Annotated in this window: 231 protein-coding genes, 7 tRNA genes and 3 pseudogenes (2 of these 241 only partly in view); 160 read left to right on the top strand and 81 right to left on the bottom strand. The window is 37.3% G+C overall.

The window, feature by feature from the left end:
- A protein-coding gene (gene tupC / locus CVS95_RS02315) for a tungstate ABC transporter ATP-binding protein TupC (RefSeq protein WP_107695432.1) crosses the window boundary here: on the bottom strand, nucleotides 1–512 show its 5' portion. The gene continues 442 nt to the left of window position 1, outside the view; only the first 512 of its 954 coding nucleotides appear in the window; it begins with the start codon at nucleotides 510–512; its stop codon lies off the left edge, out of view.
- Between the two features lie 94 nt (nucleotides 513–606).
- Nucleotides 607–1,299, bottom strand: coding sequence for a tungstate ABC transporter permease TupB (gene tupB / locus CVS95_RS02310; protein ID WP_087584699.1), 693 nt, complete (start codon nucleotides 1,297–1,299; stop codon nucleotides 607–609).
- Between the two features lie 74 nt (nucleotides 1,300–1,373).
- Here tupB and tupA point away from each other — a divergent pair, with 74 nt between their 5' ends.
- Nucleotides 1,374–2,192: a tungstate ABC transporter substrate-binding protein TupA gene (gene tupA, locus CVS95_RS02305; protein ID WP_103577135.1), complete on the top strand. Its 819-nt coding sequence runs from the start codon at nucleotides 1,374–1,376 to the stop codon at nucleotides 2,190–2,192.
- A 405-nt stretch (nucleotides 2,193–2,597) separates the two neighbouring features.
- Here the strand turns inward: tupA and CVS95_RS02300 are convergent, their stop codons facing one another.
- The 5 genes from CVS95_RS02300 to fdhD form a co-directional block, all read right to left on the bottom strand.
- Nucleotides 2,598–3,467, bottom strand: a complete 870-nt coding sequence (locus tag CVS95_RS02300; protein WP_107695431.1) for a hypothetical protein — start codon at nucleotides 3,465–3,467, stop codon at nucleotides 2,598–2,600.
- Between the two features lie 51 nt (nucleotides 3,468–3,518).
- The gene (locus CVS95_RS02295) at nucleotides 3,519–4,844 is read right to left on the bottom strand and encodes an aminotransferase class V-fold PLP-dependent enzyme (protein ID WP_107695430.1); all 1,326 of its coding nucleotides are present in this window, start codon (nucleotides 4,842–4,844) and stop codon (nucleotides 3,519–3,521) included.
- Nucleotides 4,845–5,027: 183 nt separating this feature from the next.
- A complete protein-coding gene (locus tag CVS95_RS02290) occupies nucleotides 5,028–5,216 on the bottom strand; it encodes a sodium-dependent tyrosine transporter (RefSeq protein ID WP_107695927.1) in 189 nt (62 codons plus the stop codon).
- 10 nt (nucleotides 5,217–5,226) lie between these two features.
- Complete coding sequence (locus tag CVS95_RS02285; protein ID WP_107695429.1) at nucleotides 5,227–5,997, bottom strand: winged helix-turn-helix domain-containing protein; 771 nt, start codon at nucleotides 5,995–5,997, stop codon at nucleotides 5,227–5,229.
- Nucleotides 5,990–6,772 (bottom strand): formate dehydrogenase accessory sulfurtransferase FdhD, encoded by a 783-nt coding sequence (fdhD, locus tag CVS95_RS02280; protein WP_107695428.1) that lies wholly within the window; start codon nucleotides 6,770–6,772, stop codon nucleotides 5,990–5,992. The genes CVS95_RS02285 and fdhD overlap by 8 nt, the downstream gene beginning before the upstream one ends.
- 399 nt (nucleotides 6,773–7,171) lie before the next feature.
- Between fdhD and CVS95_RS02275 the strand changes: the two genes are divergently transcribed.
- Both CVS95_RS02275 and CVS95_RS02270 read left to right on the top strand, forming a co-directional pair.
- Nucleotides 7,172–8,449, top strand: coding sequence for a UvrB domain 3-containing protein (locus tag CVS95_RS02275; RefSeq protein WP_234399989.1), 1,278 nt, complete (start codon nucleotides 7,172–7,174; stop codon nucleotides 8,447–8,449).
- Nucleotides 8,439–9,097 (top strand): annotated as a pseudogene (locus CVS95_RS02270) (M48 family metallopeptidase). The gene CVS95_RS02275 and the pseudogene CVS95_RS02270 overlap by 11 nt, the downstream one beginning before the upstream one ends.
- Before the next feature lie 100 nt (nucleotides 9,098–9,197).
- On the opposite strand, the gene CVS95_RS02265 reads toward CVS95_RS02270, so the two are convergent.
- From CVS95_RS02265 to aspS, 6 genes are all read right to left on the bottom strand, one after another.
- A tRNA-Ile gene (locus CVS95_RS02265) sits at nucleotides 9,198–9,274 on the bottom strand.
- A gap of 122 nt (nucleotides 9,275–9,396) precedes the next feature.
- Nucleotides 9,397–9,915 carry an inorganic diphosphatase gene (gene ppa, locus CVS95_RS02260; RefSeq protein WP_021090924.1) on the bottom strand — a complete coding sequence of 173 codons (519 nt, stop codon included), beginning with the start codon at nucleotides 9,913–9,915 and terminating at the stop codon, nucleotides 9,397–9,399.
- 70 nt (nucleotides 9,916–9,985) lie between these two features.
- Nucleotides 9,986–10,321 carry a NirD/YgiW/YdeI family stress tolerance protein gene (locus CVS95_RS02255; RefSeq protein ID WP_107695427.1) on the bottom strand — a complete coding sequence of 112 codons (336 nt, stop codon included), beginning with the start codon at nucleotides 10,319–10,321 and terminating at the stop codon, nucleotides 9,986–9,988.
- Nucleotides 10,322–10,392: 71 nt separating this feature from the next.
- A complete protein-coding gene (locus CVS95_RS02250) occupies nucleotides 10,393–10,857 on the bottom strand; it encodes a hypothetical protein (protein WP_107695426.1) in 465 nt (154 codons plus the stop codon).
- 137 nt (nucleotides 10,858–10,994) lie between these two features.
- The gene (locus tag CVS95_RS02245; protein WP_107695425.1) at nucleotides 10,995–11,564 is read right to left on the bottom strand and encodes an adenylate kinase; all 570 of its coding nucleotides are present in this window, start codon (nucleotides 11,562–11,564) and stop codon (nucleotides 10,995–10,997) included.
- A gap of 186 nt (nucleotides 11,565–11,750) precedes the next feature.
- Nucleotides 11,751–13,508, bottom strand: a complete 1,758-nt coding sequence (aspS, locus tag CVS95_RS02240) for an aspartate--tRNA ligase (RefSeq protein WP_103604775.1) — start codon at nucleotides 13,506–13,508, stop codon at nucleotides 11,751–11,753.
- Nucleotides 13,509–13,600: 92 nt separating this feature from the next.
- On the opposite strand from aspS, the gene CVS95_RS02235 reads away from it, so the two are divergent.
- The 13 genes from CVS95_RS02235 (at nucleotide 13,601) to mrdA (ending at nucleotide 25,218) form a co-directional block, all read left to right on the top strand.
- Nucleotides 13,601–14,476, top strand: coding sequence for an NAD(+) kinase (locus CVS95_RS02235; RefSeq protein WP_107695926.1), 876 nt, complete (start codon nucleotides 13,601–13,603; stop codon nucleotides 14,474–14,476).
- Nucleotides 14,469–15,989, top strand: a complete 1,521-nt coding sequence (locus CVS95_RS02230) for an AAA family ATPase (protein ID WP_199906328.1) — start codon at nucleotides 14,469–14,471, stop codon at nucleotides 15,987–15,989. Before CVS95_RS02235 ends, CVS95_RS02230 begins: the two co-directional genes overlap by 8 nt.
- A gap of 88 nt (nucleotides 15,990–16,077) precedes the next feature.
- Nucleotides 16,078–17,334, top strand: a complete 1,257-nt coding sequence (locus CVS95_RS02225) for a diguanylate cyclase (RefSeq protein ID WP_107695424.1) — start codon at nucleotides 16,078–16,080, stop codon at nucleotides 17,332–17,334.
- Nucleotides 17,331–18,116, top strand: coding sequence for a TatD family hydrolase (locus CVS95_RS02220; protein WP_107695423.1), 786 nt, complete (start codon nucleotides 17,331–17,333; stop codon nucleotides 18,114–18,116). Before CVS95_RS02225 ends, CVS95_RS02220 begins: the two co-directional genes overlap by 4 nt.
- A gap of 64 nt (nucleotides 18,117–18,180) precedes the next feature.
- Complete coding sequence (locus tag CVS95_RS02215; protein WP_107695422.1) at nucleotides 18,181–19,392, top strand: lytic transglycosylase domain-containing protein; 1,212 nt, start codon at nucleotides 18,181–18,183, stop codon at nucleotides 19,390–19,392.
- Complete coding sequence (locus CVS95_RS02210) at nucleotides 19,379–20,236, top strand: septal ring lytic transglycosylase RlpA family protein (RefSeq protein ID WP_107695421.1); 858 nt, start codon at nucleotides 19,379–19,381, stop codon at nucleotides 20,234–20,236. The genes CVS95_RS02215 and CVS95_RS02210 overlap by 14 nt, the downstream gene beginning before the upstream one ends.
- A 15-nt stretch (nucleotides 20,237–20,251) precedes the next feature.
- Nucleotides 20,252–20,827, top strand: coding sequence for an imidazoleglycerol-phosphate dehydratase HisB (hisB, locus tag CVS95_RS02205; protein ID WP_187422133.1), 576 nt, complete (start codon nucleotides 20,252–20,254; stop codon nucleotides 20,825–20,827).
- A complete protein-coding gene (locus CVS95_RS02200; RefSeq protein ID WP_103604770.1) occupies nucleotides 20,824–21,312 on the top strand; it encodes a KdsC family phosphatase in 489 nt (162 codons plus the stop codon). Before hisB ends, CVS95_RS02200 begins: the two co-directional genes overlap by 4 nt.
- A complete protein-coding gene (locus CVS95_RS02195) occupies nucleotides 21,291–21,830 on the top strand; it encodes an LPS export ABC transporter periplasmic protein LptC (protein WP_234399987.1) in 540 nt (179 codons plus the stop codon). The genes CVS95_RS02200 and CVS95_RS02195 overlap by 22 nt, the downstream gene beginning before the upstream one ends.
- Complete coding sequence (lptA, locus tag CVS95_RS02190) at nucleotides 21,803–22,279, top strand: lipopolysaccharide transport periplasmic protein LptA (RefSeq protein WP_107695418.1); 477 nt, start codon at nucleotides 21,803–21,805, stop codon at nucleotides 22,277–22,279. The genes CVS95_RS02195 and lptA overlap by 28 nt, the downstream gene beginning before the upstream one ends.
- Nucleotides 22,276–22,890, top strand: coding sequence for a ribosome biogenesis GTP-binding protein YihA/YsxC (gene yihA, locus CVS95_RS02185; protein WP_107695417.1), 615 nt, complete (start codon nucleotides 22,276–22,278; stop codon nucleotides 22,888–22,890). Before lptA ends, yihA begins: the two co-directional genes overlap by 4 nt.
- 1 nt (nucleotide 22,891) lies before the next feature.
- Entirely contained in the window at nucleotides 22,892–23,383 is a 492-nt protein-coding gene (locus tag CVS95_RS02180) for a hypothetical protein (RefSeq protein WP_107695924.1), read from the top strand.
- A complete protein-coding gene (mrdA, locus tag CVS95_RS02175) occupies nucleotides 23,380–25,218 on the top strand; it encodes a penicillin-binding protein 2 (protein ID WP_107695416.1) in 1,839 nt (612 codons plus the stop codon). The genes CVS95_RS02180 and mrdA overlap by 4 nt, the downstream gene beginning before the upstream one ends.
- A gap of 277 nt (nucleotides 25,219–25,495) precedes the next feature.
- On the opposite strand, the gene queC is transcribed toward mrdA, so the two are convergent.
- Entirely contained in the window at nucleotides 25,496–26,218 is a 723-nt protein-coding gene (queC, locus tag CVS95_RS02170; protein ID WP_265094514.1) for a 7-cyano-7-deazaguanine synthase QueC, read from the bottom strand.
- A gap of 25 nt (nucleotides 26,219–26,243) precedes the next feature.
- Between queC and ybeY the strand changes: the two genes are divergently transcribed.
- The gene (gene ybeY, locus CVS95_RS02165) at nucleotides 26,244–26,690 is read left to right on the top strand and encodes an rRNA maturation RNase YbeY (protein ID WP_072594784.1); all 447 of its coding nucleotides are present in this window, start codon (nucleotides 26,244–26,246) and stop codon (nucleotides 26,688–26,690) included.
- Here the strand turns inward: ybeY and CVS95_RS02160 are convergent.
- From CVS95_RS02160 to mobB, 5 genes are read right to left on the bottom strand one after another with little or no spacing between them, the layout of a single operon-like run.
- Entirely contained in the window at nucleotides 26,679–27,662 is a 984-nt protein-coding gene (locus CVS95_RS02160; RefSeq protein WP_103579555.1) for a ferrochelatase, read from the bottom strand. The genes ybeY and CVS95_RS02160 overlap by 12 nt on opposite strands.
- Nucleotides 27,663–29,585, bottom strand: a complete 1,923-nt coding sequence (gene metG / locus CVS95_RS02155; RefSeq protein WP_107695414.1) for a methionine--tRNA ligase — start codon at nucleotides 29,583–29,585, stop codon at nucleotides 27,663–27,665.
- Between the two features lie 15 nt (nucleotides 29,586–29,600).
- Complete coding sequence (locus CVS95_RS02150) at nucleotides 29,601–29,819, bottom strand: hypothetical protein (RefSeq protein WP_107695413.1); 219 nt, start codon at nucleotides 29,817–29,819, stop codon at nucleotides 29,601–29,603.
- Nucleotides 29,819–30,682, bottom strand: coding sequence for a class 1 fructose-bisphosphatase (locus tag CVS95_RS02145; RefSeq protein ID WP_232524612.1), 864 nt, complete (start codon nucleotides 30,680–30,682; stop codon nucleotides 29,819–29,821). Before CVS95_RS02145 ends, CVS95_RS02150 begins: the two co-directional genes overlap by 1 nt.
- Nucleotides 30,682–31,161, bottom strand: coding sequence for a molybdopterin-guanine dinucleotide biosynthesis protein B (mobB, locus tag CVS95_RS02140; protein WP_084040860.1), 480 nt, complete (start codon nucleotides 31,159–31,161; stop codon nucleotides 30,682–30,684). Before mobB ends, CVS95_RS02145 begins: the two co-directional genes overlap by 1 nt.
- Nucleotides 31,162–31,281: 120 nt before the next feature.
- Between mobB and CVS95_RS02135 the strand changes: the two genes are divergently transcribed.
- Complete coding sequence (locus CVS95_RS02135) at nucleotides 31,282–31,761, top strand: hypothetical protein (RefSeq protein WP_103593043.1); 480 nt, start codon at nucleotides 31,282–31,284, stop codon at nucleotides 31,759–31,761.
- Here the strand turns inward: CVS95_RS02135 and CVS95_RS02130 are convergent.
- From CVS95_RS02130 to gltX, 3 genes are read right to left on the bottom strand one after another with little or no spacing between them, the layout of a single operon-like run.
- Nucleotides 31,682–33,319 carry a lytic transglycosylase domain-containing protein gene (locus CVS95_RS02130; RefSeq protein WP_107695411.1) on the bottom strand — a complete coding sequence of 546 codons (1,638 nt, stop codon included), beginning with the start codon at nucleotides 33,317–33,319 and terminating at the stop codon, nucleotides 31,682–31,684. The two genes, CVS95_RS02135 and CVS95_RS02130, sit on opposite strands and share 80 nt — an antisense overlap.
- A complete protein-coding gene (locus tag CVS95_RS02125) occupies nucleotides 33,297–33,590 on the bottom strand; it encodes a YggT family protein (RefSeq protein WP_021090481.1) in 294 nt (97 codons plus the stop codon). The genes CVS95_RS02130 and CVS95_RS02125 overlap by 23 nt, the downstream gene beginning before the upstream one ends.
- An 8-nt stretch (nucleotides 33,591–33,598) precedes the next feature.
- The gene (gene gltX / locus CVS95_RS02120; RefSeq protein ID WP_107695410.1) at nucleotides 33,599–34,894 is read right to left on the bottom strand and encodes a glutamate--tRNA ligase; all 1,296 of its coding nucleotides are present in this window, start codon (nucleotides 34,892–34,894) and stop codon (nucleotides 33,599–33,601) included.
- 145 nt (nucleotides 34,895–35,039) lie between these two features.
- On the opposite strand from gltX, the gene mscL reads away from it, so the two are divergent.
- The 6 genes from mscL to CVS95_RS02090 all read left to right on the top strand — a co-directional run bounded on the left by mscL (nucleotide 35,040) and on the right by CVS95_RS02090 (nucleotide 40,384).
- Nucleotides 35,040–35,444, top strand: coding sequence for a large-conductance mechanosensitive channel protein MscL (mscL, locus tag CVS95_RS02115; protein WP_087579789.1), 405 nt, complete (start codon nucleotides 35,040–35,042; stop codon nucleotides 35,442–35,444).
- A gap of 102 nt (nucleotides 35,445–35,546) precedes the next feature.
- Entirely contained in the window at nucleotides 35,547–36,185 is a 639-nt protein-coding gene (locus CVS95_RS02110) for a Crp/Fnr family transcriptional regulator (RefSeq protein ID WP_087585620.1), read from the top strand.
- 120 nt (nucleotides 36,186–36,305) lie between these two features.
- Nucleotides 36,306–36,878, top strand: coding sequence for a cytochrome c3 family protein (locus tag CVS95_RS02105; RefSeq protein ID WP_012001402.1), 573 nt, complete (start codon nucleotides 36,306–36,308; stop codon nucleotides 36,876–36,878).
- A 9-nt stretch (nucleotides 36,879–36,887) separates the two neighbouring features.
- Nucleotides 36,888–38,255, top strand: a complete 1,368-nt coding sequence (locus tag CVS95_RS02100; protein WP_107695409.1) for a multiheme c-type cytochrome — start codon at nucleotides 36,888–36,890, stop codon at nucleotides 38,253–38,255.
- A gap of 220 nt (nucleotides 38,256–38,475) precedes the next feature.
- Nucleotides 38,476–39,588, top strand: a complete 1,113-nt coding sequence (locus CVS95_RS02095; protein ID WP_107695408.1) for a metallophosphoesterase — start codon at nucleotides 38,476–38,478, stop codon at nucleotides 39,586–39,588.
- Between the two features lies 1 nt (nucleotide 39,589).
- On the top strand, nucleotides 39,590–40,384 hold the full coding sequence (locus CVS95_RS02090; protein ID WP_107695407.1) for a phosphatidylserine decarboxylase: 795 nt from the start codon (nucleotides 39,590–39,592) through the stop codon (nucleotides 40,382–40,384).
- Nucleotides 40,385–40,821: 437 nt separating this feature from the next.
- On the opposite strand, the gene ychF is transcribed toward CVS95_RS02090, so the two are convergent.
- Genes ychF through rpiB form a run of 6 tightly spaced genes read right to left on the bottom strand, consistent with a single transcriptional unit; the run spans nucleotide 40,822 to nucleotide 45,305 of the window.
- Nucleotides 40,822–41,925, bottom strand: coding sequence for a redox-regulated ATPase YchF (gene ychF / locus CVS95_RS02085; RefSeq protein WP_103579541.1), 1,104 nt, complete (start codon nucleotides 41,923–41,925; stop codon nucleotides 40,822–40,824).
- The gene (locus CVS95_RS02080) at nucleotides 41,925–43,376 is read right to left on the bottom strand and encodes a leucyl aminopeptidase (protein WP_107695406.1); all 1,452 of its coding nucleotides are present in this window, start codon (nucleotides 43,374–43,376) and stop codon (nucleotides 41,925–41,927) included. The genes ychF and CVS95_RS02080 overlap by 1 nt, the downstream gene beginning before the upstream one ends.
- Nucleotides 43,357–43,962, bottom strand: a complete 606-nt coding sequence (locus CVS95_RS02075; RefSeq protein WP_084040838.1) for a DedA family protein — start codon at nucleotides 43,960–43,962, stop codon at nucleotides 43,357–43,359. Before CVS95_RS02075 ends, CVS95_RS02080 begins: the two co-directional genes overlap by 20 nt.
- Nucleotide 43,963: 1 nt before the next feature.
- Nucleotides 43,964–44,512 carry an adenine phosphoribosyltransferase gene (gene apt, locus CVS95_RS02070; protein WP_103606388.1) on the bottom strand — a complete coding sequence of 183 codons (549 nt, stop codon included), beginning with the start codon at nucleotides 44,510–44,512 and terminating at the stop codon, nucleotides 43,964–43,966.
- A 20-nt stretch (nucleotides 44,513–44,532) separates the two neighbouring features.
- Complete coding sequence (locus tag CVS95_RS02065; RefSeq protein WP_002939538.1) at nucleotides 44,533–44,865, bottom strand: hypothetical protein; 333 nt, start codon at nucleotides 44,863–44,865, stop codon at nucleotides 44,533–44,535.
- Nucleotides 44,862–45,305, bottom strand: coding sequence for a ribose 5-phosphate isomerase B (gene rpiB, locus CVS95_RS02060; protein ID WP_107695923.1), 444 nt, complete (start codon nucleotides 45,303–45,305; stop codon nucleotides 44,862–44,864). The genes CVS95_RS02065 and rpiB overlap by 4 nt, the downstream gene beginning before the upstream one ends.
- Before the next feature lie 110 nt (nucleotides 45,306–45,415).
- Between rpiB and CVS95_RS02055 the strand changes: the two genes are divergently transcribed.
- A complete protein-coding gene (locus CVS95_RS02055) occupies nucleotides 45,416–46,801 on the top strand; it encodes a DUF4139 domain-containing protein (protein ID WP_107695405.1) in 1,386 nt (461 codons plus the stop codon).
- A gap of 18 nt (nucleotides 46,802–46,819) precedes the next feature.
- Here CVS95_RS02055 and CVS95_RS02050 read toward each other — a convergent pair whose 3' ends face one another.
- The 3 genes from CVS95_RS02050 to folD are packed head-to-tail and all read right to left on the bottom strand — an operon-like array spanning nucleotide 46,820 to nucleotide 49,234.
- Nucleotides 46,820–47,479 carry a site-2 protease family protein gene (locus CVS95_RS02050; RefSeq protein ID WP_107695404.1) on the bottom strand — a complete coding sequence of 220 codons (660 nt, stop codon included), beginning with the start codon at nucleotides 47,477–47,479 and terminating at the stop codon, nucleotides 46,820–46,822.
- Nucleotides 47,466–48,371 (bottom strand): signal peptidase I, encoded by a 906-nt coding sequence (lepB, locus tag CVS95_RS02045; protein ID WP_107695403.1) that lies wholly within the window; start codon nucleotides 48,369–48,371, stop codon nucleotides 47,466–47,468. The genes CVS95_RS02050 and lepB overlap by 14 nt, the downstream gene beginning before the upstream one ends.
- A gap of 2 nt (nucleotides 48,372–48,373) precedes the next feature.
- Nucleotides 48,374–49,234, bottom strand: coding sequence for a bifunctional methylenetetrahydrofolate dehydrogenase/methenyltetrahydrofolate cyclohydrolase FolD (gene folD, locus CVS95_RS02040; RefSeq protein ID WP_107695402.1), 861 nt, complete (start codon nucleotides 49,232–49,234; stop codon nucleotides 48,374–48,376).
- An 83-nt stretch (nucleotides 49,235–49,317) separates the two neighbouring features.
- Between folD and CVS95_RS09960 the strand changes: the two genes are divergently transcribed.
- The 9 genes from CVS95_RS09960 to CVS95_RS01995 all read left to right on the top strand — a co-directional run bounded on the left by CVS95_RS09960 (nucleotide 49,318) and on the right by CVS95_RS01995 (nucleotide 56,629).
- Nucleotides 49,318–49,923 (top strand): c-type cytochrome, encoded by a 606-nt coding sequence (locus CVS95_RS09960; RefSeq protein WP_107695401.1) that lies wholly within the window; start codon nucleotides 49,318–49,320, stop codon nucleotides 49,921–49,923.
- On the top strand, nucleotides 49,920–51,203 hold the full coding sequence (gene hemL, locus CVS95_RS02030; protein WP_107695400.1) for a glutamate-1-semialdehyde 2,1-aminomutase: 1,284 nt from the start codon (nucleotides 49,920–49,922) through the stop codon (nucleotides 51,201–51,203). Before CVS95_RS09960 ends, hemL begins: the two co-directional genes overlap by 4 nt.
- Nucleotides 51,203–51,481: an AtpZ/AtpI family protein gene (locus tag CVS95_RS02025; protein ID WP_084108504.1), complete on the top strand. Its 279-nt coding sequence runs from the start codon at nucleotides 51,203–51,205 to the stop codon at nucleotides 51,479–51,481. Before hemL ends, CVS95_RS02025 begins: the two co-directional genes overlap by 1 nt.
- The gene (locus tag CVS95_RS02020) at nucleotides 51,432–51,989 is read left to right on the top strand and encodes a hypothetical protein (RefSeq protein ID WP_234399986.1); all 558 of its coding nucleotides are present in this window, start codon (nucleotides 51,432–51,434) and stop codon (nucleotides 51,987–51,989) included. The genes CVS95_RS02025 and CVS95_RS02020 overlap by 50 nt, the downstream gene beginning before the upstream one ends.
- Complete coding sequence (locus tag CVS95_RS02015) at nucleotides 51,979–53,223, top strand: MFS transporter (protein WP_087576777.1); 1,245 nt, start codon at nucleotides 51,979–51,981, stop codon at nucleotides 53,221–53,223. Before CVS95_RS02020 ends, CVS95_RS02015 begins: the two co-directional genes overlap by 11 nt.
- A gap of 21 nt (nucleotides 53,224–53,244) precedes the next feature.
- Entirely contained in the window at nucleotides 53,245–54,876 is a 1,632-nt protein-coding gene (locus CVS95_RS02010; RefSeq protein ID WP_199906327.1) for a flagellar hook-length control protein FliK, read from the top strand.
- The gene (locus CVS95_RS02005; RefSeq protein WP_021090972.1) at nucleotides 54,876–55,136 is read left to right on the top strand and encodes a FlhB-like flagellar biosynthesis protein; all 261 of its coding nucleotides are present in this window, start codon (nucleotides 54,876–54,878) and stop codon (nucleotides 55,134–55,136) included. Before CVS95_RS02010 ends, CVS95_RS02005 begins: the two co-directional genes overlap by 1 nt.
- Nucleotides 55,137–55,248: 112 nt before the next feature.
- Entirely contained in the window at nucleotides 55,249–55,818 is a 570-nt protein-coding gene (locus tag CVS95_RS02000) for a CheB methylesterase domain-containing protein (RefSeq protein ID WP_103576374.1), read from the top strand.
- Complete coding sequence (locus CVS95_RS01995; RefSeq protein ID WP_081004427.1) at nucleotides 55,805–56,629, top strand: CheR family methyltransferase; 825 nt, start codon at nucleotides 55,805–55,807, stop codon at nucleotides 56,627–56,629. The genes CVS95_RS02000 and CVS95_RS01995 overlap by 14 nt, the downstream gene beginning before the upstream one ends.
- A gap of 49 nt (nucleotides 56,630–56,678) precedes the next feature.
- Here the strand turns inward: CVS95_RS01995 and CVS95_RS01990 are convergent, their stop codons facing one another.
- From CVS95_RS01990 to CVS95_RS01980, 3 genes are read right to left on the bottom strand one after another with little or no spacing between them, the layout of a single operon-like run.
- On the bottom strand, nucleotides 56,679–57,875 hold the full coding sequence (locus CVS95_RS01990) for an MFS transporter (RefSeq protein WP_107695397.1): 1,197 nt from the start codon (nucleotides 57,873–57,875) through the stop codon (nucleotides 56,679–56,681).
- Nucleotide 57,876: 1 nt separating this feature from the next.
- Complete coding sequence (locus tag CVS95_RS01985; RefSeq protein ID WP_107695396.1) at nucleotides 57,877–59,079, bottom strand: copper resistance protein NlpE; 1,203 nt, start codon at nucleotides 59,077–59,079, stop codon at nucleotides 57,877–57,879.
- Nucleotides 59,080–59,127: 48 nt separating this feature from the next.
- Nucleotides 59,128–59,556: a copper resistance protein NlpE gene (locus tag CVS95_RS01980; RefSeq protein WP_107695395.1), complete on the bottom strand. Its 429-nt coding sequence runs from the start codon at nucleotides 59,554–59,556 to the stop codon at nucleotides 59,128–59,130.
- Between the two features lie 80 nt (nucleotides 59,557–59,636).
- Between CVS95_RS01980 and CVS95_RS01975 the strand changes: the two genes are divergently transcribed.
- The gene (locus tag CVS95_RS01975) at nucleotides 59,637–60,551 is read left to right on the top strand and encodes an SPFH domain-containing protein (RefSeq protein WP_107695394.1); all 915 of its coding nucleotides are present in this window, start codon (nucleotides 59,637–59,639) and stop codon (nucleotides 60,549–60,551) included.
- Complete coding sequence (locus tag CVS95_RS01970) at nucleotides 60,548–60,940, top strand: NfeD family protein (protein WP_107695393.1); 393 nt, start codon at nucleotides 60,548–60,550, stop codon at nucleotides 60,938–60,940. The genes CVS95_RS01975 and CVS95_RS01970 overlap by 4 nt, the downstream gene beginning before the upstream one ends.
- Before the next feature lie 22 nt (nucleotides 60,941–60,962).
- On the opposite strand, the gene CVS95_RS01965 is transcribed toward CVS95_RS01970, so the two are convergent.
- Nucleotides 60,963–61,169 carry a hypothetical protein gene (locus tag CVS95_RS01965; RefSeq protein ID WP_107695392.1) on the bottom strand — a complete coding sequence of 69 codons (207 nt, stop codon included), beginning with the start codon at nucleotides 61,167–61,169 and terminating at the stop codon, nucleotides 60,963–60,965.
- Nucleotides 61,170–61,300: 131 nt separating this feature from the next.
- Here CVS95_RS01965 and CVS95_RS01960 point away from each other — a divergent pair, with 131 nt between their 5' ends.
- Genes CVS95_RS01960 through recG form a run of 4 tightly spaced genes read left to right on the top strand, consistent with a single transcriptional unit; the run spans nucleotide 61,301 to nucleotide 66,009 of the window.
- Nucleotides 61,301–62,347 (top strand): dehypoxanthine futalosine cyclase, encoded by a 1,047-nt coding sequence (locus CVS95_RS01960; protein WP_107695391.1) that lies wholly within the window; start codon nucleotides 61,301–61,303, stop codon nucleotides 62,345–62,347.
- Nucleotides 62,348–63,577: a M16 family metallopeptidase gene (locus CVS95_RS01955; protein ID WP_107695390.1), complete on the top strand. Its 1,230-nt coding sequence runs from the start codon at nucleotides 62,348–62,350 to the stop codon at nucleotides 63,575–63,577. It abuts the gene before it with no gap.
- Complete coding sequence (locus tag CVS95_RS09710; RefSeq protein WP_234399985.1) at nucleotides 63,567–64,202, top strand: hypothetical protein; 636 nt, start codon at nucleotides 63,567–63,569, stop codon at nucleotides 64,200–64,202. Before CVS95_RS01955 ends, CVS95_RS09710 begins: the two co-directional genes overlap by 11 nt.
- Nucleotides 64,192–66,009, top strand: a complete 1,818-nt coding sequence (gene recG / locus CVS95_RS01945) for an ATP-dependent DNA helicase RecG (protein ID WP_107695389.1) — start codon at nucleotides 64,192–64,194, stop codon at nucleotides 66,007–66,009. The genes CVS95_RS09710 and recG overlap by 11 nt, the downstream gene beginning before the upstream one ends.
- Nucleotides 66,010–66,131: 122 nt before the next feature.
- Here recG and CVS95_RS01940 read toward each other — a convergent pair whose 3' ends face one another.
- The 4 genes from CVS95_RS01940 to CVS95_RS01925 all read right to left on the bottom strand — a co-directional run bounded on the left by CVS95_RS01940 (nucleotide 66,132) and on the right by CVS95_RS01925 (nucleotide 69,260).
- On the bottom strand, nucleotides 66,132–66,338 hold the full coding sequence (locus CVS95_RS01940; RefSeq protein ID WP_072594813.1) for an excalibur calcium-binding domain-containing protein: 207 nt from the start codon (nucleotides 66,336–66,338) through the stop codon (nucleotides 66,132–66,134).
- Between the two features lie 82 nt (nucleotides 66,339–66,420).
- On the bottom strand, nucleotides 66,421–67,194 hold the full coding sequence (locus CVS95_RS01935; RefSeq protein ID WP_107695388.1) for an ABC transporter ATP-binding protein: 774 nt from the start codon (nucleotides 67,192–67,194) through the stop codon (nucleotides 66,421–66,423).
- Complete coding sequence (locus tag CVS95_RS01930) at nucleotides 67,194–68,201, bottom strand: FecCD family ABC transporter permease (protein ID WP_107695387.1); 1,008 nt, start codon at nucleotides 68,199–68,201, stop codon at nucleotides 67,194–67,196. The genes CVS95_RS01935 and CVS95_RS01930 overlap by 1 nt, the downstream gene beginning before the upstream one ends.
- Before the next feature lie 3 nt (nucleotides 68,202–68,204).
- Nucleotides 68,205–69,260: an ABC transporter substrate-binding protein gene (locus CVS95_RS01925; protein ID WP_107695386.1), complete on the bottom strand. Its 1,056-nt coding sequence runs from the start codon at nucleotides 69,258–69,260 to the stop codon at nucleotides 68,205–68,207.
- A 215-nt stretch (nucleotides 69,261–69,475) separates the two neighbouring features.
- On the opposite strand from CVS95_RS01925, the gene CVS95_RS01920 reads away from it, so the two are divergent.
- Both CVS95_RS01920 and CVS95_RS01915 read left to right on the top strand, forming a co-directional pair.
- The gene (locus CVS95_RS01920; protein WP_107695385.1) at nucleotides 69,476–71,707 is read left to right on the top strand and encodes a nitric-oxide reductase large subunit; all 2,232 of its coding nucleotides are present in this window, start codon (nucleotides 69,476–69,478) and stop codon (nucleotides 71,705–71,707) included.
- A 71-nt stretch (nucleotides 71,708–71,778) separates the two neighbouring features.
- Nucleotides 71,779–72,321: a DUF1523 family protein gene (locus tag CVS95_RS01915; protein WP_021090645.1), complete on the top strand. Its 543-nt coding sequence runs from the start codon at nucleotides 71,779–71,781 to the stop codon at nucleotides 72,319–72,321.
- Nucleotides 72,322–72,409: 88 nt separating this feature from the next.
- On the opposite strand, the gene CVS95_RS09840 is transcribed toward CVS95_RS01915, so the two are convergent.
- The 7 genes from CVS95_RS09840 to fliW form a co-directional block, all read right to left on the bottom strand.
- Nucleotides 72,410–72,541: a hypothetical protein gene (locus tag CVS95_RS09840; protein ID WP_265094513.1), complete on the bottom strand. Its 132-nt coding sequence runs from the start codon at nucleotides 72,539–72,541 to the stop codon at nucleotides 72,410–72,412.
- Between the two features lie 221 nt (nucleotides 72,542–72,762).
- Nucleotides 72,763–73,290: a ribosome hibernation-promoting factor, HPF/YfiA family gene (gene hpf / locus CVS95_RS01910; RefSeq protein WP_087579818.1), complete on the bottom strand. Its 528-nt coding sequence runs from the start codon at nucleotides 73,288–73,290 to the stop codon at nucleotides 72,763–72,765.
- Between the two features lie 80 nt (nucleotides 73,291–73,370).
- The gene (locus CVS95_RS01905; RefSeq protein ID WP_103593076.1) at nucleotides 73,371–73,793 is read right to left on the bottom strand and encodes a hypothetical protein; all 423 of its coding nucleotides are present in this window, start codon (nucleotides 73,791–73,793) and stop codon (nucleotides 73,371–73,373) included.
- A complete protein-coding gene (locus CVS95_RS01900) occupies nucleotides 73,793–74,809 on the bottom strand; it encodes a type II secretion system protein (RefSeq protein WP_234399984.1) in 1,017 nt (338 codons plus the stop codon). Before CVS95_RS01900 ends, CVS95_RS01905 begins: the two co-directional genes overlap by 1 nt.
- Nucleotides 74,806–75,498: a type II secretion system protein gene (locus CVS95_RS01895; protein ID WP_159071252.1), complete on the bottom strand. Its 693-nt coding sequence runs from the start codon at nucleotides 75,496–75,498 to the stop codon at nucleotides 74,806–74,808. Before CVS95_RS01895 ends, CVS95_RS01900 begins: the two co-directional genes overlap by 4 nt.
- A complete protein-coding gene (locus CVS95_RS01890) occupies nucleotides 75,495–79,712 on the bottom strand; it encodes a hypothetical protein (RefSeq protein ID WP_159071251.1) in 4,218 nt (1,405 codons plus the stop codon). The genes CVS95_RS01895 and CVS95_RS01890 overlap by 4 nt, the downstream gene beginning before the upstream one ends.
- Before the next feature lie 60 nt (nucleotides 79,713–79,772).
- Nucleotides 79,773–80,156, bottom strand: a complete 384-nt coding sequence (gene fliW / locus CVS95_RS01885) for a flagellar assembly protein FliW (protein ID WP_054196362.1) — start codon at nucleotides 80,154–80,156, stop codon at nucleotides 79,773–79,775.
- A gap of 112 nt (nucleotides 80,157–80,268) precedes the next feature.
- On the opposite strand from fliW, the gene CVS95_RS01880 reads away from it, so the two are divergent.
- Together CVS95_RS01880 and lon are read left to right on the top strand one after the other, a co-directional pair.
- Nucleotides 80,269–80,916, top strand: coding sequence for an outer membrane protein assembly factor BamD (locus tag CVS95_RS01880; RefSeq protein WP_107695381.1), 648 nt, complete (start codon nucleotides 80,269–80,271; stop codon nucleotides 80,914–80,916).
- 8 nt (nucleotides 80,917–80,924) lie between these two features.
- Complete coding sequence (gene lon / locus CVS95_RS01875) at nucleotides 80,925–83,342, top strand: endopeptidase La (RefSeq protein ID WP_107695380.1); 2,418 nt, start codon at nucleotides 80,925–80,927, stop codon at nucleotides 83,340–83,342.
- A gap of 499 nt (nucleotides 83,343–83,841) precedes the next feature.
- Here lon and CVS95_RS01870 read toward each other — a convergent pair whose 3' ends face one another.
- A complete protein-coding gene (locus CVS95_RS01870) occupies nucleotides 83,842–84,300 on the bottom strand; it encodes a methylated-DNA--[protein]-cysteine S-methyltransferase (RefSeq protein WP_107695922.1) in 459 nt (152 codons plus the stop codon).
- 126 nt (nucleotides 84,301–84,426) lie between these two features.
- Here CVS95_RS01870 and CVS95_RS01865 point away from each other — a divergent pair, with 126 nt between their 5' ends.
- From CVS95_RS01865 to ilvA, 6 genes are read left to right on the top strand one after another with little or no spacing between them, the layout of a single operon-like run.
- Nucleotides 84,427–87,012: a bifunctional aconitate hydratase 2/2-methylisocitrate dehydratase gene (locus CVS95_RS01865; RefSeq protein ID WP_107695379.1), complete on the top strand. Its 2,586-nt coding sequence runs from the start codon at nucleotides 84,427–84,429 to the stop codon at nucleotides 87,010–87,012.
- A gap of 36 nt (nucleotides 87,013–87,048) precedes the next feature.
- A complete protein-coding gene (locus tag CVS95_RS01860; protein WP_107695378.1) occupies nucleotides 87,049–88,260 on the top strand; it encodes an ankyrin repeat domain-containing protein in 1,212 nt (403 codons plus the stop codon).
- Nucleotides 88,261–88,268: 8 nt separating this feature from the next.
- The gene (locus CVS95_RS01855; RefSeq protein ID WP_107695377.1) at nucleotides 88,269–89,015 is read left to right on the top strand and encodes an SDR family NAD(P)-dependent oxidoreductase; all 747 of its coding nucleotides are present in this window, start codon (nucleotides 88,269–88,271) and stop codon (nucleotides 89,013–89,015) included.
- A 9-nt stretch (nucleotides 89,016–89,024) separates the two neighbouring features.
- Nucleotides 89,025–90,719 carry a Na+/H+ antiporter NhaC family protein gene (locus CVS95_RS01850; RefSeq protein ID WP_107695376.1) on the top strand — a complete coding sequence of 565 codons (1,695 nt, stop codon included), beginning with the start codon at nucleotides 89,025–89,027 and terminating at the stop codon, nucleotides 90,717–90,719.
- 2 nt (nucleotides 90,720–90,721) lie between these two features.
- Nucleotides 90,722–91,825: a tRNA (uridine(54)-C5)-methyltransferase TrmA gene (trmA, locus tag CVS95_RS01845; RefSeq protein WP_107695375.1), complete on the top strand. Its 1,104-nt coding sequence runs from the start codon at nucleotides 90,722–90,724 to the stop codon at nucleotides 91,823–91,825.
- 21 nt (nucleotides 91,826–91,846) lie between these two features.
- Nucleotides 91,847–93,058: a threonine ammonia-lyase gene (gene ilvA / locus CVS95_RS01840; protein ID WP_021090937.1), complete on the top strand. Its 1,212-nt coding sequence runs from the start codon at nucleotides 91,847–91,849 to the stop codon at nucleotides 93,056–93,058.
- A 45-nt stretch (nucleotides 93,059–93,103) separates the two neighbouring features.
- Here ilvA and CVS95_RS01835 read toward each other — a convergent pair whose 3' ends face one another.
- Nucleotides 93,104–96,295, bottom strand: a complete 3,192-nt coding sequence (locus tag CVS95_RS01835) for a S8 family serine peptidase (protein ID WP_107695374.1) — start codon at nucleotides 96,293–96,295, stop codon at nucleotides 93,104–93,106.
- 280 nt (nucleotides 96,296–96,575) lie between these two features.
- Here CVS95_RS01835 and CVS95_RS01830 point away from each other — a divergent pair, with 280 nt between their 5' ends.
- The 16 genes and pseudogenes from CVS95_RS01830 (at nucleotide 96,576) to CVS95_RS01765 (ending at nucleotide 113,661) form a co-directional block, all read left to right on the top strand.
- Nucleotides 96,576–97,271: a DUF4230 domain-containing protein gene (locus CVS95_RS01830; protein ID WP_107695373.1), complete on the top strand. Its 696-nt coding sequence runs from the start codon at nucleotides 96,576–96,578 to the stop codon at nucleotides 97,269–97,271.
- Nucleotides 97,272–97,291: 20 nt separating this feature from the next.
- Nucleotides 97,292–98,215: a Dyp-type peroxidase gene (locus tag CVS95_RS01825; RefSeq protein ID WP_107695372.1), complete on the top strand. Its 924-nt coding sequence runs from the start codon at nucleotides 97,292–97,294 to the stop codon at nucleotides 98,213–98,215.
- 45 nt (nucleotides 98,216–98,260) lie between these two features.
- Nucleotides 98,261–98,689: an EamA family transporter gene (locus tag CVS95_RS01820; protein WP_413784125.1), complete on the top strand. Its 429-nt coding sequence runs from the start codon at nucleotides 98,261–98,263 to the stop codon at nucleotides 98,687–98,689.
- 98 nt (nucleotides 98,690–98,787) lie between these two features.
- Nucleotides 98,788–99,363 carry a cytochrome C gene (locus CVS95_RS01815; protein WP_087578577.1) on the top strand — a complete coding sequence of 192 codons (576 nt, stop codon included), beginning with the start codon at nucleotides 98,788–98,790 and terminating at the stop codon, nucleotides 99,361–99,363.
- Between the two features lie 84 nt (nucleotides 99,364–99,447).
- Complete coding sequence (locus CVS95_RS01810) at nucleotides 99,448–102,015, top strand: molybdopterin-dependent oxidoreductase (protein ID WP_107695370.1); 2,568 nt, start codon at nucleotides 99,448–99,450, stop codon at nucleotides 102,013–102,015.
- Between the two features lie 393 nt (nucleotides 102,016–102,408).
- Nucleotides 102,409–103,140, top strand: a pseudogene (locus CVS95_RS09955) (cache domain-containing protein); the annotation flags it as partial.
- Nucleotides 103,141–103,443: 303 nt separating this feature from the next.
- Nucleotides 103,444–104,376, top strand: coding sequence for a methyl-accepting chemotaxis protein (locus CVS95_RS09950; RefSeq protein WP_413784124.1), 933 nt, complete (start codon nucleotides 103,444–103,446; stop codon nucleotides 104,374–104,376).
- A gap of 196 nt (nucleotides 104,377–104,572) precedes the next feature.
- Nucleotides 104,573–105,343: pseudogene (locus tag CVS95_RS09945) on the top strand (cache domain-containing protein); the annotation flags it as partial.
- A complete protein-coding gene (locus CVS95_RS09940) occupies nucleotides 105,326–106,525 on the top strand; it encodes a methyl-accepting chemotaxis protein (RefSeq protein WP_413784123.1) in 1,200 nt (399 codons plus the stop codon). The pseudogene CVS95_RS09945 and the gene CVS95_RS09940, both read left to right, overlap by 18 nt.
- A gap of 538 nt (nucleotides 106,526–107,063) precedes the next feature.
- Entirely contained in the window at nucleotides 107,064–109,844 is a 2,781-nt protein-coding gene (gene napA / locus CVS95_RS01795; protein ID WP_107695367.1) for a nitrate reductase catalytic subunit NapA, read from the top strand.
- Nucleotides 109,845–109,853: 9 nt separating this feature from the next.
- A complete protein-coding gene (napG, locus tag CVS95_RS01790; protein WP_107695366.1) occupies nucleotides 109,854–110,612 on the top strand; it encodes a ferredoxin-type protein NapG in 759 nt (252 codons plus the stop codon).
- Nucleotides 110,609–111,400 carry a quinol dehydrogenase ferredoxin subunit NapH gene (gene napH / locus CVS95_RS01785; protein ID WP_107695365.1) on the top strand — a complete coding sequence of 264 codons (792 nt, stop codon included), beginning with the start codon at nucleotides 110,609–110,611 and terminating at the stop codon, nucleotides 111,398–111,400. The genes napG and napH overlap by 4 nt, the downstream gene beginning before the upstream one ends.
- Nucleotides 111,397–111,924, top strand: a complete 528-nt coding sequence (locus CVS95_RS01780) for a nitrate reductase cytochrome c-type subunit (protein WP_103579851.1) — start codon at nucleotides 111,397–111,399, stop codon at nucleotides 111,922–111,924. Before napH ends, CVS95_RS01780 begins: the two co-directional genes overlap by 4 nt.
- The gene (locus tag CVS95_RS01775) at nucleotides 111,924–112,391 is read left to right on the top strand and encodes a 4Fe-4S ferredoxin (RefSeq protein WP_107695364.1); all 468 of its coding nucleotides are present in this window, start codon (nucleotides 111,924–111,926) and stop codon (nucleotides 112,389–112,391) included. Before CVS95_RS01780 ends, CVS95_RS01775 begins: the two co-directional genes overlap by 1 nt.
- Nucleotides 112,388–113,323 (top strand): WD40 repeat domain-containing protein, encoded by a 936-nt coding sequence (locus CVS95_RS01770; protein WP_107695363.1) that lies wholly within the window; start codon nucleotides 112,388–112,390, stop codon nucleotides 113,321–113,323. Before CVS95_RS01775 ends, CVS95_RS01770 begins: the two co-directional genes overlap by 4 nt.
- Entirely contained in the window at nucleotides 113,320–113,661 is a 342-nt protein-coding gene (locus CVS95_RS01765) for a chaperone NapD (RefSeq protein WP_072594844.1), read from the top strand. Before CVS95_RS01770 ends, CVS95_RS01765 begins: the two co-directional genes overlap by 4 nt.
- A 297-nt stretch (nucleotides 113,662–113,958) precedes the next feature.
- On the opposite strand, the gene CVS95_RS01760 is transcribed toward CVS95_RS01765, so the two are convergent.
- Genes CVS95_RS01760 through CVS95_RS01750 form a run of 3 tightly spaced genes read right to left on the bottom strand, consistent with a single transcriptional unit; the run spans nucleotide 113,959 to nucleotide 115,400 of the window.
- Nucleotides 113,959–114,501, bottom strand: coding sequence for an SCO family protein (locus tag CVS95_RS01760; RefSeq protein ID WP_107695362.1), 543 nt, complete (start codon nucleotides 114,499–114,501; stop codon nucleotides 113,959–113,961).
- A gap of 9 nt (nucleotides 114,502–114,510) precedes the next feature.
- Nucleotides 114,511–114,978 (bottom strand): hypothetical protein, encoded by a 468-nt coding sequence (locus CVS95_RS01755; protein ID WP_035167203.1) that lies wholly within the window; start codon nucleotides 114,976–114,978, stop codon nucleotides 114,511–114,513.
- The gene (locus CVS95_RS01750; RefSeq protein ID WP_107695361.1) at nucleotides 114,978–115,400 is read right to left on the bottom strand and encodes a copper chaperone PCu(A)C; all 423 of its coding nucleotides are present in this window, start codon (nucleotides 115,398–115,400) and stop codon (nucleotides 114,978–114,980) included. The genes CVS95_RS01755 and CVS95_RS01750 overlap by 1 nt, the downstream gene beginning before the upstream one ends.
- A 137-nt stretch (nucleotides 115,401–115,537) precedes the next feature.
- Here CVS95_RS01750 and CVS95_RS01745 point away from each other — a divergent pair, with 137 nt between their 5' ends.
- Genes CVS95_RS01745 through CVS95_RS01725 form a run of 5 tightly spaced genes read left to right on the top strand, consistent with a single transcriptional unit; the run spans nucleotide 115,538 to nucleotide 118,584 of the window.
- Nucleotides 115,538–116,503 (top strand): L,D-transpeptidase family protein, encoded by a 966-nt coding sequence (locus tag CVS95_RS01745; RefSeq protein ID WP_107695360.1) that lies wholly within the window; start codon nucleotides 115,538–115,540, stop codon nucleotides 116,501–116,503.
- Between the two features lie 2 nt (nucleotides 116,504–116,505).
- Entirely contained in the window at nucleotides 116,506–116,745 is a 240-nt protein-coding gene (gene cmeU / locus CVS95_RS01740) for a CmeU family protein (RefSeq protein ID WP_087576821.1), read from the top strand.
- Nucleotides 116,738–117,751 (top strand): alanine racemase, encoded by a 1,014-nt coding sequence (locus tag CVS95_RS01735; protein ID WP_107695359.1) that lies wholly within the window; start codon nucleotides 116,738–116,740, stop codon nucleotides 117,749–117,751. Before cmeU ends, CVS95_RS01735 begins: the two co-directional genes overlap by 8 nt.
- Nucleotides 117,752–117,760: 9 nt before the next feature.
- The gene (locus CVS95_RS01730) at nucleotides 117,761–118,192 is read left to right on the top strand and encodes a peptide deformylase (protein ID WP_107695358.1); all 432 of its coding nucleotides are present in this window, start codon (nucleotides 117,761–117,763) and stop codon (nucleotides 118,190–118,192) included.
- Nucleotides 118,183–118,584, top strand: coding sequence for a flagellar protein FlaH (locus tag CVS95_RS01725; protein WP_107695357.1), 402 nt, complete (start codon nucleotides 118,183–118,185; stop codon nucleotides 118,582–118,584). Before CVS95_RS01730 ends, CVS95_RS01725 begins: the two co-directional genes overlap by 10 nt.
- A gap of 236 nt (nucleotides 118,585–118,820) precedes the next feature.
- Here the strand turns inward: CVS95_RS01725 and htpX are convergent, their stop codons facing one another.
- From htpX to ribA, 5 genes are read right to left on the bottom strand one after another with little or no spacing between them, the layout of a single operon-like run.
- Nucleotides 118,821–119,690 (bottom strand): zinc metalloprotease HtpX, encoded by an 870-nt coding sequence (htpX, locus tag CVS95_RS01720; protein WP_107695356.1) that lies wholly within the window; start codon nucleotides 119,688–119,690, stop codon nucleotides 118,821–118,823.
- Nucleotides 119,691–119,698: 8 nt separating this feature from the next.
- A complete protein-coding gene (locus CVS95_RS01715) occupies nucleotides 119,699–120,064 on the bottom strand; it encodes a hypothetical protein (protein ID WP_107695355.1) in 366 nt (121 codons plus the stop codon).
- Complete coding sequence (locus tag CVS95_RS01710; RefSeq protein ID WP_234399983.1) at nucleotides 120,061–120,258, bottom strand: hypothetical protein; 198 nt, start codon at nucleotides 120,256–120,258, stop codon at nucleotides 120,061–120,063. The genes CVS95_RS01715 and CVS95_RS01710 overlap by 4 nt, the downstream gene beginning before the upstream one ends.
- Nucleotides 120,252–120,818 (bottom strand): 16S rRNA (guanine(527)-N(7))-methyltransferase RsmG, encoded by a 567-nt coding sequence (gene rsmG, locus CVS95_RS01705; RefSeq protein WP_107695353.1) that lies wholly within the window; start codon nucleotides 120,816–120,818, stop codon nucleotides 120,252–120,254. The genes CVS95_RS01710 and rsmG overlap by 7 nt, the downstream gene beginning before the upstream one ends.
- Nucleotides 120,818–121,381, bottom strand: a complete 564-nt coding sequence (gene ribA, locus CVS95_RS01700; RefSeq protein WP_107695352.1) for a GTP cyclohydrolase II — start codon at nucleotides 121,379–121,381, stop codon at nucleotides 120,818–120,820. Before ribA ends, rsmG begins: the two co-directional genes overlap by 1 nt.
- A gap of 68 nt (nucleotides 121,382–121,449) precedes the next feature.
- On the opposite strand from ribA, the gene hemB reads away from it, so the two are divergent.
- From hemB to CVS95_RS01645, 11 genes are all read left to right on the top strand, one after another.
- Nucleotides 121,450–122,421, top strand: a complete 972-nt coding sequence (hemB, locus tag CVS95_RS01695) for a porphobilinogen synthase (protein WP_107695351.1) — start codon at nucleotides 121,450–121,452, stop codon at nucleotides 122,419–122,421.
- Nucleotide 122,422: 1 nt separating this feature from the next.
- On the top strand, nucleotides 122,423–123,340 hold the full coding sequence (gene argF, locus CVS95_RS01690) for an ornithine carbamoyltransferase (protein WP_107695350.1): 918 nt from the start codon (nucleotides 122,423–122,425) through the stop codon (nucleotides 123,338–123,340).
- Nucleotides 123,337–123,822, top strand: coding sequence for a DUF2603 domain-containing protein (locus CVS95_RS01685; RefSeq protein WP_107695349.1), 486 nt, complete (start codon nucleotides 123,337–123,339; stop codon nucleotides 123,820–123,822). Before argF ends, CVS95_RS01685 begins: the two co-directional genes overlap by 4 nt.
- A complete protein-coding gene (hemN, locus tag CVS95_RS01680) occupies nucleotides 123,815–125,176 on the top strand; it encodes an oxygen-independent coproporphyrinogen III oxidase (RefSeq protein ID WP_107695348.1) in 1,362 nt (453 codons plus the stop codon). The genes CVS95_RS01685 and hemN overlap by 8 nt, the downstream gene beginning before the upstream one ends.
- Before the next feature lie 115 nt (nucleotides 125,177–125,291).
- Complete coding sequence (locus CVS95_RS01675) at nucleotides 125,292–126,962, top strand: TolC family protein (RefSeq protein ID WP_107695347.1); 1,671 nt, start codon at nucleotides 125,292–125,294, stop codon at nucleotides 126,960–126,962.
- Nucleotides 126,963–126,982: 20 nt separating this feature from the next.
- A complete protein-coding gene (locus CVS95_RS01670) occupies nucleotides 126,983–127,639 on the top strand; it encodes a transglutaminase-like cysteine peptidase (protein WP_021090757.1) in 657 nt (218 codons plus the stop codon).
- On the top strand, nucleotides 127,636–129,585 hold the full coding sequence (locus CVS95_RS01665) for a LapD/MoxY N-terminal periplasmic domain-containing protein (protein ID WP_107695346.1): 1,950 nt from the start codon (nucleotides 127,636–127,638) through the stop codon (nucleotides 129,583–129,585). The genes CVS95_RS01670 and CVS95_RS01665 overlap by 4 nt, the downstream gene beginning before the upstream one ends.
- A gap of 3 nt (nucleotides 129,586–129,588) precedes the next feature.
- Complete coding sequence (locus CVS95_RS01660; RefSeq protein ID WP_084040698.1) at nucleotides 129,589–131,727, top strand: type I secretion system permease/ATPase; 2,139 nt, start codon at nucleotides 129,589–129,591, stop codon at nucleotides 131,725–131,727.
- A gap of 2 nt (nucleotides 131,728–131,729) precedes the next feature.
- On the top strand, nucleotides 131,730–133,196 hold the full coding sequence (locus tag CVS95_RS01655) for an HlyD family type I secretion periplasmic adaptor subunit (protein WP_087579856.1): 1,467 nt from the start codon (nucleotides 131,730–131,732) through the stop codon (nucleotides 133,194–133,196).
- On the top strand, nucleotides 133,196–133,687 hold the full coding sequence (locus CVS95_RS01650; protein ID WP_107695345.1) for a DUF5416 family protein: 492 nt from the start codon (nucleotides 133,196–133,198) through the stop codon (nucleotides 133,685–133,687). Before CVS95_RS01655 ends, CVS95_RS01650 begins: the two co-directional genes overlap by 1 nt.
- 18 nt (nucleotides 133,688–133,705) lie before the next feature.
- A complete protein-coding gene (locus tag CVS95_RS01645; RefSeq protein ID WP_107695344.1) occupies nucleotides 133,706–134,344 on the top strand; it encodes a response regulator transcription factor in 639 nt (212 codons plus the stop codon).
- A gap of 207 nt (nucleotides 134,345–134,551) precedes the next feature.
- Here CVS95_RS01645 and CVS95_RS01640 read toward each other — a convergent pair whose 3' ends face one another.
- Nucleotides 134,552–134,800: a hypothetical protein gene (locus CVS95_RS01640; protein WP_021090800.1), complete on the bottom strand. Its 249-nt coding sequence runs from the start codon at nucleotides 134,798–134,800 to the stop codon at nucleotides 134,552–134,554.
- A 237-nt stretch (nucleotides 134,801–135,037) separates the two neighbouring features.
- On the opposite strand from CVS95_RS01640, the gene CVS95_RS01635 reads away from it, so the two are divergent.
- The 29 genes from CVS95_RS01635 to CVS95_RS01490 all read left to right on the top strand — a co-directional run bounded on the left by CVS95_RS01635 (nucleotide 135,038) and on the right by CVS95_RS01490 (nucleotide 161,576).
- Nucleotides 135,038–135,113 (top strand) — tRNA-Thr (locus tag CVS95_RS01635).
- A gap of 53 nt (nucleotides 135,114–135,166) precedes the next feature.
- Nucleotides 135,167–135,251, top strand: a tRNA-Tyr gene (locus CVS95_RS01630).
- A gap of 7 nt (nucleotides 135,252–135,258) precedes the next feature.
- Nucleotides 135,259–135,335: transfer RNA gene (locus CVS95_RS01625), tRNA-Gly, on the top strand.
- A gap of 126 nt (nucleotides 135,336–135,461) precedes the next feature.
- Nucleotides 135,462–135,536 (top strand) — tRNA-Thr (locus CVS95_RS01620).
- A gap of 74 nt (nucleotides 135,537–135,610) precedes the next feature.
- Nucleotides 135,611–136,810, top strand: a complete 1,200-nt coding sequence (gene tuf / locus CVS95_RS01615; RefSeq protein ID WP_021090663.1) for an elongation factor Tu — start codon at nucleotides 135,611–135,613, stop codon at nucleotides 136,808–136,810.
- A gap of 56 nt (nucleotides 136,811–136,866) precedes the next feature.
- Complete coding sequence (gene rpmG / locus CVS95_RS01610) at nucleotides 136,867–137,025, top strand: 50S ribosomal protein L33 (protein ID WP_035167196.1); 159 nt, start codon at nucleotides 136,867–136,869, stop codon at nucleotides 137,023–137,025.
- A 13-nt stretch (nucleotides 137,026–137,038) separates the two neighbouring features.
- Nucleotides 137,039–137,114 (top strand) — tRNA-Trp (locus tag CVS95_RS01605).
- Between the two features lie 17 nt (nucleotides 137,115–137,131).
- Complete coding sequence (gene secE / locus CVS95_RS01600; protein ID WP_072594862.1) at nucleotides 137,132–137,311, top strand: preprotein translocase subunit SecE; 180 nt, start codon at nucleotides 137,132–137,134, stop codon at nucleotides 137,309–137,311.
- A gap of 16 nt (nucleotides 137,312–137,327) precedes the next feature.
- Nucleotides 137,328–137,858 (top strand): transcription termination/antitermination protein NusG, encoded by a 531-nt coding sequence (nusG, locus tag CVS95_RS01595; protein ID WP_107695343.1) that lies wholly within the window; start codon nucleotides 137,328–137,330, stop codon nucleotides 137,856–137,858.
- Nucleotides 137,859–137,868: 10 nt separating this feature from the next.
- Nucleotides 137,869–138,294 carry a 50S ribosomal protein L11 gene (rplK, locus tag CVS95_RS01590; RefSeq protein WP_021091067.1) on the top strand — a complete coding sequence of 142 codons (426 nt, stop codon included), beginning with the start codon at nucleotides 137,869–137,871 and terminating at the stop codon, nucleotides 138,292–138,294.
- Nucleotides 138,295–138,353: 59 nt separating this feature from the next.
- Nucleotides 138,354–139,055, top strand: a complete 702-nt coding sequence (gene rplA, locus CVS95_RS01585) for a 50S ribosomal protein L1 (protein ID WP_107695342.1) — start codon at nucleotides 138,354–138,356, stop codon at nucleotides 139,053–139,055.
- Nucleotides 139,056–139,160: 105 nt separating this feature from the next.
- Nucleotides 139,161–139,646, top strand: a complete 486-nt coding sequence (rplJ, locus tag CVS95_RS01580) for a 50S ribosomal protein L10 (protein ID WP_021090459.1) — start codon at nucleotides 139,161–139,163, stop codon at nucleotides 139,644–139,646.
- A gap of 28 nt (nucleotides 139,647–139,674) precedes the next feature.
- Nucleotides 139,675–140,055, top strand: coding sequence for a 50S ribosomal protein L7/L12 (rplL, locus tag CVS95_RS01575; RefSeq protein ID WP_107695341.1), 381 nt, complete (start codon nucleotides 139,675–139,677; stop codon nucleotides 140,053–140,055).
- 120 nt (nucleotides 140,056–140,175) lie between these two features.
- Nucleotides 140,176–144,321, top strand: a complete 4,146-nt coding sequence (rpoB, locus tag CVS95_RS01570) for a DNA-directed RNA polymerase subunit beta (protein ID WP_107695340.1) — start codon at nucleotides 140,176–140,178, stop codon at nucleotides 144,319–144,321.
- Nucleotides 144,308–148,822 (top strand): DNA-directed RNA polymerase subunit beta', encoded by a 4,515-nt coding sequence (gene rpoC, locus CVS95_RS01565; protein WP_103600666.1) that lies wholly within the window; start codon nucleotides 144,308–144,310, stop codon nucleotides 148,820–148,822. The genes rpoB and rpoC overlap by 14 nt, the downstream gene beginning before the upstream one ends.
- Before the next feature lie 122 nt (nucleotides 148,823–148,944).
- Nucleotides 148,945–149,334: a DoxX family protein gene (locus CVS95_RS01560; protein WP_107695339.1), complete on the top strand. Its 390-nt coding sequence runs from the start codon at nucleotides 148,945–148,947 to the stop codon at nucleotides 149,332–149,334.
- A gap of 131 nt (nucleotides 149,335–149,465) precedes the next feature.
- Nucleotides 149,466–149,864 (top strand): 30S ribosomal protein S12, encoded by a 399-nt coding sequence (rpsL, locus tag CVS95_RS01555; RefSeq protein ID WP_021090705.1) that lies wholly within the window; start codon nucleotides 149,466–149,468, stop codon nucleotides 149,862–149,864.
- A 78-nt stretch (nucleotides 149,865–149,942) separates the two neighbouring features.
- Nucleotides 149,943–150,413: a 30S ribosomal protein S7 gene (gene rpsG, locus CVS95_RS01550; RefSeq protein WP_107695338.1), complete on the top strand. Its 471-nt coding sequence runs from the start codon at nucleotides 149,943–149,945 to the stop codon at nucleotides 150,411–150,413.
- 12 nt (nucleotides 150,414–150,425) lie between these two features.
- Nucleotides 150,426–152,504 carry an elongation factor G gene (gene fusA, locus CVS95_RS01545; RefSeq protein WP_107695337.1) on the top strand — a complete coding sequence of 693 codons (2,079 nt, stop codon included), beginning with the start codon at nucleotides 150,426–150,428 and terminating at the stop codon, nucleotides 152,502–152,504.
- Nucleotides 152,505–152,582: 78 nt separating this feature from the next.
- Nucleotides 152,583–152,659, top strand: a tRNA-Arg gene (locus CVS95_RS01540).
- A gap of 405 nt (nucleotides 152,660–153,064) precedes the next feature.
- A complete protein-coding gene (locus CVS95_RS01530) occupies nucleotides 153,065–153,442 on the top strand; it encodes a rhodanese-like domain-containing protein (RefSeq protein WP_107695335.1) in 378 nt (125 codons plus the stop codon).
- Nucleotides 153,443–153,592: 150 nt separating this feature from the next.
- Nucleotides 153,593–154,027, top strand: coding sequence for a Dps family protein (locus CVS95_RS01525; protein ID WP_107695334.1), 435 nt, complete (start codon nucleotides 153,593–153,595; stop codon nucleotides 154,025–154,027).
- 83 nt (nucleotides 154,028–154,110) lie between these two features.
- A complete protein-coding gene (locus CVS95_RS01520; protein ID WP_107695333.1) occupies nucleotides 154,111–154,698 on the top strand; it encodes a hydrogenase-4 component G in 588 nt (195 codons plus the stop codon).
- Between the two features lie 133 nt (nucleotides 154,699–154,831).
- Complete coding sequence (locus CVS95_RS01515; RefSeq protein ID WP_107695332.1) at nucleotides 154,832–155,269, top strand: hypothetical protein; 438 nt, start codon at nucleotides 154,832–154,834, stop codon at nucleotides 155,267–155,269.
- Nucleotides 155,270–155,524: 255 nt separating this feature from the next.
- Nucleotides 155,525–156,799: an OprD family outer membrane porin gene (locus CVS95_RS01510; protein ID WP_107695331.1), complete on the top strand. Its 1,275-nt coding sequence runs from the start codon at nucleotides 155,525–155,527 to the stop codon at nucleotides 156,797–156,799.
- A gap of 92 nt (nucleotides 156,800–156,891) precedes the next feature.
- On the top strand, nucleotides 156,892–157,449 hold the full coding sequence (locus tag CVS95_RS01505) for a c-type cytochrome (protein ID WP_087578611.1): 558 nt from the start codon (nucleotides 156,892–156,894) through the stop codon (nucleotides 157,447–157,449).
- A 45-nt stretch (nucleotides 157,450–157,494) separates the two neighbouring features.
- The gene (gene ccsA, locus CVS95_RS01500) at nucleotides 157,495–160,590 is read left to right on the top strand and encodes a cytochrome c biogenesis protein CcsA (RefSeq protein ID WP_107695330.1); all 3,096 of its coding nucleotides are present in this window, start codon (nucleotides 157,495–157,497) and stop codon (nucleotides 160,588–160,590) included.
- Nucleotides 160,591–160,647: 57 nt separating this feature from the next.
- Complete coding sequence (locus CVS95_RS01495; protein ID WP_234399982.1) at nucleotides 160,648–161,022, top strand: fatty-acid--CoA ligase; 375 nt, start codon at nucleotides 160,648–160,650, stop codon at nucleotides 161,020–161,022.
- Between the two features lie 53 nt (nucleotides 161,023–161,075).
- A complete protein-coding gene (locus CVS95_RS01490) occupies nucleotides 161,076–161,576 on the top strand; it encodes a hypothetical protein (protein ID WP_107695328.1) in 501 nt (166 codons plus the stop codon).
- A 111-nt stretch (nucleotides 161,577–161,687) separates the two neighbouring features.
- Here CVS95_RS01490 and CVS95_RS01485 read toward each other — a convergent pair whose 3' ends face one another.
- From CVS95_RS01485 to sstT, 13 genes are all read right to left on the bottom strand, one after another.
- A complete protein-coding gene (locus CVS95_RS01485; protein ID WP_107695921.1) occupies nucleotides 161,688–163,520 on the bottom strand; it encodes a peptidoglycan D,D-transpeptidase FtsI family protein in 1,833 nt (610 codons plus the stop codon).
- A 7-nt stretch (nucleotides 163,521–163,527) separates the two neighbouring features.
- Nucleotides 163,528–163,821 (bottom strand): flagellar hook-basal body complex protein FliE, encoded by a 294-nt coding sequence (fliE, locus tag CVS95_RS01480; protein WP_021090507.1) that lies wholly within the window; start codon nucleotides 163,819–163,821, stop codon nucleotides 163,528–163,530.
- A complete protein-coding gene (gene flgC, locus CVS95_RS01475; RefSeq protein WP_072594876.1) occupies nucleotides 163,821–164,321 on the bottom strand; it encodes a flagellar basal body rod protein FlgC in 501 nt (166 codons plus the stop codon). Before flgC ends, fliE begins: the two co-directional genes overlap by 1 nt.
- 8 nt (nucleotides 164,322–164,329) lie before the next feature.
- Entirely contained in the window at nucleotides 164,330–164,764 is a 435-nt protein-coding gene (flgB, locus tag CVS95_RS01470; RefSeq protein WP_107695327.1) for a flagellar basal body rod protein FlgB, read from the bottom strand.
- Between the two features lie 62 nt (nucleotides 164,765–164,826).
- Nucleotides 164,827–165,423 carry a thioredoxin gene (locus tag CVS95_RS01465; RefSeq protein ID WP_107695326.1) on the bottom strand — a complete coding sequence of 199 codons (597 nt, stop codon included), beginning with the start codon at nucleotides 165,421–165,423 and terminating at the stop codon, nucleotides 164,827–164,829.
- Nucleotides 165,424–165,431: 8 nt separating this feature from the next.
- A complete protein-coding gene (gene smpB / locus CVS95_RS01460) occupies nucleotides 165,432–165,884 on the bottom strand; it encodes an SsrA-binding protein SmpB (protein WP_107695920.1) in 453 nt (150 codons plus the stop codon).
- Nucleotides 165,885–165,898: 14 nt separating this feature from the next.
- The gene (locus tag CVS95_RS01455; RefSeq protein ID WP_107695325.1) at nucleotides 165,899–166,642 is read right to left on the bottom strand and encodes a 4-(cytidine 5'-diphospho)-2-C-methyl-D-erythritol kinase; all 744 of its coding nucleotides are present in this window, start codon (nucleotides 166,640–166,642) and stop codon (nucleotides 165,899–165,901) included.
- Nucleotides 166,639–166,869: a carbon storage regulator CsrA gene (gene csrA / locus CVS95_RS01450; RefSeq protein WP_021090864.1), complete on the bottom strand. Its 231-nt coding sequence runs from the start codon at nucleotides 166,867–166,869 to the stop codon at nucleotides 166,639–166,641. The genes CVS95_RS01455 and csrA overlap by 4 nt, the downstream gene beginning before the upstream one ends.
- On the bottom strand, nucleotides 166,863–167,684 hold the full coding sequence (gene truB / locus CVS95_RS01445) for a tRNA pseudouridine(55) synthase TruB (protein ID WP_107695324.1): 822 nt from the start codon (nucleotides 167,682–167,684) through the stop codon (nucleotides 166,863–166,865). The genes csrA and truB overlap by 7 nt, the downstream gene beginning before the upstream one ends.
- Nucleotides 167,681–169,750, bottom strand: a complete 2,070-nt coding sequence (locus CVS95_RS01440; RefSeq protein WP_107695323.1) for an ATP-dependent helicase — start codon at nucleotides 169,748–169,750, stop codon at nucleotides 167,681–167,683. The genes truB and CVS95_RS01440 overlap by 4 nt, the downstream gene beginning before the upstream one ends.
- Before the next feature lie 52 nt (nucleotides 169,751–169,802).
- Nucleotides 169,803–170,252 (bottom strand): hypothetical protein, encoded by a 450-nt coding sequence (locus tag CVS95_RS01435; protein ID WP_107695322.1) that lies wholly within the window; start codon nucleotides 170,250–170,252, stop codon nucleotides 169,803–169,805.
- A gap of 1 nt (nucleotide 170,253) precedes the next feature.
- A complete protein-coding gene (locus CVS95_RS01430; protein ID WP_107695321.1) occupies nucleotides 170,254–171,975 on the bottom strand; it encodes a M3 family oligoendopeptidase in 1,722 nt (573 codons plus the stop codon).
- Between the two features lie 87 nt (nucleotides 171,976–172,062).
- A complete protein-coding gene (gene sstT, locus CVS95_RS01425; protein ID WP_413784116.1) occupies nucleotides 172,063–173,430 on the bottom strand; it encodes a serine/threonine transporter SstT in 1,368 nt (455 codons plus the stop codon).
- Between the two features lie 137 nt (nucleotides 173,431–173,567).
- Here sstT and metK point away from each other — a divergent pair, with 137 nt between their 5' ends.
- On the top strand, nucleotides 173,568–174,773 hold the full coding sequence (gene metK / locus CVS95_RS01420) for a methionine adenosyltransferase (RefSeq protein WP_107695320.1): 1,206 nt from the start codon (nucleotides 173,568–173,570) through the stop codon (nucleotides 174,771–174,773).
- Nucleotides 174,774–174,814: 41 nt separating this feature from the next.
- On the opposite strand, the gene CVS95_RS01415 is transcribed toward metK, so the two are convergent.
- The gene (locus CVS95_RS01415) at nucleotides 174,815–176,107 is read right to left on the bottom strand and encodes an apolipoprotein N-acyltransferase (RefSeq protein WP_199906326.1); all 1,293 of its coding nucleotides are present in this window, start codon (nucleotides 176,105–176,107) and stop codon (nucleotides 174,815–174,817) included.
- On the opposite strand from CVS95_RS01415, the gene yajC reads away from it, so the two are divergent.
- The 13 genes from yajC (at nucleotide 176,083) to epsC (ending at nucleotide 190,960) form a co-directional block, all read left to right on the top strand.
- On the top strand, nucleotides 176,083–176,355 hold the full coding sequence (gene yajC, locus CVS95_RS01410; RefSeq protein ID WP_021090619.1) for a preprotein translocase subunit YajC: 273 nt from the start codon (nucleotides 176,083–176,085) through the stop codon (nucleotides 176,353–176,355). The genes CVS95_RS01415 and yajC overlap by 25 nt on opposite strands.
- Entirely contained in the window at nucleotides 176,355–177,935 is a 1,581-nt protein-coding gene (secD, locus tag CVS95_RS01405; RefSeq protein WP_107695318.1) for a protein translocase subunit SecD, read from the top strand. The genes yajC and secD overlap by 1 nt, the downstream gene beginning before the upstream one ends.
- 2 nt (nucleotides 177,936–177,937) lie before the next feature.
- Nucleotides 177,938–178,909, top strand: coding sequence for a protein translocase subunit SecF (gene secF, locus CVS95_RS01400; protein ID WP_107686525.1), 972 nt, complete (start codon nucleotides 177,938–177,940; stop codon nucleotides 178,907–178,909).
- Between the two features lie 9 nt (nucleotides 178,910–178,918).
- Nucleotides 178,919–179,257 carry a DUF6394 family protein gene (locus CVS95_RS01395; protein WP_021090699.1) on the top strand — a complete coding sequence of 113 codons (339 nt, stop codon included), beginning with the start codon at nucleotides 178,919–178,921 and terminating at the stop codon, nucleotides 179,255–179,257.
- 8 nt (nucleotides 179,258–179,265) lie between these two features.
- Nucleotides 179,266–181,731: a leucine--tRNA ligase gene (gene leuS, locus CVS95_RS01390; protein WP_107695317.1), complete on the top strand. Its 2,466-nt coding sequence runs from the start codon at nucleotides 179,266–179,268 to the stop codon at nucleotides 181,729–181,731.
- Nucleotides 181,732–181,734: 3 nt separating this feature from the next.
- Nucleotides 181,735–182,274 (top strand): LPS assembly lipoprotein LptE, encoded by a 540-nt coding sequence (lptE, locus tag CVS95_RS01385; RefSeq protein WP_103604904.1) that lies wholly within the window; start codon nucleotides 181,735–181,737, stop codon nucleotides 182,272–182,274.
- The gene (locus CVS95_RS01380; RefSeq protein ID WP_107695316.1) at nucleotides 182,255–183,829 is read left to right on the top strand and encodes a GGDEF domain-containing protein; all 1,575 of its coding nucleotides are present in this window, start codon (nucleotides 182,255–182,257) and stop codon (nucleotides 183,827–183,829) included. The genes lptE and CVS95_RS01380 overlap by 20 nt, the downstream gene beginning before the upstream one ends.
- Entirely contained in the window at nucleotides 183,826–185,028 is a 1,203-nt protein-coding gene (locus CVS95_RS01375; protein WP_107695315.1) for a Mur ligase family protein, read from the top strand. Before CVS95_RS01380 ends, CVS95_RS01375 begins: the two co-directional genes overlap by 4 nt.
- On the top strand, nucleotides 185,009–187,954 hold the full coding sequence (mfd, locus tag CVS95_RS01370) for a transcription-repair coupling factor (RefSeq protein WP_107695314.1): 2,946 nt from the start codon (nucleotides 185,009–185,011) through the stop codon (nucleotides 187,952–187,954). The genes CVS95_RS01375 and mfd overlap by 20 nt, the downstream gene beginning before the upstream one ends.
- Complete coding sequence (locus CVS95_RS01365; protein WP_107695313.1) at nucleotides 187,951–188,715, top strand: ATP-binding protein; 765 nt, start codon at nucleotides 187,951–187,953, stop codon at nucleotides 188,713–188,715. Before mfd ends, CVS95_RS01365 begins: the two co-directional genes overlap by 4 nt.
- Entirely contained in the window at nucleotides 188,712–189,380 is a 669-nt protein-coding gene (locus tag CVS95_RS01360) for an endonuclease III domain-containing protein (RefSeq protein ID WP_107695312.1), read from the top strand. The genes CVS95_RS01365 and CVS95_RS01360 overlap by 4 nt, the downstream gene beginning before the upstream one ends.
- A gap of 118 nt (nucleotides 189,381–189,498) precedes the next feature.
- Complete coding sequence (gene cysK / locus CVS95_RS01355; RefSeq protein ID WP_103589464.1) at nucleotides 189,499–190,404, top strand: cysteine synthase A; 906 nt, start codon at nucleotides 189,499–189,501, stop codon at nucleotides 190,402–190,404.
- A 4-nt stretch (nucleotides 190,405–190,408) separates the two neighbouring features.
- Nucleotides 190,409–190,960 carry a serine O-acetyltransferase EpsC gene (gene epsC / locus CVS95_RS01350; RefSeq protein ID WP_103589463.1) on the top strand — a complete coding sequence of 184 codons (552 nt, stop codon included), beginning with the start codon at nucleotides 190,409–190,411 and terminating at the stop codon, nucleotides 190,958–190,960.
- Nucleotides 190,961–190,985: 25 nt separating this feature from the next.
- Here the strand turns inward: epsC and CVS95_RS01345 are convergent, their stop codons facing one another.
- The 3 genes from CVS95_RS01345 to rpmB all read right to left on the bottom strand — a co-directional run bounded on the left by CVS95_RS01345 (nucleotide 190,986) and on the right by rpmB (nucleotide 192,647).
- The gene (locus tag CVS95_RS01345) at nucleotides 190,986–191,186 is read right to left on the bottom strand and encodes a YdcH family protein (RefSeq protein ID WP_107695311.1); all 201 of its coding nucleotides are present in this window, start codon (nucleotides 191,184–191,186) and stop codon (nucleotides 190,986–190,988) included.
- 115 nt (nucleotides 191,187–191,301) lie between these two features.
- On the bottom strand, nucleotides 191,302–192,432 hold the full coding sequence (locus CVS95_RS01340) for a potassium channel family protein (RefSeq protein ID WP_021090478.1): 1,131 nt from the start codon (nucleotides 192,430–192,432) through the stop codon (nucleotides 191,302–191,304).
- Nucleotides 192,433–192,455: 23 nt separating this feature from the next.
- Nucleotides 192,456–192,647 carry a 50S ribosomal protein L28 gene (rpmB, locus tag CVS95_RS01335; RefSeq protein ID WP_021090707.1) on the bottom strand — a complete coding sequence of 64 codons (192 nt, stop codon included), beginning with the start codon at nucleotides 192,645–192,647 and terminating at the stop codon, nucleotides 192,456–192,458.
- 173 nt (nucleotides 192,648–192,820) lie between these two features.
- Here rpmB and CVS95_RS01330 point away from each other — a divergent pair, with 173 nt between their 5' ends.
- The 13 genes from CVS95_RS01330 (at nucleotide 192,821) to CVS95_RS01270 (ending at nucleotide 203,992) form a co-directional block, all read left to right on the top strand.
- Nucleotides 192,821–193,567, top strand: coding sequence for a hypothetical protein (locus CVS95_RS01330; protein ID WP_107695310.1), 747 nt, complete (start codon nucleotides 192,821–192,823; stop codon nucleotides 193,565–193,567).
- Nucleotides 193,564–194,937 (top strand): anti-sigma factor antagonist, encoded by a 1,374-nt coding sequence (locus tag CVS95_RS01325; protein WP_107695309.1) that lies wholly within the window; start codon nucleotides 193,564–193,566, stop codon nucleotides 194,935–194,937. The genes CVS95_RS01330 and CVS95_RS01325 overlap by 4 nt, the downstream gene beginning before the upstream one ends.
- Before the next feature lie 9 nt (nucleotides 194,938–194,946).
- On the top strand, nucleotides 194,947–195,594 hold the full coding sequence (rpe, locus tag CVS95_RS01320) for a ribulose-phosphate 3-epimerase (RefSeq protein WP_107695308.1): 648 nt from the start codon (nucleotides 194,947–194,949) through the stop codon (nucleotides 195,592–195,594).
- The gene (locus tag CVS95_RS01315) at nucleotides 195,591–196,391 is read left to right on the top strand and encodes a 3'-5' exonuclease (RefSeq protein WP_107695307.1); all 801 of its coding nucleotides are present in this window, start codon (nucleotides 195,591–195,593) and stop codon (nucleotides 196,389–196,391) included. Before rpe ends, CVS95_RS01315 begins: the two co-directional genes overlap by 4 nt.
- A 106-nt stretch (nucleotides 196,392–196,497) precedes the next feature.
- Nucleotides 196,498–196,938 carry a hypothetical protein gene (locus CVS95_RS01310; RefSeq protein ID WP_107695306.1) on the top strand — a complete coding sequence of 147 codons (441 nt, stop codon included), beginning with the start codon at nucleotides 196,498–196,500 and terminating at the stop codon, nucleotides 196,936–196,938.
- A gap of 179 nt (nucleotides 196,939–197,117) precedes the next feature.
- A complete protein-coding gene (locus CVS95_RS01305) occupies nucleotides 197,118–198,491 on the top strand; it encodes a sodium-dependent transporter (RefSeq protein WP_103582628.1) in 1,374 nt (457 codons plus the stop codon).
- Between the two features lie 11 nt (nucleotides 198,492–198,502).
- A complete protein-coding gene (locus tag CVS95_RS01300) occupies nucleotides 198,503–199,705 on the top strand; it encodes a M48 family metallopeptidase (protein WP_107695305.1) in 1,203 nt (400 codons plus the stop codon).
- Nucleotides 199,695–200,507, top strand: a complete 813-nt coding sequence (gene prmC, locus CVS95_RS01295; protein WP_107695304.1) for a peptide chain release factor N(5)-glutamine methyltransferase — start codon at nucleotides 199,695–199,697, stop codon at nucleotides 200,505–200,507. Before CVS95_RS01300 ends, prmC begins: the two co-directional genes overlap by 11 nt.
- A 10-nt stretch (nucleotides 200,508–200,517) precedes the next feature.
- Nucleotides 200,518–200,997 carry a DUF4149 domain-containing protein gene (locus CVS95_RS01290; RefSeq protein WP_107695303.1) on the top strand — a complete coding sequence of 160 codons (480 nt, stop codon included), beginning with the start codon at nucleotides 200,518–200,520 and terminating at the stop codon, nucleotides 200,995–200,997.
- Nucleotides 200,981–201,763 (top strand): threonine/serine ThrE exporter family protein, encoded by a 783-nt coding sequence (locus tag CVS95_RS01285; protein ID WP_107695302.1) that lies wholly within the window; start codon nucleotides 200,981–200,983, stop codon nucleotides 201,761–201,763. The genes CVS95_RS01290 and CVS95_RS01285 overlap by 17 nt, the downstream gene beginning before the upstream one ends.
- The gene (locus tag CVS95_RS01280; protein ID WP_107695301.1) at nucleotides 201,756–202,283 is read left to right on the top strand and encodes a threonine/serine exporter family protein; all 528 of its coding nucleotides are present in this window, start codon (nucleotides 201,756–201,758) and stop codon (nucleotides 202,281–202,283) included. Before CVS95_RS01285 ends, CVS95_RS01280 begins: the two co-directional genes overlap by 8 nt.
- Before the next feature lie 312 nt (nucleotides 202,284–202,595).
- The gene (locus CVS95_RS01275; RefSeq protein ID WP_107695300.1) at nucleotides 202,596–203,597 is read left to right on the top strand and encodes a hypothetical protein; all 1,002 of its coding nucleotides are present in this window, start codon (nucleotides 202,596–202,598) and stop codon (nucleotides 203,595–203,597) included.
- A gap of 5 nt (nucleotides 203,598–203,602) precedes the next feature.
- On the top strand, nucleotides 203,603–203,992 hold the full coding sequence (locus CVS95_RS01270; protein WP_107695299.1) for a YbgC/FadM family acyl-CoA thioesterase: 390 nt from the start codon (nucleotides 203,603–203,605) through the stop codon (nucleotides 203,990–203,992).
- A 44-nt stretch (nucleotides 203,993–204,036) separates the two neighbouring features.
- On the opposite strand, the gene CVS95_RS01265 is transcribed toward CVS95_RS01270, so the two are convergent.
- Nucleotides 204,037–205,287: a hypothetical protein gene (locus tag CVS95_RS01265; protein WP_107695298.1), complete on the bottom strand. Its 1,251-nt coding sequence runs from the start codon at nucleotides 205,285–205,287 to the stop codon at nucleotides 204,037–204,039.
- Nucleotides 205,284–205,937: a uracil-DNA glycosylase family protein gene (locus tag CVS95_RS01260; RefSeq protein WP_087579924.1), complete on the bottom strand. Its 654-nt coding sequence runs from the start codon at nucleotides 205,935–205,937 to the stop codon at nucleotides 205,284–205,286. The genes CVS95_RS01265 and CVS95_RS01260 overlap by 4 nt, the downstream gene beginning before the upstream one ends.
- A gap of 122 nt (nucleotides 205,938–206,059) precedes the next feature.
- On the opposite strand from CVS95_RS01260, the gene rpmH reads away from it, so the two are divergent.
- From rpmH to CVS95_RS01180, 16 genes are all read left to right on the top strand, one after another.
- Nucleotides 206,060–206,194 carry a 50S ribosomal protein L34 gene (rpmH, locus tag CVS95_RS01255; protein ID WP_002940373.1) on the top strand — a complete coding sequence of 45 codons (135 nt, stop codon included), beginning with the start codon at nucleotides 206,060–206,062 and terminating at the stop codon, nucleotides 206,192–206,194.
- Nucleotides 206,182–206,517 carry a ribonuclease P protein component gene (rnpA, locus tag CVS95_RS01250; protein ID WP_072594909.1) on the top strand — a complete coding sequence of 112 codons (336 nt, stop codon included), beginning with the start codon at nucleotides 206,182–206,184 and terminating at the stop codon, nucleotides 206,515–206,517. The genes rpmH and rnpA overlap by 13 nt, the downstream gene beginning before the upstream one ends.
- Nucleotides 206,514–206,855 carry a membrane protein insertion efficiency factor YidD gene (yidD, locus tag CVS95_RS01245; RefSeq protein ID WP_107695297.1) on the top strand — a complete coding sequence of 114 codons (342 nt, stop codon included), beginning with the start codon at nucleotides 206,514–206,516 and terminating at the stop codon, nucleotides 206,853–206,855. Before rnpA ends, yidD begins: the two co-directional genes overlap by 4 nt.
- A 1-nt stretch (nucleotide 206,856) precedes the next feature.
- Nucleotides 206,857–208,410 carry a membrane protein insertase YidC gene (gene yidC / locus CVS95_RS01240; protein ID WP_107695296.1) on the top strand — a complete coding sequence of 518 codons (1,554 nt, stop codon included), beginning with the start codon at nucleotides 206,857–206,859 and terminating at the stop codon, nucleotides 208,408–208,410.
- Complete coding sequence (locus CVS95_RS01235; protein ID WP_107695295.1) at nucleotides 208,410–209,471, top strand: Jag N-terminal domain-containing protein; 1,062 nt, start codon at nucleotides 208,410–208,412, stop codon at nucleotides 209,469–209,471. Before yidC ends, CVS95_RS01235 begins: the two co-directional genes overlap by 1 nt.
- Nucleotides 209,468–210,793 (top strand): tRNA uridine-5-carboxymethylaminomethyl(34) synthesis GTPase MnmE, encoded by a 1,326-nt coding sequence (gene mnmE / locus CVS95_RS01230; protein WP_107695294.1) that lies wholly within the window; start codon nucleotides 209,468–209,470, stop codon nucleotides 210,791–210,793. The genes CVS95_RS01235 and mnmE overlap by 4 nt, the downstream gene beginning before the upstream one ends.
- Nucleotides 210,794–210,835: 42 nt before the next feature.
- The gene (locus CVS95_RS01225; RefSeq protein ID WP_107695293.1) at nucleotides 210,836–211,423 is read left to right on the top strand and encodes an NAD(P)H-dependent oxidoreductase; all 588 of its coding nucleotides are present in this window, start codon (nucleotides 210,836–210,838) and stop codon (nucleotides 211,421–211,423) included.
- Between the two features lie 272 nt (nucleotides 211,424–211,695).
- Complete coding sequence (gene purL / locus CVS95_RS01220; RefSeq protein WP_107695292.1) at nucleotides 211,696–213,885, top strand: phosphoribosylformylglycinamidine synthase subunit PurL; 2,190 nt, start codon at nucleotides 211,696–211,698, stop codon at nucleotides 213,883–213,885.
- 3 nt (nucleotides 213,886–213,888) lie between these two features.
- Entirely contained in the window at nucleotides 213,889–214,950 is a 1,062-nt protein-coding gene (locus tag CVS95_RS01215) for an SDH family Clp fold serine proteinase (protein WP_107695291.1), read from the top strand.
- A gap of 1 nt (nucleotide 214,951) precedes the next feature.
- Entirely contained in the window at nucleotides 214,952–215,686 is a 735-nt protein-coding gene (locus CVS95_RS01210) for a TerB family tellurite resistance protein (protein ID WP_107695290.1), read from the top strand.
- Nucleotides 215,687–216,259 (top strand): hypothetical protein, encoded by a 573-nt coding sequence (locus tag CVS95_RS01205; protein WP_107695289.1) that lies wholly within the window; start codon nucleotides 215,687–215,689, stop codon nucleotides 216,257–216,259. It begins immediately after the preceding gene.
- 22 nt (nucleotides 216,260–216,281) lie between these two features.
- Nucleotides 216,282–217,814 (top strand): bifunctional phosphoribosylaminoimidazolecarboxamide formyltransferase/IMP cyclohydrolase, encoded by a 1,533-nt coding sequence (gene purH / locus CVS95_RS01200; protein ID WP_107695288.1) that lies wholly within the window; start codon nucleotides 216,282–216,284, stop codon nucleotides 217,812–217,814.
- A gap of 80 nt (nucleotides 217,815–217,894) precedes the next feature.
- The gene (gene msrB / locus CVS95_RS01195; RefSeq protein WP_107695287.1) at nucleotides 217,895–218,935 is read left to right on the top strand and encodes a peptide-methionine (R)-S-oxide reductase MsrB; all 1,041 of its coding nucleotides are present in this window, start codon (nucleotides 217,895–217,897) and stop codon (nucleotides 218,933–218,935) included.
- Nucleotides 218,936–219,008: 73 nt separating this feature from the next.
- Nucleotides 219,009–219,347, top strand: a complete 339-nt coding sequence (locus CVS95_RS01190; protein ID WP_107695286.1) for a hypothetical protein — start codon at nucleotides 219,009–219,011, stop codon at nucleotides 219,345–219,347.
- A gap of 1 nt (nucleotide 219,348) precedes the next feature.
- Nucleotides 219,349–220,539 (top strand): peptidase M50, encoded by a 1,191-nt coding sequence (locus CVS95_RS01185; RefSeq protein WP_107695285.1) that lies wholly within the window; start codon nucleotides 219,349–219,351, stop codon nucleotides 220,537–220,539.
- A 3-nt stretch (nucleotides 220,540–220,542) separates the two neighbouring features.
- On the top strand, nucleotides 220,543–220,836 hold the full coding sequence (locus CVS95_RS01180) for a metal-sulfur cluster assembly factor (RefSeq protein WP_021091019.1): 294 nt from the start codon (nucleotides 220,543–220,545) through the stop codon (nucleotides 220,834–220,836).
- Nucleotides 220,837–220,928: 92 nt separating this feature from the next.
- Here the strand turns inward: CVS95_RS01180 and ftsZ are convergent, their stop codons facing one another.
- The 4 genes from ftsZ to CVS95_RS01160 form a co-directional block, all read right to left on the bottom strand.
- Nucleotides 220,929–222,068, bottom strand: coding sequence for a cell division protein FtsZ (ftsZ, locus tag CVS95_RS01175; RefSeq protein WP_087579938.1), 1,140 nt, complete (start codon nucleotides 222,066–222,068; stop codon nucleotides 220,929–220,931).
- A gap of 14 nt (nucleotides 222,069–222,082) precedes the next feature.
- Nucleotides 222,083–223,510, bottom strand: coding sequence for a cell division protein FtsA (gene ftsA / locus CVS95_RS01170; protein WP_107695284.1), 1,428 nt, complete (start codon nucleotides 223,508–223,510; stop codon nucleotides 222,083–222,085).
- 6 nt (nucleotides 223,511–223,516) lie between these two features.
- Nucleotides 223,517–224,974 (bottom strand): peptidylprolyl isomerase, encoded by a 1,458-nt coding sequence (locus CVS95_RS01165; protein ID WP_107695283.1) that lies wholly within the window; start codon nucleotides 224,972–224,974, stop codon nucleotides 223,517–223,519.
- A gap of 139 nt (nucleotides 224,975–225,113) precedes the next feature.
- Nucleotides 225,114–225,701, bottom strand: a complete 588-nt coding sequence (locus CVS95_RS01160; RefSeq protein WP_084108231.1) for a class II aldolase and adducin N-terminal domain-containing protein — start codon at nucleotides 225,699–225,701, stop codon at nucleotides 225,114–225,116.
- A gap of 127 nt (nucleotides 225,702–225,828) precedes the next feature.
- Between CVS95_RS01160 and rsmH the strand changes: the two genes are divergently transcribed.
- Nucleotides 225,829–226,752, top strand: coding sequence for a 16S rRNA (cytosine(1402)-N(4))-methyltransferase RsmH (rsmH, locus tag CVS95_RS01155; protein ID WP_107695282.1), 924 nt, complete (start codon nucleotides 225,829–225,831; stop codon nucleotides 226,750–226,752).
- A gap of 2 nt (nucleotides 226,753–226,754) precedes the next feature.
- Nucleotides 226,755–227,048 carry a hypothetical protein gene (locus CVS95_RS01150; RefSeq protein WP_107695281.1) on the top strand — a complete coding sequence of 98 codons (294 nt, stop codon included), beginning with the start codon at nucleotides 226,755–226,757 and terminating at the stop codon, nucleotides 227,046–227,048.
- 132 nt (nucleotides 227,049–227,180) lie between these two features.
- Here the strand turns inward: CVS95_RS01150 and CVS95_RS01145 are convergent, their stop codons facing one another.
- Nucleotides 227,181–227,684 (bottom strand): hypothetical protein, encoded by a 504-nt coding sequence (locus CVS95_RS01145; RefSeq protein WP_107695280.1) that lies wholly within the window; start codon nucleotides 227,682–227,684, stop codon nucleotides 227,181–227,183.
- Nucleotides 227,685–227,788: 104 nt separating this feature from the next.
- On the opposite strand from CVS95_RS01145, the gene CVS95_RS01140 reads away from it, so the two are divergent.
- The 4 genes in view from CVS95_RS01140 to CVS95_RS01125 are tightly spaced (each overlapping or abutting the next) and all read left to right on the top strand, a layout consistent with a single transcriptional unit that may run on beyond the window.
- A complete protein-coding gene (locus CVS95_RS01140; RefSeq protein ID WP_107695279.1) occupies nucleotides 227,789–228,655 on the top strand; it encodes a D-amino acid aminotransferase in 867 nt (288 codons plus the stop codon).
- A complete protein-coding gene (locus tag CVS95_RS01135; RefSeq protein ID WP_107695278.1) occupies nucleotides 228,652–229,098 on the top strand; it encodes a DUF523 domain-containing protein in 447 nt (148 codons plus the stop codon). Before CVS95_RS01140 ends, CVS95_RS01135 begins: the two co-directional genes overlap by 4 nt.
- On the top strand, nucleotides 229,091–229,585 hold the full coding sequence (locus CVS95_RS01130) for a chemotaxis protein (RefSeq protein ID WP_107695277.1): 495 nt from the start codon (nucleotides 229,091–229,093) through the stop codon (nucleotides 229,583–229,585). The genes CVS95_RS01135 and CVS95_RS01130 overlap by 8 nt, the downstream gene beginning before the upstream one ends.
- Nucleotides 229,582–230,686, top strand: partial view of an SH3 domain-containing protein gene (locus tag CVS95_RS01125; protein ID WP_107695276.1) — the 5' portion only. It continues 905 nt past the right edge of the window; 1,105 of the gene's 2,010 nt are visible here — the first part of the coding sequence; its start codon is at nucleotides 229,582–229,584; its stop codon lies off the right edge, out of view. Before CVS95_RS01130 ends, CVS95_RS01125 begins: the two co-directional genes overlap by 4 nt.

Below are 230,686 nucleotides of genomic sequence, written 5' to 3'. Positions count from 1 at the left end.
GCTTTGCCAAACAGCTTTGACGTGCCCACGTCCACGCTATTTGTCGGCTCGTCGAGTAGATAAAGACGCGATCTAAGCGCCAAATTTAACGCAAAGCTAACGCGCTGCGTCTGCCCGGAGCTTAGCTCAAAGTGGCGCTTGTTTAAAAAGCTCTCGTCAAGCCCGACCAAATTTAACGCCTCGCTCGCTCGCTCGTCAAATTCCCACAGCACTCCGCGGCTTTTTAAAACGGCTTTGAAATTTTCCCTCACGGAGCGTTTTAAAAGCGCGGGCTCTGGTAGCAAAACGCTAACGTCGCGCAGTAAATTTAGACTAGGCGCGCTGCTTCCCCACAGCTGCACTTCGCCGCTAGTTGGCTTTTGCAAAAACGAAATCACTCGCATAAGCGTACTTTTGCCGCTACCGTTGCTGCCCGTTAGCGCGGTGATTTTGGCGACGTCGATATCAAGGCGTGGGATATTTAAAATCTCGTTCGCGCCGTAGTTTAGGCGTAAATTTCTAACGTTTATCACTTTGCGCCTTTCTCGTTAAATTTAAATAAAAGGCTCAAATTTGACGCGCCCAGCCCGCTTTTTACGAGCGTAAAATTTCTAAATTTATCAAATTTCATCTATCAAGCCTTTTTAGCGCATGTATCGCCAAATTTACCGCAAATGCGATAAAGATGAGCACCAAAGCTAGCGCGATACCCATCGCAAACTCGCCCTTGTTCGTCTCCAGCGACACCGCAGTCGTGATCGTGCGGGTAAAATACTTGATGTTGCCACCTATCATCATCGCAATGCCCACTTCAGCCACGATTCTGCCGTAGGCTGTGGCGATAACTACCATGAGAGCGTAGCGCAACTCATAAAGCACGCAAAAAACTAGCTTTGCTGGCGCAAGGCGTAAATTTAGGATAGTTAGATAGTGCTTTGTCTCCATATTTTCAACCACGCTTGCAGTAAGCGAGATGATGATAGGAAGGGCTAGCACAAACTGACCCAGCATGACCGCTTTTAGCGTAAAGAGTAAATTTAGGCTGCCAAGCGGGCCATTTCTCGTGATAAATGCATATAAAATAAGACCGATCGCAACCGTTGGCATGGCAAGAGCTGTGTCACTTAGAAGGCGTAAAATTTTGCGGCCCTTAAAGTCATAAAATCCAAGCGAAAAACCAAGTGGAAAGCCTATAAGAACGGCAAAAAGTATCGACACACTTGATGTGTAAAGGGTAGCCTTGATGGCTGAATATGTTTCAAGATTGCCGTTTAAAAGTAGATTAAAGGCTTCTGCAAAGCCGTGAAGTAAAAAATCCAATTATTCTTTCCTAGCATATTTCTTAAGATTATTTTAAATGTGCTATAATATCACAATTTTTTTAAAGGAGAAAAATGAAAAAGATTATTTTAGGCTCACTAGCAGCCGCAGTTTTGGCGTTTGGCGCTGATAATGAACTAATCATGGCGACTACAACAAGTACAGATAACACTGGCTTGCTTGACGCGATCTATCCAGTTTATAAGGCAAAAACAGGCGTTGATATAAAATGGACAGCTGTTGGCACAGGCGCTGCACTAAAGCTTGGCGAAGACTGCAACGCTGACATACTTTTCGTTCACTCACCAAAAGTTGAGAAAGAATTTGTAGAAAAAGGTTTTGGCTTAAAAAGAAATGCCGTAATGTATAATGACTTCGTCGTTATCGCTGATAAATCAATCGCTGATAAATTTAAAGGTAAAGATATAAAAGAGAGCTTTGAGCTTATCAAAAAAGATGGTATCAAATTCTTCTCACGTGGCGATAAATCAGGCACAGACAATAAAGAAAAAGGCATCTGGAAAAAGATCGCTGGTGAAGTCCCTGAAAAAGACGGCTGGTATATGCAAACAGGCCAAGGTATGCTAGCTACAATAAATGCTGCTGCTGAGCAAAAAGGCGTTACATTTACTGATCGTGGTACTTACATTAAATATGAAGCAAACCAAAAAGGTCATCCTGAGATGGTCATCATCAACGAGGGCGACAACGATCTTAAAAACTTCTACTCTCTAATCGCAGTAAATCCAAAACACTGCCCTAAAACTGACATCGAAAATGCAGAGAAATTCATAAAATGGGCTACAAGCGAAGAGGGTCAGAAATTTATAGGTGACTTTAAGCTGTTAGATAAGCCGCTTTTCACGCCTGACGCAAACAGTCGCAAAAACTAATTTTATTTACGCGCAAATTTGAGTCGAATTTATGGCTTAAATTTGCGTGATTCGGGTGCACTTTGCGCCCTTTTTATAAATCAAATTTAAACTCTCCGACGTTATTTTTAAACGTCTCAAAACATTTATTACTAACAACTTCGTCTTTAGTGCATGCTTGATATAATTTTAGTAATTCTAAAGTCGTTATTATTAATATACCTTCACTTTTTGCATAGCTTATTTGATTGGCATGTATCGGCTCCCTTTTGCCAGGCTCTATGTCGCGTTGAGGGTTAACTATTAGCAGGCCTTTTACACTGCCAGGAGACTTGGTATCGTCTTCGGCTATTAAATCAGTTACATGTTTCTTGCACTGTGCTATATTGCTATTTTTAACGTTTGTGTTTATCCCTTTTATCTCTACTATAAAGTTAATATCTCTAAATTTGAATCTAAAATCTTCTTTTTTACATCTATAAAATGATCATCTTGTAACTTAAAAATATCTACTAAAATTCCCTTTACCACATCAATCAACTCATCTCCATTTGAATACAGGATTGATTTGAATCTATTATTTTTATCAATTCGCCTATCTATATCTTTAATTTGCCGATACATATTCAATAATTCACTACGCTTATTTTTTAACGCAGCATCATCAAAGTATTCCAAACTATTAAACCAATCAGGAACATCGGATTTTTTAAATCTAGAAACAATAAATGATATTAAAATTTCTAAATCATTGGTTGTGTTTTTAATCAAAAGAGTAGTTGAGTATAGCCTTTCATTATGCTTTACTATTGTGCTCTTACCTCCATTTGACCATTTAATGGTCTCTTCTTCCACATTGTCAAATATAAAATCGGAATAAAAATTTCGTTCGTTTATGGTCGTTGTGCTTATTTCATATCTTAGCCGCGCATAAGACAAGGTTAATTCGCATAGTTCATAATTAATTTGCTTGATAATATCTTTAATTAAAATAGTTTGAGCAGTTAAGCCTCCAGAACGAAGCAATGATACTTTTGTGTTCGCAGGCATTAATATGATAGACATGCTTTTTTTAGAGTTCTCCATAATTTCTTTTAATGTTTTAAGGTGATATACGGCCTCAGTGCACTTTTGGTATTCTGGGCTGAAACTCCATAAGTTAGGACTATTTAAATCTATAACATTTATATCAAATTCATCAAAACTCTTAGGATGTTCAAAAGTGCTAATAGTGCAAGACATGTGCGGATCATTTATTTTAAATATTGTGGAGTAAGATATTATTTGAATTTTCATTTATTATATTTCCTTAAACTTATTTACTTCCGTTTAACCACTATTGTAAAGCTAAATTTTCCCGCCGAACATCTCATACATCGCCTTTTCCTCACCCCAGAGCTCGCGGTGTTTTTTAGTGCAGGATTTTATCGCGCCCACTAGATAATGCACGTCTTGCTCGGTGTGCGTGTAGTGCAGGCTCACGCGCACGAAGCCGGGCTTGCTCTCGGGCATGCGCCCCTCCTTGATACCCAGCAGATCGTGAGCATACGGCCCCGCGCACATCACGCCCGCACGCGTCTGGATACCGAAGTCGTTACTTAGGCTCGCGGCGAAATCATACGCCGAGACGCCGCGCACGTTAAACGAAATTATCGGCAGCCGCGGCGCGCCCTTTGGAGCGTAGTTTATGATCTCGTCAATGCCCGCTAGCTCGCTCTCAAAAAGCCGCGCTAGCTCGTCCTCGGCGCTTTTTATTTGCTCGAAGCCCACCTCGTTTCGCAGCGCGTAAGCCAAATTTGCCCGCATAAGCCCGATAATAGGCGGCGTACCGCCTTCTTCTAGCTGCTCGGGATTTTTCAAAAACACGTGCCCTTCGCGGCTAGCGTAGGCGACCGTTCCGCCCGCGGCAAATGTCGGCACGTCGCTACCGAGCAGCTCTTTTTTAATCGCCAAAAGCCCGCAGCTAGCAGGCCCTCCTAATAGCTTATGCGGCGAGAGGAAAATAGCGTCGAAGTAATCGCAGTCTAAATTTGCGTGCGAGCTCAGCGCCGCGCAGTCAAAGGCGACGATACCGCCCGCAGCCCTGATTAGCTCGCTGATCTTTTTATAGTCGCTAATGACGCCCGTGACGTTCGAGGCGGCGCTAAATGAGCCGATGATGCGGCGTCCGGCATTTAGCTTCAGGATGCGCTCAAGCGCTAGCAGATCGATCTCGCCGCCCTCGCTAAGAGGTACGCGCAGGTAGTCGCAAAGCCCCTCGCGATAGCTAAGCTCGTTTGAGTGGTGTTCGTAGGGCGAAACGAGCACGAGCGGAAGCTGCGCGGTACGTAAATTTGCCTCGCCGATCGCGCTTCTGGTCGCAGGCGGCAGATAGATGCCAAGCAGCTCCTGAAATTTCTTGATCGCGGCCGTCGTGCCATGTCCGCAGGCGATGAGACAAAACCGCTCGTCAAGCCCCAGCAGCTTTTTTAGGCTCTCTCTCGCGCCCTCGTAGCGTCTCTGCGTGATGATCGCACTAGAGCTACTGTCGGAGTGGGTGTTGGCGTAGGTTTTTAAAATTTCGCCTATCTCGCGCTCTACGGGCTCATAAGCAAGCCCCGAAGCCGCGAAATCAAAATAGTGCATGCCAGGTTTTAGGATGATATTTTTTCTTATTTCGTCTAAATTTGCCATTTTTTACTCTTTAAATTTGATACGGTAATTATAGTAAATTTTCGCAAATTTGGGGCTTTTGCGGCGGAAATGATTTAGTAAATTTGGAGATTAAATTTGAGCAAGCTAAATTTAACCGCAAAGCGGCAAATTTAACTTGATAAAGCACAGAAGCGCGAGCCACAGAGGCTCACGACTATTTTATTATTTGTTTATAAAATTTTTCTCTAGCCACTCGATAGCTTTTGCCTCAGTTTCGAAGCATCCGCTTTTAGCGACCTGATTTTGCCCCTCGTAGAAGCGAATCCTGATACCGTCTTGGACGCTATCTACCTTTATTCTAGTGATCTTGTCTTTGTTTAGATAGACCCTATCGTTTAGTTTTACGTACATTTTTTCTCCCTTAAATTGATTTTTTATCTTTTTTGTAGTCTTTAGTTGCGTCATTTTTTTCGCCGTCTTTTTTCAAGAACAACTCCTTAAAGCGCTTATCCGCAAAATCCTCGATGTCGTTTTGAAGCTGCCTATAGGCGTTTATGAGCTCATGCGCGCGCTCGTTTAGCGTCGTACCGGCATTTTCGCCGCCGCCTTGCCTAGTCGTAAAAAGCTCCTCTTTTAGATTTTTTTGCAAAATTTGCAGATGAGTCCAGCATTTTTTATAGTTCATTCCTAGGATTTCGGCGGCCTTTGAGATCGAGCCGACCTCGGCGATGACGTCTAGGACTTCGGTTTTGCCCTTACCGAATATCAGCTCGCCCTCGTCGTTTTCTATCCAAGTTTTGGTTTTTACTCTCATCTTTTTTCCTTTCTTCTCCTTAAAACACCCTAGCTGGCAGTATTTTACGTCGATTTTATAGTCTTTTAGCGTAGAGCGGATCGTCTTTAGCCCCACGCCCGCAGCTGCGTCTCTAGCGTCTTTGCACAGTATTCTGCCCTTTTCATCGGTCATTTGTTTTAGCTGCGTCATCACGGTGTATTTGCCGCGTCCGTTTTCTAGCCCGCCAAACTGTCCCAGCTCGCAGTTGTCGATCTTTACGCCCATTTTTTCAGCCTCGTCGCTAACCTCGCCGATCTCTACGCCTAGCTTTGCGGCGATCCTAAACGCCGCGCCGCAGTCTAGCCTGCCTTTTGGATTTAACAGTTTTGTTATCAGTTCACGGATTTGCTCACTCATAGATTCTCTCTGCGCCGCTATACACGTTTATGTTTTCGCCGCGAGCAAAGCCGCACAGCGTTAGGTTAAATTTACGCGCTATCACGACGCCAAGACTAGTCGGAGCCGTACGCGAGACGAGCACTGGGATGCCGTGCATGACGGCTTTTGCGACCATTTCGGAGCTGAGCCTGCCGCTCACCATCAAAAACGAATTTTGCAGCTGCGCGCCGGCTAGTATAGCTTTGCCGACGGCTTTGTCTATGGTGTTATGCTGAGCGATATCCTCGCCGATGTAAAACTGCTCTCCGTTCACGAAAAGCTTAGCCGTATGCACGCAGCCCGTCATCTCGTAAAGCTCGCACTGCGTGTAAAACTGCCCCATCTGGCGCAAAATTTCGTCTTTGTTAAATTTGACGTCGGCCTTTACGGAGCGCGCCGCCATAGCCTCAGGGTCGATGTTTGCCGTCGAGCTACGCCCGCAGCCGCTGATTATCACCTTTTCCTCGTCAAACTGCTCGAGGCGTTTTTCGTTGATTTTAGCCTTTACCCGCACGCTTAAAGCGTCGCTTGAGAGCTCTATGCTTTCGATATCCTCAGGGCTTGCGATCAAATTTTCGCTGATTAGGTAGCCAGCAGCTAGAGCCTCCTGATCGGTCGGAGTCGCCATGAGTGCGCCAAAACGCTTGCCGTTTATGTAGATCTCAAGCTTGATCTCGCGCACCAAAATATCATCAACGGCGCTTTTTTGCGCGCCTTTAAATTTGGTGATTTGGGTCGTAAAAATAGGTTGCATGATTTTCCTTAATTTTTGCGAAATGATAGCTTGAAAATCTAAATTTAAGATTTGATTGTAGTGAAATCTTGCTTAAATCAAGCAAAAACTTAAACGTATTTTAGCGCGTCTTTATCGGTATCTGATGATGATTTGTATATGCGAATTTAGCATATATCTTAAGATATTTTTGACCACGATTTTATCATTATCTATTATTTGCATAAGAAATGAAGGAATAATAAAAAATAGCATAAGGCTAGAACGAGATCGCACATAACTTGCCGCATATGTAGGTTAAATCTTGAAAAATCATAAATATAATTTGCGGCCTGACGTAAGACCGAGAAGGAAATTTATATTATAGAGTCGAGTCAAAAAACTAATTTTGTCAAGCCGTATTTTACTGTTATATGGCCCGTGCATGACTCAAACACGCCGACCGTATATAAAAAGCCCTTAAAATTTATTTATGGTGACGAGATAGATTTGCTCATCGTCGTGGATAAGCTTTTAACAGGCTTTGACGCGCCAAGAGCAAGTACGCTTTATATAGATAAACAGCTAAGAGAGCATAATTTGCTCCAAGCCATAGCTAGAGTAAATAGGCTTTATGATGGGAAAGACTACGGCTACATTATTGATTATAGAGGGCTTCTTGGCGAGCTTGATCAGGCGCTTACTAGCTATGCTTCGCTAAGTGGCTTTGACCCGGAGGATTTAACTGGAGCCGTGATAGACGTAAGAAGCGAGATAATAAAGGCAAAGACTTACTATACTCATCTGGACGATCTTTTTAGCAGTGTGAAATTTAAAGACGATCTAGAGAGCTACGTGTCGGTTTTAGAGGACGTGCAAAAACGAGATGACTTTAAAGAGTGGCTATCGCAGTTTGCTAGGGCGTTTAAACTAGCGCTTTCAAGTGAGAAAATTTATGACATATTAAGCGAAGAGGAGATTAAAGCTTATAAGCAGAGGGTTAAATTTTATAACGAGCTAAGAAAGGCTGTGCAGCTAAGGTATCACGAGGCTTGCGACTTTGGCAAATACGAAGCGCAGATGCAAAAGCTGCTCGATACTTATGTAAATGCACAAGGGGTTAATGAGCTTACAAAGCTTGTAAATATCTTTGAGACGGAATTTGACGATGAGGTGCAAAGGGTAGAGGGCAAAAACGCAAAGGCTGATACGATCATCAGCGCCGTAAGCGCGGTGGTAAAAGAAAAAATAGACTCAAATCCAGCCTTTTATAAATCAATAGCACAGCAGATACAAGATATCATCGACGAGTATAAAGTAAAAAGGCTAAGTGAGGAAGAAAAACTTGCCAAAGCAAAACTGCTACAAGACCTCATAACTGGTGCTTTAAAGCCAAATGAAGACAGGTATCCAAAAGAATTTAATGGTAAGAAAATTTTATTTGCCATTTATGATAATTTGCTCGACATTTTGGGAGATGTGGAGCTTGTGGATGTCGAGGTGGTCGCTAAAAATTTGAGCATGAAATTTTATGAAATTTACGAAGAGGCCTCAAGAAAACCAGAATGGCACAAAAATAAAGACGTAGAAAATGAGATAACAAGTCAGATGGAAGATGCCCTTTGGGAGATAGAGGACGAATACGGCGTTTTAATCAATGAGAAGGAGAAAATTTACCAAACTATCCGTGGAATAGAAATAAGCTTCTATGTCAAATGAGGTGAAAATCATCAAAAAAGAGGTGAAAAATATCACCTTAAAAGTTAGACCAAATGGCGAAGCGATCCTAACGGCGCCAAAAACGACAAGCGATGAGCATATAAAATTTATCATAAAAAAAGAGCTAAATGGATAACGCAAAAGCGTACGTTTTTTGCCTCGTTTAGGCCGCCCGAAAAAGAATACGTAAGTGGCGAAGACTTTAAATATCTTGGGCGAAGCTACCGGCTTAAAGTCGTGCAGTCTAAAGAGGAGCGCGTAAAGCTACAAAGAGGCTATCTGGAGCTCTTTGTGAAAGATAAAAGCGATATAAAACGAAAAGAAAAATTGGTCTATGAGTGGTATCACGAAAAGGCGATGCTATATTTTTTTAATATCTTGCAAGAGTTTAACAAGATAGTAAAACAAGATATCAAAAGCGTAAAAATAAGGCAGATGAAGACGAGATGGGGGAGTTGCAATCCTTATAAATCATATATAAATTTAAACATAGAGCTCATCAAAAAGCCAAGAGTGTGTATCGAGTATGTTGTATTTCATGAGCTAGTGCATCTGCTCTATCCTGACCACTCAAAGAAATTTTATGATTATCTAACGCTTTATATGCCTGATTGGCAAAAACGCAAGGAAATTTTAGAAAGAGTTTAGAAAATTTGGCTTAAATTTTGGACTATTAAACATTTTTGTATTTTAAAATCTAAGGAAAAGTGATGAAAAATTTTTAATTTTTTAATGTTGATAAAGTAGGTGGTGGGTTCACCAGGACTCGAACCTGGGACCATCCGGTTATGAGCCGGATGCTCTAACCAACTGAGCTATGAACCCACAGTTGAAAGAAAATCGTATTATACAAGAAAAAGCTTATCTAAATATAAAAAATAGCCTTTTTTACGTGGAGTATAAAACGAACAAATTTAAAAAGAAAAGCCCTAAAATAGGGCTTTAAATTATTTATAATTTTTAATAGCAGCGTCTAAAATCTCTTTTGCAGCGTTTGCGTCTTTAAATTCTTTTACCTTTACCCATTTATTTGGCTCAAGAATTTTATAAGTTTCAAAGAAATTTTTAATTTTATTTAGCGTTGCAACTGGTAAGTCTTCGTAGCTTTTTATCGCTTCATATCTTGGATCGATCTTTGTAACTGGTACAGCCAAAAGCTTCTCGTCCATGCCTGCTTCATCTTCCATCACCAAAACGCCTATTAAGCGGCAAGGGATGACGCTGCCAGCTTGAAGTGGATACTCGTTTAGCACCAAAATATCAGCTGGATCGCCATCGGCTGCAAGTGTATTTGGCACAAAGCCATAGTTTGCTGGATAGAACATCGCTGAGTAAAGCACGCGATCAACAACGACTGCACCGCTATCTTTATCGATCTCGTATTTTATATTTGAGCCATAAGGTATTTCGATTACGGCATTGATTTTGTCTGGGTTTGAGCCAAATTTGATCTTTGAAACGTCCATATATTCGTCCTTTGTGTTAGAAATTTTCGTGATTTTAGTATTTTTTGCATTAAATGCGTGTAAATTTTAACTACCTTATGATTTCTACGCTATCTACGTCGATCTCTGTTTTCATAAGGTCTTTATCTATCTCACCTCTTATTCGTAAAGGCGTATCTTCATTGACTGTTATGTTGTCCCATTTATTATTATCGATCTCAACAACGATGACGTCACCATTTTTATCAATAAATTCATATTTGTCTGATTTTATATGTGACTTTATCTTACCCTCAAGTACGACTTTGGCGTCGTCGTTTAGTTTTAAGGCATCTTTTACACTTATCGTTTCACTTGAGTGCTTTGATGTGAAGCCTCCAGCCATCGCAATGCTAGCAGATATTGCAGCGGTTATGATCTTTTTCATTTTTATCCTTTTAAATTGGTTGTGAAATTTTAAGGGATAGTACATTTATGATATTAATAAAAGGTAAGTTTTTACATAAAATCTTTTGTAACAATTTTATAGATGTTTTTAGCGGTAATCGGTAGCGCTCTATCTGCGCTACCACCAAGAAAGCCATATCTAATCTCGACAGTAACGTTAAATTTGGCCACCTCTTTGCCGCTTTGATCGACTAAATTTACGACCGCGAGAGTCTCAGATTTACCAGCTCCACCTATGCCCAGAGTTAAGTGTCTAAGGATCCTAACTCCATTTTTTGTTCTTTGTATATCACATTTTATGATTAAGTCGTCACCGTATTGGTCTTTCTTTTTTAAAAAGGTATTTATGTATCCTTCTAGTTTTTTATCAAGTTCAGTTTCGCCACAAACCGCTTTAGCACTGCTGTACTTATATGCAGTATCCTTTTCAACCATTTCTATATACTTTTTAGCACATCCTGTAAAGGCAAAAATGGCTATGATCGCAAGTAGTATTATAAATTTAAATTTATGCATAATTTCATCTTTGTTTAGGTCTGTTAAAAATAAATTTAGAATTGTAGGGAAGTTACATTTAAAATAAAATTAAAAATAAGTATATTTGAATGATATTTCTTTGAGACCTTGCACATTTTGATGCAAGGTCTGCGAGTTCATAAAAGTTTAGCTAGTAAATCTTTGATATCAGCCACGATCTCGTCAATGCCACGCTCGCCATTTACTACGTGAAGTAGCTCTTTTTCGCTATAAAATTTGCGGATAGGTTTGATCGGATCAAGATATACTTTCATGCGGTTGTTAAAGACTTCGTTATTATCGTCAGCGCCTCTTGCACGGCCAAGCACTCTTGCTCTTGCCACATCTTCGCTAACATCTACTTCGATGACACCTTTTAGAGAAATTTCATCTTGTTCGCTTAAGACTTTGTCAAGCTCGGTCATTTGCTCAACGCTTCTTGGGTAGCCGTCGATTATGATGTTTGATTTATTTGAGCTTTTGATAGCTGAGACGATCGCATTTACGACAACGTCAAGCGGAACTAAATTTCCTTTTGAAATAAAGCCATCTATAAGCTTACCAAGCTCGCTACCGCTAGCAACCTCAGCCCTTAAAAGATCGCCAGTTGAGAAGTGTGCAAATTTCTCATCTTGTTGTGCGATGATCGATGCATCTGTTGTTTTGCCGCTACCTGGAGCGCCGATGATTAAAAATAAATTCTTCATTCTTTCCCTTTTTATATTTTTTGAGCGCCTTTGAATGAGTTTGAAAATTTCATCCTGCAGCAGACTATATGTCTAGCTTTGGGATGAAATTTTCTGCACAACATCCAAAATCATCTCAAAAATTTAAATTTTTAAAATAACTCAGATTTAGACATTCAAAAAGTCTAAATTTATTGCAATAAATTTTTAAGCCTTTTGCTCTTTTTCTCTTATCCTTAGTCCTAGCTCTCTAAGCTGCTCGTTGCTGGCGTGGCTTGGTGCCTTTGTTAGTGGGCACTGAGCGCGCTGTGTTTTAGGGAAGGCTATGACGTCACGGATCGAGCTTGCTTTATTTACAAGCATATTTAGTCTATCAAAGCCGATCGCGATACCGCCATGTGGAGGCGCACCAAATGTCAAGGCATCAAGCAAGAAGCCAAATTTCTCACGCTGTTCCTCTTCGTCTATACCAAGAAGCTTAAAGACCTTTTGTTGGATATCGTTTTTGTGAATTCTTATACTTCCGCCACCAAGCTCAAAGCCGTTTAGTACGACGTCGTGAGCGATAGAGAGGATATCTTCAAGATCAGGCTCATCTATATTTTTTGGCATAGTAAATGGATGGTGCATCGCAGAGTAGCTGCCATCGTCGTTTTGCTCAAACATTGGGAAGTCGAGCACCCATAAAAATTCAAGTTTGTCTTGATCAATGATACCCATTTGTTCAGCTAGGAAAATTCTAAATCTTCCCATATAATCAAGCACGATTTTTTTCTTGCCAGCACCAAAAAATACTACGTCACCAACTTTTAGCTCACATCTTGATATGATCTCGTCAAGATCGCTTTGCTCGAAAAATTTACAAAGTGGGCCTTTTAGTCCTTCTTCTTTCATTTGGAAGTAACCAAGACCTTGCGCGCCAAATTTACGTACAAATTCCTCAAATCTATTCATTTCGCGCTTGCTAAAGATGTTGTCGCCATTTGGTACTTTTAGTGCTTTGATGCGGTTTTTCTTCTTATCTTTTGCAATAGAGCTAAAAATTTCATTGCTTGAGCGCTCGAAAATATCGATAACATCGATCATTTTTAGATCGTATCTAAGATCAGGCTTGTCTGAGCCGTAAGTCTCAGTGGCCTCTTTGTAGCTCATGCGTCTAAATGGCGTTTTGATGTCGTATCCGCAGGCTTTAAAAATATCTTTTAGCATCGTTTCAGCCATATTTATGATATCTTCTTGCTCGACAAAGCTCATTTCTATATCTATTTGGGTAAATTCTGGTTGGCGATCAGCCCTTAGATCTTCGTCACGGAAGCATTTTGCGATTTGGAAATATTTATCAAAGCCCGAGCACATCAAAAGCTGCTTAAATAGCTGCGGGCTTTGTGGGAGCGCGTAAAATTGGCCTGGATATACGCGGCTTGGCACTAGGTAGTCTCTCGCACCTTCTGGAGTTGCGCGCGTTAAAACTGGAGTTTCAAACTCGATAAAGCCCATTTTATCTAGGCTGTTTCTAGCTGCGATCGCAGCACGAGAACGCATTTTAAATATATTTTGCAAGCGCTCGCTTCTAAGGTCTAGAAAACGGTATTTTAGCCTGATGTCCTCATTTACGCTCTCATCGCCTATCATAAATGGTAGTGGCTCGCTTGGATTTTCGATGATTAACTCACTTACTATTACTTCTATCTCGCCAGTTTTTAGCTTCGGATTGGTTAGTCCTTCGCCTCTAGCTCTTACTTTTCCTTTTGCTTTTAAGACATATTCATCTCTTACTTTTGCAGCCACGTCATGTGCTTCTTTGCTATCAGCCGGATCGCAAACTAATTGTATAAGCCCGCTAACGTCTCTTAAGTCGATGAAAACAACGCCACCGTGGTCTCTATATGTATTTGCCCAGCCACAAAGTATTACTTCTTTGCCGATGTCAGCTTTGCTAAGATCGGTGCAATAATGACTTCGCATAAAATGCTCCTTTGCAATGTTTTTTAGGCAATTATAATCGCTTTTTTCTTTTGAAAAGCTTTGTTAAAATAAAATATGTTACAATCATTTACATGAAAAATGAACAAAAATTTAATACTTTTTGCACAAAAAAAGTAGGACTTATTGCTAAAGATTATCCATTATTTAGGCAAGATTTAGAAAAATTAGAAAAAATTTTAAAAAAGTATAACGCAGAAATTTTGCTTGAAAAAAATTGTGCTAAGCGTATAGAAAAAAGTGGTTTTGAGCTTATAAAATTAGCTAAAGAGTGCGAATTTTTAATTACGCTTGGCGGAGATGGCACGATCATTTCAACTTGTAGAAAGCTAGCCCACATCTCGCCACTTGTCCTTGGCATACACGCTGGTAGACTCGGATTTCTAACTGACATAATGATTAATGAGAGTGAGAAATTTTTTAAAGACTTTTTTGATGGTAAATTTGAGGTAGAAATGCCTTTTATGCTCGATGTCACGCTTCACAAAAATGATGGCAAAACTGAGCAAAAAATAGCATTTAACGATGCAGTCATCGTTAGTAAAAATGGCGGTTCGATGACACATATCGAGGCACTTTTAAATGAAAAATATTTTAATTCATATTTTGGAGACGGCGTTATAGTAGCGACACCTGCTGGAACCACGGCATATAACATGAGCGCAAATGGCCCTATTATCTATCCATTAAGCGAAGTTTTTACAGTAACTCCTATCTGCTCGCACTCACTCACGCAGCGTCCAGTAGTGCTTACCAAAAATCACACGGTTAAATTTAGAACAAATAGCGATGCGATTTTGGTACTTGACGGACAAGATAGATTTGATATGAGTAAAATTTCAGCCGTCAGCATGAGCCTCAGCGACAAAAAAGCTAGGCTGATACGCCATATTGGCAGGGATTATTTTCAAATTTTAAAAGAGAAACTTCACTGGGGTTATAATGATTGATCGAATTTTGATTAAAGATTATCTAAATTTTAAAAATGTCGAGCTAAATTTTAAAGAGGGCCTTAGCGTATTTACGGGTGTTAGTGGCGCTGGTAAGTCGGTGCTAATGAGCGCAATAATGGCTGTTTTTGGGCTAAAAGATAGCGAGGCAAGGCTCATTGAGGCTGACGTGGAGCATAAATTTGAGCTTGATGAGTTTGGCATAGAAAACGAAGAGGTCAATATTTTCAAGCTTTTAAAAGATAAAAGCACGAGATATTTTATAAACCAACAAGCCATCTCAAAGAAAAATTTAGCCCAAGTGGCGCGCGAGCACATCAAATATCTCTCGGCAAAAGAGGCAAATGAATTTGAAAATGAGAAATTTCTAAATTTGCTTGATAGGCTAGAAATTTCAAAAAATGAGAAATTTAAAGAGATAAAGCAGGAATTTGAAGAAGCGTTTTTGGAATTTTCTAAAATTTCAAAAGAGCTAGCCACTATAAAAGAGGAAGAGAAAAAGGTCGAGGAGCTAAAGGAGCTTGCTAGCTTTGAGATCGAGAAGATAAGAAGTGTTGGGCCTAAAAAAGGTGAGTTTGAAGAGCTTATGGAGACTAAAAAGAGGCTTAGTAAAAAGGATAAGATAAATGAGGCGTGGGCTAGGGCTGAGCGGATATTTGAGCTAGAGCACAGCGTAAATGAGGCGCTAAGCATCAGCGACCTTGACAATGGCTTTTTTGAAGATGCAATGAACGAGCTAAGGGTCGCAAGAGATAGCCTAAATATGGAGGAGCTTGACGATATCGACGTGGAGAGCGTGCTTGATAGGATAGAGGCTCTTAATGCTATCATTAGAAGATACGGCAGCGAGGAAGAGGCATTAGAAGCGCTTGATAAAAAGGAAAAAGAGCTTGCCAGATATGAAAATTTAAGCTTTGAAAAGAGCGAGCTAGAGAAGAAATTTGAAATTTTAAGCAAAAAGGCAAATGAGCTAGCTAGCATCTTAAGCAAGGCAAGGAGCGTAAATTTAAAAGAGCTTGAGAGTATGATAAATTCATATTTAAAAGAGCTTTATATGCCAGATATTACGCTGAGTATTGAGGCTAAAAAGCTTGATATTTTGGGCGTTGATGAGATTTGTCTAAATTTAAATGAGACTTCGCTTAAAAATTTAAGCTCAGGCGAGCTAAACCGCCTAAGACTGGCCTTCATAGCTGCCTCTAGCGAGATCACAAAAACTGGCGGTGATGTCATTATTTTAGATGAAATAGATGCAAATTTAAGCGGAAAAGAGGCGATGAGTATCGCAAATGTTTTGCTTAAGCTTGCAAATTTTTATCAAATTTTTGCCATTTCACATCAGCCGCAGCTCAGCTCAAAGGCAAATTCACACTTTTTAGTGGAGCGTCATGGAGAAAACTCGGTCGTAAGTGAGCTTGATAAAGATGAACGAGTGAGCGAATTAGCACGTATGATAAGCGGTGAGCACATAAGTGAAGAGGCAATAAATTTTGCGAAAGGGCTTTTAAAGTAGCTTAATTTAAATTATTAATTTAAGCTTTATAAATAAATTTATTTGATAAAATCGCCACTAATTTGATAAAAATTTTTGTAGGAATAATATGGAAAGAATCCTTGTAGTTGATGATAATAAGGCATTAGCAAAGCTGATTGTTATGCAAATGGAAAAGACTATTGATGAGATGGCAATTGATGTCGCATATAGTTTTGCCGAGGCTCAAATGCTAATTAATGAGCATGATAAAGATTATTTTATGACTATTTTGGATTTAAATTTGCCAGATGCTCCAAATGGCGAGATCGTTGATTATGCACTTTCCAAAGGACTTTCAGCTATTGTTTTAACAGGTAGCATTGATGATGAAACAAGGCAAAATTTTATAAATAAAGATATTGTTGATTATGTTTATAAAGGGAATATGGACGATATCAACTATATCTTTCAAATGATAAATAGACTGAGTAAAAATAGACAATACAAGGTTTTGGTAGTTGAAGACTCGCTTCCTTTTAGAAATATGATAAAAAAGATATTAACTAGCCTTCAGTTTAAAGTTTTGGCTGCAGCTCATGGCGAAGAGGCAATGAGTTATTTTGCAGATAATCCTGATATAAATCTTATAATAACTGATTATAGAATGCCAGTCAAAGATGGCCTTGAAGTTTTAAAAGAGGTTAGAAAAGAAAAAGATAAAAATAGTCTTGGCGTAATCGTTATGACATCTCCTAGCGAAAAGACTGACGCATCAATATTTTTAAAAAATGGTGCGAGTGATTTTATAGCAAAACCATTTTCAAAAGAAGAGCTAATATGTCGTGTCAATAATACGATTGAAGCGATGGAAAATATAAATAAGATAGCAAATTTTGCAAATCGTGACTTCTTGACTGGGGTTTATAATAGAAGATTTTTTTATTCCGACGTGGAAGAGTATATCCAAGCAGCTGAAGAGACCAATGAGCCTTATGCTTTTGCAATGATTGATGTTGATTATTTTAAGAAGATAAATGATACATATGGCCATGATGGTGGAGATAAGGTACTAAAATCAATCGCAAAAATTTTAAATGACAATACAAAAGGAAGTGACATCGTTGCTAGATTTGGTGGCGAAGAGTTTTGCGTTGTGCTTAAAAAGATAAGCCAAGAAGAAGCTGTTAAATTTTTTGTAAATTTACGAGCCAAAGTGGCTGAAAATGAAGTAGTTATAAAAAAACAAAAAATAAGAGTGACCATATCTATAGGTGTATCTTTTGGCAATGGGCATTGTGAGATAGATGATATGCTTGAAGCTTGCGATTCGGCACTTTACACCGCAAAAGAAAATGGTAGAAATAGAGTAGAAATAGGTTTATGATTATAGATACGCATTGTCATTTGGATAGTAAAATTTACGATCCTGACCTTGATAAAATTTTAGATGAAGCTAGAAATTTAGGGCTAAAAGGCTTTATTATCCCAGGGGCTGATATCAATGATTTACCAAAAGCAGTTAAAATATCGCACGAAAACAGCGATATTTTCTTTGCTGCTGGAGTTCATCCATATGATAAAGAGAGTTTTAGCATTGAACTTTTAAGAAATTTTGCTAAAGATGAAAAGTGTGTGGCGATTGGCGAATGCGGTCTTGACTACTTTCGCTTACCAAAAGATGAAAATGAAAAGATAAAAGAAAAAGAGGATCAAAAACGTATTTTTTTAGCTCAACTTGATTTAGCTGTTGAGTTAAAAAAACCCGTTATTCTTCACATTAGGGAGGCTAATGAGGACTCTTTTAGTATCTTAAAAGAGTATGCACCAAAGCTTGAAGCTGGAGCGATTTTGCATTGTTATAATGCTTCGCCACTTCTTTTAGAGCTTTGTAAATTTGGGAATTTTTACTTTGGTATAGGCGGTGTTTTAACATTTAAAAATGCTAAAAATTTAGTCGAAATTTTGCCAAAAATCCCATTTGATAGGATAGTTATTGAAACTGACGCTCCTTATCTCACGCCAGAACCAAATCGCGGCAAGAGAAATGAGCCGGCGTTTACGACATTTGTTGCTAAAAAGATAGCTGAAATTTTAAACCTTGAGTTTGAAGTTGTTTGTGAAAAAACTTCAAATAATGCCAAAAGGTTGTTTAAGTGCTTTGCTTAAATTTTGAGCGTTGCACTTGTTTAAGATGCTAGCATCTTAAGTTTTGACACGAAAAAGGATAGAAATGAAAGCAATGCTTAAAATATTTTTAATGTTTGCATGTAGTACCTTGCTACTAGCAAATACACCTGAAAAAAGCTCATACGATACTCAGGTAAAAATTTTAAAAGAGCTGGACATTGATGCTAGCTTTATGAAGACTTCTCACTATGCAAAGATGAGACAAGGTATCAAACAATCACAACTTGAAACATTTACAGAAGCTCTAAAAAATGGTTATATGTATATACCAATGGTAAAAGATCAGATCAAAAAATCAGGCGTACCTGAGTCATTCTTTTATCTAGCTATGATAGAATCAGGCTTTTCAAATCACACAGTCTCAAATGCAAAAGCTACTGGCATGTGGCAGTTTATGGAGCAAACGGCTAGACTTCATGGTTTAAAAGTGGGTCAATATGTAGATGAGAGAAAAGATCCCGTAGAGTCTACTATTGCAGCAACAAATTATCTAAAGTCGCTTAAAAATCAATTTGGCAAATGGTATCTAGCAGCTATGGCCTATAACTGCGGCGATGGTGCGTTAAAAAGAGCTATACAAAAAGCTGGTACAGATGACCTTGTAACGCTTCTTGACGCGGAGAAAAAATACCTTCCAGCCGAAACTAGAAATTTTGTTATTAAAATTTTAAGAGCAGCATATACCGCAAAAGACGCGGACTTCTTAATGTCTAAGGATTCATCTTTATTAAACATAAATGGTGGCCTTAAGCTTGTAAAAGTAAAAGTTCCAGGCGGTACAAATTTGGCTCAAATAGGCGATAGTATCGGTCTTAGTACAAAAAAGATGAAAAATAACAACCCGCATTTAAAATTTGTATTTACTCCACCAACTCTAAAAGATTATTATGTTTATATCCCTGAAAACAAAAAACAACTTTTTGCAGAAAATTTCAAGCCATTTAATGGTAAAAATAATTTTTATGCCTATGTCGTAAAAAAAGGCGAAACACTACTTTCTATCTCTAAAAAAACAGGTGTTAGCCATAGAGCGATCAAAGACTACAACGAGCTTAGCACAAATGCCGTAAGCTATAATCAAAAACTAATTATTCCATTTTCCGCACAAAATAAATCTCAAAACTATATAGTCCAAACTGGTGATACGATAGCTTCTTTATCTAAGAAATTTAATGTGAGCGAAAAAGATTTAAAAGATGCAAATTCTTTTGCTAGTTCAAATTTAAATGTTGGAGCAAATATTGTCATACCATAAGAGCCTAAAATTTTATATAGGACTAAGTTTTACTCTTCTAGTTACTGGTTGCTCTTGGAATGGGGCACCATTTACACCAAGTGGCCCAACTAATGTAAAGGGCAATAACTCAGCTTCTATCCAAAAAGCAACAATGAGGCCTTACACGATAAATGGCAAAACATACTACCCAACCGTTGTAAGCGTTGGTGATAAGGCAAGTGGTACGGCAAGCTGGTATGGTCCAAATTTTCATGGCAAAACAACCTCAAACGGCGAAATCTATAATATGTACAACATGACTGCAGCACACAAAACTTTGCCGATGAATACGATCCTTAAAGTAACAAATTTAAGAAATCAAAAAAGCGTCATTGTTCGCGTAAATGATCGTGGACCTTTTGTGGCTGATAGAGTTTTAGACCTTTCAAAGGCGGCTGCAACTAAACTTGATATTATCGGTACAGGCACAGCTCCAGTCAGTATGGAAGTCATAGGCTTTAATGAAGATATAAATGCTGTTGCAAGCATTAATACTCAAGCAAAACCAACAAGTACTGGCATAAAAGTGCCAAATCCAGTCTCTCCAACAGCTCCAACTGGAGGCATTATTATTTCGTCAGAGCAACGAGTCGTAGGTGGAGATTTTATGGTGCAAATTGGCTCATTTAAAAACCTTGAGGGCGCAAACAGATATCAAAGAGAGCATCAAAGCATAGATGGCTATAAGTCGGTAGTTAAGACATTTACTATAGATGGATCTACCATTTATAGAGTATTTTTAAATGGCTTTAGAAGTGAGGACGAGGCCAGGGATTATGCAAGAAGCGGTAAATTCCAAGGTGCATTTATAGTAAGAGGTTAGGGCGTGAGAGAAGAAATTTTAGAACTAACTAGAAATACAAAAGAGACACAAATCTCAATGAAACTTAAAATTTATGGCTCTGGTGTTGCAAAGATAGATACTGGCATTGGTTTTTTTGACCATATGCTTGAAGCTTTTACAAAGCATTCTTTGCTCGATCTTGAAATTTCATGCAAGGGCGATACCCATGTTGATTTTCATCATAGCGTTGAGGATGTCGGCATAGTTTTGGGTCAGCTTTTAAAAGAGGCCTTGTATCCTGTAAGTGGCGTTGAGAGATTTGGCGAAGCAAGCGTTGTTATGGATGAGGCAGCTGTTTTTTGTGCGCTAGATCTTAGCAACAGAGCCTACCTTGTCTATGAAAATTTTAATGAAAATGCCAAAGTTGGCGAGTTTGACACTGAGCTTGTGGAGGAGTTTTTTAGGGCAGTTGCTATAAATTCAGCCATCACGCTTCATCTAAATCAAATTCGCGGTAAAAACACTCACCACATCATCGAAGCAACGTTTAAATCATTTGCCGTTGCACTTCGTAGAGCACTTGCTAAAAACGCAAGGATAGGCACACCAAGCACAAAGGGTGTTTTATGATAGAGATTATTTTTTTAGATATTGATGGGTGCCTAACTGATGGCAAGATCATCTACAATGCAAATGGTGAAGAGCTTAAATTTTTTGATGTAAAAGATGGCTACGCGATAGAAAGCTGGCTAAAACTTGGCAAAAAAGTAGCTATCATCACTGGCAGAAAGTCAGCCATCGTTGAGCGAAGAGCTGAAGATCTAAAGATAAATCACGTCTATCAAGGTGTTGGTGATAAATTTGAAGTGGCGAGTGAGATATTAAAATTTGAAGGGCTTAGCTTTAAAAACGCAGCAGCTATCGGCGATGACTACAATGACTATAAAATTTTAAATGCAGTTGCTTGGAGCTTTAAGCCAAAAGATGCGATAAAAGAGCTTGACGTAAAGACAAAGTTAAAGCACAAAGGTGGCAATGGCGCGGTTAGAGAGATGATCGAGCTTATTATAAAATCAGAAAATTTATATGACGAGTGGTCGAAGCGTTGGTTGTAAAAATTTTCTACTTCGTCGTGGCAATTTTTAGTGTCGTGATGATATTTTTGGCAGCTCAAGATCCATACCTTGCAAATGTTTTAAAGATCGATACAAAGATATCAAATATGCAGATAAATGATGTGATAGATTATGAGATAAATTCCACGAAAATAAGCGGAGTCTACGAGGCTGATGAGCTAAATAGATACAATGATAAAGATGAATTTTTGAGTTTTAAAGCAAAAATTTTAAGAGGAAATTTAAAACATTTTCTAAGCTCAGACAAAGCAATCTCACAAAATGACGAAATCATTTTTCAAAAGAATGCGAACTATGAAAACAACGATAGTTTGAGATTTATAAGTGACGAAGTGATATATGGAACAAAAACAAAAATAGTAAGATCTGAAGCAAATTTCACGCTCATAAGAAATAATGATAAGGCACTGGGTGAGAGTGGAAGCTATGATCTTGGCAAAAAACAAATGCAGGTAAAAGGGTTAAGGGCATGGGTAGAAGAAAATCAGCGATTTTAGCGATGATATTGGGTTTTACATTTTTAAATGCAGAGCAAGTTGAAATCACATCAAATGATTTTTTTGCAGATGAGAATAAGCAAACTAGTGAATTTATAGGTAATGTAAATATCAAAAAGGGTTCATTTGATGAGCTTAAGGCAGATAAAGTGGTTGTCTATTTTGACAAAAAACGTCAACCTATAAAATATGTAGCCACTGGCAATGCTAGAGCTAAAATTTTTATAAAAGATAAGCACTACGACGGCAAAGGCAATACTCTTATATACGAGCCAGCAAAACAGATCTATACTGTTAGTGGAAATGGCTATTTGCATGAGGTAGAAACTGATAAAAATGTTTATGGTGAAAAGATCGTTGTCAATCAAAAAGATGGCACATATAGCGTAAACAGTGATGAGAAAAAACCTGTTAAATTTATCTTTCAGGTAGAGGAAAAAGATAAGTGATAAGGCCACTAAGTGCTAAATTTATCACATCAAGTCCAAGTATAAAAGAGGCTCCAAGCTTCGTAACAAGCGAAGTTGTCTTTTTGGGTAGATCAAATGTTGGTAAAAGCAGCCTCATAAATACACTTGTAAATCAAAAAAATCTAGCCAAAAGCTCATCGACACCAGGCAAAACTCAGCTTATAAATTTTTTTGAGGCCGAGTTTTGTGAGCAAAAAAATGAGCAGGAAGAAAAAGATAAATTTAAGCTCATTTTGGTTGATTTGCCAGGCTTTGGCTATGCAAAAGTGGCAAAGTCAAAGCATGATGAATGGCGTAAAAATTTAGATGAGTTTTTGAAATTTAGAAGCGATATAAGGCTTTTTATACATCTAATTGATGCTAGACATTTTGATTTAGATATAGACGTAAATGTGGATGCTTATCTAAAAAGCTTTTTAAGAGCTGATCAGAAAATTTTAAATTTATATACAAAAAGCGATAAGCTAAATCAAAGCCAAAAGAGTGCGGTAATGAAATTTGATCCAAGCGGCATCTTGGTCTCAACTCTTAATAAAAGTGGTATCGAAAAGGCTAGAGAAGCCATCATAAATAACGCTCTTGGTAGATAAAATGCAAACCATAAGCAGCTTAGATATTAAAATTTTTAAAGAATTTTGGTGGGCTGTTTTTTTATTCTCATATGAGATAGCAACTACGCAATTTGGTTTTTTGCCGCCACTCATTGGCATTTTTTTTACTTATATGATTTTGGAGTATTCAAGAAAACAAAAGCAATACGACGAGTTTAAGCACAATTGGTACTTTGCGATAATTTTTATAATATTTGGTGAGCAAATCCATGGATTTCATCTTTTTTCAACGATTATTGCATTTTTGCTTTTTTATAATTTTATTTTAGACTGGCTATATACCACGATGAAGTGGCGAAACTGCCTACTTATCATCTTTGTAACAGCTGGATATACTTTAACATTTCTTGTAAATAATCTATTTGCTTACGTTTTAAATGAGCAAAATTTAGCATTTTCGTCTGAATATCTATTTTTTATAGCATTTGAAAGTATCCTTGCTATCGTTCTTTTTAGGGATAAAGTGCTATGAGGATGCGCATCGTCTTTAGTGTGATCGCTCTTTTTTGGATTATACTTTTGGGACGAATTTATCACCTAAGCATCAACTCAAATACTTACTACAACGAGATTGCAGAACAAAACGCAATAAAGACTATTTATATTCCGCCAGTTAGGGGTATTATTTTCGACGCACATGATAAGCCAATGGCTGTTAATCGTCTTGGCTTTTCAGTATCCATTAGACCTCACTTAAGTGCTAATAAAAAGGTAAAAATTTTAGATGATGAGCTAGCTTACATTGGCTCGCTATTTAGCGATCTAAATGTTACAAAGCTTAAAAATGAATACATAAAAAATGACTCAGCTTACAACCAGGATTTTATAAATGTGGTCGAATTTATTGATTATGATAAATTTTTACCATTTTTTGCATCACTTTCTTTGCGTGAAAATTTAGAGATAAGGCCTGCTTCAAAACGCCACTATCCGTATAACGATCTGGCTTCTCACATCATCGGCTACGTTGGCAGGGCAAATCAAAAAGATATAGATAATGATCCTTTGACAAAACTTACAAACTACATCGGAAGAAGTGGTGTGGAGCGGTTTTATAATCCGATCTTACAAGGAATTCAAGGGTTTAAAAAGATAAAGGTAAATGCCTTAAATGAAGAGATCGAGCAGATAAACTATCAAGCGCCACAAAGTCAAAATATCAAGCTTGCAGTCGATCTTGAGCTTCAGCAGTTTATGGCTGATGTCTTTGGCAAGGACGCAGGAAGTGTCATAGTTATGAGTCTAAAAGACGGTGCTATCATAGCTGCTGGTAGCTTTCCAGAGTATGATCTAAATCCATTTGTACTTGGAATTTCTCAGCCTGAATGGGAAGAGCTTGTAAAAAACGTCGATCATCCTTTTACAAATAAGCTAATAAACGGCCTTTATCCGCCAGGTTCTGTCGTAAAAATGGGTATGGCGCTAGCGTTTTTGGATAATGGCATGAGTAAATACGATAGCTTTTTTTGTAGTGGCTCGTATGAGCTTGGAGGACGTAAATTTCGCTGCTGGAACTCTCACGGACATGGAAATGTTAATATGAATACGGCAATTAGAGAGAGCTGTGATGATTATTTTTATAAAGGTAGTCAAAAGATAGGGATCGACGCTATTGTGCCGATACTTGAGCGTATGGGATTTGGTAGAAAAACCGAGGTTGATTTGCCAAATGAGTTTGTGGGGACTTTGCCAAGTAGAGAGTGGAAGATGAGGAAGTATGGCAAAGCGTGGTTTCAAGGTGAGACCCTCATCACCTCTATCGGACAGGGAAATTTCTTGGTCACGCCTATGCAAGTGGCAAAATATACAGCAGGCCTTGCAACTGGGCTAAATGTGACTCCACATTTTTTAAAGAGCATTGATGGTAAGGATGTTGATTTTACACCAACAGACGATGCTTTTACGCCGTTTGAAAAATCACAGTTACCAGCCATTAGGCATGCAATGTACGAAGTGGCAAATCACCCAAGAGGTACGGCAAATAGGCATTTTATTGGAAGCCTAGTTAAAGTTGCTGCAAAGACCGGTACTGCTCAGGTCGTTGGAATTTCTCAAACCGAAAAGAAGCGTATGAAAGAAGAAGATATGGCGTATTTGCAAAGATCCCATGCATGGATGACTACATATGCGCCTTATGAAGATCCGCAATATGTCATTACAATGGTTATCGAGCATGGTGGCCATGGCGGAAGTGCGGCTGGGCCAAAAATCGCTCAAATTTATAATAAACTCGTTGAAATGGGATATATAAATTTAGAAAAAATCCAAAGCGATCAAAATAAAAAACAAGACAATAAGAAAAAATAAAGATCACTAAAAAGCTGTGGTGGTGACCACTTACTTAGAAATTTTTACCTTGTGCTTGGTGCGTTTTTGACTAAATTTATCAACTACTTTTTAATCTTCTTTATTAAATTTTGGCAAACTTGACTGAGAATTTATGTTTTTGGTAGCTAGCAAGAGTATAAGCGTTGATATATCTTTAAATTCGTTAAATGGTCTTACTTAATAAAATGTGGCAAATAGAAAAATATTAATTTCCAAAATTTTTAAATATAGTAAAATGCAGCAAATCAAGACATTTTTAGAGGCTCATAAGGAAAATTTTTGATTTTTTATATGCGATTTTATCAGTAGCGTTTGCCTTTTTAAAGCCATTTAGCCTTAACCTGCAGCTATCGCAAAGTCCGCATGCCTCGTCATCGCTTTCGTAACAGCTCCAAGTAAGCTCTAGTGGCGAGCCAAGCTCAAGCGACTTTGCTACGATGTCAGCCTTGCTTAAATTTACAAGTGGAGTAATTATCTCGCACGAAAAACTAGGCGATGTACCTAAATTTATAGCCTCGTTTATGCTTTTTATGAAGCTTTCTTTGCAGTCAGGATAGCCTGAACTATCTTCTTCTACGACTCCGATATAGATAGCTTGTGCATTTTCTTTTTCAGCAAGTGCGGCAGCGACCGAGATAAAAATGCCATTTCGAAAAGGTACATAGGTATTTGGTACGTCTTTTTCTACTCCATCTTTTCTTATTTGCAAGCTTTCATCAGTCAAAGAATTTCCGCCTATTTGGGCAATAAAGCTAACATCTAAACTTATCTTTTTTGCAATACCTAATCTCTCGCAAATTTCGTTAAATGCAAGTTTTTCACGTTTCATCGTTCTTTGGCCATAGTCAAAATGAAGTGCTACAATATCATATCCAGCCTTTTTTGCCATTACAGCACAAAGCGTACTATCCATACCGCCGCTCATTATACAAACTGCCTTTTTCATATTTTGCCTTTTATTTTTGCTAGAATTATACAAAAAGTTACTAAGGAAAGAGCCTAAAATGATACTTTGCGAAGAGAGCTATCCAAAAATTTTAGATGAAATTTGTGAGTATTTGACACTAGGAGAAATCGAGCTAGTTTTTGTTGATAAAGAAGAGATGAGAGAACTAAATAAAACTGAGCGGGGCATTGATAAAACGACAGATGTTTTAAGCTTTCCACTTGAGCTTGTCATTCACGCCCCACTTGGCTCAATCGTTATAAACAAAGATATGGTAAAAGAGAAAGCCACTGAGCTAAATCATAGTGAAGAGGCCGAAACCGCACTACTTTTTACACATGGATTACTTCATATCTTGGGATTTGATCATGAAAAAGATGATGGCGAAATGAGAGAAAAAGAGTGCGAGGTTATCAAGAAATTTGAGCTGCCTAAAAGTCTAATCGTAAGAAGCGAGGATGTTAGGCTAATTGATCTTATAAATAATAAAAACTTAAAAGAGTAGATTTTCTTCGGATGTTTTGTGAAGCTCTTCTAAAAGCTCCTCTTTTTGGCATAAAATCAATATATAGATAAAATTTTTAAGCTTTTTTATCTCGCTTAAATTTTTAAAGTAGATTGCGTTTTGTACTTTTAACAAAGAGCCTTCTGGCAAGCAAATTTTTATCTCATCAGGGCTAAATTTTTTATTTAAAAATATACTTTGGCTTATGAATAAATCTTCATCACTTTCAGTAATTATGGCTCTAAAGCTATTTCCAAAACTAGTAGGAATAAAATTTTTATCTATAAAAATCGGGTCAAAATGCCCGTGAATCCTACCTTCGTAAGGCTTAAATGAAATTTTATTGCTATCAAGAAATTTTAAAAGCCCATAAAACATCCCAGCAAAAACTCGTGGTATGTTTAAGTTTTGATAGTATGTTTGCTTAAAGACTGTGTTTGTAAAAAAGATCGAGCTTGGATTTATCTCGTGCATAGTTGTATCTGTGTAAATGGTCTCAAAAAGAGGCGATATTCGCTGAAGTGTTCTTGTATCATCGCCAAAAAAGATATCAAAGACTTTTGCGTGAAAAATTTGATTAAAAAGCTCAGTAATATTTTTTGACATGACGTGTGCGTTAGAGCCAAGCTTTGATTTTTCTAAAAAGTCATTTATAAAAGGATTTACGGCGCAAAATTTTAGATCTTTGTGAGTAGCCTCAAATCTCATGAGTTTTATCATGGCGGTCTGTAAGCTACTAACTTTTAAAAAGGCAATCTCTTTGTCGATAATTGGCACATTATCTTCGCTAATTATGGCGTATGCGCCTTGTTTAATCGCTGTTTCTATGTCGCTATCGTTTGCGTTTAAGCAAATATACGCAAAGCCACGTCTTACATGTTTTAGCTCGAAAACAAACTCGCTTACGCTAGTTATCGTCGGTGCGTTTAGAGCCTCGGCATTTATTAGGCGTGTTAAATTTTCTATTGTCATTTAGCCAACGATCGCGCCATTTTTAACTTTACCTTGCGTACCAAGAAGCGTTAGCGAGCCATCAGATGCGCTTAGGATCATGCCTTGTGAGACATATTTTTTCATCATCGTTCGCTCTTTTAAATTTGCTAAAACGCAAACTTGCTTGCCCACAAGCGAGCTAGGCTCGTAGTATTTAGCGATACCAGAAAGAATTTGACGTGGCTGCTCCTCGCCAAGATCTATCTTAAATTTAAGCAGCTTCTCACTACCCTCGACTCTCTCGCACTCTAGCACTTCACCTACTTTTATCACCACCTTTGCAAAGTCATCAATGCTAATGATTTCGTCCCCTTTTTTATTCTCTTTTGGCTCAGCTTTTACCTCAACCTTTGGCTCATTTGCCTCGCTCATTAGCTCTTTTTCTATTCTTGGGAAAAGTGGCTCGGTAGCTTTTGCCACAAAATTTGAAATTTCATTTTTCAAAACAAGGCTTTCATAAGATGCTGTGTCTATGCTAAAGCTAAGCGTGTCAGCTATCTTAGCACAAGTTTTTGGCATGGCTGGACTAAGTAGTATCGCTACTTTTGCAAGTAAATTTGCGCAAAGTGCCACAAGCGCGTTTGCCTCGTCAGTTTTGCCAGCTTTTACAAGTGACCATGGCTCATACTTCGCAACGGCTGCATTTGCAAGCGTTACGACCTTCCAAAGATCCTCTAAATAGCGGTTCGTCGCTAAATTTTCTAAATTTTTAATAGCCTCATCAAGGCAGCCTTTTGCTTCATCAAGCTCGGCTTTATGAAATTTGAGTACATCTTTTGAGTCGATTTTATAGTCGCTATACTTTGCACTCATGCCAACAATGCGGCTTAGCAGGTTGCCAAGTCCGTTGCCAAGTTCTGAGTTTATACGCTCAATCAAAGCCTTTTGGCTGTAATCGCCATCTTGTCCAAACGGCACCTCTCTAAGCAAAAAGTATCTGAAATTTTCAAGCCCATAAGCGTTTGCGACCTCTCTTGGGTTTATGACATTGCCCTTGCTTTTGCTCATTTTTTCACCATTTATAGTCCACCAGCCGTGAGCTGCTACGTGTTTTGGTAATGGTAAACCAAGGCTCATCAAAAATGCCGGCCAGTAAACTGCGTGAAAGCGTAAAATGTCCTTACCAACGATGTGAGTAGTGTATGGCCAAAGATCCATTCTAGCGTCATCTCTTGAATATCCTAGTGTTGTTAGGTAGTTTATAAGCGCGTCAAGCCAGACGTACATAACGTGCTTTTCATCGTTTGCGCTCTTTGGTAGCTTTATGCCCCAGTCAAAGCTCGTTCTGGTTACCGAAAGATCTTTTAGTCCACCTTTTACAAAGCTTACGACCTCGTTTTTCTTACCTTTTGGGATGACACAAAGCTCGTCATTTTCGTACCATTTTAAAAGTGCGTTTTCATATTTTGAAAGCTTGAAAAAGTAGCTCTCTTCTTTAACTAAAGACGTCACGCGGCCGCAGTCTGGACAGTGATTGTCTTCTAGTAGGTCTCTTTGGTTAAAAAAAGTTTCGCAACTAACGCAGTAAAAGCCTTCGTATTCGCCTTTGTAAATATCGCCATTTGCTTGCATCTTTTCAAAGACATTTTGTACGGTTTGCTTGTGCTCTTCGTCGGTTGTTCTTATAAAATGGTCGTAGCTTATCTCAAACTCATCCCAAAGTGATCTAAATTTTGCACTAATCTCGTCGGCGTACTCTTTTGGAGTCTTGCCTCTAGCACGAGCTGCTTGCTCGATCTTTTGTCCATGCTCGTCCGTGCCTGTCATAAAGTAAGTCTCTTTGCCTTGTAGGCGGTTAAATCTAGCAAGTGTATCAGCGATGATAGTCGTGTAGGCATGGCCAATGTGTGGCACGTCGTTTACATAGTATATTGGGGTCGTTATATAAGCTTTTTCTTTCATATTTTTCCTTTAATTTTAAAAATCAAATCCGCCATCGCTGCCAGTATTGCCTTTTGACATCGAGTTATAGCAGCTATTTACGTACTCTTTTCTTGTCTCGCAGTCAAAAAATACTTCGCAGTTAAAGCAGCTTTTTTGCCCTTTTTTGCTTTGGCACTCTTGCAAAATTTTTGCTTTTTGCTTTAAGGCTAGCTCAAATGCGTCAAGTGGCTCGTTTGCTTGTGTTTCTTGCATTATTTTTGCTCGTAAAATTTATGCAAAAGAGAAATTTCATCACGTGAGCCAAAAAAGCATGGCGTTGTTTGGTGAATTTTTTCTATTTTTATATCAAAAAGTGTTTGGTTTTTGCCGTTTGTCGTTGCGCCCTTTGCGTTTTCATATATGAAGGCAAATGGCAACACTTCAAAGACTACTCTTAGCTTACCATTTGGATAATCGCTCGTTGCTGGATAGCTAAAAAGGCCGCCACCTTTTAGCAAAATTTGATGCAAATCGCTCACCATCGCACCTGAGTATCTTAGTCTGTAGCCTTGGTTGAATAGCTCGTTTATAAAATTTCTATGCGTTTGGCTCCAGCCTTTTTGTGTGGCTCCCGTGGCATTTAGCTTGCCTTTTTCTTTTAGCTCAAGCTCTTTTATAAATTTAAACTCGCCCTCTTTGCCAAGTCTATAAAATTTAGGCAAAGCACCCTTTTTCTCAGCAATTACCAGCTCAAGTCTTGGGCCATAGATGCTGTAAGCTGCGGCTATTAAATTTTCTGGTTTTACCTCGTTTTCGTAGATGCCAAAGATTGAGCCAACGGCAAAATTTACATCAACTAGGCTTGAGCCATCAAGTGGATCATAAGCGATGATAAATTTAGCATTTTTATTGATCTCAAGCTCGTCCTCTTTCTCTTCACTAATTAGCGCTTTTACGCAGGCAAGCTCCTTAAATTTAGCTGTGATGATCTCGTCGCTTTTGACATCAAGCTTTAGCTGTGTGTCGCCGGTTGCGTTTTCGTGAGTTGTGTAGCCAAGATCGGCGTATTTTATCACTTCGCTTATCTCTTTTGCGATATCTTTTATGGTGTTAAAAATTTGGTTTAATTCTTGCATTATACAGCCTTTGCATTTTTGATTATCCACGCACAAATAGCGTCTATATCGTCTAAATTTATATTTTTTATCTCGTAAGGAATTTGTTTTTTGTATGTTGCGATCGCATCTGAAAAGCTAAGATATTTTTCATCTATTTCATCTTTAAAAACACTTAATCTTGGTAGTGGAAGCGTCTTTAAACCCTCGACTAAGAGCATATCAAACTCGCCTAGCATTTTAATGACATCGCTAATTTCTTGTGGATTTTGTGAGAAATAAGTTGTTCTAGTCGGACTCATCACCACCACATCTGCCCCAGTTTGTGAAAATTTAAAGCTATCCTTGCCTTCAACGTCAAATTTAGCCTTGTCGCCCGGGTCGTGTTTTACTATCGCGACTTTCAAACCATCGTCTATAAATTTCTTTGCAACTTTTAAAATAAGAGTTGTTTTTCCGCTATTTGAAGGGCCAGAAAAAGCGATAGCAAGTCTTTTCATAAGAACCTTTTTTGTTAAAATTTCTCGCGATTATAACTTATGTTGGCTTTAAAATTTATGAGTGAAATTTAAAAATTAAAATGCTAAAATGGCAGAAATTTTAGAGATTCAAGAGTTTTTATGAGTAAATTTATATCGTTTTTTGTATTTATTTTGATGATATTTGGCTGTGCTGGTGAAAAAGTAATCGTGCATGAGCCGTTAAAAAATGAGCTTCTAGCTTACACGAGCAAAAGTGAGATTATTGATGGTGCTGACAGGACGCTCATCATCGCTACCTATTTAAATCCGATCTACAATTCAAATTTAGACCAGAGCAAAGAGCACTTTTTGGTGGCTATAAATCCAAAAGAGCACGCTAGCGAGCTAAATAATATAAAGGTAAATAACGACTCAAATGCCACAAATGCAAGGCTACTTGATGAAAATGACGAGATGCTAAAATTTGCTGGATTTTCTATGCCTTGGGCGCTCTATTATGAAGTGACCGCACCAAGTAAGCAAAGTGATGATCTAGCACTTAGTTTCGAAATTTATCAGTCAAAGCCGGTTTTGTTAAATTTTCGAAAAGTTGCGAAATCTTTATATTGGAACCAGTAAGCGCCATATAGATCACATAGTTGGCAAGCACCTTTTTGCCGTAGTTTCTAGTTTCTGCCACAGGGACAAATTCTAGTGATAAAAATGGCTCAAATTTCCCCTCTTTAAACATATCATCTCTTGTGATAAGCTTTTTGGTAAAGCCGATACCGCCGTTGTACGCGTATGCGGTAAAGAGCGGATGATAGAGAAATTTATCAAGATAGTTTAGGTGATGGTTTGCAAATTTAAATGCAACATCTGTTTTAAAAAGATCGTCTTGGTCAAAATTTGGGATTTTTAGCTCTTTTTTGCCGATCGCATTTGCGAGAAACGGCATAAACTGCATCATGCCAAGGGCGTATGAAGTAGAAACTACGCTTGGGATAAAGAGACTCTCTTGTCTAGCCAGAGCGTAGATTATTGACTTTCTCTCGTTGCTGATGCCCTCAAGCTCAGGAGAGCTTGGCATTAAGAAGTATTGCCTCTCCCAGCCATGCGCCTTTTGCATGAAGTATGCATAGGCGCCAATGCTTTCGTTTGTATAAAATTTCTTCGCAAATTCGCTTGCTTGCGTGGTGTTCATATCCTTTGCAAGGGCTGCAGTTTTGTTCCATAAAAACGGATCGCTCACGTCAAAATTTTCGATATTTTGCTTGCTAGGTTTTGGTACGATGACTTCAAGTGGTTCGCCACCGATCAAATCTCTTGCGTAAAGCGAGTAGATATTCGCGTCCTTGCTGGCACTTAACTCTTTTAAAAAGCTTTCGTTTTTGCTTATCTGGTACTGCCAAAAGGTCGCATTATCCCTTTGCCAAGCTCTTTCGAATGTACTTTTAGCTCTTGCAAAAAGACTAAAAGCGATATCGTCTTGTCCTAGTAAAATGGCATTTAATCCAAGCGTAAAAGCATCATTTTTTTCAGTGATAGCTGGATTGATGCTTAGCAAATTTCTCCTAAAGCCTTCATATTTTTTATTAAAAACAATATCGTTTAATAAATTTGTAAAGCCCTTTTGAGAGTATAGCTTGGTCATGAAATTTGCATCAAAGCTTTCGCTAAAAAGTGTACTTTTATTTTGCGGGCTAGAGGCGTTAAATAGTTCTAGAAAGCTCTTTGTATCGTTTAGATTTACAAATGCCTGGGCTGGATTTGGCTCATTTAGTGCGAGTAAAATTTTTGATTTTTCTGGATTTGTCTTTGCAAGATTAGCTGCCAAAATTTCACGAGTGTGATTATCAAGTTTTAAACTAAAAGCAATAGATGTTAGCAAATTTTGGCAGGTTAGATTTGCTTGGGTGATATTTTTTGCATTTACACCAGGGCATTTGCTAGGAGCCGCTTTTGGAGGTAAAATTTTATCGATTGATTTTTGAACAAGGCCTGCTCTTCTAAATACATCACGCGAAAGATCTGCTATCTGCTCTTTTGTATAACTGCCCTCGTTGATAAGGCGGTTGATGTAGTAGTCTTTTGCAAGGCTTTTTGGCTCGTTTTTTAGCTCTTCATAGGTATAAATTTTAGCTAAAAGAGCAACACAAGCAAGAGAGAGAATACTAAAGTGACGCAGCAAAACCAAATAAAAGCCTTATTAAAAATTGATCTAAAAATTGAAGTGCTAAAAGCACAATAAGCGGAGTAAAGTCGATACCGCTAAAATTTGTTTTTATATAGCGTCTAATAAAGCTATAAACCGGCTCAGTTAGCCTATAAAGTAGCTGCACGACCGGCGAGCTAGGATCAGGTCTGACCCAGCTAATCAGAGCTGCTGCGATGATGACCCAAGTATAGACCGTGATAATAAGGTGCAAAATGTTTGCAATCGCTGAAAACAGAGTGGAAAGTATCATTTTTGCTCCTAGATTAAAATTTTAGCCAGATCATCTTTGATGAGTGGATAGAGCTCGCTTAGCTCAGGACCGTGAAGGTCGTTCGTAAGAAGCGCACGTAGTGGCATGAAAAAGTTCTTACCTTTTAAATTTGTAACGCTCATAAGCTCTTTTTTAAACTCATCAAATGTTTTGCAAGCTTTTAAATTACGAGCTGCTTTTTTGATGATCTCAAATTCGTTTTTGTACTCATCTGGAGCTATTTTTGGTGAGTATATAGCTTCTACTTTTGCTTTTATCTCGGGCACTAATGAGCTTTCCTGAGTGTAAAATTTAACTAACTCAGCCTTGCTTTCATCTACGCCAAAAATTTCTTTTATACGCTCTTTTGAAGCAAGCTTGATGTGCTCTCTATTTATCTGCTCGAGTTTTTTCACGTCAAATCTAGCTGGCGAGCGTGAAATTTTGGTTATATCAAACCACTTCACCGCCTCTTCGATGGTAAAAATTTCAGTCGGAGTTTTGTTACCAAGAAGTATCAAATAGTTTGCGATCGCCTCAGGTAAAAATCCCTGCTCAAAGAGCCATTTTACGCTTGATTCGTTCTCGCGCTTGCTCATTTTTTTACCCTCTATATTTAAAAGGATAGGCAAATGCGCGTAGTTCATCTTGCCAGTGTAGCCAAGGCCTTCTCGTATGAGATCTTGCTTTGGTGTATTGCTCACGTGATCCTCGCCACGTATGACAAAGGTCACGCCTTCAAGCATATCATCAACTGCGCAGGCGAAGTTGTAAGTTGGAGTCTTGTCTGCTCTCATGATGACAAAGCTATCAACAGCGTCTGGCTCGAAGCTCAGCTCGCCTTTGATCGCATCTGTAAAGCTCATCGTGCGTGTTGGCTTTTTCATGCGGATGACAAATGGCTTCTCGCAGTTTAAAACTTCAGCATCGCTTAATCTCTCGCAGGTACCGTCGTATCTATATGCCACGCCTTGTTCTTTTGCTTTTTGTTTTTTTGCCTCGAGTTCTTCTTCGGTGCAAAAGCAAGCAAAGGCCTTTTTATCGATAAGAAGCTTTGAAGCTAACTGCCTGTGGAATTTTAAATTTTCACTTTGGATGTAAATTTGCTCTGGCTTTATACCAAATTTGCTTAAAATTTCTAAGATATCTTTCTCTTTTCCCTCGATATTTCGCTCTTTATCGGTATCTTCTATGCGTAAAATAAAGCCACTTTTATCTTGTAAAGAACAAATATAATTAAAAATAGCGGCACGTAAATTTCCTATGTGCATATCTCCTGTTGGAGAGGGTGCAAAACGATACATAAGCTCATTCCTTACGTTAAATTTTGAGTTTGGATTATAACACCAGCTTGATAAATTTAAAGTTATGTAATTTGATTTTTTTAGCCGAAGCAAAGCATTTCTTGAATAAAATCCGAACAAAAATTTAACATTTTTAGGAGAAACAATGAGTTTTATAAGCGAATTTAAAGAATTTGCGATGCGCGGAAATGTCATAGATATGGCAGTTGGTGTTGTTATAGGTGGTGCGTTTGGAAAGATCGTTTCATCACTAGTTGGTGATGTTATCATGCCTGTTGTTGGCGTTTTAACTGGCGGTGTAAATTTTACTGATCTTAAGCTTACACTAAAAGAAGCGGTGGATGGTGTACCTGCTGTTACGATAAATTATGGCTCATTTATACAAACAATGGTTGATTTTTTAATAATCGCATTTTGTATTTTCTGCGTCATCAAGGCTTTAAATACACTTAAAAATAAATTACCAAAAGAAGAGCCAGCTCCAGCAGAGCCTGAAACTCCAGCCGACATAGTACTTCTAACTGAGATTAGAGATCTACTTAAAAAATAATTTCATACAATTCGAAGGGAAAATTCCCTTTGAAAATCTATTAAAATTTATCTTATTTTTATATGCTAAAATATTTTTTATTTCAAAAAGGCGAGTGAAAATATGATAGAGAAAATCCCATTTTTTCAAGGCTTAAACGAAGAAGATTTAGCCAAACTTGAAGCCATAAGTGTCGTAAAAAAGTATAAAAAGGGTGAATTTTTATTTATAGAAGGTGAGGAGCCAAAATGGTTAATATTTTTAATAAGTGGCTCTGTTAAGCTTTATAAAACCACGGCAAACGGAAAAGAAATTTTTATTCATCAGTTAGCACCTATGAATTTTGTAGCTGAAGTCGTAAATTTTGAAAATATTGTCTACCCAGCTAGTGCCATTTTTACCATATCTGGCGAGGTGTTAAAGATAAATTATGAAAAATTCGCGGCTGAATTTTTAATAAAACCAGAAATTTGTATGAAATTTTTAAAATCAATGTCCGAAAAGATAAGAATCACAACAAATCTACTTCATCAAGAGTTAATTTTAAGCTCAGAAGAAAAAGTGGCTAAGTTTATTTTAGATCATGAAGATTTATTTAACGAGCTAAAACACACAAAAATTTCATCAATACTTAATATGACTCCAGAAACTTTTTCGAGAATTTTAAATAAATTTAAAACAAATGGTTTAGTTAAACTTGATGAAAAGAACCAAATTTTGGAAAAAGATGTGGGTGGACTGCAAGAAATTTATTCTTATTGAAAGTTAATATCAAATAAATATTTTCATTTACTTAAAGAAAAAATTTATATTTTTTTGGATAACATTCACCTAAAATTTTCGTAAAAATTTACGATATATTGATAAATTCAGGAGGAAATTTTGGCTGAAGTTAAGAAGAAATTTTTTGTTTGGTCATCTGTTGTTATCGGCATTGTGATCGGACTTATTGCGTCTATGGGTATTGCTGATGCACTTCACGCGACTGGTAGCGGCTACATCTGTACCATTTGCCACACGATGGATCCTATGAATGCTGCATATCATGAAGATGCGCACGGCGGCAATAACAAGCTTGGCATAAAAGCTGAATGTTCAGCCTGTCACCTAAACCATACAAGTGCCTATACCTATGTACTTACAAAACTTAAAGTATCGATAAATGATGGCTATAAGACATTTTTTACAGATACAGACAAGATCGACTGGCGTAAAAAACGTGAGCATGCATCTCACTTTGTCTATGATAGTGGATGTTTGACTTGCCACTCAAATTTAAAAAATGTTATTCAAGCTGGTAAATCATTCTTGCCACATAGAGATTATTTCGTTCTTGGAAATCCTAATAAGAAATCATGTGTTGACTGCCACGAGCATGTTGGTCACAAGAATTTAGGACTACAAATCGATAAATTTGAAGCAATTAAAAAACAAGAAAACAATAAAACCAAGTAAGGAGGAGAGATGTTTAAAAAGTCGCTAATGTTATTAGCCTGTCTAATGTCTTTTGGCTTTGCCGCAAACATGGATGCAAATAAATCTGACGCTTTAAACCTTAATGTTGTAAAAAACATTAAAGTTGCTCACAAAATGTCAGACTTATCAAAAAGCTGTGTTGAGTGCCACGCTAAAGAGACACCCGGCATAGTTGCCGATTGGAAAAATAGTCGCCACGCTCACGTTGGCGTAAGTTGTATGGATTGCCACTCTGTAAATGCAGATAATCCTATGGCTTCAGTTAAGGTGCATCCAAAAGATTCTAACAACCATGTTTCAATGCTAGTTAGCCCAAAAACTTGTGCTAAGTGTCACGAAAATGAGGTTGAAGAATTTGTTAAGAGTGGTCACGCAAGAGGTGCTATGCAAATGTATGCTAACCCTGTGATAGTAAAACTAATGTATCACTATGAAGGTATGGATCATCCAGAATACAAAATGGCTCCAGACGCTACTGGTTGTTCTCAGTGCCACGGAACCGTCATCAAACTAGACGCTGATCACAAACCTACAAAAGAGACTTGGCCAAACTACGGTATAGGTAATGTTTATCCTGATGGTGGCGTAGGCGGATGTAAATCATGCCACAGCGCACACACATTTAGCATAGCTGAAGCTAGAAAACCAGCTGCTTGTGCATCTTGCCACCTTGGACCTGATCACCCAGATATTGAGATCTTTAACAACTCAATGCACGGACATATCTATAATAGCGAAGCTCACAAATGGAATTTTGATGCTGCTCCTGATACATGGGATGTACCAGACTTTAGAGCTCCAACTTGTGCAGCTTGCCACATGAGTGGTGTTGGTGAAACAACAACAACTCACAATGTTTCAAGAAGACTAAAATGGAACCTATGGGGCGTCAGCAGTAAGCTAAGAACAGCTGGTGATGAACAAGCTGCTGTTGTTTACGAAAAAACTGGCAAACTAAACGTAGGAACACCTCTAGCAGGTCATCCAAATGGACCAGAAGCAGCAAGAGCTGAGATGAAGCTAGTTTGTAAAGCTTGCCATACATCAACTCATACAGATAACTTCTTCATTATGGGTGATAAACAAGTAGAGCTTTATAACGTTTACAATGCTGAAGCAACTAAGATGCTTGAAGAGTTGAAAGCTAAAAACTTACTACTTGCAGATGCTTGGGAAGATGAATTCCAAGATATCTACTATCATATGTGGCACCATGAAGGCCGTCGTATGAGACAAGGCGCTCTAATGGGTGGCCCTGACTATTCACACTGGCATGGTGTATTCGAAGTTAAGAACGACATTAGAAAACTTCGCAAAATCTATAAAGAAAGAATTGAGTCTGGCAAAGTCCAGTAATTCTTTTTAAGGTGGGAGTTTTCCCACCTTTTTATTTTTAAATTCCAAAATTTTATCTTTTAGTTATTATCCTAAAGTAAATATCTTTTAACAATTATTTTTGTAAATTTAAATCATAAAATCATACGGCTTAGCACTACAAATCGTTCTAAATAATTAATAAAATTTATAATGTAAATTTAAAAATATAAAATATAATCTTTGTTTTCAAGGAGATTTTTTGGGACTTTTTCGGATTATTATCGGGGCATTTATCTTTAGTGTTTTTACAAATTTATACTCATACAAACGTTTTATCAAAAAGGTATCTTTTTTTACTCCACATCTTAAAAAAATTCGCATATTCTTCTACATTATTAGTGCGCTTGAGTTTATATTTGTTCTTCAATTAAGATTTTCTTTTTTAAATATAGAGCTATATCTGATAGCAGGAACTCTCATTGGTTTTTCACTATTTTTATTTGGTGTTAGTTTGTTTTATGATATTGTTAGATCCATTTGTTCAAAAGCTCATTTTAATCCCACAAGACGAAAATTTATTAAATTTTGCTTTGATGTGACATTTGTTGTTTTTATAGTTGCTTGCTTTTTAAAAGGAATTTTTAATGCACTTACTCCGCCAAAAATTAGACAAATTAGTATAAAAATAAAAAATTTACAAAATGATCTAAAAATAGCCATGATAACAGATGTGCATATTGGTGAGTTTTTGCAAAAGGACTTTGTTGCTGAGCTTGTAAAAGAGATAAATTTAGCTAGACCAGACCTAGTGGTGATAGTTGGCGACTTGGTTGATATGAGAGCTGAGCTTATAGGTGATTTTTTGGATCCATTAAAAAATCTTAAAAGTACCTATGGCACCTTTTATGTCCCTGGCAATCACGAATACTACCACGGAGTTGATGGGATATTAGAAAAAATTCGCGCTCTAGGCATTAGGGTGCTTGGCAATAAAAATGAAAAAATAGCTGGCATAAATTTAGCAGGGGTCTATGATCTAGCTGGCATAAAGTTTAAAAATTTAGAGCCAAATTTAGATGAAGCGCTAGCAGGATGTGACCCAGAACTACCGACTATCCTGCTCTCTCATCAGCCAAAATTTATAAAAACTATGCAAAAAGATGTCGATCTAATCCTTTGTGGTCACACGCATGCTGGACAAATTTTTCCTTTTGGTATTTTAGTCCTGCTAGATCAAGGTTTTTTACATGGGCTTTATAAGATTAATGATAAAATGCAAGCTTATGTTAGTAGTGGCGCAGGATTTTGGGGGCCTCCAGTTAGGATCTTTGCTCCAAGCGAGATCGCGATATTAAATTTAAGTAAGGAATAAAATGAACAAGGACAATCTCTTCTCTCAAATTTTTGGTAAAGTTGCAAAATTAAATTTTTTCAAACCGCTTCAAGAGCTTATCAACTCCTTTTACGTAAAGCTATTTAAGATTGACATGAGCGAGTTTAAGCCATCAAATGAGTATAAAAATTTAAACGAACTTTTCACCAGAGAGCTCTTAAAGCCAAGAGAATTTGACGCAGCAGATGAGATATTTATAAGTCCGGTTGATGGCACTTGCCTTAGCTTTGGCACTACAAAAGAGCTAGAAGCTTTTAGCATAAAGGGCATGAGCTACGGCGTGAAGGAGCTTTTAGGGCAGGGCGAGCTTGAAGGCGAGTTTGACTTTGCCAACATCTATCTTAGCCCAAAAGACTACCACCACTATCATGCACCTTGCGACATTACGATAAAAAAAGCGGTCTATATCCCTGGTAAGCTTTACAGTGTGGCAGTAAAATGGCTTGGCAAGGTGGATAGCCTTTATACTAAAAACGAGCGTGTGGCGCTACTTTGCGAGATGAAAAATGGCAAAAAGCTTTGGCTAGTTTTCGTGGGTGCGCTAAACGTTGGCAAGATGAAATTTTGCTTTGATGATCGCATCCAAACAAATGCGATGGCAAATTTTACACAAATTTACGAGTATGAAAATTTACATATCAAAAAGGGCGAGCGCCTTGGGAATTTTGAGCTTGGCTCAACTATCGTGATACTTAGCGAAAAAGATGCGATCGAATATAATCTCTTTGAAAATAAAGAGCTTAAATTTGCTGAGACTATTGGAATAATAAAATAAATACGCTTGGCATATAAGTAAAATTTTTATACCTTACTTGGCTGGTGTCCCATTTGCTTAGATTTTAGTGGTAAGTTTTATATAGTCTTTAAAAAAATATTATAGATTTAAAAGTTTGTGAAAGATGATGAATACATTATTTTATCTATCGAAATCTTTCTTGCTTTAATTGTGTTCTTCATTAAGCCATCAACCTCTGCAACTAAGAGCTATTATCTTTACTTATAAAACCCATATTGATATCACAGAGCTGATAGCATTTACATCATTGCTTGTATAGAGAAGCTTATGTATCAATAAAGATATTAATAAGACGATATAACTTAGTATATTTTTCAAAAGAATTTTTATTAACTATAATAAGGAAGTTTTAATTTACCTTATGCAGCCCAAGGATTAAATATTTTTTGACTATTTAGCCCAAAAGAGGGCTAAATTTAAACATTAAACCTAAAGTGCATAACATCGCCATCTTGCACGATGTAGTCTTTGCCCTCAAGTCTCATCTTGCCAGCCTCTTTGGCTCCGTTTTCGCCGCCATGTGCGATATAGTCGTCATAACTTATCACTTCAGCTCTGATAAAACCCCTCTCAAAGTCGTTGTGGATGACGCTTGCTGCTTTTGGCGCTTTCCAGCCATTTGTGATCGTCCATGCCCTAACTTCTACGACGCCAGCAGTAAAATAACTTATCAAATTTAGCTTTGCAAAAGACGTTCTTATGATCTTCTCAAGTCCGCTCTCACTCGTACCGATAGATGCCAAAAACTCGTGTGCCTCTTCGTCGCTTAGACCTATTAGCTCCTCTTCTACTTTGGCGCAAAGCTTGATCACCTCGTGATCTGAGGCTTTTGCGTACTCTTTTAGCGCTTTTACAAATTTATTATCTTCATTAAGCCCTTCTTCATCGACATTCGCACCATAAACTACCTCTTTGGCGCTTAAAAGTCTTAGCTCTCTATTGAGTGACAAAAACGCCTCACTATCTCTTTGCTCAAAGCTACTTGCGCTTTTGCCCTCATTTAGATGAGCCAAAAGTAAATTTGCTATCTCAAGTGCCTCTTTAGCACCTTTTGCATTTGCCTTCGCCTCTCTTGTGAGCTTTTCTATCTTTTTATTTAACTGCTCGATATCAGCTAGTATCAGCTCAGTTTGGATGATCTCGATGTCTCTTACTGGATCGACACTGCCCTCGACGTGAGTGATGTTTTCGTCCTCAAAGCAGCGAACTATGTGCAAAATAAGCTCTGTCTCTCTAATGTTTGATAAAAATTTATTGCCAAGTCCCTCGCCAGAGCTCGCCCCTTTTACAAGGCCTGCAATATCGACAAATTCGATGGTTGAATATTGAATTTTATTAGGACTAACTATCTTTGCAAGCTCATTTAGGCGCTTATCAGGCACTGGCACGATGGCTTTGTTTGGCTCGATAGTGCAAAACGGATAGTTCGCACTCTCGGCATTTTGCGCCTTTGTAAGTGCGTTAAATGTCGTTGATTTGCCCACATTTGGCAGGCCTACTATTCCAACTGAAAGTCCCATCAATTCTCCTTGCTAAGTGCTTGTAAAAAGTATAAATTCATCCTCACGCCAGCCCCGCTCGCACCTGCTTGGTTGTATCCCCAAGCCTTTTCGCGGTATGCCGGGCCTGCGATATCAAGGTGTAGCCACTTATCTTTGTACTCATCTTTGATAAATTTAGCTAGAAACATGCCAGCTGTGATCGCGCCGCCATATCTGTTTGAGGCGCAGTTGCTAACGTCTGCGATCTGGCTTTTGATAAGCTCGCTAAGATAAGGGTTAAAATCAAGCGTAGTCGCTAGCTCGCCGCTATCTTTTATCTTGTTTTTAAACTCGCTTTTTAGGCTCTCGCTGTTGCCCATGATGCCTGTTGTGTATTCGCCAAGTCCCACGACGCAAGCGCCAGTTAAGGTTGCCATATCGATTAAGATGTCTGGCTTAAAATCCTGTGCATAGCTTAGGCAGTCAGCCAGCACTAAACGTCCTTCTGCATCAGTGTTTCTCACCTCTATACTAATGCCACTTCTTGAAATAAGCACGTCATCAGGCTTGTAGGCATTGCCGCCGATCATATTTTCAGTAGCACCCAAAATGGCATGAATTTCAAATGGTAAATTTAGCTCCGCTGCACCTTTTATGATGCCAAGAGCTGCTGCTGCGCCGCTTTTGTCTGACTTCATTGTTAGCATATAATCAGCCGGCTTCAAGCTAAGGCCACCGCTATCGTATGTTAGGCCTTTGCCGACAAAAATGATGCGTTTTTTAAACTTTTTAGGCTTGTAGGTTAGGTGAATGAGCCTTGGTTTATGCACGCTTGCGCGATTTACCGCCAAAAATGCGTTCATATTCTCTTTTGCTAGAAATTTCTCGTCATAGACCTCGCACTTTATGCTTACGATATTTTTGGCTAAATTTAAAGCGTCCTGCGCCATCTTTTGTGGTGTATAAATTTCTGGAATTTCATTTACGATATCTTTTACGAAATTTGTAGCATTTGCTATTATCTCTGCCTCTTTAAAACCCTCATTTGCAGCTTCTAGATCGACCTTTTTGCCAGCAAATTCTTCAGTAGAAAAGATGATATCTTTTAGAGTGTATCTCTCTTTTTTCTCTTTATACTTGTTAAATTCATAGCTTCCAAGCAAAAAGCCCTCAGCTAGCGCCTCAAAGCTTAGTTTTTGACACTCTGCTACGTAAGAAGCTAGCTTTATACTCTTAATGTTTAGCGATTTTAGCGCGTTATAAGCTTTCGCAGCTGAAACTCTAAGCTCGTCAAGATCAAGCTTAGAAAGTGGCACGTAAGCCCTTTTTGCCTCGCTTAGAACAAGGACGCTATCGCCTTTGTAATTATTAAATTTAATAGCCTCTTTATCGCTTATAAATTTATGTTTTAACTCCTTATCTACTACGAAAATTAGTTCAATATCAGCTTTTATATCTTTTAATTTTTTATCAACTATTTGAAACTGCATGTCTTCTATCTCTCCTTTCGTTTAAAATTTTATTTTCGATGCGCTTAAATGTATAGATCAAAAGTCCCATAAATATGGCAACCACTGGGATAGCGACGTACCAGTGCTCTTTTGCTTTTTGAAGTAGTACTAGTATATGCTCGCCAAGTATCCAAGCAGGTATGGTCGTGATCGCCGCCCAGCACCAAGCGCTGATTAAATTTATAAAGGCGTATTTTTTAGCATCATAGCCTGTAAGTCCTATGCAAAGTGGGATGATGACGCGAAAGCCATACATATAGCGTTGCAAAAAGATGATCGGCCAGCCGTATTTTTTCAGCATTATGTGCGCCACTGCAAATTTTCTCCGCTGTGCGTGAAGCCTTTTTGCGATGTATTTTTTGTTGTAACGGCCAAGATAGAAGTAAATTTGATCTCCCACAAAGCCTCCAAGTCCAGCCACAAAGATAGCAAGCGCTATATGCATATGCGTGGTGTGAGCGAGAATTCCAGCCATTATTAAGGCCATCTCACCCTCCATGATGCACCAGACAAAAAGTATGATGTAGCCGTACTCTTTAAGCAGTTCTATAAAAAATTCTTCCATTCTAAACCTCTAAAACGCTGTAAATTTTAGTAAGCGACTTTAGTTTTTCGCTACCTTTTAGATCGACTAGATCTACGATAAAGCACGCTTCTACGCAGGTTGCGTTAGTTTGATTGATAAGCTCAACTGAAGCCTTTGCAGTGCCTCCAGTGGCTATGAGATCATCCATCAAAAGTACTCTAGCGCCAGCTTTTTCTCCAAAAGCATCGATGTGAATTTGCACTTCATCGACGCCGTATTCTAGGCTATATTTTTGAGAAAGTGTGATAAAAGGCAGTTTTTTTGGCTTGCGAATAGGCACAAAAGGCAGCCTTAGTCTTGCTGCAAGCGCTGCGCCAAAAATGAAGCCACGTGACTCGATGCCAGCGATGTAGTCGATCTTTGCATCCTCATATCTAGCCACTAAATGATCTATCAAAAAGTTAAATGCCTCTTTGTTGTTTAGTAGCGTCGTGATGTCACGAAAGACTATGCCAGGCTTTGGAAAGTCGTTTATGCAGCGAATAGAGTTTAGTAAAAATTCTTTGCCTTTTTGATCTAAAATCTTCATAAATTTCCTTAAATTTGAGGTTATAGTAGCGCTTCGATCTTGCCTTCAAGCTCACGGATGCGTTGTCTTAGCTTGTCGTTTTCTAAGCGGTACTGTGAATTTCTTGTGCGAAGTGAGGTTACGTCGTTTTTGGTCTTATTTAGCTCGTCTGTCAAGATGTCGATGTTGCCTAGACTTCGCTGAAGTTGGATCTGAAATTTTCTTATGACGACCTCGGTGTCTTGGAGGTTATTTTTCATAAAATCTTTTGTCGCACGTTCTTTTTTTAGAAGCGTTTTGAAGTAAAAAACCATGACGGTTAGGTAGATCGCAGCACAAACAAGAGCGGTAAAAACGATCCACTCGCCTATCATTTGGCTTCCTTAAGCTCTATTTTTTTGACTCTTCTTTCGTGTCTGCCACCTGCAAACTCTGTCTTTAAAAATGTTTCAAGTGCTGCTGTAGCCACGCCAGTTCCGATAACCCTTGCTCCAAAAGCAATGACGTTTGCATCGTTATGTTCTCTTGCAAGCCTAGCGGTAAATTCGTCGTGACAAAGGGCGCACCTTACGTTTTCATGCCTGTTTGCAGTGATTGAAATACCAATACCTGTGCCACAAATGAGCACGCCGTAGCAGTTAGGCTCAAGTTTGCTCGCTAGCAAATGCGCATAATCAGGGTAATCAACGCTATTTTTGTCATTCGTACCAAGGTCAATGACTTCATAACCAAGCTTTTTTATGGCTTCTTTTAACTCTGCCTTAAGCTCTACTCCAGCGTGATCGCAAGCGATAAAAATTTTATCTATTTTCATGAAAAATCCAATAAATTTTTTGCAGATTATAGTCAAAGTTGCATTAAAATAAAATTTTGCTTGCATGTGAGAAAAGGCTATAATTTTAGAAATTCTTAAAAGGGAAAAATATGAAAAAGATACTCTTTTTAATGGCTTCAGCGTTAGCCTTTGCAAATGAAAATTTGATAGAGATCTACACTGATCAAACCATTATCACTCAAAAATTTAGTGACGCAAATAGCTCTTTTAGCGCCTTTGTGCCAGAGGGCGTACAGAGTGATAGTATCACTATAAATGGGGATTGTGATGCGAATGCTAATCTAAAAAAGATCAACGAAGAAAATAGTCCAAGTTACATAAAATGGAAGCAAGAAGTTGCAAATTTAAATAACAAGCTTGAGGCGCTAAAAGCAAGAGGTAGGTTTATAGAGCAAGCTTTGACAGGAGAAAATAAAAGTAACGATGTGACGAAAAGAGCTGATGAGTTTTATAAATTTAGCCTAGAAAATATCGAGAAAATTTCAGCTGCTAAAAGTGAGCTTGAAGCGCTTAATAAAAATGAGCCAAAGAGCAAGATGGCTGGATTTTTGCAGCTTGATATGAAATTTACTTGCGACCCAAAAGAGGCGACGCTTTCATATATGGATGATGAGGCGCCAAAGACGCTAAATGAAATTTACGCAGACACAAAAAACAAAAATATCTTGATAAAACAAGAAATTTTACTCACCAACCCATTTGCCAGCGATGTTAAAAATTTAAAGCTCGCTATCTATCCAACCAGATATCAAAAGGCGCTTGCTCCAAGCAAGTTTTACCCTTGGTACGAGGAGAGCGAGGCAGAGGTTGCTAGTTACGGCGCTTCAAAAAATATGCTAAAAGCCGCGAAAGTCACCGCTGAGGTCGCTGATATGCGTGTGCAAAGAGATGAAAATGAGTTTGCCAAAATTTGGAAGATAGATGGGATAAATTTGGTAAAAGGCGAGAGCAAATATATAACTTATGATACGCAAAAAATGGACGCAAATTTTAGTGTTTTTGCTGATTTTTACGACTCGCTAAAGGCATATAATGTGGCTAGTTTTAAGATAAATGATGATCTAACTCCAGCTAAAACGCAGTTTTATGTTAATGGTGTGAGTGTTGGTAGTCCTAGTGAGTTTAAACTAAAAGCAAAAGATGAGCCAGTGCAGTTATTTTTAGGGCAAAACGAGCTAATCGAGCTTAAAAAAGAGCGATTAAATAAATTTAAAAAGAGCTCGCTTCTTGGCAAAGACCGCATAAGCGAAGAGGGCTATGAGATAAGTGTCAAAAATAATTCAAGTAAGAGCGTTGATGTTACTTTGGTCGATCGTGTACCAGTGTCTGCCGATGAGACGGTAAAGGCCGAGGTAAAGGGCTTTGATAAAAAAGATATCAGCAAAGATGGCAAGGTGGAACTTAAATTTAGCCTTGCACCAAAAGAGGAATTTAAAAAAGAGTACTCTTATAAGATCACAAAGCCAAAAATTTAGAGCAAATTTGCTCTAAATTTAGCCATTTATAAAGGCACTTGCGATATCTAAAACGTATCTTGTCGGATAAAAGATAGTATCTTTTAACGGCGAAACAAGGATGATAATAAGGATGACAAAGCCATATCTTGAGATGCCCTCAAGCTTTTCAGCCAGTGCGTGAAAGCCAAAATTTCTAAGTGCGTACTCGAGCGCGTGAAAGCCGTCAAGTGGCGGGATCGGATAGAGATTAAAGATGGCTAACATCAAATTTAAAAGCGCAAGCGTAAATAAAAACTGAAGTAAAATTTCAAAGGTTTCTATATTTAATAAAGCCTTTAACACAAAAAGCGACAAGACGCCCAAGATGATGTTGTAGCAAATGCCAGCTAGACTTACGTAGATAGCTGCTTTATATCCGCCATTTCGCACGACTATGTAGGTATTTACAGGCACTGGTTTTGCCCAGCCAAACATCATACCAGTGCTTAGGTAAAGTACCAGTGGCACGATGATAGTGCCAACTGGGTCAATATGTTTTATAGGGTTTATGCTAAGCCTGCCAAGGCTTTTTGCAGTGTTGTCACCAAATTTATAAGCGACATAGCCATGGGCGATCTCGTGACCGACGATGGCGATTATTAAAGAGATGACGATAGTGGCGACTTTGACTATGTCTATGTTATCAATGAAGCCCATCTACTTCGCCTTCTTTTAGAGCTTTGTTAGTGAAAAATTCGTCATTTTCTATCGTATCTACAAAGCGTCCGATACGTTCCCAGCGCACATTGTAGTTCTTGTCCCAGCTAAAATATATAAACCAAGGCTGACCGACTATATCTTTGTAAGCCACGCTTCCCCAAAAACGGCTATCATTTGAGTGATCGCGGTTGTCGCCTATCATGAAGTATTCATCTTTTGGTACTTTGACGTAAAATGCATTAAGGTTAAAATTTGGATTTTGCGGTAGTGAGCCAATTAGCACTGGCTTCATAAAAACACTATCTTTGTTTGTATTTAGCATGAAAATCATCTGCTCAAATAAATTTACATTTTCGTCATAGTGGATGCCGCTAAATCTATATGGCTCTTTTATGAAAAGTTTGCCATCAAGCTCGGCTATGTCACTGCATGAGTAACCAAATTTACTCTCTTCGCCGTTTAAATTTTCACGGCAGTTTGCCTTTATAAAATTATCTCCCTCTTTTGGACGCAAATACAAGGCTTTTTCGGTAAATACTATCTCATCTTCGCTCGTAGCAAAGCAGCGTTTTACAAAGTGGGTCTTTTCATCTTTTGGATAACGAAAGACGACTATATCGCCTCTTGCTGGACCATCGCCTGTAATAAGATGCCCATTGTCATTTAGCTCGGGTAAAATTTTCACCTCAAGCCAAGGAATTCTTGGCGTTGGTATGCCATAAACAAATTTTTTTGCAAATAAAAAATCACCAACCAAAAGCGTATTTTTCATCGAACCAGACGGGATAACAAAGGCTTGAGCTATGAAAAATATAACAAAAAGTACAATGATGACTGTGCCAGTCCAGCTCGAGCAAAAGTCATAAAATTTAGTAAAAAATTTTTTCATTATTACGCTCTTTTGTGGCTAGCTATCTTAGCTTGGGCTGCAAGGATTGTGTTGTTTAAAAGCATCGCAATCGTCATCGGACCTACGCCCCCAGGAACTGGCGTGATGTATGAGCATTTTGGTGCGACCTCGTCAAAATCCACATCACCTACAAGCCTGCCATTATCAAGTCTATTTATGCCTACATCAACGACTACTGCGCCATCTTTTACCATATCAGCCTTTAAGAAAAATGGTTTACCAATGGCTGCGACGATGAGGTCGGCATTTTTACAAATTTCTTTTAAATTTTTAGTCTTGCTGTGAGTCACGGTAACGGTTGCTGAGGCGTTTAAAAGCAAATTTGCCATAGGCTTGCCAACGATATTACTTCTACCGATCACCACCGCGTTTAGTCCAGCCACATCAATGCCATACTCTTTTAAAATTTCCATCACGCCAAGCGGTGTGCAAGGCACAAAGCCATCAAGGCCACTGACAAGTTTGCCAACATTTACAGCGTGAAAGCCATCTACGTCTTTTGCTGGATCGATCGTTGCTAAAACGGTATTTGTATCTATATGTTTTGGAAGTGGCAACTGCACCAAGATGCCGTGGATACTATCGTCTAAATTTAGCACATTTATAAGTGCTAGAAGCTCTGCTTGGGTTGTATTTTCGCTTAGACGGTGAGCCACGCTTTTTATGCCGTATTCGTTGCTGGCTTTTTCTTTGGCTCTAACGTATGTTTGAGATGCTTTATCTTCACCTACTAAGATGACAGCTAGGGTTGGCTCTATGCCAAATTTTTTTAGTTCTTCAGCTCTTACTTTTACGCTTTCTTTGACCTTTAAAGATACGGCTTTGCCGTCTAAAATTTTCATATTGGATCCTTATTTAAAAGCTTTTTTAATCACAAGGGTGGTATCATACCTAAAATTAAATTAAAATTTTTAAAGAGAGGTTTATGCGGTCTGTTTTTTTGTTTTTGCTTTTTTGTGTGGCGATTTTTGGTGCTGATTTTATCACAAAGACCGAATACGCCAAGATGCTCTACCTAAATCCACGCGGCATAGGATGCGATAAATGTCACGGTACAAAGGGCGAGGGCAGTCTAATCTCTAAATACAAGCACTTTGACAAAAAAGCAAACAAAACGGTTGACGATGAGCTTAGAGCACCAAAGATAAATGATATAGAATTTGAAAGCTTTAAAGCCGCTCTAACTAAGCCAAAAGGTGTCATGCCAAGCTACTTTTTGACAGACGAGGAGACTACGATTCTTTATGAGTACATTACAAATAAGATAAATACTCCCTCAAAAGCAGCAAAAGCGCAAAATTTAGGCAAGCCAGTTTCCACTGATACGACGCAAAAACAGCCAGAGCAATCTACTAAAGCCGCTCCTGCTACAAAGGTTACAGAACCAGCTAAAACTACCACAGCTAAGCCAGCTGAGCCAGCAAAAACCGCTACTACGCAAGCACCAAAGTCGCCAGTAAAACCAGTAACAAATCAAAAAGATAATCAAAAGACAAATTTAAAAACACAAAATCAAAAGGATAAAAAATGACAAATAAAGAGGCATTTAGCGAAGCCAAAAAATATATCCCAGGTGGTGTAAATTCGCCTGTTCGTGCATTTGGTAGTGTTGGTGGCGAACCTGTAATGATCGATCACGCAAAGGGCGCTTATCTATACGATGTCGAGGGTAAAAAATACCTTGACTTTATCCAAAGCTGGGGTCCGCTCATATTTGGCCACTGTGACAAAGATATCGAAGAAGCTATCATCTCTGCTGTAAAACAAGGCGTATCTTACGGCGCGCCATCACCAAAAGAGACCGCTCTAGCAAAGCTAATATGTGACGAGTTTAAACAAATAGATAAAATTCGCTTCGTTAGCTCTGGTACGGAGGCTACCATGAGCGCGATCAGGGTGGCTAGAGGGTATGCCAAAAAAGATGGACTAATAAAATTTGAAGGCTGCTATCACGGACACAGTGATGCACTTCTTATCAAAGCAGGAAGTGGCGCAACGACATACGGCAATGCTTCAAGCAGCGGCGTGCCACAAGACGTTGTGAAAAACACCTATTTGGCAGTTTATAACGATATAGAAAGCGTAAAAGCCATTTTTGAAAATAATAAAGACAAAATAGGCGTCGTCATAATCGAGCCTATCGCTGGAAATATGGGGCTTGTACCAGCTGATAAGAAATTTTTAGGGGAGCTTAGAGCGCTTTGCGATAAATTTGGCGCTGTGCTTATCCTTGATGAGGTTATGAGTGGCTTTAGAGCCTCACGCCTTGGCTCATATCCATTTCACGAGGTGGATGCCGATCTTATAACATTTGGTAAGGTTATAGGCGGAGGCATGAATGTCGCTGCATTTGGAGGCAAAGCTGAGATCATGGACTGCTTAAGCCCAGATGGCGCTGTCTATCAAGCAGGCACTCTAAGTGGCAACCCAGTGGCGATGAGCGCTGGTATAGCGGCGATTTCTAAGATAAATAACGACGCAAATTTATACGCTAGGCTTGAAAAGCTTGCCCTAAAGCTAATGGCTGGCTTTAAAGAGGCTGCAAAGAGTGCAGGCATCACCATCCAAACTGATGTTCGTGGCTCTATGTTTGGCTACTTTTTTATAGATCACGCCGTAAAAAACTACGACGATGCGTTAAAGAGCGATACAAAGCTATTTGCTAAATTTCACCAAGCGATGCTTAAGCGTGGAATTTATCTAGCTCCAAGTCAGTTTGAGACTGGATTTGTCTGCGATGCGATGAGTGAGGCGGATATCGATCTAGCGGTAAGCGCAGCTAAAGAGGCGTTTTTGGAGATAAAAGCTTAATGGCAAAATTTAAGATAAAAGATATCGTAGCAGGTGCTGAGCAGCTAAGTCTTGGCGTTTCAATCGTAGTTGCGATCTTGCTTGGCACTGGACTAGGGTATTTTGTAAAAAAGGCTACAAATTTTACACCAGCTCTTTGGATAGGCTTTGCTATTGGCATCGCAGCTGCTATTTTAAACGTCTATAAAGCTTACAAAGCGCAGATAAAAAGCCTAGATGAGCTAAAAGATGAAAGCAGATACAAAGGCTACACAAAAGACGATGATGAGGACGATTAGTAGGCTTTTGATTTGCTATTTTGTGCTTTGGCTGGCTCTTAGTGCGGTTGGCAAATTTATATCAAATCAATTTTTCATAAGCTCGCAAATTTCGTTTTTTGCCTCGCTTATCATCCTAACGGCTAGTTTTTTTGCCTACAAAAACCGCATAAATTCTCGGCTAGAAAATGCAAGAGATGAAATTTTAGCCAAGATAGAAGAAGAGGACGAAGAGGATGAAGAAATTTTGTCCCAAAATGAGGCAAAAGAGCTTAGCCTAAAAGATGAAAAAGCAAGGCTAAAAAAGCAGAAATTTTCATTTAAAGATAAAAGTTTCGCAGCAGCCTTTATGCCTTATCGCTTGGTGGCTTATGCGATACTTTTTTTTGGATTCATTTTTTTAAAAAATGAAAATTTACTAAATGTGTCTGGTTTTTTAGTTGGGCTTGCTCCGATGCCTATTGGTGCATTTGTTTTTGGACTTATGGAGAATAAATTTAATACCGCAAAGGATACTGATGGCAAGTAGCTTTAGGATCATTCGCTCGATGGGACCGCTATTTTTGGGTATGAGTTTGCTTTTTATCGGAAATGGCCTAGTCATCGCATCTTGTAGCGCACTTCTTAAGCAAAACGGAGTGGGTGAGCTAGAGATTGGATTAATCAATACAGGCTTTTTTGTGGGTGCGTTAATTAGCACCATTACAGCTCACAGAGTCATCTCAACTACTGGCCACATCAGAGCATTTGCCATCTTTTCAGCCATTTTTGCGGTCTCAGCTATGCTTCATGCGGTAAATCAAAATTTAGTATTCTGGGCGATATTGCGTGCATTTTTGGGATATTGCTATTACGCACTTTTGATGGTTATAGAAAGCTGGCTAAATGCAAAAATTCCAAATAAAATAAGATCTCGTGTGATAGCCTTTTACGAAGGCGTTTTTTACACGAGTTTTGGACTTGGCATTTTGATCTTGGCGCTTAACCTTAATACCTTTGAAATTTTCATCATCAGTGCAGCTTTTATCATGCTCTCAAGCATTCCATTAAATTTGATCCGTATAAATCAGCCTCAAATCCCAGAGCGTCAGCCCATAAATATCCCAAAAATTTTTGGTATCGTCCCGCTCGCTCTTGTTGGTGCGCTCATTGCAGGCTTAGCAATAAATGGCTTTTTTTCGATGGCAAGCCTTTTTGTTTTGCTTCAAGGATACGGCACAAAAGAGGCATCGTTTTTTATGACGGTTGCGATGATCGGAGGCTTTTTAGCTCAAGTTTTTATCGGTAGTTTCTCTGATAGATATGGCAGAAGGCCAGCTATTTTGCTTTGTAGCAGCGTAGCTTTAATAAGTGCGGTTTTGTTTTTACTAAATGGCAAAAATTTAACGATTGAATATCTGCTTTCATTCTTTTTTGGGGCTGGAATTTTTTGCACCTATGGGCTTTCGCTCGCTAGAGCAAATGATGAGATCACAGACAAGACAAAGAGTGTGCAAGTCGCACGTGCCTTGCTATTTAGCTACTCTTTGGCTTCGCTTTTCTCACCGCTTCTTATGAGCTATGCGATGAAAATTTTTGGAGCATTTGGCTTTATCTATGTTTATTTGGTGCTTTTTGCTGGACTTATTTTATTTGCACTAACGCAAAAGACAATACCACAGCACATGAGAAAAGAGTATAACGATAGGCTCGTTGCAAGGACGGCTGGCATAGCTACTATTGAGCAAAATGGAAATTTTGCCGATAGAAAAAATAAAAAATAAAAAATGGACGTAGGAAATTCTTTGAATATATCAAACACTTCGGTTCAGACCGGACAAAATACTACTCAAAATGTGCCAGTTCGTAAAAATGAAGGCTCGCTTTTTAAAAATCAGCCAAGCGTACAAACGCCTAATGAGCAGAGTATTTCAGAGACACTTGATAATGTTGGAAAACTCGTTGCAAGAGTGCTTGATGATCTAAAAAGTGCTTCAAGTCTTAGCAAGGCTGAACAAATTTTATCTCAGGCAAAAGACACGAAAATAGCTCCAAATTTAGCCAGCGAGCTATCAGACCTTGCAAAAAGCTTAGAAGCAGAAGCAACGCAAAATGAAAATAGTGAGATAAAAAATCTTGCTTTAAAACTAAAAGAATTTCTAAAACCAATAGCCGATCTAAAAGCTGGCTCACTAAATGATCAGATCAAAAACTCAGGCGTAATGCTTGAAGCAAATTTAAAAGATGCACTTAGTCCAGAAAAGCTTCCAAGCTCGGTTCAGAAGCTACTAAGCGATATAAAAAATCTCTCAAGCGGGAATTTACTAAATCAAATTTTAACCCTAAATGATGAAAAATTAGACAATCAAAACTCTTTTTCAAAGCTTGCTTCTATACTTGAAAAAGCGAGTAGTGACGCAAAAAATATCCTTGATAACTCAAGCATAAAAACCCTTTTAAAAGATGTTGATAAGCTTGATAGTGTGGTTAAATTTTTAGATAAAAATTTTTCAAAAGATCAAAATGGCGAGCTAGTAAAAAATCAAATAGGCAAAATGCAAAATTTCATCTCAAATTTAAGCGAGAAAGTCGCAAGCCTAGCAAATGAAAAGCTAAATCAAAATTTTGGTTTTAGCCAAAATCACAAAGAGCTAAAAACTATCCTTGATAGCATAAAAAACGATCTAAAAACGCTAAATAACATAGGCGATGAAGCAGGGCTTGTAAAAGCGTTTAATGAGATGAGCGATGTTTCAAAGGATGGTAGCTTGCAAGATAAGCTCCAAAGCGCGGCGAGGCGTCTTGCTCATAGCCTAAGTCTTGCTGATGCTAAGGCAAGTTTGGCTAAAAATGAGCTAAGTGAGAGTAAGGCACTTTTAAAACAGTTAAATCTCGCTACAAACGATATAAATAACATTACGACTAAAAATAGCAGCGAAATTTCAAAGGTGCTAAGCCAAGATATAAAAAGTACGCTTTTAAATATCAGTGAAAAGAGTCAAAATCCGCAAAGCGTAAATGCAGCAAATAAGATGATTTCGCAGATCGAGATGCATCAAATGATATCAAGTCTTCAAGGAGGGATCCAAACCTATATGCCTTATATTTGGGACGGCGTTGAGGGTGGAAATATCGCATTTAAGAAAGGCAAAAAGGATAAATTTTACGCTCAGATCGATCTAAATTTTAAGAAATTTGGACAGATAAATGTGATGGTTGGACTTATTGATAAAAGGTATATTGATCTCTCGGTAGCTACACAAACAAATGAGTTTAAGGAGCTAATCCTTTCAAACTCTAGCGAATTAAAACAAGCAATATCAAAGCTTGGACTCATAGTTTCAAACTTTAATATCAAAACTTTGTCAAAAGTAAAGCTAAATGATAGATTTAAAAAATTTGGCGGCCTTGATGTGGGCTTTGATAAGAAAATTTAATGCAAGTAAATAAGAAAAAAGCAGTAGCTCTTGGCTACAACAGATCTAAAGATAATGCTCCAAGAGTGCTGGCTAGTGGCGCTGGCGAGATAGCAAATAGAATAATTGATCTTGCAAAAGAGCATGATATACCGATCAAAGAGGATCCTGACCTTATTGAAATTTTAAGCAAGGTTGAAGTTGATCAAGAAATTCCACCAAATTTATATAAAGCTGTTGCTGAAATTTTTAGCTTTTTATATAAGATCACAAAGAAATGATCTATAAATTTGCTTAAAAATTAGCAAGGCATATAAAGAGTGGCAGGGATATTGACGATATACAAAAAAGTGGCGTAAGCTAAATATTAAATTAAAAATTTAAAGGCTATTTGTGGCACAAAAATTAATATTAATAGGGGCGTCTACTGGCGGGCCTGGGCATTTAAAAAAGTTATTAAAAAACGTAAAACTAAATGGAGCTATCATCGTGATAGCCCAGCACATGAATAAAATGTTTATAAACTCTTTTGCTATGCAAATCGGAAAAGAGTGTGGCTTGGATGTTGAAATTTTAAATGAGAGGAAAATTTTAAAAGAAAATACCGTATATGTCTGCGAACAAAATGTAGTGGTGTCACCAAATTTACCAATTAGCGCAAAGCCAAATACAGAAGAAAAGACTATATATACGCCAAATGTTGATGTGTTGTTTAAATCTGGAGTCGGAATTTGCAAGAGCGCAAATGTCCTAGCTATCTTGCTAACTGGTATCGGAGATGATGGTGCATCTGGGCTTGATAAGCTTTATAAGGCTGGAGCAAAATGTATAGCTGAAAATGAAGAGAGCGCGATAGTTTATGGCATGCCAAAACGTGCAAAAGAGCTAAATCAAAGCTTAAAATCATTAAATCTAACTATGATAAAAAAAGAGCTGGAGGATTTTTTAAATGCTACTAACTAATGACGCAAAAGATACAAAAACAATGCAAACAAATACTTCACAAGATATGGATAGTTTTAATGAATTTATGAACGTTATCAAAACTCTTTGCGGAGTTGATCTGGAGCCAAAAAGAGATATCACATTGCAGCGAATTACCATTTTTATTAGGGATCGCCAGATAAAAAGCTTTAAAGATCTTGTTTCGATGATAAGATATAACTCAAGCTTGCGACAAGACATTTTAAATCTAGTAACTGTAAATGAGACTTATTTTTATAGAGAGTTACCTCAACTTAAAGATGTGATCTATTACGCAAAGGAGCTTGGAGGAGCTAGAATTTTGTGTGCTCCTTGCTCTACTGGAGATGAGTCATATTCGCTTGCAATGCTTGCTTATGAGATGGGATTTAAACAGCATGAAATTTCAATCGTAGGTATAGATATAAACTCAGAAGCCATAGCAAGCTGTCAAAATGGTATTTTTAGTGAGAGGAGCTTGCATAGATTAAGCGATTTTCAAAAAGAGAGATTTTTTACAAAAGTCGATGATAAATTTAAGATAAAAAAAGAAAATTTACCAAGGTGTGAGTTTAAAATTTTAAATGTTTTTGATGATGCTATTTTTAATCTAGGAAAATTTGATATCGTGCTTTCAAGAAATATGATGATCTATTTTGATGATGATTTTAGATTAAAATGTGTTGAGAGACTTCATAAATTGCTTAAGCCAGATGGTAGGCTTTACGCTGGGCACGCTGATCTTGTGCCTTACACTCCAGCTTATGAAAAACGTTTTTCAAATGGAACTACCTACTATCTAAAAAAATAAAAATTTGCCAAGTCGCCTTTTGAACTTGGGCGACTTAATTTAAAAACAATCATCTTATTTTGTAGCTTTTTAATACGATGTGATAGTAAAAAGCCCCTACAAAAAAGAGGCTTCCCATAAAACTTGCAATCATCTCAACGCTAAGTCCAATATCATAAAGCAGACCAATGATAAATGAAATGAGAGCACTAAAGCCAAGAAAAACCATATCGTTATATGCAATCACTCGGCCATAAAATTCTTTTTTGCAGTTTTGCTGAAGCATCGTATAGGTGTAGCTCCAAAGACTTGATGTGCAAAATCCAGCAAATATAATGCCAATAAGCGATAGATAAAAATTCCAAAGCGATAAAGCCCAAATAATGATACCAAGGCCTTGACCGATATATACGAAAATAAGCGTATTTTTATTTATAAATTTACTAAGTATGGCTGGAGCAAACATAAGTGAAATGGATCTTGAAGTATTTAATAGTCCTATAATTAATGATGTCGAGAGTAAATTTGCATATTTGTAATCAGCCAAAAGCGCGATCAACGCGTCATAAGCGGTAATGCCAACAAAGGCGTGCAAAAATATAAGATGCACGATGAGTCTATTTTCTTTTAAATACACAAGACCATTTTTTAGCATTTTTAGTGGTTTTTCTATAAATTCTGGCTTTAGACCTTGCAAATTTAAAAAATATAAAAATCCAAAGCTAAGAATGTATAGTATGCCATCAAGCAAAAAGGCGCTTTTTATCCCAAAAAAATGTATATAAACTCCAGCAAGCCCCATGCCAGCGGTATATGAGACCGCCCAGATGATAGAGTGGATCTCGTTTGCGAGTTTGAGATGTTCTTTGCTTAAAATTTTTGGCAGTACGCTCATCTCTACTTGAAAATACATTCCACCAGTGCCATTTCTAACAAAAATGATAAGTAAAAGTAGCCATAAAAAATCAAGTGAGTCTATAAAAAGAAGCATGAAAACGCTTATCGTCTCAACTGCCATCATGATAACAAGCATTGGTTTTGGGCTAAATTTATCAACTAAAATTCCACTAAATGGAGCTATGACAACACCTGGAATAAATGCCATCGCTGCACTTAGTGTGATCGCCCAGACAGGAGCGTCAAGCTTGATAAGAAGGGTAAAAATACCTGTGTGCGAAAACCATACGCCAAAATAGCATATAAGCTGAATGATGCTTAAGAGGCGAAAATTTTTCTCTTCTTTTAAGAGTTTAAGATATCCTTTCAACTTATTGATTCCACATTAGCGTTATTTGCTCTATCTTTGTTTCATCTGGGATATCGTTTAGGCTTGTTATATCTTTGGCAAGTGGATTTTTTAGTGTGATTAGCATATCGTGGCTATCTATTTTTAGATAGATATTGTTTTTGTCACTACTAAATTTAGAGATAACAAGAGAATTTTTTATATCTTTGAAATTTGATTTAAGGCTGATATTTTCTGGAGTTTTAAACTCGTTTGAGTAAATTTCAATGCTTGTGATAATGCCATTTAGTAAGGTGTATTCAAAAATTCTTTCATTTTTGTTTGTTACGATGTAGCTGTTTCCTTTTTTTGTGTTATCCCGTTTTATGTTTTTTGAGCCATAAATTTTTATCACATCTCTATTTGCTGATTCGTTTGTCAGCTCTGCAAAAAAGCCTTTGCCAAAGAGATTTTTTTGATCTTTATCTTTTTTATATCGTCCGCTTATGTGAGCATTTTTACAAATTTTATCGCTTGCTACTAGAAAAATTGCATTATTTATCCTGTGTATGCTTAGAGCAATGCCTTTTTCATCTAAAAGGTAAAAAATTCCCTTGTCGTAAAGTAGCTCCGAACTAAACTCGCAAAGTGGTGAGCCATTTTTTAATGATGAATAAAAACTTATTTTCGCACCATTTTTACTTGGTACGATTACAGTGTCTAAAAAGTTATCTTTGTTTTTAAATTTATAAAATTTAGCAAAAAAACTATCTTTGTAAGCTTTATTTACCGGCTCGAAATTATAAATTTGAGCTAGCACGCCAACTCGCTTATTTTTCTTGTCATCAAGCTGAAGAAGAGAGTTTTTATTTGGCACAAAGTAGCTAAGATTGCCATTTTCATCTTTTAAAATGATAACACTATCATCAACATCAAATGTACCATTTTTTTCAACCAAGCTTACTTCTTTATCCATAGTAAGCATTGTTTTTGTGTAGGTTTTATCTTTATTTAGCGTAATGATAGTTTTTATGCCTTCGCAATTTGGGCAAGGCAAAATAGTGTGAAAACTACTATAAATTGAGTTTGGAAGTATTAGCTTTTCTGGCTTTTTGGGTGTATTTGCCTGAACTAGTGGTTTGTCTTCTTTTACTGTATTTTGTGTGTTTTGTTTTGGCTCTAAATTTTCATTTTTTGCGCAGCCAAGGATGAAAAATGAGATAAGTATGGCAAAAAGATATTTCATTTGCAACTCCTTAAAAATTGCAAAATTATATCATTTTGCCTTTAAAATTTATTTTACGCGTTTAAAGATGTATTTATCTTTTAGCTCGCCAGTGACCTCTTTTTGATCCATATCTAGCATTTTTAGGTTCTCTCCCTCGATCTTATAAAAGCTCTTTTCTTTATACTCATCAATCGTTGTTATCACGCCATTTTCGATTGAGTATTTGCCTTTACTAACGGCTTTGTAGTTGTCTTTTGACTTGTAGTCCATCACGCTTTCAAATGTACCATCTTTTTTTAATGTTAAGCGTGAATCAACACCCATGCAGCTAGCGCAAGGTAAAAATGCTTTATAAGTGCCCTCGATGCTATTAACTGGAGCTTCGCAGCTACTTTTTACTTCACATTTGCCTTGTGGGACGTTTGCATTTTGGCTAGATGAGGCACAACCTGCCAAAAGTAGGGCCGCACTTAGTGCAAATATAAAATTTTTCATGCTAATCCTTTTTGAAAATAAAATTTAAAATGTATTATAATACTTAAGAAAATAATAAATTATAAATTAAAGGAGTAAAAATGCAAATCGAAGCATTTGGCGTTTTGGTCGTAGTTCTGGTTATCTTTGCGTTCTTGTTTTTAAAGGCTGGTATCAAGATCGTCTCACAAGCTGATAATCTACTCATCGAGCGACTTGGTAAATTCCATAAAGTGCTTGACGGCGGATTTCACATAATTATCCCATTTGTTGATCAAATAAGAGCGATAATCACCGTAAAAGAGCAGCTTGTTGATATCACAAAACAGCAAGTCATCACAAAAGATAACGTAAATATAAGCGTCGATGGTATCGTCTTTCTGAAGGTCTTTGATGCAAAAATGGCGGTTTATAATGTCGATAACTACAAGCGTGCCATTGCAAATTTAGCCATGACTACGCTTCGTGGCGAGATAGGCGCGATGAATCTTGACGATACGCTAAGCTCTCGTGACCGCCTAAATGCTGCACTTCAAGTGGCTCTTGGCGACGCTGCTGGCAACTGGGGCGTAAAGATCATGCGCGTAGAAATTTCTGAAATTTCTGTCCCACTTGGCATCGAAGAGGCGATGAATATGCAGATGAAAGCTGAGCGTGAAAAACGCGCGATCGAGCTAAAAGCCTTGGCTGAAAAAGAGGCGCTAATACGCAATGCCGAAGCGTTAAAACAAGAAAAAGTGCTTCAAGCAGAGGCTATAGAGCGTATGGCTGATGCGAAAAAATACGAGCAAATCGCTATCGCAACGGCTCAAAAAGAGGCCATGGATATGATAAATGATAGCATGAGCAAAAATGCAAATGCAGCAGAATTTTTGCTTGCGCGCGATAGAGTCGGGGCATTTAGCGAGCTAGCTAAAAATAGCTCAAAAGATAAAATTTTAGTCCCTTACGAAGCGGCTGAACTCATCGGCTCGATTAGTGTTTTAAAAAATTTCTTAGCTAAGGATAAGGCGTGATAAGTCCTTTTATAATGATAGCCATAGGCGCGCTCTTGTGCGTGGCTGAGCTTATGCTATTTTCATTTTATCTGCTCTTTTTTGGCTTATCTTTTATCATCGTTGGGGCGATAAATTTTGGCTTTAATTTTGAGTGGAGCTTTCAAATTTTGGCTGTCCTAGTGCTTGCCTTTATCTTACTTGTACTCTTAAAGGCGCCGTTAAAGAGTAAATTTATGGCTAAAAAAGAGAGCTTTAATGAGGAATTTTTAGACGAGGCTGGAGTTGGCGAGATTAGAGAAAATATGGTCTATTTTAAGGGTACGCTTTGGAAATACGACGGAAATTTGACTAACGGAGAAAAAGTGACGGTTCTTGGCACCAAAGGCGACAAGGTGATATTAAAATAAAAGTGCCTTTTTGGCACTTTTATTAATGTTTGTGCATCATTTGGTGGTCATGTGCATGGCCGCCATTTTGCATGCCGCCGTGGTGTTCGCAACTTCCCTTATCTTTTGTCGCCATATTTTGGTGGTGAGGGCAGCCACATCCTGCATGTGCAGCTTCTGGTTTTGGCTCATTTTTGGCACAACCCACTAAAAATAGGCCTACAACTGCGGCTAAAACGATCTTTTTCATATTTACTCCTTCAAAAAGTTTGCATATTCTATCTGCTAAAGTTAAAAATTTGGTAACGACATGATTTATCATATTTAAAAGCATTTTTGGCTAAACTCTCGCCCAAAAATAAGCAAAATAAAAGGTTAAATTTGAAAAGACTTAGTGTAAATGAGGCCATCGATCTTATAGAAAATGCACCGCTTCACGAGCTTGGCAAGATGGCATTAGCTAGAAAAAAAGAGCTTCATCCAGAGGGCATTACGACCTTCATAGTAGATCGCAACATCAACTATACAAACGTCTGCTGGGTGGATTGTAAATTTTGCGCATTTTACCGCCATGCAAAAGAAGAAGACGCTTACGTGCTAAGTTTTGAGGAGATCGGCAAGAAGATCGAGGAGCTAATCGCCATTGGCGGCACGCAAATTTTATTTCAAGGCGGTGTTCATCCAAAGCTAAAGATCGAATGGTACGAGGAGCTTGTTGGCTACATCAGCAAGCACTATCCAAGCATCACGATACATGGCTTCTCAGCCGTTGAAATCGACTATATCGCAAGAATTTCAAAAATTTCTACAAAAGAGGTCTTAAGACGCCTAAACGAAAAGGGCTTATACTCGATGCCAGGGGCTGGAGCGGAGATTTTAAGCGATAGAGTGCGTGACATCATCGCCCCAAAAAAGTGCGACACCGCAGACTGGCTTCGCATACACAAAGAGGCGCACGAGCTTGGCATAAAGACAACTGCTACGATGATGTTTGGCACGGTTGAGAGCACTCGCGAGATCGTAGAGCACTGGGAGCACGTCAGAAATTTACAAGATGAAACGGCTGGATTTAGGGCATTTATACTTTGGAGCTTTCAAGGGCTAAATACAAAGCTCATGCAAGAATTTCCAGAGATCAAAAAGCAAAGCTCGAACGTCTATCTAAGGCTTCTTGCGGTTTCAAGGCTCTTTTTGGATAACTTTAAAAATATCCAAAGCAGCTGGGTCACGCAGGGCAGCTACGTAGGCCAGCTAGCGCTTCTTTTTGGTGCAAATGATCTTGGTAGCACGATGATGGAAGAAAACGTCGTAAAAGCTGCAGGGGCAAGCTTTAGGATGAATCAAGATCAGATGATCGAGCTTATAAAAGATGTCGGAGAAATTCCAGCTAAGCGCAACACAAACTACGATATTTTGGAGAAATTTTAGATGAAAATTTTAAATATCAATGTAAAAAATGTAAAAATCCCAGTCGTTTTTGAAAGCTCAAAAACGATGCCAGTAGTGAGCCTAAAACTAGTTTTTAAAGCAGCTGGTAGTTCGCAAAATGGCAAGCTCGCAGGCCTTGCAAGGCTAAGTGCAAATTTGCTAAACGAGGGCGATATGAAGCTAGGCTCAGCTAAATTTGCTAAAGAGCTTGAAGTAAGGGCGATCAGCCTAAATGCAAGCTGCGGCTTTGAGACATTTTGTATCGATCTAAACTGCCTAAAAGAGCACTTTGCCTTTGCGTGCGGCAAACTAAAAGAGCTTATAAGCGCTCCAAATTTAACTGATGAAATTTTAAATAGGTGCAAAACCGTGACACTTGGCGAGATCGCAGCAAATGAAAACGACTTTGACTACTTGGCAAGGCAAGGGCTTTTTGAGCTTTTATACCCAAAAAGCGTGCTTGCTCAGCCAAGCATTGGCACGAAAAAGAGCATAAAAGCGATCACGCTTGAAGATGTGAGCAAATTTTTAAACGAGCATTTAGACCTTTCAAATTTGCTTTGCGTGCTAGGTGGCGACATCGATGAGAAGCAGACAAAAGAGCTTGCTAGCGTTTTAGAAATTTTAAAACCTGGTAAGGTGCGAAAGCTAGAGCGTTTTAGTCCAAGCAATAAGTGCGAAACCAGCGAGATAGTAAGGCAAAGCGAGCAGGCATACATCTACTTTGGCGCACCATTTAACGTGAGACCTGAGGAGAAATACAAGGCCGCAGTGGCGACATTTATCTTGGGCGAGGGTGGCTTTGGCTCGAGGCTCATGGAGGAGATCCGCGTGAAAAGAGGGCTTGCATACAGCGCCTACGCTAGAAATTTGCTAAATCTCTCTTACAGCCAGCTATACGGCTACATGCAGACAAAAAATGAAAAAAAAGATGAGGCTATCGCTGTTATAAAAGAGGAAATTTTAAAATTTAGTAAAAAAGGCGTTAGCAATGCCGAGCTTGAGCAGGCAAAGAAATTCTTACTTGGTTCGTTACCTCTTAGGCTAGAGACGCTATTTAAACGCCTTGATATCGCGCAGGGCGAGTTTTACGAGCATGGCGAGCTTGGGGTATTTTTAAAGGACCTTGATAAAATTTCAGCCCTTTCGCTAAGCGAGCTAAATAGCTTCATAAAAACCCACGCAGAGATCAATCAGCTAAGTTTTTGCGTTTTAAAAAATGAAATTTGAAGCAAGCGACAGAGCAAAACTTATAAAAATAGGCGTGCTTAGCCTACTTGACCTTGCTCTTGTGCTACCAAAGGGCTTTGAGGATACTACGATCGCTAAGAGCCCAAGAGAAGGGCAGGTCTGCATAAATGTAAAGATCACTTCGCTCGCCTCGCGCCCTGGAATGCTAACGGCACTTGCCTTTTGCGAGCCGTGGCAAAGTAGCGTAAAGATCGTCATTTTTAACGCAAAGTCTTGGCACTACGGCGCTTTTAAGACTGGCAAAGAGATGGCGATATATGGGCTTTGCTCCTATGCCTTTGGCTCGTGGCAGATCGTAAATCCAAAAATCACCACAAAAATAGGTCAGGAGGAAATTTTAAAATTTAGTAAAAAAGGCGTTAGCAATGCCGAGCTTGAGCAGGCAAAGAAATTCTTACTTGGTTCGTTACCTCTTAGGCTAGAGACGCTATTTAAACGCCTTGATATCGCGCAGGGCGAGTTTTACGAGCATGGCGAGCTTGGGGTATTTTTAAAGGACCTTGATAAAATTTCAGCCCTTTCGCTAAGCGAGCTAAATAGCTTCATAAAAACCCACGCAGAGATCAATCAGCTAAGTTTTTGCGTTTTAAAAAATGAAATTTGAAGCAAGCGACAGAGCAAAACTTATAAAAATAGGCGTGCTTAGCCTACTTGACCTTGCTCTTGTGCTACCAAAGGGCTTTGAGGATACTACGATCGCTAAGAGCCCAAGAGAAGGGCAGGTCTGCATAAATGTAAAGATCACTTCGCTCGCCTCGCGCCCTGGAATGCTAACGGCACTTGCCTTTTGCGAGCCGTGGCAAAGTAGCGTAAAGATCGTCATTTTTAACGCAAAGTCTTGGCACTACGGCGCTTTTAAGACTGGCAAAGAGATGGCGATATATGGGCTTTGCTCCTATGCCTTTGGCTCGTGGCAGATCGTAAATCCAAAAATCACCACAAAAATAGGTCAGATAGTTCCTAAATTTAAGACCGAGCTAAAAGATGATGAAGTCAAAAAACTTGTTTTAAAATATATAAATTTACAAAATTTATTAGCCGAGGGCTTAAGTGAGCGAGAGGCTAAATTTCTAGCTAACCTTCAAAGACTAGACGAGCAAAGCGTACAACTTTTATATCACCTAAAAAACGAAGGCGAGGGCGTGGGAATCTTAAAATTTGTAGAAATTTTTAACTACATAAAAAAGCTAAGTGCTAAAAAAACCTACTTTAAAAGCCTAAAAATCAAGCCTTTTGACATAAGCTCTTGGCTTAAGAGCTTGCCATTTACGCCGACAAACGACCAGATAAACGCCATAAATGACATCAGAGACGACCTTAGTGCTGTGCAGGCAAAAAGGCGCGTCATAATGGGTGACGTGGGAAGCGGCAAGACGCTTGTGATCCTAGCGGCTGCGCTTAGTGTATATCCTCAAAGTGCCATTTTGATGGCGCCAACAAGTATCTTAAGCGAGCAAATTTACAATGAAGCAAAGAGGCTATTGCCGCCATTTATGAATGTGATGTTGGTTCAAAGTGGAGAGAAAAAGATAGACTTTGGTGGGGCAAATTTGATCGTTGGCACGCATGCGCTGCTCTTTCATGAGCTACCAAACTCACCGCTAGTCATGGTCGATGAGCAGCACCGCTTTGGCTCAAACCAGCGCAAAAAGATAGAGGAGCTGGCCTCAAACGAGGACGAGCGAGCAAATTTTGTGCAGTTTTCGGCTACACCGATACCAAGGACGCTAAGTTTGATCCAGTCTGAGATCGTTAATTTTAGCTTTTTAAAGCAGATGCCGTTTAAGAAAAATATAACGAGCCAAATTTTAGGCGCTAGCGAGTTTGGCTTTTTGCTAACTCACATAAAAAAGCAGCTTGAAGGTGGCTTTCAAATAGCCATCATCTATCCGTTAGTTGAGAGCAGTGAGAGCTCAAACTATCAAAGCCTAAATGAGGCACAGGGCTTTTGGCTAAAGAATTTCAAAAATGTCTTCGTCACACATGGCAAGGATAAAGAGAAAGAGGAAAATTTAAGGCGGTTCAGAGAAGAGGGTGAAATTTTGCTCTCAACCACCGTTGTTGAGGTCGGAATTTCGCTGCCAAGGCTAAATACGATAGTGATCGTAGGGGCTGAGCGGCTAGGGCTTGCCACGCTTCATCAGCTGCGCGGTAGAGTGGGGCGAAATGGCGGCGATGGATACTGCTTTTTATTTACCAAGCTAAAAGAGGCGCCAGCTAGGTTAAAAGAATTTTGCGCGACAAATGACGGCTTTAAAGTAGCCGAGCTTGATCTTAAAAATCGCCAAAGCGGCGACATACTAAACGGCTTTTTTCAGCACGGAGCGACCTTTAACTTTTATGACTACGAGGACGATATTACGCAGGCTGCAAAGGCTAGAGTGGCGACACTTGCTAAAAATAATACCTAGTTATTTTGGCCTTGATCTAAAAAAATTGTTTTCTTTTACTGGTTCTTTTGACTTGTTTAAATTTTTATAATTTATAGAATTTGAAGTGAGTGGCAAGGCTAAGCTTTGTAAAATTTATAAAATTATTTTTCTACTCTACGCTCTTTGCATACATTCTCGCATGGTATGCCGTCACGATCACGGTCAAATCCACTGCGTCCGCATTTTCTTAGATAGTGATATGCTTCTTCGCAACTTTTCATCTCTTTGCAGTAGCGTTTAGAACAATCAAATTTATCCGCCGCGTTTGCCATCAATGCAAAAAATAAAATCAAAACTACTTTTTTCATTTTTACTTCAAAGGCAGTATTAAATAAGAAAAATAATACAAAAAAGCGCTCTCAAAAGAATTTCTCTTTTGAGAGTATAAATTTAAAGAGGATATGTTAAGCAACACTCTCTTTTTACTTCGTCAATGTAGCTTACGTTTAAACTTAGCCCATAAAGCTTGCTTAAATTTTCGCTTCTTATGATCTCATCAACCGTGCCAAATCCAACCTCGCCATCACCCTTTACAAGTGCTACATATCCGCCAAGAAGCACGGCAAAGTCAGGGTTGTGAGTGGTTAGCACAACCGAGTAGCCAAGCTCTTTTAGCCACTTGATGGTACGTAGGAATTTGTACTGGTTGCCAAAATCAAGCGCGCTCGTTGGCTCGTCAAATATAATCATCTTTGGCTGTGCAGCCATCGCACGTGCGATCATACACATCTGCTTTTGACCGCCACTCATCTGCGTAATAAAACGCTCTTCAAGATACTCGATCTCAAGCTTTTTGGTATAAATTTTAGCTATCTCTTCATCTTCTTTACTAGGCCTTGCAAAGATACCAAGGTGTGCTGCACGACCCATCGTAATAAACTCAAGCCCTGTGTAGTCGTACTCTGTGATCTCACTTTGAGCGACGTAGGCCATTATTTTTGCTCGGTCTTTATTACTTAGACTCTCTACGTTTTTACCATCGAGAAAAATTTCTCCAGATACTGGCTTTAGTGATCCGCTTATCAGCCCAAGGGTGGTTGATTTACCAGCTCCGTTTCGCCCAAGTATGGTTAAAATTTCACCTGCACCTATCTTTAAATTTACATTTTCTAGTTTGCCAGCTCCGTTTGGATAGCTAAAGTTTAAATTTTTAACTTCAAGCATTATGCAACCTTTTTATTTCGCCACAAGACCCAGACAAAAAATACTGTGCCGATAAAGCCAGTAAGTACGCCAAGGGGCACTTCGCTCACGCTTATGCTGCGCGCTAAAGTATCGACAAATAGTAAAAATATCGCACCCATAAATATGCTTGCAGGCATGCTTTTTATGTTATTTGCACCAACTAGCATGCGAGCTAAGTGAGGCATGAGAAGTCCCACCCAAGCGACTATACCGCTTATGCAAACGCTACATGCTGTAAGAAGCGTAGCGCATATGATAACGATAGCGCGTTCAAAAGCGACATTTACGCCAAGTCTTGCTGCACTCTCGTCGCCAAGAGAGAGTAAATTTATACGCCAGCTCATGGCGATTAGTAAAATGGCGCAGATGATCATCACTGGGGCTATAAATTTTAAATTCTCGCTATCAAGCTTTGCTAGGCTTCCAAGTTGCCAATAGACGATGTCAGGTAGCTTTGTCTCTGGGTCGGCGACATATTTTAAAAAGCCGATCACCGAGCCCATTAGTCCACTTACGATGATACCAGAAAGAACTAGCATGAGTGTGCTCGTGCGCCCCATCATCTTTGGTATGGCTAGAGTGATAGCAACAGCTGCTAGACCAAAGCCAAATGCAAAAGCCTGCACCCAAAATAGCGATAGATCAAAGATGATAGCAGTGGCAGCTCCCACGCAAGCACCTGCTGAGACACCTAGAAGGTCTGGGCTTACTAGCTGGTTTTTAAAGACGCCTTGATAGGCTGCACCACTCACGCTAAGAGCGGCTCCAACAAGGATAGCTGCGATGATACGAGGTATACGCAAATTTTCTATCACATTTGTGATGTTGCTAGCTGCCCCCTCGCCAAAGCCAAAGCCGTGAGCGAGCACGCTAAAGACGTCGCTAAATGGTATGTAAAATCTACCAACACCAAGAGCTACAAAGGCACAAAGAAGCGTGAGCAGGGCTAAAAATATAGCAACTAGCGAAAAATTTGCGTTTTTCATATATTATTTGCTACTGCCGTCTGGATTTAGACCTTTTAGCATGTAGTCATACTCTGTGTCGGTAAGCTCGTGGCCTAGGAACTCTTTATAAAACTCTTTTGTCTTTGCTTTTATATCTAGGTCTTTAAAAAGATCAGGCTGGATAGTTTTTGCTGCCCATAAAATTTGGAGCACGCTCTCAGCGCCATATCTATCCCAAGCAAATACTCCTTTTGGGTTGCCATAGATTTTGCCGTTTTTCACAGCATTTGAGCCTGAAAATGCAGGATTCTCTTTGACATTTTTTATTAAAGCGTCTGTGTCATTGCCGCCAACAATGATGATATCAGGATTAGAGTTGATGATCTCTTCAGCTGTAAGCTCGATCATAGAGCCCTCTTTTGTCACTGCGTTTTTGCCGCCAGCTAAATTTATCCAAGTATTTTGGATAGTGTTTGTTCCATCAACTTTTAATAAATTTGCTCCGCCAAGAAGGTGAAGTACTTTTGGACGCTTATCAGCTGGGATATTTTTAGTTTTGGCTTCTACAAATTTTGAGTTATCATGGATCTTGTTTGATAGCTTTTCAGCCAAAGCTCTAGCCTTGTCAGTACCGATAACTTCAGCTGTTGCATAGATACTTTTTTCCATATCTGGATAGTCTCTATATATCATATTTACCGCGCTAAAGCCATTTTTAGTAAGCTCTTCTTGGTAATTTTTGCTAGAAACTATGACAACATCAGGTGCTAGCTTAACTAGCTCTTCTACTTGAATATCTTTGCCATTTAGCGCAGCTGGTAGGTCTTTTACCTTTGGATAGACAAGGGCAAACCATTTGTTTTTCTTGATAAGATCTGTCGTTGTGACTACTTTATCCATGCCACCAAGTGCTAGGATAATCTCGTTGTTTGCGTGCCAAAGCGCAGCGATCTTTTCTACCTTTTCAGGTACGCTTACTTTGACACCTTGCATATCAGTGATGCTTCTTGCAGACTCAGCTGCGTTTAGGCTAAGAGCCATAAATAATGAAGCAACAAGGCTAAATTTGGTTACTTTATGCATAAAATTTGTTTGCATATTTTTCCTTTATTTTTGAAGTATAAACATATATATTAATAATATTTATATTAATTCTATGTAAATTTTGCATATACATTATGAAAAATTTGCATATCTTGTAAATTCTTATAAATCTAATAGGATAAATTCTCTCCTTTTGTTGACATATGTCATTATTTGCTTTTTTAAAATGGGATAAACTTTGCCTAAATTTTTTAAAAAAAGGAGAATCAATGCGTGAATACAAAAAGTATTGGCTAGCACTTGTTGCAGTACTAGTAATTTGCTTTAGTATTTTAGGCTACTACGGCGTTGAGGTTTATAGAAGCTCGCCACCAGTTGTAAATTTTACAGATGAGAATGGCAATGTCGTGATCGACAAAGAGAGCATCTATAAAGGTCAAGAGGCCTGGCAAAGCATAGGAGGTATGCAAGTTGGCTCTGTTTGGGGACACGGCGCATATCAAGCACCTGATTGGAGTGCGGACTGGCTTCATAAAGAGTTAGTTATATTTTTAGAGTTAAAAGCAGATGAAATTTATCACTCAAAATATGCTGACTTAAATGATGAGCAAAAAGCAAATCTAAAAGTTCTACTTAAAAAAGAGTACCGAGAAAATGGCGTAAAAGACGATAAAATCGTACTTAGTAGCGATAGATTAAAGGCTATGAAACAAGTAAGCCAAGAGTATTCATCACTTTTTGGAAATGACCCTAAGTTTAAATCTTTAAGAGAAGCTTATGCGATGAAAGAAAATACTCTTCCAAATGCTTCTGATAGAGATGATCTTAATAACTTTTTCTTCTGGTCAGCCTGGGCAACCGCAGCAAACAGACCTAATAGCGATGCTACATACACAAACAACTGGCCACACGAGCCACTAATAGATAATGTACCAACAAGCGAAAATATATTTTGGTCAATCGCAAGTGTTGTAATACTTATTGCTGGTATTGGATTTCTTGTTTGGTTTAGCTCTTTTTATGGCAAAAAAGATGATGAAAAGTTGGAAGCTATTAGCGAAGATCCGCTTAGTAAATTAAGCCTAACTCCATCTCAAAAAGCTCTTAAAAAATATCTTTTTGTAACTTTGGCTCTTTTTGCATTCCAAATTTTAATAGGTGGCTTTACGGCTCACTATACAGTCGAAGGACAAGAATTTTACGGTATAAACTTATCAGCTTATATTCCTTATTCACTTGCTAGAACATGGCACATTCAGGCTAGTATTTTCTGGATTGCGACAGGATTTTTAGCAGGTGGTCTTTTCCTAGCACCTATTATAAATGGCGGTAAAGATCCAAAATTCCAAAAGCTTGGCGTAGATTTATTATTTTACGCATTACTAATCCTTGTAGTTGGCAGTTTTGCTGGCGAGTATTTAGCGATTGCAAATATTATGCCTATAAATTTAAGCTTCTGGTTTGGACACCAAGGATATGAATATATCGAGCTTGGACGTGTTTGGCAAATTATTTTATTTGTTGGTCTTGTCATTTGGATGCTACTTTTACTTCGCGGATTTATCGGCGGATTTAAGAACAAAGGTGACAAAAATTTACTTGCTATCTTCGCAGCTTCTGCTGTTGCAGTTGGATTATTTTACGGAGCAGGATTATTTTACGGCCAAAGAAGTCCACTTCCAGTGATGGAATACTGGCGCTGGTGGGTTGTACACCTTTGGGTTGAAGGCTTTTTTGAGGTCTTTGCTACCGCTTCACTTGCTTTTGTGTTTGTTAGTCTTGGTCTTGTTTCAAAGAGATTTGCTACATTTTCAACACTTGCGAGTGCATCACTTTTCCTAGTAGGCGGAATTCCAGGAACTTTCCACCACTTATATTTTGCGGGTACTACAACACCTATAATGGCAGTTGGCGCTAGCTTCTCAGCACTTGAGGTAGTTCCTCTTGTATTGCTTGGCGCTGAAGCTTATGAGCACTATAGACTTCAGTTTGCTCAAACTTGGGCTAAGACATTAAAATGGCCACTTTACTGCTTTATAGCAGTTGCTTTCTGGAATATGCTAGGTGCTGGTGTATTTGGATTTTTAATCAATCCTCCGATTTCATTATTTTATATCCAAGGCCTAAATACGACTCCAGTTCACGGACATGCTGCGCTATTTGGTGTTTATGGATTTTTGGCACTCGGATTTGTTTGGCTAGTGGCTACTTATCTATTCAAAGGTCAAGAATTTGATGAAAAACTTATGAAAATAGGCTTTTGGGGCTTAAATATAGGCCTTATGTTAATGATCGTACTTTCGTTGCTTCCAATAGGAATTTATCAAGCATTTGCAAGCCTAGAGCATGGTATGTGGTATGCAAGAAGTGCTGAGCTTTTACAACAATCACACTTACAAAATTTAAGATGGGTAAGAATGATTGGCGATACGATTTTAATAATCGGTGGAATCAGCTTCCTTGCACAACTTCTAAAATTTATGCTTAATAAAAAAGCTTAAAACTAAAGGGGTATTTTGCCCCTTTATTAAGCTATCTTTTCATAAAATAACGCAAATTTAAAAGGAAAGAAATGATTACATTTTTTAAAAGAATTTGCGTTATTTTTATTGTACTCTTACACTCTTTTTTGGCTCTTGTAGTTGATTATTCATTTCCACACTATGCAAATGTACAAATCACAGGTGGCGATGTCAAACGTATGGACAAAGATGGTATCATCGATGCTAAAAATCCGGCTGATGGTCCTACTAGAGATGTTTATTTTATCTACACTAAAGATTCTAATAATTCAAATAAAGTCATGGCTTATAGAAATGAAGATACTGCATGGGGATTTCCGTTTTATTTTAAATTTAACTCAGCTGATGTACAAGCCAAGGCTCAGGGCTTTGCAAATAGCGATAAAAACGTAACTGTAAAATATTATGGATATAGAATTTCTATGCTTCAAGAGTTTAGAAATGTCATCTCACTAAAAGAGAGCGGTACTGATACTAGTTGGCCGGTAGCTAGCTATGTATTTTACTTTATCTTGTTTATCTCGCTAATCATTTGGATAAGAAAGATAAATAAGGCCTTTAGACCAAAAACTAGTGAAAATTTAGAGAAATAGATAGTGTTTGTTTTAGTTATTTGATATTTTAAAATCAAAAAGAGAGCTTTGTCTCTCTTTTATCTCTAAAAATTTCTAGTGTTATCAATTATATTTTTAGCTCGTTTGTTCTGCCATGCTCCTCTACGCTTTCTCGGTCTATAAAATAAAATTCTACATCTAGATTATTTTTAAGAAAATCACCCACTTTTTTATGGCATGTAATTCTTTGCCTTGCCATTCATCAGTTGTGACCTAGTTTAGTTCGCCAAGATCTTCTTAAAATGGCTTACAGGGAAGCCTTCTTGTATCTAGATCTATCTTGCACAAGGATATCTATTCTATTTTTGAAAATTTAAAGCTATTTGCTGGCGTAGCAGTCTTTGTAAGCAGGGTTTTGGACTATAGGAAGAAATTTATAGTGGGTCGGTATAAATTTTAGGGGCAAAGCTGCCCCTATTTTTAGTATAGACCAAAAGTTCCGTCTGTTCTTTTGTAGATCACACGCATTTTTGCGTCAACATCGTTAAATACGTAAAATTGTTTATCGCTTGATTTTAGTTTATCAAGTGCCTCTTCGACTTCAAGTGGTTTATAAATTTCAAGCTCCATAGGCACGATTTCTTCAACACCTTCGATCTTTTCTTCGCCTATTCTTGAGCGAAATTCTTTGTCGTCAGCCTTGCCTTTTACAGTAAATTTCTTATCATGCTCTCTTCTTAAAACTTTTGATGCTTTTTCGATAGCAAGATCGATCGCAGCGTAAAGATCTTTATCTTTTTGGCGAACGACTATCGTATCTTTATGGGCCATATTTAGAGAAAATTCTGCATTAAAGCCTTTTTTTCCTTGTTTTTCATCGGCTGCTACAACACATCTTGCTGAGATGATGTCGAGATTGTATTTGCCAAGAGTATCAAAAGCGTCTTGGATATAGTTTTTGATTGGCTCTGTTAGCTCAAATTGTTTTCCTACAATGCTTATGTTCATCGTAATCTCCTTTATAGAAAGTAAGATGATTATAACACGCTAAAACTAAAAACAAATTAAACTAAAATCTTTATAAAATTTTAAAGTTTCTGAATAGTTCGTTTGTGAAAATTTATAGGATTTGGCGTTTTTTTGTCTTTTGATGTTACAAAAACATCAAAGATCATGTTGCCAGTACTTGCGACTCCGTTTGTTCCTGGCATAATGGTCGGTGGAGTGCATATACCAATATCGCCAAAGTAAGTTATTTTTACTTTAAAGTCGAACATATCGTTAAATCCTCCATTTACTTTATCTAAGCATTTGTTTGAGAAATCGGTTCTAAAAATTTCAAACATTGCATACTCTGCTGCTGCTTGAGCAACGAGTTGTGCTTGCTCTCTTAGATAAATTTCACTGCTTTGTCTAGCTGATGTGCTAGCTATCGAAAGGGCAAGAGTACTAATAGAAGCTGCTACAACTAGAAAAAATATCGCTGCTATTAACGTAAATCCTTTTCTCATTAATAAACTGCCTTTGACTTGCAAATGGTTATTTCTGATTTTTCTGCTTTAAGGCAAAGCTTTAGCGCGATGACTCCATTTTTTTCTGTGAAGACAAATCTTGTTACGTGTTTAGCTAGTGTTGCACTTTCGGCTTTGATATCCTTTGTAGATGTTGAGCTAAATTTTTTAAAGCTTTCATTTAGCCATGGCCTATAATTGTAGTAAATTTTAAGGTCAAAAGAGCCGTTTTGTATATCCTCGGCACTTTGCTCAGCTGGTGCTATGGCAATGGCTGTGTAAGCTAGCTTATACTGCTCTGAAATTTTTTTATTTTTAAAATCACTTGAAATTTTAAGCGTGTCGATTGATTGTATGCCAACTTTTGCGATATCTAAGTGTCTTTGGTCTAAATTTTCTTGATAGCCAAAGCTACTACCAACTCTATAAAGTATGCTAGAAAATATCGCTACTAAACCACCATTTTCATTATCGGCGTTTATACACCTAGAGCCGCTATTTACATCTTCTTCATTGCTATCATTTTCGCAGGTCAAGTCCATTACGCCATTTCTAAAAGCGTCATTAAATTTGCTTCCAGGGCTTTTTAGTCCATTTGCAATAGAGCTATTTGCAAGATCTACATATCCACTATATATGCCTTCTTCGATGATCGGATCTCCGTTAGTATCGTCTCCTTTATATTCGTTTATGCCGTCAAATAGCTCATAAGCAGCTGGGATAAATTCTAAAATTTCAAAGTCGCTACTTAAATTTACGCCACTATCATTTAGGGCCAGGTAATCTCCATTTTTTTTCCTAGCGATAACGCTTTGTTTGATTCTGTGGCTAAGTAGCATTGAAATTTGCTCTAGAGCGATTTCGCTTTGCGTTTCTAGTTCGTTTATTACTTTGCTTTGAAAATAGTTTTGATATAAATTCATAAGCGTGTTAAAGCTCATGAGTGAGATAACGCCAAGGACTGTAATAACTATTATAAGCTCAATTAGTGTAAAAGCTTTTTTTGTTTTTTTCATTTCCATTCTTTTACACTTAGAGTACTGCTTTCACCTATATTAAAGGCATATCCATAAAGTACGCTTTTGCTCTCTTTTGTAGTTTTCATAGTCGTATCTAGCTTTATTTGTAAAACGTCGTTATCGTTTAAAGGAGTGCTAACTACAAATTTATCAGCTCCATTTGTTATGGTTGGAGTCGTCTCTGTATCTATGATAAAGTCGCGTTTGGTAGTGCTAGCAGTTGGTGAGATAGATTTTTGGGTATTGAAATTTTTGATAGATTTTACTTTAAAATTTACGCTTTTGATTGATTCTGGAAGCTTTGAATCACTAGGCCTTGTGGCGCATGCAGACGAATTTTGCACCGGATATGCAAGTATCCTATGTCCTTCACCTTTTACTCCACTTTTTTCATAAAAATCCGGATTTGCCCCTTGCTCGCAGATAATAAGAGGAAAAATTATAGCCTCTTGAGTAGTTATAGATGATGGCATGGTATTTCTACCGGCTATTAAGACTTGATCGCTAAATGGTGCTTTTAATATTAATGACATATAAGTTTTAGCATTCATTAGTCCTTCTTGCATTAAGGACTGCTCGCTTAAATTTGAAGTAGTTCTTACCGCTAGTGGTAAGCTTGCACTTACTATGGCTACTACAAGCACTGACAAGATAAGCTCTATCAATGAAAAGCCACCCCTTTTCACCACTCTATTCTCCTGTTTGTCTTATCGCTTATATCTAGGTTACTATCACTATTAGATTTTACTCCTATAAAACCTCCAACTGCACCGCTTGTCTTATCTTCTATGTTATTGCTCTTTAGGACTTTACCAGCCCATTCGCCATTTGGTACTAGAAAATTTAGATTGAAATTATTTGTTTCAGGTTTCTCATCAAATTCACTATAAAGAAGCCAGCTAGGTGCTCTCATTTTAGCCACATCAGTAACCGCTGAAGGATTTCTTATAAAAATTATTTGCTCGCCATTACTTATGCTGCTTACATCATTTCTTAAAACAGTGCCGCTGTAAGTGTTTGTAAAGCTAAAGTCATGATAGTTAAGTACTCCTGCGCTATGTTTTGGATTGGTAGCCCAAAATGGTGCAGCTGGAAAGTCTTGCCATAGTTTGCCATTATCTTTCATATAGATATTTTTATTGCATCCATCGCAGTAGGCGCCATAATAAATTTTGGCATAAAAGCCACTATAAAGCCCTTCATAAAATGGTGCATAAACCCTACCAAAGTAAAATTTTGCTGTCGTTTCTGTTGCTGGTTTTTCATATTTTTTTACTGTATCGGTGCTATCTGACATGCCGCTAAAGCTAAAATCATTACTTGAAATAGTAAAAGGATTTTTGGCATGATTTACTTTTCTTTCAAAATTAAAATATACTTCACCTTTACCTACGCCATTTACAAAAGTATTTTTCTCTACATAAAATGTTGATTTTGTAGCACTTGGATCTATTGCTTTTCTAGTATTTGAGCCAGGAATTTCAAAAAATAAAATTTCTTCATTTGCTTTTGCTAATGTACCGGCATTGCCATCGTTGTCTGTAAAATTTAAAGGAACTCTATCTAGCTTTATGTCAAAGTTCATATTCTTTGCATAGCAATCTTCATTATAAAGTTTTGCAGGGTCATCGTTAAATAACCTGGCAGTTACTTCAAAGTCAAGCTTTGCTTTTTGTATGCCTTCATTATCAAGGTATGTTATATCGTTGTCTTTTGTTATCTTTAACTTACTTATTTGTATATCTTTTGGCCTAAATAGATAATCTCTATTACCTTCCAGCTTTATACTACATCCGATCCTTCCTTCTTGAGCAGTGTCTTGTGATGGATCGTTACTAATTGAGTTTTTTACGCAATCATCAGCTCTTGATGGCGTATGTTGATCAGTTATTGTATAGTCTTTGTCTAATACATAAAAATATGTATCGCCTATATCTGAGTAAGAAAAGCCAACAGGTCCACTTGATGTGTGACGGAAAATTTTACCCAATGCTTTATTTGGATCGTTAAAATCTACGCTTAGTTTGTTCTCACTCTCTATAATGCTAGGATCACAAGTCGCACTATATGCTGGTACAAGTTTTATCTCTCCATTTGAGCCACTTATGTTATTTATATAACCATTTGCTAAGCCACTATCAAGAGGTTTCATAGCTGCAAGAGCAATGTTATTATAAACTTTGCCGCCTATTAAAACATTGTTATTATTGATCGTATTCTTGTCAGTATCCCATAGCCTAAAGTGACTTGGTCTTATAGCAAAATCATCTAATTTTTCGCATTCAACCTTTGTGGTATTTGTTACTGGATCAAGATGAGAAATTCTAAATTTTATGCTTTTATAGGCTCTATCAATACTAATGCCTGACAACAAAATATCAGTTACACCATTAAATGTTATATCTTGTTCATATAAATTTGTTGGAGCACTGCAAGACTCGACCAACTCTACTTTTACATCTACTGGGGCATCTGGTACTTTTTTGTTGCCATCTGTATCATAGTTCGTGATATAGACATTAAATGGCGTAGAAACGATTTTAGTTAGAAGTCTATTTTTAAATTTAGTTTTAAAAGCTGCCGAGCCATCGTCTTGTCTATTGCTTGCGACGAAATTATTTGGACTGGCACTAACGCCTAAAGTAATGTTGTAATTTTGATTGCTACATCTTCTTATGTATGTGTCATAGGGCTGTAAATTTATATCAGCATTTGCAACCGTGGCTTTGTAACTATTTGGCTCAAATTTAGACTTAAGGGTCGTTTCATATATGGCATAAGCGTAGTTGCCTTGATGAATTAGCATTTCTCCACCCTTATTTGCAGCCGCACCTTGTCCTAGATAAAAAGTTAAGTCATTTCCGCTTAACTGCTGCAAGCCTGTGTTGTCGTTATAGTGCACCTGTCCTGACATAGTAAGTAGATCACTGGGCCCTTGTGATGCTTTATCTGCGTATATGTAAGTTGAGTTTGGATTATAAATTTGACTTGGATCTATTGTAGCTTTTAGAGCAAAGTCTTGGGCAGCTTCATTAGTATTATTTGTAACTTCAACGAAAGTTTTTAAAATAGTATTTGCTGGCACTACTGTCGGAGTATTTTCTTGCACCTTTGTAAAAGTACTATCGCTAGGTTTTTTCGCATAAATATATTCCATATAACAAACATCTGGCTTATATATACGAGTAGAAAAGCCAACTAGAGCTAAATTTATACGGTCAGCACTTACAACATTGGCACCGCCTGAGCTCTTAATCGTTGTAACTGTAAATTTTATATCCGCTTCTTTTTGAGCATATGACATTTTGTCCGATATATCAAATATATCTAAGTCTGCTTGGGAGTGAAATTTTTTACCTGGATTTATAAGTTGTCCAAATTTTGTCATAGTTGAGTTAAACTGATCGCCTTGCGCGTTATATCCGCTGGTAATACTCTGATAGCTGCCACCATTTTTTATCTTGATATCTTCACCTTTTGTTTCTGGCTTGCCGCCAAAGGAAAACATTGTAAGCGAAGCATCTATATTTCCTGCTTTTGGCGTATAGATGTTTTCAAATTTTACATCTACGGTTGAGCTCTTTACGGTACCAAATGGATCGCTTGACTTCATCCAGTCTGCTGCAAGTCTTTCTAATCCATCAAATATACTAACAAGCTTTGGCTCTATATTGTTTGCTGCAGCGGTTTTATCATCAAAGTCATAAATGATAACTAAACTCCAAGCAGCAAATTGTGGTGCAATGGATTGTATCCAGTAACCATTTTGCCCTTGAACTGGTGAGAATAGTAGCGTGCCGTATGTTTTTTTTAGTTTTCTACTAGTAGAGTTGTTTACCTTATATATGCCATCATTTGGGTCTATAAATTCATCACTAAAGGGAATCGTAGTTGATCTGATATTGCCAGCATAAAATGTCCTATCTGACTCACTAGTACCAAGAGAGTCTCTAACTATATCTGTTACATCAGCACTTGCTACATATTGGTAGTTTATTCCAGCCTTTACATAGTAGCTATTAGACTCGTTTTGATTATATGATTCAAGAGTCATTGATTTTGGTGCATACTGACTAAAAGAGCCAAACCAAAAGACATCTTTTGGATCAGCATCTATTGTGATTACACTCTTTCCAGGAGCTTTAAAATCAATCCTGCTATATCCTTTTATGTAATTTAAGGCGCTTACATATAAATTTGACCCAAGATTTTTTATTGCCCAGTTTTGATAAAGAGAGCCACCCCAATAAAGCCTGGCATAGACTACGTTTTTACCTTTTAAATTATTTTGTATAAAGGTATTTTTCTCACTAAAATCAAATGTGGAAGAGGATGAATTTTTACAATAAGGATGCTTGCTAGGATTATAAATATATGTTGTTTGACAAAGTGTGTAATTGCTAGGCAAAAAATTACCAGTATCTAAAAATATTCTATCGGCTGTAGATGATGTTCTTGTTACGTTAGATGGATCTGGAACAAAATTATATCCAGCGTATTGTGGAATCATAATAGTAGCACCAATGGTAGCTATATCTCCATTTACTCTGGTATTTAGATTTCCATTTATTGATCTTTGTCTTAAGCCTTTAGAGTGATCATCCCACATACCTATTAATGATCGTTGATTCCATGGAGAAAATTGCTCAACGTAAATATGATAGTGATCTTGTGCTAAGCCTGAAGAAAAGCTATTGGTATCTATCGTCCAAGTTCTATCAGATTTTCTTATGCAATGTGGGATATTTTTAGAAGAGTTGTCTTGGTACTCTTCAGCGTCTATAAAGCAAGAATAGTTTGCTCCACTACAACCAATAGATGCTGCTTCTGCTGTCGTACAAGCTCTGGGTGCACAAAAACCAAACGTGACAATAAAACAGAGTAAGTATGCTATCTTCACAACAAATCCTCTAAATAACAATAAAAAATCTCTCCTTAGATTTTTAAAAGCTTTTAGCTACTATTTTTGTATAAAATTTTCTATCATTTCAGCTTGCCCGTACTGAGGATATTTGGCAATGTCTAAAACGACTTGGGATAAGGTCATATTGTCCATATTGCAAACGATAGGAGCTATAAAATTTACAGTTGATTTTTCAAGCGGGAGTGCAACAACGATAATGTTATAAATTCTAAGTTGAGAGCTTTCTTTAATCTCCATAAGATCTTCATAATAGCTTGGAATGTCGAATTCGTAGCTTCTTAATGCAAAAGGATTTATCATTGTAAAAGATGTCTCATCATCTTTGCTTGCTAGCTTAACAAAAAATTTATCAAGTTCAATTAACTCCATCGTTTTGATATGCTCAAAGCCTAAAATAGGGCTTTTAACACTAAAAATCATACTAACTCCTATTTTGTAAAGTTGCCGTATTTTATCATAGTTTTAAAAAATTTATACAAAAATAATAGCAAAAAATGTAGAATACGAGGATTTAAACTTTTTAAGGAAAAGCATGAAAAGATTTTCTAAATTTCTAGCAGTTATAGCTCTTTTGGGGCTTTTTAGTGGTTGTGCTGAAAAATATACCGAGCTTTACAATCTAACCCCTGATGAGTGGTATGCTCAGGTTATCGCTGATATAAAAGATGGTGATCTTGAAGCGGCCGATAAACACTATGTTTCAATGGCAAGTGAACACGTAGCAAGCCCGCTTTTGGAGCAAATTTTACTCATCCTTGCCCAAGCTCACGCAAATGATGAAGAGTATCTCATGGCAAATCACTATCTTGATGAATACATCAAAAGATATGGCGATAACGGCCCAAAAACAGAATTTGCTCAATATCTAAAGATAAAAGCAAATTTTGACTCATTTACCCAGCCAAACCGCAACCAAAAGCTAATGGAGGATAGCGTAACTGAGATCGAAAAATTTCTTTATATGTATCCAAATACCGAGTATAAGCCGCTTATCGAGACCATGCTTATTAAATTCAAACTCGCGCTTTACTTCCTAGATATGCAAATAGCAGATCTTTACAAGAGAACTGGCCGTGATGTTTCGGCCAAAATTTACGAGCAAAAGCTTGAAGAGTCACCGTTTAAAAACTCAGACCTTATCAAACCTGACGTGGCATGGTATAGAAAACTGTTTGAATAGGAGAAATTTTGCAAATAAACGAAAACAAAGGCTTCCCAACTGAGATCCCTATCATAGTTGAGGACGAGCTATTTTTATATCCATTTATGATAACACCGCTTTTTTTAAGCGACGAAGAAAATTTAAAAGCGCTTGAGCTTGCCATACAAGGAGAGACGCCGATCCTTGTCGTGCCTACAAAGCCCCAGCAAGACGGCGCTAGAGACTTTGACGGCATCTATGACGCAGGCGTGATCGGCACGATAATGCGCCGTGTGCCGCTACCTGACGGACGCGTAAAAGTGCTATTTCAGGGCATCGACAAAGGTAAAATTTTAAAACAATCAGGCATAAATCCACTCCGTGGCATCGTCGATATGCTCCACGTAAAGCGCCCATCACAGGTCAAAACTGACGCTCTCATCGTAGTTTTACGAGAAAAAGTAAGAGAGCTTTCGCAGTTTAGCCACTTTTTCCCGCCTGATCTTTTAAAAACGATCGAAGAGAGCGCTGAGGCGATCAGAGTTTGCGACCTAGTCTCAAGCGCGCTTCGCCTAAAAAAACAGATCGCTTATAGCTTTTTTGTCGAAGAAAATTTAGAACAGCGCCTACTAAAGCTCATCGACTACGTCATCGAAGAGATCGAGGCAAACAAGCTTCAAAAAGAGATCAAAAATAAGGTTCATTCAAAGATCGACAAGACGAACAAAGAGTACTTCTTAAAAGAGCAGCTAAAGCAAATTCAAGCTGAGCTCGGAGCGGACACGAGCCGAGAAGAGGAGCTTGAGGAGTACCGCAAAAAGCTTGATGCGAAGAAGAAATTTATGGCTGAGGACGCCTATAAAGAGATCAAAAAACAAATAGATAAGCTCTCTCGCATGCACCCAGACTCAGCAGACGCAAATACCTTACAAAGCTACCTCGACTGGGTACTTGAAATTCCATTTGAGAATGTAGCTAAGAAAAAGTCATCTATCGCCGAGGTGAGCAAACACCTAAATGCCGATCACTACAGCTTAGAAAAGCCAAAAGAGCGCATAGAGGAGTATTTTGCATTGCGTGAGCTTTTGGAGCTTAGAGGCGTTGGTGAAAAGGTAAATAACGGCGCCATTTTATGCTTTGCAGGACCTCCAGGCGTGGGTAAAACAAGCCTTGCAAACTCGATCGCAAAGGCGCTAAAGCGCGAGCTAGTCAGGATCGCTCTTGGCGGACTTGAGGATGTAAACGAACTAAGAGGCCACCGCCGCACCTACATAGGCGCTATGCCAGGCCGCATCGTGCAAGGGCTCATAGAAGCCAAGCAGATGAATCCAGTGGTTGTCTTAGATGAGATCGACAAGGTTGGCAGAAGCTACAGAGGCGACCCGACCGCGGTTTTACTTGAGATTTTGGACCCAGAGCAAAATAACAAATTTAGAGACTACTACTTAAATTTCAACATCGATCTTAGCAAGATCATCTTCATCGCCACAGCAAATGATGTGAGTATGATACCAGCCGCACTTCGCGACAGGATGGAGTTTATCGAGCTTAGCTCATACACCCCACAAGAGAAATTTGAGATCGCTAAAAAATATCTCTTGCCTCAAGAGCTTAAAAAGCACGGCCTAAAACCAAGCGATGTGAGCATCAGCAAAGAGGCACTTGAGCTAATAATTAGCGACTACACAAGAGAGAGTGGCGTGCGAAATTTACGCCGCAGGATCGCTGACATACTAAGAAAAGTCGCCAAAAATATCCTCACCAAAAAGAATGAAGGCAAGATCAGCGTCACGGCTAAAAATTTAAAAGAGTTTTTAGAGAAAAAGGTCTATGAGATCGAGCCAGCGGATAAAAAAGATCAGATCGGCTTGGTAAATGGTCTCGCGTGGACAAGTGTCGGCGGCGATGTGCTAAGGATCGAGGCTATCAGGATCCAAGGCAAAGGCAATATGCAGATCACCGGTCAGCTAGGCGACGTGATGAAAGAGAGCGCTCAGATCGCATTTAGCGTGGTAAAAGTGCTGATAGATAACAAAAAGCTAAAAGTGCCGATGGCTATCGTGCCAAAACTAGATGATGACAAGCGCAAGCTCGAAGCCAGCGACGTTTATAGACGCTACGACCTTCACTTACACGTGCCAGAGGGCGCGGTGCCAAAAGATGGTCCAAGCGCTGGTATCACGATGGCGACAGCGATCGCATCGATACTAACTGACACAAAAGTCAAACACGACATCGCAATGACTGGCGAGATCACGCTAACTGGCAGAGTTTTACCTATCGGCGGGCTAAAAGAGAAGCTCATCGCCGCTCACAAAGCTGGCATCAAAACAGCTCTGATACCTCGCAAAAACTATGACCGCGACCTTGTCGATATCCCAACCGAAGTAAAAGCTGACATGAAGATCATCGCCGTGGATACGATCGATGATGTGCTAAAAAATGCCCTTGTAGCTAAAAAATAATCCTCTCTCTAGCCCTATATCTCACTTAGGGCTAGAAAATTTATAAATTTTGACGATCATCAAATCCAAAAAAAGCCATATAACGTATAAAGACAATTAATAATTTAAAACAATATAAGCACGTGCATCACACCAAAGAAAGCCAGGTAAATTTTTAAAATTTATGAGTGAGCATATCACGCTTCCAAATTCAGCAACAAGCAAATAGCGAAACCTAATTTTGGTAAGTTGCTAAGGCGAGTGAATGAAGTTTTAAAATTTGTAAAGACAGCTTGATTAAATTTGTAAATTCCTTTTTATTCAAAAGAGAGACAATGGGGCTTGAATTACGAGGCCGTTCTCTTATTTTCCTTTTTAAATCCGCTAGATCCCTCACGTTCAAGATTCATTCAATGGCGCTAAAGCACTGCATGCGTTTCGAATACTCTGATAAATTTTAAAAATGTTCGCTTGTAAATTTTAAAATTTTATGGACTTTTATTTTGCTGTAAATTTTTAACTATTTATGCTTTGCTTCATGCTCTAAAAGCCAAATTTTAGTTGGCAAGCCCTCACCGCCCGAGTATCCGCCAAGCCCACTGCTAGCTAGCACTCTGTGACAAGGGACGATGATAGGCACTGGATTTTTAGCATTGGCTGAGCCTGCTGCTCGGTAGGCATTTTTGTGGCCTACGGCAAGTGCAAGAGCCGCATATGTAGTCGTTTCTCCGTATGGTACTTTTTGTAAAGCCTCGTAAATTTTTGCTCTAAAATTAGTTGTTTTTATATCAAGCCTTACGCTAAATTTTTTAAGCTTGCCATTAAAATAAGCCTCTAGCTCATTCAAGCAAAGCTTTAAATTTTTATCTTTTACTGAAATTTTTTCAAATTTATCTACAAAATTTATCTCACAAATTCCATTTTCGCTAGCGATGATCTCCAAAATTCCAATGGGAGATTTTAGGTAAGCTTTTGACACATTTGCTCCTTGAAATTTGAAATTTTGGGCAAATTTTACTTTAGTTTGTTTTGCTTTTTGATAAAATGCAAGCAAAACTAGCGATTTTAGACTAAAAATAACGAGCAAAAACCACAAAGGAATTTCATGAGCTTTTTTACCGACTACGAAAAACACGTGAGCGAGCGAGAAAAAGAGGGCGTGCCACCGCTTGCGCTAAATGCCAAGCAAACAAGTGAAGTTTGCGAGCTAATAAAGCTTGCCAGCAAGTCTAGTGGCGATGTAAAGGAACAAAGCGAGCTAAAATTTCTTATAAATTTGCTTAAAACTCGTATCAATCCTGGCGTTGATGATGCAGCGAAGATAAAGGCAGAATTTCTTGGCGAAGTGATTGATGGGCTTGCTGTTAACGGTCTTGACGCGATGCGTGCTATTAAAATTTTAGGCAAGATGCTTGGCGGATATAACGTGGAAATTTTGGTGCGAGCTCTAAAAAATAGCAATGAAAATATCGCTCGTGCTGCAGCAAATGAGCTAAAAAATATTATCCTGGTGCATGAATATTTTGACGAGATCGCAAAGCTAAGTAGCAACAATAAATTTGCAAAAGATGTACTTGCTTCTTGGGCAAATGCGGAGTGGTTTACGCATAAAAAGCCAATCGAAACCTGTATAAACGCAGTCGTTTTTAAAGTACCTGGTGAAACAAATACTGATGACCTAAGTCCAGCGAGCGAGGCCTATACAAGGGCTGACATACCACTTCACGCAAAAGCAATGCTTGTTAAAAAGATGCCTGAGGGTCTAGAAATTTTAAAAGAACTTAAAACTCGTGGTAAAAAAGTTGCGTATGTTGGCGACGTAGTTGGCACTGGCAGCAGCAGAAAGAGCGGTATAAACTCGATCCAGTGGCATTTGGGCGATGAGATCGAGGGTGTGCCAAACAAAAAAACGGGCGGCATCGTGATCGGCACTACCATAGCTCCTATATTTTTTAATACCGCTGAAGACAGCGGTGCACTGCCGATAGTTGCAAACGTAAATGAGCTAGAAATGGGCGATGAGATAGAAATTTATCCATTTAAGGGTGAAATTTATAAGTTTATTGGCAGCGAGAAAAAACTCGTGGCAAATTTCAAACTAAACCCAAATACTCTAAGCGATGAGATAAGAGCGGGTGGCAGGATACCTTTGATGATAGGTAGGCAAGTCACCAAAAAGGCTAGAGAGGCCTTGGGGCTTGGTGAGGAGCAAATTTTCATAAAGCCAGATCAGCCAAAAGATCTAGGCGGTGGCTATACGCTGGCTCAAAAGATGGTTGGCAAGGCTTGCGGCAAGGCTGGCGTGAGAGCCGGGGCTTATGTGGAGCCAGAAATTTTAACTGTTGGCTCGCAAGATACGACTGGGCCGATGACTAGAGATGAGATAAAAGAGCTTGCTAGCCTTAGTTTTGGCGCGGATTTTGTTTTGCAAAGCTTTTGCCATACGGCCGCTTATCCAAAGCCAAGTGATCTTGTGATGCATGAGAGCTTGCCAAAATTTATAAATTTACGTGGTGGTGTGAGTCTAAAGCCAGGCGATGGCGTCATCCACTCGTGGCTAAACCGCATGGTGCTGCCTGATACGGTGGGCACTGGCGGCGATAGTCACACGAGATTTCCTATTGGCATTAGTTTTCCAGCGGGAAGTGGTCTAGTAGCGTTTGCAGCGGTACTTGGAATGATGCCACTAAATATGCCAGAGTCGGTTTTGATCAAATTTAAAGGCGAGCTAAAAGAGGGCGTGACGCTTAGGGATCTTGTAAATGCGATACCTTATTTTGCGATTAAAAAAGGGCTTTTAAGCGTTGAAAAGAAAGATAAAAAGAATGTTTTTGCGGGCAAAATTTTAGAAATAGAAGGGCTTGAGAATCTAAAAGTAGAGCAGGCGTTTGAACTAAGTGACGCTTCGGCTGAACGCTCGGCAGCTGCTTGCGTGGTAAATTTAAGCGTTGATAGCGTTGTGGAGTATGTTCGCTCAAATGTTGCGCTAATTGATGCGATGATAAAAGCTGGTTATGAGAGCCGTGAAACGCTTGCTAGACGAAAAGAAAAAATGCAAAAATGGCTAGAAAATCCAACGCTTTTAAGGGCCGACAAGGATGCAAGCTACGCTGAAATTTTAGAAATCGACCTAGCTCTGATAGATGAGCCGATTTTGGCTTGTCCAAATGACCCAGACGATGTGGCAACACTAAGTGAAATTTTAACTGATAACAAAAGAGTACATAAAATCGATGAAGTTTTTGTGGGAAGCTGTATGACAAATATCGGCCATTATAGGGCGCTCGCTAGAATTTTGGAGCATGAGAGCAAGCTTACAACTAGGCTTTGGATCGCACCGCCGACAAAGATGGATAAAAGCACACTTGAAGATGAAGGTATTTATGAAATTTTTAAAAGATTAAATGCAAGGACAGAGGTACCAGGCTGCTCGCTTTGTATGGGTAATCAAGCAAGAGTAAACGACAATGCCGTTGTCTTTTCTACCTCGACTAGAAATTTTGATAACAGAATGGGTATGGGCGCAAAGGTCTATCTGGGAAGTGCTGAGCTAGCCGCTGTTTGTGCGCTACTTGGGCACTTGCCAAGTGTAGATGAATATAAAAAGATAGTAAAAGATAGTCTTAACTTAAATAAAAATGAAATTTATAAATATCTAAATTTTAATGAAATAAGCGAGTTTAGTATATAAATTTGTTACAATATCGCGAAATTTTAAGGAGCTTTGATGAAAAAAGTAGTTTTTTTTCTCTTTTTTAGCGTTTGTTTTTTGATAAATTTACACGCTTTAGAGTGCAGTGATCTTGCCAAAAAAGAGAGCTTTAAAACTACTCCAAACGATCTTGCTTACGCGAATGAGTGGCTATTTTACTGTGATGGTTCGCTTTTAAATTTAAAAGAGGTAAAAGAGCTTTTTGACGCGAGTGTGGCTGTGAGAAGTGAGTCTCAAAGCTGCGTTGGTAATAGAGTTTATAAAGAAAATTTAAACAAGCTTAGATGGCTTTTGCTAAAAGCATCATTTGCTCCTGAGCTTTATCAAAAAGAGCTTGCAAGGCCAGAGGTTGCTGAGGGTGAAAAAGACGCTAGAATGGAGTATCTTAGATACTGGGCAAACGAGAGCTTATTTAATTTTTTAAAATATAAAAAATTTATCGAAGCTTACAAAAACGCTCAAACTCCGCTTGTAAAATTTTATGAAAGCCTTGGACTTGATACGGCAAGTGCCGCTTACTACGCAACTAGCGTGGTAAATGAGTTTTTGACTTTTGGTGTCGGTAAAAGTGTAAATAAAGCTAAAATTTTAACACCTGAGCAAAATATGATGGCTCAAAGGATAAATTCCGATGAGCTAGCAAATTTGCTCTACTCGAAAAATTTCAGTACCGCTGAGCTTACAAATTTACTTAATATCGCACTTTTAAACGAAAAAAGTAGCGATATGATAAAAGATATCATAAGGCGTGGGGCTGATGTGAATTTGGGCGATGAGACGCCGCTATTTTTTGCTTTAAAAAATATAGAAAATGTAAAAATTTTACTTGCAAATAAAGCCGATGTAAATCACAAAAATTTTTTTGGAAAAAGTGTACTTTTTTATGCTGTGCAGTTTAGTGATAAACCACTTTGCGAGCTTTTGCTAAAAAATGGTGCCAATGCCAACGAGAGCTACATAGATGAAAATACCAAGATGAATATGATAAATTTGGGTATGACGCAAGTTGAAGATACATGCGGTCTAGAGCATACAAACAGAAGCGTTTTTATGCATGCAGCAGCTCACGCAACGCCAGAAATTTTAAAGCTTTTGATGGATAATGGCGCTGATATTAATGCCACTGATGACGCTGGATTTAACGCGCTTGACTATGCCATGAAAGAACAAAATGAAAAAACGATCAAATTTTTAGAAAATTTGGGTTTAAAGCCAAATTTCAATTAGGAAAAATCATGAAAAAGACAGCTTTTGTAACCGGTGCAACATCTGGATTTGGCGAGGCGATCGCCAGAAGACTCTCAAAAGAGGGCTACAAGATAGTCGCTCTTGCGAGGCGCGAAGATAGGCTAAAGAAGCTTGCAAGCGAGCTTGGCGATACGCATATTATCGTAGCTGACATACGCGACAAAGAGGCTGTTTTTAAAGCAGTCGAGAGCCTGCCTGATAAATTTAAGGATATCGAAGTGCTTGTAAATAACGCTGGCATGGCGCTTGGGCTTGAAAAGACGATAGATGCGAAGGTAGAGGACTTTGAGACGATGATAGACACAAACGTCAAGGGTCTTATCTACTCGACAAAGGCGGTTTTGCCACTACTTTATAAGCAAGAAAAGGGCTATATCTTTAATATTGGCTCGACAGCTGGCTCATGGCCATATCCTGGAAGCAACGTTTACGGCGCTACAAAGGCCTTTGTAAAGCAGTTTAGTTTAAATTTAAGAAACGATCTAGTCGGCACAAATATCAGAGTGACAAACATCGAGCCAGGACTTTGCAAGACTGAATTTAGCGAGGTTAGATTTAGGGGAGATAAGGCAAAGGCGGATAGTCTTTATGAAAATACAAATTTCATCACGTCTGAGGATATCGCGACGATTTTGGTAAATTGTCTAAATATGCCCGGAAGTGTCAACATAAACAGGGTCGAAGTCATGGCAAATACGCAGACTTGGGCTGGACTTGCGATAGAAAAATTTTAAGGAGTTCTTGTGAGACAAATTTTATTATTACTTTTTTTTAGCGTTGCGCTTTTTGGTGTCGATCCAGAAGTGGCAAAGAGAAACGCTGAAATTTATGGCGTATTTACGCTTATACCGCCTGTTGTGGCAATAGCGCTTGCTTTTATCACAAAAGACGTTATATTGTCGCTGTTTATAGGTGTTTTTAGCGGAACGTTTCTCATAAACATCATCAATGAAAACATCTTTATGGGTATCGTAAAAGGCTTTACGGGCATCGTTTCAAGGGTCGTTGAATCAATGGCGGATAAGACCGATTCAGGAATTTTGCTTCAAGTGCTTTGTATCGGTGGTGTGGTCGCACTCATCACAAAGATGGGCGGTACAAAGGCAGTTGCTCTTTGGCTTAGCAAAAAGGCAAAAAGCGGCATTTCAGCTCAAATTTCAACATGGCTCATGGGAATTTTTGTATTTTTCGATGACTATGCAAATGCCCTAATCGTTGGCCCTATAATGAGACCAATAAGTGATAAATTTAAAATAAGCCGCGAAAAACTAGCTTTTATCATAGATGCTACCGCAGCACCGATCGCTGGTATTGCTATCATCTCGACATGGGTTGGCCTTGAGGTTTCACTCATCGAAAAGGGCTATGAGCTAGTTGGAGAGACTGGCATTAATGCTTATTCTATATTTATCGAGACAATTCCATATAGATTTTACAACCTTTTTATACTATTTTTCATAGTTTGTACTGCCTTGATGCAACGCGAATACGGCCCAATGCTATTAGCTGAAAGACGTGCCAGAAAGGGTGAACTTCACTCAGGTAAAACTCAGATCCAAGACCTTGAAGACAAAACTCTTGAGCCAAAAGAGGGCGTAAAATTAAGTGCTGCAAATGCTGTTGTGCCACTTCTTGTGCTGGTCATTGGCGCATTTACTAGTTTTTACTTTAGTGGTCTTGCTGCACTTGAGGGCGATACTCTTAAAAATGCACTTGCCAATCCGCTTGCATTTTCAACATTTAAAGATACTTTTGGCGAGGCAGACTCAGCTACATCGCTATTTCAAGCAGCGTTACTTGCTAGTATCGTAGCTATCACAATGGGTGTTTGGCGTAAAATTTTTGACGTAAAAGAGGCTATTAGCACATGGGTAAAAGGTTGGAAAACTATGATAATTACAGTTGTGATTTTGCTTCTTGCGTGGAGTCTTAGTGCTGTTATAAAAGAGCTTGGCACATCAAGATATTTGGTTGATCTACTAAGCTCTTCAACACCTAAATTTATCCTTCCAGTGGCTGTTTTTATCCTTGGTTCATTTATAAGCTTCTCGACTGGAACAAGTTACGGCACGATGGGTATTTTGATGCCTTTAGCTATTCCATTAGCTTATGCTGTTGGTAAAAATTATGGTCTAGACGGAGATGCTATGCATGCATACATGATCGTAAATATCTCAGGTGTGCTCACAGGCGCGATCTTTGGTGATCACTGCTCGCCGATCTCGGATACTACGATCCTTTCATCGATGGGTGCGGGATGTAACCACATCGACCATGTCTCAACACAAATGGTATATGCTCTAAGCGTTTGTGCGGTAAGCGTGCTAGTTGGTTACTTGCCAGTTGCATTTGGTCTTAGTGTTTGGCTAGCACTTCCATGCGGCTTTTTAGCGATTTGGGCGTTAGTTAGATTTGTTGGTAAAAAGGTGGAAGCGTAAATTTGGACTGCAATTATCTAAAAGAGTGCGGCTCTTGCACTCTTTTTGCCCCTTATGATGAGCAAATTCTATTTAAAACTGATCTTGTAAAACAAGATTTTTCAGAGTTTTATGATGGCAAATTTGATGTGTTTAGCTCCAGTCCAAAACACTACCGTACGAGAGCTGAGTTTGGCATCTGGCACGATGGTAGCGAGCTTAGTTATACTATGCATGCAAGTGAGAAGGGCAAGAGAATTTTTATAGATGAGTGCCCTAAGGTTTGCGAGCAAATTTCTACTCTTATGCCAAGTTTACTTAAAAGTTTACAAGAGAGTGATATGCTGCGTACAAAGCTTTTTGGAGTAGAATTTATCTCTTGTAAAAGCGGTGTTTTAGTCACCCTTCTTTATCACAAAAAGCTTGATAGTGAGTTTGAAGCGGCGATGAAAATTCTAGCCGGCAAGCTTGATATCACCATACTTGCTAGATCTCGTGGGCAAAAGCTACTAAGCGGTGAGCTAGATTTGATCGACGAGCTGAATGTTGGAGGGCAAATTTATAAATTTAGCCTAAGTGAGAATGCCTTTATCCAGCCAAACAGAGCCGTAAATGAAAAGATGATAGCTTGGGCGAAAGAGTGTGTAGGGGCTGGCGCTGACCTCCTTGAACTCTACTGCGGACATGGAAATTTTACTATCCCGCTTTCATTTAAATTTAACAATGTGCTTGCCACTGAAATTTCAAAAAGCTCGATCGCAAATGCCCTTAAAAACTGCGAGCTAAACAAAGCTAAAAATATTAAATTTTTACGTATGGACGCTGACGAGCTTATGAGCGCATTTGCTGGCGTTAGGGAATTTAATAGGCTCAAGAATATAAATTTAAGCGATTTTAACTTCTCTCATGTTCTTGTCGATCCACCCCGTGCAGGACTAAGCGAAAGTGTTGTAAATTTCATCAAAAATTTTAAAAATATCATCTATATATCGTGCAATCCAGAGACTCTAAAAGAAAATTTAAAAGAGCTTTGTAAAAGCCATGAAGTGATAAAATTTGCCATTTTTGATCAGTTTGCAAACACTCATCACATCGAGTGTGGCGTGCTACTAAGGGCAAAAGAATAATTTAAAAAAGGAAAAATAAAAATGGTTTCACTAAATAAAATTATCCAAGCAAAGATTACGATCGGTCATTTTGTAAATAAAACTCCATTTGCTCTGAGTGCAAAACTTAGCAAAAATTTGGGAGCAAGTATCTATCTAAAAGAGGAAAATTTACAGCGAACCGGCGCATATAAGATAAGAGGCGCATACAATAAAATAGCTAGCCTAAGTGATGAGGAGAGAAAGCGTGGTGTCGTGGCTGCAAGTGCTGGCAATCACGCTCAAGGTGTAGCTATAAGCGCAAAAGAATTTGGCGTACACGCTTGTATCATCATGCCAGAATCAACCCCGCTTCTAAAGGTTGCTGGTACGAAAGACCTTGGTGCAGAGGTTATTTTAAAAGGTGATAATTTTGACGAGGCGTACGCTTTTGCAGTTAATTATGCCAAAGATAAGGGTATGACCTTTGTTCATCCATTTAACGACGAGTACGTCATGGCGGGGCAGGGCACTGTTGGGCTTGAGATGCTTGATGAGATAAGCGATCTTGATATAGTCATCGTCCCAGTTGGCGGCGGTGGGCTAGCTAGTGGTGTGGCTAGTTGTATAAAGCAGGTCAATCCAAAGACAAAAGTAATCTGTGTCGGTGCAAAAGGTGCTCCAGCGATGTTTAATAGCTACGGCGCTAAAAAGAGCATAAACTCAAAATCAGTCCGCACCATAGCTGATGGCATCGCTGTGCGTGATGCGAGCGAGATCACGTTAGCAAATATTATTGAGTGTGTTGATGAGTTTGTGCAAGTTGATGACGAGGAGATCGCAACTGCGATTTTGTTTTTACTAGAGACGCAAAAGATCGTTGTGGAAGGAGCTGGCGCAGCTGGTGTGGCAGCACTCATGCATGATAAGATCAAATTTAAAAAAGGTGCAAAGATAGGCGTGGTGCTAAGTGGTGGAAATATCGACGTACAGGTACTTTCTATCATCATTGAAAAGGGTCTTATCAAGTCTCACCGCAAGATGACTTTGCAAATAACGCTTGTGGATAAGCCAGGAGCGCTTATGAGCCTAACTGATAGCTTAAAATCAGCAAATGCAAACATCGTCAAAATCGACTACGACCGCTTCTCAACAAGGCTTGATTATGGTGATGCAAGTATTACTATCACGCTTGAGACAAAGGGTCTTGAGCATCAAGAAAAGATCAAAGAAGTGCTTACTAAAAACGGTTTTTCTTTCACTCAACTATTTTAATTTAATGGCTCGCTACTATTTAAAGTAGTGAGCATGATTTACCTATTAAAACAAAATCTCAAATTTTGCATTTACGCTGTTTGACTTCATGTCTTTAGCAAAAGCACCTGTGTAAGATAAACCTAAATTTATATTTTTATAAACATTTGCTTTTACACCAAGGCTAGCTGTGCCAAGATCGCGTACCTCTTTACCTTCAAGTTCCAAGTATCCAGCATTTGCGATATTTACGCCGATATTTGCTCTTGTATCGCCAACTAGTCTATTGTAAGCTAGATCAGCTTCAAATTTCATCTTTGTACTACCAAGACTAAATGGCACACTAGGGTTTAGACCTATGCTAAATACACCTAAATTTCTAGTTTTTTCATCAACATCCATTCTGAAAATTCCTACATTTTGGCTAGTGCTATCAGTTTTCATACGTAGATAGCTTGCACCTACATAAGGATTTAGTGAGAAATTCGCACTATTAAATGCTGTTAATGCCAAATTTGCATAAGCAGTAAGTGCTTTTTCCTTGCTTTTTACATGCTCATCTGAGTAAAAGCTAACGATCGTGGCACCATTTTGTGTTTTTCGTTTCGCATTTGTGTATATGAGACCGAGGTCTAGTTTTGTGCTGGCGATCTGGCTTTTTCCGTAAATGCCTATACTTGTGCCTTTTGTTTTATAAGCATCATCGCCATCTTCTTTTACTTTTTCACTGCTAGCACCAAGCACGCCACCAAGTGTGAAAACATCATTTACACTACCGTCAAATCCAAAAAGCTGAGTGAATGAGTTTGCTTTTACATCATCAAATTTCATAGCATTAGCCATGGTATTTGACCAAAATTTCATGCCACTCGCATCGATTGCTTTTGCACTGAATGGATCAAATTCGTGGTTGATAATCGCATTTTTGAGCAAGATATTTTCTAGTAAAAATGCATTATGTTGAGCTAAATTTGCATTATTTGCAAATGTTTTTAGCGTATCACTTGCTTCTTTTGGTGTAGCGTAGATGAAGTGTCTGTATAGATCGCTCGTGATGACTGCTGGTCTACTTCTAAATGGTGAAGCAAGGAGTGCTGGCCTGCTAGCTGTACTCTCTATGAGTTGTGCCACTCTTTTTTGGTTATCACTAGCTGCGATACTTGTTATTGTATTTTTTGACTTTTTGAGTGTTAATTCTAGCTTGTTGTCACTATAATTTCTAGTAAGGTCAAAAAAAGCATATTTTCTTAAGATGGTGTCATTATAGCCACTAAAATTTCCAGTTACAGCGTAAGTTTTTGCCTTTGAACTATCATCATATAGTCTTTTCATGATATCTACATCTGGCTTGCTTATATCTATGATAGAGTTCTTTTCAAAATTTAGATTTAAATTTGCTGCATTATTTGAGATGATATAACTACCACCTGTTTTTATAGTAGCTTTTACTGCGTCATTTGTGCTTTTTCTAGTTACATCTTTAAAAGATAGCTTTTGAGAAAATTTATTTCTATCAATCTCTCCAACACTCATCTCTTTAACAATCTCAAGTGCACCGCCATTTTCGACTACTACTTCGCTTGATTTTAGTGATTGATTTAGTGCTGTGATCTTGCCGCTTTTTATTATGGTTTTGCCAGTGTATGAGTTGGTTCCTGCTAGTTTTAGGGTACCTAGGCCTCTCTTAATAAGAGTTCCTTCATAGCCCTCGCTAGCTCTTTGTTCTCTCGCTTTTTCTCTAGCGTTACCTATATCAAGTTCAGCCCTTTGCTCGGCTGTCAAATTTGACATTTTCTCAAGCTCAGCCTTACGATTAGCCCAAATTTTTGCCTCTGCCTCATCTTCAGTTTTTCTGTATTTTATAGCTATATCACTGATATTATTTGAGTAAAGATCATCTGTGTCTAGACTTACATCAAATACGCCTAGTAGCTGTCCTGGTCCAAACATAGCCTTTGACATATCAAGTGCTCCCCAGCCCCAGCGCTCATCAGGTACGCCAAGTGGCGCAGTAAAGCCAGAAATTCTTCTTGTATCGGCTGGCTTTTTAAACTCATCTCTAACTTGTCTTGCGGTAGTTAGTAAAACATCTCTTGCTTGAGAGTTGCTCATATATGGATATCTTTGCATTACAAGACCAAGTGCGCCAGTGACGTGTGGAGCCGCCATTGATGTACCATCCCAACTATCATAACCAGCCTCTCCATTTTTAGGATCAACTGTGCTTGATTTTATACTTTTACCAGGTGCTGCGATACTCCACCATTTTGAGTGTCCTGCGGTGTTAAAATGTTGTGCATCGCCATCTGTCATTCCAGTAACGTTTATCCAGTATTTTTCAGCATCTGGACGAAAATATGGAAGCATTGCTCTTGTGTATGACTCTTTCATGCCATTTCTATTTCCGGCAGTGAAGACTTGAATGATGCCGTATTTTTTGGCGACTTCATAAGCAGCATCTAAGAAATTTTTACCATTTATGACAAATGGATAGTAGCTTTTATAGGCTGCATCAAGGTCTTTTATATCTAAGCTATTGCCGCCATCAAATCCAGTTGCTCCCTCATAAGCTTTATAAAATTTGCGGTTTGAACCCCAACTATTGTTTATGGCTCTTGCACCACCTTTGGCTAACCCCTCATAAGATGCTAAAAAGAAGTTGTAGTCTTGGTTTGGACCATATGTCATACCGTCGGTTCCGCCAGTATTTCCTACTATAAGTTTTGAGCCAAATGCTACACCGTGCATCCCTTTACCATCTCTTGAGCCAGCAATTGTACCAGCTACGTGCGTGCCGTGTGAGTCATTTACACCAGCGATCCAGTTGCCATCAGCTTCAAATTTTTCATCTTTTTTAAAGTCGCCAAAGTCAGCTCTGTTTTTATCAGTGCTTCCTTTTTTTAAAAAAGGAGAGTTGCCGTGCTCAGTATCTGGATATTTTTGTCCATCTTTGTAGTAGCTGCCAGAAATTTTTAGTGCGCTTATCCTACCGTCACTAAGTTCAGGGTGGCTAAGTAATGCGCCAGAGTCCATAACGCCAAGCGTCACACCTTTGCCTGTCACTCCAAGAGCATACGCGATAGCCGCATTTATACGCTTTAGTCCCCAGTATGCTTTATACTCAGTGCTCTGCCAGCTACTTATGTCACCAAATTTACCACTTTCTTGATCGTTAGCATTTAGTGAATTTGCAAACAAAAGAGTACAACAAGCTGCGCTTATCAAAATACATTTTTTATTTAAAATGGATATTTTCACATCTCATCCTTTTGCATAAAATTTAAATGGATTGTAATATCCTTAAAATAAATTATTAATTAAAATATTAAAATTTATGATAAAAATTTACTTTAATAATCCCTTTTTTACGCTATTTTTACTATAAGATATGAAAAAATAATTAAAACGGTATCACATAAATATTATTAATTACGATTTTATTTTAAAACAATTATTTAAATATAATTTTTAATAAAAGTAGAATTTCATCTCTGCTTTACAAATTTAAGCTAAAATAGCAAGCTTTAAAGGAGAAAAAATGAGCGAATATGCAAATTTGATATTAGCTATCTTACTAGCTGTTTTGGCATTTGCATTTTATAGGTCAAATAAGGCGTTAAAAAAGGCAAAAGATGATAGCGAAAATCTCTCAGTCAGCACCGAAATTTCGCAGCTAAAAAGCATCGGCGAGCTATCTGTTTTTCAAGTTTATAGCAAAGAGATCGTCACAAAAACTGATCATGCGTTTGGAAATTTTGGCAAAGAGTATCTAAGATGGCTTATAAGTGAGAAGAAGCTTTCGATGATATTTGAGTTTGAGATAAATTTCATCTACGATCTAACTAGCCCAAAACTCGAGATTATGCAGATCGCAAACTCTAGCTATAAGGTAAAAATGCCTCCTTGCAAGTATAAATTTTCGATCGCCGATATGAAATTTTACGATGAGAAAAACGGTAAATTTATACCATTTTTGCTGCCTGACTCGCTAAATGGCTTTTTTGGTAGCACTTTTACAGAAGAAGATAAAAATAGACTAATCGAAGAGGCAAGAAACGAAGTCAAAAAGATGAGTGTCCGCCTTATCTCACAGCTTCAAAGTAAAATTCATAAATCAGCTCGCGACACGCTTGAAGCGATCGCAAAGAGCTTTGGGGCAAACAAAGTTGAGTTTATTTTTGACGATAATGATGAGCAGATCAGCTCACAACTAAATTTAGAAAATATTGCATAAAATTTTAAAAAGGAGAAAAAATGAGCGTAAATTCACAAGAAGTCACGCAGACACCAGGCAACAACACAGTCTTTCAAACATGGGTTTTAACAGCTGATAAAAAGGCTTGTAAAGAGGGGTTTGCCGAGCTTTGCGCCTTGGTTGTAAATTTAAATAAAACTGCCAAGATTAGATTTGGCGCAAATGAAAATGTAAACTGCGTCCTTGGTGTGGGTCATGATGCTTGGAAAAAGCTTGAAATTTCAAAAGATCTGCCAAAAGAGCTTGTAAATTTTAAAGCGATCAAAGGCGATAAACACGAGGCTGTTAGCACAAAGGGCGACATCCACATCCATATCCGCGCTTTAAATGCACCTGATTGCTTCGATATGGCTCAAGCGATAAAGGCCGTGCTTTTTAAATTTGCAGAGCTTACAGATGAGACGCAAGGCTTTAAGTATCATGACGGCAGGGCGATAATAGGCTTTGTTGATGGCACTGAAAACCCTGAGGGCGAAGATAGAGATTTCTTTGCTAAAGTTGGCAACGAGGACGCTAAATTTAAAGGCGGCAGCTACGTTTTTGTACAAAAATATTTCCACAATATGAAAGAGTGGAACGCTACAAGCGTAAGTGAGCAAGAAAAGGTAATAGGCCGCTCAAAAGAGCTTGACATCGAGATGAGCGAAGATGTAAAACCTACAAATTCACACTCAGCTGCTGCAAACGTAGGAGATGATAAAAAGGTCGTGCGTGGCAATATGCCATTTACTGAAGGTAGTAAAACTGGCACTTACTTCATCGCTTATGCTAGCACATTTTCAACGGTTGAGCTTATGCTTAAAAAGATGTTTATCGGTGAGCCAAAGGGCAACTCAGATAGGCTGCTTGACTTTAGTACGCCAGTAACTGGTGCTCTATACTTTGTGCCAACAGTTGATATGCTTGGCGATTACGAGGGATAAATTTAGCTTGGGGCGAAGCAAATTTGCCCCTTTAAATTTATAAGGATAAAAATGCCAGAGTGGTTTATTTACGCAGCTCTTTCAGCTGTTTTTGCTGCACTTACAGCTATCTTTGCAAAGCTTGGCGTAAAGGATATTGACAGCGATTTTGCGACATTTATAAGAACGATCGTCGTCATTTTGATGCTTGTTTTGCTTTTAAGCGTGGCTAAAAAATGGCAGCCTTTAAGCTCACTAAGCCCTAAAAACTGGCTCTTTCTCATACTAAGTGGCATAGCAACTGGACTTTCTTGGCTTATGTATTTTAAAGCGATGCAAGTTGGCAAGGTCTATCAAGTGGCGCTGGTTGATAAATTTAGCGTTGTGCTTACTATTATTTTGGCTGTTATTTTTCTTGGCGAGAGGTTAAATTTAAAAGAAATTTTAGCCATTTGTCTTATCGTGTCTGGCGTGTTTTTACTCATTTTTAAATAAAATTTTCTGCATTATTCTTAAATTATATTTTTAATTTTAATTTGTAATTAATTAAAAAGCTCCTAAAATTTGAACAATTTCATTTTGAAGGGAGAAATATGAAAGAAATCATTCTATCAACCATCGTGGCTTGTGCGGCATTTGGTGCTAGTGTAAACTACACAGATGTTGTAAAAGATGTTTACGGTGATGCTAGCTCAACAAAAAGTATAGGCAGACTGCTACCAACCAACGCAGTTGAAATTTTACAAACAAGCGGTGACAGAGCGCAAATTAAAGTAAAAGGCTATCAAAACCCAGCTGTTAGCAACGTAGTTTATTTTGCTGATGGCGCGAGGATTATCTCGGTGGCATTTGCAAAAACTGCACCTTTTGATATTAAAGTGATCAAAGAGGGCAAAAACGGCAAATGGAACGAGGTAGAAACAACAGTTTTTGTTCAAAAAGATGGCTTTAGCACTGACGTAAACGCAATGTTTGCAAAAGCTGACAAGATGTATAAAGAGAGCTGTGGTGTTTGCCATGCGTTGCCTCAAACCACACATTTCAACGCAAACCAATGGCCGTCACTTCTAAAATCAATGATCGGCAGAACCGCAATAGAGAAAAAAGACGAGTGGTTGGTTGTTGAATACCTTCAAAAACACTCATCTGACGTAAACCTAGGTAAATAAGCAAAACTTTTGTAGCGGCGAGTAAAAACAAATATTAAAGTTTAGCTTATTCAAAAGAAAACTTAAAAATGAAAGGGAGATAAGATGAACGAGACCAGACGAGAATTTCTAAAAAAAGGTGCTACAGCAATTGCAGCGACACCTTTGCTTTCAAGCGTAACAGCATCAAATTTATTTGCTGATGGCGTAAAAAAGAGTGTTTTAAGAGATAGCGAGGTCATCACAGCTGCCCACTGGGGTATGTTAAAAGTGACAACCAAAAACGGCGTAGCAGTAAAGTCAGAGCCTATCCAAAAAACAAGTGAAATTTACAACCCGCTTCAGCACTACACACCAGATATGATCTACAAATGTCGTATCAAGCGTCCAGCAGTTAGAAAGAGCTACCTTGAAAATCCAGATAGTCCAAAGCCAGAGCTTCGCGGTAAGGATGAGTGGGTTGAGGTGCCTTACGAAGAGGCGATCAAGCTAGTTGCAAGAGAGCTGAAAAAAACAAGAGCACAAAAAGGCTTACAAAGTGTATTTGCGGGCAGCTATGGCTGGAAATCAAGCGGTAACGTACATAACTCAAGAATTTTACTTCATAGATTTATGAACCTTAGTGGTGGCTTTGTTGGCTCACTAGGAGATTACTCAACAGGCGCTAGCCAAATTATCATGCCTCACGTCGTGGGTAGTATCGAGGTCTATGAGCAGCAAACCAGCTGGCCAGTCGTACTTGAGAACTCAAAAGTCGTAGTCATCTGGGGTGCAAACCCACTTGCGACACTTCGCATAGCTTGGACTAGCACCGACGAGCAGGGCTTTAAATACTTTGAAGAGCTCAAAAATAAAAAAAATATCAAAGTGATCATCATCGATCCTATCAAGAGTGACACAGCGCAATACTTTGATAATGCTCAGTGGATCGCTCCGGTGCCAAACACCGACACAGCTATGATGCTTGGTATGATGCACTACCTATATGAGAGCGGCAAGTATGATAAAAATTTCATTGAAACCTACACAACTGGCTTTGATAAATTCCTCCCATATCTACTTGGCAAAACAGACAACACACCTAAAAATTTAGAGTGGGCGAGCAAAATTTGTGGCATCGATAAAGATACTTTAAAAGAGCTAGCTGATACATTTGTCGCAAACCGCACTATGATAATGAGCGGCTGGGGCATGCAGCGCGCTCACCACGGCGAGCAACCACACTGGGCGATGGTGACACTAGCAGCTATGATCGGTCAGATAGGACTTCCTGGCGGGGGATTTGGGCTTAGCTATCACTACTCAAACGGCGGCGCACCAACATGCAAGGGTGCAGTAATCGGCGGCGTAAATAGTGCAAGTGTGGGTAAATTTAATGATAAGGGCGAGTTTATAGGCACGGATACAGGTGAGTTTGACAAACGAGGTCGCTTCGTCGCAAAGGCAGCTGCAGCAGCAGGTACAGGCCAAAGTTGGCTACAAAAAGCAACCAACTATGCCTTCCCGGTAGCAAGGATTGCTGACGCGTTGCTACATCCTGGTAAAGTGATCGATCATGACGGCAAAAAGATCACCTATCCAGATATCGACTTTATCTACTGGGTCGGCGGTAATCCACTTGTGCACCACCAAGATACAAATACAAATTTAAAAGCGTGGAGAAAGCCAAGAACGGTTGTCGTACATGAATCATACTGGACACCGACAGCAAAAATGGCTGATATTGTTTTCCCAGTAACTACAGAGTATGAGAGAAACGATATCACCATGACTGGCGACTACTCAAATATGAACATCGTGCCGATGAAACAAGTCGTTGAGAAATACCACGAGGCAAGAGACGACTATCAAATTTTCATCGATCTTTGCAAGGCTTATGCTAAAAATTTAGTCATTGCCTACACAGATAACGGCAAGGATGAGTTTGACTGGATCAAAGAGTACTATGACGCAGCCTACGCTCAGGTCAAGGCTGTGCCGGAGCTCACAACTGACATGAAGCCATTTGAAGAGTTTTGGAACGAGAACAAGCCAGTTACGTTTGCCTCATCTCAAGATAGCGATAGTTGGGTGAGATTTGGTGAATTTAGAGAAGATCCTGTGCTAAATGCTCTTGGAACACCAAGTGGCCTTATAGAAATTTACTCAGAAACTATCGAGAAAATGGGCTATGACGACTGCAAAGCGCACCCAATGTGGTTTGAGCCAATCGAGTGGCTAGGCATGAAAGATAAACCGGCTAAATTCCACATGATAAGTGCTCACCCAACTGACCGCTTGCACTCACAGCTAAGTCAAACTTCACTTCGTGACAAATACGCTATTGCAAATCGCGAGCCTATCTGGATCAACGAAAAAGATGCAAAAGAGCTTGGCGTACAAAGTGGCGACTTGGTGCGTGTATTTAACGCACGTGGCGAGGTTTTAGCAGGTGCTTATGTCACTAAAAATATCAAAGAGGGCGTTGTAAAACTAGCTGAGGGCGCTTGGTATGACGGCTTTGATAGTGGAATTTGCAAAAACGGCGGTGCAAACGTGCTAACCATAGATATCCCAACAAGTAAGCTAGCAAACGGCAACATCAGCCACACAGCTCTTGTAAATATCGAGAAATATAAAGGTGGCGAGGCATTAAAACTCACAGCTTTTGTTGAGCCAAAAATTTCTAAATAATATTAAAGCAGGGGAGTCTTCTCCTGCTTTTTAACTTAAAATTTAAAACAAATCTTCTATTCACAAAAAGCTTAAATTTATATTTAAAAGCCTATAGCTCTGTAAAATTTTATTTTGCAATGGATGTTGAGGTGATAGGTATATTTTTGTTGATTGTTAAATAAAGATTTCTAGATTTGAATGACCAGTTATAAATTTTTATAAAGTCTTTTTAAAAGCCAAGCTACCGGACTTTCAAAGATAAAATAATCACTAAAAAAACTCACTTTTTTACCTTAATAGATCGATTTTTGATTAATTGTTTAAAAGGTGTTAAATGTAGTATAAAATTAATTTTAGTTTTAATTCTTTTTCGATAAATTAAAGCGATTTTAACTTTTTAAAGGAGGAAAGATGAAGTCCATAACTTCAAAGATAGCGATGATTATCATCTCATTGCTAGTTATTTCGTTTGCTGCTATTTCAGCAGTCAGCTACTATACAGCGGAAAGTAAGGTAGTAGAGTTGGTCAGCCAGACCCAGGATCAGATTCTAAGTGACATCAAAGCTACTACTGATTCTTTTTTTGAAGAATATTTAGGTGTAGCCAAAAAGTTTGCTTCAGACATAGAAAATACCCCAAATAATGATGACTTGTATATGGAAAAAACTAAAAGGCAAAAAGAAAACGTTAGTCATTTAGTTACTGATATTTTTTATGGTCGCGAGAGTGATGGACATTTTTTCCAGTCTGACGGCACTAGAACAACTCCAGCCGATAACTACGATCCTAGAACTAGGGGTTGGTATAAAGCAGCAAAGAGCGCAAATGGTGCTATCTATACCGAACCTTATAAAGCTGCCTTGTTTAACGCTTTAGTAATTAGTTTTGCTGCTCCAGTAAATAAAAATGGAAATTTTGATGGTGTTTTGGGGCTTGATTTAAATATGGATGCTTTAAGTAAAAAAATTCTTGAAATGGGTAAAACAAAATATGGCTACGTCTATTTAATGAATAAAGACGGCGTAATACTTATGCACTCAAATCCTGAAAATGTCGGTAAAGCGATTCCTGCAAGCAAATATTTGGCCGATGAATTTGCGGCTAAGAGATTTGATGAAAATGGACTTATTCCTTATACAAACTATAAAGGCGAAAACGTAACCGCCAAAGTCCTTCCTATAAACGATCAAGGCTGGCTAGCCGTAGCCGCTATCGGAGCAGATACTTTTTCGTCTAATACCTTGCCTTTATTAAAAGCTCAAATAATCCTTGCCATAGCTTTTATAGTCATACTTTCGGCTATCGTATTTACTCTTCTTAAAAAATCCCTTAGTCCTATTAGAACTATTCAAACCAAGCTTGAAGACGCGTTTAAATTTATTACCTACGAAACCCCTAACGCTCCGGAAAAGCTAGTAGTAACTACGCAAGACGAATTCGGCAGAATGAGCGAATCTATTAACGAGAATATAGAAAAAGTCCTTAACGGCGTTAAAAAAGACAGCGCCTTAATAGACGAGATGAACGGTATAGCAAATCTCATGATAAAAGGCCACATGGGAGCCAAGATTAACTCTACTCCGAATAACCCGGCTTTAGTTCAGTTAAAAGATCTGCTAAATAAATTCTTTACTTCTATTTCTGAAAATTTAAAAGGCATAGCCGTAGTTTTAGCTTCTTATAATAAAAACGACTATACTCCTAGACTAGAGCTAAAACCGGAGCTTGAAAGCGATCTAAGAGATATGATAGTAGGCCTTCAAAGCGCGGGCGACGCCGTAAGCAATATGCTAAGGGAAAATTTAAAAGAAGCTCAGGTCCTAGAAGAAAAAGCTAAAATCCTAGCAGAATCTATGAGAACCCTAACCGACGGAGCTCATAAACAAGCCGACTCTATCCAAGAAAGCGCGGCTGCTATAGAAGAGATGAGCAGTTCTATGAACGCCATTAGCCAAAAAGCTGGTGATGTAACTAGACAAAGCGAAGAGATTAAAAACATTATCGTTATTATTAGAGATATAGCCGATCAAACAAATTTACTTGCTCTAAACGCTGCTATTGAAGCGGCGCGTGCTGGTGAGCATGGACGAGGTTTTGCTGTAGTTGCAGATGAGGTTAGAAAATTAGCTGAGCGAACTCAAAAGTCACTTGGTGAGATCGAAGCTAATGCAAATGTTCTAGCTCAAAGCATCAACGAGATGAGTGAGAGCATCAGAGAGCAAAGCGAAGGCATAAATATGATAAACCAAAGTGTAAGTCAGATCGACAGTATTACAAAACAAAATATTAATATTGTTAGTACAACAAACGAGATTACTGACCAAATAGACGACATGGCCAAGACGATAGTAGCCGACGTTAGAAAGAATAAATTTTAATCTTAGACCGAATTTAGGGGTCTGTTTCCCCTAAATTCTAATTTTATCTCGCTGATTTTAACTACCTAAAATGAAAAAATAATTTAAAATTATTATTTAATGTATACATCACTATTTTGTAATTAATATTATTAAATACTATTTTATATAAAAAATATACAATCGCATCTTAAAAATTTTTGTAAAAGGAAAGTAAATGCGATCAATTGCAAACAAAATATCTTTAATGCTTATACTGGCATTATTCATATCATTCTCGCTAATATCTTTAGCTAGCTATAACACAGCTCATGATAAAGCCATTGAGTTAGTAATACAAACTCAAAAGCAAATCTTAAAAGATGTGAAAATCACACTAAATAGCTTTTTTGATAACAATCAGTATGCTATAGAGAAAATGGCTGATACTCTTAGTAAAATAAGCGAGAAAAGTGATGGCTCGATGAATGCTGATGGTATAAATTTAGCTTTATCTCAAGCAAAAGCTATATCTGGAAAAGAGATCACTCTTGTTTATGCCGGATATGAGGATGGGGCTATGTTTAGATCAAATGGGCAAAATAAAGCTGGATATGATCCAAGAGTTAGAGGATGGTATAAACAAGCTAAAGCCGAGAATAAACCAATATATACTGATCCATACATGGCAGCTTCATTAAATGCGATGGTTATAACTTTTGCTGCACCTATTAAAAATATTGGAGTTACTGGTATAGATGCATCTATTGAGGAGTTGAGCAATAATATATCGCAAATCAGTAAGACTGAATACAGCTATGCTTTTGTTGCAGATCAAAATGGCAACATTATAATGCACCCAAATAAAGAATTAGTCGGCAAACCTCACGAGATCGCTAAAAGCCTGATAAAACAATATAATGAAAAGAAATTTGATGAAAATGGATTAATAGCATATAAAAATACAAAAGGCGAAGATGTCTATGCCTATATGCTAGAGTTAAATGATAAAGGTTGGTTGGCAATAACAGCAATGGATCAAAATATCTTTAGCTCGCATACTTTGCCTATTTTAAAAGTTCAAATTATTTTAGCCTTTATATTTATAGTTGTCTTGTCTGCGTTTGTATATTTCTTGCTAAAAAGATCGCTTAATCCGATTAAAACTATTACAGATGCTTTGGTTAGTTTCTTTAGATTTTTAAATTTTGAGATAAAAGAGCCAGTTGTTTCAAAGGTAGCAACAAAAGATGAATTTGGCGTAATGAGTAAACTAATAAATGATAATATTGCTAAAATTTTTGACAATGCCGATCAAGACTCTAGAGTGGTATCTCAATCTGTTGAGACTGCAAAGGCGATAGAAAATGGAAATCTAAAAGTAAGAATAGTAGATGTTCCAGCCAATCCAAAACTAATTGAATTAAAAGATGTCTTAAATAAAATGCTAGATGTTTTGGAAAAAAGAGTCGGTAGCGATTTAAATATGATCCAAAAAACTTTTAATGATTTTAGAAATTCTGATTTTACTTCAAGAATTTTGGATGCCAAAGGCAATGTCGAACTAGTAACAAACGAGCTTGGCGAAGAGATAGCTAATATGCTTGCATTTAACCTAAAACAAGCACAATTTTTAGAAGAAAAAGCTAAAAATTTAGATGCATCAATGAAGCAAGTAACTCAAGGTGCTAGCACACAAGCAAATTCTCTCCAAGAAAGTGCTGCTGCGATCGAACAAATGAGTAGCTCAATGAGCGCAATTAGTCAAAAGACTGTAGATGTTATAAAACAATCTGAAGAGATTAAAAACATTATCGTTATTATTAGAGATATAGCCGATCAAACAAATTTACTTGCTCTAAACGCTGCTATTGAAGCGGCGCGTGCTGGTGAGCATGGACGAGGTTTTGCTGTAGTTGCAGATGAGGTTAGAAAATTAGCTGAGCGAACTCAAAAGTCACTTGGTGAGATCGAAGCTAATGCAAATGTTCTAGCTCAAAGCATCAACGAGATGAGTGAGAGCATCAGAGAGCAAAGCGAAGGCATAAATATGATAAATCAAAGCGTAAGTCAGATTGATAGCATTACAAAGCAAAATGTTGATATCGTGAGTTCAACAAATAAAATCACCGCCCAAATCGATGAAATGGCTAAGACAATAGTAGCTGATGTTAAAAAGAATAAATTTTAACCTTGCGGCTTGATATTTAAAATTTCATTAATATTTCATCCTCAAAATTTGAGGATGAAAATAACTCCTTTTTATCTCTAATCTTAAAATTATTTTTTGTTTTATAAATATAATAAAGTTTTTAAAAATAATCTAATATTTATAGCTTTATAGTGATATTGCTAGTTAAATTTTTATAGATTATATTTGCCGCAATGTAATGAAAATTATTAGAATTTATCCTTGCAATTATTGATATTTCAGTAAGGAGATAAAATTTTTAATAATACTTTATGTTACTTTTTTACTCAAATATTTAAAAACAATTTTACTTTGTTTTCTTTAGCTTTTTGATAACTACTCTAAAATTTTTAAATTTTATTAAATAGTATTTTCTTTTAAAATCGTACTTTGTGAGAAAATTAATATTTTTATGTAGAAAAATATTTACATTTTTAGCTTAAGTTTTTTGAAATTTTTGTAAATGTAAATCAGTTGTAAATAAGTTTTGCAAGGTTAATATCAATTAAATTTGTTTTAAATCTTTAAAGGAGAAAGAATGAATCGACGAGAATTCATAAAAAGTGCTGCGGCTAGTGCTGCTTGTGCTAGTGCTGGTATAGCTGTGCCAAGCTCGCTAAGTGCAGCAAGCGAAGCAGAAAAAGGCTGGCGTTGGGACAAAGCTGCCTGTAGATTTTGCGGAACTGGATGTGGCATCATGGTTGCAACCAAAGAGGGCAAGATAGTAGCTGTAAAAGGTGACCCAGAAGCGCCAGTAAACCGTGGTCTAAACTGTATCAAAGGCTACTTTAATGCTAAGATCATGTACGGCGAAGATAGAATAACTCATCCACTTTTACGTGTAAACGAAAAAGGAGAATTTGACAAAAAAGGCAAATTTAAGCAAGTAAGCTGGAAACAAGCATTTGATGTCATGGAGGCTCAGTTTAGAAAAGCATATGATGAACTAGGACCTCACGGTATCGGAGTTTTAGGTTCTGGTCAATATACTATTCCAGAAGGTTACGCTGCCGTTAAGCTTATAAAAGGTGGTTTCAGAAGCAACAGCATCGACCCAAACGCAAGACACTGTATGGCAAGTGCGGTTCTTGGTTTTATGCAAGTTTTTGGTATAGATGAGCCATCAGGCTGTTTTGATGATATCGAGCTAACTGATACTATCGTAGCTTGGGGCGCAAATATGGCTGAGATGCACCCGATCCTTTGGGCACGCGTAAGCGATAGAAAGCTTAGCGATCCTGATAGAGTAAAGGTTGTAAATTTAAGCACCTACTCAACTAGAACATCAAATTTAGCCGATATCGAGATCATTTTTGCTCCGTCATCTGACCTGGCTATTTGGAACTACATCGCTCGCGAGATAGTTTATAACCACCCTGAGATGATAGATGAAGAATTTGTTAAAAAACACTGCGTCTTCACAGCTGGCCCAGTTGATATCGGATATGGTCTTCGCCCAGACATCCATCACAAGAAATATGCTCCAAGCGAGCTAGACACAGCTGCGACTGAGAAGTCAAAGGTGCTAAGCGAGGCTGAGGGCGTTACACTTTCTTATCTTGGACTAAAAGCTGGTGATACGTTAGAAAACAAAAACGCTGCAAAGGCTGGCGATCACTGGCAAATAACATTTGAAGAGTTTAAAAAAGCTCTTGATCCTTACACGCTTGACTTTACTGCAAAGGTGGCAAAGGGCGATCCAAACGAAGATATAGAAGAATTTAAGAAAAAACTAAAAGCACTTGCCGATCTTTATATCGAGAAAAACCGCAAAGTTGTAAGTTTCTGGACTATGGGCTTTAACCAACATCAACGTGGTACATGGGTAAATGAGCAAGCTTATATGGTGCATTTCTTGCTTGGCAAGCAAGCACTTCCAGGCTCAGGAGCATTTTCTCTAACTGGCCAACCAAGTGCATGTGGTACCGCAAGAGAGGTTGGAACATTTGTTCACCGCTTGCCAGCTGATATGGTTGTCGCCAATCCAAAACACAGAGAGACAACTGAAAAAATTTGGAAACTACCTGCTGGCACACTAAATGCCGTTCCAGGCTCACACTACGTAAAAATGATGCGTGATGTTGAAGATGGCAAGGTGAAATTTATCTGGGTTCAAGTAAATAACCCATGGCAAAATACCGCAAATGCAAACCACTGGATCAAAGCGGCTCGCGAGATGGACAACTTCATCGTTGTAAGCGATCCTTATCCAGGAATTTCTGCAAAAGTGGCTGACCTTATCCTCCCAACTGCGATGATCTATGAAAAATGGGGCGCATATGGCAATGCCGAAAGAAGGACCCAGCACTGGAGACAGCAAGTGATTCCAGTTGGCGAAGCGATGCCTGATATTTGGCAAATGATGGAGTTTAGTAAACGCTTTAAGCTAAAAGACGTTTGGGGCGAGAAAAAACTAAACGACAAAGTGACGCTCCCAAATGTGCTTGAAGCTGCAAAAGCTATGGGATACAGCGAAGAAGATACGCTATTTGACGTGCTTTTTGCTAACGAAGAGGCTAAGAAATTTAGCGCAAACGATCCGATCATGGAAAACTACGACAATACAGAAGTATTTGGCGATAGCAGAAAAGTGATCGGCTCAGATGGCAAAGAATTTAAAGGATATGGATTTTTCATCCACAAATATCTTTGGGAAGAGTATAGAAAATTTGGCGTTGGTCACGGTCACGACCTAGCTGACTTTGACACTTACCACAGAGTAAGAGGTCTAAGATGGCCGGTAGTTGATGGCAAAGAGACTCAGTGGAGATTTAATACTAAATTTGACCCATATGCTAAAAAAGCTGCTCCAAATGATAAATTTGCATTCTATGGCAACAAAAACGCAGCCCTTCCAACAGGCGATCTAAAAGGCGTAAAAAATCAAGAGAAAACTCCTCTTGCAAACAAGGCAAAAATTTTCTTCCGCCCTTACATGGATCCATGCGAGATGCCAAGCAAGGAGTATCCATTCTGGCTATGTACTGGCCGTGTGCTAGAGCACTGGCATACAGGCACGATGACTATGCGTGTTCCTGAGCTTTATAGAGCCGTCCCAGAGGCGCTTTGCTACATGCATGAAGATGATGCTAAAAATCTTGGCGTAATGCAAAATGAGATCGTTTGGGTCGAATCACGCCGTGGCAAGGTAAAAGCAAGAGTTGATCTAAAAGGTAGAAATAAGCCGCCAGTAGGTCTTGTTTATGTGCCTTTCTTTGACGAAAACGTATATATAAACAAAGTATGTCTTGACGCTACTTGCCCAATCTCAAAAGAGACTGATTATAAAAAGTGTGCGGTTAAAATTTACAAAGCATAGGTGAGCGATATGGGATTTTCAAGTAGGCGAGAGGCTTTAAAATTTGGAGCAAAAGTAGCGCTTTTGGCTCTTGGTGGAGGCTTTGTTTGGTCGCTTAGTGCCAAAGCTTCGCCACTTATGCTTCTTAGGCCTCCTGGTGCAAAAGAAGAGAAGCAATTTTTACAAAGCTGCATTAGGTGTGGGCTTTGCGTAGAGGCTTGTCCATTTGATACGCTAAAGCTTTCATCGCTAGAAGATGGCATAAGTATTGGAACGCCTTATTTTGAGCCTAGAAAAATTCCTTGCTACATGTGTGAAAATATCCCTTGTGTGCCAGCCTGTCCGACTGGAGCTTTGGACGTAAATTTAGTAAGCACAAGAGGCAAGCTTGATATAAATAAGGCCAAAATGGGCGTTGCAGTGGTCGATATGAAAAACTGCGTGGCATACTGGGGCATACAGTGCGATGCTTGCTACAGATCCTGTCCGCTCATAGATAAGGCCTTGTATCTTGAGTATCGCCGCAACGAAAGGACGCAAAAGCATGCCTTTTTACTTCCAGTGGTCGATAGCGACATCTGCACCGGATGTGGCCTATGCGAGCGAGCCTGTATCACTAAAAAAGCGGCCATTACCGTGCTAAATCGTGACGCGGTGCTTGGCAAAGTAGGCGATAACTACGTCAAAGGCTGGGTCAAAGAAGATGAAAGACGCATAGACGATGCAGACAGCAAAATAAAGCTTGACATTAAAAAAGCGACTGATTATCTAAATGGTGGTGAGCTATGAAATTTTTAATCTTAAGACGAATAACTCAAATTTCTATCCTGGCATTATTTGTCCTAGGAAATTTTTACGGAGTTAAGATACTTAGCGGAAATTTAAGCTCATCTTTGCTTTTTGGAAAAATTCCACTAAGCGATCCATTTGCTTTGGTTCAAATTTTACTTGCAAGCTTTAGCGCTGGCATAAATGCAATTATTGGAGCTAGCATTATCTTTGCATTTTACGCGCTAGTTGCTCCAAGAGCATTTTGTTCGTGGATATGCCCAATAAATTTACTAACCGATATCGCTTTTAAACTAAGAGAGAAATTTGGCTTTAAGGGCGAAAAAGTCTTAAATGTGAGTAAAAATTTACGTTATTATTTGCTGGCTCTTGCTCTTATATTAAGCCTTGCTTTATCTTATCCAGTATTTGAGAGCGTTAGCTATATTGGCATTATCCAGCGTGGCGTTATTTACGGCTCAGCTAGTGCTTTAGGCATAGCGGTTGCGATCATTGCTTTTGATATGTTTGTGTTAAAGCGTGGTATTTGCTCGCACATTTGTCCACTTGGTGCCTTTTATGCCACCATCTCAAAATTTGCCCTAATTAGAGTAAAACATGATGCCCAGGCTTGCACAAAATGTATGAAATGCAAGCTTATTTGCCCAGAGATGCAAGTGCTTGACATGATCGGTAAAGAGAGCCGCTCGGTTAGCTCAAGCGAGTGCATAAGCTGTGGCAGGTGCATTGATGTTTGTGGAGATGGGGCTTTGAAATTTAGTATTAGAAATTTAAGGAGAGAAAAATGAAAATAAAAATAATGATGCTTGGAGGATTGTGTGCTGCGTTTTTTGCGGCATGTGCTTTTAATAATCCAAGTATTAGTGATTCGCAAATCGGCCTTAGAAATATCGATTTGCTAGACGATAAAGACGTTGTATTAAAAGATGTGAACTACACAAAAGAGCCAGCTGGTATGTCAAAGAAATTTGATAGGTCTTTTGAAAATGCACCGCCATTTATCCCACACGATACTGAGGGTTTAGTGCCTATCACAAAAGATATGAATATGTGCGTAACCTGCCATATGCCTGAGTTTGCAAAAGATAGTGGAGCAACACCGATACCATCATCTCACTTTTATGATATCAGAAACAAAAAAGATCTTGCAGGCAAGCTTGATGATGAAAGATATAACTGCACAACATGCCACGTTGAGCAACAAAATGGCGTAACGCAGCTTGTTGGCAATAAATTTAAGCCTGATTTTAGAGATAAAAACGGCACTCATAAGTCAAACTTGCTAGATGTTTTAAACGATGGTGTTAAATAATGCAAAGCAGGCGAGAGCTTTTTAGTAAAATTTTGGGGGCAAAATCTGCTCCCAAATTTATAACTCCACCATTTTTTAGCGGAGAGTTTGACTGCGGTGGATGCGATGCTAGCTGTGTAAATGCTTGTGAAAAAGAGCTTCTTAGCTTTGAAAATGAAAGAGTAATTTTTAAAGTTAAAAAGCTGGGCTGTGACTTTTGTGAAGAGTGCGTAAGAGCTTGTGAGAGTCTTGGTAAAAAGACATTAAGCCCAAGCTCACCAAAAAGTATAAACGCAAAAGTTAGCATCGATGTTTCTAGCTGTCTAGCGTGGAATGATACGATCTGCTACAACTGCCTTGATGCTTGCAAATTTAAAGCAGTCGAATTTCTTGGTGTTTTTCGTCCTATTGTTAATCAAAACTGCGTAAGCTGTGGCGAGTGCTTTGATGTTTGCTTTAAAAATTCACTTCAAATGGAGGCCTTATGAGAGCTTTGTTTTTTATTTTTTGTCTATTAAATTTTATCTTTGCAAGCGAGATCACCACTCCATACAAGCAAATAGAGGCTAGTGCAAATGTGCTAAGCACAACGCTAATAAATGGCAAACTCTTTATCGCGACTGATGGAGGGACGGTTGAAATTTACGATCCTAAAGAGTCTAAATTTGAAGAGATTATCAAAATGGATGATATAAAAACCTATGTTAGTGATCACGAAAGACCAAAAATTTTAAGTATTGATGAATTTGATGGCAAAACTCTTATACTTAGCGAAAGTGATTACGCTACAAAGGTGCTTCATCTAAGAGAAAATGGGCAGATGAGAAGCATAAAAATGGATAATCAAGCGATAAAAAAGGCATTGTTTTTAGATGATGAGCATGTTGCACTTGCTTCAATTAGCAATGAAATTTACTTTTTAAACCTAAAAAATGGCGAAATTTATGATAGCTTTAAAATTTCAATCGCGATGCTTTCAGATATGGAGATAAATGAAGATAGAAGCACGCTAGCTATCGCTTGCGAGAGTGGGAAGGTCTACTTTTATAACATAAAAGCTAAAAAAATGGATCAAATTTTAGACATTCATACAGATAATATCTACGATATCTCATATAAAAATGGCGTCATGATCAGCGGAGGCACCGATAGGATCGTGGGGATATTTTCTGCTGGAAGCCTAAAAAAGATAAATACTGGCTTTTTGGTCTATGGTGTCGGCCTTAGCGATGATGGTAGAGTGGCAGCTTATATGAGTGATGAGATGAGCGATGTAAATTTAGTTGATAGCAAAAGCTTAGAAAATATCGCAATGCTAAAAACTGGACAAAGTACGATAAATAGCATAGTTTTTATAAGCGATAACGAAGTCGTAACTTCAGCCTATGAGAATAAAATTTTATTTTGGAGAATTAAATGAATATTTCAAGTTTGATAGTTTATACGGACAATAAAAATGAAAGTGTAAAAAACGAAATAAAAAAGCTAAAAGAGTGTGAAATAATAACTGACGCAGACGATAGAATCGTAGTGGTAGTTAGCTCAGATAGCATTGAAGATGAGATAAAAAATTTTAAAAAGATAGAAGCTATCAGTGGAGTAGTGAGCGTTGCGATGGTTTATAGCTATCAAGAAGATGCCGAAGAAAATAGGAAAAAGCTAGAAGAAAATGGCAAGATAAGTGAAATTTTAACAAGTGATGAGGTAAAAGCTGAGGATATTACTTATGGTGGCAGCGTGCATCATAGAGTAAAATAGCAAAACTAAATTTCTAGCTTTTGTACTATGATCAAAATTTATAGTACAAAAGCCTATCCTTCATATAGACCTTCTTAATAAATTCGTTGCTAGTACTGCTTATATTTAATCAACCTTATTTGGCTTGTAGATTTAAATTTATGTTCAAGGGTTAATAGGTTTTGGGTGAAAAAATCACTCAGCGAGCATTAAAATCAAAAACATAACAAGTGAATTAATTTTAGTTTAGAAGATCTTGAGATGATATTTGCATAAAGAATTTTAGTAGGTCAGTTTTGGCTTACTAAATTTTCTCGCCTAAGGTCTATCTTTGATCAAATTTAATAAATTTTCTCCAATGTTTTCATTTGTTAGATTTGAAATTTCTTTATAAAAATTTCCTTTTTTGTCTATTAAGTATATTGAAGAGCTGTGGGCAACAGAGTAGCCCATGGCTGAGTTTTCAAGACGGACTTTTTGAAATTTTACACCATAGGTTTTTGCCACTTCTTTTAAGGCATTTAGTTTTAATCCATCAGCATCTTTATAGAAATTTTTTGCCATTAGAGTTAAATTTTTAGGAGTATCGCGTTCAGGATCAAGTGTAATAAAAAGTAACTCAAAGTCATCTCTTTTTAGTTTATTTAGCTCATCACCAATCAAAGAGAGCGCAGTAGGGCAGACATCGGGGCAAAAAAGATAACCAAAATATATAACTTTGTACTTTCCGTCGTAATTTTTAAGACTTACTTCACCATTTTGTGAAAGTGCCTTAAAATCATACTTGTTTGGCTTTATTAGCAAAAGTGCAACACCTATACAAATTAAGATTATTATTAAGCCCCAAAATGCCTTTTTCATCATTACCCTCTATAATTTTAGATCAAGATCTACAAAAAAACCAGTTTCTTTTTCGTCATCAAGCACTTTAAATCTATATCTCATAAGCTCGACAACGCAAGCACTTAGCACTACTTGAGCAGTTAAGTTATCGCCTCTTGGCTCAAGTCTTGCTTTGATTGATCCCATATTCATATTTATGCCGTCTATCTCAAGACTTGGATTTTTTAGCCCTAAATTTTTACCATTAATGATTTTAAAGCTAAAAGGTCTCATAGCATAAATAGGTCTTGGCGAGATGTCTATTTTTAGCTTTACGCCTTTAAATTCCATCTCACAAGATTTATTGTTTAGATCACATTTTAAAGGATCTAGCGATGTGTTTACATCGGCAAATTCAGGTGGATCTTCCTTGCTTGTTGTCATAAGCTTATAGCCTATCGAAAAAGCACCTAAAACAATAAAGATAAATGAAAAAATAATTATGATTTTTTTCATTATTTAAAGTTTTTAGTTACTCCGATATTATCAAGCTTTATGCTCTCGCCATTGCTAAATTTTAGCTCTAAATCAACTTTATCACCATCTTTTAATGGTTTGTTTAGATCCATAAGCATAATGTGTAAACCGCCAGGAGCTAGTTTTGTTTCACCATTTTTTGGGATCACTGCATCTTCGATTTGAACCATAGCCATCATACCATCATTCATTTTGTGAGTATGAATTTCTGTGTTTTTGCAAACGCTTGAGTGAGCACCAATAAGCTTTACATCAGAATTTGAAGCATTTTTTATATTCATAAAAATTGCACTATTGTTTGTGCCAGGTTTTGTATCTCTAGCTCTAACATTTTCTAGGCTGATATCAGCCGCCATAAGAGTAGAAGCTACAAGCATCGCGCCAAAAACGATTTTCTTCATATTTTTCCTTTGTGATAAAATTAATAATGGTTTTCACATTATACATTTAGAACTACTTAATTTACCTTTAAAATCTAAAAATATAAATTTTTTAGGATATAATTACGGACTAAATTTTACTTTTTGGGACATTTCACTTGAAAAAAATTATATTTTTCTTCATCACGTTATCGCCTTGTCTTTTTGCCCAAAATTACGAAGAAATTTACTTAAAAAATGGCTCAGCTGCTGTTATTGACGCCATCGAAAAAAATATTTTAAGTAAGGATTACTGGCTAAAAAAGCTTGAAGGCAAGGATGTAAGATATGGATATTATGACAACGAGATACTTCTAAGTGTGGTTGATAAAACTAAAAAGAAGCTTGAAGTGATCTCTTATAATGGCGGCATTACAAAAAAGCTTTTTAGCTCAAGCGTTATAGTTGGCAAAAATGGTGATAAGCTTCTTGAAGGCGATCTAAAAACACCGGTTGGAGTGTATCAGCTTACACGTAGATTTACCCCAAATGATAGATATCTTGGACCGCTTGCATTTTCGCTTTCATATCCAAATTTGCTTGACAAACTTGCAAAGCGAAATGGTGGTGGTATTTGGATACATGGCTATCCGCTCGATGGTCAAAGGACAGATGAGCTAAAAACAAAAGGCTGCGTGGCTATGCAAAATGATACTTTGATGAAATTTGATGATGTTGTGGATCACAAAAAAACACTTGCATTTATCTACGAAGATAAGCGTCCAGAAGCTAGTGCAAAAGATATTGCAGTGATCATTTCTGGACTTTTGGGCTGGAAAAAGACCTGGAGTGAGAGCGACATTGAAAACTATCTTAAATTTTACGATAAAAACTTTGAGCGATACGATGGTATGAGCTTGGAAAAATTTAAAAGTATGAAGCGGGCTATTTTTTCTAAAAAAGAGAAAAAACGCATTAGTTTTTCAAATTTTCTCATCACACCTTATCCAAATCTTAAAAATGATAGGCTTTTTCGTGTGAGTTTTTATGAGGATTATGTTTCAGATACGCACAAATTTGCTGGGCAAAAGACGCTTTATGTGAAGCTTTATAACGATGATATGAAAATTTTTATAGAGGAGTAAAAGTGGAAAAATCTCAAGAAGTAAAAGAAAAAATCGAGAAAATTTTAGAGGCAAGAGCTGCTTTTTTTGCTGAGCTTGACCGCCAAGTTCCAAAGAAAAATGGTACTGATGTTTTTGATTTTAGCAAAGTAAAAGAGGCTGATCTGAAAGAAATTTACGCTAAATTTTATGCATTTGACTACAACGTAAGAAAACTTTTACCGGATGTTTATACTGCTTTTAATGTGAATTTTAATGTCTGAAATACGCCTAAATAAAGCTTCATATATCCATAACCTCACTCAAATTTGTGCTAAAGCTGGTGGCAAAGAGAAAGTAATAGTTGTATTAAAAGACAATGCTTATGGCCATGGCGCAAGGCTTATTGCAAATGAAGCTAAAAAATTTGGCATAGAAATTTGTGCTGTAAAAAGTGAGTTTGAGGCAAATGAAATTTCTGACATATTTGAAAATATTCTCATTCTCTCACATATCCCAACCGGAAATGAAAGCAGTAAATTTATCTATGCGATAAACGACATAGAGGCGCTTTTAAAGATAAAAGATGGCTCAAAAATCAATCTTGCAATCGATACTGGCATGCATAGAAATGGGCTTGATATTAGCGAGCTTGATTATGCGTTTGAAATTTTAACAAGAAGGAATTTAGAGCTTCTTGGAGCTTATACTCATTTTCGTGCAAGCGATGAAGTAAATGCTGATTATTTTGTACAAAGGGAAAATTTTAGAGCCGCAAAAAAGAAAATTTTATCTCTTTGTGAAGAGTTTGGCTTTAAAAAGCCCGTCTTTCACTCACATAACTCAGCTGCGCTTGAAAGAGCAAGTGAAATCGATGATGATATGGTGCGTGTTGGTATCGCTCAGTATGGATATGCTCAGTTTAGTGATAGTTTGGACTTAAAGCCGGTACTTTCACTATGGGCAAAAAGAGTTAGCAGGCGTATTTTAAAAAGTGGTCAAGGTGTTGGATATGGTGCTAAATTTAGCGCAAAAGAAGATATAAGTGTAGCCACTTATGATCTTGGATATGGTGATGGATTGCTAAGATACAATGGATGTGGCAAGCTAAAACTTGACAATAACGAGCCAATACTAGGCAAAATTTCTATGGATAGCTTTAGTTGTAAAGATAGCGGCGAGTGGGTCTGTGTCTTTGAGGATGCAAATATTTGGGCGAAATTTTTTGATACGATAAGCTATGACATTTTGGTAAAACTCTCGCCAAACATCACTAGGAAATTTATATAAAGGCAATATGTGAAAAAGATCGTTTTATTAGCTCTTGTTAGCCTTGCTTTTGGCGTACAAGAGAGTGAGTTTAAAATTTATGAGCAGATACTAAATCAGCTTGACACTAAGCAGATCCCAGCTTTTGTCGTCCAAACCGCAAAGCCAAATTTACCAAGCAGAGTCGATGAGATGATTACGCTAAAAGATGTAAGCGCAAATGGGCTAAATATACACGGTGAGTTTTTGCTAAACGAGACAAAAACTAAAAAGCTAAAAAACTACAACAAAGCTCAAATTTTAGCCTTAAAAGATGAGTTTTACAAGAACGGAAAAGATGCGCTTTGCAACTCAGGTATGGCTAGAGCTGTGCTAAATCGTGGTATCACACTAAGTGGTAGTTACGGCTTTGAAGGTAGGCATTTTTTTGATATAAATTTGGATAAAAGTAGTTGCGAGTAGCCCTTTTTTTACTATTTTTTTGCTCGCTTGCCCTGGCTATTACGCCAGATATAGCAGCGAAAAATCACGCAACTTATTACAAAAAAAAGCTTCCATTCATCTGCACGCCAACACTGACACTTAATGATATCCTAAATGTCGGTGATACGCTCATTTATAGATATGCCATCAAACACGCAAGAAAGCAAGAGATTAAAAGGCTTGAGGAGAAAGAGCTTTTGGAATTTATCGAAGCTATCAAAAAAGAGAATTTGCGAACCGCTTGCAAAGATAAAGAAATCTTAAATATGCTGAGTATAGGTGTTACCTTGGACGAGCTTTTTTATTCAGAAAATGGTGAGCTGATCTTTGAGTACACTATAGAAGATCGCGACTGCAAGAAATTGCAGTGAAATTTGGAGTTAAATTTCGGTTTTTTGGTTACAAATTTGATCCTTTACAATTTTAAAATTCTATTTACTCACAAGAATCGACTACTGATTTTAAGCTTCGAAAAGCTTGCCACTAAATTTAGAGTCGTTATATACTCGCTCATAAAATTAAAATTTCTTGTAAATGTCTATATTTAAGGCCAAAAAAGATAGCAAAAAGAAGAAATTTAGCCCAAATTTTACTAGAACTAAATTTTCTACATGCCTCTTTTTATCTCTTGTTCAAGTCTTTCAAGCTCAGCGATCCTGTCACTGGTGCTTGGGTGCGTTCTAAAAAGTACGCCAAGCTTGTTAGTTAGCGAGCCAAATGGATTTACGATAAACATATGAGCACTTTGCTCGCTTGCGTTTTGCATAATGTAAGAATTTGAGTAGCTCTCAAGCTTTCTTAAAGCACTTGCAAGCCACTCTGGGTGTCCTGTTATATAAGCTGCGCCCTTGTCTGCCTTATACTCGCGCTCCCTTGAGATCGCCATTTGTATGATTGTGGCAGCTATTGGCATGAGTATAGCAAGTGCTAGCATAACGATGGCATTACCGCCACCTCTTCTTGAACTGCCACTCTGCCCAGCAATACTGCCAATCTTAGCAAAATTTGCAAGCATTGCGATAGCACCAGCTAGTATGGCAGCGATTGAGCCAGTTAGGATGTCGTAGTGTCTTACATGACTTAGCTCGTGAGCTAGTACGCCCTCAATCTCGTTTTCATTTAAAATTTTTAAAAGCCCCTCGGTTACCGCGACAGCTGCGTGGCTTGGATTGCGGCCTGTGGCAAAGGCGTTTGGTACCTCTTCTGGTATGATGTAAATTTTTGGTATAGGTAAATTTGCCTTTTGTGTGAGGCGAGATACGATCTCATAAAGCCCGTGAGCGTTACTCTCATCAACTGGGATAGCGTTATACCTTTTAAGCACCAGAGTATCACTAAAAAAATATGAAAAGATATTTGTGCCAGCCGCTATCAAAAAGGCGATCATCATGCCATGCTCGCCTCCAATATATCCGCCAACAGCGATAAAAATTAGCATCAAAGCAACCATTAAAAAAGCAGTTTTAAAAATTTCCATTTTTGTCCTTATTTTTTTATAGCGTTTGGCAAGATCGCAGCGTCTATGTTAAATTTTGCAAGCTGTGCTAGCTCGCTTTCATCTTTTATCAAAACAGCTATAAGTGCGTCAAATAGATAACTCTCAGCTATCTTTGCTAGATCTTTTGCAATGTCAATATCTGCGATAATAAATTTTGCTCCAGCCGCGTTTGCGATAATGGCTTCATTTGCATTAGTCACAAAAACGCTAAAGCTTGCTCCAGCTTCTAGCGCTTTTTTTATCAAATTTCTATCAAATTTAAAGAGATTTTGCCTGCCGTTTGAAATCTCATCTTCACTTTTGCAAAGAAATAGTGGCTCAAATTTGATCAGTTCATCGCCTAAAATTTTCATCTCTCACCCTTTATGCACTCTTTGCAGATGTATTTTCCGTCTCTTAGCACCATTTGGTCGGTATCGCTAAAGACACCGCATTTGCTGCACTCTTCGAAGTTGCTGGTGCTTATCTTGTCGCTTTTTTTTCTATTTTTAAAAAATATGATGTAAATTGCAACCAAAATCGCTACAAAAAGCAAGTATTTCAACATATCTCCCTTTGGTTTTTGAGATTAAAATATATGTAATTTCTGTTTTTTTCATTGTAAATTTGCGCGTCGATGCCTGAAATTTCATCCATGACGCTTGAGCCCTTGTAGATGAGAAATTTGGTGTTTTCATCATAAAATCCCTCACAAATTTTTATAAGCTCTTTTGTCTTGCTAAGCGCCCTTGAGGTGATTAGATCAGCCGTAAATTTATCTACAAGCTCGATCTTTTGGCTATGAACTTCTAAATTTTGCAAGCCAAGCTCGATCTTAGCATAGCTTAGAAATGACGACTTTTTGGCTATCGGCTCAAAAAGATGCCACTTAGTGCGCGGCATCGCAAGGGCTAAAAATATCGCTGGAAAGCCAGCTCCACTGCCCACATCGATCGCAGTTTTGGCACTTAGGTCAAAAATTTCAAGCGGCCTAATGCTATCAAGCACCTGCTCGCTTATGTCTTTATAATTGCTTAAGTTATGAACTTTGTTAAATTTAGCAAAAATTTGAGCGTAAGCCTTTACTTTTTCGTCAAATTCTGCCGGCAAGCAAAGCTCATTTTTCATCACAGGATGTGCCCCATTTGCTCTTTTTTGACCTTCAAGTAGCTTTCGTTAAATCTATTTGGCTTGATGACGATAGGCACGCGTTTTACGATCTTTACTGAGCTTAGTCCGTAAAGTTTTAATGGGTTATTTGTGAGCAAATTTACCTCCTTTATGCCGTAGTGATTTAGGATAAAATCAACCACTTCATAAGTCCTCTCGTCGGCCTTAAAGCCTAGCTGGTGGTTGGCCTCTATCGTGTCAAAGCCCTTATCTTGCAGGCTGTAAGCGTTTATCTTGTTTAAAAGCCCGATATTTCTGCCCTCTTGACGCAGGTAGATGACCATGCCGCCATTTTCTTCGATATATTTTAGGCTCGCTTCAAGCTGGTCGCGGCAGTCGCACTTTAGGCTTCCGATCGCATCTCCAGTTAGGCATTCGGAGTGAATTCTAAGATTTACCACTTCGCTTAAAGGCTCTTTGTAGATCACAAGGTGCTCTTTTGCCCCTTCTTTGAAGGCTTGAACCTTATAAGTGCCAAATCTTGATGGTAGATTTGCAGCGTTTGAAATTTCTATTTTCATTTTAAATTTACTCCAACTGTGCTAAACTAGCTAAAAATCACGCATTTTAACAAAGAAAAGGCAAAAATATGTTTAAACGTTTTAGAAGATTAAGAATAAATCCAGCCCTAAGAGACATGGTAAGAGAGACTAGCCTTAGCGTAAATGACTTTATCTATCCACTCTTTGTAGTTGAGGGCAAAGGCGTTAAAAACGAGATCGCTTCGATGCCAGGCGTCTATCAAATGAGTATTGATGAAATTTTAAAAGAGTGCGAAGAGATAGTAAATTTAGGTATAAAATCGATTATTTTATTTGGCATACCAAGCCTAAAAGATAGCGTTGGCAGTGACGCACTAAGTAATGACGGCATTATCGCAACTGCGCTTAGAGCGATAAAAGATAAATTCCCAAATTTGGTAGTTGTCACTGATCTTTGCTTTTGCGAATATACAGATCACGGCCACTGTGGCATAATCGATCACGTACATAACACCATCGACAACGATGCCACACTTGAAATTTCAGCCAAACAAGCCTTGATACACGCTCAAAATGGCTCTGATATGATCGCACCAAGCGGCATGATGGATGGCATCATTGCAACGCTAAGAGAGGCGCTTGATAGCAATGGCTATGAAAATTTACCAGTGATGGCATACTCGACTAAATTTGCCTCAGCTTACTACGGACCATTTCGCGATGTGGCACAAAGCGCACCAAGCTTTGGCGATAGAAAGAGCTATCAAATGGATAGCGCAAACCGTTTGGAGGCGATCAACGAGAGCTTGCAGGACGAGGCGCAAGGCGCTGATATCTTGATGGTAAAGCCTGCACTTGCCTATCTTGATGTCGTTAGGGAGCTTAGAAATTTAACACTTCTACCACTTTGCGTCTATAACGTAAGCGGCGAGTACGCACTGCTAAAAGCTGGCGCAAAAGCTGGCATCATTGACTATGATCGCGTTATGATGGAGACTTTGATCGGCTTTAAAAGAGCAGGGGCAAATTTGATCATTTCGTATCACGCAAAAGAAGCGGCTAAAATTTTAAGGGGCTAAGATGAGGCACTTTTTGACGCTAAATGACTTTGGCAAAGATGAAATCGAACAGATGATAAATTTAGCTCGCAAGATCAAAAAAGAGGCGAAGGCCAGAGAATTTAAGCCATATCTTAAAGATCAAAAGCTTGCGATGATATTTGAAAAAAGCTCAACTAGAACTAGAGTGAGCTTTGATGTGGGCATGCATGAGCTTGGCGGATATGCGCTATTTTTAAGCAAAAATGATATACAAATAGGCCGCGGCGAGCCTATACGCGACACCGCTAGAGTGATAAGCAGGATGTGCGACATGGCTATGCTAAGGGTCGATAAGCATGAAACGCTAGAAGAATTTGCTAAATTTTCAAGCGTGCCAGTTATAAACGGCTTAAGCGATAAATTTCACCCAGTGCAGCTAATGGCAGACTATCTAACTATGCTTGAATTTAGCGCAGGCGAGAAGGTCGCATACGTAGGCGATGGCAACAACATGACTCACTCGTGGCTCATGCTAGCAAGTAAGCTAGGACTTGAGCTAAGAGTAGCCACGCCAAAAGGCTACGAAGTAGATGCAGAAATTTTAAAAATGTCTAACGAGAATGCGAAAATTTCAGGTGCGAAAATTTTTATCACAAATGATATAAAAGAAGCGGTAAATGGTGCCGATGTAGTGACTACAGACACTTGGGTATCGATGGGGCAAGAGGCTGAGAAAGAAAAGAGGCTAAAAGACTTTGCTGGATACTGCGTGGATGAAAATTTGATGAGCTTAGCTAAAAAAGACGCGATATTTTTGCACTGCTTGCCAGCTTATAGAGGCTACGAGGTGAGCGAGGCGGTTTTTGAGAAGCACTCAGATGAAATTTTTAGCGAGGCTGAAAACAGACTTCATGCCCAAAAAGGCGTGATGGTCTGGCTGGATGAGAGAAGAAGATGAGCAAAGAGAAAAATGTATATGATGAGATAGATGAGATCGGCAATAACCTTGGGCTGAGTAGCCCTGAAAAAACGATCTTTGAGATAGTTTCAACCAAAAACCCAAATGAGCATATTTTAAATTTAAAAAGTGGCTCTTGGGACTCAAAAGAGCCGTGGTTTGGTATTGATGAAAATCAAAATTTACACACGGTAATCTCTGTAAAATCGCTTTCAGCTTTGATTGAGGCCTTAAAAGAGTCTCAAAAAGAGAATTTTGATCTAAGGCTTGAAAAGACGATCTGGCAAAACATACCGGTTGATTTTAGCGATGTTTGGGTGGTTGCTATGGATGAGATAAAAAAGATCGCAAGCGATAAAAAAAGTAGACAATTTAATATTGATCTTGACAAACTGGTAAAAAATATCAAAAAAGAGCACCCAAATTTATTTGTAGACATAAAAGAGGTGATTCAAATGGCAAGGAGTAGGGCAGATGATTGATTTTAGTGCTTATGTGAAGTATTCAAGGCCAGGGCCAAGATATACTAGCTATCCGACAGCGCCAGAGTTTAGTGATAAATTTAGCTATGAAGCTTATATAAAAGAGCTTGAAAATCGAGATAAAAAAAGGCCGCTTTCTCTTTATTTGCACCTGCCATTTTGCAGAAGCGCTTGTTATTTTTGTGGCTGTAACGTCATTTACACGAGCAAAGAGGATCGCAAAGAGAAATATATAAGATATATAGAAAAAGAGCTTGAAATTTTAGCTCACCACCTGGACACCAGTGCTGAGGTCTTACAAATGCACTTTGGCGGCGGCACACCAACATTTTATAATGCCGCTCAGCTTGATGAGATTATCAAACTTATCAAAGCTAAATTTAAAAATTTCTCAAAAGAGGCTGAGATAAGCTGCGAGATAGATCCGAGATTTTTAACAAACGAGCAGCTTGATGTGCTCATATCTCACGGCTTTAACCGCATAAGCTACGGCGTGCAGGACTTTGATGAAAAGGTGCAAAAAGAAATTCATAGAATTCAGCCTTATGAGATCACCCAAAATGCTGTAAAAATGGCTAGGCAAAAGGGCATAAAATCAATAAATATGGACCTGATCTATGGCCTGCCGTATCAAAGCCTAGAGAGCTTTAAAAAGACGCTTGAACTAGCCCTCACACTTGATCCTGATAGACTTGCGGTATTTAACTACGCTCATGTACCGTGGATAAAAAAATCAATGCGTAAATTTGATGAAACCACATTGCCAAATCCTGAAGTAAAGCTTGAAATTTTAAAATTTACAGCTGAGTTTTTAACTAAAAATGGCTACAAAATGATAGGAATGGATCACTTTGCAAAGCCAAATGATGAGCTTTTTGGTGCTCTGGCAAATGGTACTTTGCATAGAAATTTTCAAGGTTACACAACAAAAGGAGGCGCTGATCTTATTGGTATAGGCGTGACAAGTATCGGTGAGTGCAAAAGGCACTACGCACAAAATCATAAAGATATGGACGAGTATGAAAAGGCGATAGATAGTGGAAAGTTGCCATATGCAAAGGGAATTTATCTAAGCGATGAAGATTTGCTTAGAAAGAGTGTGATTATGAATTTAATGAGTAATTTTGGGCTTGATATCAAAGCTATCGAGAATGAATTTTATATAAATTTCTTTGAACACTTTAAGGAAGAGCTTGAGGAGCTTAAAAATTTAAATGAATTTGTCAATGTTACAGCAGATAAAATCAGCGTAAATGAAACTGGAACACTGATAATACGAAATATTGCAATGTGTTTTGATGAATATCTAAAGAAAATTCCCGAGAATTTAAGGCGTTTTTCTAAAACTATATAAAAATTATTTTTTTGTCATAAGATATTTAAAATGCATTTAATATTTCTTGGTGTATAATTCGTGTCAAAATTTAAGTATAGACTTAATAATAAAAAAAGGTAAAAGGATCTTAGTTATGAAAAAGATATTGGCAATTAGTGCTTTGGCAGCAACTGTACTGTCAGCTCAAGATGTTCCTTATAGGATTTTTCTAGCTTCATTTGCACAAGATGATAATCAGGCTAGAATTGATAGTGCTGTTAATAAAGTCAATAGCAAAATCTCTGACAGCAGACTAACTACAGGTATCTATGAGGTTGGTGGACGAAAATTTTTATATGTTGACACAACTCCAGTCTCTGAGGATGAAGCTAATAGTCTATTAGTTAAAGTTCAAAACGAATCAGGCTATAAAGATGCTTTAATGAGAGCAAAAGCACCTGTAACTGATACTCAAGTAACAAAAAAATCTAATATAGAACAAGCTATATCAACTGAAGTAAAACCAGTAGCACAAGTTGATGATGGAGTTTTGACTTTAGATCAAGTTATAAAGACTATTTTAAATGAAAATCCAAGTTTAAAAGCTACAGAATTTAACTATCTACAAGTTGGTAAAGATCTAAAAATAGCAAAAAATGCCTATTATCCAACACTTGACGCTGCTGCTAGAGTGGGATATGAGAAAAAACGTCTTGATGATGGAGTTTCTACAAGAAGAGGAGATGGAAGAATCTCTGGTACATCTCTAACCTTGGTTGAAAATTTATACAATGGTGGTGCTGATAAAAATAGAATAAATTCTCAAAGTGCAAGGCTTGATTCAGCTGCTTATTCGGTAGCACAAGCTGCAGATAGACTTACGCTAAATGCTACAAATGCTTACTTGCAAGTTCTTCAAACTAAGAGAATTTTAGACATTGAAGAAGAAAACGTAAAGAGTCATGAGGAAATTTATAGTCAAATTAAAGATAGAGCAAGATCAGGTTATGGCGTAGCTTCTGAAGAGAGACAAGCTGGATCACGCTATACTCTAGCTCAATCAAACTATACAGCTGCTAAAAATAACTATGAAGATGCACTTTCTACATTTGAGAAATTATATGGAAAAAAAGTTGCAGCTAAAAATTTAGTAATGCCTGAGTTTAGCCTTCCTTTGCCTAGCACGAAAGAAGCTGTTTACAACAAAGCTATTCTTTGCAATCCGTCACTTTTGGTTCAAAAATCAAATATTGCTATGGCAGAGTCAGTTGTAAAAGAGAAAAATGCGCCATTCTTACCAAAACTAGATCTCGTTGTATCTGGTGCGTATGATCATTCAAATGTTTTATATGACAATTATGAAGAACAAACATTTGACGCACTTTTGAGACTAAACTATAACCTTTACAATAAAGGCAATGATAAACTAGATAAAGAAAAAAGCCAACTTGCCGTTCAACAAGAGCAACAAACTTTGGACAATCTTGTAAGAGAGCTTAAAGAATCTTTGGAATTTTCATGGCAAAATTATGTTCTTAACCAAGAAAAAATGGGATACTTAAATCAACACGTTGAATATGCTAAAGCTACACTTGACGCTTACCAGGATGAATTTAGAATCGGTCGTCGCGATCTTATAAACTTGCTTGATGCTGAAAATGAATATAACTCTGCGTTAAAAGAGATTGCTACAACTGAGACAGCACTATCTTATGCAAAATACAGACTGTTAGATAATATGGGAATGATCTCAGATAGCTTTGAACCAGGTTTTGCAAAGAGATACATTCAAGGTGCTTGCAGCATTCAAAACGATTTAAGATAAAAATGTAAAAAGTAATGACCATGAGGGTCAAGACAAATTTTTGGACGCTTATTGTAAGCGTCCTTTTTTTATTATTAGCAAGTGCTATTGGAGATTTTATAAAATCAACAACTATAGCAAAGGTAGCTAAAATTTATGGAGAAGATGCAAGAAGAAGGGCTTCTGCTCTAAATTCTTTAATGGCTTCATTGCAAGATGCAACTGAACAAGAGAAATTAATAAAAGTAAATGACTTTTTTAACTCTTTTAGATGGGTTGATGATATGCAACTTTGGCACAAAAAGGATTATTGGGCTACTAGAATGGAATTTATAGGAAAAGGTGCTGGCGACTGCGAAGACTACGTTATTGCAAAATATTTTACACTAAAGCAGCTAGGAATTCCAACTCAAAAATTATACTTCACATATGTTAAAGCCTTAAGATACAATCAAGCTCATATGGTTTTAGCATACTACGATACACCAAAATCTATTCCATTAATTTTAGATAACATAAATGGTAAAATAAAAATCGCAACTCAAAGAACAGACCTTGTTCCGGTTTATAGTTTTAATGGTGATTCGCTATACTTGGCAAAACAAGAAGGTCTTGGTCAAGCAATACCAGGTGGAAATAAAAAACAAAATCCTAAGTGGATGGAACTAATAGATAGGATAGGAAAAGAGGATTTATGACGCTATTTAAACAAATTATGATCGCCGTGATAACTTTTGGTATCATGATTTTTATGGCTGTTGGCTACTTAAATTTTAAGAGCCTAAATGGATATATTAATGACCAGCTTGGTGAAAATGCAAGGCATACAGCAAATTCGCTTGGACTTGCTTTAAAGCCTATTATCGATCCAGATGACATGTCCTTGGCTCAAACAATGATAAATTCTATGTTTGACAGCGGTAGATACAAGCTTATCAAGCTTGAAGATGTTGATGGCAAGGTTCTTATTGAAAATTCTCAACAAACTGTTGTTAAAGATATTCCCGAGTGGTTTTACAAAATAGCTAAGTTTGAAGCGCCAATAGCAGATAGCGAGATTATGACTGGCTGGGCAAAATTTGGCACGCTTTATGTTCAAGGTAGCACCGCACTTGCCTACAATGAGCTTTATACTAACTCAAAAAATATTTTTAATTTTCTTCTTCTAATGATAATTGTCACTCTCGTGGTGGCATATTTCGCTCTAAAAGCTATTTTTAGACCGCTTATGAAGGTTCAAGATCAGGCTGAGGCCATACTTGATAATAAATTTATTATTCAGAAAAGAATTCCATTTACAGCCGATCTTAAAAAAATGGTTCTAGCTATGAACTCTATGGTTAGTAAAGTAAAAGACATTTTTGAGAGAGAGGCAGCCACACTTAGTAAGTATCAAGAACTTTTATATAAAGATACAATGAGTGGTGCTAATAACAGAAGATTTTTTCAAACTAAATTTAGTGAGTATCTAGCAAGTGAAGAATATTCAAGTGGTGTTGCTTTACTTGTTAGTTTTAAAGATCTAATAAATTTAAAAAGTACGCTTGGCTTTGAAAAATGGCAAAGCGTTGTAATGAAAATAGCTCAAATTTTACAAGAAAAATCAATTCATAATGATAAAAATACAATTGTTGCAAGGCTTAACGATAATGATTTCATCGTACTTTCGTATGGTAGAAATTCGTCAAATTTCTTGGCTCTATGTGATGAAATTATGAACGAGTTTAAAAAGCTTTATGCAAATTTTGCACTAAATGATAGCGAGTATCCAGTAAATGCTGCGATAGTAGAGTATTCACCAAATACTGATATCAAGACACTTCTTACTTCAGCTGACGTTACATTGGCTAGCTCAAGACTTGCTGGAAGCTTTACATGTAAGGTATTTAATGAAAATCAAAATGCTTTAGTGATTGGTAAAGAGAAGTATAAAGAGCTTATTTTTGACTCAATAAAAGAGGATGAATTTAAATTCGCAGCTCAAAAAGTGATTGATCTTAATTCAAATTTTGAGCAGTATGAGCTTTATTTGAGGCTTGTTGATAAAGATGGCGTATGGCGTATGGCCTCATATTTCATGCCGATGGTAAATGAGTTAAATTTAGGTGCGATGCTTGATCTTCATATCTTAAATAGGGTGGCTAGAATTTTACCAGAGAATATCTTACCAAGTGGCAACTTGGCAATAAATTTGGGCAAAGAGATATTAAACTCAGATGAAAATTTTTCAAAACTTGAAGCTACACTTAAAAAGATAAGCCAAATTTCTAAATATAAAAACTATATAGAAATTCCAAATAAAGACGATATTAGCATAGAAAGTATAGTTAAGCTTACTAAAAAATTAAAAGAGCTTGGCTTTGGATTTGGTTTTGACCACTTCGAGCTTAATGCAAAAGGTATTGAGAAGCTAAAAGAATTTAACCCTGATTATGTAAAAATTCAGTCAAATGTCTTGATTGACTTCTTAAGTGATAAGTCAGGAGTAAACACAAAACAATCACTTGATGTTGTTTTAAGCTCAAAAGACATTATTTTGATCGCAATCGGTGTTGAAGGTGAAGAGCAGAAGAAAAAGTTAATCGATCTTGGCATTAAAAATATGCAAGGAATTTATATAGATGAAATCAAGAACATTGGATGATAGATGCATAGTGATAAGATAAAAGATGAGCTGCTTCAATGCTTGGTTATTTTTACCAAGCTTCATAATAATCCATACAGTGCCGATGCTTTAACTATTGGCTTGCCAGTAAAAGATGGCGATGAGATTGAGCTTTTTTCACTTAAAAGCTCAAGGTCTTTATTTTCTCGTGCTGCTTCTCGTGCTGGTTTTGCTTCTACCCTTGTAAGAAAAGATCTTGAGCAAATCTCTCCTTTAGTTTTACCTTGCATTTTAATGCTTAGAGGCAAAAAAGCTTGCATCTTGCAATCTTTTAGTAAAGATAAAAAGACAGCAAATATCATAACTCCAGAACTTTCAACTGGTACTAGCACGATAGAAATAAGTAAATTAAAAGAAGAATATTTAGGCTATGCATACTATTTAAAGCGCGAGTTTGTTCCAGAGGATACTAGCTCAACAAAGCTAATTGATGCGGGCAACGACCACTGGTTTTGGGGAACTCTAAAACGTTCAAAAAAGATTTATTTTGATGTTGTTCTTGCAAGTTTTATTATAAATTTATTTGTTCTTGCTAGTCCGCTTTTTACGATGAACGTATATGACCGTGTCGTGCCAAATAATGCAGTTGAGACACTTTGGGTCTTGGCGCTTGGCGTAAGTGTAGTTTATGGCATAGATCTTTTCTTAAAATTTGTAAGATCATATTTTCTTGAGATTGCTGGCAAAAAGAGTGACATCATAATGAGTTCTATTTTATTTGAGCGCGTTATGGATATGAAATTTAGCAATAAACCAAAATCTGTTGGCTCATTCGCCAGTAATCTAAAAGAGTTTGATACAGTTAGAAATTTCTTCTCGTCAGCCTCATTGGCAGCTATTGTGGATCTTCCATTTGCGATCATTTTCTTGATAGTTACTTATTTTATAGGAAGTTATATCGTACTCGTACCAATTGTTATTATGATAGCTATTTTATGTTATACATTTTTTATAAAAGATCCACTTCAAAATGCTATTAAAAGTACATTTGAGGCTTCGGCTATAAAAAATGGAATTTTAATAGAGAGCCTTAGTAGTCTTGAGACTATCAAAACTCTTGGTGCTAGTGGCCATATACAATGGAACTGGGAAGAGGCAACTGGTGAGATAGCAAATAGAAGCATTAAATCAAAAATTATTACAACTTCGATAACCACTGTTACATCTTTTTTAGTGCAATTAAATACTATTGCTATCATCGTTCTTGGTGTCTATATGATACAAGATACACATCTTACAATGGGTGGTCTTATCGCTGCGGTTATGCTTAGCTCTCGTGCTATCGCTCCTATGGGACAGGTAGCTTCACTAGCTGCAAATTTTGAGCAGACAAAAACAGCCTATCAAAGTCTTAGTAAGATTATGCAAATGCCTGTTGAAAGGCCAGAAGGTAAAAAATTTGTTAGAAGAAATTCTTTTGATGGAAAGATTGAGTTTAAGAATGTAAGCTTTACATATCCAGATACCACAAAAGGTTCGCTTGATAGGATAAATTTTGTTATTCAGCCAGGTGAAAAAGTTGGCATTATAGGCAAAAATGGCTCTGGAAAGACTACTTTGCAAAAGCTCATTTTGGGACTTTACTCACCAACTGAAGGCTCAGTGCTAATTGATGGTATTGATATTAATCAAATCGATCCAGCCGATCTTAGGCGAAACATCGGCTATGTTCCGCAAGATGTTGTGCTCTTTAAAGGAACGGTTAGAGAAAATATTGTTCAAAAAGCACCATATGTTGATGATATTCAGATTATAAAAGCAGCTAAAGTAAGCGGAGTTGATGAATATGTAAATGCCCATCCACTTGGATTTGATATGCCAGTCTTTGAAAGAGGCGATGGCATAAGTGGCGGACAGCGTCAAAGTATAGCTGTGGCTAGGGCATTTTTGCTAGATAGTCCTATTATTTTGCTTGATGAGCCAACAAATTCTCTTGATAATACAGTTGAAAATAAGTTAAAAATAAATTTAAAGACAAATACGGCAAATAAAACGATGCTGCTTGTTACACATAGGACGTCGATGCTAGATCTTGTTGATAGACTTATAGTTATGGACAATGGCAAAATTTTATTGGACGGACCAAGAGATGAAGTTTTAGCAAGACTTAGTGGGAAGTGATCATGCAAGAAGATATCAAGAATAAACAAAATGAAAATCCAAAAACTGAAAAAAGATTAATTTCTGAAAATAACATAAAAGAACAAGAGGAAGCTAGTAATAAAATTTTAAATAGTGTAGATGATATAAAGTCGAATCTTCAAACAAAAAATTATGATGCTTATGATTTGAAATTTATGTCAAGTCTTTCTGAGGCTGTTTTGGCTAAAGCTCCATCTACATCTAAAAAGATACTCTATACGGTTGCTATAACTATGTTTTGGCTTCTTGTTTGGGCTTCCTGGGCACAAATAGATGAGATCACAAGAGGTAGTGGTAAGATCATCCCGTCTGGAAAAAACCAAGCGATACAAAATCTCGAAGGCGGTATAGTCGATCAAATTTTTGTAAAAGAGGGTGATGAAGTTAAGAAAGATCAAATTCTAATAAGGCTAGATAATAAAAATTTTACGAGTAGTTATGGCGAGTCAAAACTAAGACTTGATGAACTTCAAGCAAAATTTATGAGACTTGATGCTGAGGCGAATGATAAGGAATTTGACTACGATGAAGCTAGAGATGCGAACAATAGCAAAGCCATAAGATATGAGCTAAGTTTGCATAGTTCAAATATCGATCACTTAAATGAACAGATAGGAATTTTAACAGAGCAAATTCATCAACGCCAGAGTGAGTTGGTCGAACTAAAAAATAAAATTTCTCAAACTCAGAATAGCTATAACCTTGTTCTAAAAGAAAAGGCCATTATGGAGCCAATCTTTAAAAAAGGTCTTGTTAGTGAGGTTGAATACATCCAGCTTCAAAGACGTGTAAATGATCTAAGAGGCGAGCTCGATGCTGCCGTTCTTGCCGTACCAAGAGTTGAATCAACTATAAAAGAAGCGAAAAATAAGATCGAAGAAGCAAAACTTGCTTTTAAAAACAATGCAAAAAAAGAGCTAAATGAAGTTTCAGCAGAGATCGCAAGGATAAATGAATCACAGATCAGTCTAAGCGATAGAGTAGAAAGAACATACGTAAGATCTCCAGTAAATGGTATTGTCAGCAAAATGATGGTTCATACCGTATCAGGAGTTATCAAGCCTGGTGAAAATATTGCCGAGATCGTTCCTCTTGAGGATAAATTGGTTGCTGAAGTAAAAGTAAAACCAGCTGATGTTGCATTTTTGAGGCCTGGGCTTGATACGATGGTTAAATTTACGGCCTATGATTTTAGCATTTACGGTGGTTTAAAAGGCAAAGTAACGCAGATTAGTGCCGATACGGAGACTAATGAAAAAACTGGCGAGAGCTATTATTTGGTCAGGATAGAAACTGAGAAAAATTATCTTGGTAGCGAAGAAAAACCGCTTAGAATAAAAGTTGGTATGATAGTCTCAGCTGATATCATTACCGGTAAAAAAACAATACTTGATTATTTATTAAAGCCTATTTTAAAGGCAAAACAAAATGCTTTAACGGAGAGGTAATGGGCAAGATCGCTTTTTATGATAAGAAATTCGGTGAATATGAGATTGAAAAATTTCAAACTTTACAAAATTTCTATCTCATAAAAGATGATCATTGCTGCGATATAGTTAATGAAGAAATTGAACGATTTAAATTTAGTGATTGTGAAATAGAATTTTTACAATTAGTAGATGTTGCTAGTAGACATAAAAAACTATTTGAAAATATAAAAATTCAAGATGATATAGTAAGAAGCATTAAAATTTTAATAAAAGGCTATGACCAGAGTTTGGATAAATTTGACTTTGATCCTGGAATTTTAAATTTAAATACCCCTTATAAATATGCTATATCACAAGATTTTTTTGAAATGACTATTTTTTTAGAAGAAAAATCCTCAGTGGTTACTAAATTTTTCTCATCAATAGATTACAAGATACACAAAAATGGCGAAAGTCGTCACGTGGAATTTTTTATAAATAATAAAAAAATTTATGAAAGAATCATATAAATAATCCAAGGAAAGGTAATGCAAGTTATTTTATTTACACAAAATAGTGCATTAAACAATATTTGGAGAAGCTATTTTACTGGCAATAGCGATGTGAAATTTATACACAATAGAAAAGAGTTTCTTTCTAATATAAATGATGATGTTGATATTATAGGCATAGATATTGATGTTTTTAAAGATAATATTGATGATGTTATAAAAAATATAATTGAAAAATCACCAAATATAAAAATACTCATACTCTCAAATAGGCCAACGATAAACGAAGGCAAGCATCTGCTTACGCTTGGAATCAAGGGCTATGCAAATTCCCACATGAGAAAGACACACTTTGAAGATGCTTTTGAAACCATTTTTAATGGAAATATATGGCTTTACCAAGAATTTGTTCAGGCAATGATTAGTGAGTTAACTGGCTCATATATTAATAGCGAAAGTGAAAAGGTAGACAAAAAGACCGACCTCTCTGAGCTTAGTTCAAGGGAAAGAGAAATTGCAGATTTAATCTATCAGGGTCTAACAAATAATGAAATTTCAGAAAAAACAGGCATTACACTAAGAACAGTCAAAGCACATACAAGCTCGATTTATAGTAAGTTAAATGTAAAGGATAGAATAGGGCTTGTGCTTTTAATGAAGCAGCTTGACGCATAAAATCTTGACTTATTTTTTGAAAAATTAAGATTCTTCTTCAAAAACTATAAATTTTTTATATATACGCCCACAAGAAATACGTACACAACTTTTACTAGCTGAAGAATACAATAAATATAAAATTTTCAAATAAAAAATGATTTGCTAAAATCTTAAATAAAAAATTCTAGCAAATTTATTAATAGCCGAGATAAGAAATTAGAAACTTTAGTCTTCCAAATCGATATCTACTTTTTCAACATTTGTTATGATGTCTTTTGTATTTTTTTCGATATCGTGTTTATTTTTTTCAATAAGTGATCTATTTTGTCCAATCAAATCCCTATTTTCTTTAATGCCATCACTATTTTGTTCAATTAATTTGCTAAGAGTTGATATTCTTTTCTCGTAACGTATCATTAGAAAATAAATTACATAAATTAGTAATAAAATTATCGCCCAAGGTAAAAATTGCATATTAAATCCTTATATATTTTTTGTAATTATAGAAATTTTAGCTTTTAAAAAAAATAAAACTATAAAAATTATACATTTTTCATAAATGCTTAATGATGTATTATGAATTTAAATCTAATAAAAATTTGTATTCTTAAATGGCTATATTTTATGATTTTAATTTTTACGAATAATTTTTTAAATTTCCCTTGACTTTTACCTTGTTTTGATATATAATTGCCACTTCACAAAACAGGCGCTGGTGTAGCTCAGTTGGTAGAGCTACTGCCTTGTAAGCAGTGGGTCGGCGGTTCAAGTCCGTTCACCAGCTCCATTTTTGTAACAGTGTTTGACCAGAAAATACCAAAATAGTTTATTAATGTTTAAGGTGAGATACTCAAGCGGCCAACGAGGGCAGACTGTAAATCTGCTGACTATGTCTTCCGTGGTTCGAATCCACGTCTCACCACCATTGTTATGCGGGAGTAGCTCAGTTGGCTAGAGCATCAGCCTTCCAAGCTGAGGGTCGCGGGTTCGAGCCCCGTTTCCCGCTCCAAAATTTGGGAAAATAAACTGGGAGCTGTATCTAGATTTTACTAAACACAGTTATTCCTTACTTTATTTTCAAAATTTTTAGTTGTTTGTATTATTTAATTGGAATCATCTCTGCCAAGCGTTTTTCGCTCATATGGCTCAGAGGTAGAGCACTTCCTTGGTAAGGAAGAGGTCGCGGGTTCAAGTCCCGCTATGAGCTCCACTGGTTAATATGATTTTATTATGATTATACAAATTTGGTATGAAAAAAGACATATATCACATACGGAGGAAAAGATGGCTAAAGAAAAATTTTCACGTAACAAGCCGCACGTAAACATAGGTACTATTGGTCACGTAGATCATGGTAAAACTACATTAACAGCTGCAATATCTGCTGTTCTTTCACGCAAAGGACTTGCTGAGCTAAAAGATTATGATAATATTGATAATGCTCCAGAAGAAAAAGAGCGTGGTATTACAATTGCTACTTCACATATTGAGTACGAGACAGAGAAACGCCACTATGCTCACGTTGACTGCCCTGGTCACGCCGACTATGTAAAAAATATGATTACAGGTGCTGCGCAAATGGATGGAGCTATTCTGGTTGTTTCTGCAGCTGATGGTCCAATGCCACAAACTAGAGAGCATATTTTGTTATCACGCCAAGTTGGTGTTCCATATATTGTTGTTTTCATGAACAAAGCTGATATGGTTGATGATGCAGAGCTACTTGAATTGGTTGAAATGGAAATCCGTGAATTACTTAATGAGTATAATTTCCCAGGCGATGATACACCTATTGTTTCTGGTTCAGCACTTAAAGCTCTTGAAGAGGCAAAAGCTGGTCAAGATGGCGAATGGTCAGCAAAAATTATGGAATTAATGGATGCAGTTGATAGCTATATTCCAACTCCAGTTCGTGCAACAGATAAAGACCTTCTTATGCCAATCGAAGATGTTTTTTCGATTTCAGGTCGTGGTACAGTTGTAACTGGTAGAATTGAAAAAGGTGTTATAAAAGTTGGTGACACAATTGAAATTGTCGGTATTAAGCCAACTCAAACAACAACAGTTACTGGTGTTGAAATGTTTAGAAAAGAGATGGATCAAGGCGAAGCTGGCGATAATGTCGGCGTTCTTCTCCGTGGTACCAAAAAAGAGGACGTTGAGCGTGGTATGGTTCTTTGCAAGCCTAAATCAATTACCCCTCATACAAAATTTGAAGGCGAAGTCTATATCTTGACAAAAGAAGAAGGTGGTCGCCATACTCCTTTCTTTAATAACTATAGACCACAATTCTACGTAAGAACAACTGATGTTACTGGTTCAATTACGCTCCCAGAAGGAACAGAGATGGTTATGCCAGGTGATAATGTAAGAATTTCTGTTGAATTGATTGCTCCAGTAGCACTTGAGGAAGGTACTCGTTTTGCTATCCGTGAAGGTGGTAGGACTGTTGGTTCAGGTGTTGTTTCAAAAATACTTGGTTAATTTATAAAAATTTGTCAAAGGGAGGATATCCCTTTGATATCTTAATAAGGACTTATATGAGAATTAAAATTGGTTTAAAATGCTCCGAAAGTGGTGATATAAATTATACAACAACTAAAAATAGTAAAACTACTACGGATAAAGTTGAACTTAAAAAGTATTGCCCAAGATTAAAAAAACATACTATTCATAAAGAAGTTAAATTAAAAAGTTAATTAAGAAGCTATTAGGGCAATAGCTCCAACGGTAGAGCGCTGGATTCCAAATCCAATGGTTGGGGGTTCGAATCCCTCTTGCCCTGCCACGACTAAGGTTAAGATTATGGAAAAAATTATAAATTATATTAAGCTTTCTAAATTGGAAATAATGAAGGTTATCTATCCTACAAAAGAACAAATTAGAAATGCTTTTTTTGCAGTTTTTATCGTAGTTGCTGTTGTATCACTTTTTTTAGCTCTTGTTGATGTTATTATGTCCTTTGTTTTATCTAAAGTTATATGATATAAGGAAAGAAGTAATGTCACATAAATGGTATGCTATACAGACTTACGCTGGAAGCGAAATGGCAGTAAAAAAAGGAATTGAAAATTTAGTAAAAGATCATGGAATAGAAGATCAACTAAAAGAAATTATAGTTCCTACAGAAGACGTAATAGAAATAAAAAATGGTAAGCAAAAAATCAACGAAAGAACTCTTTACCCAGGTTATGCTTTTGCGTGCTTAGATCTTGATACGGCTCTTTGGCACAGGATTCAATCTTTACCAAAAGTTGGACGTTTTATTGGTGAGGCTAAAAAACCTACGCCATTATCTGAAAAAGATATAAATACTATTTTGGAAAAAGTTCAAAAAAGGGCTGCACCAAAACCTAAGATATTCTTTGAGGATGGTGAGAGTGTTCGTATAACAGAAGGTCCTTTTGCTAACTTTACAGGTATTGTTGAAGAATATGACATGATACATGGCAAACTTAGACTTAATGTTTCTATTTTTGGTAGAAGTACCCCTGTTGATATTTTGTATTCACAAGTTGAGAAGATAATTTAAGGAGCAAGAAATGGCTAAAAAAGTTATAGGTGAAATAAAATTACAAATTGCTGCAACAAAAGCAAATCCTAGTCCACCAGTTGGTCCAGCTCTTGGACAAAAAGGTGTTAATATTATGGAATTTTGTAAAGCCTTTAATGAAAGAACAAAAGACATGGTTGGGTTTAATATTCCAGTTGTTATAACTGTTTATGCTGATAAAAGTTTTACATTTATCACAAAACAGCCTCCTGCTACAGATCTTATTAAAAAGGCTGCAGGTATAACAAAAGGAACTGATAATCCTTTAAAAAATAAAGTAGGCAAATTGACAAAAGCTCAAGTTCTAGAAATAGTTGAGAAAAAACTTGTTGATTTGAATACAAATGATAAAGAGCAAGCAGCCAAGATTATTGCTGGTTCAGCTCGCTCAATGGGTGTCGAAGTAGTAGACTAAAGCCTTTACCGTCAGGTTGATTAGCAAAAGACGGAAGCAATATATATGCGGAGAAATTTATGGGAAAAACTAGTAAGAGATTTCAAGATTTGCTCAAAAAAGTAGAGCAAGATAAAATTTATAACCTTAGTGAGGCTATTGATACAGTTAAAACTCTGGCTTCTGCTAAATTTAATGAAACAGTTGAAATTGCATTAAAATTAAATGTTGATCCAAGACATGCTGATCAAATGGTTCGTGGTTCAGTAGTTTTGCCAGCTGGTACAGGTAAAACTGTAAGAGTTGCTGTTATTGCAAAAGATGCTAAAGCTGATGAGGCTAAAGCAGCTGGTGCTGATATTGTTGGTGCAGATGATTTAGTTGAAGATATACAAAAAGGTATAATGAATTTTGATGTTCTTATAGCTACTCCAAACTTAATGGGTCTTGTAGGTAAGGTCGGTAGAATTTTAGGACCAAAAGGATTAATGCCAAATCCAAAAACTGGTACAGTCACAATGGATGTTGCACAAGCTGTTAATAATGCAAAAAGTGGTCAAGTAAATTTCCGTGTTGATAAGCAAGGAAATATACACGCAGGCCTTGGTAAAGTTAATTTTACTAAAGAACAATTAAATGAAAATATTTCAACATTTATTAAAGCAATTAATAAACATAAACCTGCAACTGCAAAGGGTAGATATGTTAAAAATGCTTCGTTGTCTTTGACAATGAGCCCATCTATAGCTCTTGATACTCAAGAAGTTATGGACTTAAAATAAAACTAAAAATTAAAATTTATATCTTAGATTGGAGATAGCCGAGGCCATTGGGCTTAATTGATTCGACCCGCTCTGCTTGAAATTACCGGTCGGAAAGGAGAAAAAGTGACACGTAATGAAAAAACTGAAGTTGTTGCAAAATTAGAGAGTGAATTTAAAACTGCTGAAGCTATTGTAGTTTGTGACTATCGTGGCCTTTCAGTAAAGAAACTTGAAGTTTTAAGAAATTCTGCTAAAGAACAAAATGTAAAAGTTCAGGTTATTAAAAATACTCTTGCAAATATTGCTCTTAAAAATTCTGATAAAGTCGGAATGGAACTCAAAGATACAAATATCTATCTTTGGAGCGAAGATCAATTAGCAGTAACTAAAGTAGCCGCAAAATTTGAAGAGTCTAATGCTGATCTTTTCAAAATAAAAACAGCTTATATTGATGGCGAAGTTGCTAGCGTTGATAAAGTTAAAGCTCTATCTAAAATGCCTAGCCGTGATGAGCTTATTGCGATGCTTTTACAAGTTTGGAATGCGCCAATTCAAAATTTCACAATTGGTTTGAATGCGCTTAAAGAGAAAAAAGAACAATCAGCTTAATAAAAATTAAAAATAATAAGGATTAAAAATGGCAATTACTAAAGAAGATGTATTAGAGTTTATATCTAATCTTTCTGTACTTGAACTTAGTGAACTTGTAAAAGAGTTCGAAGAGAAATTTGGTGTTAGCGCAGCTCCTGTAATGGTAGCTGGTGGTGCAGCTGCAGCAGGCGGTGCAGCAGCTGCAGCAGAGGAAAAAACAGAATTTAACATTGTCTTGGTTGATTCTGGTGATAAGAAAATCAACGTTATTAAAGTTGTTAGAGCGCTTACTGGTCTTGGTCTTAAAGAAGCCAAAGACGCAGTTGAGGGAACACCATCTGTTCTTAAAGAAGGCGTTAGCAAAGATGAGGCTGAGGCAGCTAAAAAAGAGCTTGAGGAAGCTGGTGCTAAGGTTGAACTTAAATAATTTTTTATTATTTAAGCTTAATATTTCAAGAGAGGGCACAGGCTCTCTCTTTTTTTAAATTTTAGATGCCTTGTTAAAAGGCTATACTTTATCTTTCAAAATTACCACGAGGTAGATGCAATGTTAAATAGCTTATACTCAGGAAATCGTCTTAGAGTTGACTTCTCTAATGTCGTTAAGGAGATAGACGTTCCGAACCTACTACAACTACAAAAAAAGAGCTTTGATAATTTTTTAAATCTAGATAACAATCAAATAGAAAGCGGTATAGAAAAAGTTTTCAAATCAATCTTTCCAATACATGATCCGCAAAATCGTTTAACTTTAGAATATGTTGGCTCAGAAATTGGAAAACCAAAATATACAATTAGAGAGTGTATAGAAAGAGGTCTTACATACTCTGTAAATTTAAAGATGAAAATACGTCTTATCGTTCATGAGAAAGATGATAAGACAGGTGATAAAGTCGGTGTTAAAGATATAAAAGAACAAGAAATTTTTATACGTGAAATTCCACTAATGACTGATAGAATTTCATTTATTATAAATGGTGTTGAGCGTGTTGTTGTAAATCAACTTCATAGAAGCCCAGGTGTTATTTTTAAACAAGAAGAGAGCGCGACCGTTGCAAATAAATTAATTTATACAGCTCAAATAATACCAGACCGTGGCTCTTGGCTACACTTTGAATATGACACAAAAGATATTTTATATGTTAGGATAAATAAACGCAGAAAAGTACCAGTAACTATATTATTTAGGGCACTTGGATATAAAAAACAAGATATTATTAAGTTGTTTTACCCGATACAAAATTTAATTATTAAAAATAACAAATTTTTAACTCTTTTTAATCCTGAAGATTATTTGGGAAGAGTTGAATATGATATAAAAAACGAAGATGGAGAAATTCTTCACCAAGCAGGCAAACGTCTAACCAAGAAAAAAGCTGATAAGTTGATTGAAGATGGCGTAAAATTTGTTGAATACCCAGTTGAAGCACTTATTGGTAGATACTTGGCAAACCCTGTAATAAATACAGAGAGTGGAGAAATTTTATATGATACGTTATCTGCTCTTGACGAGAATAAACTTGCGAAAATTTTAGCTGAGCATGAAAGTATCGAGATTATAAATAACTCTGCTGCTGGTGTTGATGATGCGATTATAAATTCTTTTATAGCTGACAACGATATGCTTAAGGTTTTAAAACAAACTGAGGGTGTGGATGACGAAAACGATCTTGCGGCTATTAGAATTTATAAGGTCATGAGACCAGGAGAGCCAGTTGTTAAAGAGGCTGCAAAGAGTTTTGTAAATGATATGCTATTTAACCCTGAGAGATACGATTTAACAAAAGTTGGTCGTATGAAAATGAACCATAAGCTCTCTCTTGATGTGCCAGAATACGTTACTTTATTAACAAGTGAAGATATCATAAAAACTGCGAAATATCTTATAAAAGTTAAAAATGGACAAGGTCACATTGATGACCGAGATCACCTTGGCAACCGCCGTATAAGGTCAATCGGTGAGCTACTTGCTAGCGAACTTCACCTCGGTTTTGTAAAGATGCAAAAGGCAATCCGCGATAAATTTACAAGCTTAAGCAATAATACTGAAGAGATTATGCCATACGACCTTATTAATCCAAAAATGATTACTGCTACGATTATGGAATTTTTTACGGGTGGTCAGTTAAGCCAGTTTATGGATCAGACAAACCCACTTAGTGAAGTTACTCACAAGCGCCGTCTATCTGCGCTTGGCGAGGGTGGATTAGTAAAAGAACGTGCTGGCTTTGAGGTGCGTGACGTTCACCCGACTCATTACGGCAGAATTTGTCCAGTTGAGACTCCAGAAGGTCAAAATATTGGTCTTATCAATACACTTTCAACCTATGCAAAAGTGAATGATCTTGGCTTTGTTGAAGCGCCTTACAAAAAAGTTGTAGATGGCAAAGTGACTGATGAGATAGTTTATTTAACTGCAACTCAAGAAGAGGGCAATGTTATAGCTCCAGCATCAACTAAACTTGATGAAAATGGACACATCGTTGAGGACTTGATTGAAGTTAGAAAAGATGGCGAGATGATGCTTGCTCGTAGAGAAGATGTCACATTGATCGACCTTTGCTCAGGTATGATAGCTGGTGTTGCAGCTTCGCTTATTCCATTCCTAGAGCACGATGATGCCAACCGTGCGCTTATGGGTTCAAACATGCAGCGTCAAGCAGTGCCGCTACTTCGCTCAACTGCCCCGATCGTAGGAACAGGTATGGAGAGCGTTATCGCAAGAGATGCTTGGGAGAGCGTAAAAGCAAAACGTGGTGGCGTGGTTGAAAAGGTTGATAATAAAAATATATTTATTTTGGGCGAAGACGAAGCCGGTCCATACATCGATCACTACTCTTTAGAAAAAAATTTAAGAACAAACCAAAATACGACTTTTTCTCAACATCCGATAGTTAAGAAAGGCGATGAGATCGTTGCTGGTCAAATAATTGCTGACGGTCCAAGTATGGAAAAAGGCGAGCTAGCCATTGGTAAAAATGCACTAATCGCATTTATGCCTTGGAATGGTTACAACTACGAGGACGCAATCGTTATTAGTGAAAAAATGATACGTGAAGATGCCTTTACGAGTGTTCATATCTATGAAAAAGAGATCGAAGCTCGTGAGTTAAAAGACGGCGTTGAGGAGATAACAAAAGATATACCAAACGTCAAAGAAGAGGAGCTTATGCACCTTGATGAGAGCGGTATTGTCAAAATTGGTACAGAGATTAAGCCTGGTATGATCCTTGTTGGCAAAGTATCTCCAAAAGGCGAAGTTAAGCCAACTCCAGAAGAGAGGTTGCTTCGTGCGATCTTTGGTGAAAAGGCTGGTCACGTTGTAAACAAATCGCTCTACGCTTCAGCTTCGATGGAAGGCGTGGTTGTTGATGTTAAAATTTTCACCAAAAAAGGTTATGAAAAAGATAGCAGAACAAATAAAGCTTACGAAGAAGAGAAGACTCTTTTAGAAAAAGAACATCACGATAGACTACTTATGCTAGACCGCGAAGAGATGCTAAAAGTTACAGCACTTCTTTCTAAAAATCCACTAGCAAGTGATCAAGAGGTAAATAAAAAAGAGTATAAGAAAGGCTCAAAGATCAATAAGGCTGATCTTGAAAATATAAATAGGTTTACTCTAAATGCTATCGTTAAAAGCTTTTCAAAAGATATTCAAAAGAAATATGACGAGCTAAAAAATTACTTCCAAAATGAGAAGAAAAAGCTTAAAGAAGAGCATGACGCTAAGATAGAAATTTTAGAAAAAGATGACATTTTGCCAAGCGGTGTTGTTAAACTTGTAAAAGTTTACATAGCTACAAAACGCAAACTAAAAGTCGGCGATAAGATGGCTGGACGTCACGGTAATAAAGGTATCGTTTCAAATATAGTTAGAGAAGTAGATATGCCGTATCTTCCAAGCGGTCAGATCGTTGATATCGTGCTAAACCCACTTGGCGTTCCAAGCCGTATGAACATCGGTCAAATTTTAGAGAGCCACCTTGGTCTTGTTGGCTATCGCTTAGGTGAGCAGATCAATGAAATTTTTGAAACTAAAAAAGGCGAGTGGATAAAAGAGCTAAGAGCTAAGATGATAGAGATAGCAGGTATTGCTAAGCTAATGGATGCTAAAAAAGCTCTTGGTAAGATGAGTGACGAGAAGCTTCTTGAATACGCAAAAGATTGGAGTAATGGCGTAAGATTTGCAACTCCGATTTTTGAAGGTGTTAAGGCTGACGAATTTGCAAAATTATTTGAGATGGCAAAGATAGATAGCGACGGCAAAACCGAGCTATATGACGGACGCACAGGCTCAAAGATAAGAGAACGCGTTAATGTTGGTTGTATGTATATGCTAAAACTTCACCACTTGGTTGATGAAAAAGTTCACGCAAGAAGCACTGGACCATACAGCCTTGTTACACAACAACCTGTCGGCGGCAAGGCGTTATTTGGTGGTCAAAGATTTGGTGAGATGGAGGTTTGGGCACTTGAGGCTTACGGTGCTGCTCATACACTAAGAGAGATGTTAACCGTAAAATCAGATGATGTTGAGGGAAGACTTTCTGCTTATAAGGCTTTAACAAGAGGTGAAAACGTTCCTGAGACTGGCATCCCTGAGACGTTCTTTGTTCTAACAAACGAGCTAAAATCACTAGCTCTTGATGTAGAAGTATATGATGAGGATGAGACAAATGAAACTAACTAATTTAAAACCAGTTGAGATAAAAGAAGAGCATAGACCTCGTGATTTTGAAGCTTTTCAACTTCGTTTAGCAAGTCCTGAGAAGATAAAATCTTGGAGTTATGGTGAGGTTAAAAAACCAGAAACTATCAACTACCGCACGCTAAAACCTGAGCGTGACGGCTTATTTTGTGCGAAAATTTTTGGACCGATCCGTGACTACGAGTGCCTTTGCGGCAAATATAAAAAGATGCGTTATAAAGGCATTAAGTGTGAAAAGTGCGGCGTTGAAGTAACGACATCTAAAGTTCGCCGCTCTCGCATGGGTCACATCGAGCTTGTAACTCCAGTGGCTCACATCTGGTATGTAAATTTTTTGCCAAGTCGTATTGGTGCGCTTCTTGGTATTAAGATGAAAGATCTTGAGCGCGTACTTTACTATGAGGCATATATTGTTGATAATGCTGGTGAGGCTTATTACGACAATGAAAATTCTAAAAAAGTTGAAAAATACGACGTTTTAAATGAAGAACAATATCAAAGTCTAGCTTCAAGATATGAAGAGACTGGTTTTACGGCTAGAATGGGTGGCGAGGTCATCTATGATATGCTAGCTGAGCTTGATTTGATGGAAATTTTAAATCAACTAAAAGAAGAGATGGAGTCTACAAATTCTGAGGCTAAGAAAAAAACTATCGTAAAACGCCTAAAAGTTATCGAGAGCTTTTTAAATTCAGGCAACCGCCCAGAGTGGATGATGATAACAAATTTACCAGTTCTTCCACCTGATCTTAGACCGCTAGTCAGCCTTGATGGTGGTAAATTTGCTGTTTCAGACGTAAACGACCTATATCGCCGCGTAATAAATAGAAATAGCCGTCTAAAACGCCTACTTGAGCTTGACGCACCTGAGATCATTATAAGAAATGAAAAGAGAATGCTTCAAGAAGCTGTTGATGCGCTATTTGACAATGGTCGCAGAGCAAATGCAGTAAAAGGCGCAAATAAGCGTCCACTAAAATCACTAAGTGAGATCATCAAAGGCAAGCAAGGCCGATTCCGTCAGAATTTGCTAGGTAAGCGTGTTGACTTCTCTGGACGTTCTGTTATCGTTGTTGGTCCAAAGCTAAAGATGGATCAGTGTGGTCTTCCAAAGAAAATGGCTCTAGAACTATTTAAACCACATTTGCTTGCTCGCCTTGAAGAAAAGGGCTATGCAACAACTGTTAAGCAAGCGAAAAAGATGATAGAAGATAAGACAAATGAGGTTTGGGAGTGCCTAGAAGAGGTCGTTAAAGACTATCCAGTCATGCTAAACCGTGCTCCAACACTTCACAAGCTTTCCATCCAAGCGTTTCACCCAGTGCTTGTTGAAGGCAAGGCGATTCAGCTTCACCCATTAGTTTGTGCTGCATTCAACGCGGACTTTGACGGCGACCAAATGGCTGTTCACGTACCACTATCACAAGAGGCTATCGCTGAGTGCAAAATTTTGATGCTTAGCTCAATGAATATTTTGCTTCCAGCAAGTGGTAAGGCTATCACAGTCCCTTCACAAGATATGGTTTTAGGAATTTATTATTTAAGCCTAGAGAGAAATGATGAAAAAGGTGCAAATAAAATTTTCTCAAGCGTTGATGAAGTAATGATCGCTGAAGAGGCTAACACTCTTGGCCTTCACGCTAAAATCAAGACTATGGTTGATAATAAGATCATCTTTACGACGGCTGGTCGCTTGATTTTAAGAGCTATACTTCCTGATTTTGTTCCTGAAAATATGTGGAATAAGATCATGAAGAAAAAAGATATTGCAAATTTGGTTGATTATGTTTATAGAAATGGTGGTCTTGAAGTAACGGCCGATTTTCTTGATAAGCTTAAAAATTTAGGCTTTAGATATGCGACAAAAGCGGGAATTTCTATCTCTATCGCAGACATCATCGTGCCTGATAGCAAGCAAAAATATATCGACGAAGCTAAGAAAAAAGTTCGCGAAATTCAAAAGCAATACGGCGCTGGTCTTTTAACAGATAGTGAGAGATATAACAAGATCATTGATATCTGGACAGATACAAATAACAGCGTTGCAAGCGAGATGATGAAGCTTATTCAAAGTGATAAAGGTGGATTTAACTCAATTTATATGATGGCAGACTCAGGTGCGAGAGGTAGTGCAGCGCAGATTCGCCAGCTAGCTGGTATGCGTGGTCTTATGGCAAAACCTGATGGTTCGATCATTGAAACGCCGATCATTTCAAACTTCCGTGAAGGTCTAAACATAATGGAGTACTTTAACTCTACCCACGGAGCTAGAAAAGGACTTGCAGATACCGCTCTAAAAACAGCCAACGCCGGTTATTTAACAAGAAAACTAATCGACGTTGCTCAAAATGTTAAAGTCACAATGCATGACTGCGGTACGCACGAGGGTGTTGAAATCACAGATATTACAGAGAGTGGCGAGCTAATAGAAAGCCTTGAAGAAAGAGTATTAGGCCGTGTTTTAGCAGATGATGTGATCGATCCTATAACAAATGAAATTTTATTTAGCGAAGGCACATTACTTGATGAAGAAAAAGCTAGAGCTATAACAGAAGCTGGCATAAAATCAGTGAGCATTAGAACGCCTATCACATGCAAGGCACCAAAAGGCGTTTGTGCAAAATGCTACGGCTTAAATTTGGGTGAAGGCAAACTTGTAAAACCAGGCGAGGCAGTTGGTATTATTTCAGCTCAATCTATCGGTGAGCCAGGTACACAGCTAACGCTAAGAACATTCCACATCGGTGGTACAGCTTCTACTGAGCAACAAGATCGTCAAGTAATCGCCCAAAAAGAAGGTTTTATCAGATATTACAACCTTAATACTTATGATAACGGTGATAAGAAGATCGTTGCAAATAGAAGAAGTGCGGCTGTGCTACTTGTTGAACCAAAGATTAAATCAACGATTGATGGCAAAATAGAGATCGAATATGCCCACGAAGATGTAAATATCGTGATAAAAGGTAAAAAAGAAGAGGTTAAATATACAATTAGAAGAAACGATCTTGCTAAGCCAAATGAATTAGCTGGTGTTAGCGGAAAGATCGAAGGAAAGATGTATATACCTTATGTAAGTGGCGATAAAGTAAAAGAGAATGAAAGTATTGTTGAGATCATAAAAGAGGGTTGGAATATCCCAAATCGTATCCCATACGCTAGTGAACTTAAAATTTCAGACGGGGATCCTGTAACTCGTAAAATTTTAGCCGACGCAAATGGTGTGGTTAAATTTTTCATATTAAAAGGTGATTATCTTGATAGGGTTAAAGATATCAAAAAAGGTCACAAAGTAACTGAAAAAGGTTTCTTTGTAGTTGTTTCTGATAAAGATGGACGTGAGGCGGTTCGCCATTATATCCCAAGAAATTCTATCATTCAAGTTTCTGATAATGATGCAGTTGAGAGAGCGACAGTAGTCTCATTGCCTGAAAAAGATGACAAGTTGATTATTGCTGAGTGGGACCCATACTCAACTCCAACTATTGCTGAAGAAGCTGGCGTGGTTAGCTTTGAAGATATTGAGCCAGGATATAGTGCGACTGAGCAAGCAGATGAGGCGACTGGACAAAGACGTCTTGTTATCAATGAGTATTTGCCAAGCGGTGTAAAACCTGCGATTATTATCGCTACTAAAAAAGGAAATTTAATTAAGTATCCGCTTGATCCAAAAACTGCGATCTTTGTCTCAAGTGGTGATGAAGTAGCTCAGGCTGATATTTTGGCCAAGACCCCAAAAGCTGTTGCTAAGTCAAAAGATATTACCGGCGGTCTTCCAAGAGTTAGTGAGCTATTTGAAGCAAGACGCCCTAAAAATACAGCTATTGTTGCAGAGATTGATGGTGTGGTTAGATTTGACAAGCCACTTCGCTCAAAAGAGCGCATAATCATCCAAGCTGAAGATGGCACAACTGCTGAGTATTTGATCGAGAAAAGTCGTCAGATACAAGTAAGAGACGGTGAATTTGTCCATGCTGGTGAGAAACTAACTGATGGGCTAATCTCAAGCCACGATATTTTAAGAATTCTTGGCGAAAAAGCACTTCACTACTATTTGATCAGCGAAATTCAGCAAGTTTATCGCCGTCAAGGTGTTGCTATCGCAGATAAACATATCGAGATCATTGTCTCTCAAATGCTTCGCCAAGTCAAAATCGTTGATAGTGGAAATACAAATTTTATAGTTGGCGATATGGTCTCAAGAAATAAATTTAAAGAAGAGAACGAGCGCATCATGAACATGGGTGGTGAGCCAGCTATTGCTGAGCCGATCCTTCTTGGTGTTACAAGAGCGGCTATCGGAAGTGATAGTGTGATCTCTGCTGCATCGTTCCAGGAGACAACTAAAGTCCTAACAGAAGCATCGATTGCTGCTAAATTTGACTATCTTGAAGATCTAAAAGAGAACGTTATCCTCGGACGTATGATCCCAGTTGGAACTGGTTTTTATAAGGATAAAAAAGTAAAAATCAAAGAAAACTAGTCCTTTAAGCCCCTATTTTTGGGGCTTAGTCTCTTTATAGAATTAAATCAATTAAAAATTTACAAGCTATTAACTATCACCTAATAAAATCCTTATCTTTGAAACCACATCATGGAGAATTTATGAAAAACGTTGATCTAGGACTTTTATTTATACGTTTAGGACTCGGTATCTGCCTTTTTATGCATGGCTTTGGTAAAATTTTACATGGACTTAGTGGAGTAAAAGGTATATTAGTAAATGCTGGTTTACCTGGATTTTTGGCATATTTTTCTTACCTTGGAGAGGTCTTAGCGCCAATTATGTTAATTATTGGTTTTTATTCAAGGGTAGGCGCTATCCTAGTTTTAGGTACTAGTATTACTATTTTATACTCGTACTATGGATTTGCAAATTTATTTGCATTAAATGAGGTTAATGGATTTAAATCAGAGCTTATTTGCCTTTATATTGCTATTTCACTTTGTATTCTTTTGATAGGTAGTGGCAAATATGCTGTCAAACAAGACTAATACAAAATAAAGACAGCATAGTCTTTATAAAATCAAGAATTAGATGAGTAAGTCTAACTTATTAACCGTTATTTAAGTTTATTTTAAATAAAATTAGGTCTTTTTAATAAATTTAGTTGAAAGGAATTATTGTGCCAACCATAAATCAATTGGTCAGAAAAGAACGCAAGAAAGTGACTGTTAAGTCAAAATCTCCAGCGTTAAAAGAGTGCCCTCAAAGAAGAGGAGTTTGCACTAGGGTTTATACTACAACTCCTAAAAAACCAAACTCAGCTTTGAGGAAAGTTGCCAAAGTCAGGCTAACAAGCGGTTTTGAAGTCATCAGCTATATCGGTGGTGAAGGTCACAACCTACAAGAACACAGTATCGTTTTAGTTCGCGGTGGTAGGGTTAAAGACTTACCAGGTGTTAAATATCACATCGTTCGTGGTGCACTTGATACTGCTGGTGTTGCAAAAAGAACAGTTTCTCGTTCTAAATATGGTGCGAAACGCCCTAAAGCTGGCGCTGCAGCTGCAACAAAAAAGTAAAAATTTAGGTTCGCAGACGTTGCTAAAATTTGCAAACGTTTGAGTAAAATTTCATAAAAATTTGAAGGAAAGATCAAAATGAGAAGAAGAAAAGCCCCTGTAAGGGAAGTCTTACCTGATCCGATTTACGGAAATAAAATAATCACTAAATTTATTAATTCTCTTATGTATGATGGCAAAAAAAGCGTCGCTACTGAGATAATGTATGGTGCCATTAAAGCCATAGAAAAGAAAAATGCTGAGGTTAAAGGCATCGATATTTTTAACGATGCTATTGAAAATGTAAAACCTATTTTAGAAGTTAAATCACGCCGTGTTGGTGGTGCTACTTATCAAGTACCAGTTGAGGTTCGCCCAGCTCGCCAACAAGCTCTTGCTATTCGCTGGCTTATAACTTACGCTAGAAAGAGAAGCGAAAGAACTATGATAGATAAACTAGCGAATGAGCTCTTAGATGCGGCAAACTCAAAAGGTGCATCTTTCAAGAAGAAGGAAGATACTTACAAGATGGCAGAGGCTAATAAAGCATTTGCTCACTACCGCTGGTAAGAAAGAATTAGTATGGCAGAGAGAAAAACGCCTTTACATAAGGTAAGAAATATCGGTATTGCGGCTCACATTGATGCTGGAAAGACAACTACTAGTGAGAGAATTTTATTCTTTACTGGCATGAGCCATAAAATAGGTGAGGTTCATGATGGTGCTGCTACCATGGACTGGATGGAACAAGAAAAAGAGCGTGGTATTACTATTACTTCAGCTGCAACTACGGCATTTTGGAAGGGTTATCAAATAAACCTAATTGACACTCCGGGACACGTTGACTTTACTATCGAAGTTGAGCGTTCTATGCGTGTTCTTGACGGTACTGTTTCAGTATTTTGTTCTGTTGGAGGTGTTCAACCACAATCAGAAACTGTTTGGAGACAAGCAAATAAATATCACGTACCAAGAATCGTTTTTGTTAATAAAATGGACAGAATTGGTGCAAATTTCTTTAGAGTTGAAGAGCAAATCAGGGAAAGACTAAAAGCAAACCCAATTCCTATTCAAATTCCTATAGGTGCCGAGGATAACTTTAGAGGTGTGGTTGACCTTGTAAGAATGAAAGCTTATGTTTGGAATGATGAGAAAAAACCAACTGACTATGTTGAAGAAGAAATTCCAGCTGAAGTTAAAGAAAAAGCAGAGGAATACCGTGCAAAACTAATCGAAGCAGTTTCAGAGACAGATGATAGCTTGATGGAGAAATTTTTTGCTGGTGAAGAGCTAAGTGAAGAAGAGATCAAAAAAGGCATAAAAGCAGGCTGCTTGAGAATGACTATCACGCCTATGCTTTGCGGAACTGCGTTTAAGAACAAAGGTATCCAACCTCTACTTGATGCTGTTGTTGATTATTTACCAGCTCCAGATGAGATCGCAGCAATAAATGGTGTTTATGAAGATGGCGCTGAAGTAACTGTTGAAAGTACAGATGATGGCGAATTTGCCGCTCTTGCGTTTAAGATTATGACTGACCCGTTTGTTGGACAGCTAACATTTATCCGTGTTTATAGAGGAAGCCTTGAAAGTGGTAGCTATGCTTACAACACAGTTCAAGACTGCAAAGAGAGAATCGGCCGTTTACTAAAAATGCACTCAAATAAACGTGAAGAGATTACTGAGCTTTTCGCTGGTGAGATCGGCGCTGTTGTTGGTCTAAAAAATACTCTAACAGGCGATACTCTAGCAAGTGAAAAAGATAAAGTTATCCTTGAGAGAATGGACTTCCCAGAGCCAGTTATCAGTGTTGCAGTTGAGCCAAAAACAAAGGCAGATCAAGAAAAAATGGCGATCGCTCTTCAAAAACTAGCTCAAGAAGATCCAAGCTTTAGAGTTAGCACTGATGAAGAGAGCGGACAAACTATCATTAGTGGTATGGGTGAGCTTCACCTTGAGATCATTGTCGATCGTATGCTTCGTGAATTTAAGGTAGATGCTGAAGTTGGACAACCACAAGTTGCTTATCGTGAAACTATTCGTAAGACAGTTGAACAAGAGTATAAGTATGCTAAACAATCAGGCGGTCGTGGTCAATACGGTCACGTATTTTTACGTATTGAGCCGCTTCCAGCTGCTAGTGGATTTGAGTTTGTTAATGATATCAAAGGTGGTGTTGTTCCAAAAGAATATATTCCAGCTGTTGAAAAAGGCTGCAAAGAGGCACTTCAAAGCGGTGTTCTTGCTGGTTACCCAGTTGAAGACGTTAAAGTTACGCTATTTGATGGTAGCTACCATGAAGTTGACTCATCTGAAATGGCATTTAAACTTGCTGCTTCAATGGGATTCAAGGAAGGTGCTAGAAAGGCAGGTGCTGTTATTCTTGAGCCTATGATGAAGGTTGAAGTTGAAACTCCAGAAGAGTATATGGGTGATGTTATAGGCGACCTTAACAAACGCCGTGGCCAAGTAAATTCAATGGATGATAGAAATGGCGTAAAGATTATTGCAGCTTATTGTCCATTAGCTCAAATGTTTGGCTATTCAACAGATCTTCGCTCAATGACTCAAGGTCGTGCAACTTATTCAATGGAATTTGATCACTACGAAGAAGTTCCTAAAAACGTAAGTGATGAAATCATTAAAAAGAGAAATGGCTAATTAACCAAAGAAGGGCAGAGTAATCTGTCCTTCAAAAATTATTTATTCTGATAAAATCTATCTACAAAAATATGAATTGTCCTCATAGCTCAGCTGGATAGAGCGTAGAATTCCTAATTCTAAGGCCACAGGTTCGAACCCTGTTGGGGACACCATCATACAATCGCCTTTGTAAAATACAAAGTACTCAAACAAGTGTTTTTTTAAATATACTAAAACGTATAATAAGATATAGCAATTTATAAAAAATATTCTTATGCTGATAGCAAATAGAGTAAAAGAAAAAAATACAAAGAATGGACTTTATAAAAAAGATTATAAGTTATATGCAAACAAGATCACTAATATCAAAGAAAATTTTATAAAAAGCGTAATGGTAAATGACTATATTTTCATCAATCTAGTCGGTTTATCTATATATGCATTCGTAGTGGGTTTAGCTTTTTTATCAACACGTTATATTATTAATTTTTATCTAAACTAATAAATTTTATCAACAAAAATTTTTATATATTTAATAATCCGTGCTAACATTTCAAAAATTTATTTAAGGAGAGTAGATGAAAAAATTTTTACTTTTAGGAGCTGTTTGTTGTATGTTGTCAGCTGATGTTAAAACTGTTAATATAAGCCCAGATGAGATCAAAAAATATGATCAGATTATCGATATAAGAACTCCATCTGAGTGGCAAGAGACTGGCGTTATCGCAGGTGCAAAGACTATAACTTTTAATCCAAACGATAAGAGTGCATTTTTAGAGGAGCTTTCAAAGGCAGTTGATGTCAAAAAACCTATTGCTCTTGTTTGTAGAAGTGGCAGAAGAAGCACAGCAGCAGCCGCAGCGATAGATAGCTCGGATCTTAAGATAATAAATTTAGATGGAGGTATGAGTAGCTTGATCGAGCAAGGCTATAAAACTACGCCTTATAAAAAATAGACAAATTTTATGATCCTATATTTGACTACAAGATAAATTTATTTTGTAGTCAAATTTTATATTAAATAATAAAATTTATTATTTGATTAACTACCGATTAACTCTAACTATATATAATTTCATCATATTTATAATAAAAAAGGAGACAAAATGTCAAAAGTTATTTTACAGTTAAATGTTATTCAGGCTGATGCAAATGCACTTTATATTAAATTTCACGACCTTCACTGGAATGTAAAAGGTATTCAATTTTTTAGCGTTCATGAATACACAGAAAAAGCTTATGAAGATATGAGTGAGATATTTGACGATGCAGCTGAGAGAGCTCTTATGCTTAGTGGCAGACCTATCGTCAAGGCTGAGGAGCTAGCAAAAGTTACTCATATCAAACACGAGCCAAAAGAAATTTACACTCCAACTGAGGTTTTAGAGATTGTCTTGGCTGATTATAAACACCTTTTAGGCGAGTTTAAAAAGCTTGACGAGCTTGCAGAAGGTGATACAACAACTCAAATGTATGCACAAGATCAAATCGCAAAATTTGAAAAAGCGATCTGGATGCTAAACGCAACACTTAGCAAATAACTACTAGCGGGAGTTTTCCCGCTTTATCTAAATAAATTCTACTTTTTGGCGATATTGATTTTATAAATTTTAAGGGAGCCAAAATGAAAATTTCTCAAATCGCAAACTCATATAATAGTTCAAGTATAAAAGAAAATGTAAAATCAGAAATTTCGCTTCATAGAGATGAAAAGAATATCTCTAAAAAAGAGTCTGAAATTACAAATTTAACAGCCAAAGATATTTCAAATAGCTACTTTTTGCAGTATCAAAAAGAGATCGTTAAAAGTAGTAGTTCAAATTTATTAGCTCAAGGTGGCTTAAGCTTTAATGCGCCTAAAAATTTATCAGAAATTTTATCAGGACTTGATCTTGCAAGTATCGGCTATAACGGTAAATCTTTAAACGAGCTAAGTAGTGACGAGGCAAATGATCTTATTAGCGAGAATGGATTTTTTGGTATCGCAAATACGGCTGATAGGATAGCTAGCTTTGTGCTAAATGGTGCAGGCGATGACGTGGAAAAACTAAAAGCTGGTAGAGAGGGTGTGGCAAAGGGTTTTGAGGATGCGAAGAAAATTTGGGGAGGTGAGCTTCCTGAAATTTCACAAAAGACTATTGAAAAGACCCTTGAGACACTTGATAAAAAGATCGCCGAGCTTGGCGGTAACGTTTTAAATGTTTCAGCTTAACTATCTTAAGCAGGCTCGCCTAAGATAAATTTATATGATTGTGCATATAAATTTAGATACGAGCCTTTAATTTCCCGCAAAATTTATTTAATCTTAAAAGTTATACTTCACCGTTTTACACTAAGGAGAAGAGATGAAAGCTAAAATTTTACTTCCACTGGCAACTGCTATTATGTTTTTGGGTTGCTCATTTTTTGAGGACAACCCACCAGTGCGAAAACAGCCAAGACAGGTCATGCAAAATAGACCAGTAAAAAGCTCGATCAAAGGTTTTATAAAAGAGGTTACATATAAAGATTCAAAATACTGCTATGAAATAGTAGCGAGCGATACAAAAAATCACAAACTCAATAAAGCAAATTTTTGTGCAAATAGATACTATTATGATAAAGGCGACTTGGTCTATGCGACCTTTTATGCAGATAAACTTATAGATATGCTTCTTATAAAAGAGGGCGGCTCTAGTGGCTTATATAATGGTATAAAAAAGCCGCAAAATGAAGTGGTTATTAAAAGAAAAAATGTAAAAACAAATATCGAAGTGCCAAAAGAGGAAAAAATTTCTTTTTAATTACCGTTGATTTACTGCTTGCTTATATAATTTCAACAGCAATCAAAACTAGAACTCCTTTTAAGGGGCAAAGCAACAGCCCCTTTTTCTTTTTACTTCTTTAAAATTTTGTCCTTGTTTTATTTAAAATTATCAACTTTTGCCTATTTTTGATTAATTACGGTAAACAATCGGTAACTGAAATTAAAAATTTTAAGCTTCATGTTAAATTTTATTGATTATAATCGTCAGCACAAAACCTTAAAAGGAGAAAAAATGAAACTAACAAAAATTAGTTTAGCCACTTTGGTTGCTTTAGGTGCATTTTCAAGCGTAGCAAGTGCTACTCCACTTGAAGAAGCTATAAAAAATGTAGATCTTTCAGGATTTGCAAGATATAGATATACAAATGATAAAAAACACGGTGAGTTTTCTAATACAAAATCAGAGTCTGGCTCATTAGCTGGTCATCAATTTAAAGCAGTAGCAAATTTTAAAGCTGCAATTGATGATAACTTCTTTGGCGTTATTGGTTTAAGATATAACGCTACTGATAATTCTGGTGATAATACTCAAGGAGATCAAGGCTCTAGAGGCACTGGTACAGATAAAACTAATACAACTGATCCATTTAAAGTTCATCAGTTCTATCTTGGCTATAAAGCTGGAAACACTACTATAACAGCTGGTAAACAAGAGATTGGCTCGTTCTTTACAGATGATGCTATCGCTACTGGTGTAAGAGTAGTAAATGAAGATATTGAAGGACTAACACTTACTGCTTTAGCTTTTGATGCAATTGAGGGTGATAGTGTTGAGAGTGATGGAGATCTATATGTAAATACTGGTTACTTAAATATTTATGATGTTGGTAATCTATATGCTGCTGGTATCGCTGGTTCATACGATCCTATCAATTTCCAACTATGGTATGCTAGCCTAACAAATCTAGCTGATCTACTTGCAGCTGATGTTTCAGCAAATTTTGCTATTAATGATGATGTTAGCTTAGGTGGTAGAGTTAACTATATAAATACTACTGTAGATAAAAGTGCAAAAGCACATCTTTCTAAAGGTATAGATGAATCTAATGGCGTTGCAAACTATAATGATGGTAACTTCTATGCTGGCGAACTTACAGCTTCACTATTTGGTTTTGATTTGAGAGCTGGTTATATGGGTTGGAAAGTTGATAATAAAGGTGTAACATCATTTGCTCTTGAAGATAAAGGTAGTCTAATAGATGTTGGTGAGCTTACACTTGATCCAACTTGGGCTGATGGAAAAGCAAACCTAGTATATGGAACAGCTGGATATACATTTGATAAATTTACAGTTGGTGTTGATTACATAAAAGGCCACATTAAACACGCTGCAGCTCCTGGCAAAAATGGCAAAGAAAAAGTTGAAGAGGTTACCCCAAGATTTGCATATGAATATAGCAAAAAGCTAACATTTAGCTCATACTATGCATTCAAAACTTCAAAATTTGCTGATGAGGCTAAAAACAAAGAAGATCAATTCAGATTTGAGGCTAAATACTCATTCTAATCGTAGCTCATTAATCAACTTATGATATAATCCCGGGTCGGAGTAATCTGATCCGGGATTTTTAAATTTAGAGCAAAATTTCAAGGAAAATTATGAAAAGTATTAAAATTTCTTTTTTGGCGTGTTTTTTGGTGGCAAATGCCTTTGCAGCTTCACAAGTCTACTATATAGAAGCTCGTGGTGAGTTTGGTAAAGAACTTGCTGAAATGGCAAAAAAGCAGGCTAATGATAGAAATGAAAAAGTAAATGTCTATGTTGATGAAGATCCAAGACGCTATAAAGATAATAGAATTTTAAAATTGGGCGTTGATAGAAAGGGTAGATATAGTGTTTCTTTAGGTAAGGAGCTTTATGAAAAGCAATGTGCTAGCTGTCATGGCGAGAATGCTGATAAAAGGCCATTTGGTTCAACACCTCTAAAAAATATGGATGCTAAAGATATTGAAGATAGCATCATCTCTTATAGAAGTGACTCAAGTTTTGGCGGAAGCGGCAAAAATGTAATGCAAAACCAAGCTAAAATTCTTTCAAATAATGATCTTGGCGCGATTCTCGCCTATCTAAAAGGTAAAGATGCATTTGCTGAACAAGACACAAATGAGAATAAGCCGGTCTCTACTCAAACAAAGCAAGGCAGTTATTTAAGATAAGTTTCACTTTGATAGCTTTGTCATAATATAAATAAAAGGAAGCAGATGTTAAATCCAAAATCATTATTTTTAAGTATGGGCTCAGCTATCGTTTTGATGATAATCTTTGCCATAGCTAGCGGAGCCGCTACAATAATAGAAAGTAAAACTAGCACAGAAGCTGCATGGTACTATGTTTATGGTGCCAGCTGGTTTGCGCTAATTCAACTACTTCTTGGTATAAATTTGACCTATAATATCTTTAGATACAACTTAATCGATCCCAAAAAACTTCCTTCGCTTATCTTTCACCTTGGTTTTATCGTTATCTTAATCGGTGCTGGAATAACAAGATATCTTGGCTTTGAGGCTGATATGCATATAAGAGAGAAAACTCAGTCAAATATCGTTACGACAAAAATATCCTATTTAAATTTAACCGCATTAAACGATAATGGAGAAGAGATAAACGCTGCTTTGCCGTTAGGACTTTCTGATGCAAAAAAAGGTTTTGATCTAAAGCTAAAAATAGCAGATAATGAAGCTAATTTAAAATTTAAAGAATTTGTGCCAAATGCAAGTTATAAGTTTGTGGATGATAAAAATGGGCAACCAGTAGTGGAATTTGTGGTTTCAAACGAGAGTGAAAGTGAAGAAATCTTCTTGTTAGAAGAAGAGGAAGCAAGAGTTGCAGATATTAGTTTTATCTTTAATGCTAAGCCAGACAAGAGTAAAAAATATGTGCTTTTTAAATTAGTGGACGGAAATTTCACAGTTACTTCAAATACTGATCTTTCAAAATTTACAATGAGTGATAGTTCAAAAACTGAGTTAAAAGCTGGTAGTGTAAATGATTTTGGCATGGGCAGTCTTTATACTATTTCAAATATAAATTTTGCTCCAAGATTAGTTTCAGCTAATGCTTCAAGAAAGCTAGTTAGCACAAAAGATAGCGAATTTAACGCCTTGATAGCTGAATTAAATTATAAAGGCGAGAGTAAAGAGATGCATATTTTTTATAACCTAACAGAACCTTCACGCTTGGCTGTAGCTGGACAAAAATTTAACGCTTCATGGGGCGCACAGCAAGTTAAACTTCCGTTTAGCTTATACTTAAAAGACTTTGAGCTTAAAAGATATCCCGGCTCAAATTCGCCTATGAGTTATTCAAGTGAAGTTATTGTAAAAGACGATACAAACATATCGGGGCTTGACTATAAAATTTATATGAATCATGTGCTTGACTATGATGGTTATAGATTTTTCCAAAGTTCATACGATACAGATGAAAAAGGAACGATTCTCTCTGTCAATAAAGATCCAGGCAAGATACCAACTTACATTGGCTACTTTTTACTTGGACTTGGCTTTGTGTTAAATGTTGTAAATCCTGGTAGTCGTTTTAGAAAGCTAGCTAAGTTAATAGATAATGAATCAACAAAAGGTGGTAAAAAGGTTGTTGCTATTATTGCCATTATGCTTTTAAGTTTAAATTTTAGCTCATTAAAGGCTGAAGACTTTTTGCCTAATATCAGCAAAGAGCACACACAAAAGCTTTCTAGACTTATTGTGCAAAGCTCAGATGGTAGAATGAAGCCATTTGACACTCTTAGTAAAGAAATTTTAAATAAAATACATAGAAGCGAGAGTATAAATAGCCTAAACTCGAATCAAGCCATGCTTTCAATAATGGTAACGCCTGATTTTTGGCGAAGTGAAAAAATTATCTCACTTGGACAAAGTAAGGAGCTAAAAAAAGAGCTTGGCATAGATGAAAATGCAAAATATGCAAGTTTTAATGATTTTTTTAGAGCCACAAAAGATGGTGGAAGTGAATATAAACTCACAAAATTTGCTGAAATTGCTAATCGTAAGCATCCTGGATCACGCAATACATTTGATAAAGATGTGATAAAGATCGACGAGAGATTGAATGTTTTTTATATGATATTTATTGGTGAAATTTTTAAAATTTTTCCAAAACAAGATGACCCATCAAACTCTTGGTATTCACCTGCTAGTGCAATGATGTATTTTCCGCCTAAGGAGGCCGATCTAGTCATTAATATGATGAGAGAGTATTTTGCAGCAGTTGATGCAGCAACAAAAGATAATGATTGGAGTAAGGCTGATGCCACACTTGATAAAATTTCAGCCTATCAGCAAAAGTACGGTTTTGCTGTAATGCCAAGTGAAGAAAAGATAAATATAGAAATTTTGTTTAATAAAATTCAAATTTTTGAACGATTGACGCCGGTTTATCTTTTGGCTGGCCTTGCACTTTTATTTTTTGTTTTTGTCAAAATGCTAGCTCCAAAAGTTCAGATAAATGGTATTGTAAGAGTTGTATACATTGTAAATTTACTAGCTTTTCTTGCTCATACTGTCGGACTTGGACTTCGTTGGTACATTGCTGAGCATGCGCCTTGGAGTAACGCTTATGAATCAATGGTCTATATCTCATGGGCTCTAGGATTTTCTGGTATCGTCTTTGCAAAACGTAGCCCTATCGCTCTTGCTCTTACGTCTATATTGGCTGGTGTTACATTGTTTGTTGCGCACCTTAGCTGGATGGATCCGCAGATCACTACACTTGTGCCAGTGCTTCAAAGCTACTGGCTAACAATACATGTTTCTGTCATTACTGCAAGTTATGGATTTTTAGGGCTTTGCGCGTTACTTGGTGGCTTTACACTATTGCTTATCATTTTACAAAATAAGAAAAAGCCAAATCCAGAAATTTCTCGCAATATCCTCGAAGCTACTCGTATAAATGAGATGGCTATGATACTAGGACTTAGTTTGCTTACTCTTGGAAATTTCCTGGGTGGTGTTTGGGCGAACGAGAGCTGGGGCAGATATTGGGGCTGGGACAGCAAGGAGACTTGGGCGCTAGTTTCGATACTTGTTTATGCCGCGGTTCTTCATATAAGATTTATTCCAAAACTAAACAACCAGTATGCATTTGCAGTGGCTTCATTTTTTGCTTATTGGTCGATTATTATGACTTATTTCGGCGTAAATTTTTATTTAGCTGGCATGCACTCGTATGCAGCTGGCGATCCATTGCCGGTGCCTGATTTTATCTGGATTAGTATCGTGATAATGGTACTTATGAGTGTTTTGGCATTTACAAAGCGATCACTTTGCTCAAGGCTTTAAATGCTAATAAAAGGTCTAATAGTTTTTTTTATTGTATTGTTATTAATTGCAATTTGTGTGTTAATCTATATACTTTTAGGAAATAGGGATTATAGCACCGAAACAAAGGAACTTGCATTAGAAAAAGAAGAGATAACGATCGAAAAGCTTGAAAAGCTTGCAGGTGATAATAGTTTAAGTAAAAACGAGCTTTTCGAACTTATTCAAATTTTTGTAGGAAATTTTAGTATACCAACTAAGAATAACCAAGTCATGCCAAAAGAAGCAAATAACTATATAAATTTCATAATTTTAATCTGCTCTCATAAAAATTCTGATGCGAAGCTCATTAGTTTTTTAGACAAAGAGGCTAAAAAGAAAAATCCAAGCTATATTGTCGAGATAGAAGAGAGTGAGAAAATCGGCATAGAAAATCGCAAAAATCGTAGATAAATTTATTTAAAAAAGTGTAGTTAAAATATCTTAAAATTAAGCTTGGGATAAAAATGAGTTTTTATGATTTTGATTCTGTGTACGTAATATTTCTTATTTTATTTTCAATCGTATTGCCTATATTTTTGATAATCCCAGCAGGTAGATATAACATAAAGGTTTATGCGAGTAAATTTGATCTAATTGGACTTCATATAATTTTTCCAATCATTATATTGCCTACTTTTGTAAGTGCTTTTATTTTTGTTTGCAGCTTTTTAAATATTTCAGATTATGCTGGTTTAAGCTTTGTATTCTATGCTTTTTTGATTCTAATGATAGCCTATATAATTTATGGTTTTTATATTTGTATCAGATATAACTACGGCTTTTTTCATTGTATTGTAGCGATTTTTTTAAGATTTAATTATGTTACGCCACTTATTTATCTACTCTTTTTAGGCGGAAAAAACTACAAAGATGATAAAGGGGTAACCTCTAAAAATATGAAAGGCTTAAATCTTTTTGATCAGTTTAGATTTTCTGTTTATAATTTAATTGCTATTAGAAACTAAAAGTATTTTAAGAGCATTAAAGATTTTGCAATTAGAGAAAATGCCAAAAAGCAAGAGAAATTTTATATTTAGTTTTTGCTTAGTTTTTAGGTCTTTTTTGTTTTTAAAATTTTAGTCCAAAGCAGGTTTTTGTTTTGCCTTATCATTTTTAAGCTTATCTTTTTTGGCTTCAAACTCAGCTATTACATTTGCATCAGGAAATAAATATCCATCCTCAACCATCAGATCAACTGCTTTTTTAAACATAGGCAAGGCACTTTGAGCACCGAAGTAGTAGTAAGGTCTTTTAGGATCCCTTGCTAAAACGCCTATTGTGTAGCTATTGCCTCTTGTGTCATTTACAAAGCCAAAAAATGAGCCATTGTAGGTATTGCTGTATCCACCACTACCTGAGGCAATGTGTGCAGTTCCAGTCTTGCCACCTATCTCAAGTCCTGGCGTAAAGGCTTTCAGTCCAGTACCTTTCTCAACCGTTTTTATTAAAATTCTCTTCATTATCTTTGCGGTCTCTTGTGATATAACTTGAGCTGGCTCGGACTTTGGCAAATCGTATCTTTTTCCATTTCTCTCTAAGTAGGCAACCATGTGAGGAGTAACTTCAATGCCTTTATTATTAAATGTATTATAGGCTTTTAAAAGCTGCATAAATGTAGCTTGCAAGCCGTATCCGTAGCTCACAGTCGCCTTATATGTCGATGAGTTTAGCTTTGTAACTGTTGGCATCATACCTACTTGCTCGTAAGGTAGATCTATGCCAGTCTTTCTTGAAAAGCCAAAATTTAAAAGTCCTTGATAAATTTGTGGCCCATTTAAACGTTCAACAAGCTGAATCATGCCAATGTTTGAGCTGTGCACAATGATGTCTTCAGCACTCATAAAAGGCTCCGGATGGGTATCTTTGATTATCCTTTTGCCAAGTTGGTATCGGCCATTATAGGTATTTACAAGCTCGAATGGATTTACTTTCTTCTCTTGAAGTAAGATAGAAAATATAAATGGTTTAAAAACTGAGCCAACTTCATAAGCATATTCGCTAACGGTCGAATTTAGAGCGCTATAATCTTGCTTTCTTATATTTGAAGGATCATACCTTGAGCTAGAAGCTAGGGCTAAAATTTCTCCATTTTTGCTATTCATTATGCATATAACTAACTCTTTTGCATCTAGAAATTCACGCTTTTCATCTAAAATTTGCTCTAGTTTAGTTTGAAATTTTAATGGTATAGAGAGCACCGCATTGTAGCCATCTACTCTTGTTGCTAAATTTGAGTCACTTGTTAAAATAATATTATTTCCAATATCGCGAGGCCCTAAAATCTTTGCATTTTGTATAGGAGCTAAATAATCTTCATAATATCTCTCAAGACCTTTTACGCCTTTACTTTTTGTAAGTGCGTCACTTTCAGTTTTGCTCACGTAGCCAATAGCTGGCGTAAGAGCATCTTTTGACATAAATTTACGATTTTGGCCACTCTCCATTACTCTCATGCCCTGAAACGAAGCAAGACCTGTTTTTGGGTCAAGGTATGAAACCAAGATACTTTTACGATTTAGCTTTCTTGAGAGCTCTTGAAGGTAGGTAGCGCCCTTTGCATCAATGCTATATGAAAGTGTAACAATACCTTTTGTACCATTTATGATCTTTCTTACTTTGTTTGGATCGTCGCCGCTGTAAAGCGAATATAGTTTGATAAACATCTCTTTTTTATTAGGATCGATGTTTCTAGTATCAAGCATCACTTTGTAGAGCTTTTGGCTTGAAGAGATGCTAAAGCCATCTTTTGTGATTATATTGCCACGAATTGCCGTATTTATATCGCTTGTTTGAAGTCTAGGAAGCTTTCGCTCGATACTTGCCCTATAAAATATAACAAGTACAAATATTGAAATTCCAAAAGTAATTAATAAAAAAAGTATGGTTATTTTTGATTTTCTGGAATTCATTAATGACTTAAATTTGTGTTCTAGAAATTTCTTTATAAGCACTTAGTGCTTTGTTGCGAATTTCTAGCATAAGCTTCATGCTAGTCTCTGCTTTGCCTATCGCAATAGCAGCTTGGTGAAGATCTTTTACCTCGCCAGTTGCAAGATCGGCTATGGCTTTATCTGCATTGATTTGGACTTTATTTAGCTCTTTTAAAGAGTCGTTTAGGGCATTTTCAAAGCCGCCTTCTTCGCCTGCTTTTGCTATTTTATTTGAATTTTCATTTTTATTTATTTTGTCTAAATTTATACTATTTATCATTATGCTTGTCCTGAAATAAGTGATATCGCACTTTGTGCTATTGTTTTTGCGTTTTGAAAGGCTGCCACGTTTGCTTGGTATGCCCTTGTTGCTTCAAGCAGGTCAGACATCTCAATGACCGGATTTATATTTGGAAATGCGACGTAGCCATTTGCATTTGCGTCTGGATGACTTGGGTCATATTTTAGCTGAAAGTCCTTATCGTCACGCACCACTTTATCCACGATCACGCTAGTTAGGGTAGGGTGAGCGTTTCTTGGTGAGCTTGGGTCGTCGAGTGGATTTTCATACTCGAGTAGACTTTGTGAGCTTTTAAGCTGATCGTTTAAAATTTTATCAAAGTTCATCTCTTTAAAGATGACCTCTTGCCTTCTATAAGGGCCACCTTCAGCTGTTCTTGTGGTTTGAGCATTTGCTATGTTTGAGCTGATGACGTTCATCCTGAAGCGTTGTGCACTTAGTCCGTATCCACTAATATCAAAATCATTTAAGTATGACATCATCTCTCCTAGTTCTTAGCACTTGCGTCTATTACGCTTTTAAAGATATTGCTTTGAGCCTTGTAGGCGTTATCAAGGGCGTTTATCATAACTGTATTTTTGCCCATTTCTGTTGTTTCCACGTCAAGGTCGACTGTATTTGCGTCATTTCTAGCCATATGACCATCACGCAAGAAAATTTGAGCTGTGTCGCTTTTTGGAAAATCAACTGCAGCCATATGCGCTTCGTTTGTTTTAGCTAAATTTAGTTTTTTGCTCTCTGAAACGTTATAAATTTCATTCGCTCTTTCTTTTAAAGCATCTTCAAATCTTATATCTCTAGCTTTATAAAATGGTGTATCAACGTTTGCAAGATTGCCAGAGATTAGTTTTTGGCGTAGTTCTCTGCCTGCAAGAGCTGATTCAACAAGTGGGCTAGATTTTGATTTATCTAAAACAAACATTTAAAATCCTTATGAAATTTCACATTTTTATAAGCAAACGATGTTCCAAATATAGGGCAAATTTATTTTGTCTCATAAATTTTTGCCAGATCTTCTTTCATTTTTGTGACTTTTATGCCGCCAAGATAGTATTTTACCCCGTATTGTCCGCTATCTACGTCTGTTAAAATTTGATATTCGCCATTTTTTATCACTATTTTAAAAGGTAGTGCGATCTCGTGTTTATATTCGATGTCTCTTACGATCTGTTCGGCAAGTCTGTCATTTATCTTTTGATCGTTTGTTATGAAATAGTAGGCATTAAATTTTTGCATAAATTCATGCAAAACATACTCATTTGTGACATTTTCAAAGTGAGTTAGTCCAATTAGTGTAAATTTATCTTTGTTTTCAAGCTGATATTTTGTAAGCTCAGCTGCCTCTTTTTGACAAGGCGGGCAAAATGTACCAAAAATGTCTATCATTAAAACTTTATTTTCATCATTTTTGATAGCAAAGCCGTGATCTTTTCGAACTAAAGTAAGCTCCTTGCCGCTTACGTCTATAAGCTTAACCTCTTCATTTGGACTAAATTCTTTAAAATTTACACTGCCGCTCTCATCTTCACCACAACCAAAAAAAGCAAATAAAGTGATTATTAAAACAAGCAAATTCTTCATCTTATCCCTTAAACGTATCTTTTTATGGCAGCTCTTGCCTCTTTGTCTGCCTCGCGTCTTTTTAGAGTCTCGCGTTTATCGTGTAAATTTTTACCTTTTGCAATGGCTAGTCTTGCTTTTACGATGTTTTTATCGCTTAGATAAAGTGCCAAAACAACCAAAGTAAGCCCATCTTGTGAGACTTGACCAAAAATTTTATCGATCTGCTTTCTATGCATCAAAAGTTTTCTGGCTGCTCGCTCATTTGGACGAAATGCGCTATGCGTAGTCTCAAGATAACTAATGTGGGCGTTTAATAAAAAAAGCTCACCCTTTATGACACGCACAAAGCTATCTTTTAAATTTGCTCTGCCGGCCCTTAGTGCTTTGACTTCGCTACCTTTTAATACAATGCCAGCCTCGAAGGTCTCAAGTATGCTAAAGTCGTGCAGAGCTTTCTTGTTTTTTGCTAGATCTTTTATCAAAATTTTACCTTTTATTTTACGCTAAATACGCTACTGCCGCTACCACTTAGAAATTTATCTTTAAACTCATTCATTTGTGGATAGAGCTTGAAGCATGGGGCAAAAAGATCGTTTAACTCCCTATTTTTATAAATTTCAAGTAGCTCTTTGCTCTTTAAATTTTGCATCTTTTTTGCAACATTAACGTCTATGTATTGTAAGAAATTGCTTCTAAATTCTTGATAAACCGCCGGTGTAGAGCAAAAGACATTTGGCGTGAAGATATTTAAACCAGGCACTTCATCATCAAATTCTTCTATGATCTCACCTATGCCGCTTACATTTGCTGCCTTGTAGCCACTTACGAAAAAAGCGACATCTGCGCCGATTTTAGACGCTATTTGCATCAAATTTTCATGTTTTATATTTAAATTTAGCTCGTCATTTACCATAATTAAAAAGGTGGCAGCGTTTGAACTACCTCCACCAAGACCAGCACCAATTGGGATATTTTTGTTGATGATGATTTTATGGGAGCTAAAAAACTCGTCAAGCTCGTTTGAAAAGCCAGCTCTTTTTAGCTCATCTATCGCTTTTTGAATGATGTTATCTTTTATATCGTGGTTGTTGCATTCTATGGCAAATGAATCTGACTTTTTAAAATAAATTTCATCAAAAAGCTGCTCACAGTGGATAAAGCGCGATAAAATTTCGTGGTAGCTACCTCTAGTGCCAACTATCTTTAAAAATATATTTATCTTTGCAAAGCTTTTCATTTCTCGATTTTTTTAGCTAGCTCGTGGATATCGGCTTCACTTGCAGTTTTTGTGGCATGGATATTTTCGTTTTTGATATCATTTGCTAGTTCACTTCTTAGTATCATTGTATTTCGTGGCGCTTCTATACCGAGTTTAACGGTATTTTTTGAAATATTTACTATGACAACTTTTATGTCATTTCCTATTAAAATTTCTTCATTTTCTTTTCTTGCTAGGATTAACATTTTTCAACCTTATTTAGAGTGTAATTTATAGTATCATCCGTGATTTGGATTACGCTCATAAATTTATCATAATTTAGCAAATAAATTCCTTGCTTTTGTGTTTCAAAATCGTTAATTTTTAATTTCTTACCATCAAGAATATCGTTTATATCCCCAAAGTATGTATTATTCTGAATGTTTAAAAAATCACAAATATTCAAAAATTTTTCATTTTCGTAGCAAAATTTGCCTTCACTTATCCTTTTTAATGAGCTTAAAGTTACATTATAACCAAGCCTTTTCCCAAAAATTTCTGCATACGAACGGATATAACTTCCTTCGCTTACGCTTAGACGGATAGTTAAAAATGGGTGCGAATAGTTTAAAATTTGGCTATCAAAAATTTCCATCGTTTCTGTCTTTAGCTCAAATTCTTCGCCGTTTCTAGCTAGCTTGTAGGCTCTTGTACCATTTATGTGCTTGGCGCTAAATTTTGGCGGGATGTAGCTTATCTTACCAGTTAGCTCACTTCTTATGGCTTCAAGTTTTTCTAAATTTATCTCTTTTACATTTGAAATTTCAGTGATATTTTCATTGTCCATGCTAGGACTACTCGCCCCAAGCCAGATCGTAGTTTCATAGACTTTTGGACTTTTATCTAAAAATCTAAAAAATTTCGTATACGAGCCAAAAGCGACTATTAGGCAGCCGCTAGCAAATGGATCAAGTGTGCCTGAAAATCCAGCTTTTTTAACGCCGTATTTTCTCTTTAATCGCCCTAAAAAGTGGTTTGAGCTCATGCCAGCTGGCTTATTTGCCACGAAAATGGCGTTCATACGGCCTTTTCCACGAAGCTTGACATTATCTCTCTTACATTGCCACCAAAATTTATGGTCAGCTTAAACTCTTTTTTGATCTTGCTAACCGCACTCACCCTGCCGATACCAAAAATTTTATGTTTAACAAGGTCGCCTTTTTTAAATTCATTACTCTGTTCGATAACTAGCGAGCCATGCGTGATACCACTCTCGCTTAAAAATCTGCTTTTATTTAGCCTTGTGCGCTGACCTTTGTAAAAGCGCGAATTTGCAAAGCTTAGGCTAAGTGTTTTTTTAGCTCTTGTTATCGCCACGTATGCAAGCCTTCGTTCTTCTTCGATGTCACTGCCATCGCCAATGAGTGGGAAAAATCCTTCTTCAAGGCCGATCACAAAAAGGTGCTCAAACTCAAGCCCCTTGCTCGCATGCACGCTCATAATACTTATAGCCTCATCGCTGATGCCGTCTTGCTCACTTGTTAGCGTGATCTCGTTTAGAAATTCCTCTAGATCAAAGCTTGGATTTTGCTTGATCTGATCTTTTAAAACAGCGTAAAACTCGTCGATGTTCGCCGCTCTTTCAGCACCATCTGGCAAGCTCTCGTAGTATTTTTTCACGCCAAATTTAGCTTCAAATTTATCTATCAGGTCAAAAACTGAGCTACTTTCTTGAAGCTCTTTAAGGTTGTTTGCAAACTCAACAAGTGCCGATTTCACCTTTTTACTAAAGGCTTCGTCGTTATCAGAGATATTTGAGATTGCCTCAAAGATGGAAATTTTGCCATCAAATGCCATTTTTTCAAGCTTATCAAGACTAACTTTGCCTAGTCCTCGCTTTGGGCGATTAATGATGCGCCTTATTGAAAAATCATCGTTTGGATTATTTATAAGCCTTAGGTAGCTAATAATGTCTTTGATCTCAGCTCGTTCGTAAAATTTTACGCCGCCGACCATTTTATAAGCGATCTGCTCTTTATTTAGCCCATCTTCAAGCGAGCGAGAGAGCGCATTTATGCGGTATAAGATCGCGATATCTTTTGCTTGCACGCCTTTGCTTAAAAGCTCTTTTATACATTTTGCGATCTTGCCAGCCTCGACGCTCTCATCAAAGCTCTCTATCAAATTTACGGCTTCGCCTTCGCCTTTTGTGCCCACAAGCTTCTTGCCAAGGCGGTTGCGGTTATGATCTATCAGCTCGTTTGCAGCCTTTAGTATAGCTTCGCTCGAGCGGTAGTTTTTCTCAAGTCTGATGATCTTTACATCTTTAAACTGATCTTTAAAATTTAAGATATTATCGATCTTTGCACCGCGCCAGCCGTAGATGCTTTGATCATCATCGCCAACCACGCAGATGTTTTCGTGGCATAGACAGAGCTTTTTTAGCAGTTTATACTGAAGGTCGTTTGTATCTTGATACTCATCGACCATTATATATTTGTATCGGTTTGAAATTTCTCTCGCGAGATCTTCGTTTTCGTCTAAAATTTTATATGTAAGCCCGAGCAGATCGTCAAAATCAACAAGATTATTTGTTTTGAGATAATCTTCATATTTTTCATAAATTTGCGCTGCCTGCTTGTAAAAGTTATCCTTGCTTTTATCAAATGAAGAGAAATTTGCGTTTTTATGGACCTCTTCGACGCTTAAAAGCGAGTTTTTGTAGTTTGAAATTTCACTTGACAAAATCGCAGTTGCTACCGGGCTTTCAAAGCTTTTGATGATGCGTTTTTTATCATCTGTGTCGATTATGACGAAGTTGTTTTTTCTGCCAAGTTTTTCTATATATAGCTTTAAAAACAAAAGTCCAAATTTATGAAATGTGCAAAGTAGCGGCGAATAGTTTTTAGCGCTTTGGCTTAGCATCGCCATGGCTCTACTACGCATCTCGTTGGCGGCTTTGTTTGTAAAAGTAAGAGTTAGTGTATTTGCCGCATCTATACCGACCTCGCCGATGAGGTAGGCAAGCCTAGTTGTGATCGTCTTTGTCTTGCCGCTGCCAGCTCCTGCAAGTATGAGCATTGGACCATCTATATGAGTAGCTGCTTCGCGCTGAGATTCGTTTAAATTTGATAGTAATTTTTCCATTTTTTGCTTTTTAAATTTTTCTTTTGATTTTAGCCAAAAATGCTTAAAATTACTATTTTTTCTTAAATATATCTTTATTTTTTGGGTTTTGCAAAAAGACTGAGGCTGATTTTTTAGCGTGATCGACTTGCTTCTCTTTTGGCTTGTAGATAGAGAAATTTACAAGGATCGGGCTATTTTCAACCAAAATTTGAACCACTGCACCAAGTGGGAAAGAGGCCACTGAGGCAAAATTTTCACTACCAAAGCCGGCCTCAAAGCTAAGCTCATCTTGCGTTAACTTTGCACTCTCAAGCGTATAGCCACCAAGTGAAAACATAATGACAGGCATGCTAAAGCTTCTACTTATCTCATCTGGCAAGCTTGGCTCAAAGCTAACTAGCGGTAAATTTGCCATAACTGAGAAATTTACCCCTTTTTCAAGCAAAAAATCAATACACTCATAGACGTGCATCTTCATCAAAAGCGAAAATTTCTCATCATCTAAAATTTCGTCTAACATCTTAACCCTTTGAAATTTCTAAAAACTCATCTACTAGCTTTTTAACCTCGTTTATACCGATCTGCCATAAATTTTTATCATCGATATCAAAGCCAAATTTAGCCACAAGCTCCTTTGGACTAAGGCTGCCGCCAAGGCTCAAAAAATCGGTGTAAATTTCAACAAAATTTTTGCATTTGCCACTTTTATAAAGCCCAAAAAGCGCAAGCACAAGAAGCTGCGCGTAAGAGTAAGCGTAGCAGTAAAATGGCGTGTGGATGAAGTGCGGGATGTAGCTCCACCAAATTTTGTAGTAGTCATTTAGTGTGACGCTTTTGCCAAACATCTTTTTGCTCTCTCTTAGCCAAATTTTATTTAGCTCATCTAGGCTGATCTCGCCCTCATGTGCGTGCACAGCCCTTTCAAAGGTGGTGAAATTTATCTGGCGGTAAAGCGTGGCAAATATATCCTCAATCTTGCCAGCAAGCAGTGAAATTTTCTCTTTTTTGCTAAGGCCGTCTTTAATGTGATCAAAAACTAGCATCTCGCAAAATACTGAAGCTGTCTCAGCTGTGGTTAGTGGCGTGTCTGAGTTTAGATAACTTACATTATATGAGAGCTTTTGATGCACGGCGTGGCCAAGTTCGTGAGCTAGCGTGAAAAGATCTCTTCGTTGGTTGGTGTGATTTAGCAAAACATAGGGATGCGTGTCGCTTGATCCTGAGTGAGAAAATGCGCCACCTCGCTTGTTTGGCGCTGGATAAACGTCGATCCAGCCGTCACTAAAGGCACTTTTGGCGATCTCGCCAAACTTGCTTGAGAAATTTGAAAATGCTTTTAAAACTATCTTTTTGCACTCATCAAATTTATACTCCCCCTCGCTGCTAAGAGGCGCGTATCTATCGTAGTCATAAAGCTTTTTAAGACCTAAAATTTCTCTTTTTCGATCGTAAAATTTAGCAACTAGGTCAAAATTTTTCTCAGTTACGGCAATGAGCGAATCAACGCTTTTTTTGGTGATTTGATTTTCAAGGTGTCTTGGCTCTTCAGGAAGTTTGAAATTTCGCAGCTCGCAGCTCGTTTTTAGATCAGTTTTTATCATATTGTATATGTAGCCAAGAAGGTGCTGGTGTTTGCTAAGCTCGTTTGAAAGGCTCTTGGCAGCTAGTTTTCGCACGCTTTGGTCGTTGTCATGAAGCTTTGCTAAAATTTCCTCTTCGTTTAAAAGCTCGCCTTTAAATTTAAACCTCATTTTGCTCATGCTCTCATCAAAAAGCCTCGAAAAGCCCTCAGCCCCAGTGCTTGCAGTGCGAAGCAAGACTCTTTCTTCAGCAACACTAAGTTGGTGCGGTTTTGCTTTGGCGAGGTTGCTTAGATAGTAGCCGTATTTTTTAGAGCTTTTTATGATCTCTTCTTGTTTTTTAGGGCTAAACTCATTAAATTTGATCTCAAAAAATATCAAATTTTCATTTGCTTTTGTCGCTATCTCATCGATCTTTGCATAAAATGCACCTTTGCTTGTATCTTTGGCAAAATTTAAAAAAGCGTAAGTCATTACTTTTGAAATTTTAGCTATCAAACTTTCATATTCGCCAAATGCCTTTAAAAACTCGTCTGTTTTTAAATTTTCATAATTTTCTAGGTATTTTTCTTTAAATTTCTCGCACTCTTTTTGTAAATTTAGTGCGTTTTGCTCGCACTCTTTTTCGTTTGCAAAAAGTGCTTTTAGATCCCAAATTTGCATATTTATCCTTTAAATTTTTGGGATATTTTACAAAAAAATGGATAAAAGTAAAATTTCAGCCAAAATTTAGCTGAAATTTTATGAAGATTAGTTTGAAGTCTCTGAAGCGACAGCTGTAAAAAGTACATCAGATGAGCTATTTAACGCAGTTTCAACTGAGTCTTGGATAACACCAATCGTAAAGCCAACTGTTACAAACTGCATTGCTATGTCATTGCTGATACCAAAAAGACCGCACGCTAATGGCACTAGAAGAAGTGAGCCTCCAGCTACGCCTGAAGCACCACAAGCACCAAGAGCCGAGATAAAGCAAAGAAGTAGCGCATCGCCAAATGTAACTGTGATAGATGGGATAGAATTTACCGCAGTAAGCGCTAGAATACTAATGGTAACTGCTGCGCCACCCATGTTTATGGTGGCACCTAGTGGGATCGAGATAGAGTAAAGCTCCTCTTTTAGACCAAGCTTTTTACAAAGTGCCATATTTACAGGGATATTTGCGGCCGAGCTTCTTGTAAAAAATGCCGAAATAGCACTTTCTTTTAAACAGATCATAACAAGTGGATAAGGATTTTTTCTAGTTAATACAAAAACCATGGCTGGATAGATGATAAATGCGACAACAAGCATTGCTCCAACAAGAACTAAAATCAGTTTTAGATATCCTGCAAGTACTTCAAATCCAGTTTCATGAATGCTAATAGCTACCATACCAAAGATACCAAACGGAGCTAGTCTAATGATAAATTTAACGATATGAGTCACGCCATCGCTTATGTCTTTAAATACTTTTTTGGTCTCAGCTGTGGAATTTCTAAGTGCTATACCACTGCCTACTGCCCAGGTAATGATGCCTATATAGTTGCCATTTGCAAGGGCGTTTATTGGATTTTCGACCATTTTATAAATGAGATCTTTTAAAACATTGGTAATTCCCTGAGGCGCTGACATATCAGCACTTGCAAGACCTTTTAAAGAAAGCTCCACTGGGAATAAGAAACTAGCAATAACTGCAACAACGGCTGCTAAAAATGTACCAATTAGATAGAGTGTAATGATCTTTTGCATACCTTTTGTATGACCAAAATCTCTTAAAATGATGGATGTTGCCACTAAAACAAAGACAAGAATTGGTGCGATAGCTTTTAAAGCGCCTTTGAATAAATCGCCTAAAACTGAAGCTGAAGCTGCGATAGAATCGGCTGAACTGGCTTTTTCTTTGGCTTCGTTTAGCTGCTTGGCTTCATCTTGACTAAGGCGAGTTTTTATAACTTCATCTACGCTCAAACCACTCTCGTTTTGAATAGTTTGAATTTTAGCTGTGATATTGTTATAAGGAGCTGCTTCGTAGTGTGTGTAAAAGCCAACTAGGGCACCTAGGATGATACCAACTAAAATTTGAACTATCAAATTTCCATCGGCGTATCTTCTTGCTATGTTTTTAAGCATATTCATTTGACACCTTAATAAATTAGTTTTTTGTTGATTTTAGCTAAACAATTTTTAAATATAAAGAATTTGATAAAGATTAATTAGCTTTTTAAATAGATTTGTTACAATTGCACAAAATTTTAGTTAATAAAAGGATAAAAATGTATCTATTTACCTCTGAAGTTGTAAGTCCAGGTCATCCAGATAAATGTGCTGATATAATCGCTGATAGCATAGTGGATACTATTTTAACACAAGATCCAAATGGTCGTGTTGCAAGCGAAGTTTTTGTGGCTGGGAAAAATATAGTAATAGGTGGAGAGATAAACTCAAAGGTAAAACTCTCTTTTAAAGACTACGAAAAGATCGTAAAAGATGCTCTTGCGCATATCGGGTATGATGGAAAGAGTAATTTCACAAAAGAGCAGTGCTTACACCCAGATGATATCGAGGTCAAAGTTTGCATAAATCAGCAAAGCCCAGATATAAATCAAGGTGTTGATCAAAGTAGCGGTGAGATCGGAGCAGGTGATCAAGGTATTATGTTTGGTTTTGCAAGCTGCGAAGCGAAAGAATTTATGCCCGCAGCTATAACTTACGCAAGAATGCTTTGCGATAAAGTCTATAAATTTGCCAAAGCAAACCCTGATAAGCTTGGCGTTGATATTAAAACGCAAGTTACGATTGATTACGGCAGCAAAGATAACTTTGAAAACTGCAAACCTCAAAGCATCCACACTATCGTTGTCTCTGCCCCTTGCGTTGAGAGCATGAAGATAGAAGAGCTTCGCGCACTAATTCAAAATTTAATAGACGAAACTGGTCTTCCAAAAGAGCTATATAATAAAGAAAAAACGATCATTTACATAAACCCAACAGGTAGATATGTAAACCATAGCTCACTTCACGATAGCGGTCTAACAGGCAGAAAACTAATCGTTGATAGCTTTGGCGGATATAGCCCGATAGGCGGCGGTGCTCAGTCAAGCAAGGACTACACGAAGGTTGATCGCAGCGGACTTTATGCAGCGCGCTGGATAGCTAAAAATATAGTCGCTGCTGGTCTTGCTAAAAAGTGTATCGTCCAAATAAGCTACGCGATCGGCGTTGCAAAGCCAACTTCAGTTAGTGTTGATACCATGGGAACTCATGCAAATGGCATAAATGACGATATGCTTTCAAATTTTGTAAGCGAGCATTTCGCTCTAACGCCTCGCTGGATAACAAATAAATTTGGACTTGATAAGCCAAGTAAAGATACGTTTTTATACGCAAAAGTAGCTGCAAAAGGTCAAGTGGGAAATGCAAAATACCCTTGGGAAAAGCTTGATGCGGTTGATACCTTCAAAGCTTTACTAAAAAAATAATCAAAAAAGTGGCTTTATCTAAAAGCCACTTTAAATTTCTTTTAAAACTCATCCCAAAATACTTTTTTAGGTTTTATGATCTCACTTTTTGAGCCATTTACGCTGTGATAGACTGCTTTATTATATTTTGTCGCAAGGTGTTTTATAAGCAGCCTTTGAAGCACAGGCTCGCTGCTTGGCACAAACCAGCCATTGTTTGTGATAGCTACAACCACGTTAAATTCACCCTTGTAAAGCTCCTCTCTTGTCGCCTCATAGCAGATAGCGTTTCTAATTTTTACTCCGTCTATCTCATAGTCACTAAAATTTTCAGCCTTTTTAAAGTCGCTAGCTCCACCAAAAAATAGCTTATTAACCGCATCTTGCATGAAATTTGGCAAAGGAATTTCTTCTCCAAATGGTACTAAAAATTTCTTATCCATTCGCCTAAGATTGCCATTTTGAAACAAAAATGCAGAGTTATAAATTTGCTTATTTTCGTAGGCTAGTGCACCAGCTACGATGGTTATCTTTTTTGAAATCTCTTTTAGCTCATCAACAAGCAGTGGCTCATTTGTCATAAATAGTGGAAATGCGCTCTCTGGTAGTACGATGAGGCGCTTTTGCTCGGCTATGGCGTTATTTATTAAGTCTAGATTTTCATTTGTAAATTCCATGCGTAAGCTTTTATCCCAGCGCACCCTTTGAGCGACATCGGTGTTTATTAGCTCCACGTCAAATGGCAAGGTTTTTGCCTCGCTACTTTTAAACTGTAAAGCGGCGATGAGGCAGATAAAAGCTAGGATAAATTTTAAAATTTTACCTTTTAAACTCAAAGAAATGGCTGCTAAAAATATAAATATAAGCCCCCTAATGCTTGGCTCAAAAGGCCCTAAAACAAGTGTGGCCTCGAGATTAAACCAGTTAAAGCCAAATGGATGAACGTAGCTTACTAAAAATAGTAAAACAGCTCTTAGCACGACAAAACTGGGAAAAGAAGCCACCCAAAACATAAATCCGTAAACAATGGCTACAAAGAGAATGGCAAACGGTATAAGCCAGATCAAATCATAGTAGATAAAACTAAAGCTGATCCAGTAAAACCACAAAATTCCTGTGAAAAATCCAACCGCGAAAAAACCAGCTCTGCTTAAATTTATGATGATATAAATTCCAGTCAAAGTAAGAAACGGCGAGATGAAATTTAAGAGCAAATTCTCGAAAAGGCTTAAAAAAATAAAGTTGGAGAGCAAAAAAGCACCGACAAAGGCTTTTATTATAATTTTAGTGCTAAAATGCCCATTTAAAAATCTTACAAATAAGGAAATCCATGCAAAACGCTGATTTTTTAACATCATTACTACCTCTTGTTGTGCTTTTCGCCATATTTTACTTTTTGGTTATTAGACCTCAACAAAAACAACAAAAAGCCCATGCAGCAATGCTCGCAGCTCTTGATAAAGGTGATAAGATAATAACTAATGGCGGACTTATCTGCGAAGTGATTAAAGCCGAAAATGATTTTATCAAAGTTAAACTTAACGATGATGTAATCGTTCGCATAGCACGCGAGTTTGTAGCTAAAAAGATCGAAGATAAATAATGCGTAACGCAAGAGTCACATATAGGCTAATTATCTTAATATTAGCCTTGATTTTTGGTTTTGGCTTTTCGGTGCCATCTTTTTTTCAAACACAAAGCGGAGCTAAAATTTCACTTGGCCTTGATCTTCAAGGTGGCCTTCATATGCTACTTGGTGTTGAAACGAGCGAAGCTATCCACTCTAAGATCAAGTCAATCGCTGGAAGCATAAATTATTATGCCAAAAAAGAAGATGTGTTAATTGATAAATTTAAGATTAAAGAAGAGAACATTGACTTTACTCTCCTTGATGGCGACGAGGCTCCAAAAGTAGATAAAGCACTAGCTGAGATAAAGGGGCTTGATATTAAAAAAGATGGTTTAAATTACAGCATATCTTTAACAGAGCAAGAAAGAACGGATACGATCGAATATGCGATCTCGCAAGCTGTTGAAACTATCAGAAATAGACTCGATCAGTTTGGTCTAGCTGAGCCAACTGTTGCCAGACAAGGCAAAGACAATATCCTAGTTGAGCTTCCTGGTATAAAGACTGAAGAGGATGAACAAAGAGCAAGAGATCTCATCGCAAAGGCTGCTCACTTGCAGCTTATGGCAGTTGATGATAAAAGACAAGATCAGGCTAATACAATGAGCGAGGCTGAAGCTGAAAGCTATGGTGACGTGATCTTTAAAGATGCTAAAAATGACCGTGTAAAATATGTCGTTAAAAATATCCCAGTGCTTGACGGCTCGATGCTAACTGATGCAAAGGTTGCATTTTCTCAGCAAAATAACCTACCGATCATAAATTTTACTCTTAACTCAGAAGGCGCTAGAATTTTTGGTGATTTTACTGGTGCAAATGTTGGAAAAAGGCTTGCTATTGTACTTGATGGCAAGGTTTATTCAGCTCCTGTTATAAATGAAAGAATAGGTGGCGGCAGCGGTCAGATCAGCGGCGGCTTTACCCTTGATGAGGCTCACGACGTAGCAATTGCACTTAGAAGCGGTGCACTTTTAGCCCCTGTTAAGATGCTTGAAAAAAGAAGCGTTGGTCCATCTTTAGGACAAGAGAGCATCAATCAAAGTATGGTAGCACTTGCTGCTGGATCTATCTTGGTCGTGCTATTTATGCTGGTTTATTATGGAATTTCTGGAATTTTTGCAAATATCGCGCTAGTTGCAGACGTCGTTATATTAGTCGCTGTTATGGCACTTTTTGGAGCGACGCTTACTTTACCTGGTATGGCTGGTATCGTGCTAACGATCGGTATGGCTGTTGATGCAAACGTCATCATAAATGAGCGTATACGTGAGCTTTTGCGTGAAGGTGTAGCGATAAGAACAGCTGTGCAAAAGGGTTATGAGCACGCTATGAGTGCGATCATCGACTCAAACTTAACTACTATCATCACAGTTGCTGTGCTTTACGCTTATGGCACTGGCCCAGTTAAAGGCTTTGCAGTAACAATGGCAATAGGTATCATGGCTTCGATGCTAACAGCTATACTTGGTACTCATGGCATGTTTGATGCTGCTATGGACAAGATAGAAAAAAGTGGAAATACCAGACTTTGGTTTGGTTATAAAAGGAGCTAATGATGCAAATTTTTACTAAAGCAAAAGTTTATGATTTTATGCGTTTTAGATTTGCTTCACTAGCATTTTCTATATTTTTATTTGTTGGCTCTATCGTTTTACTTGCTACAAAGGGGTTGAACTACGGTATTGATTTCTCTGGCGGTACGCTTATCCAGCTAAAATACGACACCAAAGCGCCACTCGATAAAATCCGCGACGCTTTTGGTACAAATGAAGTGCTTAAAAACGCCTCTGTTACTGAGTTTGGAAGTGACGATGAGGTGGTTATTAGATTTTCAGGTTCAAGCTCAAATTTAACTGGCGACATCGGCACTGAGATAAAGCAAATTTTAAAAGATACTGGAAATTTTGAAGTAAGACGTGTTGATATCGTTGGACCAAAGGTTGGTGACGAGCTTAGAGAAAAAGGCTTGATGGCTCTTGGAATTTCACTAATTGGTATATTAATCTACATAACATTTAGATTTGAGTGGCGTTTTGCGCTTGCTGCGATCGCAACTGAAATTCACGATATAGTTATAACTGTTGGCGCTATTTCGCTATTTGATATTGATGTAAATTTGGATACATTAGCGGCTGTTTTAACGGTGCTTGGCTACTCTCTAAATGATACGATCATCATTTTTGACAGGATAAGAGAAGGCATTAAAGAGAGTAAGCGAACTGACATCGAGGGTGTTATCAATGAGTCGGTTTCAGCCACACTTTCTAGAACTATCTTAACTTCAGCAACTACGATGATGACAGTTCTTGTGCTATTTTTATTTGGTGGAGATATGATACATGGATTTTCATTTATTCTTATCGTTGGTATTGTCATAGGAACGATCAGTTCGATCTACATCTCTTCGCCGTTTCTTATCTGGTTTAAATTTAGCATCGAGCATTTTAGAAGTAGAGAGACTGAAAAGCAAAAGATAAAAAAAGAGCGTGAAAAAGAGCGTGCCATGTTTGAGAAAGGCGTTGTGTAAGGAGGGATAATGAACTGGGGAAAAGTTATCTACATATTTTTTGCATTGATGAGTCTTACGACTACGGCAGAATTTTTATATGATAAAAACGAGATTGCACTTTTTGTGGCAGCTAGTATAAATTTAGTTTCAACGCTACTTAAAATCGGTGTTAAAAATTTACTCTCAGCTGAGCTTTTTGCAAGCTCGCTGGTTGCTGATTTACACCTTATACCAGCTTTTGTTATTTTGCAAGTCTCTGAAAATATAACACTTAGCTATTCATTAGCTATTGGCGCAGTCATTGCAAATATATTTTCACTAGCCTTGGTTTTAATAGAATCAAGTAAAGCTCAAGAAGAATTTTAGGAGAAAAAATGGCTGAAAAGAGAAAATATGAGCCTTTAAAGATAGAAAAAAAATGGCAAGAAATTTGGGATAAAAATGAGGAATTTGAGCCAAAAGACGATCTAAGCTTGCCGAAAAAATATATCCTAAGTATGTTTCCGTATCCAAGCGGACGCATACATATGGGGCATGTGAGAAACTACTCTATCGGCGATGCGCTGGCTAGGTCATATAGAAAAAGCGGCTACAACGTGCTTCATCCTATTGGCTTTGATAGCTTTGGCATGCCAGCTGAAAACGCAGCCATAAAACATAAAATTCACCCTAAAATTTGGACTTATGAAAATATCGACTATATGAAAAAAGAGCTAGCAAGCCTTGGCTTTTCATTTTCTAAAAAGAGAATTTTAGCCACGTCTGATCCACTTTACACAAAATGGGAGCAAAGCTTTTTTATAAAGATGTTTGAAAAAGGGCTTGTTTATAGAAAAAATGCAATTATAAATTGGTGTGAATACGATCAAACTGTGCTTGCAAATGAGCAGGTAGAGGATGGTAAATGCTGGAGATGCGGTAATGATGTTGTACAAAAAGAGCTTCCAGGATATTACTTTAACATCACAAAATACGCTAGCGAGCTACTTGATGATCTAAAACTTCTTGAAGGCAAATGGCCAAATCAAGTAATTACAATGCAAGAAAACTGGATCGGCAGAAGCTACGGCTTGGAGTTTAAATTTTATCTTGATGAAGCTTCAAAAGAGGCTTTAGGTGGTAAATTTGACGGCTTTGAGGTGTTTACTACAAGGGCCGATACAATTTACGGCGTTAGTTACACAGCTCTTGCACCTGAGCATCCTATCGTAAAAGCATTGCTTGAGAGTGATAAAATTGATGAAAACAAAAAGACAAAGATAAAAGCAATACTCAATCAAAGTCCAAGAGAGCGTCAAGCGAGTGAAAAAGACGGAGAATTTTTAGGAATTTATGTCGTTCATCCACTTACCAATGAAAAAATCCCAGTTTGGGTTGCAAATTTTATCCTAGCTGACTACGGCAGTGGTGCTATCATGGCTGTCCCCGCACATGATCAAAGAGATTACGAGTTTGCAAGTAAATTTAATCTTCCTATAAAACCAGTTGTAAAGCCGCTTGAGGGCGAGAGTGATGGCTCAAAAGCATACTCTGAGTATGGAATTTCTATAAATTCTGAGCTTATAAATGGACTTGTTTCAGAAGAAGCTAAAAATTTTATAATAGAAAAATTTGAAAAAGATGGTTTAGGCAAAAGGATCACAAACTATAAATTAAGAGACTGGGGAATTTCTCGCCAAAGATACTGGGGTGCGCCAATACCAGTAGTGCACTGCAAATGCTGCGGCGTAGTGCCTGAAAAAGAGGAAAATTTACCTATCGCGCTACCTGAAGATGTCGAGATCACAGGCGAGGGCAATCCTTTAGATAAACACCCAACTTGGAAATTTACAAAGTGTCCAAAATGCGGTAAAGATGCGATCAGAGAGACTGATACGATGGATACGTTTGTGGAGAGTAGCTGGTATTTTGCTAGATTTGCAAGCGATGAGAAGACTTGGGAGCAAAAAGCGCTTGACGAGAAAAGCGTAAGCTACTGGATGAATGTAGATCAGTATATCGGTGGTATCGAGCATGCGATCTTGCACCTTTTATACGCTAGATTTTTCCAAAAGGTCTTAAGAGATCTAGGCTATCTAAGAGATGACGAGCCATTTGAAAATTTGCTAACTCAAGGCATGGTCTTAAAAGATGGCAAAAAGATGAGTAAAAGTAAGGGCAATGTCGTAGATCCTGATGATATTATCAATAAATATGGTGCTGATACGGCAAGGCTCTTTATCCTTTTTGCAGCGCCTCCTCAAAAAGAGCTTGAGTGGAATGACAGCGCAGTTGATGGTGCGTTTAGGTTTTTAAATAGGCTTTGGGAGAAGGCACAAACTATCAAAAAGATAGACAAGCTGCCTCAGATAGACCATGAAAGCCTAAACAAAGACGAGAAATTTGCAAGGCTAAAAATTTATGAAGCGCTTAAAAAATCAACCGAAGTTTTTGGAGACACATTTGCTTTTAATACACTAATCGCTGCTTGCATGGAGGCACTAAATGCCATAAATGCGCAGGATAACGAAGATGTAAATGCTGAGGGCTTTTTCATCATCTTAAATTTACTAGAACCTATCGTGCCGCACATCGCAAATGAGCTTAGTGAAGAGCTTTTTGGTAGAAAAAATTTCACAAAGATAGCCGTAAAAGAAGAGGTTTTTGTAAAAGATAGTATCGCTCTTGCAGTTACAGTAAATGGCAAAAAAAGAGCCGAGTTTGAAGTGGCAGCGAGCGAGAGTGAGGGTGAAATTTTAAAGCTAGCTAAGCAAAACGTAGCTAAATGGCTTGAAGGAAAAGAAATTTTAAAAGAGATTTATATAAAAGGCAAATTAGTAAATTTTGTCATTAAAGGATAAATTTTGAGATATTTTTTAGCGTTTTTTATTGCGATATTTATCTGTGGATGTGGCTATAAGCCGGTTTCAAAGATCACACATGATCTAGTTGGCGATAAAATTTACGTTGATGTGATTATCAGCAAAGAAGAACCAAAAAATAGCGTTTGGATAAAAGACGCTGTAAAAGAGGGCATGGTCGCAAGGCTAAATAAAAATTTATCAAGCAAAGAAAGTGCTGATACTTCGATAATAGTTTCAGTTAATAATTTAAGCTATGAAGCAATTATTTATGATGAGTTTGGCTATATTACGTCATACAAAGCACATTTAAGCTTAAATTATAAGACTAAATTTAAAGATGGCACCGTAGTTGATATTCCAGCCACTGGCGAGTATGACTTTAGTGTCGCAAGACGTCAAAAAGATGTAAGATTTGCTGATAGCGTTCTTAGTGATACTCAAAAATACGAAGCTATCAAAGAGGCATCAAAAGAGGCCTTTGATGAGTATATCGCAAGTTTAGCGGTAAAAGGATATAGAAATGGCAGCAGTAACCGTTAGTCAAATAGTCAAGGAAGCCTTAAATGAGATCAAAGATCGCCATTTGATGCTAACGCCAGAGAATTACACTGAAGTCTATAATGAAATTTCTAAAAAATACGGCTTTACAACAGAAGAGAGTAAAAAGATAGAAAAATATATCTCAAGGCTTGGTGACGAATATAAAAATCAAGCCCTAAGCCTTCATATAAAGACGGTCGATGAGTTTGTCGCTTTTATGACTGCTAGGCTCTCTAGGGGTGCTCAACAAGGAGCAGGCCTTGTGGCTGATGATAAAAAACTACAGTCGCTAAATGCATTTGCTAGAAGAATTCTCCAAGCTATCTCAATGCTTCACAATAAAGATGCAAAAAGCTTAGCAGAGCAAAGTATGCAGCTGCTCGCTAGAAGATATGATGAGAAAAATCTTGAAGAAATGTGCCTTAGATGGTTTGACTTTGTTAGCTCGTATGACACTGAATTTTTAGAATTTTTGAAATATTATGGTGTTAGAAATTTTGATGATTTAAAGACAATGAGTTCTGAACTTGAAAAATTTCTTACACAAAAAGATGAAGATGGCGAAGAGGATGTTTTGATTCAGCTTTTAAGCCTTACTCTTGAGCCTTCTATTACAAAGGATCTTGATGAAGAGCTTAGCTCGATAAGAAGTACTTTGAAGCAAAATCCTAAAACCTTAAATAGCAAAGAATTTCAAGAAAAGGTAAAGGCATTTGTTGATCGCAGAATAGAAGAAGATAGAACGGAGATCATAGAAAAAGTTGGTTCGCTAAATAATGTCTTGCAAAATATAAGCGAGAGAATTTCTGATATTGCAGTTAGCTCGCAAAGTAGTTCCGATAAAGTAAAAAGCATTAAAAATGATCTTAAAAATGTAAATTTAAATACAAACAGCATTGATCAAGTAAGAAGTATGCTTATTGAGATCGCTGGAGCTTTGGAGATCGAGAGCAAAGAGCTTGGTATCGAGATGCACAATAGACAAGCTACTATTTTAGAGCTTCAAAATAGAGTGAACAGCCTTGAAAAAGAGCTTGAGGAAGCTAAACTGGAGAGCAAAGAGGACTTTTTGACAAAGGTATCTACTAAGCGTGCTTTGATGAATGAGATTCAACGCATTGAAGAAGCGTATAAACGCTATGGGACTGATTACTCTATATGCTTTGTTGATATTGATCATTTCAAAAGCATAAACGATACTTATGGGCATGAGGCTGGAGATGTTATTCTTTCAGCAGTGGCTCAAGTGCTTAAGAAAAACGCTAGAAAGGTTGATTTCGTTGGTAGATATGGCGGTGAAGAATTTGTAATCTTACTTCCAAGCACTGGCTTAAAAGATAGTGTTAAATTTGGAGATAAGCTAAGAAGTATGATAGAAAATTTCAAATTTATCTATAAAAACGAGCGTATCAAGGTTACTATCAGCTCCGGTATAGCGACAAGAAGTGCAAATTTAAGCGAGACGATGACGCTTGAAGCTGCTGACAAGATGCTTTATCTCTCAAAAGAAAATGGTAGAAATCAAGTAATGCCAAAGATAATCGAGGAAAAATGAGCCTAGCTAAATTTCTTGATGGCAAACCACTTTACTACAAAGAGATTGATTATGGCAGGATTATTAGAGCGTATGCGACTATAAAAGAGCACATAAAGCCATTTAAGATTATTCACATAATAGGCACAAATGGTAAAGGAAGTACTGGACGCTTTTTAGCGCAAATTTTAAGCCAAAATGGCGCAAAAGTAGGGCACTACACAAGCCCTCATATATTTAAGTTTAATGAGCGATTTTGGCTAAATGGTGAGGTCGCTAGCGATGAAATTTTAGAGGCAGCTCACGAGCGCTTGCAGGCTCTTTTAAGTGATGAGTACAAGATAAAAACGAGCTATTTTGAGTATATGACGCTGCTTTCTGCGGTTCTTTTTGAGGGTTGTGACTACTTTGTCTGCGAGGCTGGCATGGGCGGCGTACTGGATGCTACAAATGTCTTTGAAAAAGAGCTAAGCATCTTTACTCCGATCGGCTTTGATCACACAGCGATATTAGGCAATAGCTTAGAAGAAATTTCGCGCACAAAATTTGAAGCAATGGGCAAAAGAGCTATTTTAAATGATGAGATGAACGAGATAAGCGTTGCTATCGCAAAAGAGATTGCAAGCGAAAAGGGCGCAACTCTGAGCTTTCCAAGAGAAATTTTAACCAAAGAAAATTTAAATGAGATCGCAAACTATGCAGATAAATTTAATCTGCCAGGGTTTTTACGATCAAATTTAACTCTAGCCTACGCTGCTGCTAAAATTTTAGAGAGCGGTATAGACATAAAAAAGCTTGGTGCTCTTACGCTTCGAGGTAGATGCGAAAAGATCGCTTCAAATTTATACGCTGATGTCGGTCACAACGAGCTTGGCGCAAAGGCTGTTGCTAAGAAATTTAGCTCTAAAGAGTTTAGTGACAAGAAGCTAACACTAGTTTATAACTCATTTTTAGATAAAGATTTCAAAGCGGTTTTGGCAGCTCTAAAGCCAGTCATTGAGGGCGTGCTACTTTATCACTACCACTGCGAGGGCAGGGAGCTTGGCGGAGAGCTTATAAACAAGGCTTTAAACGAGCTTGAAATTTCGCATAGAGAGTTTGAGCCAAGCGATATGAACGATATAAAAGAGGCAAAAAACGGCAAAATTTATCTAGCATTTGGCTCGTTTCACCTGGTCGAAGCCTTTTTAAAAGAGTACTATGCAAGCAAAGGTCTATGAGTATCTTTTAACACACGCCCCACAAATTCTCATCTGCGAAGATGACAAAGAGGCGGCACTCTGCGCTGATGCGGCTAGTTTTGCTGGCTTTAGCGCATTTAAACTACCTGATTTTAGAGCTAAAAAGGGCGATGATCTAAGAAGCTTTAACGAAGAGCTCTTTGAAATTTCATCCGTTCTTAGCAAATACTATAAATTTGATGGCAAAAAGATCATCATAAGCCCATTTAGCACGCTCTTAAACCCACTTCCAACGCAAAAAAACCTAGAGAGCTCAACGATCAAGCTAAAAGATAATCTAAATTTAAGCGAATTTGCTGACCTACTCATACGCTTTGGCTACGAGTGCGTCGATATCGTTGAGAGCGTTGGCGAGTTTAGCATTCGTGGCGAAGTCATTGACATTTACGGCGTAAATATGGACGATCCTATTAGGATTTTGCTCTTTGGCGATGAGGTGGAGAGCATAAGAAATTATAACACCGCCACGCAAATTAGCAACAAAAATGAGCTAAGCGAAGCCGAGATCGTGCCATTTATCGCAAATTTGAGCAAAGATGAGTTTGAAAAAGTTAGCCAAAAGATCGAGGATATGCAAAGTGATGCTTTGGTGAGTGATCTAAATTCGCTTGGATTTTGGGCGATAGATAGCTTTAGTGACTATTTAAAAGAATTTGACTCAAGGCTTATTAAAAAGATCGATTTTGAAATTTATGATGTGCCCAAGGAGAAATTTAAGGGCATTGAAATTTTGCCTGAGCCAAAGGTCTATAAAGACCTAGAAGTTACTTTAAATTTTGACTTTTTTGAGCTAAATAAAAGCAAAAGCATAACCGTTCTTTCAAGAAATGAAGGGCTTTTTAAGGGCTATGAGCTTGATGGCTTTGCTAACGTAAAGCTTGAAATTTCGCCCCTTGTAGTAAATTTAACCTCAAGTGATAAGATCGTAGTCTCACTTAATAAATTTGAGAAAAAAAGACGAGTTAAACGCTCAAGTCTCGTGGTGGATGAGCTAAAGGTAAATGACTACGTCGTGCATGAAGATTATGGTATAGGCAGATTTTTGGGGCTTGAAAAGATCAAGGTTTTGGGCGCGACAAAGGAATTTGTGGTTATCGCCTACCAAAATGACGACAAGCTTCTTTTGCCAGTAGAGCATCTAAATTTGATAGACCGCTATATCGCTCAAAATGGTTCTATGGCGGTGCTGGACCGCTTAGGCAAGGCAAATTTTGCCAAGATAAAAGAAAAGGTTAGAGAAAAACTCTTCGCGATCGCTTCAAAGATCGTAGCAATGGCGGCAAAAAGAGAGCTTGTGGCTGGTAAAATTTTGCAAAAAGAAGACATCTCTTATCTAAATTTTGTCCAAGACGCTGGCTTTTCATATACGAGTGATCAGCAAAAAGCGGTAAATGATATAAAAGATGAGCTAAAAAGTGGCAAGGTCATGGATAGGCTGCTTAGCGGAGACGTTGGCTTTGGTAAGACTGAAGTTGCGATGAACGCCATATTTACCTGCATAAAATCAGGCTTTAGCGCATTTTTCTTCGTGCCAACGACGCTTCTTAGCTCGCAGCATTATAAGACACTAAGCCAAAGATTTAGCAAATTTGACATAAAGGTCTTTAGGCTAGATCGCTTCTCAAGTGCCAAAGAGAAGTCGAGCCTGCAAAAAGCACTAAAAGAAAATGAGCCGATAGTTTGCGTGGGTACGCATGCGCTTCTTGGTGTAAAGGCTGAGAATTTAGGGCTTATAGTGGTTGATGAAGAGCATAAATTTGGCGTTAAACAAAAAGAGCAGTTAAAAGAAATTTCTCAAAATTCACACATCTTAAGCATGAGTGCCACTCCTATACCAAGAAGCCTAAATATGGCGCTTAGCAAGATAAAAACATATAGTATTTTAACCACTCCGCCAAGTTCAAGACTGGATGTTAGAACAAGCGTGAGAGAGTGGGACGAGAAGGTCATCAAAGAGGCGATCATACGTGAGCTAAGACGTGGCGGGCAGACCTTTTACATCCACAACCACATCGCAGATATCGAGCAGACGGCAAATGAGCTAAGAAAAATTTTGCCAAAGCTTAGGATTTTAATACTTCACTCAAAGGTAAATGCGAAAGTTACTGAAGATGAGATGATGAAATTTGAGCGGGGCGAGTATGACTTGCTGCTTTGCACCAGCATCGTTGAAAGCGGCATCCACTTGCCAAATGCAAACACCATAATCGTAGAAAATGCTAATAAATTTGGTATGGCTGACCTGCATCAGCTCCGCGGACGCGTGGGTAGAAGCGACAAGCAGGCATACTGCTACTTTTTGGTTGAGAATAAAGATGCCATTAGTAAAGACGCGCTAAAGCGACTTGTAGCACTCGAGGGCAACTCATTTTTGGGCGCTGGCTCAGTGCTTGCCTATCACGACCTTGAGATAAGAGGTGGTGGCAATATCATCGGTGAGGCGCAAAGTGGACACATCGAGGCTATCGGCTACTCGCTATATCTAAAGATGCTAGAAGATGAGATAAATAAGCTTCTTAATCAAGACTCCGCAAAGCTTGACAAGATCGATCTAAAGCTTAGTGTGAGCGCCTTTTTAAATCAAGAATTTATAAGAGAAGATAGGCTAAGGCTTGAAATTTATAGGCGCCTTAGCAAGTGCAAAGAGGTCGCCGAGGTCTATGAGATACAAAGCGAGCTTGAGGATAGATTTGGTAAGATAGATACGTTTACAAAGCAGTTTTTAGATGTCATCATCATCAAAATTTTAGCTCTAAAAGCTGGCATAAAAACGATCTCAAACAGCGAGCAAAACATACTAATAACAAAAAATGATGATGAGAAGATCAGGCTAAAGTCACATAGCAAGGATGATGATGATGTTTTGGCTGAAATTTTGGTCTATCTAAGAAAGGATAAGAAGTGATAGATTGGGGTGTGAAGTACGCAGCGATTTATAAAAGTACAAAAGGGATGTTAAAGCCGGTTGAGGATATCGATTTTGTCGATATCGACTCGCTTTATGGGCTAGAGAAACAAAAAGAAATTTTGCTGAAAAATACTCTAAATTTTATAGAAGGTAAGGATGCAAATCACGTGCTTCTTTGGGGTGAGAGAGGATGTGGCAAGTCAAGCCTTGTAAGGGCTGTTTTTACTAAATTTTATAAAGCTGGGCTTCGCATCATTGAGATCGGCTGCGAGGATCTAAAATACCTTGGTGATATCATCGATGAGATCAGAAAGAGTGAGTTTAAATTTATCATTTTTTGTGATGATCTAAGCTTTGAAAATGGCAGCAATGAGTATAAATTTCTAAAGCCTATAATGGACGGCTCTATACAAAAGCCGCCAAAAAACGTGCTTTTGTACGCCACATCAAACCGCAGACATCTAATAAGCGAGTTTAAAAGTGAGAATGAAAACTCAGAGCTAATTGACGGCGAAATCCACTACAGCGACGCAGCTCAGGAGAAAATTTCTCTCTCAGATCGCTTTGGCCTTTGGATCAGCTTTTATCAAGGCAACTACGACGAGTATCTAAAAATGGTTGATTTTTACTTTAAGGATTACATAGGCGACAAAGATGAGCTTTACACACTTGCTAAAAATTTCGCCACGCTAAGAGCTAGCAGAAGTGGTAGGACAGCAAAGCAGTTTTATCTTACTTTTAAAGAAAATTTAAAATGACTTCAACCGATCTATTTTTAACCTTGTTTAATCACAAAAACAAAAATTTTGATGAGCTAAAATGGCCAGGTGAGGGCACTTTTGAGGTTGTTTTGGGTGCTATTTTAGTGCAAAATACAAACTGGAAAAACGTAGAAAAAGCGCTAGATAATCTAAAAAAAGCAAACAAAGATAGCCTACAAGGTATTTGCGAGCTTGAAAACAGCGAGCTTGCTACGCTCATAAAGCCAAGTGGCTTTTACAACACAAAGGCAAAACGGCTAAAAATGCTCTGCCTAGCTATAAAAAATGAATTCGAGAGCTTTGAAAATTTTAAAGAAAATATCAGCCGTGAGTGGCTCATAAGCGTAAAAGGCGTTGGAGCCGAGACTTGTGATGCAATACTTGCTTATGCTTGCGGTAAGCCTTATATGGTCGTTGATGCTTATGCACTTAGGATAATGGCGTATTTTGACTATACTTTTGAGAGCTACGACGAGGCTGCTGAGTGGTTTAGCTCGCTTGATTATGATGAAATTTATAAAATTCTTGATAGCTCAAAATTTGATGAGGTTGAAATTTTAAAACTCTATCACGCTCTTATTTTGGAGTTTTGTAAAGAGAATTTCAAAGGTAAAATTTTAAGCCAAAATGGTCAAAAAATATTAAGTAGCATTAAAAATTAAACTACTAATATGTAACAACTCTTTATAAATTTGCCAAAGATTGGGGCTTTTTATAATCTATTTTAAAATTCTGTGCTAAATTTACACAAAATTTATCTTATTTAATTTAGGAGGAGTGATGATTTACGATAATATCGTTAAAACGATCGGTAATACACCTATCGTAAAGATAAAAACAGGTGCTGATGAAGCCGAAATTTACGTAAAATTAGAGTTTTTTAACCCAGGTGGCTCTGTAAAAGATAGGATCGCATTTAATATGATAACCAAAATGCTAGCTGACGGTACGCTAAAACATGGCGATACGATCGTTGAGCCAACGAGCGGAAATACTGGCATTGGTGTAGCGATGTGCGGTGCTGCACTTGGTTTTAAAGTGATACTTTGCATGCCAGAGAGCATGAGTATCGAAAGACGCAAAATAGTAGCTGCTTATGGCGCACAACTTGAGCTTACTCCAGCGTCTGGTGGCATGAAAGCAGCGATCGCAAGAGCTACAGAGCTAGCAGCACAGCCAAATCACGTAATGCTAAGCCAGTTTGAAAACAAGTATAACCCACAAGCTCACGAACTAACAACAGCAGCTGAAATTGTGGCTGATTTTAGTAAGCTTGATGCATTTGTAGCTGGCGTTGGCACAGGTGGTACAATAAGTGGCGTAGCAAAAATTTTAAAAGAAAAAGGCTATGATACTAAGATCATTGCAGTAGAGCCTGAAGCATCGCCAGTTTTAAGTGGTGGCAACCCAGGACCGCATAAAATTCAAGGCATTGGAGCCGGATTTTTACCAAATACTATGAATATGAACTTAGTTAGCGAGGTAGAAAAAGTAAGCAACGATGACGCACTAAACGCAGCTAGAGCAATTGCAAAAAGTGATGGACTCATGATAGGCATAAGTGGTGGTGCTGCTTACGTGGCTGCAAAAAGAGTAGCTAAAAGACTTGGCGCTGGCAAAAAAGTACTTTTCATAGCTCCAGATAATGGCGAAAGATACTTAAGCACAGAGCTTTACGGAGCATAAAAATATGCGGGAGAGTCTAAAGGAGCTAGTTCAAACTGTTCGTGAAAAAGACCCATCGGTACATAAGTGTTGCTTTTTGGCAATACTTATAAACACTCCTGGTATTCATGCGGTTTTGTTTCATAAAATTTCTCATTTTTTATATAAAAAAGAACGTTTTTTTCTAGCTAGACTCATCTCACAAATTGCAAGATTTTTAACAGGCATTGAGATCCACCCTGGCGCAAAGATCGGTAGGAGATTTTTCATAGATCATGGCATGGGTGTGGTTATCGGTGAGACAGCTGAGATAGGCGATGATGTAATGATGTATCATCAAGTAACACTTGGAGGCACTGGAAAAGAGTGTGGCAAAAGACACCCAACTGTAAAAAATGGTGTGACTATCGCAGCTGGCTCAAAGATACTAGGTGCCATAACGATTGGTGAAAATGCTAAGATCGGCGCAAACTCAGTCGTGTTAAAAAATGTCCCAGCAAACGCGACAGTCGTTGGTATACCAGCGAGAATAGTTCGAGTAAATGGGACAAAATTTGAACCAGAGTTTATTATCTAATCTTAAAGATTAGATAAATTTATTCTTACTTTTTATACTTTAAAATTTGGGCATAAATTTCGTCTTTTAGTTTTAACTTCTCTTTCTTTAAATTATCAATTTCAGATGGTTTTGCTAGGTTGTCGTCTATTTTTTTATTTAGCTCATCATGTTTTTTGCAAAGAGTAGCAAAACTAGCATCGGTTTTCTTTAGCTCATTTATAAGGTCTGTATATTCATGTAACATATCGGCTCCTATAAAATTTTGAGAAATTTTATCAAGACTTTGTAAATGATTGGATATAAAAAAGGTGCCAAGCCATTGCTTAAATTTTTAAAAAGAGCAAGTAGAAAAATTTATTTTATACGTATTTAAATTCTTCAGGTTTGTGTTTGCTTTTTACAACACGCTTGGTTAGACGTATTCCATCAACGGTACCGATGACTAGAAGCTTTGATCCTGTTCCTACTAATGTGTCACCATTTGGCATTGGTACAAAATTATTATTTATATCTCTAATGCCCACTATATCTGCATTTGTTATGTTTCGTAGATGAGTCTCTTTTAATCTTTTGAATCTTATCCAAGAGTAATCAGGCACAAGAATTTCTTCTATATCGATAGGTGAATTTTTTGTATACAAAAACTGCTCTAATAAATTTTCCATATCCGGCCTTACGCTCATGGCACTTAACCGCTGCGCGACTAAGCGAGATGGGCTTACCACATTGTCAGCGCCTAATTTTTTTAATCTTTGCGTATCGTCTTCTGTCTCTGCATTTGTAATGATATGATAAGGCTTTCTGCGGCCTATCTCTTTTTCATAAAGTCTTACAGATGCTATAAGGGCGATGTTATCAGCAATATTTGAGCTAAGAGTTATAAGTCCTTTTGCACTTGATAGATGTGTTTTTAAAAAGGCAATTTGCGTGTGTGGCTGAGCTTTTATGAAATATGGATATTTATAAATTTGAGCTAGCTCTGCAATATCTTCTCTATCATCGACCACTACAAAAGGTATATGATTTTCGCGAAATTGAGCACTAAGTTCGATTGTGTATAGATTGTGATAACAAATAACGAAGTGATTTTTTAGTCTTGCGATCCTATAAAGCATGCGTCGTTCCTTTAAAATGCTAATTAATGTGCCTCTTTTTAAAACCTCAACCACAATACCAATCGATAGTGTAAATATAATAAAACCAATAAGTATAAACGTGATAGTAAAAATTCTGCCCTTTGGAGTTATTGGAGCAACTTCGGTAAAACCAACTGTTGTAAAAGTCATGCCAGCTTGGTAAAAGGCATCTATTAGCGAGAAATTATCTATTAAGACATAACCTAATGTTCCAAAAAGTAACAGTAATACGACTGAGATTAGTGGAAATCTAAAAGGTTTTAATTGTTCGTAAAGCTCAGTATCTAGGCTTATTTCTGGTTTTGTAGAGTTTGACCAGTTGAGGAATTTTAAAAGTCTTGAGAGAAAAGACATAAATTCCTCTTCATTTTATATTCTTAGTTTGATTGTTTTTTCATCGTTCTTAGAGTAGAAGCAGCAACTTTTATCTTTCTTGTAGTACCATCTTCTAGTGTAACGCGAATCGTTCTAAGATTTGGTAAGAATCTTCTTTTAGTTTTATTGTTAGCGTGGCTCACATTGTTGCCTATCATCGGTCCTTTGCCTGTTATCGCACATCTTTTTGACATTTTTTTTCCTTATAAACAAAAATTTCTGCTGATTTTATCTAAAACAAACAAAAGTAATGCTTAAATAGATTCTTTTTTAAAAGAATTGATTTTTATTAATAATCTAGATAAAATAACACCTTTGCCTATAATTATAAATAGCAAAAATATTTAGAAATCTTGAGTGATACAAAATGCTTAGTAAAGAGTTGATCGAAAAAAATGTTGATTTTGTTTTACAGATGCCAACTCTTTTTGAAAAGGTCGAGCACTTTTTGTTAGCTGGTAATGTAACTGAGGCAGTTGCTACTTTACAAAATATAGTATCTTTTAAAACTTATTTTAACTCCATTTTTAAACGTGCAAAATTTGATATTCCTTATGATGGCGACGATTTGGTAGTAATAGCAAATATGCTTGGCATTGATACTTTTAGAGCGATAGTGCTTTCTTATTTTATATTTTTAAAATCCCCAAAAATTTATAAGGTATTTAATTTTAAAATCGTCGATTTGATCGAGCTTAATGCCAAAATTTTATCAGATTGGCTAAAGGTATTAAATTCTTTTAAAGAAAAACGATACAGTTATTTATCACTTGCTCCGTATTCTATTGCCTGTATTATAGTGTGTGAGAATTTATTTTCAAAATATCCATCTTGTATGTCAGACGTTATTTCGTATTCTGACATAAGCTATAATAAAATTTTGCAAAAAAAATATGGCTTTAGTCTTTGGGATATTTTTTTAAAAGCGATGAATATGAACAAACAATCATTAAGCAAGATTGATAAAGAGATGCTTTGTTTTTTTGAGATTTTGCTCTCTTATGAGTCCAGTAGGCCTGAATTTTATGATTTTGGAGTTGATAAAATTTTAGATATCAATGTTTATCCAGAGATGCAAACCATTATATTTATTAAAAAAGCTCTACAAAAATGAAATTAACTTTTAATGGCTCAATGGCAATTATAAGGCCTTTTGGTTTTTTGGAAGCAGAGAATGTTCCGTTAAAATTAAGTGAAAAATATATAAACCAAATTTCATCGCGCGACATCAGCGCTATACTGCTCTCACTAAAAAATGTTACATTTTTTAGCCCCGTTTGGCTTGGTAGAATAATTGAAAATTTAAGCGAAGAAGCACAAAAGCTTGGCGTAGTATTTGCGATTTGCGATTACAATGAAATTTTTTATGAATTGATGATGAAAACAGTTAAGAATATTTTAAATATCTCGATGTTTGAAAGTGAAAATATCGCAAGCTTGTTTTTAAATAAATTTCTAAACAACGCAAATGACAAAGTTTTCATTTATAACTCAACTGAGCAGTATAAGCACTATTTGGCTAATTATCTCAAAAATCGCTCATTTGATGTGGTTGAGGCTAGAGATGCGACCGAGTTTAATAAAAAAAAGAATTTATATAGTTATGCAGTATCACAGCTAAATCATGTGAGATTAAAGCAAAATCAGATAGATACTTTTATAAAAGATGGTGTCGTTGTTTATGCCATAAAAAGTTTTATGGATTCAGATTTTATTGAAGATTTTGATATGTCAGCTCATGACATTATGCTAAAAATCGGATATAAATTTTTTATTTTATGGGTAAATATTTCTGGTGCTTTAAATATAAGAGGCGCAAAATTTCTAATCAAACTTGCTAGCATTAGTAAAAGATCAGGTGCATTTATTTCGCTTTGTGGCATAAACGAATCAAATTTATCTATTGAATTAGTAACGTATCTTAAAGATGCAAATATATTTATCTATAAAAATTTAAATGACTTTTACAAAGATGACACTATTTTTTATCTTAAAAAAAGAGACTTTGATGCAGAGCCAGTAGATATCAACAAGAGCGTTGCTCAAATTTCATCTTATGTGACGCAAATTGCGAGCAAAATTATCTCACAGTTAGCAGAAGAAGAAATTTTGTGTGTTGATACCAAAGTTAGTGCGCTTGACATAGAGGATGAGTGCGATTACTTGCGTATTTGTGTTCAGTATTATGGTGATATTTATGCAAGAGTGCTATTTGGTGTAAAAAAAGATAAGTTAGATAAAATTTGCTCTATTTTTATGCCTGAAGGCAATGATTCAAATGATTATTTAAGTGGATATTCTCAAATTTTTAGTATCATTACAGATAAATTTTTGACTCATCTTTGGCAAAAAGGCATAAAAGTAAAAGTTAGCTTGCCTAAAATTTTATCTGATGATGTTTTTTTTGATCACAATAGTGTAGGCATCATGAATAGACTAGATGTAAAAGATGACGAAATAGGCTTTGTATTTGTAACCAAGTAAGGAGAAGAAATGTACGTTGCACCTAGTATTTTATCGGCTGATTTTGGAAATTTGGCAGCTGAGATAAGAGCCATTTGTGAGGCTGGGTGCGATCTGGTGCATGTTGATGTTATGGATGGGCATTTTGTGCCAAATTTAACCATCGGACCAGTTGTGGTAAAAGCCGTTGCAAAAGCAGCCACGAAGCCACTTGATATACATTTAATGGTTGAGAATAACTCATTTTTTGCCGACCTTTTCTTGCCGCTAAAGCCAAAATTTCTAACCTTTCACATTGAAGAAGAGAAGCATCCATTAAGGCTCATCGATCACATTAGAAAAAATGGCGTAAGTCCTGGCATCGTGCTAAATCCGCATACGCCAGTTAGTGCGATCGAGCATATTATTGATGAAGTCGATATGGTGCTTTTGATGAGCGTAAATCCTGGCTTTGGCGGTCAGAAATTTATGCCAGTCGTGCTTGAAAAAACAAGGGCGCTACGAGAGCTAATAGAACGAAAAAACGCTAAGTGTCTCATCGAAGTAGATGGCGGCGTAAACGGACTAAATGCACCTGATCTTGAGGAGGCTGGAGCTGATATTTTGGTGGCTGGCAACTACATCTTCTCATCAAATTCCTACGAACAAGCCATTCGCGCCATAAAGCTTGAGTTTTGAAACCAAAAAAACAGCGTTTAGAAAATAGCATAGAAATTTTAGCTAGGCAAAATTTAGGCTATCATGAGTTTATTTTAAGATTTAGTGATATTGAAGAAATTTCATCACTCATTGACGTGCGCGATCTTGATATGTGGCGAACTCTTGGGCTTGACATCACTAGAAATGAAGAGAATGAGATCGAGCTTGGCACGAGATTTAGAGATATTAGCGAGCAGGAATTTTGTGTGGTTGATATCGAAACGACTGGTGGTACGACGAGCGGACAGATCATTGAAATCGGTGCAATAAAAATGAAAAATGGCGTTGAGATAGGGCGTTTTGAAAGCTTTATAGCAGCCCCTGAAGTACCTGAAAATATCACCGAGCTAACCGGCATAAAGGCGAGCGATCTAGTTGGTGCGCCAAATTTACTAAATGTGCTTGAGCGATTTAAAATTTTTCTTGGAACTAGCGTTTTTATCGCTCATAACGTAAATTTTGACTACGGATTTATCTCTCATAGCCTAAATGAGATCGGCCTTGGCGTGTTGCTAAACAGAAAGCTCTGCACCATCGATCTTAGCCGCCGCACTATTGCTTCGCAAAAATACGGACTTGGCTCGCTAAAAGAGCTTCTTGGCATAAACAATACCCACCACAGGGCCCTAAATGACGCAATAGCAGCTGCTGAAATTTTTAAAGTTTGCCTCACACGTCTACCTTTTAGTATTCAAACGACAGAGGATCTCATAAGCTTTAGCAAAACAGCTCCAAGTGTGAAGCTAAAACCTGAACCAGTTTTGTGTGCGAATTAGCGATAAAAAATTATCCACAATCTCAAATTTAATCATTAATTTCTATGCGATCTTTGTTTTTAAAGGATTGTGGGCAGTTTGCTAAATTTTACAAAAAAGGAGGCAAATGAGCCAGAAAAATTTAGTTTCAAATTTTATCTCAGCCGACGATGAGATGCTCGCTTTTTTGTCAAATTTTAGCAATAAGTGGTGCGTGAGTAATGATGGAACGGAGTTTATAGAACAAAATTTGACCTTTATCGGCTCAAAGCCAGTTTTACAAAATTTAAAAGGTTACAAAACGGCTGAATATAAAAATTTTGCTGACATTAAAAATTTTCTCAGCTCAAATCCAAGCATCAAAAGTAAAATTTTAAGTGGCGAGATAAGCTACATCGGCGACAACTTAACAAATATAGAGATTAAATTTGCGCCTGAGTATTTTTATGATTTTTTAAAATTTATAGTTGAAAATATCCCAGAACATCACTATTTTTGTGGTCCCAAGGAGGGCTGGATATTGTTTATTGCGATGGAGGGATATGTGGAATTTGGCGTTTTGCACTAATAAATTTATTTTTAAGCAGTTGTCTAAATTTATCCAGAAAAGGCAAAACGTAAAAAAATTATTCGTAAAAATTCTTAAAATTAACAAAAAAAACTGAGCTTGCATCCTAACACCGCTTGTTGCTAGCGAAATTTAATCAATTTTTTTATATAATCCCTATTTTTCACAAAGGCAAAAAGATGGATAGAAAATCTTGGAGTTCAAGGCTCACATACATTTTAGCTGTTGCAGGGGCTACGGTCGGCTTTGGTGCGACGTGGCGTTTTCCGTATTTGGTCGGGCAAAACGGCGGCGGCGCCTATGTACTCGTGTTTTGTATCGCGATGATCGTGATCGGTATACCGATGATTTTGGCTGAAAATGCGATCGGCAGACGCCTAAAATGCAACGCTGTGGATGCTTTTGGTGGATCGATAAATGGCAAAAAGATCAGCAAAAAGTGGCAGATCGTTGGCTGGATGGGGCTTGTTGGTGCATTTGGTATTATGGCTTACTATATGGTTATTGGCGGCTGGGTGCTAAACTATATCGCCCAAATTTCATTTGGTTTGCTTGATCTCTCACATGTGGTTAGTTTTGAGGAGACAAGTGCGTTTTATGAGCAAAATATCGTAAGCAATCCACTTTCTATCAGCTTTGCGACACTTGTTTTTGTGCTAGTTAATTACGCTATTTTGGTGCAAGGTGCGGTCGGCGGTATCGAGCGATCAGCGAAATTTTTAATGCCGCTACTTTTTATTTTAATGCTTATTATGATCGCTAAAAATATCACTCTTGATGGTGCAATAGAAGGTGTGAAATTTTACTTGACACCTAACTTTTCAAAGATAAACTTAAAGCTTTTCGTTGATGTTTTGGGGCAGGTATTTTTTGCGCTCTCGCTTGGATTTGGTGTGATGATCACTCTTTCTAGCTTTGTGAAAAAGGATGAGGGTTTGGTTAAAATTTCTATCATTACAGGCATTTTAAATACGGTAATCGCTGTGCTTGCAGGCTTTATGATTTTCCCTTCTCTCTTTAGCTACGGCGTATCGCCAGATAGTGGCCCAAGTTTGGTATTTAAATCACTACCAATTGTTTTTTCTCACATGCCATTTGGTGGTTTTTTCGCGGTTGCGTTTTTTACACTATTAATGATCGCTGCACTTACAACATCGCTACCAATATATGAAGTAATAATCACAACACTTCAAGAAAAATTTAAGATAAAACGCAAAAAAGCAATATTTTTAGTCCTTGGCGGTATATTTGTTTTAGGAAATTTACCTTCACTGATGGCCACAAATATACTAAGCCATGTAAGCATTTTTGGTAAGAATATTTTTGATGCATATGATGCAATAAGCGCAACAATATTTTTTGTATTTACATCATTTGGTTGTGCAATATTCGTAGGCTGGGTGCTAAAAGATGATGCAAAAAAAGAAATTTTGCAAGGTAGTGAAAAACATGCAAAACTAATAAATATCTGGTTTTGGTATATCAAATTCGTCGTACCGTTTATTATTTTGGTGCTTTTTATCAGCTCGTTTTACGATAATTTTTTAAAATAGGGCGTAAAAATATGTTTTATTTTTTACTCGGTATTTACTTTTTTTACGTTACCGCAAAGGCGTGGCTGGCGATTTTGCAGATAAGCTTTATCCGCGCAGAGGCTAAAAAGCCGGCCGTCGTTTTGTCTCAGAGCGAGTACGAAACCGCCGCCGCCGCAGCGATAAGCAATCAAAAATTCGAGCTAATTAGCCTTCTCTATCACGCCGCGATATTTATGATGTGGGCGTGCTGGGGGCTTGGCGCGATATCGGGGCATGCCTATAAAACGGGAGATATAGGCGACAACGTCTTTATGGTTATGGTATTTTTGCTCGTTTCGTCGCTGCTAGAACTGCCGCTAAATATCTACGAAACCTTCGTCAAAGACAAAAAGCTCGGCTTTTCAAACGTAACGCCTAAAATTTTTGCGCTTGATCTGCTTAAAACGCTCGCGCTAACGCTGGTTTTCGGCACGCTGTTTGTGTGGCTGGTATTGCTTTGCATTAGATTTTTGGGCGATTTTTGGTGGTTTTGGGCGTTTTTGCTAAGCTTCGCGGTCGCGCTTGTTATAAATCTCATCTACCCGACGCTCATCGCGCCTATCTTTAACAAGATGCAGCCGCTAGAAGATGGCGAGCTAAAAAGCCGTATAGAAGGGCTTTTGGCGCAGTGCGGGTTTAAAAGTAGCGGCGTTTTTACGATAGACGCCAGCAAGCGCGACAACCGCCTAAACGCCTATTTCGGCGGCCTTGGCGCGGCTAAACGCGTGGTGCTTTTCGATACGCTCGTTAAAAAATTAAGTTTAGAGGAGATAATCGCCGTTTTGGGGCACGAGCTGGGGCATTTTAAGCACAAAGATATCCTAAAAATGATCGCTCTAAGCGCGGTTATGCTTTTTGCGATGCTTTTGATATTCGGCAACATCCCAGACGCGGCGTATCAAGCGCTTGGGCTTCATAGCGGAGGCGGCGGAACGATCGTGTTTTTGCTACTTTTTTCGCCGATTTTCGGATTTTTATTTTCGCCGGTTAGCTCGTATTTTAGCCGCGCGAATGAATTCGGCGCCGATAAATTCGCAGGCGAGGTCTCAAACAAAGCCGATATGATAAGCGCGCTAAAAAAGTTAGGCAGCGAAAACAAGGCCTTCCCGAAGGCTCATCCGCTCTACGCGTTCGTCTATCATTCGCACCCAAGCCTTTTTGAGCGTATAAACGAGCTAGAAAATGAAAATTGAAGAAGCTCTTAAAGAGGCTAGTTTAAGGCTAAGCTCACTTTGTCAAAATCCAAGCAGAGTTGCTAAAATTTTGCTTATGAACTATCTTGATGTAAGCATTGAATGGATATTTTTAAATCAAAAAAATGAATTTGATGAGAGCGGCTATTTTGCTCTAGTTAAAAGGTATGAAAACTACGAGCCTCTTGAATATATAACTGGTAAAGCTAGCTTTTATGGGCTTGATTTTTACGTGGAAAGCGGAGTGCTTATCCCAAGACCTGAAACAGAAATTTTAGTGGATAAAGTAATAGAAATTTCACGCGAATATAATGAACCAAAGATCGCAGAAATAGGCACAGGAAGCGGCATTATTAGTATCATGCTAGCTCTAAAAACAAAGGCAAATATCGTAGCGACAGACATCAACGAAAAAGCTTTGATGCTTGCTAAAAAAAATGCAGATAAATTTGATGTAGGTGGGAGGATCAAATTTTTAAACTGCTCTTATGTGGATGAAATTTTAGAAGATATTGATATTTTGGTTTCAAATCCGCCATATATTGCAAGAAGCTATAAACTCAGTAAATTTGTACTAAACGAGCCAGAAAGTGCACTCTTTGGAGGCGAAGTAGGAGATGAAATCTTAAAAGACATTATTCTCATAGCCAAAGATCGTAATATCAAAAACGTTGCTTGTGAGATGGGGTACGACCAAAAAGCAAGTATGCAAAAATTCTTAGAGGCCAATGGTTTTGAGTATAGTTTTTACAAAGATTTAGCTGGCTTTGATAGAGGCTTTTGTGCGAAGTTAAAAATATAAAGGAGAGAGTTTGAGAGGAGTTTATTTTTTGCTTTTGGCAGTACTTATAGGAGCTGAGTTAACGCTTGGTATTTTAGTGGCGCCAGTCATATTTTTCCCGCAAAGCATCATAGGAGATGGCGTACTTACGCATTTTATGAGTGGCCAAATGATGACAAAGATATTTTTGAAATTTAATTATATTTTGCTTTTTATAAGCATAGTTGTAATGATTAGCGAGCTATTTGATCTTAGAAAAAAGCTTATTTTTTCACTAAAATTTAGCATGCTAATGCTTGCTTTTTTAAATTTGGCTTTAGCTTTGAGCTTTGTATTTTTCTTTACGCCTTTTATAGTTTATGCTCAAAATTTGGGGATCGATGCGACACAGACGGCTGAATTTGCCAAAATGCATAGTGCAAGCGAATATGTGATGAAAATCATGCTTGTTTTACAAATCATTTTATTTTTTGTGAAATTTAAGATTATCCAAAATGAACGCAAAGCCTGATATTCAAGTTTTAACAAATTTTCTAGCTGAATACACGAGTGCGATGGTGAGTGCTGGCACCTACACCGCACGTGTAGAAAAGTGTGTAGACCGCATAGCTAAACACTACGGCTACGATATTAGCGTGACGATTTTCGTGAAGTATTTTACCATTAGCGTCATGGACTCGGCCGATAACTCCCTGCGCCGAACTTACGTAAAAAAGATCCCGCTGGGCCAGGTGAGCTTTAACCGTATTTCTGAGCTTTCGTCGCTTAGCTGGCGGATTTTGGATGAAAATTTGAGCTTAGACGAGGCCAAAGAGCAGTTTGAGGGCGTCATGCGCATTGGTGCGCATAAATTTATAAGCTCGCTTATTTTAATAAGCCTTGCAAATGCGGCGTTTTGCAAGCTTTTTGGCGGCGATATGGGCTCGGTAGCTTGCGTGTTTTTTGCGACTCTGGTCGGCTATAGCCTTAGATTTGCGCTTGCTAAAATGGGCGTAAATTTAAAAATCCAGTACGTTTTGGTCTCGTTTGTGGTCTCGTTTATCACCTATCTTGGCGTATTTTACGGCTTTACGCACACTAGCGACGTGGCGATCGGCTCGTCGATACTCTTTTTGATGCCGGGCGTTTTTCTCATAAACTCGGTCTTTGATATCCTAAACGACAACACGCTTGTGGGTATCAGCAGAGCCGTGAGCACGGGCATCTTGATACTTTGCATCGCGGTAGGCGTCTATATCACGCTCTCGCTTAGCAACGCGGAGATTTTACATGTTTGAGCTTTTGACTGCGACTCTCATAGACGGCGCTTTTGCCGCGGTGGCGGGGCTTGGCTTTGCCTACGCTAGCTCGCCGCCTAAAAGGACTCTCGCATTTTGCGCGCTACTTGCGGCATTTGCGCACGCTAGCCGCTTTTGGATCATGCAGATGGGATTTTTTAACATCAGCGTCGCTACGCTTATCGTATCTTTTTTAAGTGGAATTTTAGGTATGCTCTTTGCTAAACGGCTCAAAGTGCCGGCCGAGATCATCGCATTTCCAGCGCTTTTGCCTATGGTGCCCGGAGTTTACGCGTACAAGGGCATTTTGGCGCTGTTTTCGTTTCTAAACGAGCCCGATATCGCTAAGAAAAACGAATATCTAATCATATTTTTCGATAACGCGATCACGACCACGACGGTCTCGCTAGCTCTAGGCGTCGGGGTTTCGGTGGTGCTGATTTTGTTTTACGATCAGTCGCTGATGATTACTCGCGGCGCTAAGTGCGATTTGGCGACGGGAAAGATGCACAAGGGATAAATTCATTTTTTAAAAGACAAATTTGTTCGTTGCTTTTTGGGACTTCCTATTATTTTGACTTAAAATTTATAAATTTTCTAATGTAATAGCTTTTATAAAAAAACTAAATGTGTGCTAATAATTGTATTAATTATGAGAATTTGTTTAAAGTTAAACGATGCAGGTTTTTTAAAGAAATCAAATAAATTTGAAGCCATTAACATATAGTATAGAGGCAATAAATAGGTAAATAAATCTTTATTAAAACATAAAAAAATAAATTAAAGAATAAGGTGTTATGATTGTTGCACAAATTAGCACAAGGGTTATAGTATGACAAAAGGCCAAATGCGTGGATATCTATATGAAATTTTTATTTCATATTGGTTACAACAAAATGGATTTGCAAAATGCGGAAAAGGTTGTCCTGGTATTTTGAATGGTAATATAGTATCTGAAGATGGGGAAATAGAAGGCAGAGGAACTAATCATCAAATTGATTTTGTGGGAATTTACTCCAGAAATATACCCTTTGTTTTTCCGATAAGGCTACTAGCGGAGTGTAAATTCTGGGATAAAAAAGTAGATAAATCTTTTATTAGGGAATATATAGGAGTATATAAAGATATATCTGAAAACTACATATCTTCTCAAAAAGACAATAAGTATAGATTTTTGGATGTCCCTGTAATATTCTCTGCAAGCGACTTTGACAAAGAGGCTGTTAATTTAGCTTGGGCACAATGTATAAATATAGTATCTCACTCCAGGCTACCTATCTTAAATAATATGTTGCAAACAATAAACAATATAGTTGATGCCGTAGTAACAGACCAGGGCGCTTACGATTTTAATAGGATAAAAACATGTATTCAAGGGTGCTTAAAACAACATAAATCATGTATTGATGAGTATAATAAATTATTTAAAGATTGTTTTTATCATAATAGTGTCCTAGAAATCCCAAAAATAAATACTTTTTTATTTGCCACGAATAATGAAGGAGCCTTGATAAATCTTATAAGTAAAGACAAATTTCCTGATGAGCTTTTTTTTGAAACAAACGTAGCAGATTGTAGAATATATTTTGACAACGATAGTTTTGATGGCAATAATGAAAGAGTATTTTATATTGTATTAAATAGTGACAATATGAAAAGAAAATTTTATTTTCAGGCAAATGAAACTTTGATGAGCAAAATTTTTCCAAGGCTATCTTTAGAGATTAGAAGGTATGAAAAAATGAAATTTATCTCAAAGCTATCAATTGTTAAAAAAATAAAAAAGCTTACAAGAATAATTGAGCTTAAAGTAAATTTTGAATCCGGAGATTAAATGTAATGAAAATACGAATCTACTACGAAGATACCGATGCTGGTGGCATAGTCTATCATACAAACTACATAAAATTTTGCGAGCGAGCTAGAAGTGAAGCATTTTTTCAGGCTGGGCTAAATTTTACAAAAGAGAGTGGATACTTTGTAGTGTCGTCGCTGGAGGCTAAATTTATAGCTTCTGCTGTGCTTGGCGATGAAGCATTTGTTAGAACCAAAATTTTAGAGCTTAAAAAAGCTAGCCTTGTTTTGGAACAAGAAATTTATAAATTTGATGACAAAAATGCCGAAAAGCTACTTTTTAGAGCGACGATTACGTTAGCCTTTATGAAAGAAGAGAAGCTTGCTAAGATAAATGACGAGATAAAGAAATTTTTGGAGAATTCTAAATTTTAGATCGTGGCTAAGTTTAGAAATTTAACTTTAGCCACTTTGTGCTTTTACATTGAGCTATTTTGATCGAGCAAATTTTCTTGATTTGCTTCGTCAAAGTGGTCGCCTTTTGCGTTGTAAATTTTAACTCCATATAAAACTTGAGAGTTTTCAACTCCTTCGGTAAAAATTCTATCAGCACTTTTATCTATAAAATTTGTATATATATACTCGGCACCAAAAGCACTTGAATAGCCGATTTGCGAATATCTAAAATCTACATCAAAAAGATCACCAAGCCCCAAAAATAAGTCGTTAATAGGACTTAGTGAGTTCGCGATGAAAAGATTTTGTCTATCTCTTTGCGCGATGGCATTAAAGATGTTTGGTAAAAAATTTATCTGTGTGCTTAAAAGTGCGTATGACTTTATCTCAAAGCCTCTCATCTGCGTTGCTACAAGAGAAGCTTTGACGATTGGGATGTTTAAAAATATACTTGCATTATCAAATTTGGATTTTTTACTTAAAGTATCATTTAAATTTATATCTTTGCCTACGATAGAGGTTTCATGATAATCGCTACTTTGCATGCGGACATATTCATTTAGCTTTTGCCCTAATGAACTACCATCATCAAATGCAATTATTTTTTCGTTCGAGTAAGCTAGCAAAGCTGAAATTTGGTCTTTATAATCAATGCCACCAAAGATCAAATTTGGTTTTGGATTTATGATAAAAGAGCTATGAACGCTTGGAATGTAGATAAGCTCATTTGATAGGACTAGCGAATTTATAATGTTTGCACCATTTGATGTAAGGGCTGCGATAAAATAATTAAAACCTTGGGCTCTAGCCGTTTGCATAGCATTTGTAAGACTTTGTGGGCTTTCATCGTTGCTATTTATAAATTTGATCTCGATATCCGCGTCTTGCTTTAAGACATAGCTTAAGACTGCATTTGATACAACATTTGCATAAGATTTTATAATCTTTTGTGGGATGATTACAGCGATTTTGCCGTTTTTATTAACTTTTAAAATAGCTTCACCACCAAGAGAGATATAAAACTCTAAAAGAGCGTTATCATCTATTTTTGCTGGCTCAAATCTCGCCATAAAACTAGCCAGTAAATCAGTCTTGATAAGCTCATTTAAGCAGGCATTATCACAAAATTCTGGTTCTAAATTTATATAAGTAATCTTTGCTGGAGGTATGCTTGATAGACTTTGGTTTTTTGTAATATTACTCTCAAAATTTATCTCATCTTGCGATGCAAAAATAGTCGAAAAAATGGCTAAAAAAAGTAAAATTTTTCTCATATCACTCCTTTGATCTTTCTTAAATCATCTATAAAAATATTTTCAAAACTAGGATTTTTGCTGATCCACTCTGGCGAAAACGTTGGTAAAATAAGGCTATTTTCATTTTTTAAAATACTACCTCTTATGCTTGCAAATCCGCCTTTTAGCAATAAATTTGGATATAAATGCATAAAAGCTTTTTCCCCTAAAGTCACGATTATCTTTGGTTTTATCAGCCTAATCTCTTCAAACAAATAAGGACGACAAAGTTCAATAGAACGGCTTAAAATCGGACTTTTATCATCATTTTGTGAAATTTCACACCGAAGTAGAGAACTTATATAAATTTCTTTTATATCTAAATTTAAACTATTTTTTATAGCATTTTCTAAAAATTTTTTACTGTTATTTTCATAAGAATCATTTTTTTTAGAAAATAATATAAACATGATTTTGCTATTTTCATTGCCGATGCCGGCTGTTACGCCTTTTGAGCTGTTTCGCAAAGAACAAAGAGAACATTTTTTTACTTCGCGGTTTAGCTCATCAATATTGTTGTAATCATGATAATTGCTTAGACTAAGAAAATTTTTATCAATAAACTTATAGCCAATTAGTTTTAAGAAAAATAATTTTTTTAAAAGCCTATTGTCTTTATTAAAATTCATTTTTGGATTATAACTTGATTTGCTTAAAGTTTGAGTTATGGCTTTTTAAGCTAAGTTATTCAAAGGAATTTAAGTATTGCTTTGATAAAATCCCACTTTTTACATTAACTTTAAGGATAGAAATGAAAAGGACTTATCAACCTCATAAAACCCCTAAAAAACGCACTCACGGCTTTCGCTTAAGAATGAAAACTAAAAATGGCCGAAAGGTAATAAACGCTAGACGTGCCAAAGGTAGAAAAAGATTGGCTGCTTAGCTGGTTTTGAGTCGTTAAGCGGCTCAAAAGAATTCTCTCAAGTTTATAAAGAGGCTAGCAAGTGGCATTGTGATGCTTGCATTGTTTTTTATAAACCAACAAATGAAAAAAAAATAGCAGTAGTTGCTAGTAAAAAAGTAGGAAAAGCGGTAGTTAGAAATAGAGCTAAAAGACTTTTGAGAGCCGCTTTTTTTAACATTTCTAGTGAATTAAAAGATGGCACATATATTATGATCGCAAAAAATGGAATTACAGAAATTTCATTTGAAAAAATTTGTAAAAATTTAAGTTGGTCTACAAAAAAAATGGGATGTTTAAAATGAAAAAAATTGCGATTAAAGCTATCGCTTTTTATCAAAAATATATTTCCATACTTCTACCAAAAAGCTGTCGCTATTATCCGACTTGTTCACAATACGCGATTTGGGAATTTCAAACAAATAGTTTTTTTTCTGCTTTTTTTGCAACCTTCATGCGAATTTTAAGATGCAATCAACTTTTCAAAGGCGGTATCAACTACCCAATCATCTACAAAAAATTTAACTTATGTTTTATATCTCAAAAAAGTGACACTAGAAATATAAATTTTTGGTTTGTCCCTTGTCAGAATAGTAAATTTTATGTCGTAAAAGTATTAGATAAATTAAAGGAAAAAAATTAAAATGGAACAGATGTCTATGCAAAAAAGGTTGCTTCTTGCAGCACTTTTATCTATTGTTTTTTTTATAGTGTATGATTTTTTTATGCCAAAAAGAGTGGTGCCTGAGCAAAACCAAACTACAATGTCTCAAACAATAGATCAAAATAAAGCTCCAAATATAAATCAAAATACACCAAAATCAAATGAAAATTTAGCTTCAAATGAGATAATCGCTACTATCAAAGGTCAAAGCTACGAAGCAAAGGTAGATAAGCTAGGAAGAATTTCAAAATTCTATCTAACTGAAGAGAAGTATAAAACTGAAGATGGTAACAAAATCGAGCTTGTTTCACAAAATCCATTGCCACTTGAGCTTAGATTTAACGATAGTACGCTAAATGCCGATGCTTTTAAGGTCGCATATAGTAGTGACGCTAGCGAGATAGATGCGAGCAACGAGCCTAAAACCATAAAACTTACTCAAAATTTAGATGGCGTTACGATTACAAAAAATATCAAATTTTACCCAAATGGTAGATATGAAGTTGAAGTAAATTTAAGTAAAAATGTTGATTATTTCATCACTCCTGGTTTTAGACCAAACATCGCAGTAGATAGCTATACAGTTCACGGTGTGATGCTTAGAAACACGGATGATAGCCTAAATATCATAGAAGATGGTGACGCCAAAGAGATTAAAAACTATGTAAATACCACAATAGCGGCCGCATCTGATAGATACTATACAACGCTATTTTACTCATTTAAAAAGCCATTTGAAGTAGCCGTAGACAAAGATTCTAACAACAATCCTATTCTTTTTGTAAAGGCAAATGATAATTTAAAATTAGGCGCATATATCGGACCAAAAGAGCATAAAATTTTAAGCTCGATGGATGAGAGATTAAACGATGTTATTGAGTATGGTTGGTTTACATTTATAGCAAAACCGATGTTTGCATTTTTAAATTTCTTGCATAACTACATTGGCAACTGGGGTTGGGCGATAGTTGTGCTAACACTTGTTATAAGGATAGTTTTATTCCCGCTTACATATAAGGGTATGCTATCTATGAATAAGCTTAAAGAGCTTGCTCCAAAGGTAAAAGAGCTTCAGGCAAAATATAAAGATGATAAGCAAAAAATGCAAGTTCATATGATGGAGCTTTATAAAAAGCATGGTACAAATCCTATGGGTGGCTGCTTACCGATCTTGCTCCAGATTCCGGTATTTTTTGCGATCTACCGCGTCTTACTAAATGCGATCGAGCTAAAAGGTGCTCCTTGGATACTTTGGATACACGATCTTTCGGTAATGGATCCATATTTTGTATTACCTATTTTGATGGGTCTTACGATGTTTTTACAGCAAAAGCTTACACCAACGACATTTACTGATCCTATGCAAGAAAAGGTGATGAAATTTTTACCTCTTATATTTACATTTTTCTTCGTGACATTCCCAGCTGGTCTTACACTTTACTGGTTTGTAAATAACGTTTGCTCGGTTGTTCAGCAAGTATTTGTAAATAAACTTTTTGAAAAACATAAAAAAGCTACGGAGGTAAAGGCTTAATGAAAATAGAAGCAAATACCCTTCAAGAGGCATTTCAAAAAGCAGCCGAGCAGCTTAACTGCTCAGTAACTCAGCTTGATATAAAAGTTTTACAGCATCCAAGTAGTGGTTTTTTGGGATTTTTTAAAAAGACAGCGATCATTGAGGCAAATTTAGAAAATCAGCCAAAACCACAACATAAACCAAAAAATGATAAAAATTTTGTTAAAAAAAATGATGAGAACGAAGCTATAAAAGAAGATAAAAAGCAAGCTAAAAAACACGATCATAGTGATAAAAAGCGAGGCTCTAAAAAACATAGAGATGAAAAAAGCGAAACTAAATTTGAGCAAAAAGAGCATAAAAATGAAAAGTCAAATTTAAGTGAAAAAAATGAAGCTCTAGCTAAAGATGCATTTGCTCAAAAGAGTGAAGAAGAGGCTGAGCCAGGATATGTGATAAAGAGACTTGATGAGCCAAAAGAAATAAAGGAGTCGCAAGTTGCTAAAAATGTTCCTAAAAATATTTTAGATAATTCTATTATTGAAAATTTTAACCAAACTGATGAAGATAGTGCAGCTCAAGCTTTACAAAAAGAAAAAAAAGAAAAAGCAACAATCGACTTTGATAAAATTTTACCTGAGATCAAAGAGGGCATGAACCGTCTTTTTAAGGCAAGTTGTTTTGATATTAGTAAAATTGAAGTTAGCAAATTTGACGATGAAACTGTGCTTATAGAGCTTGATGGGGCTGACGCGGCTCTACTTATAGGTAAAGAAGGTTATAGGTATAAAGCGATATCTTACATGCTTTATAACTGGTTAAACTCAAAATACAATCTTGCTATCCGCCTTGAGATCGCACAATTTTTGCAAAATCAAGAAGCGATGATGGATCAATATCTAAATGGTGTGATAGAGCGTGTGCAAAATAGCGGTAGAGCTCAAACAAAACCACTTGATGGGATTTTGGTAAAGATCGCACTTGAGAAGCTTCGCGAGAAATTCCCAGATAAATATATCGGCATAAAAAGTGGCAATGACGGCAAATTTGTCGTCGTAAATGACTTTTTCAAAAAATGAGTGAAACTATCGCAGCCCTTGCCACAGCTTATGGCATTGGCTCAGTTTCTATCGTAAGACTTAGCGGTAAGGACGCTCTAAGCATCTCTTTAAAACTTCTTAAACTTTCAAATTTAGAGCCAAGATACGCAAAACTAGCCAAAATATACTCCCTTGATGATGAAATTTTAGACGAAGGCATCGTTATATATTTTAAAGCTCCAGCAAGCTTTACAGGCGAGGATATCGTCGAATTTCAAACTCATGGTGGCGTGATGGTGAGCGAGAGAATTTTAAACGAGTTAATAAAGGCTGGTGCTAGGCTTGCTATGCCAGGCGAGTTTAGCAAGCGAGCGTTTTTAAATGGCAAGATGGATCTAGCCAAGGCTGAGGCTATGCAAGGGCTCATCACTTCAAAAAGCGAGATCGCTGCTAAAATTTTGACCCGCCAGATGCAGGGCGATCTTAGTAAATTTGTAGGCGAGATCAGAAGCGAAGCGGTCAAAACTCTTGCCTTTGTTGAGACGATGATTGACTATGCTGATGATGACCTGCCTGCAAATTTACTAGAGCAGACCAAGCAGCTGCTTTTAAAAAATAGCGAGAAACTAGAGCGCATAGCCGCACTTAGCGAGCAAAGAAGAGGCCTGATTGATGGCTTTAAGATCGCTATCGTTGGTAAGCCAAATGTTGGCAAAAGCTCCATTTTAAACTCATTTTTGGCATACGAGAGGGCGATCGTTAGCGACGAGGCGGGCACGACTAGAGATAGGATAGAAGAAAATTTCAAGATCGGCTCACATCTGGTTCGCATAATAGATACCGCTGGCATTAGAAAAGATGCTGGAAGGATCGAACAAATCGGCATAAACTACTCAATCTCAGCTATAAACGAGGCTGACATCATCCTATCTGTTTTTGATGGCTCAAATCTAAGCGACGAGCAAGATAAAGAGATAATTAGGCTCGTTTCTAGCTCAAACAAAAAAGCCTTTTTTATCTTAAACAAAAGCGATCTGGCGTTTAAATTTGACATAGAGCTAGAGGGTGCTATCAAAATTTCAGCAAAAAATGATACGAGTGTAGTTTTAAAAGAGCTTGAGAGCTACCTCAAGACACAAGATACCGACGAGATCATGCTAAGCTCAAACCGCCAAATTTTAAGCTGCAAAGAGGCGAGTGAGGCTTTAAAAAGAGCCTTTTTGAGACTCAGCGAAGAGGAGCTAGAAATTTTTGCTTATGAGCTAAATAGTGCGATAAAGGCGCTTGCAAGCATCACAAAGCCATTTGAGAGAAGTGAAATTTTAGACGAGATGTTTAGCCATTTTTGTTTAGGAAAATGATAGTTTTTTTGGTTAAAATTTTCGTTTTTTAAAGGAGAGAGAATGAAAATTTTACTTATAAATGGTGGCAAAAAATTTGCTCACTCAGATGGCAGGCTAAATCAAACACTTCATGATCTTGCATGCGAGAAGCTCGCAAAAATGGGTCACGAGATAAAGCAAACTGTGATAGATCAAGGCTATGATATCGAGGCTGAAGTTGAGAAATTTCTCTGGATGGAAGCAGTAGTTTGGCAGATGCCAGCTTGGTGGATGGGTGAGCCTTGGATAGTGAAAAAATATATCGATGAGGTCTTTACTGCAGGCCACGGCAAGCTTTATACGAGTGATGGCAGGCACAGGGTCGATCCAACTAAAAACTACGGCAAGGGCGGCTTGCTAAATGAAAAGAAATTTATGCTAAGCCTTACTTGGAATGCTCCAGCTGAGGCATTTAGCGATCCAAGCGAGTTTTTTGATGCGCGTGGGATCGATGGAGTTTATTATCATTTTAGAAAGGCAAATGAGTTTTTAGGCATGAAATCGCTTCCATATTTTATGTGTAATGATGTGATCAAGATGCCAAACATACCAAGATATCTAAAAGAGTACGAAGCGCATCTTGAAAAAGTTTTTAAAAATACGAAATAGAAATTTAAAATAGAAACAAAACTGCAAATATAAATAAAAGTGGCAATAAAATAGCTACGAGCTAGGTTTGAAAATTTTGCCACTTTTTATTACCATGCTAGCAAAAATAAAACACTGGCATAAATTTTTAAAATACTGCTACAAAAAGACCTTATCAAAGTAGGCAAAATTCTCTCAATAATGCTTTATTCTGCTAAATTTCAAAAGGCTTTTTAGTAACTTTTTATAAGCAAGATTGTAAAATGGCTTAAAATTCTTAAAAGGTTACATCAATGGATAAAGCTACCATACAAGCACATAAAATCAGCAACGAAGAGTATGAAGAGATCTTAAAAATTTTAGGACGCGAGCCAAATTTACTAGAGCTTGGCATATTTTCAGCTATGTGGAGCGAGCACTGCAGCTACAAATCAAGTAAAAAATACCTAAACGGCTTTCCGACAAAAGCACCTTGGGTCATCCAAGGACCTGGCGAAAATGCTGGCGTCATCGACGTTGGTGACGGGATCGCAGCTGTGTTTAAGATGGAGAGTCACAACCATCCAAGCTTTATCGAGCCGTTTCAAGGGGCTGCAACTGGAGTTGGTGGAATTTTAAGAGACGTCTTTACGATGGGCGCAAGAGTTGTTGCTAACATGAACTCACTTCGTTTTGGCGAGATAAGAGGCGATGGCGAGCTAGCCAAAAAGCATAGATATCTACTGAAAGGAAGCGTCGCTGGCATTGGTCACTACGGTAACTGCATGGGTATTCCAACGGTTGGCGGCGAAACTACGTTTGATCCTAGCTTTAATGGCAACATCCTAATCAACGCCTTTGCGCTTGGCCTTTGCAAAAGTGATGAAATTTTCTACGGCAAGGCTGAAGGTGTGGGCAACCCAGTCATTTACGTGGGCTCAAAGACCGGCAGAGACGGCCTTGGCGGCGCTGTTATGGCGAGCGATAGCTTTAACGACGAGAATAAGTCACTTCGCCCAACGGTGCAAGTGGGCGACCCATTTGCCGAAAAGCTGCTCATGGAAGCGTGCTTGGAGCTCTTTAAAAAAGACTACATCATCGGCATCCAAGATATGGGTGCGGCAGGGCTTACTAGCTCTAGCTTTGAGATGGCAGGCAGAAGTGGTAGTGGTATGAAGATGTATCTAGACCGCGTGCCGATGCGCGAAGTTGGCATGACGCCTTATGAGCTAATGCTAAGCGAGTCTCAAGAGCGCATGCTAATATGCGCCAAAAAAGGCTATGAGCAAAAAGTGCTTGAAATTTTTAGAAAGTGGGACCTTGATGCTGAGATCATCGGCGAGGTCACAAGTAGCGGCGTGATGCAGCTTTACTGGCATAATGAGCTTGCAGGTGAAATTCCTATCGGTCCACTTAGCGAGGCAGCTCCGGTGCTTGATCGTCCAGTTGCACGTCCAAAATATCTTGATGAGATAGCAAATTTAAAAATTCCAAATAATGTTGATAACAAAACCGCATTTTTCAAGCTTTTAAAAGAGCCAGAAGTGCTAAATAAAAGCTTTATCTACGATCAATACGACGCAAATATTCAGACAAATACTATAAAACAGCCTGGACATTTAGGCGCTGCAAGTATCAGAGTAAAAGGCACTAAAAAGGCCGTCTCTATGGCTGCGCAGTGCGATCCTAGAGCAAATTTCGTTGATCCTAAAATTGGTGCTGCAAGAGCAGTTGCTGCAGCTGGCAGAAAAGTAGCGATGAGCGGCGCTGTGCCACTTGCGATAACTGACTGCCTAAACTACGGCAATCCACAAAATCTAGAGGTAATGTGGCAGTTTAAAGAGGGATGTGAAGGCATAAAAGAGGCTTGCCGTGAGCTAAATACGCCAGTTGTTAGCGGTAACGTGAGCCTTTATAACGACACTGACGGCGTTAGCGTCTATCCAACGCCAGCCATCGTCACAGTTGGTGTAAATGAAGATGCAAATTTAAACCTAAAAAGCACATTTTTAAGCGAGGGCAGGGCGATTTACTTGCTTGGCGAAACAAGCGGTGAATTTGCAGCTTCACTTTATGCAAAGGCACTATTTGATGTGGTTGGCGGAAAGCTAAAAGAGGTTGATTATAAAGCTGAGCGAGCCCTTTGGGACCTAGTGATAGAGGCAAATAAAGAGCAAATTTTAGAGTTTGCAAATAGCGTAGGCGTAGGCGGTCTTGCTATTACACTAGCAAAAATGGCTAGCATCTCAAACATCGGCGTAAATTGCGAAGTGAAATTTAAAGAGCCAAATTTCATCTTTGATGAAAGTTTTTCAAGAGCAGTCGTAGGAGTGAAAGACGAGGCTAAATTTGAAGCGTTTGCTGCTAAATTTGGAGTGAAATTTGAAAAGATTGGCGTTAGTGGTGGCAAGAGATTTAAACTAAATGATATCGATGAGAGCGTGGATGAGATAAGAGAAATTTATCTAAATGAGTTTGCAAAAATCGTTAGAAAAGAGGATTAAGAAATGGCTTTGAAAAAGGGCAAGGTTGCTGAGGCTGAAAATGAGCAAAAGGAAGCAGAACAAGTTGAAAAGCGAGGCGTAGCAAAACCGCCAGTGCTTTTTAGTAAGACACAAAATTTAATAAAATCAATCGAAAAAAGACTAAACGCTACCTTGATAACTTACTATAATTCAAATGCTGGTAGCGTTTGCGGCAACGATGCAAGTGCTATGTATGAAATTTTAAAGGGTAAAAAGATAGATACTGCCTATCTTTTTATAAAAAGTGATGGTGGAAGCGGTATCGCCGCTCTTAGGATCATCACTACACTTAGAAATTACTGCAAAAATTTAATAGCTTTAATACCTGCAAACTGCGCCTCAGCTGCTACCATGATGGCACTTGGCGCAAATGAGATTGTCATGGGGCCACTTGCCTATCTAACGCCTGTTGATACTTCACTCAAACACGAGCTTAGCCCGACAAACAAAGGCAATGAGCTTGTGAGCGTTTCGATGGACGAACTTAGTCGTGTGGTCAAACTTTGGAAAGAGCAAGATAAAGATAGGCCAAACGACACAAACCCTTATAATTCGCTTTATGAATATATTCATCCGCTAGTCTTTGGTGCGGTTGACCGTGCTAGCTCGCTATCGCTTAAGATTTGCACCGAGCTTCTTAGGTATCACATCGATGATGATAAAAAGATCGCAGAAATTTCTGAAAGGCTAAATGGCGACTATCCAGCTCATGAATATCCGATCCTCTTTAGAGAGGCGCACGAGATCGGCCTTCATGTAAAAAAGATGGATGATGATCTAAATGAAATGCTTCAGGAGCTAACGCTACTTTACTCAGAGATGGGTCAGCGAGCTTTTACTGACTATGATGAAAATAGCTATCACGATAACAATATCGCAAATATCATTGAAACAAATGGCAAGCAAATTTACTATCAGATAGATAAAGACTGGTTCTACCGCCCTGAAGAGCGTCGCTGGAACGTGATGAATGACGAGAGCTCTTGGCGTAAAAACGAGCTAGTAAATGGCAAAATAAAAAATACTATCTATCACTTGTGGTAATATGTCTGGAGTCCTGTTTTTACTGATATTAGGCGGTGCGATATTTCTCTTTATGAATGTCCAAATAGGTAGTAACCGCAAGAAACAAGCAGATGTAGATGAGGCTAAATTTCTAGTCTCACTGCTTGCAAAAGTAGCTAAAAGTGACGGCAGAGTTAGCGAGCTAGAGGCTAGGCTGATCACTCAAGTGCTAGATGATCTAAGCCAGAAAGTTAGCGGCGTTAGCGGTGTGCGTGAGTATCTAAAAGAGGTTTATAAGAGCCAAAAAGAAAATGTAGATAACGCCTACGAAACCGCTAGAAACTACAAGAGTGCTTTTAATCTAAACTACGATATATGCGTCGCTAGGCTCACATTTTTTCTAAATTTAGCCTACATCGATGGAGAATTTAACAAAAGTGAGCAAGATGTTATAAGAAATATCGCTTATGGATTTGGCATTGATAAAGAAACGCTTGATGAGATCATCTTTAAATTTGATAGCTTTTATGGCTCAAGATTTGAGGCAAATCCCGATGAAATGGTCCAAGAAAAAGATGCTTTTGAGGTTTTAGGACTTAGCAAAAATGCAAGTCTTGAAGAGGTAAAAGCTCGTTACAAAGAGCTTGTAAGGCAGTATCATCCTGATATCTTAATGGGTAGGGGCGAGAGTAAAGAGGTGATCGAGCGCTCAACTAAAAAGCTTCAGGAGATAAACGAGGCTTATGGGCGATTAAAAGAGAAATTTGGAGTTTAGATGAAGAAATTTATTATTTTGCTGCTAGCAGTGGCTGGCTTTTGTAATGATTTTAAAGTGGTAAATATCGATGGAAAAGAGATAAAATTTAAGCTTACGCAAAGTGAGCTTTATCAAGATCAAAGGTTAGTCATCAGCAACTATGATGTTAAAGATAGCAATGTGAGCATAATATTTGTCGATAAAGATGGCAACAAGAGCGACATTATGTCAGTTCAAGCAAAAAAATTAAATGAAATTAGTGAGTATATCTTTTCGTATGATCGTGGTATAAAGGTGATGAAATTTAGTTCGAAAAAGCCGATATGCGAGGCACTTGAGAAAGAGGAACCTGTAAATTTAAGCGTATTAGATGCGAGATATTTTGACGGCAATCAAATTTCAAGCTATGCCTTTAGCGTTGATATTGTTGGTCAAAAGCGTGAAAACTTTGTAGAGAGAAAAGACTATTATATAGATGCAGCTGCAAATGTTATGGTTACGCTAGAAGCCTTATCGATAAAGAATATCGCAAAAGATATAAAAATGGGGCAGCTTCTGCTTGTAAAAGGTATGTGTTTAACAAAAAGATAAAAAATTTAATAAAGGAGAAAAAATGAGAGCATTGCTTAGCGTTAGCGATAAAGAGGGCATTGTAGAGTTTGCAAAGGGGCTAGAAGAGCTTGGCTGGCAGATACTTTCAACTGGCGGTACATTTAAGCTTTTAAAAGAAAATGGTGTCAAAGCAACTGAAGTTAGCGAATTTACGGCTTCACCTGAGATGTTTGAGGGTAGGGTAAAGACGCTTCATCCAAAGATACATGGCGGCATTTTGCATAAGCGCGACGACGCTACGCACGTGGCTCAGGCAAAAGAGTATGGTATCGAGGGCATAGACCTAGTTTGCGTAAATTTATATCCATTTAAAGAGACTACCATCAGGACTGATGACTTTGCTGAGATCATCGAAAATATCGACATTGGTGGCCCAGCCATGGTAAGAAGTGCTGCTAAAAATTTTAAAGACGTGCTTATCGTTACAAGCGTGCTTGATTATGATGAAATTTTAAAGCGCCTAAGAGAAAAAAGTGATGATTTTGAGTTTAGAAGATCACTGATGATAAAGGCATTTGAGCATACAGCGGCATATGATAGCATGATCGCAAACTATATGAATGATAGATTTAATGGCGGTTTTGGCGATGCTAGATTTATCGTGGGAAGCAAGGTTTTTGATACAAGATACGGAGAAAATCCACACCAAAAAGGCGCACTTTATGAGTTTGATTATTTCTTCACAAACAACTTTAGAGCCTTAAAAGGCGAGGCAAGTTTCAATAATATGACCGATATAAATGGCGCATTGATGCTTGCAACTAGCTTTGATGACGCGCCAGCTGTGGCTATCATCAAGCATGCTAACCCTTGCGGTTTTGCGGTAAAAGATAATTTGCTTGAGAGCTACGAGGCTGCGCTTAAATGCGATCCGATCTCAGCTTACGGCGGTGTAGTCGCGATAAATGGCACGCTTGATGAGGAGCTTGCTAAAAAGATAAATGAAATTTACGTTGAGGTAATAATTGCTGCAAATGTTGATGAAGCAGCCCTTAAAGTATTTGAGAGTAAAAAACGTATCAAAATTTTCACTCAAGACAATAAATTTTTAGTTCGCTCAAATGATAAATTTGACTTTAAGCACGTTGATGGCGGATTTGTATTTCAAGAAAGAGACTATGTAAAAGACGAAGAGCTTGAAAATATGAAGCAAATGAGTAAGAAATTTGCAACTGGTAGCGAACTAAAAGATGCCCAGATCGCGTGGAAAGTGGCGGCGCTAACAAAGAGCAACTGCGTAGTTTATGTAAAAGATGGCGCGATGGTAGCCATTGGCATGGGTATGACAAGCCGTGTGGATGCTGCACGTGCGGCTGTGGCAAAGGCAAAAGAGCTAAAGATCGATCTAAGCGGTTGCGTACTTGCAAGCGAAGCGTTCTTCCCATTTAGAGATAGTATCGATATTGCTAGCAAAGTGGGCGTAAAATGCGTCATCGAGCCAGGCGGCAGTATCAGAGATGATGAGGTGATAGAGGCTGCTGATGAGCATGGCATGTCGCTATACTTTACTGGCGTTAGACACTTTTTACACTAAAATTTAGGGGCGCTTGCCCCTTTCTTCACACTTTATAACTTTAATTTTCGTATAATCTTTCAAAAACGAAAGGAGATAGAATGAAAAATATCTTAAAATTTATTTTGATGGCGGCAATGTTTTTTGGTCTAAATTTGATGGCAAAAGATGAGCTTATAAAGGAGCAGACGATGGCAGGGCAAAATTTGAAAGAAATTTATCTAGCAGGTGGTTGCTTTTGGGGTATGCAGGGATATTTTAAAAAGATATTTGGCGTAGTGGATACAAAGGTAGGCTACGCAAATGGCAAGAGCGAAAATACTAACTACCGCGAGCTTCATGAGAGCGATCATGCCGAGACGCTTTATGTAAAATATGACGAAAATAGAGTCGCTTTGGCTGAAATTTTGGCTCATTTTTTTAGAGTGATCGACCCGACCTCTCTAAATAAACAAGGCAATGACGTCGGTAGGCAGTATAGAAGCGGAATTTACTATGTGAGCGAAAGTGATCTGCCAACGATAGAGAGCTTTATGAAAATAGAGCAAAAGAAATTTAAAGATAAGATCGTGGTTGAGGTGGCGCCACTTAAAAATTTTGTCTTAGGTGAGGAGTATCATCAAGACTATCTTGATAAAAATCCTTTTGGATACTGTCATATCAATCTAGGTTTAGCTGATAAACCGCTTTACGATGAGGCGAAATTTAAGCCGCTTAGTAAAGATGAGCTAAAGAAAAATTTAAGTAGCGAGCAGTATACCGTGACGCAAGAAGCAGCGACCGAGAGGCCATTTAGTAGCGAGTATGATAAATTTGATAAAAAAGGCATTTATGTAGATATAACGAGCGGAAAGCCACTTTTCTCAAGTGCAGATAAATTTGATGCAGGATGTGGCTGGCCAAGCTTTACAAAGCCTATCACGACAACAGCTCTTTCGTATAAGGAGGACAACTCTTTTATGATGAAAAGGGTCGAAGTTAAGTCTCAAAATAGTGACGCGCACCTTGGGCATGTTTTTAACGATGGCCCAAGCGATAAGGGTGGGCTAAGATATTGCATAAACGGTGCGAGCCTTAAATTTATACCGCTTGAAGATATGGCTAGACTTGGATACGAGGAATTTATACCTTACGTAAAATAGCTTTTGTTGAAGCAAATCAATAGTTTAAAAAGTTTAATCAGAGTATAATTCTCCAAAATTAAAAGGAGAAAAAATGAGCAATTTTTTCAAAAACGCAGAGCAGTTTAATGTCGATGGTGCAACCGTGCCATTTTATAAATTTAATGAAAATGGTGTAAATTTTGTTGGCTTTGACTCACGTCCTTGCGTGCCGCCAGAGCCAATGGTTAATGCATTAATCGCTATTAAATTTGCTGATAAAAATACAAAAATTATGATGCTAAATCATAAATTTCCAGTCGGTCTTATACCAAAGATAGATAAGAGCTTTGATATAGAGCGTGAAGATATAGATGGTGGGGCTGTAAAGATGATTTTTAGCCTAAAAGACGGTGCAAATATAGAAGACGTAGATACGAGTCTTTGTCACTAAGATGCTTTTAAATACTTACGCACCACCATTTAAGTTAGTCGGTGGATATTTTATTGTTGGAATTTTCTTTTTAGCATTAAGTGTGCCGGCGTTCTTTTATGCAGATTTTGATGCTATCAGCTCACTAAATACAGCTGGTTTTTTGCATATATTTTTTGTTGGCTTTGTTATGAGCATTATCATCGGAGCGCTCTATCAGCTAACCTCAGTCATCTTAGAAAAGCCGTTTTTTACTGCAAAAGGTGCTATTTTAAATTTGGCTATTTTTTGTCTATCATTGTTGGGCATGTGCTACGGGATGTTATTTGCTGAGGCTAAAATTTTACAAATTAGTGGAGTTTTGCTTTTTTGCTCGCTCGCTTTTTTTGCTATGACTTATGCATTAAGCTTTATGGATAATGAAAAAAGGAGCTTTGCAGCCTTTGCACTTTTTGTTTCAGCTATCTTTTTGATAATTGGAATAACGCTTGGTTTTTGCTTGCTTATGATACTTGGCGGTACGTTGATGCTTGATTTTGAGATGACACTAAAATTTCACGTTTATTTTGTACTGGGATTTGTGTTTCTTGTGATACTTGGAGCTGCTAGCGTACTCCTACCTATGTTTGCATTGGCTCACGATCTAAAATTTGCACTTAGTAAAGCCTCACTAGCATGCTATATTTTGGGTGGTATCTTACTAGCTTTTAATGAAAATTTGTCTATTTTGTCAATATGTGTGGCGGCTTTACTTTTTATAGCTCAAGCACTTTATATTTTAAAAAAGCGCGTTAGAAAGGCGTATGATTACTGGAATGTAAATATCGTGCTTTCATTGGTGGCTTTACTTGGTGCTGCTGTTTTTATAGCTTTAGACAAATTAAATTTAGCTGCATATTTTTTAATATATGGCTTTTTGTTTGCTTTTATCGTAGCTCATCTTTACAAGATCGCACCATTTCTTATATGGTATCACTATGTAGCACCTTTTGTAGGAAAGGTAAAAGTGCCACTTCTTGATGCCATGATACTAAAAAAGATAGCTTATTTTGGTATAGCTTTTAATACCGTCTCACTTCTTTGCTATCTTCTCTCAACTTGCTTTGAACTAGAAATTTTAGTGCAAGCTGGTATGATTTTTATAGCTCTTAGTATAGTTTTACTATCGATAAATATAATAAATATTTTTAGATTTACTGGTTTTAAAGGATAAAAAATGAAAGAAAAAATTTATAACGCACTGTCAAATATCGTTGATCCAGAAGTTGGCTTTGATATCGTTTCGCTTGGGCTTATATATGATGCTAGCTGCGATGAAAATGGCAAAGCAAAAGTTACTATGACGCTTTCAACCAAATCTTGCCCGCTACATGAAATGATACTTGGCTGGGTAGAGACTGCTGTACTTGATATAGAAGGTGTCAAAGAGTGTGAGATTGATCTTGTCTGGGAGCCTGAGTGGAATATACAAATGGCAAGCGATTTTGTAAAAGCACAACTTGGAGTTTAATTTTTAAGTTTTTGGATTTAAAGGTTTGTAAATTTTTAATAAGCTAGAGAGCAAAAGCTCTCTAGAAATTTTAAGGAGTTTGTTTTTCTTTATTAGTCCATTTGATGGCGCATAAATGATGGTACATCAAGCTGTGACATATAGTCTTCGTCATATCCACCACTAACTTTTTTAAGTCTTAATATACGCTCTTTTTTTATGATATCGCTTGCATTAGAAGTTTGTACTTCATCTTTTTTTTCAGCTTCTTTTTGTGAGCTTTGAAAACCTGTTGCTATTATTGTAACTTCAACTTTATTGTCTTCTATTTTATCATCAGTTGTTGTACCAAATATAATTTCAGCATCTTCATCTGCTGCCTCATGAATAATACTCATCGCATTATTGATATCAGCTAGTGGGCAACTAGGGCTTATCCTAAAATGAACCAAAATACCAAATGCGCCATTTATTGTCATATTATCAAGAAGTGGTGATTGTATAGCATTTTTTATAGCTTCTTGCGCTGCATCTTCGCCACTTGCTTCGCCAACACCCATTAAAGCTAGTCCTCTATGGCTCATAATCGTTCTAACATCTGCAAAGTCTAGGTTTATGTCGCTTTTTCCTGAATCAAGCACGATCGTACTCATACCATTAACGGCTCTTGCAAGTACTTCATCGACCATTTCAAAGCTTTCTTTTATACCAGCATTTTTATCAATTAATGTTAAGAGCTTATCGTTTGGAATGACAACAATAGAATCGCTTTCTTTCCTGAGCTCTTCAAGGCCACAATCAGCCAATTTTCTACGTTTTTTTCCTTCAAACATAAAAGGCATAGTAACAACTGCAACTGTTAGTGCACCAATATCTTTTGCAGCTTGAGCAACTACTGGAGCTGCACCTGTGCCAGTCCCACCACCAAGCCCTGTACCAATGAAAACTATATCTGATGTCTCAAGTGCACTTTTTACTTCATCATAGCTCTCTTCAGCAGCAGCTTTTCCTATTTCAGGTCTCATGCCTGCACCTAGACCTTTTGTTGTTTTCTCACCTAGTTGAATTTTCGTATGTGCAAGAGAATTTTCAAGGGCCTTAGCATCTGTATTGGCAACAATAAGATCTATATTTAAATTTGGATTAACTCTTATTATGTGGTTGACCATATTGCCACCACCTCCACCTACACCTACGACCTTTATCTTTGCACCATAGATGCTTTTATTTTCTTCTACTGTGAAGCTACTCATTTTTGAAATTCTCCTTAAAATAATTGTGTAATACTATACCAAAATTTTGCAAAAGCATTTGGCTTTTTTTCTTGTTTGCTAATATCTGCAATATTGGCAAGCTCTTCTTTATTTTTTGATTTATTTGCTATCTCTAATTCAAAATCTTTATCAGAAAAACTATCCTCTTTTTCATTTGGATCCTGCGTTTCTTGTCCAAAATTTTGTACATTTTCTTCTTCTACAAAAACATTCCTAAAATTTGCTTTCGGTTTTGAGGCTATTTCCCCTTGGTATCTCATTTTTTTCTCAGAATCAATCTCGTATGGGCTAAAGTTGCCAGCACCATATAAACAAAGTCCTATAGCACAAGAATTTGCTGGATCTCTTAAAATTTCAAATAATCCATCCATTTCTTTTGGTTTTGCTATACGAACTGGCATTTTGTCAAATATCGCGGATGCAAGATCTCTAATACCTTCTAGCTTAGTCATACCGCCAGTAAGTATTATTCCGGCACCAATGCTATCTTTATAGCCACTATCTTCTAGCATCTTGGCAAGCACCATAAGAGTTTCTTCTGCTCTGGCATATATAACATTTGATATTATGTCTAGTGAAACTTCGTGGCTTTTTGTTTCATCTCCAAGGATCGGAAGCTCTATTAGATCAACTGACTTATTTATTAAAGCACCATAACCTAATTTTATATCTTCTGCCTTTGGAAGTGGTGTATGTAGAGCCATAGAAAGATCATTTGTAATGTTTGCTGAGCCAACAGGTAAAAATTCATTGTATCTTATAGAATTTCCAGAATGCACTACAAGATTACAAGTAGCACCACCCATATCAACAAGTGCGGCACCAAGCTCTTTCTCATCTTTTGTTAATGTTGCTATCGCAGAAGCATATCCTGAAAGGACTATGTTATCTAGTTGAACGCCTGCTAAATTTACGGCTTTTCTTAGGTTGCTAATAGATGATTTTTGTACTGTAACAATATGTGTTTGCACTTCCAGTCTACTACCATTCATGCCTATTGGATCTTCAATGTGTTCTTGTCCATCTACTTTAAAATTATAAGGAAGAACATGTAATTTTTCATATTCATGAGGTATATCAGCTGTATGATCGGCCATTTGCATAGCACGCTCAATCTCTTTTATACCTATTTCATGATTTGGTATATTCACTACACCACTACTGTCAACGCTTTTTGTATACGCACCAGAAATAGAAACTATGACCTTTTCATAGCGTGTTCCTGCAACTCTTTGTGCTTCTATTAATGCATTTTTTATTGACTTTGCAGCTTGCTCAATATTAGTTATAACACCTTTTCTTATTCCCTGCGTTTTTTCAGTTCCAATTCCAATTATCTTAATACCATTTTCATCATGTTGTGCTATTACTGCACAAATCTGGAAAGAGCCGATATCTATACCTAAAATTTTTGTACTCAAGATAAATTACCTTTTGATATATTCTTTAATTTCATAGTATTTTTTTAGTTTGTTTGTTAAATCTTTTATTAACTCATTATTTTTAAGCATTGTAACGTTTTGCTGTGTTATTTGCTTATAGTTATTATCTATATTATCTACAAGCAACCTTTGTTCCAAAATATCGTATATAACGGCCTTATCTTCTAATATAACATAATCTTTTTTGTTGTTAGTTTCAAAAAGTTGAGAAACAAAAGCTCTAGTCTCACTTTCATTTAATCCTGAGATAGAGCTATTTATATCTCTACTAATAAAGCCTATATCAGTTCCTTTGAAATTTTGTAAAGACTCTTTTGCCATAGTTGTTAAGTTTTCTTTTTTCTTTTTATCTTTATAAATTTCAAGTACCATTGCTCTTGCTTGTTCAAAACTCATAGGTTGTGGAGGAGTTATACTTTTTACTCTAACTATTAAATATCCATCTTTATATGTAAATGGTTTTATAACCTCACCAACTTTTGCCCCTTTTATTTCATCAAGTGAGAATGTCGCATTATCTTCATTTATACTAATAAATTCATTTGTTACAAGCTCAGCTTTTTTGATAGAGGTATATTTTTTTAAAGCATCAGTCTTGCTTTTCTCAATATTGTAGTCTTTGATAACTTCAGTCTTTACTTCGTCAAATGATTTAATTTTATCATCAGAGCCTTTATATCTCTCCTTATTTTCGTTGTAGTAGTCACTCAAAGTAGTTTGATTTACATCATTTTTATTTGACTCTATAAAGTATGTTTCAAGACCGTATATAGTCTTTGTCATATAGTTGTTTTTATTTATTTCCCAAAGATTCTTTAGCTCTTTTTCATCTATTTTTATATCACTTTGATTAGCATTTATTATCTGTATTGCTAATTTGTCTTGCATAAAAAAGCTTGCTTCCATCATTGCAACGTCTTCTTTGCTGGCTGGTAAATTTAAAATAGTTCTAAGTTTATCAAGTAGTATTGTTAGTTTTAAATTTTCTTCAAAATCGGTTGGATTTATTCTGGCCCTTCTTAAAATATCATAGTATAAATTTTTATCAAAAGCACCATCTTTTTGAAATGTTGGATCAACGATTATATATTTTAAAATATCATCTTTGCTAACACTAAGACCTATATCGTCTGCAAAATTTAATAGTAAATTCTCTTGAATTGTAGCCTGAAGTGCAGCATTTTGTAATCCTAACTCATTAGCCTTTTCTTGCGTTAATTTACCATCAAAAAGGTTATTGTAGTATTGATACAAACTATCGTATTTTTGTTGTAGCTCTTGAATGCTTATATTTCTGTGTCCTACTTTTGCTACTGAAGTGGCCCGATTGCTGTTTAAATCATATGCTCCCCAGCCTACAAAGCCTGCTCCAACAAAGGCTATTGTACTTACCCAAATGGTAACAACTAGGTATTTTTTATGTTTTTGCATCCAAGACAACATTAAATTTTCCTTTAAAAGACTAACGAAATTTTGTATGATATATTATATAAAATTGCCTTAAATAAGCTTAAAATAGGGGCTTTAAAAATACCTTTGTGAAGAATTTTGCTAACAATTTTTTAGTATTGTTAGCAAAATTTTAAATACTATAATCGCTATAACCACTAGTTAAATGAAGCAATTTGCAACTATTTTCTAGCAAAGCTATCTCTTTTGCAAGAAGCTGAGGGCTTCTACTGTATGCGTAAATGCCATATCCTTTAACGATAATAATATTTGTATTTTTTTCTAGCATATATCTATAAATTTCAGTTTCTGCACGTTCATACCAGTCATCATATTGTTTTGGATCATAAACAGAAATTTTATCAAATCTCATATACCCAAAATAATCTTTCGGTACTATTTTTTCATGTTTCATTGCGTAGGCAGTTGCGTATGGTGGCATCGCGTAGCAAACAAATCTCGCCTCATTTATATTTTTATAAATATTTAAGTGTATATCAGCATCAAGACTAGCTTCATTCCAACGATAGTCTTTTTTTGATGAAAGAAGTGTCAAATCATCATCTTTTAAATTATCAAAAATGGCATTTTGTTTATTGATTATAAATTGATTTTTTTCGACTCTTGCCGAAATCGAGCCGTGAAAGACGCCAAAAAAATTCTTTCTAAACATAGAAAGTGATATCGTTTTTATCTCATTTATTGAGTGTTCTAGCTCCATTTTTTCTCCTACGTTTAAGCGATTATATTTAAGCTATCTTAAAATTTATGTAAAATTTTGTGTAATGATAGCTTTTTAAGTAAAATTTCGATAAATTTTCCACACTATTTACTATAAAGAGGCAGTGTTGCAAAGTCCACATATCAGTGTTTTACTTGATGAAGTTCTATCTTTTTTTAAAAATTTAAATGGAAATTTTATAGATTGTACGCTTGGATATGCTGGGCATTCTAGCGCCATTTTGTCTCAAAATAAAAATTTAAATTTAATTGCCTGTGATAGAGATAACGAAGCTATAAATTTTTCACTAAAAAAACTTGAGCCATTTGTCAGTAGGGTTAAAATTTATAAAAGTAACTTCTCTGAATTGACTAGCAAGCTAAGTCAAGAAGAAATTTTAAATGTTAGAGGAATTTTGGCTGACATCGGCGTTAGCTCGCTTCAGATAGATAAAGATGATAGAGGCTTTAGTCTTGGCTCAAGTACGCTTGACATGCGCATGGACAAAGAGCGAAATTTTAGCGCATATGATGTTGTAAATGATTACTCTTTTGATGAGTTGGTTAGAATTTTTAGAGATTATGGCGAACTAAAAAATGCTGCCGGGATCGCAAACAAGATTATAAATGCTAGAAATTTAGGCAAGATAACGAGTGCAAAAGAGCTTGCAAATTTAATAGGTACAGCCCAGATAAAAGGGCGCGGAGTTAGCCCTGCTATACTTGCCTTTCAAGCCATCAGGATAGAGGTAAATGGTGAGCTAGATGAGCTAACAAATTTACTTGATAGTATAGAAAAATGTGGGTTTAAAGATTGTCTTGTGGCGATTATTACATTTCACTCGCTTGAAGATAGGATTGTAAAAGAGCGCTTTAAAAAATGGGCTAATAGCTGTATCTGCCTACCTGGTGTTTATAGATGTGAGTGCGGAAATAACCACGAATTAGGCGAAATTTTGACAAAAAAGCCACTAACAGCAAGCCAAAATGAGCTAAAGATAAACTCGCGAAGCAAGAGCGCAAAACTGCGGGTTTTTAAGATAAAGGGATAAAGATGCAAGAAAAAGAAGAGCTATTATCACTTCACGACGAGGAGCAAAAACGTGAGGTAAATTTAAGCTTTAAGACATTAGTGATGGTTTATTTAGCTGTTTTTATAGCTCTAGCTATATTTTTGCCAAAAATTTACATAGCGAATCAAATTTATTATATAAGTAGAGATATAGCGGACATTAGCGGTAAGCGAGATATGCTTTTAGAGGAAAATAGAGCTCTTAATATAAAGCTCGAAAATTTACGTTATAAAAATCAAATTTTAAATAATATGCAAGAGCGTCAATGGAAATAACTAAACATTTAAATTTTTATTTATTCTCATCTAAATTTTTGCGGTTCAATTATATTGGCAAATAATATAGCCATTTTGTATATAACTGTACAAAAATAAAATTAGCTCAATAAAAAAGCCTATTTTAACTTACTAATTACTTTCTTTTTGAGAGATTAGCTTTTCATATATATATTGTTCTAAATCTTTTTTTAATATGTCATTTTTTATAGCAGTATTATAAATTTCTTCGACCTTGCTTGAGTATTTTTCATAGCTGAAATATGGAAAATGCACACTCCAGGCTTTTTTGATAAGATCGTGACTTATCTCTCTTCTTGCCCAAACTTTAAACATATCAAAGCCAATGAAAACGGCCGAAGTAACGGCAGCAGTCGCTATTATCGATATGTGTGCATCAGTTTTTGCTAAAAAATGATGCGTGATGATTAACAATGGAAATAAAATGACAAAACAGATAAGTGCGTAAATCTGATAGAGCTTGATGTGGTTAAATCTAAAATTTAGCTTTGCTCCATCTATTAGCATACCTTCGTTAAAAAGGGCATTTGCTTCAAGTAGATCCCTGAATAAAACTGGCTGTTTTGAAACAAAAAAAACGTTTTTTATGATTCTATCTTTTAAAGTTTCTTGCATTTTTTATAGACTTTTTACCTTTGAAATTTTGGCTCATTATATCTAAGAATCTATAAATTCAAACAAAATTAGATACAATTTGCCCAAAATTTAAGGAGCTAAAAATGGTAGATCAAGCTTTACAAACCGTCTTTTTAAATGGAGAATTTTTGCAAAAAGACGAGGCAAAAGTTAGTGCTTTTGATAGAGGATTTATATTTGGCGATGGAATTTATGAGGTTGTACCTGTGATAAATTCAAAAATGGTTGATAAAGATGGGTTTTGGGCGAGATTTGAAAGAAGCTTAAATGAAATAGATATAAGTTTGCCCTACGAAAAGGAAAAATTTGAAGCGATTTTAAACGAGATAATCTCCAAAAACTCCTTAAAAGAAGGCGGAATTTACATGCAAGTAACAAGAGGCGTGGCGTTTAGAAATTTCTATTTTATGGAAAATTTAACACCAAGCGTCTTTATCTTTTGCTACGAGAGTGAAATTTTAAACAATCCTGCTGCAAAAACTGGCATAAAAGTGGTAAGCGTCGAGGACATCAGGTGGAAAAGACGCGACATTAAGTCGATCTCGCTTCTAGCTCAGTGCTACGCTAAAAATGAGGCTCATAAAAAGGGCGCGGACGAGGGCTTTATGGTCGAAAATGGCTTTGTCACGGAGGGCTGTAGCTCGAGCGCTTTTATCATCAAAGATAAAACCCTCATCACCAAGCCGCTTTCAAATGAAATCTTGCCAGGGATCCGCCGCATGAGGCTTTTAAGGATCGCTAAAGATATCGGACTAAAGATAGAAGAGCGTAAATTTAGCATGGACGAGGTTTATGGCGCTGATGAAGTCTTTATCTCGGCTGCTACGCTCATCCTTTTGCCAGTCATCTATGCTGACGGCAAGGCGATAAACGGCGCAAAAGTGGGCGAAATCTCAAGCAAACTTCGTGAAATTTATGCTAGCGAGCTTTTAAAAGAAGCCGGGCTTTGAGAGAAAAGGTTTTAATAAGCGCCTGCCTTGCTGGCATAAACTGCAAATTTAATGGCGAAAATAATCTCTTAGATAGAGCCATTTTAGATGAAATTTCAAAGAGATATCATTTGCTTTTTGTTTGTCCTGAAGTTTACGGTGGGCTTAGCACGCCAAGGGAACCGGCTGAGATGAAAAATGGTGCGGTTGTTTGTAAATTTTCAGGTAAAGATGTGAGTAAAAATTTCAAAAATGGAGCAGAAATTTGCCTAAAGATAGCCAAACTAAATGGCTGCAAAAAGGCTATTTTAAAATCAAAAAGCCCAAGTTGTGGAAGTGGACAAATTTATGACGGAAGTTTTAGTAAGAGGCTTATTTTAGGCGATGGCATCACAGCAAAACTACTAAAAGAAAATAAAATTTTAGTTTACAGCGAAGAAGAGATAGTAGGGTTTGATGTTTGATAGGCTAAAAGACAACATTATACTTGAGGTGATTTTTAAGTACATCATCTTGTTGCTACTTTTTATCTGTGTGATCGGTCTTTTTATGAGCGGCATTCTTTTCTTGAATGGGGAGATGAGTGAAAATTCTCTGAATTTACACATTTTCTTTGGCTTTAGTTTGGTTGTTTTGACGATTATTCATAGTTATGTTAAAAAGAAAAAGTTAAAGAAGCTAAGCCTTGAGTTTAAAAATATCTTAAATAACAAGCCAGTGCAGATGGACTGCAATACAACTAGGTTTTTAAATGCTTTAAATGATGTAAAAGTGGGCGAGCTTTCAAAGAAATTTGGCTCTGATATTGTAGAAATTTTAAGGTCAAATGACATAAAAGTAAAAAGCGTGAATGAGACTATGAAACAAATTTGTAAAAATAACGATGAAAAGATGTTTTATATTTTTGTTTTGATTGTAGAAGCTATTTTTAAGGATAAGGAAAAAAATTGAAAAAGGGTATATTTTTAGCATTTAGTGTTGCTTTATTTTTGGGATGTTCACAGACCCAGCCAAAGCCAAGTGTGCAAAATTCTTTACCAGATGAAAATGTATATAAGCCAAATGAACGCATTAGTTTGCTTGATTTTGAAATGAAGCAAGATGCCTCGTCGCTACCGCAAAATATGCAAAGTGCAAGCTTTGACCAAGAAGAAATTTTAAAAAGAAGGTTTAAGGTTTTTACATTAAGGGGTGTAAAATTTAATCCAAACGATGTCTTTTGGGCATTTAATATATATAAGCCAAGCGAAAAGAGAAAGTATTTTGGTTCAAATTTTAGACAGATACCTCAAAGCTGGTTTGACGCACAAAAGGATAATGCAAATTTTTCAGCTCTTTCAAGCATTTCTGCTTATGCTCTAACTTCGGCAAACACAGCTTTAAGAAATTTTCCAACCGATGAGCCGATATTTTTAAATCCGCAAACTCCAGGCGAGGGATATCCGTTTGATTATTTGCAAGAATCAACCCTAAGCATCGCTCATCCGCTCTTTGTATCGCACCTCTCAAAAGATAGGGCATGGGCGTTTGTGAGTGATGATGCGGTTTGGGGCTGGGTGAAGGTTGAAGATATCAAATTTATAAGCGATGAAGAGGCACTTGCCTATCAAAAATCAAGCTTTGTCACGATAAAAACCGACAAAATGCCAGTTTATGACAAGGGTGGAAACTTTTTATTTTACTCACGTGTCGGCGCGATACTGCCAGTTTTGGCGCAAGACGACAAAAACTACTACGGCAAAATTTATGTAAGAAATATGCTTAGGGAGTTTGTCCTCCCAAAGTCTTTTAGCGCCCTTTTTCCACTTAAATTTAATGACTCAAATTTAAAGACAATTCTTAGTTCGCTTCTTACTCAGCCTTATGGCTGGGGCGGGGTGGATAAGCTAAGAGACTGCTCGCTTTTTACAAAAGACTTGCTAGCAAGCTTTGGCGTGTGGCTGCCTAGAAACTCAAGGGCTCAAGCAAATATGGGAGAGAAGATCAATCTAAAAGGACTTAGTAACGCCGCTAAGACAAAAGAGATAAAAGAAAAAGGTGTGCCATATCTTA

Source organism: Campylobacter concisus, from assembly GCF_003048905.1.
GTDB lineage: Bacteria > Campylobacterota > Campylobacteria > Campylobacterales > Campylobacteraceae > Campylobacter_A > Campylobacter_A concisus_V.
This window is presented reverse-complemented; position numbering and strand designations above follow the sequence as displayed.

Excerpts from the sequence above, each read along its gene's own strand:
- apt (WP_103606388.1), bottom strand. The coding sequence starts at position 44,512 with ATGAAGATTTTAGATCAAAAAGGCAAAGAATTTTTACTAAACTCTATT.
- CVS95_RS09940 (WP_413784123.1), top strand. The coding sequence starts at position 105,326 with ATGCTAGAGTTAAATGATAAAGGTTGGTTGGCAATAACAGCAATGGAT.
- CVS95_RS01160 (WP_084108231.1), bottom strand. The coding sequence starts at position 225,701 with ATGGAGCTAGAACACTCAATAAATGAGATAAAAACGATATCACTTTCT.
- CVS95_RS02145 (WP_232524612.1), bottom strand. The coding sequence starts at position 30,682 with ATGCAAGAATTAAACCAAATTTTTAACACCATAAAAGATATCGCAAAA.
- metK (WP_107695320.1), top strand. The coding sequence starts at position 173,568 with ATGTATCTATTTACCTCTGAAGTTGTAAGTCCAGGTCATCCAGATAAA.
- CVS95_RS01940 (WP_072594813.1), bottom strand. The coding sequence starts at position 66,338 with ATGAAAAAAGTAGTTTTGATTTTATTTTTTGCATTGATGGCAAACGCG.
- flgC (WP_072594876.1), bottom strand. The coding sequence starts at position 164,321 with ATGTCATACTTAAATGATTTTGATATTAGTGGATACGGACTAAGTGCA.
- CVS95_RS01770 (WP_107695363.1), top strand. The coding sequence starts at position 112,388 with ATGAGAGCTTTGTTTTTTATTTTTTGTCTATTAAATTTTATCTTTGCA.
- CVS95_RS01440 (WP_107695323.1), bottom strand. The coding sequence starts at position 169,750 with ATGGAAAAATTACTATCAAATTTAAACGAATCTCAGCGCGAAGCAGCT.
- CVS95_RS01505 (WP_087578611.1), top strand. The coding sequence starts at position 156,892 with ATGAAAAGTATTAAAATTTCTTTTTTGGCGTGTTTTTTGGTGGCAAAT.
- CVS95_RS01780 (WP_103579851.1), top strand. The coding sequence starts at position 111,397 with ATGAAAATAAAAATAATGATGCTTGGAGGATTGTGTGCTGCGTTTTTT.
- fusA (WP_107695337.1), top strand. The coding sequence starts at position 150,426 with ATGGCAGAGAGAAAAACGCCTTTACATAAGGTAAGAAATATCGGTATT.
- rpiB (WP_107695923.1), bottom strand. The coding sequence starts at position 45,305 with ATGAAAATAGATAAAATTTTTATCGCTTGCGATCACGCTGGAGTAGAG.
- CVS95_RS01815 (WP_087578577.1), top strand. The coding sequence starts at position 98,788 with ATGAAAGAAATCATTCTATCAACCATCGTGGCTTGTGCGGCATTTGGT.
- CVS95_RS02090 (WP_107695407.1), top strand. The coding sequence starts at position 39,590 with ATGAACAAGGACAATCTCTTCTCTCAAATTTTTGGTAAAGTTGCAAAA.
- CVS95_RS01150 (WP_107695281.1), top strand. The coding sequence starts at position 226,755 with ATGCAAGAAAAAGAAGAGCTATTATCACTTCACGACGAGGAGCAAAAA.
- purH (WP_107695288.1), top strand. The coding sequence starts at position 216,282 with ATGAGAGCATTGCTTAGCGTTAGCGATAAAGAGGGCATTGTAGAGTTT.
- CVS95_RS01455 (WP_107695325.1), bottom strand. The coding sequence starts at position 166,642 with ATGAAAAGCTTTGCAAAGATAAATATATTTTTAAAGATAGTTGGCACT.
- CVS95_RS02220 (WP_107695423.1), top strand. The coding sequence starts at position 17,331 with ATGATTATAGATACGCATTGTCATTTGGATAGTAAAATTTACGATCCT.
- CVS95_RS01920 (WP_107695385.1), top strand. The coding sequence starts at position 69,476 with ATGCGTGAATACAAAAAGTATTGGCTAGCACTTGTTGCAGTACTAGTA.
- leuS (WP_107695317.1), top strand. The coding sequence starts at position 179,266 with ATGGCTGAAAAGAGAAAATATGAGCCTTTAAAGATAGAAAAAAAATGG.
- CVS95_RS01435 (WP_107695322.1), bottom strand. The coding sequence starts at position 170,252 with ATGTTAGACGAAATTTTAGATGATGAGAAATTTTCGCTTTTGATGAAG.
- CVS95_RS01300 (WP_107695305.1), top strand. The coding sequence starts at position 198,503 with ATGTTTTATTTTTTACTCGGTATTTACTTTTTTTACGTTACCGCAAAG.
- CVS95_RS01210 (WP_107695290.1), top strand. The coding sequence starts at position 214,952 with ATGTCTGGAGTCCTGTTTTTACTGATATTAGGCGGTGCGATATTTCTC.
- CVS95_RS01880 (WP_107695381.1), top strand. The coding sequence starts at position 80,269 with ATGAAAAGATTTTCTAAATTTCTAGCAGTTATAGCTCTTTTGGGGCTT.
- yidC (WP_107695296.1), top strand. The coding sequence starts at position 206,857 with ATGGAACAGATGTCTATGCAAAAAAGGTTGCTTCTTGCAGCACTTTTA.
- CVS95_RS02245 (WP_107695425.1), bottom strand. The coding sequence starts at position 11,564 with ATGAAGAATTTATTTTTAATCATCGGCGCTCCAGGTAGCGGCAAAACA.
- CVS95_RS01310 (WP_107695306.1), top strand. The coding sequence starts at position 196,498 with ATGAGCCAGAAAAATTTAGTTTCAAATTTTATCTCAGCCGACGATGAG.
- CVS95_RS01810 (WP_107695370.1), top strand. The coding sequence starts at position 99,448 with ATGAACGAGACCAGACGAGAATTTCTAAAAAAAGGTGCTACAGCAATT.
- CVS95_RS01140 (WP_107695279.1), top strand. The coding sequence starts at position 227,789 with ATGGTAGATCAAGCTTTACAAACCGTCTTTTTAAATGGAGAATTTTTG.
- CVS95_RS02015 (WP_087576777.1), top strand. The coding sequence starts at position 51,979 with ATGGCAAGTAGCTTTAGGATCATTCGCTCGATGGGACCGCTATTTTTG.
- ppa (WP_021090924.1), bottom strand. The coding sequence starts at position 9,915 with ATGGACGTTTCAAAGATCAAATTTGGCTCAAACCCAGACAAAATCAAT.
- CVS95_RS01305 (WP_103582628.1), top strand. The coding sequence starts at position 197,118 with ATGGATAGAAAATCTTGGAGTTCAAGGCTCACATACATTTTAGCTGTT.
- CVS95_RS01905 (WP_103593076.1), bottom strand. The coding sequence starts at position 73,793 with ATGAGAAAAGGATTTACGTTAATAGCAGCGATATTTTTTCTAGTTGTA.
- CVS95_RS01930 (WP_107695387.1), bottom strand. The coding sequence starts at position 68,201 with ATGAAAAACGCAAATTTTTCGCTAGTTGCTATATTTTTAGCCCTGCTC.
- CVS95_RS01985 (WP_107695396.1), bottom strand. The coding sequence starts at position 59,079 with ATGAAATATCTTTTTGCCATACTTATCTCATTTTTCATCCTTGGCTGC.
- CVS95_RS01205 (WP_107695289.1), top strand. The coding sequence starts at position 215,687 with ATGAAGAAATTTATTATTTTGCTGCTAGCAGTGGCTGGCTTTTGTAAT.
- secE (WP_072594862.1), top strand. The coding sequence starts at position 137,132 with ATGGAAAAAATTATAAATTATATTAAGCTTTCTAAATTGGAAATAATG.
- CVS95_RS01900 (WP_234399984.1), bottom strand. The coding sequence starts at position 74,809 with ATGAAAAAAACAAAAAAAGCTTTTACACTAATTGAGCTTATAATAGTT.
- tuf (WP_021090663.1), top strand. The coding sequence starts at position 135,611 with ATGGCTAAAGAAAAATTTTCACGTAACAAGCCGCACGTAAACATAGGT.
- msrB (WP_107695287.1), top strand. The coding sequence starts at position 217,895 with ATGAAAAATATCTTAAAATTTATTTTGATGGCGGCAATGTTTTTTGGT.
- CVS95_RS09950 (WP_413784124.1), top strand. The coding sequence starts at position 103,444 with ATGAGCGAATCTATTAACGAGAATATAGAAAAAGTCCTTAACGGCGTT.
- CVS95_RS01130 (WP_107695277.1), top strand. The coding sequence starts at position 229,091 with ATGTTTGATAGGCTAAAAGACAACATTATACTTGAGGTGATTTTTAAG.
- lptA (WP_107695418.1), top strand. The coding sequence starts at position 21,803 with ATGGGTAGAAGAAAATCAGCGATTTTAGCGATGATATTGGGTTTTACA.
- CVS95_RS02225 (WP_107695424.1), top strand. The coding sequence starts at position 16,078 with ATGGAAAGAATCCTTGTAGTTGATGATAATAAGGCATTAGCAAAGCTG.
- CVS95_RS01825 (WP_107695372.1), top strand. The coding sequence starts at position 97,292 with ATGAGCGTAAATTCACAAGAAGTCACGCAGACACCAGGCAACAACACA.
- CVS95_RS02065 (WP_002939538.1), bottom strand. The coding sequence starts at position 44,865 with ATGATAGGCGAGTGGATCGTTTTTACCGCTCTTGTTTGTGCTGCGATC.
- folD (WP_107695402.1), bottom strand. The coding sequence starts at position 49,234 with ATGAAAATTTTAGACGGCAAAGCCGTATCTTTAAAGGTCAAAGAAAGC.
- rpoB (WP_107695340.1), top strand. The coding sequence starts at position 140,176 with ATGTTAAATAGCTTATACTCAGGAAATCGTCTTAGAGTTGACTTCTCT.
- mobB (WP_084040860.1), bottom strand. The coding sequence starts at position 31,161 with ATGAAAAGACTTGCTATCGCTTTTTCTGGCCCTTCAAATAGCGGAAAA.
- rplA (WP_107695342.1), top strand. The coding sequence starts at position 138,354 with ATGGGAAAAACTAGTAAGAGATTTCAAGATTTGCTCAAAAAAGTAGAG.
- CVS95_RS01265 (WP_107695298.1), bottom strand. The coding sequence starts at position 205,287 with ATGAGAAAAATTTTACTTTTTTTAGCCATTTTTTCGACTATTTTTGCA.
- CVS95_RS02160 (WP_103579555.1), bottom strand. The coding sequence starts at position 27,662 with ATGACAATAGAAAATTTAACACGCCTAATAAATGCCGAGGCTCTAAAC.
- CVS95_RS01430 (WP_107695321.1), bottom strand. The coding sequence starts at position 171,975 with ATGCAAATTTGGGATCTAAAAGCACTTTTTGCAAACGAAAAAGAGTGC.
- CVS95_RS01530 (WP_107695335.1), top strand. The coding sequence starts at position 153,065 with ATGAAAAAATTTTTACTTTTAGGAGCTGTTTGTTGTATGTTGTCAGCT.
- ilvA (WP_021090937.1), top strand. The coding sequence starts at position 91,847 with ATGGTTTCACTAAATAAAATTATCCAAGCAAAGATTACGATCGGTCAT.
- CVS95_RS01145 (WP_107695280.1), bottom strand. The coding sequence starts at position 227,684 with ATGCAAGAAACTTTAAAAGATAGAATCATAAAAAACGTTTTTTTTGTT.
- CVS95_RS01660 (WP_084040698.1), top strand. The coding sequence starts at position 129,589 with ATGCATAGTGATAAGATAAAAGATGAGCTGCTTCAATGCTTGGTTATT.
- CVS95_RS01995 (WP_081004427.1), top strand. The coding sequence starts at position 55,805 with ATGCTACTAACTAATGACGCAAAAGATACAAAAACAATGCAAACAAAT.
- CVS95_RS02075 (WP_084040838.1), bottom strand. The coding sequence starts at position 43,962 with ATGGAAGAATTTTTTATAGAACTGCTTAAAGAGTACGGCTACATCATA.
- CVS95_RS01865 (WP_107695379.1), top strand. The coding sequence starts at position 84,427 with ATGAGCTTTTTTACCGACTACGAAAAACACGTGAGCGAGCGAGAAAAA.
- CVS95_RS02125 (WP_021090481.1), bottom strand. The coding sequence starts at position 33,590 with ATGATACTTTCCACTCTGTTTTCAGCGATTGCAAACATTTTGCACCTT.
- CVS95_RS01760 (WP_107695362.1), bottom strand. The coding sequence starts at position 114,501 with ATGAAAAAGGCATTTTGGGGCTTAATAATAATCTTAATTTGTATAGGT.
- rsmG (WP_107695353.1), bottom strand. The coding sequence starts at position 120,818 with ATGAAAAATGAGCTTTGCTTGCCGGCAGAATTTGACGAAAAAGTAAAG.
- epsC (WP_103589463.1), top strand. The coding sequence starts at position 190,409 with ATGCGGGAGAGTCTAAAGGAGCTAGTTCAAACTGTTCGTGAAAAAGAC.
- CVS95_RS09840 (WP_265094513.1), bottom strand. The coding sequence starts at position 72,541 with ATGGCAAGGCAAAGAATTACATGCCATAAAAAAGTGGGTGATTTTCTT.
- CVS95_RS02215 (WP_107695422.1), top strand. The coding sequence starts at position 18,181 with ATGAAAGCAATGCTTAAAATATTTTTAATGTTTGCATGTAGTACCTTG.
- ftsZ (WP_087579938.1), bottom strand. The coding sequence starts at position 222,068 with ATGAGTAGCTTCACAGTAGAAGAAAATAAAAGCATCTATGGTGCAAAG.
- CVS95_RS01225 (WP_107695293.1), top strand. The coding sequence starts at position 210,836 with ATGAAAATTTTACTTATAAATGGTGGCAAAAAATTTGCTCACTCAGAT.
- rpmH (WP_002940373.1), top strand. The coding sequence starts at position 206,060 with ATGAAAAGGACTTATCAACCTCATAAAACCCCTAAAAAACGCACTCAC.
- CVS95_RS01415 (WP_199906326.1), bottom strand. The coding sequence starts at position 176,107 with ATGTTAAAAAATCAGCGTTTTGCATGGATTTCCTTATTTGTAAGATTT.
- CVS95_RS02110 (WP_087585620.1), top strand. The coding sequence starts at position 35,547 with ATGATAGAGAAAATCCCATTTTTTCAAGGCTTAAACGAAGAAGATTTA.
- CVS95_RS01520 (WP_107695333.1), top strand. The coding sequence starts at position 154,111 with ATGAAAATTTCTCAAATCGCAAACTCATATAATAGTTCAAGTATAAAA.
- CVS95_RS01955 (WP_107695390.1), top strand. The coding sequence starts at position 62,348 with ATGAAAATTTTAAATATCAATGTAAAAAATGTAAAAATCCCAGTCGTT.
- CVS95_RS09960 (WP_107695401.1), top strand. The coding sequence starts at position 49,318 with ATGCGGTCTGTTTTTTTGTTTTTGCTTTTTTGTGTGGCGATTTTTGGT.
- rpe (WP_107695308.1), top strand. The coding sequence starts at position 194,947 with ATGTACGTTGCACCTAGTATTTTATCGGCTGATTTTGGAAATTTGGCA.
- CVS95_RS02180 (WP_107695924.1), top strand. The coding sequence starts at position 22,892 with ATGCAAACCATAAGCAGCTTAGATATTAAAATTTTTAAAGAATTTTGG.
- nusG (WP_107695343.1), top strand. The coding sequence starts at position 137,328 with ATGTCACATAAATGGTATGCTATACAGACTTACGCTGGAAGCGAAATG.
- fdhD (WP_107695428.1), bottom strand. The coding sequence starts at position 6,772 with ATGCAACCTATTTTTACGACCCAAATCACCAAATTTAAAGGCGCGCAA.
- purL (WP_107695292.1), top strand. The coding sequence starts at position 211,696 with ATGGATAAAGCTACCATACAAGCACATAAAATCAGCAACGAAGAGTAT.
- CVS95_RS02230 (WP_199906328.1), top strand. The coding sequence starts at position 14,469 with ATGATTGATCGAATTTTGATTAAAGATTATCTAAATTTTAAAAATGTC.
- secD (WP_107695318.1), top strand. The coding sequence starts at position 176,355 with ATGCGTAACGCAAGAGTCACATATAGGCTAATTATCTTAATATTAGCC.
- CVS95_RS02150 (WP_107695413.1), bottom strand. The coding sequence starts at position 29,819 with ATGCAAGAAACACAAGCAAACGAGCCACTTGACGCATTTGAGCTAGCC.
- mnmE (WP_107695294.1), top strand. The coding sequence starts at position 209,468 with ATGAGTGAAACTATCGCAGCCCTTGCCACAGCTTATGGCATTGGCTCA.
- CVS95_RS01750 (WP_107695361.1), bottom strand. The coding sequence starts at position 115,400 with ATGAAGAAAATCGTTTTTGGCGCGATGCTTGTAGCTTCTACTCTTATG.
- CVS95_RS01490 (WP_107695328.1), top strand. The coding sequence starts at position 161,076 with ATGAGTTTTTATGATTTTGATTCTGTGTACGTAATATTTCTTATTTTA.
- fliE (WP_021090507.1), bottom strand. The coding sequence starts at position 163,821 with ATGATAAATAGTATAAATTTAGACAAAATAAATAAAAATGAAAATTCA.
- CVS95_RS01395 (WP_021090699.1), top strand. The coding sequence starts at position 178,919 with ATGAACTGGGGAAAAGTTATCTACATATTTTTTGCATTGATGAGTCTT.
- CVS95_RS01235 (WP_107695295.1), top strand. The coding sequence starts at position 208,410 with ATGAAAATAGAAGCAAATACCCTTCAAGAGGCATTTCAAAAAGCAGCC.
- truB (WP_107695324.1), bottom strand. The coding sequence starts at position 167,684 with ATGAACGCCATTTTCGTGGCAAATAAGCCAGCTGGCATGAGCTCAAAC.
- CVS95_RS09710 (WP_234399985.1), top strand. The coding sequence starts at position 63,567 with ATGAAATTTGAAGCAAGCGACAGAGCAAAACTTATAAAAATAGGCGTG.
- CVS95_RS01180 (WP_021091019.1), top strand. The coding sequence starts at position 220,543 with ATGAAAGAAAAAATTTATAACGCACTGTCAAATATCGTTGATCCAGAA.
- cysK (WP_103589464.1), top strand. The coding sequence starts at position 189,499 with ATGATTTACGATAATATCGTTAAAACGATCGGTAATACACCTATCGTA.
- CVS95_RS02080 (WP_107695406.1), bottom strand. The coding sequence starts at position 43,376 with ATGCAGTTTCAAATAGTTGATAAAAAATTAAAAGATATAAAAGCTGAT.
- yajC (WP_021090619.1), top strand. The coding sequence starts at position 176,083 with ATGCAAAACGCTGATTTTTTAACATCATTACTACCTCTTGTTGTGCTT.
- CVS95_RS01830 (WP_107695373.1), top strand. The coding sequence starts at position 96,576 with ATGAGCGAATATGCAAATTTGATATTAGCTATCTTACTAGCTGTTTTG.
- CVS95_RS01935 (WP_107695388.1), bottom strand. The coding sequence starts at position 67,194 with ATGCTTGAAGTTAAAAATTTAAACTTTAGCTATCCAAACGGAGCTGGC.
- CVS95_RS01860 (WP_107695378.1), top strand. The coding sequence starts at position 87,049 with ATGAAAAAAGTAGTTTTTTTTCTCTTTTTTAGCGTTTGTTTTTTGATA.
- CVS95_RS02235 (WP_107695926.1), top strand. The coding sequence starts at position 13,601 with ATGAAAAATGAACAAAAATTTAATACTTTTTGCACAAAAAAAGTAGGA.
- CVS95_RS01275 (WP_107695300.1), top strand. The coding sequence starts at position 202,596 with ATGACAAAAGGCCAAATGCGTGGATATCTATATGAAATTTTTATTTCA.
- CVS95_RS01190 (WP_107695286.1), top strand. The coding sequence starts at position 219,009 with ATGAGCAATTTTTTCAAAAACGCAGAGCAGTTTAATGTCGATGGTGCA.
- CVS95_RS01965 (WP_107695392.1), bottom strand. The coding sequence starts at position 61,169 with ATGAAAAAGATCGTTTTAGCCGCAGTTGTAGGCCTATTTTTAGTGGGT.
- argF (WP_107695350.1), top strand. The coding sequence starts at position 122,423 with ATGAGGCACTTTTTGACGCTAAATGACTTTGGCAAAGATGAAATCGAA.
- rpoC (WP_103600666.1), top strand. The coding sequence starts at position 144,308 with ATGAAACTAACTAATTTAAAACCAGTTGAGATAAAAGAAGAGCATAGA.
- CVS95_RS01675 (WP_107695347.1), top strand. The coding sequence starts at position 125,292 with ATGAAAAAGATATTGGCAATTAGTGCTTTGGCAGCAACTGTACTGTCA.
- CVS95_RS01685 (WP_107695349.1), top strand. The coding sequence starts at position 123,337 with ATGAGCAAAGAGAAAAATGTATATGATGAGATAGATGAGATCGGCAAT.
- CVS95_RS01260 (WP_087579924.1), bottom strand. The coding sequence starts at position 205,937 with ATGAATTTTAATAAAGACAATAGGCTTTTAAAAAAATTATTTTTCTTA.
- CVS95_RS01915 (WP_021090645.1), top strand. The coding sequence starts at position 71,779 with ATGATTACATTTTTTAAAAGAATTTGCGTTATTTTTATTGTACTCTTA.
- ccsA (WP_107695330.1), top strand. The coding sequence starts at position 157,495 with ATGTTAAATCCAAAATCATTATTTTTAAGTATGGGCTCAGCTATCGTT.
- rpmG (WP_035167196.1), top strand. The coding sequence starts at position 136,867 with ATGAGAATTAAAATTGGTTTAAAATGCTCCGAAAGTGGTGATATAAAT.
- prmC (WP_107695304.1), top strand. The coding sequence starts at position 199,695 with ATGAAAATTGAAGAAGCTCTTAAAGAGGCTAGTTTAAGGCTAAGCTCA.
- CVS95_RS02005 (WP_021090972.1), top strand. The coding sequence starts at position 54,876 with ATGCAAGTAAATAAGAAAAAAGCAGTAGCTCTTGGCTACAACAGATCT.
- sstT (WP_413784116.1), bottom strand. The coding sequence starts at position 173,430 with ATGAATATGCTTAAAAACATAGCAAGAAGATACGCCGATGGAAATTTG.
- rplL (WP_107695341.1), top strand. The coding sequence starts at position 139,675 with ATGGCAATTACTAAAGAAGATGTATTAGAGTTTATATCTAATCTTTCT.
- napH (WP_107695365.1), top strand. The coding sequence starts at position 110,609 with ATGAAATTTTTAATCTTAAGACGAATAACTCAAATTTCTATCCTGGCA.
- mrdA (WP_107695416.1), top strand. The coding sequence starts at position 23,380 with ATGAGGATGCGCATCGTCTTTAGTGTGATCGCTCTTTTTTGGATTATA.
- CVS95_RS01515 (WP_107695332.1), top strand. The coding sequence starts at position 154,832 with ATGAAAGCTAAAATTTTACTTCCACTGGCAACTGCTATTATGTTTTTG.
- lepB (WP_107695403.1), bottom strand. The coding sequence starts at position 48,371 with ATGAAAAAATTTTTTACTAAATTTTATGACTTTTGCTCGAGCTGGACT.
- CVS95_RS02055 (WP_107695405.1), top strand. The coding sequence starts at position 45,416 with ATGAAAAAGATACTCTTTTTAATGGCTTCAGCGTTAGCCTTTGCAAAT.
- CVS95_RS01165 (WP_107695283.1), bottom strand. The coding sequence starts at position 224,974 with ATGTTGTCTTGGATGCAAAAACATAAAAAATACCTAGTTGTTACCATT.
- CVS95_RS02285 (WP_107695429.1), bottom strand. The coding sequence starts at position 5,997 with ATGAGTGAGCAAATCCGTGAACTGATAACAAAACTGTTAAATCCAAAA.
- hemB (WP_107695351.1), top strand. The coding sequence starts at position 121,450 with ATGTTTAAACGTTTTAGAAGATTAAGAATAAATCCAGCCCTAAGAGAC.
- CVS95_RS02300 (WP_107695431.1), bottom strand. The coding sequence starts at position 3,467 with ATGAAAATTCAAATAATATCTTACTCCACAATATTTAAAATAAATGAT.
- hemN (WP_107695348.1), top strand. The coding sequence starts at position 123,815 with ATGATTGATTTTAGTGCTTATGTGAAGTATTCAAGGCCAGGGCCAAGA.
- CVS95_RS01375 (WP_107695315.1), top strand. The coding sequence starts at position 183,826 with ATGAGCCTAGCTAAATTTCTTGATGGCAAACCACTTTACTACAAAGAG.
- hpf (WP_087579818.1), bottom strand. The coding sequence starts at position 73,290 with ATGAACATAAGCATTGTAGGAAAACAATTTGAGCTAACAGAGCCAATC.
- CVS95_RS01280 (WP_107695301.1), top strand. The coding sequence starts at position 201,756 with ATGTTTGAGCTTTTGACTGCGACTCTCATAGACGGCGCTTTTGCCGCG.
- CVS95_RS01925 (WP_107695386.1), bottom strand. The coding sequence starts at position 69,260 with ATGCAAACAAATTTTATGCATAAAGTAACCAAATTTAGCCTTGTTGCT.
- CVS95_RS01755 (WP_035167203.1), bottom strand. The coding sequence starts at position 114,978 with ATGAAAAAAATCATAATTATTTTTTCATTTATCTTTATTGTTTTAGGT.
- CVS95_RS01665 (WP_107695346.1), top strand. The coding sequence starts at position 127,636 with ATGACGCTATTTAAACAAATTATGATCGCCGTGATAACTTTTGGTATC.
- CVS95_RS01340 (WP_021090478.1), bottom strand. The coding sequence starts at position 192,432 with ATGTCTTTTCTCTCAAGACTTTTAAAATTCCTCAACTGGTCAAACTCT.
- CVS95_RS01345 (WP_107695311.1), bottom strand. The coding sequence starts at position 191,186 with ATGTTACATGAATATACAGACCTTATAAATGAGCTAAAGAAAACCGAT.
- CVS95_RS01975 (WP_107695394.1), top strand. The coding sequence starts at position 59,637 with ATGCAAATCGAAGCATTTGGCGTTTTGGTCGTAGTTCTGGTTATCTTT.
- CVS95_RS01525 (WP_107695334.1), top strand. The coding sequence starts at position 153,593 with ATGTCAAAAGTTATTTTACAGTTAAATGTTATTCAGGCTGATGCAAAT.
- CVS95_RS01465 (WP_107695326.1), bottom strand. The coding sequence starts at position 165,423 with ATGAAGAATTTGCTTGTTTTAATAATCACTTTATTTGCTTTTTTTGGT.
- CVS95_RS01655 (WP_087579856.1), top strand. The coding sequence starts at position 131,730 with ATGCAAGAAGATATCAAGAATAAACAAAATGAAAATCCAAAAACTGAA.
- CVS95_RS01775 (WP_107695364.1), top strand. The coding sequence starts at position 111,924 with ATGCAAAGCAGGCGAGAGCTTTTTAGTAAAATTTTGGGGGCAAAATCT.
- napG (WP_107695366.1), top strand. The coding sequence starts at position 109,854 with ATGGGATTTTCAAGTAGGCGAGAGGCTTTAAAATTTGGAGCAAAAGTA.
- CVS95_RS02290 (WP_107695927.1), bottom strand. The coding sequence starts at position 5,216 with ATGTACGTAAAACTAAACGATAGGGTCTATCTAAACAAAGACAAGATC.
- tupA (WP_103577135.1), top strand. The coding sequence starts at position 1,374 with ATGAAAAAGATTATTTTAGGCTCACTAGCAGCCGCAGTTTTGGCGTTT.
- recG (WP_107695389.1), top strand. The coding sequence starts at position 64,192 with ATGAAATTTGAAGCAAGCGACAGAGCAAAACTTATAAAAATAGGCGTG.
- CVS95_RS01855 (WP_107695377.1), top strand. The coding sequence starts at position 88,269 with ATGAAAAAGACAGCTTTTGTAACCGGTGCAACATCTGGATTTGGCGAG.
- mscL (WP_087579789.1), top strand. The coding sequence starts at position 35,040 with ATGAGTTTTATAAGCGAATTTAAAGAATTTGCGATGCGCGGAAATGTC.
- hemL (WP_107695400.1), top strand. The coding sequence starts at position 49,920 with ATGACAAATAAAGAGGCATTTAGCGAAGCCAAAAAATATATCCCAGGT.
- CVS95_RS02250 (WP_107695426.1), bottom strand. The coding sequence starts at position 10,857 with ATGCATAAATTTAAATTTATAATACTACTTGCGATCATAGCCATTTTT.
- CVS95_RS01485 (WP_107695921.1), bottom strand. The coding sequence starts at position 163,520 with ATGAATTCCAGAAAATCAAAAATAACCATACTTTTTTTATTAATTACT.
- flgB (WP_107695327.1), bottom strand. The coding sequence starts at position 164,764 with ATGTTTGTTTTAGATAAATCAAAATCTAGCCCACTTGTTGAATCAGCT.
- CVS95_RS01560 (WP_107695339.1), top strand. The coding sequence starts at position 148,945 with ATGAAAAACGTTGATCTAGGACTTTTATTTATACGTTTAGGACTCGGT.
- CVS95_RS02135 (WP_103593043.1), top strand. The coding sequence starts at position 31,282 with ATGAGTAAATTTATATCGTTTTTTGTATTTATTTTGATGATATTTGGC.
- secF (WP_107686525.1), top strand. The coding sequence starts at position 177,938 with ATGCAAATTTTTACTAAAGCAAAAGTTTATGATTTTATGCGTTTTAGA.
- aspS (WP_103604775.1), bottom strand. The coding sequence starts at position 13,508 with ATGCGAAGTCATTATTGCACCGATCTTAGCAAAGCTGACATCGGCAAA.
- rpsG (WP_107695338.1), top strand. The coding sequence starts at position 149,943 with ATGAGAAGAAGAAAAGCCCCTGTAAGGGAAGTCTTACCTGATCCGATT.
- CVS95_RS02050 (WP_107695404.1), bottom strand. The coding sequence starts at position 47,479 with ATGGGCTTCATTGATAACATAGACATAGTCAAAGTCGCCACTATCGTC.
- CVS95_RS01765 (WP_072594844.1), top strand. The coding sequence starts at position 113,320 with ATGAATATTTCAAGTTTGATAGTTTATACGGACAATAAAAATGAAAGT.
- gltX (WP_107695410.1), bottom strand. The coding sequence starts at position 34,894 with ATGTATCGTTTTGCACCCTCTCCAACAGGAGATATGCACATAGGAAAT.
- yidD (WP_107695297.1), top strand. The coding sequence starts at position 206,514 with ATGAAAAAAATTGCGATTAAAGCTATCGCTTTTTATCAAAAATATATT.
- fliW (WP_054196362.1), bottom strand. The coding sequence starts at position 80,156 with ATGATTTTTAGTGTTAAAAGCCCTATTTTAGGCTTTGAGCATATCAAA.
- CVS95_RS01330 (WP_107695310.1), top strand. The coding sequence starts at position 192,821 with ATGCTTAGTAAAGAGTTGATCGAAAAAAATGTTGATTTTGTTTTACAG.
- CVS95_RS01670 (WP_021090757.1), top strand. The coding sequence starts at position 126,983 with ATGAGGGTCAAGACAAATTTTTGGACGCTTATTGTAAGCGTCCTTTTT.
- CVS95_RS01735 (WP_107695359.1), top strand. The coding sequence starts at position 116,738 with ATGTCTGAAATACGCCTAAATAAAGCTTCATATATCCATAACCTCACT.
- CVS95_RS02025 (WP_084108504.1), top strand. The coding sequence starts at position 51,203 with ATGGCAAAATTTAAGATAAAAGATATCGTAGCAGGTGCTGAGCAGCTA.
- CVS95_RS02295 (WP_107695430.1), bottom strand. The coding sequence starts at position 4,844 with ATGGCAAATTTAGACGAAATAAGAAAAAATATCATCCTAAAACCTGGC.
- csrA (WP_021090864.1), bottom strand. The coding sequence starts at position 166,869 with ATGTTAATCCTAGCAAGAAAAGAAAATGAAGAAATTTTAATAGGAAAT.
- metG (WP_107695414.1), bottom strand. The coding sequence starts at position 29,585 with ATGAAAGAAAAAGCTTATATAACGACCCCAATATACTATGTAAACGAC.
- ybeY (WP_072594784.1), top strand. The coding sequence starts at position 26,244 with ATGATACTTTGCGAAGAGAGCTATCCAAAAATTTTAGATGAAATTTGT.
- rpmB (WP_021090707.1), bottom strand. The coding sequence starts at position 192,647 with ATGTCAAAAAGATGTGCGATAACAGGCAAAGGACCGATGATAGGCAAC.
- CVS95_RS01285 (WP_107695302.1), top strand. The coding sequence starts at position 200,981 with ATGAACGCAAAGCCTGATATTCAAGTTTTAACAAATTTTCTAGCTGAA.
- ribA (WP_107695352.1), bottom strand. The coding sequence starts at position 121,381 with ATGAAAATAGAAATTTCAAACGCTGCAAATCTACCATCAAGATTTGGC.
- mfd (WP_107695314.1), top strand. The coding sequence starts at position 185,009 with ATGCAAGCAAAGGTCTATGAGTATCTTTTAACACACGCCCCACAAATT.
- CVS95_RS01645 (WP_107695344.1), top strand. The coding sequence starts at position 133,706 with ATGCAAGTTATTTTATTTACACAAAATAGTGCATTAAACAATATTTGG.
- CVS95_RS01510 (WP_107695331.1), top strand. The coding sequence starts at position 155,525 with ATGAAACTAACAAAAATTAGTTTAGCCACTTTGGTTGCTTTAGGTGCA.
- ychF (WP_103579541.1), bottom strand. The coding sequence starts at position 41,925 with ATGGGACTTTCAGTTGGAATAGTAGGCCTGCCAAATGTGGGCAAATCA.
- rplK (WP_021091067.1), top strand. The coding sequence starts at position 137,869 with ATGGCTAAAAAAGTTATAGGTGAAATAAAATTACAAATTGCTGCAACA.
- CVS95_RS01380 (WP_107695316.1), top strand. The coding sequence starts at position 182,255 with ATGGCAGCAGTAACCGTTAGTCAAATAGTCAAGGAAGCCTTAAATGAG.
- CVS95_RS01715 (WP_107695355.1), bottom strand. The coding sequence starts at position 120,064 with ATGAAAATTTTAGGCGATGAACTGATCAAATTTGAGCCACTATTTCTT.
- CVS95_RS02200 (WP_103604770.1), top strand. The coding sequence starts at position 20,824 with ATGATAGAGATTATTTTTTTAGATATTGATGGGTGCCTAACTGATGGC.
- CVS95_RS01270 (WP_107695299.1), top strand. The coding sequence starts at position 203,603 with ATGAAAATACGAATCTACTACGAAGATACCGATGCTGGTGGCATAGTC.
- CVS95_RS01640 (WP_021090800.1), bottom strand. The coding sequence starts at position 134,800 with ATGCAATTTTTACCTTGGGCGATAATTTTATTACTAATTTATGTAATT.
- CVS95_RS01980 (WP_107695395.1), bottom strand. The coding sequence starts at position 59,556 with ATGAAAAATTTTATATTTGCACTAAGTGCGGCCCTACTTTTGGCAGGT.
- CVS95_RS01650 (WP_107695345.1), top strand. The coding sequence starts at position 133,196 with ATGGGCAAGATCGCTTTTTATGATAAGAAATTCGGTGAATATGAGATT.
- CVS95_RS02100 (WP_107695409.1), top strand. The coding sequence starts at position 36,888 with ATGTTTAAAAAGTCGCTAATGTTATTAGCCTGTCTAATGTCTTTTGGC.
- CVS95_RS01185 (WP_107695285.1), top strand. The coding sequence starts at position 219,349 with ATGCTTTTAAATACTTACGCACCACCATTTAAGTTAGTCGGTGGATAT.
- CVS95_RS02255 (WP_107695427.1), bottom strand. The coding sequence starts at position 10,321 with ATGAAAAAGATCATAACCGCTGCAATATCTGCTAGCATTGCGATGGCT.
- CVS95_RS01710 (WP_234399983.1), bottom strand. The coding sequence starts at position 120,258 with ATGTTGAAATACTTGCTTTTTGTAGCGATTTTGGTTGCAATTTACATC.
- CVS95_RS01360 (WP_107695312.1), top strand. The coding sequence starts at position 188,712 with ATGACTTCAACCGATCTATTTTTAACCTTGTTTAATCACAAAAACAAA.
- CVS95_RS02020 (WP_234399986.1), top strand. The coding sequence starts at position 51,432 with ATGAAAGCAGATACAAAGGCTACACAAAAGACGATGATGAGGACGATT.
- htpX (WP_107695356.1), bottom strand. The coding sequence starts at position 119,690 with ATGGAAATTTTTAAAACTGCTTTTTTAATGGTTGCTTTGATGCTAATT.
- napA (WP_107695367.1), top strand. The coding sequence starts at position 107,064 with ATGAATCGACGAGAATTCATAAAAAGTGCTGCGGCTAGTGCTGCTTGT.
- CVS95_RS01325 (WP_107695309.1), top strand. The coding sequence starts at position 193,564 with ATGAAATTAACTTTTAATGGCTCAATGGCAATTATAAGGCCTTTTGGT.
- CVS95_RS01215 (WP_107695291.1), top strand. The coding sequence starts at position 213,889 with ATGGCTTTGAAAAAGGGCAAGGTTGCTGAGGCTGAAAATGAGCAAAAG.